Source organism: Bacillus sp. MMSF_3353, from assembly GCF_030733445.1.
GTDB classification, from domain to species: domain Bacteria; phylum Bacillota; class Bacilli; order Bacillales; family Bacillaceae_G; genus Bacillus_A; species Bacillus_A wiedmannii.
This window is the reverse complement of record NZ_JASHJA010000003.1, coordinates 115,343-346,028: the sequence shown is the minus strand read 5'-3', so window position 1 is coordinate 346,028 and position 230,686 is coordinate 115,343. Positions and strand designations below refer to the sequence as shown.

Genomic DNA, 230,686 nt, shown 5'->3' with positions numbered 1-230,686 from the left:
ACTTCTAAATGCTCTGCCACAAACCCAACCGGACAGTATACGAAAGATTCATAGCCATGCTTTTCAAATAAATCTCTCGTTAAATCTTGCACATCCGGACCAATCCATGGGTCAGGCGTATTTCCAGCACTTTGCCAACCCGTTGTATAGTTTGGAATATCGGCAGCCTCCGCAATTAAATCCGCTGTATGTTGCAATTGCTCCACATAAGGGTCTCCTGCTGCAATAATTTTCTCTGGTAAACTATGTGCTGAAAAAATCACGACAGCTTTCTCTTTATCTTCAATCTTTGTAAATGTTTCTTTTAGTTGCTCTGTCCAATACGAAATAAATTTCGGTTCATCGTACCATTGTTCAATCGGTTCAATAACAGGACCACCAATTTCTTCCGAAAGACGAATAGCACGGTCATTATATGCTTTAATGCTAAATGTAGAATAATGCGGTGCTAATACGATACTAATCGCCTGCTCAATTCCATCTTTCTTCATCTCTTCTACTGCATCCTCTATAAATGGAGCTATATGTTTTAATCCTAAGTAACAAGTAAATTCATACTCTTTAAATATTTTATTCATTGAATCTGTTAATTTATGCGCTTGCTCTTTCGTAATTTTTGCAAGTGGTGAAATTCCGCCAATCGCTTTATAGCGTCTGATTAAGTCTTGGAGTGCTTCTTCTGAAGGTTTATGCCCGTGGCGAATATGTGTATAGTACGCTTCTACATCATCTAATGATTCTGGCGTTCCATACGCCATTACGAGTAAACCTATTTTTTTCTTTGTCATCTATATAACACCTCAATTTTATAAATGAGAATCTTTTTCAAGAACATTTGTTTCCAATTATAACAACTAATAATAAGTACGTCAAAATAATTATTCTAAATAAGTATTATTTCTAATATGATTTTGAATTTTATATGACAATTTATTTAATAGAAAAGCGACTTACTTTTATGCAAGTCGCTTTTCTTCTATTCTTTAATATTTATCCCATACTCTTTAAACCAAACATGAATTTGCGCTAAATGAGCTAAAAGCTGCGGACCAGTCATTAATTGACCGAACCAAGGGGATTGAAATGCACTGCCACCTGACTCAATTAATCCACTCAGCTGTTCTTTATCAAATAGTTCATGCAAAATTGAGCCTTTATCTGTTAATAAATCTTGTAGCCATACTGTTACCGCTTTTGTATAATGCGGATTATGGGTTTTCGGATACGGGCTCTTCTTTCTATATAAGATATCATTTGGAAGTAATCCTTCTAACGCCTTACGCAATAGACCTTTTTCGCGGTTTTTATACATTTTCATTTCCCAAGGAATATTCCACGCATATTCGACAAGTCGGTGATCCGCAAATGGAACACGTACTTCTAAGCTTGCCCCCATACTCATACGGTCTTTTCTGTCTAATAATGTTGTCATAAACCATACCATGTTCAAGTAAAATAATTGTCGTCTCTTTGCTTCAATTGGGCTTTCTCCCTCTAAAACAGGAACTTCTTGAATGGATTCTTCATAACGCTGCTGTACATATTGTTGTAAGTTTAATTTATTTCTCCATTCTTTCTTTAGCAGTTGTTCACGTGCTTCTGTAGAGCGCATCCACGGAAATGCACTCGATTGCAAATCATCTTCTCTATAAAACCACGGATAACCACCAAATATTTCGTCTGCACATTCCCCAGATAAACCGACGACAAAATCTTGTTTAATTTCACGGCAAAACCATAATAATGACGAATCGATATCTGCCATACCAGGCAAATCACGAACGAGTACCGCTTCTGTTAAATACTGTGCTAATTGTTCATTTGAAATGACGCAGCGATGATGGATTGTTTGAAACGTCTCAGTCATCAAATGAATAAATGGCGCATCTGAATTCGGCTGAAACGCATTCGCTTTAAAGTATTTTTCATTATCTTCATAATCAACAGAGTATGTGTGTAATTGCCCTTTTCCTGACCTTGCGTATTCTTTCGCAGCAATCGCTGTAATGGCGCTCGAATCTACACCACCTGATAGAAAAGTACATAGTGGTACATCAGAAACGAGCTGCCTTGTAATCGCATCTTGTAATAAAAAGCGTGTTTTCTCTACTGTTTCTTCAAAGGAGTCTTCATGTTTTTTGCTTTCCACATTCCAATATCTCCATATACATAAACCGTTCTTTGAAAATGTCATCGCATGCCCTGGACGTAATTCTTTTATACCAGCATAAATGCCATGACCAGGTGTTCTAGATGGTCCAAGACCGAATATTTCGGATAACCCTTCTAACGTTACTTCCGCTTTCACATCTGGATGCGCTAATATCGCTTTTAACTCTGAACCAAATAGTAATCGCCCACTATCATATTTATAAAATAGCGGTTTTACACCTAGTCGATCTCGCGCAATAAATACTTGTTCTTTCTGTTCATCCCATACAGCAAACGCATATATACCGTTTAAATGATCGACACATTCTTCTTTCCATTCAATATACGACGCTAATAGCACCTCCGTATCAGAATGACCTTTGAACGTATATCCTCTTCTTAATAATTCCTTTCGAATATCTTCTGTATTATACAATTCACCGTTATAGCAAATTGCATAATTCGTTTCATCTTTTAAACAAGTCATCGGTTGTTTACCACCCTCAGGATCAACAACGATTAACCGTTTATGCCCAAATGCGACATTGCCTTTAATCCAAACTTTATTATCATCCGGGCCACGCTTTGCTAACGTCTCAGCCATCTTCGTAACGACGTCCCGTTCTCCTTCTAATGAGCGTTTATAATCCACCCATCCTGTAATCCCGCACATACGAATCATCCTTCCATCTTATTTCTTTTCCTAAACAAGCAGTAATCCACACCTTAGAGGTGCGGATCAAAAAAATGACAAACTTGACGATAATCTACTATCCACATACGGAATAGCTTTTTCACTCAGTAAAACGTGTTTTATTGTATGCCCACCTATGTCTAGATGTGTCTAGTTATAAAGAATGCACGAACTGTCTATAACAGAAATAACTACTTTTTATAAAGGAGAAATCGTGTATGATACAACGTAACCATATTTTATATAACCAGCCTCGCGCTCATACAGTCGGTAATGTAGAATATATAAACAATGAATGGGTATTCTTTGATGATGAAAATGATGAAGCATTTTTATTAGAAGATATTGCCGAAGATGGCTTTGAGATTTTATATAACAACAACTGGCTACCAGCTCGTTTCTATGAACAAGATGTATTACAAATCGCCAACGAACAGCACCATTTACAAAACGGAGAAATGATACGAATTCGAAAAAAATTACTTCTTAGCTATACGGAATGGCTCGAGGAATTACCTGACTCTGTCTTTACATTATTAACCGAATCATTGCAATCCCTTCATTACTCTTTATATGATTGCATGTATTGTCATAATTATTTATCTTTCTTACCGAAAGAGGAAGCATGCGAAGGAGTAAATATTCTTTTGTTTGATAACGAAGAGATGATTTGTACATTGCAGCACCATTTTGTTCGTCACGCTACGTCAAATAAAAACATGTTTCGTTTTACGAAAGTAAACGGAGAAGAGTTGCATATCGATGCAACATAAAGTAAAAAAACCACCTTATCTCCCAAGTCTTTGAGATTATAAGGTGGTTTTATTTTTTATTAGAATACTTGCCAGCCAATCGGTAATTTCAGTCCAAGGTAAAATACCGCTACAAGCGCGATAACAAATAATCCCCAAAATGCCCCTGTTGCCTTGTTCTTGCTCATTTTCACAAGAACCATTTCCATTCCAGCGATAACTAAAATACCAGCTACCATTTTTAAACCATACCACATGTGCACGTTACTTGTTGCAGTCTTCATAATACCCATGTACAACATGAAACCTGTCACAATAATGATAATGTACATAAGACGAAGCCCCATATGTACACCTTTACCTTTTCTTCCTGCTGAATAAAGTGAATACGCAACGAAGAATAAAATTAAACCTAACGCCCATGCTGTAATATGCATATGTACCATCGTATCCCCTACCTCCTCTTTTCACACTTTTTCACTCTATATGATAACATGTTCATTTATTTTCAGGAAATGTTTCGCTTTTTTACATTTAAATGATATAATATTTAGAGTATTTACAAACTTCTTGTAATAACAAAAGGGGGAACAATCATGATTCAAACTAAGGATATTATCGAACTTACAGACACATACGGAGCAAATAACTATCACCCACTTCCGATCGTTATCTCTAAAGCAGAAGGCGTTTGGGTAGAAGATCCTGAAGGAAATCGCTATATGGACTTATTAAGTGCATATTCTGCAGTAAACCAAGGTCATCGTCACCCAAAAATTATTAACGCTTTAATTGACCAAGCTAATCGTGTTACGTTAACTTCTCGTGCTTTCCATAGCGATCAATTAGGTCCTTGGTACGAAAAAGTTGCGAAACTAACTAATAAAGAAATGGTACTTCCAATGAATACAGGTGCAGAAGCTGTTGAAACTGCAATTAAAACAGCTCGCCGCTGGGCTTATGATGTGAAGAAAGTAGAAGCAAACCGTGCTGAAATTATCGTTTGTGAAGATAACTTCCACGGCCGTACAATGGGTGCTGTTTCTATGTCTTCGAACGAAGAGTACAAGCGTGGATTCGGTCCAATGCTTCCTGGCATTATCGTAATTCCTTACGGTGATTTAGAAGCGTTAAAAGCTGCTATTACACCAAACACAGCTGCATTCATTTTAGAGCCTATCCAAGGTGAGGCAGGAATTAACATCCCACCAGCTGGTTTCTTAAAAGAAGCTCTTGAAGTATGTAAAAAAGAAAACGTTTTATTCGTAGCAGATGAAATCCAAACTGGCTTAGGCCGTACTGGTAAAGTATTTGCTTGTGACTGGGACGGTGTAACTCCTGACATGTACATACTTGGTAAAGCACTTGGCGGCGGCGTATTCCCAATCTCTTGCGTAGCAGCAAACCGCGACATTTTAGGCGTATTCGAGCCAGGTTCTCACGGTTCTACATTCGGTGGTAACCCACTTGCATGTGCTGTTTCTATCGCGGCTCTTGAAGTGTTAGAAGAAGAAAAATTAACAGAGCGTTCTCTTCAATTAGGCGAAAAATTAGTTAGGCAATTAAAAGAAATTGATAACCCAATGATTACTGACATTCGTGGTAAAGGCTTATTCATCGGTATCGAATTAAACGAGCCAGCTCGTCCTTACTGCGAACAATTAAAAGCAGCTGGTCTATTATGTAAAGAAACACACGAAAATGTAATTCGTATCGCACCACCGCTAGTAATCTCTGAAGAAGATTTAGAGTGGGCGTTCCAAAAAATTAAAGCGGTATTATCATAATAATAAAGAGGTTATCCTACATGTTGGGACAACCTCTTTATTTTTTTAGTAGTTTACTGTAAAGTTAGATTGAATATTCAGTTTATTTTACAGGGGGTAATTGTATGCTTTTGAAATACGGCAAACATATTAACTATTTAGCTACTATTCTCATTTCCATTACATTCATCGGATTCCTATTATCTATAACGTTACTCAGGTACTACTCAACACCTCATACATTCATGCTACTTAAAATCTCATTTTGGGCTGCTGTTTTCCTTACAGCTATCGGTTTTGGCCGCGAAAGAAGTTCTCTTGCCGTTATGCTAATCGGGATTTGTACGTTAATACTCATCGGATTATATATTTTTGCTATTTTAGATTTTTTCAATAATCCATGGCCATAAAAAAGAGCTATCTATTAATAAGATAGCCCTTTTCTTCATTTCACTACATTTCGCAAAGTACCAATTCCTTCTACTGTAATGACCACTTCATCACCCGCATGCAAAAACTTCGGTGGTGTGAAACCTTTTCCGACACCAGCCGGCGTTCCTGTTGCGATAATATCGCCTGGCTCTAACGTCATTCCTTTACTTATCGTTGAAATGATTTCTTCTATTGAAAAAATCATTTTATTTGTATTTGAAGTTTGTCTTACTTCCCCATTTACTATTGTTTCAATGTGTAACGCATTTGGCGTTTCAACCATTGATTTATGAATTAGATACGGTCCCATCGGACAAAATGTATCGAAACTTTTTCCAAGAAAAAATTGTTTATGCTTCCTTTGAATGTCGCGAGCAGTTATATCATTTATAATGGTATAACCAAAAACATGCTCAAGCGCTTTTTCTTTTTTTATTTGTTTCCCTCGCTTACCAATGATGATAGCTAGTTCTCCTTCATAGTCTAGTTCATTCGTTGCGTGGGGATGACTATTAATTTTTTCATTCATTCCAATAACTGTCGTTGGCGCTTTCGTAAAGATCATTATATTTTCCGGAATTGACTCTACTCCGCCCATTTCTATCGCATGCTCACGATAGTTCTTTCCAACGCAAAGAATATTCTTCCTTGGCCTTGGAATTGGTGCTAATATTTTCACCTCAGTTAACGGATAATACGCCGCCCCTTCATTTTCCTTCGCCCAATTTACAATATCACATATTTTTTCAAAGCATTCGGTTCCTCTTTCAATACACTCTAACATTGTAATCGGAATCGTAACCTTTTCCCCTTTTTGTCTTTGCGCTTCTCTTACATGCAATACCTTTTCTTCCTCTTCATCCACAATACCTACAAATACCTTTTCATCTTTTTTCGCCGTTACCAAACGCAATATTTCCACTCTCCATCCTAAAACTCATGACCTTTAATTGTATTCGCATCCGTCAGAAAAAAACCTTCTCATGCACGCTAATTTTTACAATACTCTTCTCATATTCTATTCGTTACTGCTTTATATTTGGCATAAAATGTAGAAATTTTACTTTTTTTAGCGAAGGTGTTTCTTTTTTATTGGTTTTTTGTATAATATGTACTACATATATACTAAAAATTTCATTTAGAGATGGAGCCGATTTCAATGTTTGAGCAAGCGATTGAAAAAAAACGTGAAAAAATGATTTATTTTGCTGAACGCTACGGAATGACTTCTCAAAAAACAGTGGATTGTAGCCAAGAACTGGACAGGCTCTTAAATGTAATTTGGCATGTACATACGGATTTTTACCCTAATCAAACACTCAATACACACACGCAATAACGTGTGTGTTTCTTTTATAAAAAAAAACACATTTTATTGAAAACGCCCATACAATAGTAGAAAAGAAAATTTAAAAAACGAAAGGTGTTTTGTATGCCAGCTATGGTCGGACATATTCGTATCGTCAATATTGGATCAAGTGGTATTTTTCATATTGGAGATGTATTTGCGATTAGGCCTATTAGTTATTCACGCGCTTTTGCTGGGGCCGGCTCTTTTAATGTTGGAGATAACGTTTCTGTCTACAATTATCAAAGCGCAACGACTGTCAATGATTCAGATGTAATTGATCAAGCGATAATTGGTTCAACTTAGAGGAGGCGATTGCATTGAATTTTTATGTAAACCAAAGCATCATCATTAATAGCATTAGAATTGATAGCATTACAACCTCTTCTGTATTCCAAATTGGTACTGCAGGAAGTATTAAAGCTCTATCTAAATTCTCAAATAGCGGTGGATTTACAGAGCCCCTTCGCCCATTGCAGGCGAAAGGACAAATTATTTCTATCAAACCATCAACTAGTTCTTCTTAAGACATCCTTGTCATAAATATATAGCAGGAATATTTTTACCCTCCCTACTGAAAAGGAGGTTTCACAAAATGAATCAAGATATATATACTTACTTACACCAACTTCAACAAGCTCTTCAAGCACAACAAGCAGCCATCCTTAACCTAGAAGATCAAGTTCGCCAACTCCAAGAAGAGCTTAACGAATTAAAAAATCGCCCCTCCTCTTCTGTAGGAAAAGTGGAATACAAATTCGATCAATTAAAAGTAGAAAATTTAAATGGTACTTTAAATATCGGTTTAAATCCGTTTTCAGCAAAAGGACAGCAAATTGAAGATTTCCAAGTGGATACAGAAACATTAAAAGTAAATCCTGAAACAGATACAAACCCAGATTTTTACCAAGGCATCCTTCAAGAAATGCATCGTTACTTAGATGAAGAAGCATATAATCGAATTCTCCATTTTGAACAAGAAGAGAGAACGCCGCTCGATGAAATGTATCGACAAATGATGGTTGATGACATAAAAAAACAGATGGAGCATAGACTTCCTTATTATTTATCACAAACGCAATCCTATGAAGGGATTTCAACAGATCCAGATTATTTACGAGATATCATTATTCAAGCAATGAAACATGATATCGACAAGGCTTTCCTCTCTTTTATTCAACACATACCGGGCAATTTCCGAAAGGAGTAAGTATGTATGAATCTTAACGTTGTAAATCGCGAATTAAAAGTCGGCCAAATTAAAATGAACGGTGTATCGTCGTCCGCACTCTTTTTAATTGGGGATGCAAATTTCCTCATACTATCTTCTATTCTTGATACACCATTTGAAACTGTTACAGAGGGTCCATTTGTACCATTAGTCACAGATGTCCCTCCTACTCCAGGTTAAGGAGACTGAGAAACTATGTTACATCATGTGTCTGTTGTCCAAAATGTTTCTATTATTTCTTTAGGGATTAGTGCCGTATTTCAAGTTGGAGATGCCAATCAAATGGAATTAAAAAGTAGAGCTCTTGCCGTCCATAGGGAAATTCCTTGTTATATAAAAGACGAGGGCCGCTTAGACGCATTTGAAATCTTTACAGATGAACACATCACAATCCCAAAACGAACGACAGATGTAAAATTAAACATTGTAAATGAATGCCCTTTTATTGAAGTAAACAATGTTGAATTGCGAACACTTTTAAATTCTGGTTGCTTTCAAATTGGAAATGTTGATTATGTTTTTAATAACTCTCGTATTATGCAAATCCGTCAATATATTACGGATGAACCTTCCGCACAATAATTCATATAGTAATTAAAAAGCTTAGTAAAGTAGGTGGATGGTATGCCTTCTGTTGTTGGAAATCTCGTCGTTCAAAACAGTAATGGTTCTTTTAATTTAGGGGATTTTTATAACGTGTCTCCGAAAGAAAATACGAAAGCTTATAATGGTTCCGGAGCTTCCAATGTTGGATTTGTCGTGAATACGTTTAACGGTGTTAGTGCAACAAATACGTTTGATTCTGATGTGGCTGATCAAGATCAAATTGGAACAGCGTAAAAAAAGTAGGAGAATATCTCCTACTTTTTTCTTTTACCTCATTCAATATTATCAAAAACTCCACTGTTTACTGTTTCATTTTATTTAAATGATAACCCCTTCTCCTTCAAAGCATTTCTAAGCTTCGGCATAGACGCAGGTCCCATACCATGTAGTTTTAAAATTTCTTTTTCACTATACTTTGAGAGTTCTTCTATCGTGTGAATTCCATGGTGCTCTAACGCATTTCGTGCTGGTGATGAAAGAAGTGAAAGAAATCCTGTTTTTGGTTTCTTTTCTTTCTCACAGGTTGGGCAAGTTGGACAATCGCTACTTTTATAATATTCATGTCCTTTTTCACATGTTCTTAACGTTTTTTCCGTTGTCATTTTCAAGCCTCTCTATTCTTCAATTTTTACAACATGGTTGCCATCAAAGAAGTATAAGCATTTCTCTTTCACAGGATGTTGCAAGCTTTTTTCAAGTGCCTTTGCATATAAAGAAAGCTGCACTTTATATCGATCTTCTAAAATTGGTTTCGCTTGATCGAATCCGCCTGGGAACTTCCCTTCAATCGTATCCGTTTTAAAGTCGATTAGCGTGATACCATCTTCCTCTTCAATCATGCAGTCAATAACCCCTTGGACAAGAATTGATTCCCCGCTCTTCCCTTGCCAATCTTGATATGCTTCTTCTGCTGCAAGCATCATCGTAAATGGCACTTCACGCTCAACGCTTTTCGCCGCTAATACCCTTTTACCTAAGTCACTGTCAAAGAATGAAATGACTTTTTCAATCGCTATTTCCTCTGCTTGCTCGAATGTTAATAATTCTTTATTAACCATGCCACTAATTTGCTCTCGAATCACTTCTTCTGTAATCGGCTTCTTCAAATCAACATGCTGCATGACAGCGTGAACTGCCGTACCTCTTTCAGCGTACGTTAATCCTTTTTTCTCCATAAAACGAGGGCGTGTTTTAATTGGTGCACGTAGTTTTTTAATAAAGGCATTATCGCTACCTTCTTCAGATTGATAATTTCTCTTTATTTCTGTAACAGACTGTTTCGCACGATGAGATGTCGCTTCCTCATATCCGTACTTCCACATTAATCTGTCGTACACTTCTTCTTTCCGTTCACTTTGCAGGGGAACAGCTTTTTTCTCACGAAGTGCTTCTAACAATTCTTGTTTCTCTTCTTGAACCGGTTCCGGTGCAAGTAACGTTTTGCCGTCAACAACTTCTACTTTCCAGCTCGTGTCATATCCATAGATTTCACCCGGAATGCTTCCTTGTCCTAATTCAAGAAGCATTTCACTATCACGATGTCTATATAATGAAGGTGCAATCCAGTCTAAATAACAAGACGCTCCGGCACGTATATGGTCTGGTAATAACCATTCACTATGCTCTCTTGCATCAAGCCATTTTTCCATTTCTTTATTTGCATCCTTAACTGTTCCAATTAAAATTAACTTCTCTTTTGCACGCGTTAACGCTACGTATAATACGCGCATTTCTTCCGCAATTAATTCCATCTTCATTTTACGCTTAATCGCAAGTTGCGATAATGTCGTATATTTAATACGTTTACGAGGATCAATAAATTGTGAACCGAAACCGAAATCTTTATGCAGTAAAAAACGTTTCATTAAGTCTTGTGTATTAAAACGACGACCTAGTCCCGCTACAAATACGACTGGGAACTCAAGTCCTTTACTTTTATGAATCGTCATAATACGAACGACATCTTCTTGTTCACCTAAAGCTCTCGCCGTTCCCATATCATCACCGCGTTCTAAAATACGCTCAATAAAGCGTAAGAAGCGGAATAATCCTCTAAACGATGTTGCTTCATATTGTCTTGCACGGTCATAAAGTACACGCAGGTTTGCTTGCCTTTGCTTTCCGGCTGGTAAACCGCCAACAAAGTCGTAATAACCTGTCTCACCGTACACTTTCCAAATTAAATCAGAAAGTGACTGTTGACGCGCGAATTCACGCCATCCTTGCAGTAAGTTATAGAACCACTCTAATTTATCATGTAATTCTTGTTCTTCTTCAAGCGGTGCCCCTTTTAAGAATGAGCTCATTACTTCATAAAACGAACCTTTCTTTCCGTGAGCACGCAATGTTGCAAGTTCTTCATCATTTAGTCCAACTATTGGTGAACGAAGTACGGCGGCAAGCGGAATATCTTGCATCGGATTATCGATCACTCGGAATACATTCATCATAATATTTACTTCTGTCGCTTCAAAGTAACCAGTCGCAAGATCAGCGTATACTGGAATTCCTTGCAGCTTTAACTCTTCCATAATTTGCGGCGCCCATGGCATAGAGCGAAGTAAAATAACGAAGTCGCGGTATTGTACAGGGCGCATACTATCCGTTTTACGATCATACACTTCATAACCTGAATCAACCATCGCTTTAATACGCTGCGCCATAAGGCGAGCTTCAAGTTGCGCTTTTTCTACTTCCGCACCTTCTTCACCGTCTAGCACTTCTTCTTCTGTTTGCTGAATACATAGTAGTTCAGCTGTTACATCTTCACCTTCTGGATAGCTAGCACCTAACTTTAATTCAGCGTCAGCATCATAGTCGATTTCTCCGACTTCTTCGCCCATAATTTGTTTGAAAATAAAGTTCGTACCTGCTAACACTTCATGACGGCTACGGAAGTTTTTCGCTAAATCGATTTTCATTCCGCCGTCTAATCCTTCTTGCGTAAAGCGTTTATACTTTCCTAGGAACAGGCCTGGTTCTGCTAGTCGGAAACGATAGATCGACTGCTTCACGTCACCTACCATGAACAAGTTCCCTTCACTCTCAGAATCTTTCGTTACGAATTTAATAATGGATTCCTGCACAAAGTTCGTATCTTGATATTCATCGACTAGTACTTCAGCAAATTTATTACGATATTGAAGCGCTACTGCTGACGGCTTCATTTCACCGTTTTCACTTTGTTCACTTAAAATTTGTAGACAGAAATGCTCTAAATCTGTGAAATCAACCATCCCTTTATCACGCTTCATCGCTTGGAAACGCTCTGTAAATACTTTTACAAGCTGTACGAGTTTTTCTAATACAGGATGCATATCTTGAAAATCTCGTAAGAAACTTTCAGGTCTGCGGCTAAATAACTCTTCTTGTAATTTCTTCACTTCATCTTTCGCTTTATTACGAAGAGAGTCTACTTGTTTTACAACATCCTCGTTGTAATCACTTTTCTTAATACGCTTTAACGTTTGCCACGATACATTTTGCATCGCTTCATACACATTTGTCCATGACTCACAAGCAGCTGATGACAACGTTCCAAGTAAAACTGCATCTGCTTGCAGGGTTTCAACGCGGGGCGCCGGACCGTCAGGAAGCATCGCGAGTTCAGTCGCTTTACGAATATGTGTCTCTGCTGTTTCAAGCTGGAATTTCACATCTTCTAATAAGTAAGAAGCGTACACTAAATCTTCAATTGTCTTTCCTTCCACGTCGTATGCTTCTACTAATTTATCGAGCCATTTTTCCGGATTTGGATGCGCTCTTGATTCTGTATGAAGCGCTAAAATCATACGCTGTAAGTCATCATCACTACGGTCACTCGTATAACGGTCAACGAGTTCAAAGAAAATACTATTATCTTCAATTCCATACTCTTCTTCTAATATGTCATCTAACACTTCTTCTTTTAATAATTCGTTTTCTGTTTGATTCGCAATGCGGAAACGAGGATCAACATCAAGCATGTAGTAGTATCCTCTAATTACTTGTAAACAAAATGAATGGATCGTTGAAATAGAAGCTTTATTTAATAAGCTAAGCTGCTTTCTTACGTGCTGCGATCCTGGCTCATCAATTAATACCTTTTCTAACGCTTCCCCAATTCTGTTTTTCATCTCTTGCGCCGCTGCATTCGTAAATGTTACAACGAGCAGGCGGTCGACATCGACTGGATTTTCTTCATTTATAATCTTTTTAATAATACGTTCAACTAATACTGCTGTTTTCCCTGATCCAGCTGCTGCCGCGACTAATATATCACGTCCGTTCGCTACAACCGCTTTCCACTGGTCATCCGTCCACTGACTACCTTCTGGTTTTTTAGGCTCATTTTCAATCATTCTCCGCCAACCTCCTCTCTAATTTTCTCCATCGCTTCGCTATCTTTCATATCTTTTAGCGTACGGAACTGGTTATCTTCGAGTGATTCATCGAACTGACAAACAGATTTGAAGTTACAGAACGTACACGCCGCTTTATTCCCCTTCTTATAAGGAGCAATATCAATAACGCCTTCTGTAATGTCTTTTCCAATATTTTCAAACGTATGGTGTACGTATTTTTGAAGTACGTTAAACTCTTGTTCACTTGCAATACTCGAACGCGCACTAAAACTGCCGTCTTTTTTCAAACCAGCAGAAATAATATCAGAGCTTCCTGTCGAAAGTTTGTTATCCATTAAACGAACAACATCAGCATCTCCTAGTACAAGTCCTTTCATTTTAAATTTCTTTAAAATCTCTTTCTCAATTTCTGCTTCAGATGCGTCACCCTTCATCTCAACGATCGGGTTATGAATATGGAAGTACAGTACACCAGCCGGTGATGCAGTACCTCCCTTTTTCATCCACGTATGTGCATTCGAAGTAACAACATCTAAATACGTTAACATTTGAAGTGCTAATCCGTAATACACTTCCGTTAAGTCTAACGCTTTTGAGCTTGATTTATAATCAATAATACGTAGGAACGTCCCATTTTCATCTTCCGCCTTATCAACACGGTCAATACGACCAACTACTTCCATCTTTACACCATTTGGTAATGAGAATTCCATCGGCGGAAGCGATCCTGTACCGCCCATACCGAATGGCACTTCTAAATCAACTGGTACGAAACCGCTTGACTTCGCATGTTCACGAAGAATGATTGATGTACGGAAAATGATTTGTTGTAGTTTTTGTTTTAAATAGAAATGACGATTTGAACTTAATAAAATTTGTCTTTGTAATAACGGTGCAATCTCTTCTATTACTACAGCAGAAAGATGCTCACACTCTTTTATTGATAAATCCGCCCAAGTACGGTTTTCACGTAATAGCCTGTCCGCAATTCTCTTCAGCGCTGCATGGAATAGTTCCCCGATATCGGGTGCATCCAGTTTGAAAATGTCACGCTCTCTTAACGATAAACCGTGCTGCGCGAAATGAGCATATGCGCAACGGTTAAATAGTTCCATACGAGATACGCTTCCTTTTATTTTATCTCCATATAAATCTCTACTTACAACTGTACTTAGCTTTTGCGCACGATTTCGGTAGAATAAACTTGATAATACGCGGCTACTTTTTTGTTTCCATTCATCTGAAGTTACGTAGAAGTTATATACATCCCACCAAAAATCTAAATTCCCTTCAAATCCATATCGCTTCCACGTTTGAAGTTGCTGCATAACATATGACAACGTTACTTCTGGCGTTGCTACGTATGAAATTTGTTCCGAACGTGATAAATCATTCACGTCATTCGTAATAAATGTATCTTTCACATCAGGGAACATTCTTTTTATTTTCTTAATAAAGCTAGACGCAAGTAACGTCTTCCCTTCCTCATCTGCAAGCGGGCATGAAATATATAATTTCTCAGTTGCTCTCGTTACCATTTGGTACATAACGAACTGTTCTTCTAATAAAGTTTGTCTCGTCGTTGGTGCTAATTCGATACCTGCAACGCTAAGAACATCTCTTTCCTCATCAGAAAGCATCCCTTCATCCATCGGTGCTGCCGGAATAACTCCTTCATTCACGCCAATGACAAATGTTGCTTTCACATTTGATAATCTTGAACGATCAATATTAGCAATTAACACTTGGTCTAATGATGGCGGAATGTTTGCGAATTGAAGCGCCTCAAGACCTGTCGACATAACATCTGTGAACATAGAAAGTGACATTTTCTCTTCGCCAAGCATCTCAACGAACGTATCAAGAAGACTCATTACTTCTTCCCATACTTGCTCATGATCTGTCGCAAATAAAAAATCTCCGCTCTCTTCTGCACGAATACGTAATGCTTCTAGTTTTTTCGGAACGTCTAGCTCTTCTAAAAATAAATAAACAGCTTCGCACATTTGCATAACTGTTCCCGCTCGCTTCAGCCTTTTTTGCATACGAATAACAGGCGTTCTTACAACGTCGCGCAGTCGATTTATTCTCTCTTCCATTTCACGTTCACTGTCTGTAATCATCTCGTCCGTATCGTCAAGAGAACGATAGCGGCGATACATCCACGGATCCTCAGAAGTCCATCTCTTCCCTTGTACACCGTAGGCTAAACAGTAGTTTTCAAACTCATCCATCTCTTCGCGCATCGTTTCTTTTCTTACGTCTAGTGGATATAAAAGCTCTGTTTTCACGCAGCGGAACACTGCATCATAACGCCAATTTCCACTAATAATCTCGAGTGCAGAACGAATGCATTCTACTAGCGGATGATGTGACATCGGGCGTTTTTCATCGATGAAATGCGGGATATTATAATCTGTAAATAGCGTTCGCATCACATCGTAATAACTTTCTCCGTTACGAAGAAGGACTGCAATATCTCGGTAACGATAGTCTTCATCCGCCACAAGTCTACGAATTTCACGCGCAACACCTTCTACTTCAGCTCGTAAATTCGCTGCTGTACTAATCGTTACACTTGCTTCTCCGTGAAACTTTTCATTTGGACGTGCTTCGTAATGCGTTTCTAAATGCGCTAATGCTTGCGAATGAAAACGCGGTTGTTCCATAAGTGGAATCGTTTTTTCAATTTCTATCTTCTCTTCACGCGCCACTTGCTTTATTTTTTCATACGTTAACGTCGTTTCATAAAATAAATCTAGTTCATTTACTGGCTGCGCTAACGTTTTTTCATCTATCGTTAACGTGATCGTAACTCTCGCACCGCAAATCATAAGCTGTCTTACAATTTCTAGTTCTTGCGGTGAAAATGAATGAAATCCATCTATATAAATTTCAGCCCCATTTACATATTCAGAATGTGGAAGCTTTTCGACTAGCAATTGTAGGTAGTCTTCTGAATCCAAATATTTTCCGATTAAAGCACGTTCAAAATCATCATATAATAGTTGTAAATCATACACTTTATTCGCTAATAGCTTTTGTTCTGCACTGCTACTATGTGCGTCTAATTGTTGCCACATTTCATATACGTTAGATGGCGTCACATTGTAACGTTTAAACTCCGCAATCATACTACCAAGATGTTCAAAGAAACCGTTTTGCTCCGCTGCTTTTTGGAACACCGATAATCCATCTTTACGAGACTCTACAATTTTACGAAGTAACATATGTACGCCCGCTTCATCAATGTGAAGGCGACTCGCTCCACCAACTTCTTGCAGTACCTTCCACGCTAATCGTGAAAAACTAAAAACTTGTGCCCGAATAGAACCTCTTACATCCTCACTACCAATTAACGCCTGCTGCGTTTGGAATGTCATCTGTTCTGGCACAAGATATAATATTGTTTCCCCTCTTGGACGCTGCTTTAACTCTTCTTGCACTTCGTGTAAACAAAGTGTACTTTTTCCACTTCCCGCTCTACCAATCACAAATCGAAGTGACATGTAACCCCACCTTTCACTTACATAACGAACGTTAGTTTGCTACTATAATTGTATTATAGGACACGAAAAAAGACAAACATGTATAATGACGATACCCCATCTCAAAACATAAAAATACAACCGCTAAAGTATTTAATTACATAGAAAAAGCTGCTCATATAAGCAGCTTTTTCTATGTAATATTTCTTACTCCACTTTAGACAATATCTTTTGTTGAAAAGCTCTTTCTTCCTCATCTTTATATCCACTTGATATAACTTCTTGAATATCGTCATGGTTAAATAAATAAGTAAAATCAGGACTAATATAGCCCTCTGGGTAAAAACATCCCATATAGTCAAATTTTTTCACTTTATCTGTTTCTACTTGTTGTTTACGCCCATAAATCATGAGTTTCTTGGTTCCTTCTTTTAAGATTACGATAGAGCCTATAGGTAGAAGATGTGAATTCATTTCATTTCCTTTTCCTTTCCTTTCTTGTAAGATTAGATTTTTGTTGAACCTGTTTCATTTTTGAATGCCCTGTAATAAGATGTTTTTTAAAATCAAAATAAAAATACACATGGACACTCGCAAACAAGAAAATAACCGAGAAAAATGACAGTAAGATAATTAGCAAAATCGCTAGAGAATCTTGACTTAAAATTCCTATACTAATTTGACCAACAATGTAGCCTACACCTGAAAAAACACCGACTTTTGAAAATTTCACCTTCTGATCATTTATACCCATTAAACGAGCTGTAAAATATTTAATCCACAATTGTCCGGATTTATAAACAACCAAACAGTATACTATAAATGATAGAATAAAAAATAAAGGTGATGCCAATCCTATTAACTCGTAAGTTATTTTTTGAACACCTATAAAACTACAAAATGAAATGCTAGTTCCAACAAATCCAGAATATAGTAAATGTTGTAATTGAGGCTGCTTAGGTTTGTTAATAAAAATCCAAATTCCCCACAAGTTACATACTATAAAAAATGGAAGCGCCAAGTAAAAATACACATTATATATTGGTGGAAATACAAAAATTATAATCAATAACAAAAAATTCATAATAAACCATACAAAGGCTCCGACAATATTTCTTATATCAAATGGTAGTAATATTCGTATGCCATCATCTATATTTTTAAAGTTATATTTATCCATTATGCACCTCATAGAAAATTAAAAGATTTCATCTAAAGCAGAGCCTATTCCAGATTTAATTCGGTCTTTTATAGAGTCTTTTTCACCATCATTATTCCAGTCCCCTTTATCGAACTTAATTCCATCCGTTATTATGCTAGATACTACAGAAGCGGTAAAACCTACACCAGCCCCAATCACAGTTCCAATGGGTCCTCCAATTGCTGTACCGACTGCAGCACCCGCCCAAGTACTAGCAGCAGTAGAACCTACTCCAACCGCTACATCACCAACAATGTCTCCTACAATTTTACTACTGCTTGCATTACTTTCCAAATTTTCTTTCATATCTTTAAAGACATCTAAACCGGTACTTATATATCCTAATGCGTTATTTTTTAACGATATAAAAAATTTTTTATCCTTGGTCACGATACCAGCTAAACATTCTCATTAGCAATAGATTGAAAAAATATAAAGTAAAAAAGACAAACATAATTGTTTGCCTTTTTCTATACTTCTATCTATTATATCAACCTTTTGAAAAATTCGTTTGCACCTCTTGAATTGGCCAATATCGTAAATCAACTTTACCGACAACTGTATCAGCTTTTACAAATCCAAAGTGTCTACTATCCCAGCTCCCGAGGCGGTTATCACCCACTACAAAAATATAGCCAGGTGGCACCGACTTTTCTTTCGTTAACTCTTCTAGTTTAAAATCACCTGTTAGTTGTCGTCCATTTATCTCTTTCTTATACGTTTCTAAATAAGGTTCATCCACGAATTGTCCGTTTATATACAGTTTATCATGCTTATATTCAATTTGATCTCCAGGTAAACCGATAATTCGTTTTACGTAGTCCTCTTTTTTATTCGCATGAAACACAACAACATCAAACCTGTTCAAGTCCCCCACTTGATAACTCACCTTATTTACAACGAGCATATTACCATCTTGCAATGTCGGCATCATTGACTTCCCCTCTACAACGTACGTCGAAAAGAAAAACGTTCGAAAAAATACAGCTAATAATACACCAATTAAAATTGTTCGTATCCACTCTATGCCTTCTTTTTTCAAAGTTTTCTTCATCCGCTTCTCCCCTTATCCTTTAATAATGAAGCTTTCCTTTACAAAGAAGACTATTCTTAATGTAGTTCTAACTTTACTTCGATTTTCTTACCGACATACCATAAAATAAAAATACCAATTGCTACAATGACTGATTTCACCGGATTATGAATAAATGACATTAAATCATGACCGATATACGTTAAAATAAAAATCATCACAAGCTTTCCGAACGCAAGCGCAAGCCCGAACTGTTTTACACTAATGCGAGATAAACCAGCGACAACGTTTATAAGCGCAGACGGTGTAAACGGAAAACAAAATATGACGAAAATCGGCGCAAATCCTTTCCTTTCAATCCATCCCATTGCCTTCCTTACTTTCTCATGTTTATTTACAAAAGAAAAGAAACGACTTCGTCCAAAATGGCGGATAATGAAAAAGACAAGTAAGGCACCCATTACTGATCCAAGCCAAGAATAAAGAAAACCGAGCCAAAATCCAAATGCAACAGCATTTGCCAGTACAAATACGATGAGTGGCAATGCCGGAATCAACGCTTCTATCATCGGTAAACCAATACCAAGAAGTGGTCCGAACGCTTTATAGCTTTCAACAATATGATCCATATTTTCTGGTGAAAAATACTCTTTGATTGTCTGAAAATCCATTCTACACTTTACCCCTTTACTCTAAGTACTACCTCTACTGTATCATTGCTTATATGAAAGAGGAAATGGTAGATACGACATATGGAGATGTAATTATTAAGTTTCCATATCTTTCATTAGAATTCCTTCATTATTACGCTATGATAATCTATCAATATTCGACAGGACGTTTCGCGGTTTTAGAAGTGACACTTTTGTTTTGTTGACAAATTCCTCAGTAGGTGAAATTATATCGGGGATTTCTCAAATATATCGACTTACCGATAAAAACTGACAAATAAAAAAGATGGGGATTTTTCCCCATCCTCTTAAACTTCCTCTTCTTTCACAAAATATACTTTCTCGTATGCTGGTTTTAATCGAGATTCTTGAGTTTTATCAATCTCTTTAAAACAAGGATTCCCTTGTTTTTTTCTACGATCTTCATATTCAGTACGCAATTTCGCTGTACGATTTAGTTGATTTTCAAAACTGCTTTTTGATATTTCTAATTTCACAGCAAATCCATTTATAAATCTAACAATAACATTTCCATCTTTTAACTCTTTATTACTTTCAATATAAAAATGAGACAACCAAGCGCACTCTTTTCTAGAGTAAGAATAAGTAGGAAAAAAATAAAATTGATCCGCTGGACTAATCGCAATCGGTGCTTTATGTGTAATATGAGTTAACTCTTTCGTTCCTTCTTTTCTGCCTAAGAAACTAGAGCCATGCTTGCGGCAACTTCTTTCTATAATATCTAGGGGCTTTTGAAATACGAAAAAAGAATCTTCCATCTCAACAACTCGTGTAACGATTTTCTTTTCACTTAGAATAACAGGAAGTAAGGCCATTGTATTTTTATTTACCACATAGTTTTCGACATAGCGTTCTACTTTACTTTCCATATTCTACTGTCTCCTTTTTTCTATTTATATTAGCAGCTGCATATATAATTTTAGCACCTATGAAAAGGAAATGCTTTACAGATTACGCTTTTTTACAATACTTTATCATTTATCAAACATCTTTTAAATTTAAAATTAACAATATAGTGATTTTATAATAAAAAGCCTATATAAAATGTATTTATACTACCTATAAATATTTACAACCGCTTCCTCATTTCGCATCATTACGACAATTAACTTTGCTATAATTAAAAGGAAAATCCAATAAATGGAGGTCCACTATGGAAGAAAAAGAAATGCAACCAACGATTCAAATGAAAAATAGCAGCATTGTAATCGTGAAAAACTCATCCAGCATTATATTCGGCTTATTTTTCATTCTACTATTCTTTGCAAAACCTTTTTGTAAATCGAAATGCTCTGAATGTAAGAAACGCGAAAAGAAAAAGATGGGAAAAGAAGAGTAAAAGGCCTTCCATTTTGGAAAGCCTTTTACTCTTCTTCATATTCATATTTTCTTCCAAGATTCCCTGTATCTCTTTCAATTTGTAATAGAACTATATATCGATCTTCATCCAAAACAGGAGAATGAGATTTCTTCAAATCAATTAACGCCACTTTATTATGTTCATAAGTTTTCGCATACGCTTTTATCTCTTCAATCGTATTGTTTAAGTCTTCTTCGTTATCTCTACGAACATCGAGTATGACTTCATTTGTATACTTTTCCCCCAAATATAATCATTATGCTCGTATATTACAACAAAAAAAGGATGGCAGCAGCCATCCTTTTCCATAATGAACTATAAAATTATAGTTTGATTACGTTTTTAGCTTGAGGTCCACGGTTACCATCTTCGATTTCGAAGCTAACTTTTTGACCTTCTTCTAGAGATTTGAAACCTTCAGTTTCGATTGCAGAGAAATGTACGAATACATCGTTTTCGCCTGGAACTTCGATGAAACCGAATCCTTTTTCGTTGTTAAACCATTTTACTTGTCCTGTTACTGCCATAATTATTTCCTCCTAAAGAAAACACAATTTATTTTAGTCTTCCTGTATAAAAAAAGAATCCACACATTATCAAACACGAAACATAAACTAGTTCTCACATACTTTTTCTCGTTCGTTTTTCGGCACTTGATAATATATGGATTGCTTAATTTAACTATTCAACTGACTTCATCATAGCATACTTAAAATGAAATGTACAATCTTTTTTGAAAATAACTGACAAATTAAATTGATTGTACATTCGTAAATAATTGATTTTAGTATGTGCGGATTTCACTATAAAGTGAACACATACATCATTTGAATACGATTACATCCCTTGTTCTGAAGTGTTACAATATAATCGTACAGTCGTTATATTGGAGGGGATTATATGTCAAACTACACCAACGAAGAAAAGCTTACAGGGGGAAATGTATCAAATGTGTATCGTTCTGAAAATACTGTTCGGCGAGAATTAAAGCCAGGCAGTGCAAAAATTCATACATTATTACAGCACTTAGAAAACAAAGGATTTCATCATGCTCCAAAGTTTTTAGGTGTAGATGAAAAAGATAGAGAGATTTTATCCTTTATTGAAGGAGACGCTGGGAATTATCCTTTAAAAGAATATATGCGATCTAATGATGTTTTAAAGGAAATAGCAAAGATGCTCCGCCTTTATCATGATGCGGTAAGTGACTTTCCCTTATCAGATGAATGGCAACCGATGGATCTTACTCCAAATGACATTGAGGTTATTTGCCATAACGATTTTGCTATATATAACATTATTTTTCATGACGAGAAACCAGTAGGTATTATTGATTTCGATGTTGCTGCTCCTGGTCCGAGAATTTGGGATATCGCTTATACGCTTTATACTTGTGTACCTTTAAGTAGAGTGTATTATACAGAATCGGGTGAGGCAGTTCATTATGAATCGGCACAACATGCTAGCCGTATGAAAGAAAGAGTGAAATTGTTTGTCCAGTCCTACGGTAAACATATGGACGAAGATTACTTAGGAATAGTGTTACTACGATTAGAAGCATTATGTACATATATGAAAAGAAAAGCACAAGAAGGCGACTTGAATTTCCAAAAAATGATTGATGAAGGACATTTAGAGCATTATGAGAAAGATATGAGGTTTATTCGCGATCATAGAGCTGAGTGGATTTGATACTATCGTCTTTTTTGTCGGTAAATCGATATATGTGAAAAATCGTTCCGAAAATAACAAGGAGCACCCTTCAAAAAGGTGCCCCTTCCTTTTATTTCGTAAACTGTGCTTCTTCTGTAGATCCTTTTAGCGCTGTCGTTGATGAAGTACCGCCTGTAATAACTTGAGCTACTTCATCAAAGTAACCTGTTCCTACTTCGCGTTGGTGACGAGTTGCAGAGTAGCCGTGTTTTTCTGCTGCGAATTCTGCTTGTTGTAGTTCAGAGTATGCTGCCATGCCGCGCTCTTTATAGCCACGTGCTAATTCAAACATGCCGTAGTTTAATGAGTGGAATCCCGCTAGTGTTACGAACTGGAACTTATAACCGTAAGATGCGATTTCTTTTTGGAAGCTTGCAATTGTTTTTTCATCTAATTTTTGTTTCCAGTTAAATGAAGGTGAACAGTTATATGCAAGCAATTTCCCTGGATGCTCTTTATGAATTGCATCCGCAAATCGTTTTGCATCTTCTAAATTTGGTTCAGATGTTTCGCACCAAACGAGATCTGCATAAGGAGCGTATGCTAAACCACGTGCAATTGCTTGATCAAGACCTGCTTTCGTACGGTAAAATCCTTCTGGAGTTCTTTCACCTGTAATAAATGCTTTATCAACCGGATCGATATCGCTCGTAATTAAATCTGCTGCATCCGCATCTGTTCTTGCAACAATAATTGTCGGCACTCCCATTACGTCTGCTGCAAGGCGTGCCGAGATTAAATTACGCACCGCTGTTTGCGTTGGTAGTAATACTTTTCCGCCTAAATGGCCACATTTTTTCTCTGAAGATAATTGATCTTCAAAGTGCACACCTGATGCACCTGCTTCAATCATACCTTTCATCAGTTCAAATACGTTTAATTGTCCGCCAAATCCAGCTTCTGCATCTGCTACAATCGGTACGAAATAATCTGTATCACCGCTTCCTTCCATATGCTGAATTTGATCCGCACGTTGAAGTGTTTGATTAATTCGTTTTACTACAGCAGGTACGCTGTTCGCTGGATATAAACTTTGGTCTGGATACATATGTCCAGAAAGGTTCGCATCCGCAGCAACTTGCCATCCACTTAAATAAATTGCTTTTAGCCCAGCTTTCACTTGTTGCATTGCTTGGTTTCCTGTTAATGCGCCAAGTGCGTTAATATAATCTTCCGTATGAAGCGATGACCAAAGCTTTTCAGCACCGCGGCGCGCTAATGTATGTTCAATATCAATTGACCCGCGCAAGCGAATTACATCTTCTGCCGAATATGGACGTGTAATCCCTTTCCAGCGCTTATCTAGTTCCCAGCTCTCTTGTAATTTCTCAATTCTTTCGTTTCTCATTTGTTCCATCCCCTTTTCACTTTATAAAATTTCATAACCCGGTAATGTTAAAAATGGTACGAATTCATCATTCCGAACGAGAGTTGTAAACAACGTTGTCGCCTCTTGGAATCTCCCTTTTTTAAAGGCTTCTTTACCAATCTCTCTTTCTATTTTTGCTAGTTCTTCTTCTTTTAGCTCTTCCATCAATTCAAGCGTAATATTACGACCGTCATTTAGCTTTCCACCTTCATGGCGAATCCATTGCCATACTTGTGCCCTAGAAATTTCCGCTGTTGCCGCATCTTCCATTAAGTTATAAATGGGTGCTGCTCCCCGTCCGCTTAACCAAGATGCAATATATTGAATACCTACGCTAATATTTAGGCGAAGCCCATTTTCTGTAATCGTTCCCACTGGTACTTCTAATAAATCCTTTTCTGTAACATGTATTTCTTCACGTTTTCTAAAAATTTGATTCGGTGTTTTCATAATGTGATTAAATACTTCCATCGCGACTGGTACAAGTCCCGGGTGGGCAACCCAAGTCCCATCATGACCGTCTAAAGCTTCGCGCTCCTTATCTGCACGCACTTTTTCAAAAGCCGCTTCATTCGCTTCTGGATTGTTTTTAATCGGAATTTGTGCCGCCATTCCTCCAATAGCTGGTGCATTACGACGGTGACACGTTTGAATGACTTTCAAAGAATACGCGCGCATAAATGGCGCCGTCATCGTGACTTGCGCTCTATCTGGAAGTAAAAATTTATTATGTTTACGAAAGCTCTTTAGAAAGCTGAAAATATAATCCCATCTTCCGCAATTTAACCCAGCAGAATGATCTTTAAGCTCATACAAAATTTCATCCATTTCAAACGAAGCGTGAATCGTTTCCAGTAACACCGTCGCTTTGATCGTTCCGTTTGGAATACCAATATATTTTTGAGCAAATACGAAAACATCATTCCATAACCTTGCTTCTAAATGGCTTTCCATTTTCGGTAAGTAAAAGTATGGACCGCTTCCTTTTGCTAAAAGAGCCTTTGCATTATGGAAAAAATAAAGTCCGAAATCTACTAAGCTACCAGACATATTCTTCCCATCAACTTGCATATGTTTTTCTTCTAAATGCCATCCTCTTGGACGCACAATTAATACTGCTGTTTTACTATTTAAACGATATTCTTTTCCGTTTTCATTTTTATGTGAAATCGTTCCCTGCACTGCATCTCGTAAGTTTATTTGACCTTCAATCGCATTTTCCCAAGTTGGTGAATTCGAATCTTCGAAATCTGCCATAAAAAGATGCGCTCCTGAATTTAAAGCGTTAATAACCATCTTTCTATCCACTGGTCCAGTAATCTCTACGCGGCGATCCTCTAAATCTTTTGGCAATTGAGCAATTGTCCAATCCGCTTCACGTATGCGCTTTGTTTCTTCTAAAAACTTCGGAAACTCTCCTGCATCAATTCTCTTTTGTTTCTCCGCACGCTTTTGTAAAAGTTCTATGCGGCGCTTATTAAAATTTTCATGTAGTTCCTTTAAAAAACTAAGCGCCTCAGGTGTCAATATTTCGTTGTACGCTGGTAACATTTCTCCGGGTAATGTAACCCGTGAAGTTTGCGTCGACATATTAGCATCCCCTTCTTAAACTGTTTTATAACAGATTTGATTTTATGTTTTATATTATATAACAAATCTTCAGAAAAGGAAGTTTTTTTTGAAAATTTAATTGCTTTTTTTTACAAAACTGTATTCTTCCACCGGCATTACATATAAAAAAAGAAGCCAGTGTTATACAACACCGGCTCCTTCTTTATTATTTATTTAAACATTGAATTAAATAAGAACTGAGCATATTGTTCACGTGTTACTTTCATGTTCGGAGCGAAGTTACCCTTTCCATCTCCTACTGAAATACCATTTGAACCTACTGCATTAATCGCATTTTCTGCCCAATGTCCCTTTGGTACATCTTTAAATTTTGCTGTTCCTTGTACTTGTAATCCAAATGCTCTTGTAAGAACTTGCGCCATTTCTGCACGTGTTAACGTAGCTTTTGGTCTGAAGTTCCCATTCTCGTCACCTGTAAAGATACCTAATTCTGTTACTGCTAAAACTTCAAAAGGAAACATCGTTGAGTTATCATCAACAATATCATTATATGGGCTTTCTAATACCTCATCTTCACCAAATTCTTCATCAAGATCTAGTGCGCGATAAATTAAAGCGGCTACTTGTTCACGATTTACGTTATGTCCAAAACCGAACACACCATTTCCGTAACCAAGCATAATTTCATGTTCTGCTAAAGTTTGAATTGCTTTATAAGACCAATGTCCTGCTGGTACATCTTTAAAGATTGCCTGACTTGCTTGTTGTGGCTTTGCAGCTAATTCAGCTTTTGCTGTAGTCCCCTCAGCACTAAATGCTACTCCACCCATAATTGTTAAAGCTGTTGCTACTTTTAAAATTTTTTTCTTCAAAGTATTCTCTCCCTAAAAACATATTTTTTTCTAATATAAAGAATTAACGAAAGCGTAACAATATAATTTCCATGTGATTTTTGTCTAATTTATGAACTATATTTCATATACTTTTATTTACACTCTATTAATAATAAAGTTACTAAATCTCATATTTAAGCAAGAAAAAGTTACTTTATTCAATCTCTTCTTATCCACTAAATTCCAACAACTAAATTATGAATAGAAAATTTATATACTTATAAATAATATAAAACAATAAAAAAGCGTGGAATTCCCACGCTTTTTTATTACTTTATATTATATTGATATAATTTAAATGTCCTTATATTTTAACTTTCATTCATAATCCTCATCTTTTACAGGAAAATAAAAAACAGCTTTATTTAAAAACGTTGCATATCGCTCACGTGTTACAACTTTATTCGGTTCAAATTCCCCATTTCCTGTTCCTACTATGACATGATTAGACTGCAGTGCACTGATCGCATTTTTTGCCCAGTGATTATTTGGTACATCTTTAAATGTATGGTTCTTCTTCACCTCAAATGTAAATGCCTTCGTAAGAATTTGCGCCATTTCTGCACGTGTTACAGGTGCGGCTGGTCTAAAGTTTCCTTTTTCATCACCTTCAAAAATACCATGCTTTGTTAATACTAAAATTTCATCTAAAAACATTGTTGCCCTCTCAGAAATATCTTTGTATGGATTTTTTAAAGGTCCTTCTTTTTTCAAATTCAATGTACGATAAAGTACTGCTGCTACTTGTTCTCGTGTTACATTATCTCCTACACCAAACTTACCATTTCCATAGCCTAACATTACTTTATTGTATACTACGTCCATTATATCGTCATATGCCCAGTGGTTTACTGGAACATCATCAAAAACAATCATTTCTGGATATTCTTCTGCTTTTACGTTTGTAACATTTGTACTTATAAACAAGCCGCCCATAATAGTTACCGTTGCCATTATACGTAACATGTTCTTCTTCATTGCCCTCTCCCCTTTATCTCCATTTAAAAAACGGAAAATAATAGACTGAAATCCTTTCCAATATTACATATGTTGCCTTCGCACCCGTTATGCAATATATTACATTTAAAAAATCTATTATTGTGAAAATCACTACTAAAGGAGAGCCAATTCGCTCTCAATTTCAATTTTTATACCGAATTATACGCAAATCATTTCTCTTTCCTATGATCATTTAAGGGTGTTTCTATACATTAAATATTCTACTTTCTTAAAAAGAAATCCTTCACATTTTAAAAGTTCATTTTCTAGACAAAAAAAGCAAATATATGTTGTTATTCCTTATATATCGACGTTTCGACAAAGAATATCAACTGGACTACAACATACGAAAATAATAACCTATCTATTAATAAAAGCCCATAATGAGCGGAGGATGTCTCCTCTACAAATTATGAGCTTTCTCTTTATCTATTCCATTTTCCCTGGCGAATTATCAATTGATCGTTGTAAAAACTTCGCAAATTGCCCACGTGTAACGAGCATTTCAGGCTCGAATTTGCCATCTCCCGTTCCTACCGCTACATTATTAGACTGTAATGCGCTAATTGCATCTCTTGCCCAATGGTTTTCTCGTATATCTGTAAATGTATGCGGACGCTTTGTTTTCAACTCATATGCTTTCGTTAAAATTTGTGCTAATTCTGCACGAGTCAGTGTATCTTTCGGACGGAAATTTCCATTTTCGTCTCCTTTAAAAATACCAATATTCGTTAAATGTAAAATTTCGTAAGGAAACATTGTTGATTTCCCACTAATATCTCCATATGGATTTTCATTAAACACACTTCTTTTTAAATGAAGTGCACGATGTAATACTGCCGCCGCCTGTTCACGTGTTATATTATCTTCTACACCAAACTTACCATTTCCATATCCATACATAATTCGATGATATACTAAATTCGTAATTTCATCATATGCCCAATGACCTGTTGTTACATCATCAAACTCTATCATAATATTAGGACCGGATTTTTGGGGAACATCAGTATTTGCAGACACACCATTTGCACTTACAAATATTCCTCCCATTAAAGTTAACGATGTCGCTATCTTTACTAGCTTTTTCATCTCTCTCATCTACCTTTTCCTTTATTTTCCTACCTTTTATATTGTACAAAAAATAAGGGAATTTTCAATAGAATACACCTAATTATTTACAATTAAGAATACAAACTTTCTTTTACCGCTATTTTTTCGTCCTTTGTTTTTCGAAAAGTAAATGCCATTCCTACAAATATAAGAACAATCCCTACTACTTGCATACTAGTTGGTCTAAATCCGGTAAAGACTGTATCTAATAGGATTGCAACAGCAGGATCTAAAAACACTAATACAGAAATTAATCTCGTCGATAAACCTCTTAAACTGTCAAAAAATAAGTAATATACAAATCCCGTATGTATAAGACCTGTCGCTGTGATCATCATCCAGTTCATCTCTGTTAACCCTTGAAACTTGCCAAAGTCTACGAATGGTAGCAATAAAAATATACCTAAAAATGTTTGTAAAAATGTCATCGCATATGCGCTCGTATGCTGAATTCCTTTTCCTAATAAAGTGGTAAAAGCATAAAATAATGCTGCAAGAAGTGCCCATACCATTCCAGATGACATCAGTTTTTCAAGCGATAGACTTCCATCCACTCCAGCTACTAAAACTGTACCGATAAAACAAATGACAATGGACATAACCGCAAACACTGTAAGTCTCTCTTTAAATACAATACTACCAATCATTAATACGATAATGGGTGCAAGATGATAAACTGAAATCGCAATTGTAATCGACATAACTTCAAACGCTTTAAATAAAAATACCCAGTTAAAAACGAGAAATACACCGCATGCTAATATTTGCATTACTTCTTTTTTATTCCATTTCTCACTTTTATACTGTCCTGTTACGAGCCAACATAATGCTAAAAATATAGTCGCACAAATGCAACGAACGAATACTAATTCAAAAGACGGTAAACCTGTTTGAGTAGAAAAAAATCCAATTGATCCGAAAATAGACATCGAAAGGATCATTTTTATAGCCGGCATTGATTTTTTATTGAACACCCTTTCTCTCCTCCTATAAACTATCTTTTACAAATGAAAAATCTCCAAAACATTACGTATTATTATATATTACAATCGGAAAATTGTAAAAAATTAGAATATATTAAGTGATAACTGCACAAAATTCCCATAAAAAAATCATCCTTTGTTATATAGGATGATTTTTTTTATTTATTGAATGGAATTTTTCTATATTAAAACTTAAATATACTACTACTTTTGAAGAGTAAATTGGGCAACTATTTGTTTTAATCCTCCTGCTGCATTATGCATATGTTCAATTGAAACCGAGATCTCTTGAACAGATTTTTCTTGCTGTTGAATAGACTCTTTTACCCTATCAGTGCGGTCAGATGATCTTTGGGATATTTGAGCCATGTCTTCTGCAGAAGCCGAAATCTCTTCACTACTCGCTGCAATTTCATCTGTAGACATAGATACCGTTTGAATTTGCTCAGATACTTGCTGTACTTTTTCTGTAATTTTTCCAAATACTTTTTCTGTATGCATTACTACTTGTGTACCTGCCTGTACCTCATTATCTACTTTCCCCATCATATGTACCGTATGGTTCGTTGTTCCCATAACTTGAGTAATAAGCTTCTCAATTTGTTTTGCAGAATCACTAGATTGTTCTGCTAATTTTCTTACTTCATCTGCCACAATTGCAAATCCTCTACCACTTTCCCCAGCACGGGCAGCCTCAATTGCGGCGTTTAATGCTAATAAGTTAATTTGAGAGGTAATACCTTGCATAACATCAATGATTTTAACAATTTCTTCTGATTGTTCTTTCATAGTCTCTACTTGTTTCACACCGTTATGTACTGAATTTTGGATTGTATCCATCTGTTGAATCATTTGTTTCATTAATTTGTTACCACTCTCTGCATCTAATGCTGATTGAGCAGACAATTCATTTACAGAGGATGATGTATTCACTATACTCTGCATTCCTTGTGTCAACTCTTCCATCGCACCCGCAGTTTGCTCCATTGCCTGCATTTGGCCCTCTGCGCCATTTGCAACTTCTTCAATATCTATAGTGATTTTCTTCGCTGCACCACTAGATACTTCCGATGCAGATACTACTCCGTCTGCATGTTGGAATAAAAGCTGAATATTATTCTCTACTTCTTGCATATTTGTTCTTAGCCCTGCAATCATTTCGTTAAAATCACTTACTAATACACCTAATTCATCCTTAGCATTATACTCACCATGTACAGTTAAATCTCCTTCTTTTGCTCTTTCCATCATACGACTAACCGTTTGTAAAGGTGCAACTATAAGCTTGCTAATAATATAACTTACTATACATATAATGACTGTAGTAACTACTACAAGAATGATAAAAGTAATAACGGACCGATCTATCATTTTTTGAGAATCTTTAAATACTTGGTCAGCTAAATTTGAAACATACGCTTCTAGATCTACAGCATAACTAGCTAACTCTACTCCCTTCGGTTTTAATTCCTTATGAAATTCGTTTACCATTTGAGATTCATTTGTTACCTTCGCTTTATCAAACAACTTCTTATATGTCTCCATATAACTTGGCAAAGATTCCTTCATCTTCTGAAACAGCTCATCCTCTTGCTTACTTAAATTGAAGCCATCATCATATTCTTTTAATAAAGAATCATATTTTTCAAGATCCTTTTCAATATTACCAATAATCCCCTCTTTATTTGTCCCCTCATTTGGTGACGCTGTAATTAATTCTAGTAAGTTATACTCTAGTGAATTTTGTGTACGAAGCATTCCTTCTAATAAAACTACAGAATGTTGATAATCATCTACTACAACCTCTGTATCATGCTTAATCTTATTAATAGAATTAATTGCTACGCAGCTCATAATTACCATGCTCAATACTGCTAATGAAATAAGCGATAATAATTTATATTTCACTTTTAAATTTTTTAAAAAATACATTTTTTCACCTTTATTCCTTTATATATAGATTTTTAGAATTTTATAGCTTATTATTCACAAAATCGCAATAAAAAGCAATGATAAATATTCCCAATATAAAACTTATATCTCTAAAAAAGAAGTAGCATAATCGCTACTTCTTTTTGCTTTGTTTCTCATATTGTTCAAACGTATGAATTCTTTCGAAAATTGGTGGATGTGTGTATAAGAAAAACTTCACTAACGCAGGCGGATTCACTTGGCTTAAACTCGTCTTTGATAAATATTGAAACGTTTTTACACCAGATTTCCCGTCTTTCGTCATATCTAAAGCGTATTGATCTGCTGCTCGTTCTTCTATACGAGAAACATAGTTTGTTGCTGGCTGTGATGCAAAAGAGAGTACAGAAGAAATTAAGAAAAATAAAGGTAAAATTGAAAAACATGCTACTTTTGAAATTTGCAGCGTATCTCCCCATTTTCGAATACACATATTTATAATACGACTAATGAGATACATCCCTATAAACGATAGCAACACATAACTCGCAACGCCCCAATATATATGTTTCATAACATAATGCCCTATTTCATGGGCCATTATAAATAAAATCTCTTTATCTTTTAATTGCTTAAGTGTTGTATCCCACATTACAATACGAGCGTTAGGGCCAATTCCTGTTACATATGCATTTAATGCATTCGTTTTTTCCGACATATTTACTTCATATACATGTTTAGCTGGAATATCAGCTTTTTCTGCTATCGCTAAAATTTTCGTTTCTAATTCTTTATTTTTCAGCGTCGAGAAGTCATTATAAAGCGGATCAATAACGACCGGCTGTATAAATGTTAAAAAGATTGTAAATGGAACAGAGAGTGCCCATCCCGCTAGCCACCATCTCTTCGGGAATTTACGGATAAGCCATAACAGAACAGTAACTACGATTAACATAGTCGCATAACTTTCCCAAAAACCGATAACATGATCTTTTATCCAGCTTTGTGTACTTTGCGTTGAAATGCCGTAATCAACGGATACTTTTCGGCTAATCCATTGCATCGGCAGGGCTAGAACTGTTGTGAGTAGTGATAAATAAAAGAAATAAATCGCAACTTGCAGGACACTTATTTTCGTCGTTTCCTTCGACCATTTCTCAAACTTTCTTGAAACACCGAGCACAAGTACAAATAATAAAATAATCCATTCCAGAGGCGTCGCTAAAAAATACAGTAAATTTTTCACGCGCGAATAATCTTGGCTTAGCGTAAGCTCTCTCGCATTCATAAACGTTTCTGGATCTGCACTCGTTCCTTTATACATGTCCGGAATCAGTTCATGATTCCATCCAAATAAATACCAATATATAAGCAACGCAAACCCAACGTACAAAAAAAGCGACCACCCAATAACCTTCCTCACGCTATTCCCTCCTCTATGCTGCCTGTCTATTATTATTGTAAGTTCGTACATGCTAAATTAGAACAAGCTTATTATGCGAATTGCTCGCGAGCCTTTTATTCACATAAAAAAACTCTTCTACAAATAGAAGAGTTTTACCTACCTTTAGACACTTTCTTCGGTTCATACTCTGGGATAAGAAATATACTTACAACCCAACATATGAAACCAGCCCCTTTTATATAGCGTATATATTCATAGTCTTGAAAAAATAACGTCGTTACAATAAGCGTAAAAAAACCTACTAAAATTAGTACGTATCCTATTTGCTTCTTACATAACATAACGCGCCCCCTTAAGGAAGTATATCCATTAATAAACTAAAATCTTGTAAAGAAAAAGAACTATATTTCATAATACCTTGCACAGCTAATAGTAAAATGAGACCGGTCACACACATATAATTAATGCTTTCTTCACTCTTTTTTTCAGCAACTATTCCACCGCTTATACATAATATTCCTAGCAAATGGAGTGCTAAATACATAAAGAAATAAGCTTCCTCCCAGCGAAGAATAACATTGACTGTCGTGATCAGCACTATACTAAGCAAAATCAAATAAAAAAACTTATTTGATGATATTGTTTCATTCATATAATTTTATACATCCCTTTCAAATTTAGAATTAATGATGTTTCAAAGCTATAAAGTAAATGATAGTTTTCATACTATAAAACAAAAGGAAAGCCCCCATTACTTTCTCGAATACTTTATAAACCCACATATACTTCTCTTCATTTTTTCTGAAGATACACTTCATCATCGCTTCTACAATAAGACCAAATAGTATTAAAACCCCTAACACAATAAGAAGAGAAATAATATTTTCTTTTAAAAGAGTACTAGAAAATAAGTAATACTCTAGAAACACGATCGTATCTACTACAGGTTGCACCTAATGACACACGCTTTTATCACAAATATCTGTAAGAAACGTAGATTCTATCATGTCTTTCAATATTTTTTCAACCGTTTTCTTCATCTTACTTATCCCCCACTACGTTTGAAAAACTCTTTTCCTGCTCTACATATATAGCTGGCATTTCTTTATTCCAATATTTGCGGTTAACAAATAAAAAGATGAGTACTAAGTTTAATCCCGTTATAAAAATAAGAAGCCCTGGAAAGAACGTCGTATAATTTGAGAAATCTGCAAAACTCATTATCTCTTCTTTATTTATTAGAAAAGAAGCACCGATTACAAATGCATTGTTTAACATGTGAATAGCAATTGGCATGAGTAAGCTATTTGTACGAATATATACGATTGATAGTACAACGCTAAATACTACTGCGCCTAGGAAATCAACATGTAACAACGCAAACAACATCGCTACTACAATGATTGCTATACTCGTTCCCCATTTTGCTGCGAAACGTTGCAGTAAAAATCCGCGAAAAACAAATTCACCGATAATTGGTGCGATGAACACGACCATAATAATTTGATATACATATCCCCCTGTGCTATCAATAACCGGTTCACGTAATGCGTTCATAATAAATTCCGGTGTAATCCATGCAAAACTATACATGTACAAAATAAGATATCCATAACTAAACACGGCTAACATAAGTGCAATGTATAAAACTTGCACCAGGTTAAATGTTTCATTTTTATTAATAAATAATGAAAAGGAAACACGGTGTTTTCTATACTCAAAAAAAATCCATGTAATCGGAAAGATATAGAATATAAGAATATTTATAAAAGTAGAATTTTGCATATGAAATGTATTTTCTATCAATTCATTACTGACTCTTGCAACTAAAGTTAATAGTGCAAATACAATTAAAAAATACCTAACTCGCATCGTTTGAAACGGATTCACACTCATCTCCTCCCCTATGTTACTTTTATCATATCATTTGATTCTTAATTTTTTGAGAAAGAAAACCTTAAAATTTCCTTAAAAATTCCATAAGTTACCGAAAGATGATATGATATTCGAGGAAATTAGGAGGGATTTTTATGTATGAAGCAAATATTTTGCTCGTTGATGATGAAACAGCAATTTTACAATTACTAACTACCATTCTTGAAAAAGAAGGTTTTTCTCATATTACAACTGCAACATCGGCTGAAATAGCTTTATCTCTCACGCAGCAAAATGAATACGATTTAATTATTTTAGATGTCATGCTTCCTGGACAATCTGGTTTTGATATTTGTCCAATCATTCGCCAGAAAACAGATTGCCCGATCTTCTTCCTCACAGCTAAAACATCTGATTTAGATAAAATATCTGGATTTTCACACGGTGCAGATGATTATATTACGAAGCCATTTAATCCACTTGAAGTAGTAGCTCGTATGAAAGCACAACTCCGAAGACATATGAAACAAGCAGTACCACACGAACAAAAAGCACAATCCAGTTCCTTTGGTAGATTTGAAATTGATCGATATTCCGCAGAGCTTACAGTAAATGGACATGTTGTCGAATGTTCCGCCCAGCTATTTCAGCTATTACTCTTCTTTTGCGAGAATCCGAATTACGTATTTTCGAAAGAAGAAATATACGAGAAAGTTTGGGGAGCACCTGCCTATAATGGCGATGATAATACCGTTATGGTCCACATTCGAAAACTACGTGAAAAAATTGAACAAGACCCAAGTAAACCAGAATATATAAAAACCGTTCGCGGACTTGGCTATAAGTTCCTTACAAAGTAGGGTGACGATATGAACTTTAATAAACGACTTATTATTCAGTTTATCATGCAACACGTATTTGTTTTAGTTACATTACTGATTGCTGTAGTAGCGGCTTTCACGTATTTAATTTTTCTTGTTACGAGTACTTCATACGAACCGAATATTCCAGATGCTGATAATTTTATGATTTCAAGATATATCTCTTCAGAAGATGGCGATATTTCGTTAAAAGCTGAAGTAAAAGACTTAATTAAAGAAAAAAATGATTGGATTCAAGTTGTAGAGGAAAATGGAAAAGTTCTCTATCACTTTAATACGCCGAGTGACGTACCGACATCTTATACGAAAACATTTTTATTCTCGTATATACAGAATCATATAGAAAGCCCTTATACATTTACATATTGGGAAATTGAACTAGAAGAAAAGAACGTACTTGTTATATACGGCGGTATGTTAAAAAGCAATGTATTACTGAAAACAATCCAGAAAGAGCACCCGTCTGTATCTACGGATTCGTTCACATTAACAGAAGAAGAAAAACAGTTACTTTCTAAAGAAAAAGCAGCACTTCAAATCTTTAATAGTGATGGCGAAGAAGTATTCTCCTATCCAGATGGAAAGAAAAAAACGTTTTCTGTCATACAAGCTGCTCTTAGCGAAAAGGAACCGTGGAATCATAAAGAAAACACGTCTAGCTTTTACGACACAAATAGCAATCATCTTCTTGTTGTAACTGCCAAAAATGAGTACTACTATCCAGATGATGAAATAGACGATGTATTTACTAAAAAGTTTCTAATCGGATGCGGATTAATCCTTCTTATCGTATTTGTTTATTTAGTCATTCTTTCTATTTGGTACGGTAATAAATTTGGAAAACCGTTACTCCATGCGATGCGCTGGCTTAAAAACATCGCTGGTGGAAAGTACGAAGAACCTGTTAGTAAAAAAGGGAAACCTGTCAGGTTCCGGCAATCTGGTAAAGAAAAATGGTCATTCCGCTTATTTAGTGATGTGACAAATTCACTAGAGCACCTTTCTATTACACTCAAAAAAAATGATGCGATGAGGCAAGTACTGCAGCAAACACGTGAAGAATGGATTACCGGTCTAACGCACGATTTAAAAACGCCACTTAGCTCTATTTATGGCTACGCATTATTACTAGAATCAAAGCAGTACAACTGGACTGATCGTGACATTCAACAATTCGGCAGCGTTATGAAAGAGAAATCGCAATATATGACGACATTAATTGATGACTTAAGCTTAACGTATCAATTAAAAAATAACAGTCTTCCTGCGCAGCACGTAAACATTGAAATGAATCAATTCGTTCAAAAAGTATTATTACAATTTATTAATAACCCAACACTTCAAAATCAAAATATTGAATTCGTACCAAGCTCAAACAAAATTCAATATTTCATTGAAGAAAAATGGTTCCAGCGTATTATCGAAAACTTACTCGTAAACGCTGTAAAACATAATAATGAAACGACAAACGTCATCGTAAAACTTTCGCAAAACGCTACTTCATTTACACTATCTATTTCAGATAATGGAAAAGGAATGGATGATAAAACGAAAGAGCTTCTATTTGAGCGATATTACAGAGGAACAAATACAGAAGAAAGCAACATCGGAACTGGACTTGGCCTCGCTATTACAAAACAGCTCGTTCATGCTCATAACGGAACAATTTCTATTGACAGCGAACTCGGAAAAGGTACGACAATTATACTTGTGTTTCCATTTCATTCGTAGGAAAGGCGCTATCTGGCGTCTTTTCTTTTTTCTTTTCTAGGAGAATTCAACGGTAAATGAAATTATGTTACTCGCCTTTTATTCTTGCTTATTGCGATAGTTCAGCGGTACACGAAATTATATCAGCGATTTTTTGAATATATCGGCGTAACTCAAAATATATCAGCGATTTTCAAGATATATCGATTTGTCGACAAAAACCAACAATACCAGTCTACTCCTACTATACAAAGTAAAAATAAAACTATTAACAAATACATTTCTAAACTGTTATACTATAAATAGAAGTATAAACTAACTAAGTTTTGCATAAAATGAAGTAGACGAGGTGCTCCCAACACCCCGTCACTGCAACTAATTACCGCAAGGTGGAAGGTTGCAACTAAAGCTTATTTGCGCTTAGAAGACTTCCCACGCTTCGCAGGCAGACGGGTGGTCTTCTTTTTGCGCCTTTTTGTCGTTAATTTCTTAAATCCCATAACTATACCTTCTCTAGCTATAGTTTTTGTGATTTCCAACAAAATTTGCAAAAGAAATTCCATACGATTACACCTCCTTTCTCCACAAAATGAAGAAAGGGCATAACCTTCCACCCGCAATATTTAATTGCTACTTTATTTTATCATTTTTAAATGTATTACAGATGAGGCAATACAAATTTAACAATCCACTCGTAAAAATAACCTTTCACAACTCACTATGAAAGGTCATCTCCATATTTTAGCTATTTCCCTACAAACACAAACACATTCTAATTTTTGAACCCCTTTCCTTTTCCCTCTTTATAAAAAAGCGAACCATCTCCCAATGATTCGCTCTTATCCTATTATTTCTTCTTCACTGGTATCCAAAGTTCAATTTGAGCGAACTCACTTTTATCTGCATGGGAACGCTCATCGTATAGTTCAAATTCATTAACGCCACAATGTTCGTATCCTGAATGCGGGAACCATTCTGAGAATACTGCATTCCACGTTTGGTGAATAGACGATACCATTTCTTCATGAGGAACTTTCGGCGTTGTAAATACAGCATATGTCGCTGCTGGGAAAGTACGCTTCGCAACTTCATTTGGCACATTTTCAAACCCTGTAACTTCCATTCCAATTATATAAGTGAAGTCCCCTGTTTCTAAATTAAAATCAGTACATAATCCAAGCTCTACCCATTGGCTCGTATCTTTACGATTCGGAATCGTCGTTCCAAGGTCTTTTTGTAAATATTCTTGCCAAAATGCTGGGATGTCTTGATGGTTTTTCCCTTCTTTACTTGTCGTCTTCAGTTCATAACCCGCCATTAAAAATTCTGGTTTATTTACAATACGATATTCCATTTGTATGCCTCCTAAATACGGATTTAATTTTCTTTGTTTTACATTTACGCTGTAATACATCGGCGTTTCAATTTCTTGTTTTCGATATTCACTCGGTGTCATTTGAAATATTTTTTTAAAGGCTCTCGTGAACGTTTCGTGAGATTGAAAGCCATGCTCAAATGCGATATCAATAACTTTTTCATCCGTATGAGAAAGTTGATAAGCTGCCCGGGCTAACCTCCTCTTTCGAACATACTCCATTACTGTATCACCTACTAACGCCTGAAATACACGATGAAAATGCGACTCAGAAAAACCTGCAATGCGTGCTAAATTACGCAGCGTCTGTTTTTCCATTACATCTTCCTCAATATAATCAATTGACCTTTGAATTTGTGTTTCATAGCTTTCCATCTCTGTTCACCCGCCTTATATGTATTATGATAAAAGAGAATCCTATCCAATTCTTGACGTTTTTTACTATATTTTTAAAAACAAATGTAACTTTTTTATATGTATTTCGTTGTTATGTATGAAGGGAGGGAAATGTAGTGAAACGCAAACAATCATTAGAAGACATTTACTCCAAGCATATGCAAGATTCACTTTATTTCGCTATCTTCTCTCCCTAACCGGAGATTCCCACTATGCGGAAGATCTCATGCAAGAAACCTTTTACCGAATGCTCGTCCATATTGACTATTATAAAGGAGAAGAAATTAGACCGTGGTTATTTACAATTGCCTACAACGCCTTTATTGATTGGTATCGAAAAGAAAAAAGATATAAAACAACGACAGTTGAAGAATTCCATTTACCGAACATACCAAGTACAGAGCACTCTTATTTCGTAAAACATGAAATTGCTAGTTGGTTAGACAGTTTATCTTCTCTTCCCCTTGAAAGACGAAATGTGCTACTACTACGAGATTACTACGGATTCTCGTATAAGGAAATAGCAGAAATGACCGGTCTCTCACTAGCGAAAGTAAAAATCGAATTATACAGGGGACGAAAAGAAACGAAAAGCATAAAGGAGTGATCAGGATGGGTTGTACAGAGTTTAAAAAACTATGGGGGAAGTACGAAAACGGAACGCTCACGCATGATGAACAAGTGCAATTAGAAAGTCATATTGAAACATGTGAAAAGTGTGAAGCTTACTTAGATGAGTTACTTTCGAAGAGTGAACCGATAAAGAAAAGACTACCACCACAAAATTTTAAAATCCCGTTTTGGAAAATAAAATGGAAACAGCGTTGGCAAACCGTTAGTTTTGTCCTCGCTGTTTGTATAGCAATCTATTTTGTTGGTCATTTTGCATCTTCCTTTTACTTCTATTCGAATAATATGAAAAACTTTTCTGAAGTAAATGAGATTCCAGCACTCGCACTAGAAGCGACAATGCCAAATAGTCGTTCCACTGGAGGAAGTACGAAGGTTAAACCCTTTTTCCGTACAGAAAATGAAATGAATTTAGTTAAAACTGTCGGCAAAGAAGAATTTCCAATTGGTACAGTAACAATGAGTAGTTTCTTATCATCTGTAACTGCCACAAATCAATCTTGGGCAAACAGAGCCTATTCAAAAAAAGTTTCCTTTGTTCATCCCAAAATCAAGGAAGAAGCTTCTTTGAAAGAATCATCTAAAAAAGTTTGGGATACACTTGGAAAGATACATGAGGGGACTGTTGCAGAAGTAGCGATATCCTTCGATAAAGTTTACACTTTACAAGAAGTAGAATCCATTCTATATAGCGCATTTGAAGCACAAGAAATGCCGCCAATTCCTGTATGGTACGCTTTAGACACAGGACAAGAAAGAATAAATGAAGAAAATTTTCTCTTGCATAGCGGAGAAATTATCGGATTTCGAGAACATATAAATCTTCCTGAAGATGAAACAAAAAAACTACACACAAAAGAAGATGAAGTAATCGAAATGATGCGTATTCTTTCGATAAATAAAGAAACTGTAAGTAAAACGACTTGGATTCCTGAAAAAGTGCTGAATTTAGATAAGCGCTATCAGTATGTAAAAGATAACGGCGTCAAAGTATACGGCATGGTCATTACTGGCCCGTCGAAAGAGTTATTAAAATTACAAAACTCGCCGCACGTTCGTTATGCGACTCTTGGAGATATTGAGATTTGGAATTGGTTTGATTATTAATGAGAAAAAGGAGAGCATCTAGGAGTGATGCTCTCCTTTTTAATCCGAAATCACTTTCACATACATCCCTCTCACCGCTTTTTCATAAGCAATTTCGCTCATCTGTCTTATTTTTTCCGACACAGCAGACGATGGAACAACTTCACCTTCACGAAATAATGGAGGATCAATGAGACGGACTTTATTTTTCTGATACAAATCATAATCGTTTCTATCTTCTTTTACGTTTACATTCGGATGAACTTTGCTTAATAAAGCATGTACTTCTGGATCATTACATTGCTGCAATTTCGAAATAAGCTCATCATCTTCAAGAAGAAAGTCATCTGCATGAATAATCCTTTTATGAAGAGCTAACTTTAGCGTTTTCGCTAACATGTCGTTTCCGTAAATATTCATTGGCTTCATAAAGAAATCAATTACTTCTTTGTAATACGTTTCTGTAAACCATTCTGCCATTTCGACACTTTGAAGAACCATTTTCCCATCTACAGCAATGACATCCTCTAAAAAACTGTGAACTTCTTCTAAAGAAACATACCCATATGTATACATATCTCGTAACGTATAATCCACTCGGTCTGCACATAATTCTGGTGCTGACCTTTCGAGTAACGTCCATTTCGAATCATCTAATAAAATATCTTCATAGTTATAACCATACTTCGAAAGAATCGCTGGAATTTCTGAGTTTTTCACGACAGAACTAAATATCTCTTCATGATAACTTTTATTTCTATTATCAAAAACATAATCAATTACATGAGAAAAGGCAGTATGTGATACGTCATGCAGTAAACCTGCAATTTGTTCTTCAACTGAACCACCGAGTTTTTTCACTAATAACATAACACCAACTGAATGATCAAAGCGTGTTACATTCCAGTTCTCATTTAGTAAGTAGCTTGCGCCATTTTGATGAATACCTTTTAGTCTTTGCACAGGATTGCTTACAATTAATTCTTCTACTACTCGATCCACTTTAAACTCACCGTAAATAACATCTGATATAACCACTTATAATCCCCCTTTATTTCAGCAGCGTCTTCTAATCGTACCTTTTTTATAAAATCGATATCAATATAAATTATAAATCTAAATATATTGATACATAATTACAAATGTTATATATTATACATGTCTGTTATTTCTTTTAATTCATTTATTTTTATTGAGCGCTCCTTATGTGGAGCCCTTTTTTTATTGAAAAAATAGAGAGCAATTCGCTCTCTATTTTATACACCTATTCAAACGTAACTTCCACCTGCACAATCTCAGATCTACTTCCCAGTCTTAATGGTGGTCCCCAGAATCCGAAACCAGAAGAAACAATCGCGTGGAATGCACCTTTTTGTGCGTATCCCCAGTCTAATTCGTACATTCTTCTCGTTACAATATGATTCGGCGCCATTTGTCCGCGGTGCGTGTGGCCGGATAGTAGTAAATCGACGCCAGCCTCCGCTGCTTGTTTCAACTCGAATGGTTGGTGATCCATTGCAATAACAGGCATGGATTTATCTACCGTACTCGTTAGATTTTCAAAGCTTTGGCGATCTCGCTCTGTTTTATCTCTTCTTCCGACGAGGTAAAATTGATCTTCAATTGTAATCACTTCATCTAACAGAATACGAATATCAATCTTATCCATCTCTTGTAAAAATTCAGGAACCGCTCGTCCGTAATATTCGTGGTTTCCTAACACACCATATACGCCTAATGGAGCTTTCATTTGCTTCATAATTGGTCCCATATTTTTTTGAATGAACACACCTGGATGATCATCAATAATATCACCTGGCAGTAAAATAATATCAGGCTCCATCTCATTTACATGGCGGACAAGTCTTTTTAAATGCGAAACACCAGATAATTTACCGAAATGCATATCAGAAGCCATCGCGATGCGTAAGCTTTTACGTCCCTCTACTTTTTTTGGTATGTGCACCTCGTACTTTCTAACTACTGGGCTATATGCGTTGAATACTCCATATGCAAAAATAAAGATAAATGCAAGTAACACGGCCGTTCCTGTCCAAATAATTGCCGCTTCTTTCTCCACTGAAAACTGTAAAAGAAAGACCGTAATATTTGCTAACGGCAACAGCATAAGCGCATATTGTATGACCGCAAACCAAATTGAGCCTATCGTTCGTAGAAATGGCAAGAACTTAAACACTTGCACGAGAATGTACGCATATGAAATAAATCCGACTACGAAAGCGTAATATCCCCAAGATTCCCAGCCAAACACCGCATGAAGCCAAACCCAACCGTTCCAGCCGATGTAAAACATGAGTAGTGTGTATACAATTAACATAGTAAATATATTGAAATAACGAAGATTTTTCACAGTCAGCCTCCTTCTTGATTTCTTCTATTATATCTTGTTATGCACGTTTAACGTAAATATTAAGCACAGCAATCTTCACAATAAAAACCTCTAACCGCTAGATGCAAATCTAACAATTAGAGGTGCCATTCAAAACAAAATTACTTTTACAGATTTTCTTTATAGAAACTTGTAATCCTCTTGCATAAAAACGGACATTTCTCTTCGTAACTGATATATATAAAACCACCCTTACTTTATTATAAATTTAAACTTGTGAGAGTTAATACTCACGTGTATATTTACAATAAAACGAGCAACCACTTGTTTCAATGACCATATTTACGCATTTGGGTGATAATACACACATAACGAAATATATGTATCAATAACGGAGGAACATCATATGGAGAAAATCGATAGAAGAATTATAAAATCACAAAACGCCATTCAATCCGCATTTATTGAAATGTTAATTGAAGATGGCTTTGACGAAATTACAGTAAAAAACATTACAGAAAAAGCGAACATCGGAAGAAAAACTTTTTACTTACACTATCTAGATAAGTACAATTTATTAGATAAAATTGTCGACGACCATTTAAATCAATTAAGAGAAATATGCGATATAAAACAAACAAAAGGCTATATAGAAGGAACTGTCATATGGTTTGAATACTTCAAAGAACATAAACCATTTTTCGCATCGTTATTTAGAAGCAACAGCACATTATCATTTCAGAAAAAAATCCTAACGTTCATCATGGGTGAACTAGAAAAAAAATTAAACACAAATACGTCAGTAAATAAAAACATTGATACACACATCGTTTTAAAATTTTTAGGAACAGCTGTCATGGGCATTTTGGAATCTTACGTGTTGGATGAAATTGATAATGATGTTGAGTACGTTGCGACGCAAGTTGGGGAATTGATGAGGAGGAATATATAACAATGCAAAAAGGAAAATTTGGAGTTCAAATTTTCCTTTTTTATTTATGCTAAATCTAGTATACGTTTTAATTTATTTCTTCAACTTATCTGCCTTCGCAATAAATTGCGCTGCTTCCGCACGGTTTACCGCTTTATCTGGAGCCCAGCCATTATCTGTTCCAACTGAAATGTTTTCTTGGATTAAAATATTGGCATACTTCGCACCCCAATGATTGTTTAAGTCAGCAAATTCTTTTGGTAGTTTCATATTTTCATTTCTTTCTAATTTATATGCATTTACTAGCATAGAAGCTATTGATGCACGGTTAATTAACCCGCTCGGATTAAAGTTACCCTTCTCATCACCTTTTACAATACCTGCTTTTTCAACAGCAGCAATATATGGAGTTGCCCAGTGGTTTTGTGCATCAGGGAATGATGGCTTCGCATCTTTATTAATTTCTAAACCTAAAATAGTTGCTAATATTTTTGCAGCTGAACTACGATCGATATTTTCAGCCGGAGCAAATGTACCGTCTGGCTTACCGTGCACTGCTTCTTTATCTACTAAATATTGAACTGACTCTTGTGCCCAAGTCGGGACATCTGAGAATTTAGGTTTCTGTTCAATTGCACTTGCATCGATTTCAAACTGCAGTTGATATTTATGATCATATTTAATTGCTGGAATTAATATATGCATTTGCATATTATATTTTTTCGAGAACTCACCCATTTCAAATTGAACAACTTTCGTACCGTTATTCGCTTTATCTTCGGAGATTACTTTTACATCATGGAATGTCCCTATTTTATTTGGATCTTCTACTCTAAGATACTGAAAATAGCTACTATCTTGAACTGTTAATGTAACAATTTTTTTATCACCTTGAATGGTTACTTTTGGACTTTTTAAATATGTAGACGCAACTGATGTATCATTCGTTTGATCTTTATAAGTCTTTAAAATAACGTCATACGTGCCATCCGCTAGTTTGCTATTTGCTTTCATTTCTACTGCCGCTTCTGCTTTCGCAATCGGTGCCATAATACCACTGAATGGAACTGCTAAAGTTGCTGCTATAACGAACGCATTAACATATTTTTTCTTAATCATTATCAATACGACATCTCCTTTTATATGAATATACCCAACATAACTATCATATTGATAATGATTATCAATGTCAAATAAAATTAATAATACTATTTCCTACATAAGTACGCCTTCCGCTCGTTTTTAAAAAGTAAATAATGCGCCGTGTGAACTTTTCTTTCCAAATAATCAATAGAATACGAGCTTGATGGATCGACTAAATCACCTATCGCACCTGAAAGATGATCGATTACTTGCTGCAGTATTTCTAAGTTTTTCTTCTCACTTTCAGCGTTCATTTCATCCATAATGTCACAAATAAGGTATTGAACTCTCCTTAAACGTAATTCCTTTTGCTCCACATATATCTCCTCCTTATTAGTCATATTACGGTTTAAATATATGGGGCTATAGCTTAACCAATTCTAAAAAATACAAAGGCAACCACCTTCATAAAGATGGTTGCCCCCCATTTTTAAACTTGCATCGCTTTCTCTTTTAACGCTCTTCTTAACAATTTACCTGTCGTATTCTTTGGTAATTCTGTTAAAAACTCGATACTCTTTGGTACTTTATATTTTGCTAAATGTAATGTGCAATAATGCATAAGTTCCTCTTCTGTTACGTTAGCTTGTTTCAAAACGACGTATGCTCGTACTGCTTCTCCTAAGTTTTCATCAGGAACGCCAATTACGACAACTTCTGCTACAGATTCGTGTGTATACAATACTTCCTCTACTTCACGAGGGTATACGTTATAACCGCCAACTAAGACGATATCTTTTTTACGATCAACGATATAGAAGTAACCTTCTTCATCCATTTTCGCTAAGTCACCTGTATACAGCCAACCATCTTTCAATGTCGCTGCTGTATCTTCTGGCGCGTTATAGTATCCTTTCATAACGTTAGGTCCGCGAACAATTAATTCACCGACTGCACCGACAGGTACTTCTTCCCCAAATTCGTTCACAATTTTATTTTCTACATGCCAAATATTTGTACCGATTGACCCAGGTTTACGCGGACGATCTAGCGGGTTAAAACAAGTAACTGGTGATGCTTCTGATAAACCGTATCCTTCTGAAACGATTACGTCAAAACGTTTTTCAAAGTTTTGCAGAAGAGCAACTGGCATTGACGCACCACCTGAAATACAAAGACGAAGCGTCTTCACATCTTCTGCGCTTGCTTCTTCGAATAAATATAAATAATTGTACATTGTCGGTACACCAGCAAAAATCGTTGGCTCGTACGTGCGACAAATACGGAATACTTCTTTCGGACTAAATTTCGGTAACATTAAAATAGTTGCTCCGTTCACAATCGGTGCATTTACCGCCACTGTTAAGCAAAATACATGGAACATTGGCAAAGCCGCAACGACGCGATCATCAGCAGTATATTGTAAATACGACGCCACATCGCTCGCATTACTATATAAGTTTTTATGTGTTAACATCGCACCTTTCGGTTTTCCAGTTGTACCTGAAGTGTATAGAATAACCGCTACATCTTCTTCATCTAATTCTGGGCCTTCAAAAGTTAAATCTCCAGCCCCTATCATTCTCGTAAACGTTTTCATTTTTTCGGTTTCTGTATAGTTAAAATCTGATGAGGTTTCGCATATGATGATGTTTTCAAGTGAAGGAAGTCTTGTTGTAAGAGATTGTATAACAGGTAGAAGGACGTCGAGTACGATGATTGTTTTTACATCTCCATTTTGTAAAATATAATGCATTTCGTCTGCTGTATAAATTGGATTAACTGGAATAACAGTTGCTCCAGCTTTCATTGTTCCGTATAAACCGACCAAAAAATGTGGTGAATTTCCAACAACTAATGCGACATTGTCCCCTTTTCCAATGCCCATTTCTGCTAAATTGCTAGAAAACCTTGTGACCATTTTGTTTAATTGGTCATATGAGACCGACTGATCCATAAATATATAAGCCGGTTTATCCCCCTTCTTTTTCGCCGTTTCAGCCAAAGATTGAACGAGATTCACACAAACCCCACCTTTATAAAATTTAGAATATTTAAAAATTCTAAATTAATTATATTAAAAGAAAATTAAAGTAGCAAGTGATATTCCATTAACTGCATATACAAGGATCACCTCCTGTTGATTCACTTTAGAAAAATAAGGGAATTCTATTCGCCTACACATTATGAAACTAAGGCTAAAATCATTTCAGGATAATATGCACTCATCTTTTCACTAAGTTTTTCTAGTTCCTTTTTATTCAAGCTCGTATGCTCCCCATACAAGTTGATTGCATCCGCTCCGTGTTCATGAAAAAACAATGTTACATATAATGTCGGTAACCCGGTATTGGCCTCATCTATTGACAAGACAAGATCTGGCGTTTTATTCATCGTACTAAAAGCTTCATTTCTTTTCCATTTCTTATTTTGAAACATAGTTTGTATATCAGCTATCTTTCGTTTATTATCCGTATTCGTAAAGTATATAACATTATCCTTCCCTGGCTTTCCAATCGTTAAAAGTGTGCGACTTGAGGAAGTTTCATCGTTACAAGCTGTCATTCCGATGACGAAGCTGAGCAGTAATGCAACGTACATTAGCCTTCTCATTTCAATCCGCCTCCTTTTGAATATATATATTCCTTTATGAGAGGCAAATGTCCTGTGATTTTATGATGAGTGAAATTATATCGGCGATTTTTAAAATATATCGACTTACCGATAAAACGTGACAATCTACGCAAAAATAAAGAGGCTGCCCGTTACGGCAGCCTCCCTCATTTTTAGAAGAATAAATGTAAGAAATCTTCTGTTGTAATATTACCGAAGTAGCGTACGATATCTACGCCTTCTAAAGCTGCAGTGAATGCATCTTTATCAAATTGTACGCCTGTTAGACGCTCTTCAATGTCATGGACATCTAGTGAACCGAAGAAGTCACCGTAAATTTTACATTCTGTTACTGTTCCTTTTTTCACTTCAAGACGAACGTCAACTTGTCCAACTGGGAAGCGGTGTGAATGTTGTAAGTTGAACTTCGGAGATTTTCCGTAGTTCCAGTCCCAATTTTGGTAACGTTCTTCAGAAAGTTTATGGATCTCTTTCCAATCATTTTCTGTTAATTCATACGTCGGAATTTCTGTTTCCCCTTCGAAAATTGTTTCTAGAAGAAGTTGTCTAAACTCTTCTGTCGTCATTTTTTCGTTTAAGAACTCTGTAATGTTCGCAACGCGGCTACGGATTGATTTGATTCCTTTTGATTGGATCTTATCCATTTTTACTTTTAACGCTGATACGACGTGATCGATTTCAGAGTCAAATAGTAACGTACCGTGACTGAACATACGACCTTTCGTTGAGAACTGCGCGTTACCTGAAATTTTTCTGCCTTCAGCTAAAATGTCGTTACGACCACTTAGTTCTGCATTTACGCCTAATTTACCAAGCGCTTTCGTTACAGGTTCTGTAAATTTTTTGAAGTTGCTGAAACTGTCTCCATCATCTTTCGTAATAAAGCTGAAGTTTAAGTTTCCTAAATCATGATATACTGCACCTCCGCCTGATAGACGACGAACGACATGAATTCCTTGTTCTTTTACGTAATCTGCATTAATTTCTTCTACTGTGTTTTGGTTTTTACCAATGATAATGGAAGGTTCGTTAATGTAGAACAGTAAATATGTTTCGTTAATATCTAAATTCTTCACACAATATTCTTCAATTGCTAAGTTTATTCTAGGATCTGTAATCCCTTTATTATCAATAAATAACATCGTATCACCTCATGAGTTCCAAATGTAACCACTATGCGCTAGCGTAATATGGCCACTGAAAATTTGTTTTGCTTCTGTTACTAAATCAGATGTGTTTCCTGTATGCGGTAAGTGCGTTAATAAAAGTTCTTTTACATTCGCATCTTTCGCAATACTTGCCACTTCTGTACTATTCATATGCCCTGCTTTTGCAGCCTCTTGATGTGCATACATATTACACTCACAAATGAAAAGATCAGCATCTTTTGTGAATGGAATGAATTCAGGAATATAACTTGAATCAGCGCTATATACTACAGCGTCACTACCAGCTGTAATACGCATCGCAAAGCATGTAACAGGATGAACAGTTTTTAAGAATGAAATCGAGAACGGTCCAATTTGAAGTGTTTCTTCTGGATTGTACGCGATTCCTTTCGTATGTGGTTCATGCGTTAAAGAATGGAATCCATTCTCGTCAAACGTATGACCGTATATTGGTAATTCCGGTAGTTGTCCCTTTGTCGCACTTGTAATTAATCTCGCATATTGCAATACCCCAATGTCTGCAACATGATCGTGATGATAGTGTGACAGTACAACTGCATCTATATCAGATGGTGTTATATATTTTTGAAGCTGTGCTAGTACACCACTACCACAGTCTACAAGTAAACGAAAACCATCGTGTTCAAACAAATACCCCGACGTTGCTTCTCCCGCTTCTGGAAAGCCGCCCCAAAAGCCGACAACAGTCATTTTCATATGTATCCATCCTTTCTAAAACCGAGTAGGAATGCATGTTTTACTTACATTCTACATTGTTAACTATAATCCATTTCCTAAACTTTTTCATTATTTTTCACTTTTGTTATAAAACAGTTATTGACTTTTGTTTTTTGTACTAATACAATGATAGTAAGAAATGGAAATGGAGGGATTGACATGATCGATCAACCAATGGAGTTTTTCAGAAATTTACCGACGAAAACTTGTGCACATTGCGGGAAAGAAATTGATGAGCAGCACGAAGCATACCATAACAAATGTGACGATTGCGTTCACGAAGAATAGTAGTTTGTGAACATAAAAAAACCTAGCAGACATAGTCTACTAGGCTAATAACATCGTATCCTTCTTCATCGTCGAACCTTTCACCAAGAGCTCCAGTTCAAACTCATACAATTCTTTTTTTCGATAATTTTTCGTATGGATTTTATCCATCATCAGGTCGACAACTTTTCGGGCCATCTCATCGATTGGCTGTTCAATTGTCGTAATACCTGGCTCTGTAATCTGTGATAAAATTTGATTATCAAAACCGATAACAGCGAGATCATCTGGAATGCTCCAGTCATGGCGTTTCGCCTCTGAAATAATTCCAGCTGCAACCTCGTCGCCTCCTGCCAAAATCGCGGTAGGATTTTTTTTGTCCTTTAATACTTCATGGAATATTCTCTTTCCATCATCCCAAGAGAAAGCGTTTTCAAGAAAATCGATCGCTTCTACTTGACGGCTCTTCTCAGTTATGGCACGTAAAAAGCCCATTTTTCGCTGCTGGCTAACCACTTTGGTTTCGTTACCACGACAAAAAATAAGATTACGATATCCTTGTTCTAACACATGCTTAGCAGCTATGTATGCTCCTTGCGCATGATCAAACTTCACCGTTGGAACATTTGCTTCCTCAATATATTCATTACATAACACGATTGGACCGTGCTGTAAGTATGGCTCTACATCTTCCCAAGGATTTTCTAGTGAACATAGAATAATCCCATCTACTTGTTTCGTAGATAATAATTGTAAATACTCCATCTCTTTTTCCGGTAAATATCTTGTTTGACAAATAATCAGTTTATATTTATGTTCAGAAGCAGCAATCTCGATTGCTTCAATAAATCGACTGAAGAAAGGATTTGTAATCCTTGGAACTAGCACCGCAATTGTTTCCGTCTTTTGTTTACGAAGCCTTCTCGCCGCAGAATTAGGAACGAAACCTAAATGCTTCATTGCTAATTGAACCCTTTTTTTCTTCTCATCTGAAACATATGGATGATTATTAATCACCCTAGAAACCGTTGTCCTTGATAACCCCGCTAATTTCGCCACGTCCTCTATAGTCGACACGAAATCCTCCCCCTTTGCATGAAAACGTTTTCTTAAACTGATTATATAGTATATTATTGGAAACTGCAATATGGGTTGATATGATTTTACTATATTAATATTATACATAGGGAAAAGTCTGTTAATAGGAGGAGAGTTTATACTGTTTTTAGAAGTTTACAGTAGGCATATTTATAAAAGATACAGGGGGATATTTCATGAATCGGACGGATCGTTTATTAGCTATATTAATTGAATTACAAAGAAGACAAACTGTTACAGCACAAAGCTTAGCTGAAAAATTTGAGACAAGTATAAGAACGATTTATAGAGATATGGATGCACTTAGTGAATCTGGCGTCCCACTTTTCGCCATGCCTGGCCAAGGTTATTCATTAATGGATGGTTATTTCTTACCCCCCATTCAGCTTACGTCTGAAGAGGCTGTTACTCTTTTATTAGGCGGTGATTATATCGAGAAAACTTTCACTTCTTCTTTCTCTGTACATGCAAAATCGGCAAAAGAGAAACTTGAGGTTGTCCTCCCTACTGATCAACAAAAGAAAGCCCGAGAGTTACGAGGGACTTTCCGTTTCCTTTCTCCTATATTTTCACACAAACAATCTGAACAAGAAAAACTTGAAAAACAACTTATCCTGTTGCAAGAATCTATCCAAAAAGAACAGGCTATCTCTTTTTCTTATCGTAAACCAAGAGAAACTACAAAAATAAAACGGACCGTTCATCCTTACGGCTTAGTCAATATTTCAGGAATTTGGTACGTCGTTGCCCATTGTTTACTTCGAAAACAAATACGTAATTTCCGCTTAAATCGAATGGAGGAATTACAGCGAGAACAAGAATTCTTTACAAAACCCGAAGACTTTTCTTTGCAAGAATATCAGCCTGAAAGCAACCGTACTGTGATGATTCATTTATTATTCCCAGCCCATATTGCACATAAAATTATTGAATCACGATACTTCTTTATAGATTCATACGAGCATAGAGAAAATGGTTTTCACGTCTTTTTGAAATCAAGAAACATAGACGAAGTATTTCAATGGGTATTAAGCTGGGGAAGCCAAGTGCAAGTACTTGAACCAAACGTTCTATCTGAGAAAATCCGTGATGAAGCAAAGAAAATGTTAAAACTTTAATTGTTGCATTTCACTACTGACATAATGTTGTCAGCATTAGCTCTTTATAGTAGGTAGTAACAAATACATTTTCATAAAAAGGAGTTAGTGATATGAAGAAATTTGAAGAGTTAGCAACGTACTACATAGAGGAATTAGAAAAGTACTCTATAGAACAATTTAGGATGAAGCCTTCTAATGAGGAATGGTCTCTCGGTCAAATGTATAATCACTTAATTTCAGCTACACGCATGCAGTTAGATGCAATCGTGAAATGCAGAACTGAAGTGCCTTCTGTAACTAACAAGAAAACGGATATGGGAGAAAAGGTATATATGATGGGAGCTTTCCCAGACATAAAAATCAAATTACCAGATCATCCTGGATATACGCCTGAAAACCCAGCTAATAAAGAAGACGTACAGAAACAGCTTCTAGAATTAATTACAATTGTAAAAAAAATAGAGCCAACACTTCCTTCTATTCCAAATGATTGTAAGGTACAGCACCCTGGGCTTGGTTACTTACATGCAGCAGAATGGTTCCAGCTTATTTCTATGCATTTTGCACATCATCTGCGCCAGAAAGAGCGACTGGAACTTAAAGTTTACTAAATGTAAACATTTCCACTAAAAAGAGACTGCCAATATGCAATAATACATATCGGGAGTCTCTTTAGTTTTGATATAATATCTTCAAATCTATATAAAAGGAATATATAAAATGAATCCAATCTTAACAGCTGCAAAACAACTATTACATAAAGAAGAAAAAATTTTATCAACTTTAAATTGTTCACTTACCGGCTACATTATTACACATAATGTCCCGTATCCTGGTATGCTACTGGCTACTAATAGAAGAATCCTCTTTTATAAACAATCTAAAAATACATTAATCGCTGAATTCGAGTATAAAAAAATTGAATCCATAGAAACGAAGCGAAGAATTTTTGATAAAAAAATAATATTTTATTATGAAGATGAATATATACGAGTGGGATACATTACAAGTTCAAATGTTGAAGAGTTCCTAGACTTACTTCAAAGAAAATGTAAGACTAGCACGGACTTATAATCAGCAGGGATTCCCCCTGCTGATTCATTATTTTAACTCCTCCCACTTCGTCCAAACTTCTCTCCCGTTTATATGGTACATATTATCCTCTCGATCCATAAATCCGTGCACAATAAACTCACGTCTAATCGTACAGAAATCATCGTGATATTGTTTTATAAATGTATTAATTTCTTTTTCCGTATATTGATTTTCAGCGTTTAACTTGCTAATTAAATGCTCTAACAATACTAGTTTTTTCTTCTTTTGACCTGGAATCGATTTTAGGCGGTCCTCTTTATCGAAAAAGTTACGAATGGTTGTATCACGAAATTTCATTTCACTTTCAGTCATTTTGTTGTCCTCCATCGGTTTTTATGCCATGAAACTTTATTATTTGTCCTTACTATTCTTCTTCATTCTTTCACTTACAACATCCATAAGGTAATACCCGCTAATTAGCACATAGTAAACTAAAAGTATTCCTAGTGCATCTTTCATATTTATATATTTTTCTTTATGAAACAAGATAGGTGAAAGGGCGTAAACAAGAAAGATGATTAGCGGATTTAAGATAAAATAATAAGTAAGATTTCCTTTCATCATATCAACTCCTCTATTCTAGTTTTCTCTGTAAATTGTTGTAAATCCTTTTCTTTCGTCTCTATAGCTTTTAAAAAGGTTTATATATAAACTACAGAAAAGATACCCTACATTAAAATAAAAAAGCACCGAAAAGGTGCTTTTTTCTATACTTCAATCGATTAGTTTTCCGCAATATTTCTAAATTGTCGTTTTTGCATCCAAGTTAAGGATGCAATTGTTCCAAGTGATAATACAACGATGAAAATCATGAGTACTCCTATGTTTTGCCACATGAAGTTAAAGTCTCCACTTGATACGACTGCTTTCAATCCGGATACAGAGTATGTCATCGGTAACCAAGCATTGAATGGCTGTAAAAACTTCGGAATCAATTCTAGTGGGAATGTCCCAGCACTTGTTGTAAGCTGAATGATTAATGTGATGATGGCGATGAAACGCCCTGCATCACCGAATGCTGTTACTAAACATTGAATTAATGCGATAAACGCTAAACTTGTAACGATGCTAAAGAGTATAAAATACGGAATACTTTGTACTTCTACACCTAATCCGAATAGTAATATAATATCTGCTACTACCGCTTGAATAATACCGACTGATAGTAAAACACCGAACTTACTAATAAACCAACTAAATCCTGATTTTGGAACGCCAACTGTATCACGTAATGGATATACGATTGATAATAGTAATGCCCCAACAAATAAACCGAGTGATAAGAAATACGGTGTAAATCCAGTTCCGTAGTTTGGAACTTCCGCCATTTTCTCCGTTTTCACTTTTACAGGACTTGCAAACATATCATACGTTTTATCCGTCCCTTTCACTTCACCAGTTTTCTCTGCCCCTTCGCCAAGTTTCTCAGCAAGTTCACCGGAACCATCATTTACTTTTACGAGGCCATCTGTTACTTTTCCTGATCCGTCTGCTAGTTTATTTACTCCGTCGATTAGCTGGGTTGAGCCTGTTGACATTTTATTTAGGCCACCATTTAGAGTACCTAAGCCAGTTGTTACTTGACCAGATCCATCTGCTAATTGATTTACGCCACCTGCCATTTGGTTTGCTCCTACAGATAATGTTCCTAATCCGCCTGTTACTTGACCAGATCCATCTGCTAATTTGGATACTCCTACAGATACTGTGCCTAAACCACCTGTTACTTGGCTTGAGCCATCTGCTAATTTGGATACTCCTACAGATACTGTGCCTAAACCGCCTGTTACTTGACCAGACCCATCTGCTAATTTGGATACTCCTACAGATACTATACCTAAACCGCCTGTTACTTGGCTTGAGCCGTCCGCTAATTGATTTATTCCACCTGCCATTTGGTTTGCTCTTTCAGATAATATTCCTAAACCGCCTGTTACTTGACCAGATCCATCTGCTAATTGATTTATTCCACCTGCCATTTGATTTGCTTCTGCAGATAATTGATCTAATCCAGCTGTCACTTTTCCAGAGCCGCTTTGTAATTGCGTTATGCCATCAATTAATTGAACTGATCCATCTTTTAATTTATCGGCACCTATTTTTGCATTATCTAACCCCTCACCAAATCCATGAAACTTACTAACAAATTCATTTTGTGCGTTCGTTAGTTTCTCAATACCACCTGCTAGAGTTTTTCCCTCTTCTGGATTTGGTAATTTGTTTTGTAGTCCATTTGTTGTTTGATGTATTTCGCCTTTTAATTGTTTTACTTCTTCATTTAATTTATTTGTTCCACCTGCTACTCCAGCAGCTTTTTGCTGAACTGTCGCTGTACTTTTTACAGCACTTGTTATGAATGGTTGTAACTGCTCTTGATATTCTTTCGGTAAACTTTCAATTTGCTTTTGTAAATTCGCTACCTCTTGCGCTGCATTTTTGGCATCTCCTGCTGTTGATTGCGTAAGTTCATTTAACTGATTTATATTTTCTCCGGCTCCATCTATTTTCTGATTTACCTTACTTAATATAGTAGGAACTTTCGACTGCATTTCCTCTAAGCCTGCAGCAGACTTTTGTACGTTACTATTTAAATCTTGCAATCCCTTTTGGATTTCTTGAGACCCTTTTTCTAATTGACTTTGTCCTTCAGCAAGTTTTCCCATACCATTTGATAGATCAGTTGTTCCTGCTTTTAATTCACCGGATTTACTTACTAATTGGTTCAAGCCACCGGTCACTTTCTCAGATCCATCACGTAATTCGCCAATTCCTTTTTGCATTTCACCCGTTTTGCTATTTAGCGTATTTAAACCGTCTGTTACTTTGCCTGATCCATCTACTAATTTCCCGATACCTGTTTGCATCTCACCTGTTTTACTATTTAACATGTTTAAACCGTTCGTTACTTTCCCGGAACCGTCTACTAATTTCCCGATACCTGCATTGCTATTTAATGCATGTAAACCATCTGTTACTTTGCCTGATCCATCTACTAGTTTCCCAATACCTGTATTGCTATTTAATACATGTAAACCATCTGTTACTTTGCCTGATCCGTCTACCAATTTCCCGATACCTATCTGCATTTCACCTGTTTTGCTATTTAGCGTATTTAAACCATTTGTTACTTTGCCTGACCCATCTACTAATTTATTAGATCCATCTGCTAATTTCTGAACTCCATCCTTCATCTCTCCAGACTTCCCTTGTAGTGTATGAAGGCCATCCGTCACTTTACTTGAACCATCATGCAGTTCACTTGATCCGTCGTGTAGTTTACTTGCTCCTTCCGCCCCATCTGCTAATCCTTTTGAGACGTCTTGAATGGAATCAAACATTTTCTCTGCATATGTTTTCGTTAACGTACTTGATACTTCACCTTTAATTTTTTCAATGGCTGTTCCGCCAATTTGTGAAGATAAGAAGTTTAAGCTTTCGTTTGGAATGTATTCTAAGTTTAATGGTTTTGGATCATCTTTTAATAACGTTGTAGCGTTACTTGAGAAGTCATTTGGAATGCGTACTAGCATGTAATACTTTCTACCTTCCATTCCTTTTTTCGCTTCTTTTTCACTTACAAATTCCCATTTGAAACTTGTATTATCTTTTAAGTTATCAACGAGCCCTTTTCCAACCTCAATTGGTTTCCCATCAAATACTGCACCTTTATCTAAATTGACTACCGCCACTGGCAAATCATCTAACTGTTTATACGGATCCCAAAAGGCCCATAAAAACATACCTGCATATAAAATTGGCACGAATAAAACCGCGATAATTGGAATTAATATTTTTTTACTTTTTATAATTTCAGTAAACTCTTTACGAAGTAACTGATTCCATTTCATCATTTCTCCCCCTTTTCTAAATGACTAAATTGTCCATTTGGTCATTTTCTCCCAAATAAAAAGGCTATACCTATTCATACATATGCCTTATCCCCGAATTTATACTATGCAACTGTTTCTTAATACGAAGTGAATATTTCTATTATCCCTCCTAAAATAAATATATGACCAAATTGTTCAAACGGTCACTTTTTATAATAATAAAAGGATTATCTTAGTTTGACAATCCTTTTAATAAATAAAGTTCAAATAATTCTGCAATTTTTTCTTTTTCTAGCGGTTCATGATTTTTTTCCCAATCAAAAATAAGCGATACGTATAAGCGAAGCATAATAAATGCTGTAATTTCTGGATCACATTTGCTAATCTCACCTTTTTCAATCGCAATCTTTAAATACGATTGAATGACAGAAACGATTTCCACATCTACTTGTTGCATCACTTCTTGTACTTCTTTCGTTCCCATATCACGCTCTTCTTGAATTAACTTAATCATGAGCTGATGTTCTTTTCTGAATTCTAATATGCTATATAATGCTCTATGTACATTTTCAAAAAATGAAACATCTGAACGAATTGCATTTTCTGCAACTTGCTTCATTTCTGTAATTAAATTAGAAATAATCTCACCAAATAGCTCTTCTTTATTTTTGAAAAAAGTATAAATCGTTCCTTTTCCTACATTCGCTAACTTCGCTACTTGATCCATCGTTGTTGCTTTATAACCGAACGCTGAAAAAGACTTTGTTGCAGCTTCAATAATAGAACGTTTTCGATCTATTGCCACATCGTCACCTCCAAAAATGACCAATTGGATAATATAGTCAATCAGTACATCTTTGATATTACCACACGCTTACATTGTATACAAGTTCTCTTTTTTATTATTTCCAGTATACAAAATTCCAGTCAAGTTATATCATACTGTCCATAGTGTATCAAAAAGTATACTTGTATGGAAAGCTAGAATTTATTCATAAATAATTGCTGACTAGATCCCACTAGAAACTTAATAAAATAGACAGTGTTCTTAAAACCAAAGTTTCAAGAACACTGTCTATTATTTTGACATAGAAAGTAATATTTTCTCCATCTCTTTCTTAGTTAGATCATCATCAATTATCTCTTCGTATATCTTTGTATCTCTTGTAAAAATATCATTTACTATGACAATTTGATAATCACTATTCTTACCTTGTGCTGGTACAAACATTTTGAGTCCTTTTAACTTACTCTCTCCTTGAGAATATTTATTATAGACCATTTCTTTCCCGTCTAAACTATAACTTTCTAGATTCTCTTCTCCAGGCATCATGTAGTGTAGTGGATCCTTACCACCATTAACATTACCATCCATATACATCCTTGACTGGTAAATTGTAAAACCATATTTCCCTTTTGTATATTCTGATTTAATAACTAATTCTACATCTCTTCCAAAATATGAATCAGCCCATTCTCTCTTTAATTCATAACCTTCAGGTATATAAGCCGGCTGCTTAATTTGAAATGGCACATGATTTTTCGCTTCTTCTATAGTATATGTTAAAGATTTCTCCAGCTTTTCTCCAAGTGGTTTTAATGTCTTCTCAATAGTAGCTAGTCTTTCCTGATCAGCTTTCTTCAATCGTTCAGGTTTATATTCCTTTGTATCTCCATCATAATTTTCAGGCACATTTTTCTTAACCATTGCTTTTTTACGAATTTCTTGGGCTTCCTTAAATAATTGAACATACTGCTCAAATTCTTCTTTTGTAAAATTCTTTTCTGCCAAATATAAAAAATCTGTATTCATTTTATATGACTTTATTGACATCCCCCATTCTCTACTTGCATTCTCCGGTGTGCCTAATACTGTTTCTATCGCTTCTTCAAAAGCCGCTTTAGATTGCTTTTTTTCTACAACCTTTTCTTTCTGTCTTTCATCCCCCTCAGTTATCCTTGCATTCAATAAGAATCCCCCTGCTATAGCTGCTATAGCAATAACTCCAAGTAAAGACAGACGATACGATTTCTTTTGGAACTTTTTAATCATAACGATTCTCCTTTTTAGTGTTCGTTTATTTCTACTTAAATTGGCTAGGCTTGGTACTTGATAGGAATAATGTTCTAAAAGGGTAATGATGGTATGACCGTATGCAATTTGCTCCTCTTTATCTATAAACGTAAGCGCATATGCATCGCAGGCTAATTCTTGATCTTCTCGCATACAAAAATAGGCGTACCAAAGAATCGGATTGAACCAATTTAATAGGATTAAACTGTACATAATCCAATTTACAGCTACGTCGTTTCTCTTAATATGAGCTAACTCATGGTAAAAGACATATTGTAATTGTTGCTCATTTAATACTTTCATATGTTTTTTTGATAGTAATACTTTCGGACGGAAGAAACTAAAAACCGTTGGACTTGCAATCTTTCCTGCAAGACGTAATGAAACTGCCTTCTTCATTTTCATAGACTGCTTGCAGCGATTAAACACTGTAGTGACCTGTTCGTCCGTAATATCCGGTTGTTTCTTTATGTAAGAATATAAGCGTCTATTTGTAATAAACGTTATGACTGCTAATATGATCACCCCAGCTAACCAAACATATAGAGCAACTTTGTATAAAGACAATGCAGTCTGTTGTTCCGAACTCACGTTTACTTCAGGTTCACTATTTTTTGTCACAGTTTCAGCATTTTGTTCTAATTCCACTGTATGTTGCATCTCGTCATTCACTGTATTCTCAGGTGAAGGTGTATTTTTCTGAATAACTTCCGACATACTAGAACTATAAGAAAGTAATGAATAAATACTATAAGAACTATCTGGTGACCATGGTAAAAGGAGTCTTATCATTAGTACGATCCACAGCATATATTGCCATCGGGGCGTTAACTTATTTCTAAATAGCACTTTTATACATAGAATAAATCCAACTAATATGCTAGCCATAAGTGACGTTTCTATAAGCCAATCAAAAAAATGAGGAAGGTATACATTTATAAGCATGTCTATCATTGTTATCTATCCTTCCTCTTGTTCTCCTCTGTCTTCTCATCTAAAATGCGTTTCAGTTCATTAATATCTTCTGAAGACAATTTTTCCTCTTTTAAAAAATTAACAAGTAATGGCTTAAACGCTGCGCCGCAAAAACGCTTTAGCAAAGATTTCGTTTCAACTTGCAAATAATTATCTTGTGATACTAACGGATAATAAGCATACATGCGCCCTTTATCTTGATGGTAAGAAACGGCTTCCTTTTGTACTAACCGATTAATTAATGTACGGATTGTTTTCGGTTTCCAGTCCATTGCATCTTCTAGTTCTTCTATAATTTCATTCGCTGTTTGTGGAGAGTTTGACCAAAGTACTTTCATAATTTCTAATTCCGCTTCAGATATTTTAGGTAATTGATTTGTCATAGATATTTCACTCCTCAGTATTACATTTGTAATCTACAATTAAGATTACAAATGTAATACTTAATTGTCAACCATATTTTAGAAAATATAATTTTAGTTAAACCTTACTTAACGACATCAAATTTCCCTTTTTTCAAATAATCAAATAAAAAAACAAGAAAATGTTTACATTTAATAGTAATATAGAAAATAGACAAGTTTATCAAAATAGTGGAGGCTTTTTCAGTCATGATGCGTGCGCTTCGTTTAAATATAAAGCAAGCTTTTTGTAGTCGTATTTCTCTAATTATTATGTTTAGTGGATTCGTTCTTATTTGTATTTATCACTATTACTATGTAATTCGTTATTTAGGAGACGCAGCGAGTGGACCTATTTCAACAGATATAAAATGGATCGGATTTCGCGACAATGAAATGGATGTTTATTTATTATTAATGCCAGTTATTGCGAGTTTCCCCTTTAGTACAAGTTACAATTCGGATAAGTCAGATGGTTTTAAACCGTTTGTGAGTAAGGGGATTTCTTTATTTCCTTATTCAGTAATGAAATATATCGTTACGTTTTTTTGCGGAGGATTTCTTTATACATTTCCATTCATCTTATCGTTATTATTTTGCAAATTAACCATTCCAGACGGAACACCTACGATTGGTTCAGGCATCATAAATGCTGATGGAATGTTCGCAAACCTATATTTCGATGCGCCTCTCACTTACATTACTGTATATATCGGAATTAATTTTTTATTTGCAGGTTTAATGGCCCTTTTAGGACTTGCTGCATCTGTATGGTCACAAAAGGACTATATGGCAATTCTCTTTCCATTCGCAGTTGCCTCCATTCCTTACGTCCTGCTAAATACAATATTTCCTTCAATCGGCGGAGCACCTATTCATTTATATGATCCGAAACAACCATTGCAAGGCATGTCACCGTACATTTTAACGATGCAATGTGCTTTATTCCTTCTCGTTAGCTTATTTATGTATATACAAGGAGTAAAGCGGGATAGAAAAAAATATAGAAGAAGACTCCAAAAAAGAGATCGGTGTAGAAAAGCGCTTCAAGCAATTTCAGACTAAGTGATTGTACGAATAAGAGCGTAATTCCCTAAGTTAGCTTAGAGAATTACGCTCTTATTATCATTTACATTTATCAATCTTATATTTTCAATACTCATATAATCATCTCCCCTTTACGGCGTACCTGCCAATCCCCATAAAATAACGATCGCCGCAAAATAAATCGCTTTAATACCTACAACTGAACATAATAAAATAATTGCATATGTACTTAATTCTCTTCTTGCACCTATTAGAGTAAAAATGACTGCCAAACTAAACGTTACATAGGACAATGCTGTATGTATTAAGTTATATGTAATATCCAAATTTTGAGTAAGTCCTGTTACCTCAGCTACAAATTGAAACATGACGATCGTACTAAAAAAAATTGCAAGCTGATTCATTAGCTTTCCATTTATTTGCGCTGGCATCGTTGCCCTCCTCATAAAGACTAAATATTCAATTAATTTTATCACCAGATTACAAAAAAAGGAATCACCTCTTTATACCATTCTATGACGCTACAAAAACAAAAAAGAACGCTTAGTTACCTAAGCGTTCCCCTAATTTAAGAAGCTTTCTTCAAATCAATTTGAGCAAGTACTGGGTCGTGGTCACTTACACGTCCATGTTCTTTCATAATGTTTGAGTTTAAGTGTACTGGGTCTACAATTGTGTGTGGTGCGATGTTGTTTGTTACTAAAATATGATCTAACACTTGTGCATTTCCTTCATGAATGTACGTGTAGCGGTTCTCTTTCGGCACTGTGTTTAACATATTTTTTAAGTTTGTTCCTTCTAGTGCTTTTAGTGGTTTAGCGAACTCAAAATCGTTCATATCCCCTAACACAACAACTGGTGCATTCGTGTTCTTTTTCTGAATTCCTTGTACAAAGTGATTTACTTCTTGCGCTAACTGAATTCGTTTTTCTTCACTCTTTAATACGAGCGGCTGCACTTTTCCAAATGGCGTTGCATCTCCTATTTTTGAGTTTAAGTGATTTGCAACGACAACAACGTTTTGTCCTTGGAACGTAAATTCTGCTGCAAGCGGTTTACGTGTACTTTCAAATAATGAATTTTCGTCTCCAATACGAACGACATTTTTATCAAGTAACTTCGGTACTGCTGCTAATTTCACGCGTGATGGGTTGTAGAAGAAACCGACGCGAATATTCGCTCCTGGTGCTCCTCCGTCTAGATTATTATTCGGAGCAATTTCTACATACTCATACTTCGGTCCGCGAATTTCTAGAACTGCATCAATGATACGTTTTGCGCTTAACGAAGCATCTGTTGTACCGTCATTAATCGTTCCGTTATTATCTTGCATTTCCTCTACACCGATAATATCTGGCATTTTTAAATTGTATTTAATAGAATACGCTAACGCTTTTACTTTTTCATCTGTTGTTTCTTTTTTATTCGCCGAAAAGTTTTCAATGTTATATGTAGCAACTGTTAACTTATCAAGACGAGGCTGAATATTCGCCCCTACTTGCTTAAATCCACCGTCCACTACAGATGGTAATTCCGTTATTGGCGCAATGCGGAACGAACCGTAATCATATCCTACTACCCCTGTTATATCTCCAGTGAAAGTATCTCCTACTTTTGCTACATAATCGCGAGGTACTTTTACAGAAAGACGCTCTGGGTTTAATTGATTTTCATCTAATAAAGGTGTGCCATATTTCGTTACGACTTTATTTCCGCCATTTTCTACTGTTACATATAAATTTCCGTTTTTCTGAGGTGCAATAATTTTTGGCGTTGGCATCGTAACGCGCATACCTTCTATACTTTCATAAAAATCGATTGCATCTTCATTTGGATCAAATAAACCGAATGCATCATTATCGATAATTTGATCAGGGATTTTCACACCGTTTTCTCCAAGTACAATCGGTGCTGGTAATGGTTGATCGTTTGCGATGACAGCAACACGGCTCGCTTTAATTTCCGTCGTAGTTAAGTCTGTGTCAAACCTTTCTGCATATCCAGGTCCAACATATTCTTCTACTACTCCATCAACTTGAATAAGATCTCCTACTGCTGCATTCGCATCCTTTTTGTACACATACATACCTTCTGAAGTAGCTGGATCATTATCCGGCTGATTATCTTCTATATAAAAACCATTTTTATCAAGCGCTGTTACAACGCCTTCCACATTGTAGACTTTCTTCCCGTTGTAAGGAGAAATATGTGATTTTCCTTGAATATCATGAATACGAACCTGTTCATTGTTTACGATAGTAAATGAAAATGTTGAAATCGCTGAAGCAGTAAGCCCTTCTTTCTCTGCAATTGCTTTAATCACACTATTTTCATTCACTACAATTTGTCCGTTATAACGAACACTCTTGTTTGTAGGGTTAGAGCCATCTAACGTATAGTAGATTGTTGCTCCTTCTGTATTCGTTGTTAATGTTACCGCTGTGCCCTTCGCAACTTCTCCGCTACCAGGCGAAGCTACTACATCGCTAACACGGTTTTGTCCTTCCCCTTGAAACTTATGAGCCGTTACCGATTTTAAACCTGGGCTACTAAAATATAATTCAAGCGTCCCTGTTAAACTAACTTTCTTCCCGATATTTTCAGGATGATCTTTCACGTTTACTGCCGCTCTCACATCACCTTTCGGCAACTGAACAGGCATGATTTTGTCTGGATTCGTTTCATTTGGCGAATCGGCAATTGCTACGTTTGTATCATCAAACTTAGCCGGATCTTTCGTGTATTTAGAAGGACTTTGCGTATATCCAACGATATACCCTTCCACTATCCCCTTCGTTTTCCCTTGCTGTTTAAATACTTGAATTGCTTTTTCTACTGACATAGAAGTCGTTTCTTCTGCTTGTACTAAAGTTCCAGTAAATGAAAGCAATAGTATGAATGATAAAAAGACACTTAACAATTTCTTCACAGCCATTTTCCTCTCCCTATTTCATATTTTCTCAGCATTTCTATCATATCAAATGATTCGTTATATAGAATGATATTTCGACAAGTTTTACAAAAAATTTATTTAATTTACAGGCTTTCAAACTATAATACAAAATAATAATTTTACACCTTCTACGAATGCGCTCTATAATGTTAGAGAGAGAAAACAGAAAATATCGAAAGTTCATTGGCATGTAAAATGGATTCATTTGAATAGGAGTGATTGGATGGAAGTACAAACAGAAACATACCGCGCAGCTATGAATGGAACATTAGAACGTCATTTTTCAGATATGATTGCCGTTATACCTACTAGAATTACAATTGAGCAGTTAAAACAGCGGCTAGAAACTATCTCTACTAAAGTTGATGAGTTAAAAATTGTTTTTAGTGATGAGACAAGCCTTATTGTTGAGTTACATATGGATGAAACAATCATACCGTATGAGCTGCATATTGATGAGGCAAATAACCCAGAAGAATATAAAATGTACAATAGACAAGATTCTACAATCGTAGATCGTCATTTTGAAGATGCTGCTTATGGAACTGAAATTTTCACTCGTACGCTATTTGTAGGCGATGTATTGGACTGCTTTTTCCAGCAGTTACAGTTTTTATGGCACCTCGCTCCAGATTTGTTATTTGTGATCGATTCAAGTGCCGCAATGAAAGTGATATCTAGAAGCTATATTGAATATCACGTTGAAAATGAATTATTACCTGACATTCCTGACTTGTATGTTATTCATTCTGTTTATGAAGACGATAAAGAAGGTGAGCCTACGCAATATTGGTTTCATACACATGGCCTTTTAAGAGCAGGCGTAACAGAAATAGAATTAATTATTCCAAATCGCATTTCGTCCTATTACGGCATTGGTGATCTCTTTCAAACATTTGCTAATAATGCCGTTGAGAATGGACAAGTCCCTATGAATGAGCCTATCGTGATCGCGCATAGTCAGCAAGGTTCTATCCATACAGTAGCTGTTCCGTGGGAAAAGGGATTATCTTATATTGGGCATAAAACGAGTATGGATCAATTATCTTCAATCGAGGATGAAGAAGTGAAACTACAACCAATAGATGCACAAAACGTATTCTTAGGCGGGATGGATGACCGAGATGAATACCATCAATCTCCGTCCGTTCTTTTATTCAAATTTAATACTTCAGAAGAATATATTGAAAGTTTTTTCAAAGAACACGAGGAAGCTACAGGGCTCATGTTCTATAAAACAAATAGTGAAACCGATCGTATGGCTTACAATGCGAAGAATACTTTCGGGTATTTCAGCAATATTTTTCACATTGAACAATCAAATGAAGATTTTCGTTTCCTCGCTAAGTTTGGTGTTTCCTACGAAGAAGGAAAAAGTGAACATATGTGGTTTGAAATGCAAAACATTACGGAAGATTTCATTCAAGGAATACTCATTAATGAACCATATTTTATAAAAGATATGAGTGAGGGAAATAGTTATCAGTTAGAGTTTGAAAACTTAACAGAATGGGTTATTTATGCGGGAGATTCCGTTATAAAGCCAAATAACTTATATATGTTTATTGGTGAATAAGTAACAAAACGCCTTCAATGTGATTGAAGGCGTTTCTTATATTTTATTGTGCGAGTAATTCCGTCTCCATTACTTTCTCCAAATGAGATAGTACACGCTTTGCGGCTTTCTCACCTTGATCAATACAGTCCGGAAGACCAGAACCAGCGTAAGAACTACCTGCCAAGTATATACCTGGCAACTCTTTTTCCATAAATGTTGTGAGTTTCTTCATTCGCTCGTTATGGCCTACTGTATATTGGGGCATCGCTTCTTTCCAGCGACTTACGACTGTAAACTCAGGATCCTCTGTAATATCCATCGTCTTTCGTAAGTCTTCTAGTACGAGCTGAACGAGTTCCTCTTCTGTTTGTTCTACAACTGCTTCATCACCAGCACGACCGACGTAACAACGAAGAAGCGTTTTTCCTTCTGGCGTTGTATGTGGCCATTTTTTATGTGTCCACGTACATGCTGTAATTGTGTAGTCGCTATTTCGAGATACGACAAACCCTGTGCCGTCAATATCGCGCTGAATGGCTGATTGCGGGAAAGCCATTGCCACATTTGCAACTGATGTAGACGGAATGTTGCGGAAGAAACGAAACTGCTTGTACTGCGCGAACATAGATGGCAATACTTTATGTGAGCTTGCCACTACGACCGCGTCCGCTTCTATTTCTTTTCCGTTACTAAGAGTAATCGTGTAAGCATCACCAAGTTTTGTAACTTTTTCAATGCGAGTTCCCTTTATTATCGTACCTTCATGTATCTTTGCTTCGAGAGATTCTACTATAGATTCTAAACCTGTTTTCACTGTTTGGAAGATTCCCTTTTTCGGTTCAGATTTCTCTTTTTTCGGAGCAAGCGTACGCATACCGAGTGAAATACTGCGATGTTTCTGCTCAATTTGATACATTTGCGGGAATGTTGACATTAAGCTCATTTCATCGATATCCCCTGCATAAATACCCGATAGTAATGGTTCTATTAAATTTTCAACCACTTCGTTGCCGAGGCGATGTCTGAAAAACTGCCCGAGTGATTGGTCAGATACTGGCTTTGACCTGGGCATTAACAGATCAAAACCAGCTCTTAGTTTACCAATTGGGGAGAACAGCCTGGAAAATAGAAACGGCGTAATTTGCGTTGGAATTCCCATCATCGATCCGCTCGGCATTTTATGTAACCGATTGTTTACGAGGATAAATGATTGACCGGCCTTATTATTTACAAGTTCATCACCAAGACCTAATTCTCGCGCCAGTCTAGAGGCACTTTCTTTTCGTGCTAAGAAAGAATCCGGTCCGCGTTCAATTGTAAATCCATCTTTTCGAACGGTTTGAATTTTCCCGCCAAGTTTACCCGATGCTTCTATAAGTAATGTATCGATCGGCAAGTTCTTGTCATGAATATCTTTTTGTAAGTTATACATTGTTGTTAATCCTGTGATGCCACCGCCGATGATTACAACTTTTTTCCTCAAGCATGCTCCCCCTTTCTTTTTACAATACAGATTCTTTTTTCTTTAATACAACATCTGTTAAGCAATCAATAAATGCGTCCGATGCATTTGGCATTTCTGGACGATAATATTTCACGCCAATTTCATCTGTCACAACTTTACACTCAAAGTCGTTGTCATATAAAACTTCTAAATGTTCCGCAACAAATCCAACTGGTGCGTATACGAATGAAGTATAACCGTACTTTTCATTTAGTTCTCTCGTTAAATCTTGTACATCTGGACCAATCCAAGGATCTGGTGTGTTTCCTGCACTTTGCCAACCTACTGCATAGTTTGCTACTTCAGCACCTCTTGCGATATAGTCAGCTGTTTCATTTAATTGGTCTGGATATGGATCGCCAAGTGCGATAATTTTTTCTGGTAAGCTATGTGCAGATACGATTAATACTGCTTTTTCACGCTCTGCTTCTGACATACCGTTATATATACCTTTCACTGCATCAACCCAGTACTGGATGAATTTCGGTTCTTTATACCAGCTATCAATGCCGTGAATTGTTAAGTTTCCAAGTTTCTCTGCTTCTTCTTGTGCTCGTCCTACATACGATTTCACGCTAAATGTAGAATAGTGCGGCGCAAGAACAAGTGCGATTGCATCTTGTATACCGTCGTTATGCATATCTTTCACTGCATCTTCAATGAACGGTTCGATATGTTTTAAGCCAAGATACATATGGTACTCTACTTCATCTTGTACTTCATTTAAACGCTGTTCTAACTTTTTAGCTTGCTCTAATGTAATAGTAGCTAAAGGAGAAATACCACCAATTGCACGGTAACGCTCTGTTAAATCTTCTAGCATTTCAGGACTTGGCTTTCTTCCTCTACGAATATGTGTATAGTAACGTTCAATATCTTCTTCTTTATATGGCGTTCCGTATGCCATTACAAGCAAACCAATTTTCTTTTTCATACAGCAATGCTCCTTTACTTCGCTAACTGCCCTTTAGAGTGTTCATGAATAAATGTAGTTAAACGTTTTAATGTATCTGGATTTACTTCTGGGAATACACCGTGTCCTAAGTTAAAGATATAACCTGGCTGCTTCATCCCTTGATCTAAAATACCTTTTACATGTTCTTCAATAACAGACCATGGCGCAAGTAAGAATGACGGGTCCATATTACCTTGTACCGCCTTATGAACACCACGCGTGCGTGCCTCTTCGATCGGTAAGCGCCAATCTAAGCCTACTACATCAAGTGGTAAGTCGTGCCATTCATTTACTAAGTGTGCAGCTCCTACGCCGTGCATAATCATTGGAACACCCATCGGGCGAACTTCTGCAAAAATACGCTCCATTGCTGGTTTAATAAATACGCGGTAATCTGCTACATTTACTGTTCCAACCCAAGAATCGAAAATTTGAACCGCTTTTGCTCCTGCGTTAATTTGCGCTTTTAAATATGTAATAACCATATCTGCTAGCTTATCCATTAAAGCGAACCAAGCTTTCGGCTCTGCATACATGAACGCTTTCGTATTATGGTAATTGCGAGATGGACCGCCTTCAATCATATAGCTCGCTAATGTAAATGGAGCTCCTGAAAAACCGATTAACGGTACGTCTAACATTTCTGTCGTTAATAAACGAATCGTATCTAATATGTACGGTACGTCATCTTCTGGATTGATTTCCCCTAGTTTTTCTACGTCTTGTAAAGAACGGATTGGATTATCAATAACTGGGCCAATACCTGATTTAATTTCTACATCCACACCAATTGCAGGTAGTGGTGACATAATATCTTTATACAGAATTGCTGCGTCTACGTTATATTGATCAACTGGTAACTTTGTAACGTAAGCACATAACTCTGGATTGTGTGTAATTTCAAATAAAGAATACTTTTCTTTTATCTTTCTATATTCCGGCTGCGAACGACCTGCTTGACGCATATACCATGCTGGTACATAATCAGTACGTTCCCCCCTACATGCTTTTAAAAATGTCTCATTTATAGTTCTTACCAAGACCCTTGCTCCCTTCCTTGCCAATGCTTTTGCTCTAAATACGTTCTATTCCGATATTTATCTTTTTTTACTATACAGCTTGTAAAAACAAAATGCATAACATTATGTACGTTGTTCATGAAATTGACACAAACATTCGTAAAACCGCTTACTATTTTCACAACATTCTTATTATAGCACAGAGAAAAACTATGGTTTAGCTACTTTTGACTTTTCTCCTTCACGTTTCGTTTGTGTGTTATATGGTACAACGTAAAAACTCGGTTTTGAAAAGATGTTAACGAACTTTTCCTCATATTCTCCGGCACCATTTACAGTGCCTACATGCGTATGAACTCCGTTTTCCACTCTATAAATACGATACATAATTCTTTCATCTGGAAGTGGTGTCCAGCTTAATTTTGCTTTAAATAAACCGAAAGGGCTGAACGCTAATTTCATTTTCACATCTTCAATCTTGCGCAAACGAATCGGAGCACCGATTGTTTCCACACCTTCTGGTTTCATAAACTGCTCTTTCTGTTCTACATTTGCCTTCGTTAAAATTTTCTTAAATAATTTCGTTGCTGACGCACTTTCTCCTTGCAACTGATGCTCTTTATCCGTACGGTCATAACCAATCCAAACAGCACCTACTAAATTTGGTGTATAGCCGACGAACCACATATCTCTAGCTCCATTATCGTCATTTGGCAAGGAAGTTGTACCTGTTTTCCCAGCTAACGCCCCGCTATATACACCGGCTTTCGCTGTCCCTTCCTTTACAACTCCTTCTAACATTTTCGTCATATACCACGCCGTTTGTTTCGAGAATATTTTCGTTTCTACTTTTGGCGATTCTCCAATAACTGCACCGTGTCTATTTAATACTTTATCAATAACGTGCGGCTCAATAATAGCACCATTTGCTAAAAACGCACGATACATTTTTACAAGATCAAATGGTGAAACACCATTTTTCAATCCGCCAAGCGCTGTACTTAACCCTGCGTCTGCAATATGAACATTTCCTTTCTCTAAATATTGCTTTCCTTCTTCTACCCCTAACTCATTTAATAAAGAAACTGCCGGCACATTTGCTGACTCTAAAATCGCATCGTACATCGTCATTTCTTTCGAATATGAATGGTTATAATTTCGAGGTTCATAGCCTTCAAATGAATTTCTTTCATTCGTCAATAAAGAATACGGATTATACTTTTTCGTTTCGAGTGCTGGTGCATAGACGATAAGTGGTTTTAGCACAGAACCGGGCTGTCTTTTTGCGAAAATACGATTAAAGCCTCTCGGGACGTACTTTCTTCCGCCAATCGCCGCTTTAATTCCGCCCGTACGATTATCCATTAATAAAAAAGCACCTTGTGCCCCCTCTTCTTTCCCAGGGAAATTCCTTGCATCTTGAAACTGGTTATACGCTACCTTTTGAATCTTTTCATCCATCGGTACGACAAACGTATATCCTCCGCGCAGTACTTCTTGATGAGACAATCCGTATAAACGAGCTGCTTCATCTATAACCATATCAATATACGGCATATATGCGAGTTCATTCTCATCTAAGTTTTTGTAAAGAGCAATGGTCTTTCCTTGATAACGTACGCTATCTTCGGCAGTCAAATAGCCTTGTTTATGCATAAGTGACAATACGAGATCACGGCGCTCCTTACTCTTCTCTGGAGAGAAATAAGGTGAATATCCATTTGGTGCCTTCGGAAGACCTGCAAGCATCGCTCCTTCTTCTACTGTTAAATCTTCTACATTTTTATTAAAATACAACTTTGCTGCTGCTTGAATACCGTAAGCCCCATGCCCAAAATAAATATGATTCATATACATTTCAAGAATTTGTTGCTTCGTATATTTTTGCTCTAATTGAAGGGAAATTGCGACTTCCTTCAATTTACGCGTAACTGTTTTTTCACGAGTTAAAAAAACGTTTTTAGCGAGTTGCTGCGTAATCGTACTACCGCCTTCGACCTTCTCTCCAGCTAATGTATCTTTATAAAGAGCACGGAATATAGACGGATAATCAATTCCTTGATGCTCATAAAAACGAGAATCTTCCACCGCAATAAACGCCTGCTGGACATGCTTTGGAATTTGCTCGACTGGTACGAGATCTCTATTTTCTACATATAATTTCGTAATCTCTTTCCCTTTCTGGTCAACGATACGTGATGAAGAGTGGAAAACGAGCTGCTTTTCATCCATCATATAGCCACCAGCTAACACAATAAGTTTATAAAGTACAAGCGCTAATACTAGCGTTGCGAATCCACCTAATAAAGTCCACTTTACTTTCTTCATACATCGGCCTTCTTTCCAAATGATGGTACATTTATTATTTGAAAAAGAAGTATCTTTATGTATATAATCTTCGAAGTTTTTTAAGAGAGTTGATATAATAGAAACAAACCATTAAGGGGGCATTAAAATGAAGGCTATTATTTCATACGAAACACCTCTAGAACAAGCACATTTCACTGCAAAAAATAATGAAAAAGATATGTTTTATAAAGAAAATACAGAAGAATCAGTAGAATCAGCGCTTCAATATGACGTACTAGACGCTGTTGGAGAATTTAAAGGACAACCTGGCTATATCGTTTGTAACAACATTTCTGTAACAGACGAAGGTCGCCCAGTATTTGAAAACCGATTTAAAAACCGAGCAGGCCTTATTGAAAACGAACCCGGTTTCCAAGCAATTCGTGTTCTACGCCCATTAAGTAACGATACATATGTCATCTTAACGATGTGGGAAACGGAGCAAAACTTTAAAGACTGGACAGAATCACGTTCATTCGAAAACGCTCATAAAAAACGCCCTGCACAAGCGGAAGGACAAGCTCAGGCTCAGGCGCATCCACATGCAGAGCAGCAGAAAAGTATCTTCTCTCGTCCGTCATTTGTGACTACTTTTGATGTGTTAGTTTAAGGATTTTTGTACTGTGGTTTCTCCAAGGCTGCGGTACATGAAATTATATCAGCGATTTTTGAAATATATCGACTTATCGACAAATCACGACACAAAAAAGGAAACACCGTTACGCACCGGTGTTTCCTTTTTCTTTATACCAATTATATATGCGAAGTGCGTCTTCTTTTTGCATATGCTTCACTTTATATTTATGTCCCGCTACTGATACGGCAGCTGTACATAACTCGTCTTTCTTTTGAAAATGCGACTGATTGTATCCTACCGCTTGAACATGCCTTCTTCGCATGATCCCCGTATATTTCGCAAGACCACGGTATACCATGACTAACTGATTGTCTCGTATCATATATCCGCCACTTGTATACCGAGCGTATGCAAGTAACGTAAATGCGATAAATAGTGGTATTAGCGTGAATAACGCCATATTTTGTTTGAAATATATACTCGTACCGATGATCGGCAGTGCGAGCACAGCACCTGTAATCCAGCCCATTATTACGTAACGACGTAATGCAGCCTTCGGTAAATAAACGATTTCCTCTTCCATTTCATACGGTAACTGCAAATATGTAAGTAACTGCTGGACATCTTTCTTTTTCATAAAAGGATGTAACATAACTTCATTTCCAGCTGCTTCTATACTTTGAATGACTTCCACTTCGACAGAGCAATAACCGAACGGCTGACGAAGAATGCCTTCTTTCACCGTAATTGCTTGAATGCGGTGTAATTTTAAAACAAACTCTTTCTTATCAAATAACCCTTGCACGATGCGAACTTCATTTCCGTTTCGCTCTATTTTAAAGTTCGCATATTTTAACACATAGCCAGCTGTCGAAACGACCCACGAAACCGCCATTAAAATCGCGGCCATAACGATTAATTCATATACACCGTTATCCATCACATACGCTTCCACTTTATTTATGAGCCATTTTGGAAGAAATTGATTAAACTCTGTGTAAATAAGAAGTAATCCTGAAAACACTAATCCGAATCTACCAGACGTAATGGAAGCTGCTAAAATCTCTTTCATCGTTAACTGATAAATCGTCTTATTTTCTTCTGCCATGGGTACTTCTTCACTCGCAGCGCTTCTTTTTTTATTTAATAAAGCAATCAGTTCCTTCGCTTCATCTTCTTTAATACCAGCTAACATCACTTCCGGCTCACTACCACCGCCTGCTACTTCTATATTTAATTTCGTCAGTCCAAGCACTTGATAAATGATGTTAGAAGACGTACTAATATTTTGCACACGTTCTTTATTTAAGTAACTTTCTTTCTTCACAAAAACGCCGTGTTTAATATGTAAAATATTATTTTCAACCCAATACACTTTGAAATACCATTTTATAGCTGAGAAAATTGCCATAATAAATAATATGGCCAAAAGAACAAGATGAAAAAAATACCAAGGTTTCACTTGACCATCTGATCGAAATAAAACAAGTAAAATAAAAGGCAATAAACCCGCAATTCGAATACCTAATAAAATCGTGATCGGATGTTGCCTCTTATACATCCTCATCACTCACTTTCGCAAGTTCTCCAATTTGTCTTTTCAGCTGCTCTGCTTCTTCCTTCGTTAAGCCTGGAATACTATGAGAAGTTGCCGCTGTTGAAATATGTAATTCTGCTAAATTATACTTTCTCATAATTGGGCCTTGTTCAATCGTTACGTGCTGCACACGCATCATCGGAATAAGTACGCGTTTTACAACGAACATTCCCTTTTGAATCTCAATCTCTTCTTCATTTAATCTGTAACTATAATAACGTTGACGTAAATTTGGAAACACAAAATAATCAAGCGGGATAAATGTAATAGCGCCTGTTACTAGCAAACCAAACAACCAGCCCCACCAGTTAAAATTGATCATAAAAAAGAAATACGCAATTACGACTGCTAGTATAACTGCCGCCCCAATTAAAGCGTGGATTCGCCACACTTTCAGCATATTAGAATGAATCTCCCTTTCTAACGGCTGCATCTCATCACTCCAATTATATGAATGTATTAATTATATATTAGTTGGTATATACATATTTGTAAAATTACCCCACGTTAACGGGCAGTAAAACTCCCAAAAAATTTCAGCTGGAGCAAAGAAGTTAGGTGGGCGATCAACTGCCCGTAAACGTCCGATTGGTTCAACTAATAATCAGTGGGGATGAATCTCCCACTGATTAAAGTTTCACTTTATAGTTTTTCTACATCGTATCCATTACTTCTTTAAAATTCCCTTCATTAATCGAATACACTTGAAACTGAATGTAATCTATTTCATTCGTATTCGGACGGGCATATGGCAAAATGTTAAATTTAGAAGCAGATCTTCCTAACATATCTACAATCATTAGAGAAACGTCAATATATTCGAAGTCTACACGGAATACTACTGCTTCTCCCGTAAATTCATAATCTTTAATCGCATCATAAGACTTATTCGCACTAATTAACATTACTTTTAGTAGTTGGTTCAAATTTTCCGGTTTAAAATTAATCATATACGCAGCTCCTTTTTTTCAATAAAACACTATGAAAACAGTGTAATCTTATACTTTCATAGCTTTACACATCAATTATATAAAAAATAAAGCTAGTTTTTTATATATTTTTTGATATAATTACATACGGGAAACGGGAAGAATTTTGTCTTCCCTTGTGTTTTTATTTGCATCTAGTACTTTTGCTAGATGCTTTTTTTTATGCTAAAAAAGGTACCCTCATATACTTTGAGGATACCTTTTTCATCGATTTAGTGCATTTCAATAATCGTACCATCTTCGAATACTTTGAATACGCCAGTAAATCCTGATCCAGCTGCGCCTTCTATTTTATATGTCGTACGCACTCTAATTTTATAATATTTCTTTCCATTTTCTACTTGTGTATCTTCTAGCGTGTAATCATATTCTTCTTTATATTCATTTTTGATATATTCTTTAGCTTTCTCAAAAGTAAATGCATTTTGATTCTTTCCTGTCTCAGTTTTTCCGTTCTTTTCTGTTACTACCTTTTGATTTTTTTCTGCCTCAGTTTTTCCGTTCTTTTCTGTTGCTACCTTTTGATTTTTTTCTGTCTCAGTTTTTTCGTTCTTTTCTGTTGCTACCTTTTGATTCGTTACTACATTTGTTTTTTGTGCCTTCGCTGCTACTTCACTCTTTGCACTTTTTTCTTCTTCATTAATTTTAGTAACTAATCCTACTGCTTTTTTATTATATTCTTCAAGGTTCTTATTATCTTTTGTTTCTGCAACTAACTTATTTAATATCTCTTTCGCTTGTGCATAATTTTTCTTACTTATTAACTCTTCACTTTTCGCCAATTGCTCACTATACTTCTTTTTTTGTTCTAACACAGCTAGTAATGCTGTTCGTTCTTCCTTTGCCTGCTTTATAAGCGTATTATTCCCATCCTTCATGTTCTCTACTTTTTCAAATGACTTGATTGATTCTTCTACCTTTGTTTCTTCTTTTAACTTCACTGCTTCAATCATTATTTTCGTTTGTTCTACAAGCACCATTACATCTGAATCGTCTTGTTTCTCATCTAGCGCTTTTTCAAATGATGATAAGGCATTTTTATATTCTTTATTCGTTAACGCGGTCTTCCCTGCATCCATTTCTTTTTCAAAATTCCCATTACTACATCCAGCTAACATTAAACATGTAATTCCAATTACCGTTAATAACTTCCTCATTCTTTCTCCCCCTATGTGTTCCTAAAACAATAACAGCATATGTATAAAAGTCTGTGTAGTAATTAGACTGAAAGTAAATATGTACTGTACATTTCATTTACTATCATTACTTAAAACACCTAAATAGTTGGTATTTGTTTTTCTTCTTTTAAGACAGAAAGGAATTTTAATAATGTGCGTAAAGCTCTCACCAGACTCTTTACTACACACACTCTTATACACATAGAAAAACTATTTTTAGGTTGCTATTTTTTTAACTTTACATATTCTCGGCTGATTGGATATGAACTTCAAATCGTAACATATCGAAAAGCAACAGAAAACAATCCGTAACATAAGTTACGTTTTGTAATTGTTTTGTAACACAAATGTAACATATGATTTTTAAACATACAATAGTTTATTTACATTATTTTCCCCCTATCTACATTTTAAGGTGTTAATACAGTGCTAAAACGAGTTTCATCTCCCACCTGCTATTGGACTATCATCCTTTGAATACTTTAGGAAAAAGCCCTCTTTCTTAAAGTACTCAAATTAATTACATAGATAACTCTTTTTTCACCCAAACATTACGAAGGCCTTTAACCTTTTATTTTCACATTAAATATATATATCTATTTTTTGATATAACCATATTAAGAAAATAGGACGAACTTTTTGTTTCTATTTGCATCGAGTTCTTTTGCTAAATGTTTTTTATGCCAAATAAAAAAGGTATCCTCCAATACTTTGAGGATACCTTTTCATTTTTATTATCTCTGCTGTTTTCTACCTAATACGAGCAATCCAAAACTCATCATAATAAGAAGTGCTCCCATATATGGTTCCACAGGCATTTTCTGTCCTGTCTTCGGTAATTCTTTTTCAGGCTTCTCTGGATTCGTCGTTTCTGGTTTTTCTGGATCCGTCGTTTCTGGTTTTTCTGGATCCGTCGTTTCTGGTTTTTCTGGATCCGTTGTTTCTGGTTTTTCTGGATCCGTTGTTTCTGGTTTTTCTGGATCCGTCGTTTCTGGTTTCTCTGGGCCTGGTGGTGCTAAAGAAGTCAATTTGTTTAATACTTCTAATTGAACTGGACTTATCATTCCTTTTGTAATTTCAAATGGAATTGGATTAGTTAATTTTTCATAACCCTTTGGTGCTTCTACTTCTACAAGTGTGTAGTGACCTACAGATAAGTCTGAGACTTTCGCTTTTCCTTCTTTATCTGTTGTTACTTTCGTTACTACTTTTCCTTTTTCGTCATGAACTTCAAACACTGCCCCTGATAATACATTCTTACTTTCAGCAGCCATTTTTGTAATTTCTACTGAACCTTTGTCTAACTGTTCATTCTCTACTTTTAGTAATAAAACTTCTGTCATACCTTTTTTGATTTCGAATGATACTGGTTCTGTTAGTTTTTTGTAACCTGGTAAACTCTCCGTTTCTACTAATTTGTATTTTCCTACTGATAGATCTGAAACGTTCGCTTTCCCTTCTTTATCTGTTGTTACTTTCGTTACTACTTTTCCTTTTTCATCTTGCACTTCAAAGACTACGCCTTCTAATGCTTTCTGACTGTCTTTATCTACTTTTATAACTTCTACTGAACCTTTATCTAACTGTTCATTCTCTACTTTTAGTGATAAAACTTCTGTCATACCTTTTTTGATTTCGAATGATACTGGCTCTGTTAGTTTTTTGTAGCCTGGTAAATTTTCTACTTCTACTAATTTGTAACTCCCTATAGATAGGTCTGAAATGTTTGCTTTTCCTTCTTTATCTGTTGTTACTTTCGTTATTACTTTGCCTTGTTCATCTTGCACTTCGAAAGTTACGCCCGCTAACACTGTTCCACTGTCTTTATCCACTTTTGTAACTTCTACATTACCTTTGTCTACCAATTCATTCTCTATTTTCAATGATAAGACTTTCGTCATACCTTTTGTAATTTCAAATGATACTGGTTTTTCTAGCTTTTTATAACCTGGTAAACTTTCTACCTCTACTAATTTGTAACTTCCTACTGATAGATCTGAAATGTTTGCTTTTCCTTCTTTATCTGTTGTCACTTTCATTACTACTTTTCCTTGCTCATCTTGCACTTCAAAGACTACGCCTTCTAATGCTTTCTGACTGTCTTTATCTACTTTTGTAATTTCTACTGAACCTTTATCTAACTGTTCATTCTCTACTTTTAGTGATAAAACTTCGATCATACCTTTTTTGATTTCGAATGATACTGGCTCTGTTAATTTTTTGTAACCTGATAAATTTTCTACTTCTACTAATTTGTAACTTCCTACTGATAGATCTGAAACGTTTGCTTTTCCTTCTTTATCTGTTGTTACTTTCGTTACTATTTTCCCTTTTTCATCTTGGATTTCAAAGACTACACCTTCTAATGCCTTCTGACTGTCTTTGTCCACTTTTGTGATCTCTACTGAACCTTTATCTACTTGTTCGTTTTCTACTTTCAGCGATAAAACTTCTGTCATACCCTTTTTGATTTCAAATGATACTGGTTTTTCTAGCTTTTTATAACCTGGTAAACTTTCTACCTCTACTAACTTATATTTTCCTATGAATAAACCTGAAACGTTTGCTTTTCCTTCTTTGTCTGTCGTTACTTTTGTTACTACTTTCCCTTTTTCATCTTGCACTTCGAAAGTTACACCCGCTAATACTGTGCCACTTTCTTTGTCCACTTTTGTAACTTCTAAAGTACCTTTGTCTACCAATTCATTCTCTATTTTCAATGATAAGACTTTCGTCATACCTTTTTTGATTTCGAATGATACTGGTTTTTCTAGCTTTTTATAACCTAGTAAACTTTCTACCTCTACTAACTTATATGTTCCTATGGATAAACCTGAAACGCTTGCTTTTCCATCCTTGTCTGTCGTTACTTTCGTTACTACTTTTCCTTGCTCATCTTGCACTTCGAAGACTACGCCTTCTAATGCTTTTTGACTGTCTTTATCCACTTTTGTAACTTCTACATTACCCTTGTCTAACATTTCGTTTTCGACTGTTAAAGCAAGAGATTTTGTCATGCCTTTTTCAATTTTGAAAGTAATCGGATCTACTAATTGCTTATATCCTTTTGGTGCTTTCACTTCTACTAACTTATATGTTCCAACTGATAAATTAGTAACTTTTGCTTGTCCTTTTTTATCTGTCGTTATTTTAGCAACTACTTGTCCTGCTTCATCTTGAATATCAAATACTGCATCAGCTAAAGCATCTTTATTTTCTTTGTCTACTTTTGTAATTTCTACATTTCCTGTATCCACTAATTCATTTTCGACTGTTAGCTTTAACGCTGTTACTCTACCCTTTTCAATTTCGAATAAAATTGGTTTTTCAAGTGGTTTGTATCCTGCTGGTGTTTCTACCTCCACCAACTCATACTTCCCAATAGATAAATCTGAAACGTTTGCTTTTCCTTCTTTATCCGTTGTTACTTTTGCAACTACTTTACCTTTTAAATCACGTACTTCAAATACAACATTTTCTAATGGTGCTTTACTATCTTTATCTATTTTTGTTATCTCTACATTCCCTGTATCCACCATTTCATTTTCTACTTTTAATGATAGAACTTCGGTCATGCCTTTTTTGATTTCAAATGATACTGGTTTTTCTAGCTGTTTATAACCTGGTAAACTTTCTACCTCTACTAATTCATACTTTCCTACTGATAAATCTGAAACATTTGCTTTTCCTTCTTTATCTGTCGTTACTTTTTTAACTTCGTTACCTTTCTCATCTTGGACAACGAACGTTACTCCCACCAACGGTGCTTTATTATCTTTATCTATCTTTGTTATCTCTATATTTCCCGTATCTACCATTTCATTTTCTATTTTTAATGATAAGACCTCGGTCATGCCTTTTGTAATTTCAAACGATACCGGCTCTATTAATTTCTTATAACCTGGTAAACTTTCTTTTTCTACTAATTTATACTTTCCTACTGATAAATCATCAATTGTTGCTTTTCCATCTTTATCTGTTGTTACTTCTTTTACTACTTTATCTTTTTCATCTCGTACTTCGAAGACTACGCCTTTTAATGCTTTCTGGCTGTCTTTATCTACTTTTGTGATTTCTACTGAACCTTTATCTAACTGTTCATTCTCTACTTTTAATAATAGGACTTTCGTCATACCTTTTGTAATTTCAAATGACACTGGCTCTGTTAGTTTCTTATAACCTGGTAAGCTTTTCGTCTCTACTAATTTGTACTTTCCTACTGAAAGATCTGAAACGTTTGCTTTTCCTTCTTTATCTGTTGTTACCTCTTTGACTACTTTATCTTTTTCATCTCGTACTTCGAAAACTACGCCTTTTAATGCTTTCTGGCTATCTTTATCCACTTTTGTAATTTCTACTGAACCGTTTTCTAACTGTTCATTCTCTACTTTTAATGATAGGACTTTCGTCATACCTTTTGTAATTTCAAACGATACTGGCTCTGTTAGTTTCTTGTAACCTGGTAAGCTTTTCGTCTCTACTAATTTGTACTTTCCTACTGAAAGATCTGAAACGTTTGCCTTTCCTTCTTTATCCGTCGTTACTTTTCTTACTACTTCACCTTTCTCATCTTGGACTTCAAATTCGACACCCGCTAATACTGAACCGTTTTCTTTGTCCACCTTTGTAATTTCTACATTACCTTTGTCTGTCATTGCATTTTCTACTGTTATCGGGAATATACCGTCCCCTGTTACATTTACTTCGAATTCTGTTTCTTTTAATTGGTATCCTTCAGGCGCTTTCGTTTCTTTTAAAATATATTTTCCTGGCGCTAACGGTTTAGAAATTGCCTTACCATCTTTATCTGTAATAATATGCTCAACTACTACACCGTCTTTTACTATATCAAACTCTGCATTTGCTAATGGTTTTTCACCATTTTCTGAATCAATTTTCTTTAATTCAATTTGACCCTTTTGCAAAGTATTTTTAATTTCAATTGCTTTTGTTTCTCCAGCTTGAAGTGTAACCTCTACCGGACTTGTTAATTTTTGATATCCCTCAGGTGCTACTTTTTCATAAACTTTATACGTCCCAGGAGCTAAAGTTTGAGGTACTGAAAAGCCGTTTTCGTCCGTTATCAGTTTTGCAACAACTTCATTTGCACTATTTCGAACTTCAAATTCGGCACCTTTTAACCCTTTGTTCGGATTCTCAGCATCTATTTTATGAATCGATACTGTACCTTCTTTTGGAGCTTCAGGCGGTGTAACATTTACTTCTTTCGATGTTAATGTTTTATCATCAAAATGTAATTCTGCCTTATTAGGAATCTTCTTATCTACGTAAGAAGATAAGTCTGCATTAGCTTTAATTTTCGCCTTAATACTAAGGTTAATTATCTGGTCTTCATATGACTTATAGTCAAAACTCTCACCGAACGTAAATGTTACTTCACTTTTTTGTTTATCTATCTTTAGTGTTCCTTTAGAAGTAATATCTTGGCCATTTTGATCATACACTTTTGCCTCTAATACTTCTAATACATCTTCTAAATCATCACTAATTACCATAGATGTGTATTTAGGAGGATCGTTTGGTATATGTGTACCAACTTGATATTGAATAGGTTGATCCATTTGCGCTAACTGCTGATTCTCTACAAGCTTACCACTCTCATCAACTATATTCTTTTCAATACTAGGTGGATGATCGTCGCCTGAACCAGTTCCTCCCCCACCACTTACGAATACTTCTCCTACTTTTTCTTCAGTTTTAATATTTTTGCCTTCTAATTTCACTGTATTTTTATGAGGCTTTGCAGCGGGATTGGTAATCTTTGTTTTATATCTTAAAATATAACCTTTTGAACTGTCTGGAAATTCAATTGTAAATCCAGTTTTCGTTGCATTGATTTTAATTTTAGATAAATCTGCTGGCTTAATATTTGTTGGTGCATAGCCATCTTCAAATACAGCCTCTTCTAATACTAAGCTATCTGTAATTAATTCATGCCCAGGTCCTAATGTGTCTGTTAATTTAAGATCTTGCATTTCTGTTCCAGTTGCATTTACATATACAAGCCAATCAGCAATGGATGGATCTTCTTGATTATAAGAACCCCATTTCAATAGATTATCTGTATTGGGATGTGGCTTCGGTCTCTCTGTCGTATTATTTACACTTACTTCTTTATTTACGATTTGACCATCAACGTTAAATTCTAATGGAATTTCTTTGACACCATCATATGCTTCTAGCCCAAAGTAGAATTCTACGAATAAAGAACCTTTAACATTATTCTTTCCTTCTACGTAATCACCCATAGTACATGTCAATAGACCTTTTTTCATCTCACATGTACCAACTGTTTTTCCTTCAGCATCTTTTAAAGGAAAACTCATATTCATAAGATCTTTTCTAAATTCTTTTGGCATATCAATTGTGAATTGATCTCCACTTTTTATTTTTTCTTTAGCTGACCACTTCACTTCTACTTTCATGCCATCTGAGGCTTGATATGGTTCAGACGTTGTACCATCAGTACGGGAGATATTAATCTCGTCCACTGGATTTTTTATCACAGCGGCTTGAATAACTGGAGCCCACACATTTAGCACTGAAAATAATACTAGAAAAACTAATGAAACCATCGAAATATGCCTCTTAGTACTTTTCATTTGCATAATTCCCTCCTATTTTTTATATTTATATAACAAAAAAAGACCGTCCGGTTGCATCAAAAATGTGCAACCAGACGATCTTAGTAACCAATATGTATTACCGTAGACTCTAAGCTTTGCGGCCTATCCTTTCGAATAGTGTGCTAAAAATATTTTTTATTCTTTTTTTGTTTCATTTTCCTCTTAAACCAAATATTACTATACCGTCTGGACGGTTATAATTCAATACTCTATGAAATTGTTCTATTTTTCTAATAAAAAAAACAATTCACCAGTGCATTAAATAAGCAATGGTGAATTGTTTTACATTATATAGTTCATATATTCTATTTATATGAATTAAAAATAAGAGCTTGAATCACTTTTTCTCTTAATTCGGGGCTTAGTCTTCCAACCCCTAAATATTCCGAATACCATAATCCATCTGCCGCTAATCTAATAATTGTGGCACAAACTGAATCTATCTCATCATTTTCTATTTTATTTTGCAGTTGCTGAAATGATTGTTTTAACGGTTCAAGTAATTCAGGCTTTAGCATTAATGCTGCCATCATACTACTACCCAGCTCTTCTACTCTTCCCTCATTACTTAATCTTTCCTCTACAAAAGAACGTACCCACCTTCCTTTCTTCTCTAAGTCCTCCGCTACTTTATTGTGAATAGCGTCTTGATACTCCTCCGTCCCTTTGAGTATCATGCCCTCTATTAAAGCTTCTTTAGTTGAAAAGTGATACAACAATCCACCTTTACTTATCCCCGCCTCTTTTGCTACCGCTTCTAAGGTTAACTTAGCAACCCCTTTACATTGCACAATTTGAGAAGCGGCTGCTAAAATTTTTTGCCTTGTTATACTTATACTCATTCCTTTTTAAAACCCCCATTTCTACTAAATTTATATAAATATGTATCTTATTTTTAATATCGCTGAGTAATAATAAATATTTTCTTTATACCACAAAGGCTTCATTACCTTTGAATTGTTCGTTGCTTCTTCTATTAAAAATTTCCATATCATTCAATATGATAACATCAAATACTCACAATTGACTATACATCTATACATTTATATTCGTTGAAAATATATCCATAAACATGAAATGCATACAAATTGATTATCCTTATATATTTAATCTATAATTCAAAGAGGTTTATATGTTCATAAAAATAAAGTGAACTTTTATAAGGATGATTCCATTGAAAAAATTTTCTATTAGTTATTTAATATGCTTACTGGTTTTTTCTATCATTGTGAACGTTTTACAGTATACACTAGTTCCAAATTATGCGGATTCATGGGGACCGATTTGGGTATCTATTATTATGTTTTCAATTCTTGGAAGCATTCCTGTTCTTATCGGTTGTTTATTAGGTGAATTTTGTTATAGAAAAATAAAAGGAAGTCACGAATTAAAGATCGGTATTCCTTTATTTATACTGTTAGGTATTTCCTACAATCATTTATTCTTTATGTGGTTTAATGACAGAGATTTTCTATCCTTTTATTTAGAAGCTTTTCTGGATACTGGCCTTCCTATTACTGTATCATCTTTACTATTTTATCTTATAAGACGGCGTTAATTCTTTCATCATTGCATAAAAAAAATGTTATTACTCCTGATAAATTGAGTAATAACATTTTACTTACTAAATTTGCTTCCAACTAGCGTCCTTCACATCTTCACTATTTGGCTTTCTAACTGATTGCACAAAACATTCCTCGCAAGCACCCAATGTAATGAAATTTTTCTGTGCTTGTCTTAACGAAACTTCATCCGCCCCGCCTTCAAAGTCAGGACCATTAAACTGAACCTCATCATCTTCCCAATAACATATATTACAAATTTCATATGTTACCTGGTGGTTCTTCTATTGTTCTATACCCGCAGCACGGACAAGTGTATTTCATTCTGTCACTCCATTATTAACTTGTTTTTTCCGATATATTCCGGCCCACAAAGAATGTAACAGCGCAAATCATAGTTATTCCCATGAAAAAAATATTAGAATCTTCATATGTAGTTGGAATCCCAACTGTTACTGAAACAATACTACAAGCTAAAAGTAAATATAATAATAAAGATATAATATAGCTTAGTTTAAATCGTAAAATGATACCTCTAAACAATAATTCCCCAAGTAGACAGCCACCTAAAATGATAGGTACTCCGAAATATAATGTAAGGACTCCCATTTGCGCAGTAGATTGAATTATCTTTCCAATTATGTTTGGCGAAGTCATCTCATCATTTTTTCCTATCCTATCATATAAATCAAGTGCCGTTACTGAAATAAAGAAACTTAATATAGAAAATGAATACGGAATTAAAAACTTGCTCACTCTCATTCACCTCGCTTTTTTGTTTCACATATATTATTCATTATTTTCACATGAAAAAATAGCCCTCTATCCTAAAACATAGAGGGCAGAATTTTTATATAAAAACCTATACCTTATCCTGAAGTGCTCCCCATAAACAGAACATCTAAACTATCTGTGCCCTATATTCTTTAGGGGATAGGTGGTTATTAGAAAGTAGTGTCTTCTTTTTTATAATATTCTTTTGAAATCTCTTCATAAAATGCAGCTGATGTCGTGTAGAAATAAGGTACTAACCATAAGAAACCGATTCCTAAAGTAAGAATACTTAAAATGAACCAACCTAAGAAACTTAAGCATAGTAAAAAGTAATCCATTTTATGTCCATTCATCATACGACGGCTTTCAGTAATCGCTTGATTCGCTGTATATTCTGGATGATCATTCAAAATAAAATATGTCATAGAATAAGAAAATGATTTAATAATACCTGGAATAATAAGAAGTAATGTCCATAGAACCAAGTACACATTCATTAGTAAATATGTTGAAAACGATTTCATAAACTTACTTCCATCGTTAAACCATCTAAATATATGACCAATACGAGCATTAGTCCCACGAATTACATTTAAAACAAAATAAGAAGCACCTACTGTTAACGGCCCGATAATAAACATTGCAATAATAGTTACTGTAAGTGACTCATTTGCTTCTTCCCAACCCCAAAATATCGAGAAAATACCTGTAGTTAAAATTTCAACAGCTCCAATAAGGATTCCGACTAATAAGGTTGCCCCTACCGCTAATCCCCATTTTCCTTTTAATGCATCAAGTGCTTCTCTTTTTAACTGACTTATCATATATAGCCTCCTAATACTTTTTCTATATTAGTATACCATTTATATCAAAAATTCCACAGATTTTCCTGAAATAGAAGCATACTACCTTTTTTGATATGTATTGATATATGTGCGCTGTAGCTTTACTAATATATGAATTAAGTCACTCATTTTCCTATAATAAAAAAAGCCTGCCTTTCATAATAGGCAAGCTTTTTCAAGTTAATTCTCACTCATTCTCTTCTTATACCAATCCTGCATTCTCTCCGCATCTTCTACTCTCGTATGCTCTAATTTATAATTCGATGATGCGTTAGAGAATATGTACGTACATAGATTTGCACGGCGCTGGAAATAGGATTGTGTCTTTTCCATTGATTGGACGTGCCTTCTTCTAACAAGCCCTGTATATTTGCCGACGCTGCGATATACAAGCGTAATTTGCTCTCCGTTTACACTGTAACCATTTGTTTTAAATGTTGCGTATCCAAGTGTAAAGATGAGAATCGCGAGCGGAATTAATGCCCACATGATGAAGTGCTTTTCAAAGTATATACTTATTCCAATAAGCGGGATTGCTAGCATTGCGAAAAAGATGAAACTATCAATGAGATAGCGGCGTAATGCTGCTTTTGGTAGTGAAATAATGTTTGTATTCAGTTCATATGGTAGTTGTAAATGTGCGAGTAACTGTTGTACGCGATCTTTTCGAATGATAGGATGCAGTGTAACTTTTTCTTTCTCGTCACCCAGTCCTTTACTTTGAATCACTTCTACTTGTACAGCACAATAACCGAATGGCTGACGTAAAATACTTTCTTTTATCGTAATACCTTGAATGCGGTGCAATTTTAGGACGAGTTCTTTTTTCTCAAGTAATCCTTGCGAAATGCGGACTTCATCATTTCTTCGATTCACTGTGAAATCTCCATGTTTTAGCGCATAACCGATTGTCGATATAATCCATGAAAGGACAATCAAAATAGCTATCATGAAAATCCAGCCATATATATCATGTTCCATTACATACGACTTGACGCCATTCTCTATCCATTTCGGGATGTACTCATCTACTTGGTGATACACGAAAAAGATTAATGAGAATAATAGTCCAAACTGACCAGATGTAACAGACGCTAGCAAAATTTCTTTCCAAGTTAATTTATATTCAGTCGCTTGTTTTTCTTCTGTTACGATTTCTTTTTCTACTACTTCTTCTGATGTTTCTTCTGCTTTCACTTCTGGAGTTGGATCATTTAGCATTGCAATAAGCTCTGTTGCTTCTTCTACTGTAATACCAGCTAAGCTTACTTCTGCATCGTCGCCTCCCCCTGCTGTTTCGATTTGAATCTTTTTTAAGCCAAGCATTTGATATAGCACGTTAGAACTTGTATTAATCGTTTGAACACGCTCTTTATTTAAGTAGCTCTCCTTCTTCACAAAGAGCCCTTGTTTTACGTGTAATACGTTATTTTCGACCCAATATGTTGTGTAATACCATTTTTCAAATGCTGAAAAAACGGTGAGTAAACCGAATGCAGCGGGGATTAAATACCAAAACGGGAATTTTCCATTTAAACTAAACATGAAAATAATGAGTGGTATAAAATCTGTTATTTTTAATTCTAATAACATCGTGATCGGATGCTGCCTCTTATACATCCTCATCACTCACTTTCGCTAATTGTGCGATTTTCGTTTTCAACATTTCTGCTTCATACATCGTTAAGCCTGGGATGCTGTGAGAAGTTGCCGCTGTTGAAATGTGTAATTCTGCTAATCCATATTTTCTCATAATTGGACCTTGTTCAATCGTCACGTGCTGTACACGAATCATCGGTACTAATACGCGCTTTACGACGAAAAGACCGTGCTGAATTTCAAGTTCTTCTTCATTTAATTGATAACTGTAATAACGTTGACGTAGTTTCGGGAATAAAAAGTACGAAAATGGTGCGAACACAACTGTTAGCCCAATCATTACATACAAAATCCACGCCCACCAATCAAACTTTATCATGAGGAAAAGGTAAGCTAAAATGACGAGAATACCGATTCCTTCTTCAATTACAGCACGAACTTTCCACACCTTGACCATGTCAGGGTTAATTTCATTTTTCAATGGATCCATGTAACCACTCCAAATCTAGTAATCTAATATACGAATACTCTCAATCTATATTTTACATAACTTTACATAAAATTGAAATTCAATCTTCTTTCTTCTCAGGAATAAAATATCCGAACCAAAGTAGCCAAATGAAGCCAATTAACTTCATCCAACTTCCATCTGCTTGAAAAGCTTCAATCATACCTGGAATTTTATAAATCCCAATAAATCCGAGAAAACCGAGCCACCAGTTTTTTTGCATTTTCACTTTTATTCCTCCTTCAAGACGTTTTTCACATTTCGAATCCAAATTTCTTTATACTTTAACTGGAACCCCATTAACATGTAATTACTCATATTATCGATTACGAGCGCTAACGTATGAGCATTTTCTTCCGTTGCCTGTTGTGACACAACGTCAAGTTCTACACCTTTCTTCAATAAATCGTGGAAACCATTTAAGAAATCTTCTTGTATTTCAAATAAGCGTTTCTGATACTTTTCATTTCGCGATGCAGTTACGATAAATTCATTTATAACGCGTAATATTCCTTCTTGCCCTTCATACTCAGAGAGCATATGTAAACCATCAGCAATTAACTTTTCTGCAAAGTTTTCTTTCTTATATTGTTCTTTATCGAAATAACTCACGAAATGATACCCAGAGAAAATTTCTTCAAATAAAAAATCGACTAACGCTTCTTTAGAAGAAAAATGATAATAAATAGCCGGTTTTGAAATACCTACCTCTTTCGCAATCATGGAAAGGCTCATCTTCTCAATGCCGTGCTCTGCCATGAGTTTAAATGATGCCTCTACAATGTTTTGCGATGTTTGTAAATTCTTTGTCATACTGTACCTCACTTATTTTTACTTACCGGTCGGTAAATAAATTGTAAAATAAAAAATCATCGTTTGCAAGTTTGATTCAAAACTGTATATTACTTTTCAATCTACATTATGGATCTAGGATCATATTCCTTAATAATGACTACAATAACCTTTAATCCAGTTAAACTACAAAAAGCACCTTTGTGAGTGCTTCTTGTAATTTAATATTTAGGCCCCATGTAATCATAACTTTGATCTAACGCTTTTAATAAATCAATCGCACCCTTTAACTCTCTTTTATCAGACTCTAATTCTTCCATCCTTCTTTCGATATCTTTTTTAAAAGATTCTAAATCGCTAATAGCCTTCTTCCCCACTCCAAGTTGCGACCAGCTTGATAAGAGTAAATTATGTACATTACTTACAACTCTTTTATTATGATTTAAGTCTTGAATCATATGGTCAAATTGTTGTAAAGCTTGGTTCAATGCTTCTTCATTTAAGTAAATTCTCGGCATCCTAATCTTCTCCCTTAATATTGTTGATCCGTCTTCTTATAATCATCGGCTTTCTTCTCAATAAAATCTGAAATTTCCGTTGCTGTTCGTATGTACCAAAAACTTAAATGCTCTACATGTGCACGTATATTATTTACTTTAGCTTCTACCCGTCTACTTTCAGCCGTTTCTAATAGTGTCATCATATTAGAAATTAACCTCGGTACTCTATCTTGAAATTCTTGTGCGTTTCGCTTCATATCTCTTACGGCTTGTTCTAAATTCTCTACCACTACACGAATTTCTCCCCCGCCTAATAACGCGCCTGGTGAATCATAAACTCTTTCATTCGTGTCTACATTTAACAAGTATTTATTGGATAAAGACCCATTCTCTCCAAACCGGAAGTTCTGATCTGTTTGATAATGATAACCAGGGCCACTTATCGAATTCAAAAATCGAGTAACATCCATCCCAAGCTTTTGCTGTAATGATAGCTTTGACATTTCTTCTTTCGAAATTGGTGGGGTTACCGCATAAGTAGAGCCTATATGACTTTCATATGCACCAAATGGTCCATAGCCAATTGAATCATTTCCGTGAACAACACTTACAATTCTATTATTAAACTCACCATTATTTGCTCTTTCTTGTAAATCAGGCGGTAACAAATGTTTTGCACTCGGCGCATTCCATGACATACATCTTACATTATCATTAGATGCCGCTGCATATTCCGCTAAAGCTCCCCCTAACGAATGACCCGTCGTATATATCTCCACATCATCCCTGTCCTTGTATGTATCCGTTACTTGTTTCATGACCCTTTCAGCTTGTTCGAATTGATTATGTGTTTCCCAGCGCTGATTCTCTTCATTCCAATATTTCTTTGAACCTTCATTCTCAGTCCCTGCTACAGGAGGTGCTGCTGGTTCATGAACACCTTCTCGTAATACAAAATGATTAGTATCCGTTTTTAAATCCTTCATACCTTCCCCTGGCTTCATCGGAATGCCTAAAGAGTTTTTCTCTATAATTTTGTCCCCTTCTGTACCTCGGAAAGCTACCATAACTTGCTTTTTCCCATCGACATCTCGTTCAAAGGCTACTGCATCCATTCCGGTTTGTTTGTCGTGGAATGTTTCTCCTACTTTCCATGTTTGGACAATATTATTATGAGTATCTTTAACATCAAATTCTTTTTTTAATTGCTTATCATTACGATAAGCCCCTTTTGCTAATTGATAATAACTTAAGTCTAATACTTGATCATTTTCACTCAAAACATTTCCCCTCCCAAGAATTTTAAGATATCCTAAATATAGGATAACATTCAAGGAGGCTTATTGATTGAAAAAATATTATTTAGGATTAATGATGGTCTTTATATTAATGTTTATAGGAGGGTGTAGTATGGATAAAAAAAATGAGGAACAACAAATCGTTAATAGAGCAGAAGAAACAACCATTCAATATTTTAAAGAAAAACATAATTTAGATGTAGTAATTACAGGGCATAGCTTTCCTCCAAATGATTTTCAAACTGTATTTATAGATGGTTATGTTAAAGATGATAAAAGTAAAGAATTCTCAGTAGATGTAGAATTTGGTGATGGGGAATATAGGGTCGGTTCTATATCTCGTTCTGAAAACTTTAAATTAAATTATTAATAATAAATCTAAAAAACTTTAATAATACTTAAGATTAATATAATATATAGAGTTTGGTTACCAAGTCTATTGAAGACACCTTAAGGTGTCTTTTTTGCGTAAAATACTTTAGCATATGAATTTCTTTCTTAACAAAATAATTTGTATCTGTTTTTAAATCCTTCATACCTTCCCTAGCTTCATCGAAATGCCTAAAGAGTTTTTCTCTATAATTTTATCCCCTTCTGTTCCTCGGAAATCTACCATAACTTGCTTTTACCCATGTATATCTCGTTCAAAGACCGCTGCGTCCATTCCGATTTATCGTGGAATGTTCCTCCTTTTTCCTATACTTGTAAACTTCGACCATCTTTATTGGTAATAACAACTTCTTCAATATATTTATCAGATTCCTACGTAGTGTCTGCTAATTGATAAAAAGTAGAATCTAAAACTTCATTTTTATTACTCAAAACATTTTTCTCCTACAACATTTGATATATTCTTATAATTAAGATAACATTTACGGAGGATAAATATGGATATTACTATTAAAAAATTTAGCTTTTGTTTATTATTTATACTTATTTTAAGTACTTTAGGGGGATGTACTATGGATCAAAAAAACAAAGAAGAACAAGTAGTAAAAGAAGCAAAAGCGACAATCATTACATACTTTAAGGAAAAGCAAGATTTGGATGTAGTAATTACTGGACATGAGTTTGGTCCTAAAGACTTACAATCCATTTATATTTCTGGTCATGTCAAAGATGATAGAGACAAAACATTTAATATAACTATTCAATATAGCCGAGATAAATACACGATAGGTTCAATTTCTAAAAGTAAAAGTTTAAAATTAAAATACTAACACTTCCCATAATTTTCATCTAAATCATTCCTATATGCTCCCAAGGATTTTTAAATAGTTTTTATAAACGGACATGTGAAAGATAACAAAAATAAGATTTTTTCTATGGACGAAGAATATGATGGAGGAGAATATCATATAAGCTCTATGTCTCACTCCAAAAATTTAGAGCTTAAAAACTAATAATCTGGGCATTTTAGAGTGCCTTTTCTTTATACCCCACCACACAATGTTCTGTGAATATAAAATTTAGTAAAGAGAAATATAACGCAACATTTATGGAGTGATTATTCATGAAAAAATACGGTATAAGATTATTCTTTATTTTTACACTTATCCTTTTAGGAGGATGTACTATAAATCAAAAGAATGAGGAACAACAAATAGTTAATAAAGCAACAGAAACTACAATTCAATATTTTAAAGAAAAAGAAAATCTAGACGTAGTGATTACTAAACATAAATTTGCCCCGAAGGACTTTCAAAGTGTTTGGATTTCAGGACATGTGAAAGATGATAAAAATAAAAAATTCTCGGCAGATGTTGAATACGCTAATGATTATCACATCGGTTCCATTTCAACCACCAAAAATTTCGAACTAAAACACGATTAGTTAACGATTCTTTTTATATTATTTCTTGATAAAAAATAATATAAAGCAATTTCAGGAGATGCATATGGATCATTCAAAAAAGAAAAGGATTATAATTTTAATCATTTTAGCAATTATAGTTTTAGTCTTAGGTTGTACTACATCCTATATTCACGATAGAAATATAACTAAAGAAAAAGCTACTGAAGTTGCAATAGAAACTATGAAGAAAGAAAAAAATATAGACTTTGTGGTAACCAATGTAAAAATTCAACAATTAGAACTTGCGGGCTTTATTAGAGTTAGAGGGTATGATAAAAACAATAAACAAAAAAACATTACATTGTAATAAATAAAACCCCAAATTATAAAGTTGCATATTGGGGCGGAGAATAAAGTGAAACTTTAATCAGTGGGGGTTTGTTCGTCCACATTGATTATTAGCAAAAGAAGCACTTTTATAAGCGCTTCTTTTAATTTAATATTTAGGACCCATCATCATAAATTGATTTGAGAAAGCTTCCATTGCTTTTCTATATCTCTCTAAATCATCTTGTATTTTTCTAAACTCATCAATTCTATAGACTAGTTCTTTATCCACTTCACTTAATCTTCTTTCAATTTCTTTTGCTGTATTCCCTTCCCAGCTATGTGTCAATAATACTTTAATTGAATTTACGTTTTTTCTATGATTTTCCAAATCTGAAATGCATGATTCTAAATCATTTTTTGCGCCTATCACATCAACAGCATGTGCAATAACGTCATAATTTTTCACAAAAATCCCTCGCTTAATTTTGTTCGTCCACATTTTTAAAGTTATCTGCGCGTTGTTCAATAAAATCGGCTTCTGAACGAATACGCTCCATATATCCCCTTTGGAATCCGTATACGCTATATGTAACTGTATTAATTAAATTCCCTTCTACGCTAGCTGGTGATTGCTGTAAAATATTAATAATTTTGTTACTCGCTTGTACTAACTTTTGATTAATGTCATCAATTTCTCTTTTTAAATCTTTAGCAATTTGGTTTACCTCTTCCACTGATAAACGAATTGTTATTTCACCAGCGCGAGGTGAAGATAAAACCCTTTGACCAGTTTCTGCATCATACATATTTGGCATATTAAAATAACCATATTTATCTTGGCTAAAGTTATCCATAGAATGAAATTTCGGTCCCATAAATCCCATAAAAAAACGAACAGCATTATAACCATTTATCAAAAATGACGAATATGGAATAAAGCCACTTACATCGTGCAACTTAGAATCATTTTTCGCATCTGGTTTATCTGTATAATACAAATGTCCTATACGGCCTCTATTTTTATTATCATTCCCTCTAAAACCTGTAAACACTGTATCATTAGGGTTTCCATAAGTCGTGATTAGATTTTTATAATCTCCTCTTAAAGCCTTCTCTTTTTTATCTTTATGTAATAAGTCTATTACATTAGGTGCTTCAAAACTTACAACTGGTACATCATTCATAACCCCTGCATATTCACCTAAACCACCACCTAAAGAATGACCAGTTAATGTAAGATCATACCCATCTAAACCATTTTTAGGATCTGCTATATAATTTTTTACGTCTTTTGCTAAGTCATCTGCATTCGTAAATTGACTTTCTTCTACTGCTTTTTTAGCCCTTTCTTTAGCTGTGGCAAAATTAAATTGCTCAGTTAAAGGCAGTGATGAAGTATCAATTTTATTTAAATTATCTAAACTATCTTGATTTTTTCTAACACGCCCCCCCATAACATCAAATAAATCCGCATCATAAAAATCAGGTGCCTCCCAAGAACCACGATAAGCAATAACGATTTGTTTCGTTTCATCATTTTTATAAATGGTGGCATCAAAACTATTTTTTGTATTATGAAGAACTGCTCCATCAATTTCTACTGGTTTCCAAACCTCCTTGTGATTTCCAATTTCTACTTCTACTCTTTCCGCTTCTCCATAACTCTTACCAGCTAATTCAACCAAAGTTTTATCACTAATAGAACTTCCCATACTCTTCTCCTTTGTAAATGATTTATAATGTTATTATAAATTATTTTAGGAGGAAAAAAATGGGTAAAGTAAAAAAAAAGAATATTATAATATTTATAATGATAACGGTTATTATCTTAGCCATAGGCTGTACTGCATCCTTTATTCACGATAGAAATATAACAAAAGAAAGAGCTGCTGAAGCTGCTATACAACATATAAAAACAAAAGAAAATATAGATGTTATAGTAACTAAAGTCGATATTAAATCCGCTTTTCAAGGGGGGTTTATTGAGGTTAGAGGATATGCGGAAAATGATAAAAAAAGAAAGTTTTATGTCACAGTAAGCAAAAAACAAAATTATTCTATCATGGGTTGGAATTTAGATGATTCTCAATAAGAAACAAAATATTTTCATATTATTATCCGTAATAATTATGATGTTAATCATAGGTTATATAGCAAAGTTTATTCATGACCAAAATGCTGCAAAAGAAAAGGCTGCTGAAGTTGCAATAGAAACTATGAAAAAAGAAAAAAATAGATTTTGTGGTAACCGATGTGAAAATTCAACAATTAGAACTTGCGGGCTTTATTAGAGTTAGAGGGTATGATAAAAACAATAACCAAAAAAACTTTACGTTGTAATAAATAAATCCCAAAATTATGAAGTTGCATATTGGGGCGACGAATAAAGTAAAATTTTTATCAGTGGGGGTTTTGTTCGTCCCCACCTAACTTCTGTGCTCCAGACGAATTTGGGGCGAGATAAGATTATAATGAACGCCTAAATAAACCCATACCACCAAAAACACTCATAGATTGTATCTATAAGTGTTTTTTGCATCCCTTAAGTACAGTCGAGAAACATACAAACTATTAAAAAACGTAAGGACACCTAGTACATCAAATGTGTCCGCATCATAAAGCAAACTCCGAAAAGCAATAACAATTTATTTTGATGCAACTATTTATAAAATTATGTAATGATACAGAACTAGGTATTTCAATAGCTTCCCAAGTTTCTTTATGATTCCAAACTTATTCTTGATAAACGAACAAGAAATTCACCACTAACCGTATTACTTATATTTCCCTCTCCTTAAAAATAATTCATAGTATTAATTACAAGATAATTCCAGGAGGGATTGTATGAGGGAATTAAAAAAGAAAAACATCATAATTTTAATCATGATCACAATTATAACTTTAACTATAGGATGTACACTAAAAATTATGCATGATAGAAATATAGAAAAAGAAAAAGCTGCTACAGCTGCCATAGAACATATGAAGAAAAAAGAAAATATTGATGTTATAGTGACTAAAGTTGATATTAAACCTGCCGCTAGTGGTGGTATGATTCGAGTTTCTGGTCATGTAAAAGACCAGAAAAACAGAAATTTCTTTGTTTCAATTATTAAACGTTAAAATTATTCAGTTGTTGGATGGGAATTAGATCATCTAGAGTCATAATTACCTTATTACATGTCAACTACCTCCACTACTAATTTCAGCCTAAAACACTGAAAAGACAATCTGAATTATACCTTCTTCTTTTGATGCATTAATCATTAAAACAAAAAAGCATCCTAAATCACACATTTAGGATGCTTTCTTTTTAATTCCTATTCAGCAATCGCATACGATAACAATTCATCGTTACTTCCCCAAGTCTTTGCAGTAATTGATAGTTCGCATACGCGCCGACCGGGGCACCGATTATTGGTACGAGCTGAAGCATTTTTGCTAAATCGATATAGTCTCGGTACTCTGTTTGGAACTTTTCCCAGTCCATATGGTTTTCTTCTTCTGTATCCCACGTTTCGATGGCTTTCCATATTTCTTTTCGGTGGTCGTCACTTGAAAAGGCAAGTTGGAAAACGTGAAGGATAAAAAGGCGCTCTTCTTTGTCGCTCGTATCAAATCCGTACAATGTTGCTGCATCGAATAAAAATTTAATTTTAATGCCGAGTAAAAGCGGAAAGTCAGCAAGGCCAAGGAGAATACCGCCTGCTCCCGTCCCCGCTCCTTCTGCCGCTGCTATTTTTTTGTACTCATCCATTTTTTTACGTACTTCGTCGTCTCTTCTTTGCAATGACCAGTTCGTCTCTTTTAATTTCGGCTTTATAAAGTTTGATCCGGCACTAATCGTTTGCACCATCATCCGAATCGTTTCTGTTAATACTTTTTGCACTTTCGCCGGAATAAGCTGTTGTACTTTCGTCTGCACTTTCTTAGAGAATCGTGTCATCATAGAAGAATCTTTCATGAATGTAGCTTTCCACTGCTCCAATTCTTTTATAACCTTCTCTTCGTATGTAATCATAGGTTCATTCCCTTCAATTTAAACGCTCAATACGTTTCGCCCCGTATTGATAAACGAAACCGATACTAAATACTATGCTTACGACTAATAAAATGCCCGTCATCATGAAATCTTTCGTCGCAAGGGCGAATATAACTGTAAATATCACGCTACCGATAATAAGGATTGCATTTAATAAAGTAAGAAAATCTTTCTTCTTCTCTTCTCCCCCGACCGGATACAAATCAAGCCAAATCTTCATGCGGTGATGCTTCCATAAAGTTAAGAGCTGATAACCGATTAAGTATAGGAAGATAAGGCTTACGATAAATCGTCCATATAAAAACGGAATGAAGTAAAGAATAACTCCTCCAAGAGCGAGCAGGCGCACATACAAGCCGAAATAGTTACCAGATCGTAAAAACGTTCTCGTATATAAGTATAAATAGGTACGTTTTTCACCAATCATCGAAAGGATGAAATCGAGCCATTTTCTGCGTGCTACTCTTTCTTTTAATGCTGGTACATCAACGAACATGTTCGCGATGCGGTACAGCAGCATCATCTTCTTACCTTCTTCAGAAATTAAATACTCCCAGTTTAGCGGCTTTCCCTTCACCATTTGATGCAGTACTACGAGGTATAACACCATGAGAAGGACGATTCCACCAATAAACATAACGGAAGTACGCTCTACAAGGAAATAAACAAATAAGCCGTTTAAAATAACACGAATGAACCAATCAGCTCTTTGTATATTTTGATCTGTTAAAAATGACTTTTCCCATGCTACGAATAAGTTCCACGCTTTTACGATAACAAACGCGAGTACAATCCATATGTAAGCCGCTCCTGTTTGTTTCATTTGCTGGAAGTATAACGGGGCTAGTGCTGCCGCTACGATGGCGATTATGTATAACTGAATCATAAACGTAAAGAGAAATGCCTTTGTGAAATAAGGTTTTAACTTTTCTTCCACTGGCAGTAAGTAAACGAGATCTGCTTCTTTTAATAACGTTTGTATCGATCCGGCCGTTAATACAAGTCCAAGCAACACTGCCATAACGAGTGCTGTCGGAAACGACGGTGTTAGCGTTTGTAACCACTGCTGGTAATAATACGCTCCTGCGCCGATGATAAATACGAAAATAAATTTCAAATGATCATTAAATACGTATTTACTATATGTACGAACTTCTTTTAGAAAGTGACGAAATCGTTCTTTCCATAATGCTGTGCTATTCATAATCTTCTTCCTTCGTTAATGCAATATAAATATCATCTAACGTTGCACCCGGCATATTAAACTGTGATTGTAGTTCAGCTAATGTTCCCTTCGCTCTTACTTCACCTTGATGGAGAATAATGAACGAATCACAATAACGCTCTGCTGTCGCTAAAATATGTGTACTCATTAAAATGCCCGCGCCGCTCTTTTTCATTTGATCCATCATTTGAAGGAGTGATTGAATCGCTAACGGATCAAGCCCAACGAAAGGTTCGTCCACAATGTAAAGAGATGGCTCCACTAAAAACGCACTCATAATCATTACCTTTTGTTTCATCCCTTTTGAGAAATGAGACGGAAACCATTTTAAACGATTTTTCATACGAAATTCTTGTAATAGTTGTCCTACACGTTCTTCATATTGTTTTTCATCGACACCGTACGCCATCGCTGTTAACTTCAAATGTTCTTCTAGCGTTAGCTCATCATATAATACTGGTGTTTCTGGGATGAACGAAAAACTAGAACGGTACGCTGTCATATCGTCACGAATTGTTTTCCCATTAATTGTGACAGTTCCTTTTTTCGGTTCCATTAAACCGATAATATGTTTAATCGTCGTACTTTTACCCGCTCCATTTAAACCGATTAAGCCGACAAGTTCGCCTTTATTAACAGAGAACGAAACATCTTTTAGTACAGGTCGTTTCGTATATCCTCCTGTAACATTTTCTACACGCAATAACTCGCTCATACGACACCACTTTCTTCATTAGTATTCATTCTATATTCATCTTACCAAAAATAGCGCTATACTACATAGTATCGATGCGTTCAAAAAAAATTTAAATTTGTTCGCATATATTTTTACGAAAGCGGACATCATAATTAGTGAAGAAGGAACACATTGAAAAAGCAACCACCTATTGATGAGTACAACAACATAGTGAAGTCATCATGAAATGGGGTGTCCATGTTGGACAAAGAAATTTACACATAACCAGATCATTTGTTTCATTTTAGAAACGGGGTGTCTCTGAAAGAGCATATACTGTTTTAAAAAATAAACAATTTCCTTTTATAAAGATTGCAATTCATTTCACTTGAAAATGGGGTGTCTACGGCAGAAACTTTAGCCGATTTACCGTGCATTTCTTAAATAAATGAGGTGTCTGCGAAACGTAAATTACGATAATGCTTTTTCAATCCCTCTTCAGAAAACAGGAAGCTGAGTCAGCTTCCTGTTTTTCGTGTTTGTTCTCTTATATAATTATGGTAAAATACGGCTAAGGCTACTTGAAAGGATGAGATCAATGAATCATACAGCGGACAATTGTATTTTTTGTAAAATTATTGACGGGCAAATCCCTTGCTCAAAAGTATACGAAGATGAACATGTGCTTGCATTTTTAGATATTAGTCAAGTAACAAAAGGACATACTCTTGTTATTCCAAAAGTTCACAAACAAGACATTTTTGCATTAACGCCAGAAATCGCATCACACATTTTTTCTGTCGTTCCGAAAATCGCAAATGCGATTAAAGCAGAGTTTAACCCAGTTGGCTTTAACCTACTTAACAATAACGGTGAAAAAGCTGGACAAACTGTGTTCCACTTCCACCTTCATTTAATTCCACGCTACGGTGAAAACGATGGTTTCGGTGCTGTTTGGAAATCACATCAAAATGAATACACAATGGAAAATTTACAGAACATCGCAAGTACAATTGCAAATAGTGTGAAATAGTGACACTATAATAAGAAGTAATACATAACAAGCCACTTTCCTAACGTGATTAAATATTGCAAGGCTTGTTTCTTCACTCAAGATGCCAGGGAACGTGCACCGCACAATTTTCTTTCCCTTATCTTAAAGATATGCATATTTTTTCACATCATGAATACGAACAAAAAATAAGGAGGTTTCCTTTTATGTCAAAAGCTAAATCCTTTATTACAGGTGTCATTTGCGGCGGAGCAGTTGCTGGACTAGCCGTTCTTTTCTCTACTCCTTCTTCTGGCAAAGCTATGCGCGGTAAGTTAAAAGAAAAAGGAAATGATATTAAAAAGACTTTAGCTGATATTACAGCTGATACAAAATTATTAAAACGTCAAATCGTTGAAACTGCTTCAGAAGGTAAAGAAGTGTTTCAAGAATTAAAAGACGATATGCACGATACGATTTCTAACTGGAAGCAAGACATTTCTCAAAACAAACGCCATATTGAGAAAGAGATTTTGGACATTCAAAAATCAATTGAGAAACTACAAGAAGCTGTTCCGGAAAAGGCGTAAACAAATTCCTGCTTAGTTTTTTGCATATAACAAATATTTTTTATATAAATCGACCTTAACACGGCATATCACACAGATATGCCGTGTTTTTATGCATTTACAATATATGTTATCACTTAACATGTAAGGACAACACATGTATTCACGACTCATAAAACGCTTCCATAGTTATGCATGATTTGTATAGAATGTCATTTTTCCGAAAAATTTTCACAATTCTCACAAAAAGACTTTATTAATTTTTACTTTACTGGCATAATAGATAGTAATGAAAAAGAATGTTAAAGTGGGTGAGTAAATGAAAAGTGGAGAAAAAGATTACTCGGTAAAAGAAGCGATGATTTTCAGCCAACGCATTGCTCAATTATCGAAAGCGTTATGGAAATGTGTAGAGAAAGATTGGCAACAGTGGATTAAGCCTTACGATTTAAACATTAATGAGCATCATATTTTGTCAATCGCTTATCATTTAAAAGGGGCTTCTATTTCTGAGATTGCTAAGTTTGGAGTTATGCACGTATCAACGGCGTTTAACTTCTCGAAAAAGCTGGAAGAACGCGGCTATCTTGTATTCTCAAAAAAAGAAGATGATAAACGAAATACGTACATTGAGATTACAGACAAAGGGGAAGAATTACTACTTCGCTTAATGGAGGAGTATGATCCTGAAAATAACTCTGTATTTAATGGGGCTCTTGCACTTCGTAATTTCTATGGTAAGTTCCCAGAAAATATCGAACTTATCGCTATCTTGCGCAACATTTACGGACAAGACTTCATCGATATTTTTGAGAAATCATTAGAGAATATTGAGGAGAATTTTACGGAATCCGATCAGAAGTTAGTTAAGAAGTAATCTATTTATTGTTTCGCAATCATGCTTAAGAATTCATTCATAAGCGGCTTAAATAAACCTTGTTTTGCTAGCGCTTCCGCAGTTTCGTGTACTTCGAGCTGATGTGGAAGCGCTTTTTCAAATTGTTCTAACAGCGCATCGAACAAAAGAAGCCCTTCTGCTTTCTCCACTACATATTGCTCGTTCAATATTTCACAAAGATTTAGTATACGTTCAATATCTTTTTTACGAGCTTTTTTCTTTATGATCAAAGAATAAAATGGACACTTTTCTTCATCAATCATTTTAAATAGTAGGTCTACGTAGTATTCAGCTTGTTCTAATCTTCTAACAACGTCCATTTTCTCCCTCTCTTTCTAACACAAAGTCTTCTATTTCTGAATTTTATAACACGAACAAAATATCGTATGATACAATATATAAAGTATATGTATTTTACCAAAAGGAGGTCTCGCCTCATGACACTTATAACAGTTGTTTTTGTCGCATTCGCACTTCTTGTTATATTTTACACGAATTTCATGACACATACACTGTGTGAACGAAAACAAATAGCTGCGAGCCGCCAACCCGGTGTCTTTCGGGTTATTAATGTATGTATAACAATTTTATTAATTTCTAGTTATATAGAAATTATATTTCATGGAAAGTGAGGAAGGAAGCCCCTTCCTCACTTTTTTCCTCTATAAGCAAATTATACCTACTATAACCAATAAAATAAACAGTACAAGTAATAAAATAAGTTGAGAATTCATCCCCATCCCCTCCTCTTTTCTGTATATGCGGCATACGCCCAATATGGTACACTTTCAAAATCTGACACGCACTGGTTAAATTTTCTTTATCAATATGAAATCGAGTCGAAATATGATATATTAAATTTTGTACATATTGCTTATACTATGAAATAAATGACACGCATCTTAACTTTATCCTCAGCCTCGGTAAGCCCTGTTAAGCGCGCTTTACCAATATACAAAGCAAAAGTATCAGTGAGACTTAATCGGGCTCTTATGAACTAAAATTCATTGGTGTAGGATAAATTAAAAATACATAATAGTAGGAGTGTTTATCGAATGAAGAAAGCTATGCTTGCCTTAGCCGCAACAAGTGTAATCGCATTATCAGCATGTGGAACAGGATCATCATCAGACAAAATCGTTACATCTAAAGCTGGTGACATTACAAAAGAAGATTTCTACACGCAAATGAAACAACAAGGTGGTAGCCAAGTCTTACAAAGAATGGTTATGGAAAAAGTACTTATTAAAAACTACAAAGTTGACGACAAAGAAGTAGATAAAAAGTTCGATGAAACGAAAAAACAAGTTGGTGATCAATTCGATACACTATTAAAACAACAAGGTATGAAAGAAGAAACATTTAAAAACACTATCCGTGCCTCTCTAGCTCAAGAAAAAGCTATCGAGAAAACAATCACTGATAAAGAATTAAAAGACAACTACAAGCCTGAAATTAAAGCAAGCCACATTCTTGTAAAAGATGAAGCGACTGCTAAAAAGGTGAAAGAAGAACTTGGACAAGGTAAATCTTTCGAAGAGTTAGCGAAACAATACTCTGAAGATACTGGTTCAAAAGAAAAAGGTGGCGACTTAGGATTCTTCGGACCTGGTAAAATGGTTAAAGAATTCGAAGATGCTGCTTCTAAACTGAAAAAAGATGAAGTAAGCGAACCTGTAAAAACACAATTCGGTTACCACATCATTAAAGTTACAGACATTAAAGAGCCAGAAAAATCATTCGAACAATCAAAAGCTGACATCAAAAAAGAACTAATTGCGAAGAAAATGCAAGATGGCGAATTCATGAACGATCTTATGACGAAAGAAATCAAAAAAGCTGACGTAAAAGTTGACGATAAAGATTTAAAAGATCTTTTCGAAGAGAAGAAAGCTGACGATAAGAAAGAAGAAAAGAAATAATGAAAAGCTCGGGATTAGCCCGAGCTTTTTTTGTTTGCCCTCTTCTCGCGATACATTGCGTCTAGATTCGGTACATGAAATTATGTAGTTGATTTTCGTGAATCTAAATTATATCAGCGATTTTTCAATTATATCGACTTACCGACAAAAACTGACAATGATCGCGATCCCCTCTTCAAGAAACACAAAAAAACCTCGATTCCACCGCACGGAACCAAGGTTTATCTTATTATCATTGATTAAATGAAAAAACTATGTTAAATTAGTACAGAAACACGTTTTCAAAAATACACAGAACGTATTTATCCGTATCTTAATTGTACACCAAAACACATCTTCAGTCAACCTCTATTTTTCACTTTTAAAGGAGTGCTTACGTATGAACAAAAAACTTGATTTAGAGCAAAAACGATTGGATACCGTAATTGAAACAATTACGGAGCAAATTGATAAACTGGAAAACGAAACTGGCAGACGCCGGGCAGAAGTAATCAATATTCGTAAACACTTTTGGGATGACGTGAAAGTAAACACTGATACTTTCGATGATTATCTTGAAACAGTTATCAACTTGAGACAACAAGCTCAGTCACTAGCTGTCACACAAATTACCCATAAGCACACCTTTAATCGACTTGCCGCATTAAGACGTATGCATAAAGCACCTTATTTCGGACGAATTGATTTCAAAGAAGAAGGAGAATCTGCCGCGGATCAAATTTATATCGGCGTAGCTACACTTACTGATGCAAGCGGGGAAAACTTTCTTATATATGACTGGCGCGCACCTATTTCGAGTGTGTACTACGATTATCCACCAGGACCGGCTGAATACAGTACACCAGGCGGCGTAATCCACGGTAATGTGGAGAAAAAATTACAATACATTATTCAAAATGGCGAGATTGATTCTATGTTCGATACGAGCCTTACAATTGGTGATGAAATCTTGCAACAAGCGCTCGGAAAAGGTACGAACAAACATATGCAGAGCATCGTCGCTACAATTCAGCGCGAGCAAAATGAAATTATCCGTCACGATGAAGGCCGACTTCTTATCGTGCAAGGAGCTGCTGGTAGTGGTAAAACGTCAGCTGCCCTGCAACGAATCGCCTACTTACTATATAAATATCGCGAATGGCTAAAAGCAGATCAAATTATTCTCTTCTCCCCTAACTCTATGTTCAATAGCTACGTTTCTAACGTACTACCTGAACTCGGTGAAGAAAATATGCAACAAGTGACATTCCAAGAATATTTAAACCATAGACTAAGTAAAGCATTTGACGTTGAAGACCCTTATGAGCAATTAGAATATATGTTAACTGAAACGAATAGCCCTACCTATAAAACGAGAAATGCGAGCATTCGCTTTAAAGCATCCACTCAATTTTTTGAAATGATTAGAACGTACAGACAATCTCTTGAATCTTCAGGCATGTTATTTAGAGGAATGAAATTTAGAGGAAAGTTAATTGTTTCTGCTAAAGAAATTACAGAACAATTTTACAACACTGACTCCTCCCTCCGTTTCCATAATCGAATTGAAAAGTTAACAGATTGGCTAAATAAACAAATAGATGCAATTGAAAAAACAGAGCTGAAAAAGCCTTGGGTAGAAGAGGCAATTGAATTACTGAGTAAAGATGAATATCAAAAGGCTTATAAATATTTACAGAAAAAAGGCGAGTTTGACGACAACTCCTTTAATGATTTTGAGAAAGAAACGAAAGTACTTGGACGTATGATTGTTCGTAAAAAATTGAAGCCGCTTCGTAAAGGCGTTCAAACATTGCGTTTCATCAATTTCACAGGCATATATAAACAACTCTTCACAGATGCATCATGGGTTACTGGAGAAAAGCCGAAGGAATGGGATGACATTTGCTCCTTAACAGTAAACATGCTTGATGAAGGAAAGTTATATTACGAGGATGCAACGCCATTTTTACTTTTAAAAGAGTTAATTGAAGGCTTCCAAACGAATAGATCGATTAAACACGTACTCGTAGACGAAGCGCAAGATTATTCGCCGTTTCAGTTTGAGTTTTTAAAACGTCTCTTCCCTGCTGCAAGAATGACTGTACTCGGAGACTTTAACCAAGCGATATTTGCCCATGCGAGTGAAGCAGTGAATTTCAACACACTTACTAGCTTATACGGACCAGATGAAACGAACGGCATCAACTTAACTCGTAGCTATCGCTCAACAAAACCAATTATTGAATTTACACGCACTCTCGTACCGGAGGGCAAGAACATTCACGCCTTTGAACGTGACGGTGAGAAACCTACAGTGACGAAAGTATCAAATGACAGCGAACTGCACGAGCATATTACTGCCAAAGTTGCTGAACTACAAAAAGAGCAGCACAATACGATCGCAATTATATGTAAATCTGCAGCTGAAAGCGCCGCTGCCTACGAAGCACTTCGTCATATCGACAATATTAAACTTGTGAAAAGTAACTCAGCCGAGTATGAGCAAGGCATTGTCGTGATCCCTACTTACTTAGCGAAAGGTATCGAATTTGATGCTGTTATTATTTACGATGCTTCTAAAGATGTGTACAGCGATGAGAGCGTTCGTAGATTGTTCTACACTGCTTGCACGCGCGCAATGCATGAATTGCAACTTTATAGCGTTGGCGAGGTTAGTCCTTTTATACTTGGGGCTGATTCGGAGAGTTTTGAGCTTATTACACCTTGATACTAATCAAGGTGTTTCTTTTTTGTGCAGGATTTATACCTTAAAAGTAGAATATATCAGTTTAGAAAAAGCTAAGGAGTGACAAGATGAACCATTATTTTATTGCTATTTATGACGGCGTGTTTCCTACTGAAAAACTACATGCAATTTTACAATCTAACCCTACTTTTAACGACCTAAACATCCGCCCTCTCTCAATCTCATCACCAAGACCTACCACATTATTAGTTGGCGCAGAACACGATGCACTCACAACCGGTCTTACAGATACATACCATTTATTAACGAAAGAGTTACAAAAACTAGAAGAACAAGAAAAGTACTATTACGTATACGATTATAAAATTAGAAAGACTATCGAGAACCCTAGCGAAAAATGTCTTCCACTAGCCACAATCCATATAAGTATTACGCAATTCCATAAAATGATTCAAAAAGTAAAAGACTTAAAACGCCCTGTATTTGCAGGTTATCACATCATTTCTCATGACGCAGACATACTTACACTTGATGTACTTCTATCTTCACCTTTATTAGATCCTAACACTTCCGAAAAAAATGCGGAAGAATACTCCTATTTACAACAACTAGCTGAATCAATCTCTCGTTCTGAATTATGTATTTCTATTAAAGAGAGTGCACTTATTTAAACACGAAAAGAGGGTTATTTATCATAACCCTCTTCTACTATCTATTTACGTTTGTACTTGATCATAATAATGAATACTTTTATAGACAACTTATATAAATATTAAGGTGTTTTTCTCATTCTAAATGAAATATCCTTACGCCGATATACACTCAGCACGATCCCCATTATAAGCGCATGAAATACAGTCGGCGTTAATCCGTAACTAATAAAAGGTAAGGATATAGCAGCAATCGGCAATAATCCTAGTATCATTCCAACATTATAAATGAACTGAAATACAAAAAGAGTCACTCCACCAACAAGCAGCAATTTACCATACCGATCATTTATTTTATAAGAGATGACTATTAATCTTACTACAAAAAGCGAAAGAACGAAGACAAGAATTAGCGCAAGCCAATACCCATAATAGTAAGTCAAACTTGCAAATACAAAATCAGTATCTCCAGCAGGGATGAACCTTGTATCTCCAGCTGTACCAAACCAACCTGCTGACGACACCGCCTCTTTTAAACGTATATACATAAACCCTGCGCCACGTGCATCACGCTCTGGATTTATATATGCTAAAAAGGTAGGCCAGTAGTAATTTTTCACTGAATGTAAGGAAAAGGACATCCTAATAACAAATAAGCAAATGGGCACAGCTGTAATAATCACTGCCGTTTTCTTTCCTAATTTACTCCACCAAAGCATAACGAAGACCATCGTGATATAAATAAACATCGTTGAAAAAGCGGCTCCAATTAAGAATAAATACAGAGAAAATAAATATAGGGCGACAAGATACCTAACTTTCAACCTACTATTATTGAAAAAAGAAGCCCAAGCTAGAAAAAAGAACGGCATTGCCATTAAACGACTAATTGCAACGGGACCAATTTTTATTAACGGTTCTCCAGCCACCAAAACGTTCGGAAAATAATTTAATATTAACAAGATAAGTGCCCCAATTGTATAAAACAGCCACCCGAATCTTTCTAACTTCCGATAATCAGTCAGCATCATAACTACAACTGTTGCAATACCGAGAATAACAGATATCACTTTATTCATTAGTAAATCATTCATATATCCAAAAGCTATAACCGGTAAAAACCCTAACCCCATAGCAGTCACTAATAAAATAAGTAAAAACCAATCCACCTTTGGCTTATGCAGTTTATTAAGCTCCTGCCCTAATTTAATCGGACTTCCCATTTGTTCCACAGCTTTATTTTCAGCAACTTCCTCACTTAATCCTTTTTCTATCCATGTGTTCTTTGCCTGTTTTAAGTGAAACTCTAGTTCAGTTGCTACAAAATCTTTCGCTTCTTTTGATTTAATATGATTCGTAACTTCGCTTACAAAACGCTCCCCTTTTTTATTCAATTTCGCCTCACTCCTGTACTAAGCCTTTTAGTATAAATTGTACCTTCGTAGCATTTTTTTCTGCCTTTCGCAGCATCTTTCTTCCTTTATCATTTAATTGATAATATTTCGCTCCTGCATGATCCCAGCTAGATTGAATAAAACGGTTCTGCTCTAGGCGATGTAATACGGTATATAAAAACCCTTCATTTCCTTCGAATTTCCGAATCCCTCTCCCTCGTAGTAGCTGTGACAATTCGTACCCTGTTTTTTCATTACTGAGGAGTTGTAAGATAGCTAAAGAGATATCCTCTTCTTTTTCGTTTAAAGCATTGATTTTTTCGCGCACCTGCTTTCGATGTTGATTAGAAAAACTCAAATGTTTAAACGTTGTATTCTCCATTGATTTTCGCAGGCCTTTTAATCGATCTTCCATTTGATTATTCCTCCAATCCTTTCTTCAAAAGCTCCTTCGCTTTTTTCAGTCTCGTTTTTATCGTGTTTTCTTTCACGTCTATTACAATAGCAATCTCTTTAATTGATAATTCTTCATAATAAAATAGATAAATAACTTCTCGATATTTTATCGGTAAATTCATTACTGCAGAAGCGAGCTCACGGTCCTCCGCATTTTGAATGACAATTTGTTCGACACTATCATTTTGAACCCCAATGTAAGCAGATTCATCCTCTGCCACGATCACCTTTTTGTTATACCAACTCTTTATATAGTCCTTACATTGATTAATCGCAATTCTCCATAACCACGTTTTCACATTCGACTTCCCTTTGTATGTATGAAGAGATTTATAACATTTCACAAATATATCTTGCGTTACATCCTCAGCAACCTCTTTATTATTTACATATGAATACACAAGTTGTAAGACTTCTTGTCCATACTTGTTCATGATTTCATCGATAAGGAGTTCCTTATCTTCTATTTCAAACGCTTCTACCGTTAATTCATCCACATCATTTCCTCCTTCCCATATATTAGACGACGTACTGTATGGAAAAGTTTTATAAATTTATAAAAAAAATCCGTTTGGCAATAATGTTTTTTATAAATCACTTCCTCAGCAACTTACATATAATAAACCGAATAGTCGTTACAATACATTCACCTAAAGAGCGCCTCTCTCCCAAGGCGCTTTTTAAGTTTGCAATAAGGATTTTGTCTTAGTTTTCTATCGTCAAGATTCCCCTCATCGCTAAATGAAAAAGAGAACCCATTCAATCGAGTCCTCTTCCCTCCTAACACTCACTTAAAGAATCTAATATTTCATGGCCATATAAAGATGGCTTGATAATATCAAAACCAATAAATTCTTCATACTTCTTATCTGCAAAATAAAATACAACGTTTTGAAATAACACTTTTTGCAAATGAATATCCTGAGAAATTCTAAATGAGTATATGTATGTATTATCATTTGAAGCTTTCTTTTTATATATTTTACTTCTATTTGTTAATCCTTTTAATTTATCAGCATTTTCTCCAAAAAACTCAATCCCCACTATACGATCAAATTGATCTATATCTACATTCAGTTTTGGATTTTCTTCCAACTCTTCAGTCGATTCAATCTCAATTTCTGAAGTAAATGGAATTACATACAGATATGCCATCTGAATTTCAGAATCGTAAGTAATTAATTTTTTCATGATACACCTCATATCCGTATTCATTTGTCTTGTTCCCTATTTTAAAACATAATACAATTGAAATGTAACTTAATAAGCTATAACTAGTAGGTGTGATAATCATCTCTTCCATTTTGAAAAAAGGGGGGAGGTGATAGAATGATCGCGATGTTTGTAATTAAATTAGTGTATGGTATCCTAACCGGAGCTGGCGTTGTCATCGGTAGAAGATACGTCGGTCCGTGGCTAATTTCTGTATACAAAAAAGCGAGAACCACCCTGCTTCGTGGAAAAGGTAAGGGCGGTTCTCGGCTAAAACGTTAATGTAATTGTCTTATAACCGCATCTACTACCACCACAATAGTAAGTTAGGTTACACAAGGCAGAAGTTTCTCAGGCTTCTGTCTTCTTTATTTTATGCAAAATTCATACTATATACTCTATCATCATTGTAACACATTTTATTTATTTTTAGTCAAGGTCAACAAATGATGATTATTATCCAATTTCGTTATCTTAAGATATATTCCCTCCTTATCTAAGGGCAGATTGTATCGTAAGACAAAAAAACAAAAGAGTTCAGACTACCTTCTGACGGCAATTCATCTCCACCTGAATTGTTGGGTTTCACCCGTAACACAAATCAGATGGAGCCTTCTTGCCGAAAAGGATAAAAAACACCTGAAGAGGTTCTCTTCAGGTGTTTCTCTATTTTACGCTAATGCAGCTGCTTGTTCTTGTTGATCTACAGGAATGACAGCGTCTGTTAATGCTTTTTCTAATTCAGCTGTGTATTTCATTTGCTCTTCTTTGCTCCAGCCTAGTTTCGCAGCCATGTAGTTGATTACTGCTTCTTTCCACTCGTATACCCAGTGGATGTTGAAGAACACAGCGCCTCTGCGGCGTACGAAGAAGTCAACTGGTTTTGCTGTCATTTCGTAATCCATTGCGTATACAAGTGGGATTAGAACGTCTAGCGGCATGTTGTATTCTTTCGCTTCGTCTTTATGTTTTTTCGCTAAGTCGAACAGTACGTCAACGTTAGAGCCATAGAATTTCGCAAATTCTTCTGCTTGTGCTTTCGTTAAACCAGATTTCGTACCCTCATCTGCTTTTTTCGCAACGAATGCTGGGAATCCGTGTGAACCACTTACATGTCCACCAGAGATTGGCATATGTTTCGTATCGCTCTTCTGATATGCACTATGACCTTCTTTTTGTAGTAGGTTCGTTACGTAGTCTACTACCATTTCAGCCATTTTACGGTATCCTGTTAATTTACCACCTGCGATTGTAATTAAACCAGATTCAGAAGTCCAAATTTCATCTTTACGAGAAATTTCAGATGCATTCTTACCTTCTTCATAAATTAACGGACGTACACCAGCCCAGCTTGACTCCACATCTTTTTCTGTAATTTTTACACTTGGGAACATGTAGTTAATCGCGTTAATGATATATGTGCGATCTTCTGTTGTCATGTGCGGTACAGCTGCGTCTTTATCATAGAACGTATCTGTTGTACCTACGTATGTTTTTCCGCCGCGAGGAATCGCGAACACCATACGTTTATCTGGTGTATCGAAGTAAATAGCTTGCCCTAATGGGAAACGTTTTTGGTCAATTACTAAATGCACACCTTTTGATAACTGAAGTACTTTCCCTTTTTTCGAGTTATCTTTTTCACGAAGTGTATCTACCCAAGGGCCAGCTGCGTTTACAATTTTCTTACCGTACACTTCATATACTTCGCCATCTAGTAAATCGATTACACGTACACCGCATACTTTTCCATCTTTATATAAGAAACTGTCTACTTTTGCGTAGTTAACAGCTTTCGCACCGTGTTCAATCGCTTCTTTCATTACTTCAATTGTAAGACGCGCATCGTCTGTACGATATTCTACGTAGTAACCGCCGCCCTTTAGTCCTTCTTTTTTTACAAGAGGCTCTTTGTTTAATGTTTCTTCACGGTTAAACATTTTTCTGCGCTCGCTTCGTTTTACACCTGCTAAGAAGTCATATACACGAAGACCAATTGATGTACTGAATGATCCGAACGTACCGCCTGTATGGAACGGAAGTAACATCCACTCTGGTGTTGTTACATGGGGACCGTTCTCATATACGATTGCACGCTCTTTCCCCACCTCTGCTACCATTTTCACTTCAAGTTGTTTTAAATAACGTAGACCACCGTGTACAAGCTTCGTTGAACGACTTGATGTACCTGCTGCAAAGTCCTGCATTTCAAACACAATTGTTGATAACCCGCGTGTTGCTCCATCTAATGCAATACCAGAACCAGTAATACCTCCACCAATTACGATCACATCTAACTCTTGTTTATTTACTCCGTTTAATACGTCTTTACGTTGTTTACTTGAAAATTTCATGGTAATTCCTCCCTTTGATAACGAAAAAAGAGACCACGAACTCCGCTATAGATTTCGCCTCTATAGCGTGTTGTGGTCTCTCCAAATCTCCTACCGAATTATTAACTTGTCACCATTATAACACTGTTTATGATTATTTGAAAGCTTTTGTTGCTTCAATCGCTTTTTTCCATCCAGCATATAGCTCTTCGCTTGTTTTCGCTTCCATCGTTGGTTCAAAGCGTTTGTCCATATGCCACTGTTCTTTAATTTCATCTTGGTTTTTCCAATATCCAACCGCAAGACCAGCTAAGTATGCTGCACCTAAAGCTGTCGTTTCATTGATTACTGGACGCTCTACAGGAACGTCTAAAATATCACTTTGGAACTTCATTAAGAAGTTATTTTTAACCGCTCCACCATCAACGCGTAATGTTTTCAGTTCAATCCCTGAATCTGCTTCCATTGCACATAATACATCTTTCGTTTGGTATGCTAAAGATTCTAGTGTTGCACGAATGAAATGCTCTTTCGTCGTACCGCGCGTTACACCAAACATAGCGCCGCGTACTTCACTATCCCAATAAGGTGTTCCTAGTCCAACGAATGCTGGTACAACGTATACACCGTCAGTTGATGCAACGCGAGAAGCATACACTTCACTCTCACTTGCATCTTTAAACATGCGCATTCCGTCACGTAACCATTGAATTGCAGAACCTGCTACGAAAATACTTCCTTCTAATGCGTAGTTTACTTTACCATCTATCCCCCATGCAATTGTTGTTAATAGGCCGTGCTCAGAAGCTACTGCTTTTTCTCCTGTGTTCATTAACATGAAGCAACCAGTTCCGTAAGTGTTCTTCGCCATACCTTCACCGAAACAAGCTTGTCCAAATAATGCTGCTTGCTGGTCACCAGCTACACCTGCAATCGGTATATTTTGACCGAAGAAGTGATAATCAATTGTTTCTCCATATATTTCAGATGATGGACGTACTTCTGGAAGCATGCTCTTTGGCACTGTTAACATGTCTAGAAGCTCATCATCCCACTGTAAGTCGTGAATGTTAAACATTAATGTACGTGATGCATTTGAGTAATCCGTTACGTGCGCTTTGCCGCCGGACAATTTCCATACAAGCCACGTATCAATTGTTCCGAATAATAGATCGCCGTTTTCTGCTTTTTCTCTTGCACCTTCAACATTATCTAAAATCCATTTTACTTTCGTACCAGAGAAATATGCGTCAATTAAAAGACCTGTTTTTTCGCGAACCATTTCGCTATAACCTTTTTCTTTTAGCTCATCACAAATTTCAACTGTTTGACGAGATTGCCATACGATTGCGTTGTAAATTGGTTTTCCAGTCGTTTTATCCCATACAACCGCTGTTTCACGTTGGTTCGTAATACCGATACCAGCGATTTGTTCTGGTTTTACATCTGCTTCACTTAAGCAAGTTGCGATAACTGCTAAAATAGATCCCCAAATTTCTTGTGCGTTATGCTCTACCCAGCCTGGCTTTGGAAAATGTTGTGTAAACTCTTTTTGAGCTGAATGAACAATTTCACCTTTTTTATTGAAAAGAATTGCGCGTGAGCTAGTTGTTCCTTGGTCTAAAGAAAGAATATATTTTTTCATAATGGTTTCCCCCTATGCTACTTTTCTACTATTTGTAGTGCTTTCACTTTTTTTACTTGTCATATAAGAGATTGCTAGTACAATCACAGTTGCAATAATCACATAAATAAGTGCTGCATTTTGTTTTCCTTCAAATACAACTTGATGGAATAATCCTGCAAGTGATCCACCTAGAATTGGACCAACTACTGGAATCCATGCATACTTCCAGTTCGAACCGCCTTTTCCTGCAATCGGAAGGAAGAAGTGTGCGATACGCGGACCTAAATCACGAGCCGGGTTAATCGCGTATCCTGTCGTTCCACCTAATGATAAACCAATACTTACAATTAAGAAACCTACGATAAATGGATTTAAACCATCTGCAAATTTATTTGCTCCAATTGCTAATATACCAAATACTAAAACAAATGTTCCAATCATTTCACTTAAAAGGTTTGCAAATGTGTTCGGAATTGCTGGACCTGTTGCAAATACGCCTAACTTTGTTCCTGGATCTTCTGTTTCTTTCCAGTGTGGTAAGTAATGTAAATATACGATAACTGCCCCGATAATTGCCCCAATCATTTGTGCTGCGATATAACCTGGTACGTCACTCCATGGGAACGCTCCCTTAAATGCTAGTCCTATCGTTAAAGCCGGATTCAAATGTGCCCCACTAATTGATCCAACTGCATACGCTGCCATAGCAACTGCTAAGCCCCAGCCCATTGTAATAACAATCCATCCAGAATCTTTCGCAAACGATTTCTTTAAACTTACACCAGCACAAACGCCGCCACCAAGTACGATTAACAACGCTGTCCCTATTAATTCCCCTAAAAATGCTGACATAAAATCCCTCCACAATCAATTTAAATGCGTTCAAATGTGATAGAGGTAAAATGAATGGCCATTCGTTTTTTCAAAAGAAAAAGATCCACAGCTTACATGCTTCTATATAAAAATATATAGAAACAATAAAATGTGGATCTCTTCTTTTCTCCGTCACGTTTATTAACTTGTCTATAATGTTAACCTTTCATGAAAGCGGTGTCAACAGAATTTTTTCACATTTTCGTCACTTTTTTTGGTAATGTTTCCATAGTTCTTTTTTTGATGTCGTAATTGCTGTCGCACCAGCACTTAAAGCTCTTTCAACATCTTGCACAGTACGAATGAAACCACCCGCTAAAATCGGGACACCAGTACGCTCTTTCACTTCAGCAATCACATCCGTTAGCGCACCAGGAAGCACCTCTATATAATCCGGCTTCGTCTTTTCTAGCAAATTACAGCTCTTTTCCATCGCGCTAGAATCAATTAAAAAGATGCGTTGAATTGAGACGACACCCTTTTGCTTCGCCTTCATAATTACGCTCGCCTTTGTCGACAGTAACCCGTACGGTTTATATTCTTGGCATAAAAACTCCGTCGCATGCCCATCACTTTGTAATCCATGGATCAAATCAACATGTAAAAACACCTTTTTACTATGCTGCTTCGCAAGTGACACAACACTCTTCAATTGACCAACATGAATATCTAAAATAACAATATACTCATATGAACTATGTAATAGCTTTTCCAAATCTTTAATTTGCCTCACTGCCGGCAAAATCTTCTGTTCATGAAATTCCATTCTAAATGTCCCCTTCTTTATGTCATCCTATCCTTTATAGTACACAATTTGAGTAGAAAGAACAGCTAGTGCGGAGAAATTATTTCCTCTATCTATATATTTTCTTCAACTTATCAGAAGCCGTGCCACTTATAACCATTAATATGAGGGGTAAAAAATTCATTACATACGGTGCATCTGCTACAAGTGTAATGCTCGCTCCGGCAAACTTATTTAACATCCATACAACGATTTTTGTAATAAATAAAAATACGCCCATCATAGTTTCATTTTCATCAAAAAGAAAAGAAGCTAACAATAAATTGTTAACTTCTCAGCTGAAAGTAAAATATTATCTTTCCTTATCTTCTAATATCTAGGTTGTGATTGAATATTTGTAAGATGAGTATCAAACATATCAATTATTTCAAGAAATCTATCCGCTTCACGGAAAACGTGATCTGCTAATAATGGATGAATGATACTCTTTATTTTACATTGCTCAATTAAATCACGTGCTGTTTTCTTAAAATCCCGAAGAGATGCAACCGACACACGATTTTGATCTAAAAATTGATCTAAAAGTGGGACTGTTTGAGATTGTGGTTTCATAGATTCTAAGTCAATTGCTTGATACATCAATTCATCAAAATCATTGCTAAAATTCCGCGCTGTGTCTACAAGCTTTCTTTCCGATGGATCAAGAAGATGACCAATAAATTTAGCATGGTCTGCCATAATCCTTAAAAAGAAAACATTTTCTTTAATAATAGCATCAGGAAGAGCATCTAATTTACCTTCATTTAATTGTATTAAACGTTTTCTAAAATAATCAGCTTCCCTACTCGTATGGTCAACTAACAATGGAAAGTTATTTTGTCCTGGCAATTTACATGTGAGAATTAATCCTAAAATTTTTCGTTTAAATCCCCAAATATTAGTTGCGGCTTGTTGTACTTCTGAATTAAATCTTTTTATTTGCTCAGGATCTGTTTCATTTGTATAGGAATGCGCTATTTGTTCGATATGTTCAAACAATCGATAAAATTGATTAGCCTCTTCGATTAGTTGAGTATCCTCACATCTAAACCCTAAGCGAAGAAAAAAAGAATGCTCCTTCATGATTCTAGACCAAAAACGAATTTCATTTAATGAACGCTCAACAAACATTACAGATGTAACACCTGTATCAGGATGTAATGATGTTTCATCCCTATGCATTGTTAATCCCCCCCCCAGTAAATACTGCGCTAGTTCCATTCTTATGAGTAAAAAAATATATAAATACCATTTATAAAAGTTCATGATGAATCTCGTATACATGTAAAGTTAAACTTATATAACCTGCTCCCCCAGAAGAAAAAGGCTATCACCTAGATATAAAATTCTACTAGGTGATAGCCTTTCAAAATTTCTATTAAAGCAATACAGAATCCTTATCAGTATCCTGATTCCGTTTCTCTCGCTCTTCTTCTAAACGCTTCATATACACTTCGCCTTCTTTTTCGATAAACTCATTATCCATCTCTTGCTCTTTTTTTGAAGTATATAAAACCATGTAGCCACTTAATACGATCCCGACGATTACAAGATACACCCACCATGGTAAAGTTTCCACGCAACTTCATTCCTTTCCTTAGACAAGCCTTATTAGTTTCACTGTATGAGGAAAGAAGTGGATTTATGCTTAAAATTTATTGCGGATTCTTCGCGAAGAACGCTTGTACATATTCCATAAATTCTATTGGTTCCTGGCGAAACGGTGCATGGTATCCTTTTTCAATGATATGGAACGTACTATTCGCAAATAGCTCATGATACAGTTCACCATTTTTCCAAGAAACGCTCTTATCCTGTCGTCCCCATATAATTAAAGTCGGCACCTTAATTTTATCGGCCTCCATCGCGATGCGGCGCTCTCTCATTTTCGTAAGCTGATCATAATGCTCTTTATCGTCGCGACTATTTTTCACTGCATTTTTATTATAATCTGTAATCTCTGTTACAGTTTGTAAATCCGTTGATAGCGGCGGCACTTCATAGCTTTCTTTTTGCTGGAAAGACTCGATCCCTGTAGAATCCGCTAAAACGAGATGCGTTACTGCATCCGGATATAAATACGCTAAATTTAGAGACATCTCTCCGCCCATCGAATGACCAAGTACTGCGAATTGATCGTATCCGAGTTTCTTCATTAACTTATAATATAAATTCACTTGCGCAGGAAACGAATACTGAAAATCAACCGGCTTCGAAGAACGTCCAAATCCTAAAATATCAACCGCGATAATCGTGTGATCTCGTGCAAGTTCCGGATAAATATCACTAAACCCATCTGAAGAACCACCAAACCCGTGAAGCATAAGTAAAGGCGGCTTGCCCTCACCAATTTGCTTAAAGTAAATCGTCTGTCCATCAATTTGCGCCATACTCTCTTTCGTATTCAGCTTCATCATAACAGTATTTTTCACTTCTCCAACCTTTGCAATCGGCTTATCAACGAAGTTACATACGATTAACAAAACGAGCACAATACCGCTAATAAAATAAAATTTAAACCGTTTCAAAATTCCCGTCTCCTTTCTCTTGTTGCTATTTAAAGTTTTTACATTATTTGGTTGTTTTATGATTATTTTTAATTGTAACTACGTTAGTTACAATTATACTAAAAAAATATTACTTACTTCTATTAATGATGGTCGTTTTGTAACTATTATAGTTACACATTTAAAGTAAGTCAATTCTTTTCTCTACATACCCTAATGATAAAGAAAGGGACTTCATGTTGAAGTCCCTTTCTTTATCATTATAGTTGGCTTACTCCGCCGTCTCCTCTATTATCTGCTGGTGCTCCGCCTGTGTCTCCTATATTAACGTAGTCTGGTTTTGCTGGTGCCCCTCCTGTGTCTCCTATATTAACGTAGTCTAGTTTTGCTGGTGCCCCTCCTGTGTCTCCTATATTTACAGCTTGATTTGTAAAAGAACTATTGAATCCAATTGATAATACCCCTACTAATGCAGTCCCAACAATAGCCAAACGAAATTTCTTCATTATTTTAACGCTCCCTTTTCCAATATATTTTTTTGAGCCTTATTATTCATATAAAAATATTTACTTGCCTTAACATGATCATCAAACTCATAAAATTTCAGTGCTAAAATTTCAGTGTATTCTTGAATACAATCCCATAATCTTTCTCTTTCAAAATAAGAAAGTCCTTCTAAAATTACATCTTCAATAATTGATACTGAAGATTTCCCATTGAGTTCTTTCAAAATTTTAAACCGATGTTGAAATTCTTTTTCTCCTAAATTAACACAAATATTTAAACCTTTTTCAACAATTGGATTCGCTAAATTATATCGTCCTAATTTGTAATATTCACGTGCTTCTACAAACAAGGCTTTAAAGTGTTCTGGGTAATTTTTGGTCACCTCAGATATATGACGAATCGCTAATTCTGAAAGATTTTGGCTAGCATAAAGCCAAGCTAAATTATGCCGAACCATTAGCATATATTTTTTTTGATCCGCTTTTTGCAATACTTCCATAGCAGAATTAAAGTTCTCTTCCGCTAATTCATAGTGATCTATGTCTACACAACATAGTCCAAAAGCATTTTCACATAATCCTACTTTTATTTCATAGCCTGGATATTGCAAAAATGCTGTTTTTGCCCTATTCAAGTAATCTATCGCATGAACCTGGTCATATTTTTGATAATAGAAATTCCCCATCCGATAATGAAACTCCGCATGTTCTATCGGATCTGCAATATATTTCAATAACTTCTCCGCTTGTTCATACTGTTCTTTCGCTTCGTTATAATTTGAAATTAATGTGCAATGAAATCCTTTGAAAAAGTGATAATAATAAGCTAAAAATCCTTCTGTTGGAATTTCGAAAGATTCCACTTTATCAAAGCTATCTTCTCTAACTGAAATCCAATCAACTAATGCATCATATCTAAAATTTAATAATGTATGATAAAGCAATACATCTTGCTCCACGTCCAAACCACTAATCTTACTATCAATCTCTTCCTTCATCTCCGTAGCTTTCTCTATATTTTGCTGCAACATTACACGATACCAATCATCTAAAGAATGTTTCATTTGCTCCCTTGTTACTACATCTGCTCCCATACACTTGCATCCCCTTTTCTTCAAACTTACAAAATTAGGATATTTATACAATTATCAAAATTGTATATTATCACCTCTTTTCTATGCATTGAAAAATAATTGTCAGAAAATTTATAATTTAAGTGAATTATACCAAATATTTCTATTTTAAAAACTTGAGAAACATTTTTCAGAAAATTTTATAGACCAAATAAAAAAGCAAGCAGTTCCAGCTATCAGCTAAAACTACTTGCTCTCCTACTTATTATTTCTATTTTTACTCTTTAATAAATTCCTTCGTACTTCTCACTGTATCAATTGGACGAACTAATTTTTCGATTTCTTCACGTTTTGGCTCTAAGAATGGAGGTAAAGATAATTTTTCGCCAAGTGTTTCGTATGGCTCATCCCCCATAAACCCTGGGCCGTCTGTTGCGAATTCAAATAAAATTTGTGGTGCAACTCTTGCATATAATGACTCGAAGAAGTGACGGTTTACATATCCAGATGACGGAAGTCCAACGCTACCTATTCTCTCAATCCACTCTTCTAATACAGCGCGATCTTCTACGCGGAATGCAGCATGGTGTACTGTACCAAATCCTTGTTGTGCTTCTGGAAGAACCGTATTATGTTCTACAATAACAGAGGCACCGTTCCCACCTTCATTTACTTCAAATAAATAGAATTCTCCTTCTTGAGCAATCTCTTTAAATAATAGAACTTTTTCTAACACTTCTTTAAAGAAACTAAAGTTCGCGATACGGATAAATACAGGTCCTAAGCCAGTAATTGCATATTCTAATGGAACTGGTCCGTTTTGCCATGGTGTACCTGATTCCACACCTTTATCCAATTCATCTGAGATTAATTGATAGTGTTGATCATCAAAATCAACGAAAGAAAGAGTGTTCTTACCAAATTGCTCTTTAATGCCTGTATGTTCCACTTCAAGACGGTCAAAGCGTTTCACCCAATACGCTAACGCTGCGTCAGTTGGAACGCGGAATGAAGTTTTTGAAATTTCATTTGTACCGTGTACCCCTTTTTGAACACCTGGGAAGTCAAAGAATGTCATATCTGTTCCTGCACTACCTTTATCGTCTGCAAAGAATAAATGGTACGTTTGAATATCATCTTGGTTTACTGTTTTTTTAACTAAACGCATTCCTAAAACGTGAGTGAAAAATTCATAGTTCTTTTCTGCACTACTTGTAATTGCTGTAACGTGGTGAATTCCTTTTAATTGGTTCATTTTATATTCCTCCAATGGTTTTAAATTGTATATTTTCTCTTCTATTATTTCTCTTCGATAGGTGCTAATTTCGCTTCAATTTCTGTTCGCTTTTCTTCTAAGAACGGCGGTAAATCAAGTTTTTCTCCTAAATGCTCTACATCTCCATCAACTGTAAATCCCGGTCCATCTGTCGCAATTTCAAATAGGATTCCGTTTGATTCACGGAAGTATAAGCTTTTAAAGTAGAAACGGTCGATAATGCCTGAAGAATGGAAACCTTTTTGTATTACCTGTTCTTCCCAGTAAGCAAGCTCTGCATCGTTCTTTACACGAATTGCTAAATGATGAATGCTACCGCGGCCTGGCTTTTCAGTAGGACCATCTAAATATTTCACAACGATTTCTCCGAAGGCTTCTCCTTTAATAGACTGGAAAATCGCTTCTTCGTCGCTTCGGCTAACTTCTGTATAACCAAATATATCTGTTAATGTATTCGCCAGTTTATCAAGTCTACGCACTGTCATTTCTACAGAACCCATTCCTTGAATTTGATGTTCGGCAGGAACTTCTGATTTCTCCCAAGTTTCCCAGTGCTCCACTTTTTCTCCGTTTGAAACGAGTAGCACGAGGCGAAGACCTTCAGCATCCTCAAATTGTAAAGCAGGACAATTTGCATATGTTGTCATTTCACTATGTTTCACATCAAATTTCTCAAATCGTTCTTTCCAGTAATGTAAGCTTTCCTCTGACGGAACGAGTAATCCGATTCGCGTAATTGCATTCGTACCACGGTACGTTTTTCCTACTAAAGGCATTTCAAAAAACGATAGTTCTGTACCTGGACTTCCTGTTTTATCTCCGTAAAATAAGTGATACATGGACGGATCATCTTGGTTTACCGTCATTTTCACACGGCGTAAACCAAGCACGTTTTTATAAAAATGGTTATTCTCACTCGCGTTTTTTGTAACCATTGAAATGTGATGATGCCCTTTAATTTCATACATTGATAATTCCTCCGTTTCATTTTACTAGTCAAGTGATACATAAAAAATAATATGCTTCTTAGCTTTTCAATTTATTCTCATTATGTTTTTGTAAATTCATCTTAGTTTTTACTGAATAAGTTACTTCGTTTTTTTAATCGAAAGCAAGTGAGTGTATGTTTTTCATATGACTCAATCGCTTTCGTTACTATCACTTTACAACTCAAGTGATTAAAAAGCAAGTTATTTATCTCAAATTCGAGATATTTTTTTATTGGATAACATTTTGAACTGGAGAATGATAAAGTGAAGGCTAATAATCAGTGGGGGTTTTACTGTCCATTAACGCGGGATAAAGTATTCATACGAAGAGTAGACAACTTCTCCCCTTTAAAAAGGTTTATTACATGGTGAAAAGGAATATTATCCATAAAAGAAAGGGGTTAATTTATGAATAAAAATATATCATTACTGACCTTATCATTATTCCTATATCTATCCGCTTGTTCGACTGAGACAAACACTGGTAGTACATCTACTACTGAACAACCAAAAGTAAAAACTGCCTCAATACAACAAGAGGAAAATCATAAACCTATTTTCTTTCAAGGAAAGGAAATAAAGAAAATTGAGCTTATATCCGCTAAGGTAAAAAATAAAAAAGCAGTTATAAATCTAGAGTTTGATCAAATTATTAAATCCATGGAACATACAGGAATAGATAAGGATCGAGAAAGAGTTATTCCTCTTTTGCTAGATGATGAGGCCAAAGCAAATATTGATTATCAAATGAATGTAAATTACCAAGATGGTTCCAATGAAACATATTTAATTTGGCTAGAGGATAAAAAAGTTGTAATTGCTCGTCAAGATCATGAAGAACAAAAAAATCTAGAACATTACATAATAAGGGATACAGATGCTCAACAAATATTACGTTTATTTAAGAACAATGTAGAATAACAATAAGCTGCCCATATGGACAGCTTATTGTATTTTTTGCTTAACATATTTTTTCTGAAATGCTGGCGGTACTCAATTTAAAAGTTGATATGCCCCCATTCTAGTGGCAAGATATGTTTTATTAGTTCTTCGTTACACCCATGCGTACTTCTTAACTATTTTATTTCATTTTTAATAAAGTGAAACTTTAATCAGTGGGGGTTTTCTTCACCCCCCACTGATTATCAGCCCTCACCAATCGGACTTTTATGGGCAGCCCGACCCCCACCTAACTTCTTTGCTTTCGCTGAATTTTGAGTTGGGGGTCTTACTGCCCATTAAAGCGGGATAAATTGAAATTTAATGACTTAACATTATGCTTATCTTGGGAGCAAGGTATTTTATCGGTGAGTGTATACAAACCATGTAATGCTTGCTGTTAATAATGCTGACGAAATCAAAGCTGTAAGAACACTATATGTTCGCCACATAAGTATTGTTGACCAATCGAAAGCACAGCACAGTATACCCAGGGCAATCGTAGCGGTCAGGAAAATAACTGTTACGGTTATTCTCTTTTTTGTCATTGGCTGCCGCTCATTCGTTCTCCTTCTGCGTAATCCTAAGAGAAATAGCAAAACGGCCAATAGGCAAAGAATAATTGTGATAGACGACAAAATGATATCCAAAAGCTGTGTGCCGCTTATTTCATATGACTGAGTTAGATTGCCTTCTAATATATCTTTAACTTTTAGTACCATGTTTGTATTGGTATTTGCGCCGTTGCTCAGCAAGGAGACGGCTGTTCGTTCATTTGGCAGTATGACTACTTCGGTTCTGAAATTTGGATTGCCCCCAGTGTGTTCTATAATCGTTTGTTCGGCGTTTACGGACCAGCCTGCCGCATAATACATACCGTTGACAGCCGAAACAGACATATCACCCCTATGTGATTTTTCGATAACCATGTGAAATATTTCGGGTATTTCCTGCACGATCCCCATCTGTATGCCCATCCAACGCGCCATATCTTTTGTATTAGAAATGATGTAGCCTGCGGGTTTATTCCCAGCATAATCCGGAGCTTTAAATGGAGTTGTCATAAAAAAGGAAGAACGGTAGCCCTGTGCCAACTGTCCAGTGGCTTGAGCAGCTTCTTTATAAACATACGTCTGGTGAAGACCTAACGGCTGAAATACCTGTTCCTTCATAAAGTCTTCATAGCTCTGTCGCGACACAATCTCAATAACCAAACCCAATACGTCATAATTAACGGTTCCATAGTTATACTGTTCACCGGGAGGGAACGCCAATTCAGCATCCACGAGCATTTCCACAGTCTTTTGCAACATATCCGGTGTATTGCCTTGTGGAATATTTTGAAGATGCCTAATATTTGTTAGACCACTGGTATGGTGAAGAAAGTTATTTAGTGTAAGACTTTGCATATCAACAGGTTTCCCTTGATATTTTAATGTAAACCAAGGTAAATATTTTTGGACAGGGTCAGTCATTGAAAGCAGCCCTTGCTCTTCCAATAGCATAATACCCATACCGGTAAAAGCTTTACTGACCGAGGCTAACTCATAGAGTGTATTTTCACTTGCAGACAACCCCTTTTCACGGTCTGCATACCCTGAAGAAAAGTAGAACACTTCATCATCAGCAAGTATTGAGATTGACATTCCCGGCACACCTGATATACGACAGGCATCATCTAGCAACGCTTGTATTGCCGCAGATTGCGAATCTGACAACGCATAACTTTGTGTTGCAAATCCTGAGAATAATATAAATATTGTTAATACAAAAACAATAATCTTTTTCATAAACTCTCCTTTTTGGAAAATTATAAGAGAATAATATAAAGTGAACCTATAATCAGCCCTCACCAATCGGACGTTTACGGGCAGCCCGACCCCCACCTAACTTCTTTGCTCCAGCCAAATTTTGAGGTGGGAGTTTTACTGCCCGTTAATGTTGGATAAATAACCTCCTTTTACAACTACAAAACTAAATTTTAATGTATCTTTCTATTCACCTGTATAATATCAAATAATTGCGAATAGTTACACTTGAACGAACAGATGGATGTAATTTGAAACAACTTTAAAGAGCCTTGCTACTTAGAATGTAGTAAGGCTCTTAGCTTTTTAATAATCAAAATTCAATAACTTTATTATCATTATACAACAGCCCCACTAAGCTTATTAACACTTAATGAGGCCACTTTATTCACACTATTAATTATGGAACGTCGGCTTATAGAACGAACGATTATCAAGTGCAAAGACACGCTCTGTGTATTCGCCTGGCTTTGTGCGTCCTAATGCACGGTCCATCATGTTCATTTTTGCATCTAAGTTATCGATGTAGTGCAGAATTTCTGCTTCTTTTACTAATGGTGGTTTTGGGCTACCCCATTCTGCTTTTCCGTGGTGAGAAAGGACGATGTGTTGAAGAATTAATACTTCTTCTGCATCGATTTGTAGCTCGTCTGCTGCTTTACCAATTTCGTTCACCATAATAGAAATGTGGCCTAATAAATTTCCTTCTAACGTGTATGTTGTAGAAATTGGGCCAGATAATTCGATTACTTTACCAAGGTCATGTAAAATAACGCCCGCATATAGTAAGTCTTTATCTAACGATGGGTATAAAGCCGCAATAGCTTTCGCTAAATCAAGCATCGATACGACGTGATAAGCTAGTCCAGATACGAACTCGTGATGGTTCTTTGTCGCTGCTGGATATTCTAAAAATTCGTTTTGGTGCTTATTTAACAAATGTCTTGTTAGACGTTGAATGTTTGGATTTCTCATTTCAAATATGTATTGCGTAATTTTTTCAACCATATCTTCTTTTTTCACTGGTGCTTTTTCTACGAAATCCGAGATATCTGTTACTTCATTTTCATTCGCAACACGGATTTGTTTCACACGTAATTGAATACGTCCTTTGTAGTTTAAAATATCACCAGCTACTTTAACGATTGTTTCTGCTACATATTGTTTCTCAACTTCTGGCGATACGTCCCATAGCTTCGCTTCAATATCTCCACTTGGATCTTGTAAGATTACTGTTAAAAATGGTTTGCCATTGCTTGCTAAACCTTTTGTCGCTGTTTTAATTAACAAGAAAACATCGACTTGTTCACCAACTTCATATTCTGCAATTTTCTTTTTCATTCGAATTCCTCCACCATATCAATTACTTTTAGTATAGCATACTACAACTCATTTTCTTTACGCTTATGCGTTAATTTTATAATCTGTTTTTCTGTAAAATACGTTAATAAATGCGCATGGCATGTAAAGAAGATGACTTGTCTATCTTTCGCAATTTCCTTTATTAGTTCAATTGTACGATTCGTCCTTACCGCATCAAAATGCACGAAACTATCATCAATAATGAACGGATAATCATGCTCAAATGTTTTCGCTAATGCAAATCGTAACGATAAATATAACTGCTCTGCTGTCGCTTGGCTTAGTTCATGACTGTAAAAACGCATACCGTCATTACGCTCAACGATGAACGGTTCTGCCTCTGACGGTGAAAAGATTTTACTATATCGTCCGCCTGTTAAATAGACGAAATACTCTTCTGATTTTTGTAAAATACGCGGAAGATGTACTTCATGATAATATTGCTTCGTTTTCGTTAATACTGTCTTTGCGGCCGCATAAGCAGCCCACTTCTTCACTTGTTCACGCACTTGCGCTTTTTTCATTTCCCATTCGTGCAGTAAATCACCGTACGTACTACCTTCTTCTAAATTCGCGATTTCCATACGATGTTTCGCAATACGCTCTGTCAGTTCTTTCTCTTTCATAAGACAATTTTGCGCAGCTGTCAGTTCTTGCTTTAATTTTTCATCATAACCGTCAGCCTCATAATGTTCAGCTAATGATAAACTCGTTAAACGCTGTTCTAACAGATCAATTTGCGGTAATAAACGCCCGACTTGCTGCGCAGCATCTTCACGTTTTTCTGCCAGTTTACCTGCTTCTAAAAACATCTCTTCATCTGTAGAATGTGCGATATGCCATAAACTATCTCGTTCTACTAACAGTTGTTTTAATTGCTCTTGCATGAACTCATATTCTTCTTGCCATTCCACAAGCTTCTCTTTTAACTGCTTACAAGTTTGGCGCTTTTCTTTCTCATTTTGCATACGGCTTTGCGCCTCGTGCAGCTTACTATATTCCACACTACCGATAACAGTTTCTAGTTTATGTTCAAATTGCGAAATCATTTCATATAATGAAGATTTCCGCTCACTTTGTTTCTCTAACTCGCGATATAATTGCTGCATTTTTTCCATACGCTCAAACGCCGGCAATATGTGTGCATACGTATAAAATTCAGGGAACATATAGCGCACTTTATACACATTTACTTGTTCGCTAATGCGGAACGTTTCTCTCTCCCATTCCTCATACGATGAAACGACTTTATCATAAGCTCGCTCCATTTGCTGTAACTTATACGACTCACGCTCAAATAATTTACGTATCTCTTCATCTTTTTCTAATTGATAACGAACTGACATTGCTTCTTCACTTTGTCTCCCACCAGCACTTTGCTGAAGAGTAAGAAGCTCTTCTTGTAATCCACTTGACGGATCTTTATATAAAACGAGGGCAAGAACAATCCCTACAAAAACAATGACACTAATAAATAAGAGCGGGCGGTTGTCTATAAATAAGCTTGTGAATAAAACGACTGTGTTAATAAGAAGTAACAGAAGACAAACTCTTTGCCACTGTTTTTTCTTTTGCACTGCCGCTCCTGCCTTCTCTTCATACTTGCGCTTCATTCTCTCTGCGCCCATACCGATAAACGCCGCATCTTGGAATGACTTTTCTTTCTCAACTAGCGTATTTCGTTCTTCATCCGCTAACATTTGGTGCTTAACCTGTCTTATGTTTTCTTCTTGTTCTTCTAATTGCTCCTGCGCTACTTTGAAACGATCGTCAAGCTGTACTTTTTGCGTTTCTAGTTCGCGCGCCTTTTGCACCGTTTGCGTAATTAACTCTTTCGTTGCCAAACTCATATCAAACGAAAGAACTGTTTCTTTTTCAAAAGTAGCACCAATTTGTTGCTCTAATTCTGTCAGTTCTTCTTTTATATTCGTAATCGTTCCTGTTATATCACGCATTTCTTGGCGTGCATTTTCGTAAGACATATGCTGCATACGAAGTTCTTCTACATAACTTTCTTTTTGTAAAAACTCTTCATCTATTTGAATCGATTCAATTTCCGTTTGCACAGTCTCTGTTTTCTTATGGAGTGAATCCACTTGTAATTGAAGCGGCTCCATCTTCGCCTTAATCGCTTCATAGCGCGCCATCCCGTTTACAGGAAATTGTCCGCCCTCGTTTTCTAACACTTTCTCATGCGCACGCTTTTCAATAACGAGAGGCTCAAGCACAGCTAATATTTCATAATCTTGCTTTCGCTTTTCTGCACTCTCTTTTTCCACGCGAACAAAAGCTAGCTGCTCTTCACTTTCTTTTAACTGCTCCACTTGCTTTTCATACGTGCCAATTTTCCCTTGCCACTCTTTCATCTTCTCTTCAAGCTTCTTCATCTCTTGTAGTGACACATTAATTTCTGGTTTACGCCCACTCGGCTTAAAACGCTGATCCATTTCTTTTTCTAGCTTTTTATCTAGTTGTAATAACGCATCGCTTCCGACTGCGCTTGCTGAAAATAAATAATTTCCGATATCCGCTTCGCCGAGCTGATGAATATTTTGAAGGCCGTGCATATCAAATGAAAAGACAGATTCAAATAAACTTTCATTCATCCCGCTTAATATATCGTGTAAAATTTCCTCGTTGCCCGTTTTCCCGTCTTCAAAATAAACGGTCACCTCACCAGCTGCCGTCTTTGGCAACCGTTCAATTTTCAAACGGCCGTACTTCTCTGTTTGCACAGTCATCGCACCGCCATACTTGCCGCCTTCTTTCGGCTCATAACGGCGCTGTCCTCTCGTTGGAAAACCGAATAAAATACTTTTCATAAATGAGCGAATTGTCGATTTCCCCGCTTCATTTTCACCGTATAACACTGTCAGCATTGACAGATCCATTTCCACATTTTCTAATTTTCCGTACCCATAAATATGGAGTTTTTCAATTCTCATTTCTTATCCCTCTCTTGCTGGAATAATTGCTCTAAAATAATATTTTCTGCTTCCTTTTGAATCTCTTTCTTCTCTTCTTCTGTAAAAGATTCAATACTATTACGCGCTACAGGAGATGTCCAAATACTGCGCAATACGCCGTCCATATTAGTGAAAGCTTCTAACTCTTTCAGCACACTACCGACGAAATGGTTTTCCTCTTTCAAACGCTCGATTTCCGCAAAAGAAACCGTCTCATTTTTCCACTTCATCGCATATACGAAGTCTTTTCGCTCTTCGCCAGCTGCTAAAATATGAAAGATCTCTTCCACACGCTTTTCATCACGTAAATAAGGAGAAAGTGGGCCTTGTCCTGTAAATATGACAGTAAGTAGCGTCCCTTCCTCTTCTCTTCGGCACTCATTCATCGCACTCGATGCGCTCGTCATAAGTTCATCAACAGTTTCAAGTCCATCAATATTCACTTCTATCTCGTCCCACACAACATCCGCCGTATGGAAAAATGAACAGTGCGTTCCTTGTTTCGTAAGTTCAATCAGGTATGCACCCTTCTCTCCTGTTTCCTTACGATGACGTCCTTGTATATTACCTGGATAAATAATGCACGGCTCTTCTGATAAAATTTCACGTTTATGTATATGACCAAGAGCCCAATAATCAAACTGCTTTTCTTTCAGCTCACGAATTTGAAACGGTGCATAGCGATTATGCTCTGCATCTCCTTCCACACTTCCGTGAAGCATACCAATATGAAAAGGCGCATCACTCATTTTCGTAAACTGCGCTGTCATATTATCCGTTACCGCTTGCTGCAAATAACTAAACCCGTAAATAGAAGCTAACAACTCACCATTTTTATAAAATGATTTCTCTTCTACATAAGGCTCCGTAAACACATGAACATTTTCCGGAAACTCAATTGCTGCCCAGCTTCCCCCTAAATGATCGTGGTTACCGTGAATAATAAAAATAGGGATATCATACTGCGACAGTCTCTTCATTTGCTCGCGCACAAACACTTGCGCTCTCAAACTTCTCGTCTCCACATCATACAAATCCCCGGCTAGTAATACGAAATCAACGCGCTCTTGAATCGCTTTATCAACAATACGCTCGAACGATTCAAACGTACTCTGCTTCATTCTCTCCCAAACAGACTGCGGTACATTCATCCCCATCCCTTTAAACGGACTATCCAAATGCAAATCAGCCGCATGTATAAACTTCACTTGTTTCACAAATAACGATCCTTTCTATATTTCAAAAGTTTCATTTTATCCGCATGAACACAAACACTACATGCTCAATTGGTGAAAACTAGTAATAAGCAGGAAATAAAAAACTCCCCACTGATTAAAGTTTCACTTTACCCCGTATTAACGGGCAGTAGGCAAAGAAGCCAATCTGAAAGTAAACTGCCCATAAATACCCGATTGGTTCAACTAATAACTAGTGGGGATGAAAAGACTCCCCACTAGTTAAAGTTTCACTTTATTGTAACACGCAATGTCATATATTTCTTTGCATATTCTAGCGATTTATGCCAAAATAGTTATAAGATTCTGATTTTTATTATTGGAGGGAATTTTCATGGGAGTATACGTTCTAACAGTCTTTGAAAAAGATGGTTCTAAAGCATTAGACGAATCATTCGAGGCGGCAACTGAAAAAGAAGCGAAAGCAAAAGGTGAATCTATTTTACAAGAAAAAGGATTGTATGAAAAAACACATCGCTGCACATCTTCTGCAGGTAAGCTCGTTTTATTCCAGCGCTAAAAAAAGAAGCGTCATCCGCTTCTTTTTCACTCTACTATATCTTCGTCACACCACGTAAACACCACATCTAGAATGCGATTACCGATACGTACGCGCTTATTCCATTTTCCTGTTTGGATCTGATGTTGCAATTCTGCTTTCATCTTTTCCGTCCAGTCGTGAATCGTTTCACTACCGTTGTACGGATATACGCTCGGAAACTCTTCCTGCAGTAGATGCAAGCTCTCTGCATCAAAATGAAAATGGAAGAAGTAGTTTGCTGTAAGCGATGGTTCTTGCAATCGTAAAAAATGATCATCAACTTGCTTTCTATTCCTATAGAAAGTAAAGATATTCACTTTACCGCTCGTAATTTGGTCAATTTGAATTTCGTGCTTCTCTATAATCACGTCTTGCCCACCTCGTTATATACTATCCTTAGTATATATGTCTTTTGCAACAAAGTTAACCATTTTCGCGCGAAATTCATTTCCTTCATTATATTACCTGTACCTCCAAGTACAATCAGAACAAATAAAAACAAAGTTGAAGGGGAGCGATCACATGTATTTCGGAAGCAAAGGTTGGTATGTAAAAGAACTTAAAAAATTAGGTATTCGTACTTACGAAGGTAAAAAACTAGAATCATATCGTACGCATGTGTTATCTAGTTTACTTGAGAGAATGAAGAAGGCTTCGGCTTAATAGATGTAGGAAGCAGCTGCGGTTGCTTCCTTTTTATTTACTAAATAAAAAGAAAATCATTATACCTTAACTTTTTAACTTTACCGTTATACTTCCTTGATAGAAACCGCCCATTATCAACTGAATCTCTAGTACCAAATACTCTTCCAGATAATCCTTTGTATATATTTTAAATTCTCCATACTTATTAACTCGTCCGCTTCCAACATACATATCACTACTTGTTATGACAATTGTTGAATGAGGTTCTGCACGGCCCAATATACGATTATTACTATAGTCCAAAGCATCCACATTTATTTTTTGATGAATATTATTAACTGAATCTCTACATTTATTTTCACACAAATTAACATTGCTTTCTTCTGCCCTTGAAAGTGCTCGATTCCTGCTAGTCTTTTCTGAAGAGAAGGCAACATTCCCCAGCCAACTAAACCTATCAAATATAGTAATAGGTAGAAACATCTACGTTAACTCCCCCATTCTTCCAATACTTCCTTCTCATTTTTTTATCAACTACAGTCTTTTAATGAGCTTACAGCAATACGCTTTATGTTGGGATAAAAGAAAACAGCTTTGATTTTCCATTCAATTTCGCACTGTTAATTTGTACAGAACACATAGAATACTGGTTTTCACCCCAGATGTAATGACAACACTACACAAAAGAAACCACGGTCCATTAAATGTAAATCCACCTTCAAATATATTAATAATAATTATGTTGCCAATTATTAAGAGAATCCATGAAATGGAATACTGTTTTCCATTTGTAATATATAAAATTTCATCCTCATAACAGACTGTAATTCCCCCACCTTGCCAAACACCAATAGCGAAAGAAATAAGCGTAACTGCCAGTAACTCTGCTTGTAAATCCCTAGTCATTGGTTGCGGCGCCGTATAAGTAATAATCCCTATCATCATGAGAAAAGTTATAATATCTATCCAGTTTAATTTTCTTTGTTTGCTTTGCAGCCAAATAAAGAAAATTAATACAGGAATTAAAAGCAAAGTTTCCATTTACTTATTCTTCTTCCTTTCCTACATTAGAAACGTCTATAATTGTAATGCAATTAGATTGTTCTTAAATCTCTCATACTTTCTGAAGCATAACATGAGAAAGAAATAAAAAAATCGTACAAAAGGGCAAGCCTATAATGTACGATTGGGCATATATAATGTTTTAAAAATGAATTAACTTCCTTTCAATAGATACAGCTACTGCTTCTGACCGTGAATTAACACCTAATTTATTGTATATATTTGTTAAATATGCTTTTACCGTTCGCTCAGCTATTCCCATATCAAATGCAATTTCTTTATTCTTATATCCGCGCGCAATAGCTTTCAGCACAAACAATTCTTTAACCGTTAAGTTATTTTCTGCAACCTTATCAGCATGTACTTCTTTCCTTTTATACTTCACTATCTTTTCCATAATATTTGGTTGTAGTAAAATCTCACCTCGAATAGCCGCTTCCAATGTTCGAAACAAATTCTCTCGATCCGTATCTTTTAGCAAATATCCTTTTGCCCCTAACTCAATTCCCTTTAACATTAATTCATCTTCGTTATAAGTAGTTAATATAATAATCGGCGTATGATTTTGTTTTTCATTCAAAGCCTCAATTGTTTCTAAACCACTCATTTTAGGCATATTCAAATCCATTAAAATGACATCAGGTTTCTTCTTTTCTATGAAAGAAAGGGCTTCTTCTCCGTTTGCAGCCTCACCTATAATTTGAAATGAATCACTCGTTTCTATTATTAATTTCAGACCTTCTCTTACAACGAAATGATCATCTATAATTAATACGTTATGCTTCATGGCTATCTCCTTCTTTACTTATAGGCACTTGAATATACACTTTCGTACCTTTCATCTTTTCACTCAGTATATGTATTTCTCCCTTAATCAATCGAACACGCTCATTTAGACCAATTAAACCATAATGTCCAGGATTCTTACCGATATATCTAGTGTCAAAACCAATTCCATTATCTTCAATTTCAATAGTAAGTTTTTCAAGATCATCGATATATTCAACATTTAAATTTACATCTGCTGCCTGTGAATGTTTTGCGATATTTGTTAAACATTCACTAATTACATATAAGCAGTGCTCTTTTACTACGCTTGAAATATACGGTGGACTTTGGATAGTAAATCTCACATGTATAGACGTAGCTTCAGAAAAACGTTGAACCTCTTCTTTTACTGCTCCATTAAATGAATTAGTAGTATGACGCAAATCATCAATAACCAACCTTGCATCATGTAAAGTTTGTCTCGCTCTTATCATAGTTTGTTTCATAATCTCTTGAGATCGTCCTGTATTCCCTTTTTGCATATGGGCATCTATCGCTTCCAATTGCATAATTAAGCTTGCTAAACCTTGCGCTAACGTATCATGTAAATCTCTTGCCATACGCTGCCTTTCATTAGCTAATGTCAATTCTTCCACTCTCATATATGCAGACTCTAACTCTTGAATATAGCTCTGTATACGATTACGTGCATCAAATTGCTGCTTATTAATATAAGAAAAAGGAATAATAATTGCTAACACTAAAAGAAACATAGAGATAAGAATAGCTAATTTATTCACACCATAATTGATACTAATTGCAGCACAAAATATTGCATACATAAGAGTAAAAACTGCCATTACTTTAAATATATTGTTATAAACATATAAACTTTGGGCGATTAAAATAGGAGTTAATCCAACAAAAATCGCTATCGAAGCATTTGTTGCAATAAACGCAGCCAAAAAAACAATGAAAAGTTGTACAAAAAAGAAGTACAACAATTGCCTATTTTTTAATGAACTCGCATACCAATGAAAAATAGTATGAATAACAATGACTATTGTAAAGAAAAAACTATCCATAGAGAAAATATTATTACGAAATTCTAAAAGTATTGAAGCTATATATACGAGTGTAATCCATAAAATAATAAACCTTCTTGGTATAAATACTACTTCCAATACATTTGTATCCAAATCTATATTTAAACTTATTTTTTTCATATTTGACCTCCACCATTACATTATACAAGATGCAACTTACATTTTGATAAAGTGAAGCCTTTTACATATAGCCCGACTCCCACAAATAGCGGGATAAGTCACTTATTCCTCTTCATCCTCATTACCAAATAAAAATATGAATTATTTTATATAGAAATACATTGATGTTTATGTAAGATTATTATTCAGAAATCCATACAATGCTACATAATTAATGTATATTTTAAAAGTTTGCACAATCAAAATCTCCTCAAAGTATAAACGACGACTTTCTGTTCCCTTTTATTTAGTGCTAATGAAATAATTATTTAAACTGAAAATGCTATAATAAACCCAATCAAACTAAGGGGGCACATTTATCTTGCACGGAAAACACATTCAATTTCACAAGTTTGGTAACCCAAAAGATGTATTACAAGTTGAATATAAAAATATAGAACCATTAAAAGATAATGAAGTTTTAGTTCGTATGTTAGTTAGACCGATTAATCCATCTGACTTAATTCCAGTAACCGGAGCGTACGCACATAGAATCCCTTTACCTAACATACCTGGTTATGAAGGTGTTGGCATTGTAGAAGATGTTGGCTCTTTCGTTTCTAGAGACCTTATCGGTAAACGTGTTTTACCGTTACGCGGAGATGGTACCTGGCAAGAGTTCGTTACAACATCAGCTGACTTTGTAGTCCCTATCCCTGATTCTATCGATGATTTTACAGCGGCACAAATGTATATTAATCCTCTTACGGCGTGGGTTACTTGTACAGAAACGTTAAACTTACAGCGTAATGACGTTTTATTAGTGAACGCTTGTGGGTCCGCTATTGGTCATCTTTTCGCGCAGTTATCACAAATTTTAAACTTCCGATTAATTGCTGTTACAAGAAATAATAAGCATACAGAAGAATTACTACGCCTTGGTGCTGAGTATGTAATTGATACCTCCACTGCCCCGCTTTATGAAACAGTTATGGAATTAACAAACGGGCTCGGTGCAGATGCTGCGATTGACTCTATCGGAGGACCAGATGGAAATGAATTAGCTTTTTCCTTACGTCCAAACGGGCACTTTTTAACAATTGGTCTTCTATCAGGAATACAAGTGAACTGGGCAGAGATTGTCACGAAAGCAAAAGTGCACGCGAACATATTTCATTTACGAAATTGGAATAAAGAAGTATCACCATATAAATGGCAAGAAACGTTTCGTCACTTAATTCGCTTAGTGGAAAACAAACAATTACATTTTATGAAAGTCCATTCTACGTATGACTTAGCAGATGTGAAAAGTGCGGTTGATGTTGTGCAGTCTGCTGAGAAAACGAAAGGGAAAGTGTTTTTGACGAGCTATTAAATGCAATTGAAGGATCTATTTTGATTGATTTTTTCAAAATAGATTTTTTTATGTCTTATAAACCCTATTTTAGTATCCCATTTCAACTACCTAAAAAATAACATTGTCAACCGAACTTAAATTGGTTATCATAAAAACGAATATAACAGGAGATGAGCAGATGAATATGAACGAAAAGAAATCTTTTTCAAAAGTTTCTCGGCGGAAATTAGTCGATGAAGTGTTGGAACGTCTACAAGAGAAAATCTTTTCTGGCGAGTATGAAGTTGGTGATCGCCTCCCTACAGAGCCGCAGTTAATGGAAGAGTTAGGGGTAGGACGTTCAACACTGCGAGAAAGCATAAAGATATTAGTACATGCTGGCATATTAGAAGTTCGACAAGGACAAGGTACTCGTATTGTCTCACTCAATACAACGCAAGATTCATTTGAAAAACGACTGCAAGCAGCTAATATAAATCATGTGTATGAAGCACGAAATATGTTAGATAAAGAAGTGGCGATGTTAGCGGCACAGCGCCGAAGCGACGAGGATCTTTTATACTTGAAAGGACATTTGAATAAAAGAAAACATGCCCTTCAAGAAGGAAATTATGTAGCATACATAGATGCAGACATTCAGTTTCATCTAGCCATTGCAAAGGCGAGTAAAAACGAAGTTCTACTTGATTTGTATCAATCTTTCGTACCTACCCTTCGCCACATTTTAAGCCAATTCATATTAAATACAGTGGACTATGAAGATAACTCTGACATTCATGAAAAGTTATTCCAAGCTATTTTTAAACAAAATGCAGAAGAGGCACGAACATACGCCGTTCAAAATTTGGAGCTGAAATAAGCTCCTTATCTATTACACACAAACATCAGATGATATACCGAATAACATCTGATGTTTAAGAGAGGAGAAAATGAAATTGAAACATCAAGAACGAACTTATTTATATATACTAGCACTATTTTTTGTTTCTATTAATTTACGTATCGGAATTACATCTGTTTCACCTGTATTAGAAACAATCCGACAAGACTTAAATATAAGCAATTTTTCCGTTAGCTTTTTAACAGCTATTCCTGTTTTTTGTATGGGGACATTCGCCTTACTGACTGGGAAGGTAATTAAAAAATACGGGGCCGAAAAATCAATTATGGCTTGTCTTATTTTAATTGGCTTGGCAACATGTATGAGAGCTTTTACCTTTTCTATTTCCACATTATTCACAAGCTCTTTATTTATCGGTATTGGAATTGCACTTGCAGGCCCGTTACTATCAGGGTTTATTAAAGAAAAATTCCCTACGAAAATCGGCTTAATGATTGGCATATATTCAGTAGGTATGGGAACTGGTGCTTCTTTAAGTGCAGGGTTAACGATTCCTTTACAACATGTATTAAAAGACGATTGGAATATGGCACTCGCTTTTTGGGGTGTACTTACTATTATCGCTATTATGTTTTGGTATCCCGTTATGAAACGAAAAAAGAATACGAGTACACAAAATAAAAAGAATAATAGCTTACCTTTAAGAAATAAAAAAGCATGGTTGTTCACAATCTTTTTCGGGATACAATCAGGAATCTTTTATTCCATTACGACTTGGCTTGCGCCGGCAAATCAAAGTATGGGTGTGAGTAGCGAACAAGCGGGGACTCTTATAACTGTTTTTACAGTGATTCAAATGATATGCAGCTTTTTAATTCCAACATTAGCGGATATTTATAAAAACAGAGCACTTTGGTTATTAGGGAGTATATGCTTTGTACTCGTAGGTTTATCGCTTATGATTTACCCATTAACCACACCATGGGTCCCTTCTATTTTACTAGGTATCGGGCTTGGCGGCGTATTTCCACTCGCTCTTATGCTACCGCTATATGAAACAAAAACTTCAGAAGATGCGAGTGCATGGACTGCTATGATGCAATCAGGAGGATATATTATGGGCGGATTCATTCCTGTCCTAGCAGGAATCGCTCGTGACTATTTTAATAGTTATACGCAAGTTTTTATTATAATGGCACTTTTAAGCTTCATTTTATTCCTATTAACTTTAGTCATGAATAAAAGGAAAAGAAATGCAGAAGATCTTGTCTCCGCTTAAATTTAAAATGTTAATATATGGTATAATTTAATTAAAAAGCGAAAGGAGCTTCTAACATGTGGCTAATTTCGGCAATTTGGCCTGTTATACTAGTCGGGGGAATTGTAGTATTTGTAATAAAAAGATTGGAACATAAATATAAGCACGGCAAATTGGGTAAGAAAAAATCAAATGAGGCTCAAATTTTATTAGACAGTTTAATACCTATAGGAATGCTCGTTGGCTGTATAATCGGTTTGATTTTCGGCATGTTTTTCCCGGACTTCTCACTGCTTTCCATTAGTTTAGGGTCTGGAATAGGCTATTTATTTGGTTATTTCGCCTATGAAATTTATAGCAAGACAGGAAATAATTTTTCATAATCCAAAAGAAATAAGTGAGGACAGTACATAGTAGTCATATACAATATGTACTGTCCTTTATTTTTGCATCAACGTTATCACCTTACCTTCCACATCCTATACACCTTTTTTATTGATTTTCCTCTCCTCCCTCTTTTGTATATCCGCTTTTTTATTTTCATTGGATCTATACCCATAGTAAAGTAGAGCACATGTAATAACTGAACCTACAATATATCCTAAAAAACATCCTAACCAAAACATAATGTAACCCCCTCTATTCATTATAAATTTTATGTAATACAACTCTTTACATGCTCAATCGTTTATTTCTATAAACTATACACCCTCTAAAGTTATTCATACCATTATTTCTCTCCTTACCTCAAATAACAATTTTATTATAAAGTTAACACTCTCGTTAAACATATATAAAGATTGTTGTATTTCTTACTTTTCTCCTTGAAAACAATATATACTACATTTGAAATAAGCAGGTACGTCTGCTTATTATCTAAATTCCCGTGCAATACCCCCTCACGAAATGCTAGGAGCAATCCTAGCATTTTTTACAATAACGTTTTACTTATTTTAAACATATGTACAGTATAGTTTTTTTTCAGCTTATCCCTTAAGCTGTTATATCATTTTAGCGAGCCAGTACATTCGCCATCAACTCTTATTCATTTTAACTGTAGTCATGAAACAAAAAAATCCCCTCAAAGCATGAACTTCAAGGGGGAGCCTGTTTTTTATTTACTTATATACGTACAGCTGTACCACTTACAGCAACCATTAACATTCCATCACGAACAACTTCGTAATCTACGTCAATACCAACGATAGCGTTCGCACCTTTTTGTTTTGCAAGTTCTTTCATTTCATCCATTGCGATATCACGAGCTTCTTTTAGCTTGCTTTCGTAAGAACCAGCACGACCACCGACAACATCACGAACGGAAGCGAATAAGTCGCGGACAATATTTGCACCCATAATAGCTTCACCATTTACAATATCGATATACTCAATAATTTCTTTACCTTGAATTCCAGACGTTGTTGTTACAATCATGACTGACACTCTCCTAATATGTTGTAGTTTTTTAATGCGCTTTCTTATGTCTTTATTATGACACAGAAAAAGTATCTAATCTATTGAATTACCTTACAGGAGTGTGACAATTTTGTAAGAATGAAACGGCTATTATTTAATAAACCGCTTTTACGTTAGGATACATAAACGATTTTCTATTTTCTTTCCAATCCTTTTCCACTTCTTTAAAGGTTGGTCGCCCTAATTCTTCATTGTTTTCCTGTTTACTAAACCATTTCTTCACATACTGCTCTCCATTTTTATTTTGAACCGTACAAAGGAAACTATTACTACTATCCTTTAATATTTTTACAATCACGAAAAGACACCCCTTCTCTCTTAAACTTGATCTTTTACTATAAGCCCTTCCTCTCTTATAGTCATACGACTCCTCGGCCGTGCCAAAGTTGTAAGATCAAAAACGATATTCATTATGTTTAAATATGTGACGTACATATTATTTAAAGAAATCAGAGTTATACGCATTATGCTTATCAAATATTTTATAGATTTCTAACTTATCATCTAATTTTGCATCTACTAAAATTAATATATTTCCATCGTAAATGTATTCTTCATATTTCTTAGCATGTTCTTCGGGAATTCCTAATCCGATAAATGCTCCTATTAAACTTCCAGCTCCTCCGCCAATACCGGCTCCTCCAATAGCTGCTGCGATAGGTCCCGCTGCTACGATTGGACCCATTCCAGAAACGGCAAGTATACCAAGACCTGTTAATAAACCACCGAGTCCGCCTGCTACTCCTCCTGCCACAAGCCCTGTCGCTGAAAAGATATCCGCTTTATGTGCAGTTTCATGATTCACTTTTTCACCCGATTTTTCTTCCAGATGTTCAATTTCCTTTTGATCCTTCGCAATAGCTGAAATATTATCCGCCGAGTATCCTTTATCATTTAATTCATTAATAACGAACGCCGCATCATCAATTGTTCTAAAAACACCTACTATTTTTCTATCTACATCCATAACTATTAACCTCCTAAAGTTTTATATAATGTATCTTTATCTTTCTTCATTTCTGTATACACTAATCTTCTTATTAACATAACCATTTACGAAAAAAGCGAATAATAAAAGGATCACAAGCGAACTACTTAACAAGTAAATTAAATCAAATGTAATATTAATCATCATTTCATTCATGTATACCAGACTCCTTTTTATTTAAAGTAAAAGTATATTTTTATAGACTAGAACTCTTATAATTCATCTTCAGTCAATCTCTTTCTAGTATATGTATACCCTTCATAACCCTTTCTAAACCTAAAATACTATAATTATATTTTTTCTTATTTATATGTTTAACATTTTTTAAAACGGGTATGTTTATATTGTTATGCTTATTATATGGAAAGGAATATTTCGATGAATGCAATCCAATCTACTACTATTCTTTATAATGAAACACCTACAATAACGCAGATTCATCATTTTTATGCTTTAATGACAACATTTCAAACGAATTTATTTATAAGTAAACACGGAACACTTACTTCTATTAAAAGCTTAAGCACATTAATATCCTTTTTCCTTACTGTAAAAAAGAGAGAGCTTGTATTATTTATCTTTGAAGGAATAGATGCAAAAAAAGCTTTAAGAACACTCTTTCCTTCTTAAAAGTTTTATTATCCCCCTATTCCCTCGATCGTTACTTTTCATATATGTTTTTATATTTCAAAATGATTTCCTCTATTAAAAAAGAACCCCCTAATACAATAGGGGGATTTCTAGTTTGGCCTTATGAAAACTGATATAATATATATTACGTTTTTCATTCTTTACAATTGAAAACTTTGAATAACCTTGAAGGTAGGAATTTTTAATGAAATCGAAAGCAAAATTTAGTATTCGCTTCAAAATTATGGCTGGTTATTTAGTTATCATTTTGTTCTTGCTTATTTCTTTCATTATGTTAAACAATGGGATTTCCAGTTTACAAAAATCTCGTAATTTTATTATTGATCACGATTTTAAAGTTCTTAATTTAACGAATCAAGTGGAGAAAGATTTACTAACAATTGAAAATAAAGCGAAAGGATTTATCACTTCTAATGATGCAAATTACGCTCAATCTCTTAACGCTGCGGAAAAGGATTACGAAAAACATTATCAAGATCTTTTAGCTCTATTAGAGGATAACCCTTCTCAGCAAGAAAAATTAAAACAGATTAATGAAAACATTACTAGTTGGATTAATAAAGAGATTCACCCATTCATTACGAATCACAATAGTAATAACGTACAAGCAATCGACACGACTCAAATTCAATCACTACAATCGCAGCTAACTAACTTCCGTAGTGTAGAGGAACAACTAACGAAAAAAAGAGCTGCACAATTAGATACTCAAAATAATAAATTAGAGATTTGGTTATACGGTTTATTGTTCTTACTTTCTTGTATTTCTATTATCATTTCACTCTATATTTCGAATTCCATTACAAAAACGATTAAAAACGTAATTCAAGCTATTAAATCCATTTCTTCTAAAGAAAAAATTACGGAAAGAATTCATGTAAACACACGGGATGAAATAAAAGATCTTGCTCATACAACGAACCACCTACTAGACGAAATATCTAAAAGAGAGTGGTTACAAACCGAGCTTGCAGAATTAATTTTAATGTATCAAGGTGTACCTTCTATTGAGATATTAGGTAAAAAAATTCTTAGTGGAGTTATACAAAAAACGCAAACCTCTTGCGGTGCATTCTATGTACGTGAAGAAATTGAAGAAACTGTCTACTATGTAAAGAAAGCTTCTTTCGCCGATCAAGGTGCTGATATTGGAAAACAATCCATTAAAATGGGTGAAGGTTTAATTGGACAATGTGCTTTAGAAAAACAAAGCTTTATTCTTCGAGAAATACCAGAAGAATTTCGTTATGTCACTAGCGGCTTATTAGAAATACGCCCTAAAAACCTACTAGTCGTCCCTATCTTATTTGAGGATGAAGTAATCGCAGTAATGGAATTAGTAAGTGTAACTGAGATTTCAGACTTACATCAAGATTTAATTCAACAAACTGTTGATAACCTAGGTTTAACAATCCATAGTATTATGGGACGTATGCGAATTCAAACTCTTTTACATGAATCACAAGCAATGACAGAAGAGTTGCAAGTTCAATCAGAAGAATTGCAAACGCAAGCTGAAGAACTACAAATGCAAGCCGAAGAATTACGAACAACGAATGAACAACTAGAGTCTAGAACGGAAGAGGCAGAGCAAAAGACAGCTGACTTACAAATTACTAAATCAGAATTAGAAGAAAAAGCAAGTGAGTTATTACGTAGCTCAAAATACAAATCAGAATTTCTAGCAAATATGTCTCATGAATTACGCACACCGTTAAATAGTATTTTACTATTATCTGAAATGTTAAAAGAAAATCATGATAATCATTTATCCGACGATGAAATTGAATTAGCAACTGTCATTCATTCATCAGGAAAAGATTTACTTACTTTAATTAATGACATACTTGATTTATCTAAAGTAGAAGCTGGAAAACTAGATGTTATTTTCGAAGCAACAAACATAAGTGACATGGCAGCAAGTATGCATCAAAACTTTTTACATATAGCTGCACAAAAAAATGTCGAATTTACGATTGAAGACAGTGATACGATTCCTGATCTATTTTATACAGATGCAAAACGGATTGAACAAATTATTAAAAACTTATTATCCAATGCATTTAAATTCACGGAAAAAGGATCCGTCTCTTTACATTTCAATTCAATAGAAGCAACTAATTTAAGTCATGAAATGCAGTCTATAAGTAATGATTGGATTACAATTTCAGTAAAAGATACTGGTATTGGTATCGCTAAAGAACAGCAGCAACTCATTTTCGAAGCCTTTCAACAGGCAGATGGAGCAACAATTCGGAAATATGGTGGTACAGGCTTAGGGTTATCTATTTGTAAAGAGTTTGCTAGATTGTTAGGTGGTTGGATTACGTTAGAGAGTAATGTAGGAGAAGGCAGTACTTTCACTGTATATATTCCTAACCTTCCAAATGGATTAACTGATATACAAGTATCCAATTTAGAGGTTGCAGCAACGATAGAAGATGTTACCCCTGCTGAAGTTGTGGAGGAAACTATCGTGACTCCTGAAACAAATAATGTCTTCCAAGAGAAAACCATTTTAATTGTCGATGATGATCACCGAAATATATTTGCATTACAAAATGCATTAAAAAAACAGCATGCCAACATTATTACTGCACAAAATGGCATAGAGTGTTTAGACATACTAAAAAACAATACAAATATTGACCTTATTTTAATGGATATTATGATGCCGAATATGGACGGTTATGAAACGATGGAACATATCCGAATGAACTTAAGGTTACATGAAATACCTATTATCGCATTAACTGCGAAAGCAATGCCAAATGATAAAGAGAAATGTTTATCTGCTGGCGCTTCAGATTATATAAGTAAACCATTAAATTTACATCAACTCTATTCGGTAATGAGTGTATGGTTAATAAACTAAGTGAGGTTTAATTTAAGTGGAAAATAAGTATTATAATTTTGATCCATCCGTCGATATGGATAAGCGCACGAACTTAGAAATTGAATTACTATTAGAAGCGGTATTTAAACTATCTGGCTTCGATTTCCGCCAATATGCTCGTACATCTATTTATAGAAGAATTTGTAATCGAATGCAGATCTCTAATATACCAACCATTTCAAAGTTAATTGAAAAAGTAATTCATGAGGAAGGGTTTTTAGAACAGTTATTAAATGATTTCTCCATTAATGTAACTGAAATGTTCCGTAACCCTAACTTTTTTAAAGCGCTAAGAGAGCATGTCATTCCTGAATTAAAAAAGTATCCTGAAATTAGAATTTGGCATGCTGGATGCGCAACTGGTGAAGAAGTATTATCCATGTCCATCTTACTTCACGAAGAAGGATTAAGTGAAAAAGCTGTTATTTACGCAACAGATATGAATACAAATGTGTTAGAAAAAGCAAAACAAGGCATCCTTCCGTTAAATAAAATGCAAACTTATACGAAAAACTATTTACAAGCTGGCGGTACACAAGCATTTTCTAACTACTATTCAACAGATAATCGTTTTGCTTATTTTAATCCATCTCTTTTACAAAACATTATCTTTGCGCAACATAATTTAGTAACTGATCAATCTTTTAACGAATTTCATATTATACTTTGCCGTAACGTTTTAATTTATTTTACAGGTAAACTTCAAAACCAAGTACAGCAACTATTTTATGAAAGTTTAGGCCACAATGGATTCCTATGTTTAGGAAATAAAGAAACTCTTCGTTTTTCAAATATAATGCCGCATTATATCCAGTTTAATCCGAACGAACAAATCTATCAAAAAATACAATAAAAGCGTATGAAATCCTCTGTTTGGATTTCATACGCTTTTTATTTCGCATTCGTTTGTATCATAATGAGGCACATATCATCTGATTGTGTTTTCTTCTGTTCTTCCTTATAAAACCCTTCTATCTCTTCTTCTAAATCTCCCCATTTTCTTTCTGTAAAAGCACGTAATTTCTCTTCAGACTCAAATTCATCATTTGCAATTGCTTCAAGCACACCATCTGTAAATAATAATATTTGAGCGTTCTCCTCAAAAGGTATAACTGTCTTTTCAACTTTTATTTCATCAAAAAATCCTACCGCACAACCCCCGCGATTTAGTTCCACTACATTCGCTTCATCGACTAAAACGTATCCAGAAGGATGTCCTGCATTTACATATTCAATTGTTCTCTTTTCTGTATCAACTACTAAGTATATCGCTGTAAAATAATATGGAATATTATCATTCTCATTATGTAAAAGAGTCATATATTTATTTAAGTCTTTAATGACAAGTTCTGGATCGATTAAAGATTTAATCGTTTCACGTAATACAGACGAAATAAACATACAAACTAATGAAGCAGATATACCATGTCCCATCACATCTAATAATATAATACCGTAGCGGTTTTTATCGATTTTATACCAATAATACATATCTCCAGCTAGTTTGAATGAAGGTAAATAGCTTGCTTCAATTTTTATATGATCTTCTCTTAATGGGCTACTTAATAAGTTTCTTTGTACTTGTGTAGCTAAATCCAATTCATTACGAAGGTTTTCTTCTTGTTCTTTATGCCAATTTAATTCCGATTTCAAGCGTAATGCTACACGCATACGCGCTAACAATTCAACTTTATTTATCGGTTTCGTAATATAATCCATTGCGCCTATATCAAGCGCTTCAGCTAATTTATTCGCATCTTCTAAAGCTGTTACAAAAATAATAGGAATATCTTTAAACTTCTCCTCTTTTTGTAATCGCCTACAAACTTCAAGTCCGTCAATTTCAGGCATCATAATATCTAATAGTATTAAATCAATTTCATTATACCTGGAAGAATCTTTTCCAAATTGAATGTATTCGAAAAGCTCTTGTGCAGAATTAAGCGATACAAGATCCTGATATCCGGCTTGTTTTAAAATTTTTTCAATTACAAAGATGTTAACCGGATTATCATCGACAATTAAAATGGACACAAGTTATTTCCCCTTTTCTTATATAAAATGTAAATCTATGATCATTTTCTATTTTTCTAGTATTACATACTCAGTTACAAAATGAAAATTTCCTACTCAAACATATTTTTTATACAGCAAAAGAACAAACCCCCTAGAAATGAGAGTTTGTTCTTTCACTCTATAAATTAATTTAACACCATTGCTTTATCACTTAAAAGACGATCTAACTCTTCCATATGATTTGTTTCATCTGCAATCATATCTTCTAACTTTACAACTAACTCTGTCATATTTAATTTCGCGGCCTGTTCTTTTCTCGTTTCATAACGCTTAATTGTTTCATATTCTGACTTCCTAGCTTCTTCTAACATTTCTCTAACATCTTCTACTTGTTTCACTGGTAAAGGGATCGTAGTAGGTGTACCACCTAACGTCTTAATTTTCTCCGCTAAATATAGGGCATGTCCTTGTTCATCACTAATTTCAGATTCAAAGAAAGGTTTTAACACTTGTCTATATATACCAGAAACTGTAGCAGCATTATGGTTATACATAATAATTGCCGAGTATTCTCCTGCTAAATCTTTATTCAATCCTTCGATTAGTTCTTTCACATCGTGTGACATTTTTATATCTCCTCCTATACTTAATAACTACCCCTTTTCTCATGTTTTAAACATAATTCTTTAAAATTTTTATGTATCTAAAAACGCTGCTTGCTTCAATTTACTTATCGCTTGTCTTTTAATACGAGAAACGTGCATTTGTGAAATACCTAACCGTTCCCCTGTATCCTTTTGATTTAAATTCTCTCCAAATATATAATGAATGACACTCTTTTCCGTCTCATTTAATACGTTAAAAATATCCTTTAAAACGAGACGTCTTTCTGTCTCTTCATATCCTTGCTCTACTTCACCTACAGATTCAATTCTCGCTACCGAACTGCCATCAGATGAATTTTCAACTACATCGTCTAAGGAAGATACTCGATAATTATTTTTCGCATCCATAATTTCTAGCACTTCCTCTTCGGATAGTTCTAAATGATCCGCAATCTCTATAATCTTCGGTGAACGTTGCAGTTGATCTGTTAGCTCCTCTATCGCAAGTTTAATCTTCCCGCCTAAATCTTTAATTCGCCTTGGAACATGAATACCCCAAGTTTTATCACGTAAATACTTCTTTATTTCGCCTACTATCGTAGGTATTGCAAACGGCTCAAAAGCATTCCCTATCGAGTAATCATACCTTCTTATTGCGCCTAAGAGCCCTAACATTCCTACTTGTATAATATCCTCATGCATCGGCCCACCTTTTGAATAGCGATATGCAATGGAATGTACGAGATTTTTATAGTGATGAACTAATCTTTCCTGTGCTTCATCACATTGGTTTTGTTGGAAGTCTGCAATTAGTTTAATAACGTCTTCTTTAGCAAGATTTGTAGGTTGAGATTGGATTTCCATCATTCTCCACCTGCTCTCTTTGTATATATTTTGTCATTAAAACTGTCATGCCCTCATCATGCATAATTTGTATATCATCCATTAACGTATTGATTAAATATAAACCTAAACCATTTTCCGGCAAATGTTCTACTGGTTTACTAATATCATACGGACCAACTTTCTCTTTTAAGGTGCTAAAATCAAAGCTAATCCCATTATCAGCAACCATAATTTCTAATCGATCTTCATATAGCCCAAAGACAATTGCAATTTCTCCAACGTCTTCTTTGTATGCATGTTGTACAATATTTGTACATGCTTCACTAATAGCAATTTTCATATCTTCTATATCGTCATAAGCAAAGCCCATTCGATTCGCAACACCAGCCATTGTTAAACGAATAATAGCCACATATTCTGCCTTTGCAGGAATTTTCATTTCTATCTTTTCAAATCTCTCCATCATCCCTAGTCACCTTCTTTCTACTTTTTCAAAATCGGAATTCAAATTTAATATTTCTGTTAGTCCTGTAATATCGAATAATCTTTTTAGTCTTTTAGATACACCAATAAACTCTAGCTTTCCATCATTTTTCTTAATTGCTTTTAATAGAGCTATAAACACACCTAAACCTGTACTATCCATATACTCTACCTCAGTAAAATCTACTACAATATGAACCTCTTTTTCGCTTGCAATAGGCATAATCTTATTTTTCAAATCTGATGCCGTATATGCGTCAATTTCACCATTAAGTTGTACTGTATAACCTACATCATTTTGCAAAATATTTATTGCCAAATTCATCATTTCCGCCCCCTTATCTCAAACTCTTACTATTTAATTACCCATAAAAATTAATTTTAAACATATTTTTTTATTTTCATTATAAATAAATTTTCTACACCTTTCTCGGCTTAACACTTAAATCGTACTAATAAATGTTTAAAACTTATAATTTTGTGTATGTATAATGTATAAACATTATTTTTAGGGGGATCTATCTATGGAAGAGCACAACTTTAAAAAGGGAGATTTTGTTCAATTTTCTTATCGACACGATCATGCTACAAAATTAATTGGTTCCATTATTAACATACTAACGAATACAATTGTAGTGGATATCGGTAATAGCGAAGACTTATCTCATATAGAACCAAGGCAGGTCGTAAAAATAAATAATTGTGAAAAAGTAACGATGGTTTAATACATAATAGAAAGTGTAATTTTAATGAGTGGGGGTTCTTCATCCTCCACTCTTTCCTATGCAGATTACATAAAAAAAGCATCCAAATTAGTTTAATTGGATGCTTTTTTTATGTATTTTTACGAGCTTATTAACCTTATAGTCGCATATAACAAACTTAGGATTACTATTCATTATCATACTTACGCTTTCCGCAGCATTCTAGAAAAGAATGTAACGATTAAAATAAAGACGATTGCACCTAATAAAGCTGGAAGAATAAAGATGCCTCCCCATTCAGGACCCCAATGACCAAATAACGCACTACCTACCCAAGATCCGATTAATCCGGCAATCACGTTACCAACTATACCTAACGGAAAGTCTTTTCCTGTAATCATTCCAGCTAACGCACCAATAAGTCCACCTACAATACACGTAATAATAAGTCCCACAATTAAACCTCCTATATTCGTTTTATATTGGATTCATCAAGCTTTGGTATGTAACCAAAGCTTGATGAACATATATTATTCTTTATTATCCAATTCATCACTTATCTTTTGTTTCACTTTTCCGACTTTTTCTTTTATCGTTCCCTTCGTTTTTTCCCACTTCCCTTCATTTTTCAACTCTCTATCTTCTGTAACTTCACCAATTCCTTCTTTTACTTGTCCTTTTTTCTTTTCAACTTTACCTTTAACTTGTTCTTTTAGTCCGTTCTCACTCATATTTACAATCTCCTTTTCGTAATAGATTTATAGATTTACAGGATACAAATTTAAATAGAATACATGCATCTTCTTTCTTGTAACCATTCACCGACTCTTTCTAAATCCTTAACGAATAACAAGATTTTTCCTTCATCCAGCTTTTCTTCGTAGAAGTTCGCCTCTTCCTCATTAAGCCCTAACTCTTGCATCTTATTTCTTAACTGATCTCCCGTGTTTTGAAAGACGTTAATAATGCTTGTCCCAAGTCCCTCCTCCTTTATCCCAATTGTATTCACGTCTGCATTGTCTGCGATTCTATCTGTCCTCTCTTTCTCATGTGTTAATACGTAAATATCTTTTTGGTCTATCCCTTTCTTCACTAAATCATTCGCCGCATTCATGACCTCTTTCTCCGTAATAAATTCATATACAAAAGGTTTACTATACTTCGTTTCCATCTTTAACTTCCTCCTTTAAAATGAATTATTTGTTATATTATATGTAGTACACCCATTTTCGAAATGTTAAACATAAAATATGAAAAAAGTTATGTGAATTTTTTCTATCCTAAAACTAGTAGAGTAAATCCGCTTACAATAACTACCTAAATTAACAGAAAATTGTTATAATTAAGCGTAAGGAGGGATACTATGAAAAAACAACTTATTTATGTGCTCTAACCGCTCTATCTTTCACTTTAATAGGCTGTGCCAGTACCTCAGCTACAAACAAATCTCCACAAGCTAAACAAGAACAGAAACAAAATGCCTTTCAATTAAACTCCGCAAATATTACAGATATCGAAATACTTAGCACAAAAAATAACAACGTTTCAAAATCTCAAACCGACAACGAAGAAATGATACAATCTATCGTTTCAGCAGTTCAAAAAGGCACGCCTAAAACAATTACACTAGATCAAAAAAAGCGAAAATCTGCACATTCTACTATAACCGTTACATATAAAGATGACGCAAAAGAAGAGTTTCTTGTGTGGATTGATAATAAGGAGCAAATTACGATTGCTAAAGATGAGAAGAAAGATAAGGTTGAAGGTGTGACAGTGAATATTAAAGATGTGAAAATGATGAAGGATTTCTTTTAAAATTTTAATATAATTGATGTTAAAAAAGAGTAGGATGTAATCCTACTCTTTTTTAATCTTGTCCAATAAATAAACTTGTATAAAATCTATTTAAGATCTAATTTTGCTAAATCATGTTGTAAAACATTATTTCCTTCTTGTGGGTTAAATACTATTGCACTAAGACCAAAAACATTCGTAACAACATCTCTATCTTTCGAACGAATGATTCTTACTTCATAAGCAAAAACTCCTGGAGGAAGAGCTGCTGAACGAAAAGTAACATATCGATTAGGTGCCAATGTTTGTGTTGAAGGGTCTACTAATGGTAACAATACCGGAGAACCCGATGACCAATCAAACATTTCAACAGTTACTGTATGAGTATCATCTGGATCAACATTCATAGCTTCCACAGTAAGAAACAACGTAGCGGAATGTCTACGTAATACACCCGTTGACAAAGTTTCATTGTGATGTTTATGACATTTTCCAGGAGGATGACCATAGCCATAACTCATATCAATTCCCCCCTTTCATTTACAATTAAGGACAAGTATTCCTTATAATATATAATGCTAGTATTATTTTAATGAAAGGTATAAAAGCGGATTTCTATCTGTATTTTTGGATATTTTATTTTTTATTTATTCCTTCTTAAAGAATAATATAGATTCTCCTATTTTGCCCTTGAACTCTTTCTAAGAATAAAGTGAAACTTTAATCAGTGGGGGTTTTCTTCATCCCCCACTGATTATTAGTTGAACCAATCGGACTTTAATGGGCAGCCCGACCCCCACCTAACTTCTTTGCTTTCGCTGAATTTTGAGGTGGGGGGCTTACTGCCCATTAAAGCGGGATAAATAAATCTATTTTGGAAAGGACCTGCTCCATTCATTTGTAAAAGCATAAAGTAAATTGAATCCGTTAAAACACATGAGTGAACTCTTGGTTTTCCTCTCCTATTAAAAGGAGGAACTATTATGGGCTTTGGTGGTAGTTGTGGCGGCTGTGGCTTCGCCGGAGGATTTGCTTTATTAGTTGTATTGTTTATTTTATTAATCATCGTTGGAGCTGCTTGCTTCTGCTAAAAAACTATCGAAAAGACACTCATGTGAGTGTCTTTTCTTCATATGTAAAAAAAGCCCACCTATTTCCGTAGGCGGGCCTTATCTTTATTACACAATATCAAAGTATACTCTCTTTTCCCTTGATTTTTTATGTAATTATACATATTCATGAAAATAGAAGAAGTAAAATTGTCATTACAACATATTTCCCACTTTCAACTTATTTATCAGTAGAATGTTTTTCTACAAAATCAAGGATTCTGGCATTAACTTCGTTAGAGAACTCACCATTAATTGCGTGAGATGCATTTTTCCAGTTCACTATATCTATATCTTTAACGTATTTTTTTCCAGTTTCGACTGCTTTTACCGAATTGTGCATTGTACTTTTTTCAGCCATTAAGGCAAGCACTGGAACATTGATATTTTTTAAGTCTTCTTTACTAAATAAATCAGGCGCTGGTGTTTTCAATTTATAGTTACGCATGCCCGACTCGATTAACTTAGCGATTGGCTCATCATCATTTGTTTCTGCTCCTCCAGAAACATAGCTTAACATCTTTTCTCTTAAAAACTTAGGTACAATAGGAACGGAAGCTGGAATAGATGCCAGAATCATCTTTATGGATATTTGTGCAAATACAAAGACTGGGTCCAATAAACTAGCCGTAGCAATATGCTTAGGGTTATATCTGGCCAAATTCATTGCTGTCCAACCTCCAATAGAGACACCCACGATATGCACTTTTTTTAAACCTAATCCTTCAATTACTTCATTTAACCATTCTGCTTGTTGTTTTTGGTTTTCAATCACCTTCGTTTGCACGCTCATTCCAGGTTCACCAAGTAAATCGATTGTGTAAACAGGCCTTTTCTCCCTTAACCCTTCTAAATTCGGTACCCACATTGGAGTAGATGCACCACGTCCAGGGAGTAAGAGTATTGGTTCCTTATGTTTATTTTCCTCTTTAGTAAAGTAATACGTACGAATTGTGCCAAATGTAGTTTCTATATCTTTCATATCGTTAGGTGTTGGAAGAAGTGCCATTGATTCATCGTAGGCAATTTGAAAGTCTTCTTTTCCTTTTTCAGATATAAAGTGACCAACCTTATTATCCTCTCTCTTCATTTGAATCCCTCCTTTCTACAAATATATGGATAAACTTTATTTATATATTCATGGGAATCATCCATTGAAAATTTATCTTCTTTAAGCCAAAACTGTCATTTAGAAAAAAGAAAAAGACACCCTAAGGTGCCTTTCTCTGACTTGAACCATCTTAATTTTAATAATATGTATTGGACTCCCATCCCATAACAAAAACGCTACCTTTTTAAAAGATAGCGTTTTTATATTATCCTTGCTTATTCTTCGCTTTCATTTGCTCTTCATAAACAAACTTTGCGGTCATAAAATCGTTAGGAAAATCTCCCAATGCCTTCTTCATCACATTTAATTCTTCTTGTGATTTGATCTCTACTCCGTTTAAGAAATCAAATGCTTTTGATTGTTCATCCGCAACAAAGTTTTGCGTCATATAGTCATCTTGGAAGTCTTGCTTCGCTTTTTCTTTCACTTTGTTCATTGCATCTGTTTTATTTATACTTTTCACAGGGTTTGCGAATGCGCCTGTAGGCTGTTCTGGTTTCAGCTCTTCTTTCGTTTCCGGCTGTGGAGCTCGGGCTGGTTGTTGCTTAGGTTGTTCTTGTTGAACTGGCTGTTGTACTACTTCTTGCTCTTTTTTCGCTAATTCATCTTTTAACTTCTTAACTTGCGCATCAAGAGATTTTTTTTCAGTTTCTAATACACTCATATCACTTTTTAACTTTTGCATTTCCTCATAATGTTCATCTACTAATTTATTGTATTCTTTCTCAGTGTACATTTTTTCACTAGTTGATGTCGTTTTTCCCTTCGCAATAACTACATTAATAATTACAAGTAACACTATGATTCCTATTAACGCAGCTAAAATCTTCTTTTTGTTCATTATTAATCCTCCAAAATGTAAAATTACCAAAGTCATCATAACAGATGTAGCTACGTTCCTTTGTCATATTTTGTCGAACTAAAATAATAAAAAAGCATCTGAAACAGATGCTTTTTCTCATTCTCACTACATAAACGTAATCGTCACTAAAGAATATCCTTCTTTCGCATTATACGGCTCCGCTTTATAAGAAACACGGTTTGCCCCTTGCGGATAACCGATTTCTCCAATTACTTTTTTCACATCTTGCAACGCACCATCCATTGATTGTTTATAAAGGATTTCAATCTTTGGTGACTTTTCGTTATAACGTTGCTGCATTTTATTTTTGAATTCATTATAGTTGTTTGCAATGTATTCATTTCCTAAATAATTTAACTTTGTATCTTTTAAAATTTGCTGATATGCAGGGTTTTTCGTACTACCTGCCGCAATTTTATTTGTTAATGTACTATAATAATTTGTTGTAGCTTGCGGATAGTCACTTCTGTTCCACTCATGATTTCTTGCGATTTGCTCATCTGATAAGTTGAAATAAGAATATGTTACGCGGCCTTGTTCATCTGGTATTGGATCATCGAATGTTGTATCAAGGTGATACCATTTGTTTTCGATTTTCACTAAATTCCAAGCATGAGGCTGACCGTCCCCAGTTCCTACTACAAAATGATTCTCAATACCTGCTTCTTTTAATAATTGATAGGTTAATAGTGCGTAACCTTGGCAAACTGCAGAACGATTTACGAGTGCTTCATATGCGGTGTAAGCTTTATAAGACGTATCGTAAGAAATATGCTTTACGACATAATCATGAATCGCCTTCACTTTTTCGTGATCATCCATTCCAACTTGCGTAATAGAAGAAACAATTGCCTTTGCTTGCTTCATTACATATTCCGTTTGTTCTTTCGTTTCACGATATGTAATCTTTAACGTAAACGTATAATTTCCAGGTGATCCAGAAATTCCATATGAAACATTCGATCTATTATAATTTGTATACTCATTTTTACCTGCGACTTCTTTATAGGCGTTGAAAAGTGTCTTCATTACTTCTTCCTGATTACCATTTTTCGTTTTATATGGAAGTGTAATATTCGTTTCGTACGCATTAATACGCTTTTGTACTTCATCTTTAAATGCTGCTAATAATGCCGCATCCCCTGTATCTTGCACCGCAACTTCAGGCTTTTTATATTTCAAAGTATTATATAAAAACTGTGCATACTGTTCACGTGTTACCGTTTTAGATGGCTCAAATTTCCCTTCGCCTGTACCAGAAGCAATCCCGTTTGATTGCACCGCACTAATGGCATTTTCACCCCAAAAACCACTTGGAATATCGTTAAACGTATGCTTTTGTTTCGCAGAAAGATGGAAAGCGTTTGTAAGAATTTGTGCCATTTCTGCGCGGCTAACAGAATCTTTCGGTCTAAATCCACCGTTTGCATCACCTTTAAAAACCCCTAATTTCGTTAACGTTAAAACCTCTTCTGGGAACAATGTTGAACCTGAGCGAATATCTCGATACGGATTATTTAAAGTAGATCCATCTTTTAATACGTAACGAGCACCTTCATTACTGAACGTACCACCTTGCTTATTTGGTACTAACACACGATAAATTAAAGCTGCAACTTGTTCTCTCGTCGCAACATCACCGAAACCAAACTTTCCATTTCCATAACCGGAAATAATATTTTTACCCGCTAAATCTTTAATCGCCGGATACGACCAATGTGATGTAGGCACATCAGAAAAAATACCTGCTTCAGCAGCCTTCACATCACTGCCGTTTGTATACAATAAAGCACTACCAATAAGTGATAATGATGTAATTGATTTTAATAGTTTTGTGTACATAATTCCTTCTCCCAATACGTTCTCTATTTTATATTTTGTCGAAAAATCTAAAAATATGACAAAATACATTATACAATTAAAAGGTTTTGAGGGATATATTGAATTTTAAAATATGCAAAAATTCATATTAATATATTTTTCCGTGTTAATATTATGTTGTTTTATTTATGAATATGTATAGGTAGTAACTCGTTATAACTCCCCTCATGGTAATCTCTAATTTTATATTGAAATTCTTTAAAATAATTCTTCTTTATTTCTCAATATAAGGAGTCTTGGATTTCCATTAACACTCCTGTAATATTATTAACAAAGAGTAAGGTAAGAGTTACTCTTTGCCATTTTAGAAGAGGTTCTGTTGGAGACAACAGAACCTTTTTTCATATAGAGGTAGTTTTATTAAATTTTTCACCACTAACTATAAAAAAACATCTTATAATCATAATGTAACAAATTGATGCATTTAGGGTAGATCAACTGCCAGTTACACTAGAACTTATTCTTTTCATTCTTATAGTAATCAGTGCTGTTGGCTATTTAATAAAAGACTACCGACTATCATAATCTAATTTATAAAACATGAATTCCTTCGAATAAAACTCAATATTATGTCCATAATGTTGATAGGCTGTATGCCAACATTCATTTAGTTTTCTCTGTATCTCCTTGTATTGAGCAGTTAGCCATTGCTAGCTGCTCTTTTATATATAACCTTATTAGACAAGTTTTCATATAATATAGTCATTCCTTTCTTATAAAGTGAAACTTTAATCAGCCCTCACCAATCGGGCTGCCCGCAAATAGTGGGATAAATTAAACTCGTCACTTGAATTATAAAAAAGTGCTTTACTTTACTGAAAGGTGGTTGCGGAAACAACCGACTTTTTATTTATGGCAAAATGAGATTTCTATTAAGATTCATTACAAAGTATGTTATTACTGGTACAATATGGTATAATAAATACAGATCAAACATTGAAAGGAAATATGACAATGAAAAGATATTTTAACTTCATTTCACTTTTCTTAACTGTACTCGTAATAATTAATCTTACAAATATACATACAAAGTACCAATTCTTTATAGGTGCATCTATAGCATTATGTTTAACTATTATTTCTACAAATGAAATTATAAAATTCCTTGCTACTAGTAGCTTATTAGTTTACGCATTTGCCGCTTTTACTCTTTTAAGTATTGCTTGCTAACTTTCAATGTCGCTTTTATTAAAATAGCGTTTTTATGTAATTCTAATATTGAGGCACATACGACTTTTTTGTTTATGGGTTCTTACGTAATAGTAAGAACCCTTTTTTATTCCAATCACGATTTGTTCATTTTTTTGATACATTTATGGAACATTCATACGTTACGTGGGATAAATCCTTTTGACAGAATGAATAATGAGCTATATCTTTTTCTCAATGAATTTATGTATTTAACATGATAAAATAATAGTTGGATGGGAGTCCAATACATATTATTAAAATTAAGATGGTTCAATTCGCAGGAAGGCACCTTTGGGTGTCTTTTTTTGTGGAGAATCAGTTTAAAAACTAAAAGAACCTCAATAAATGAGGTTCAAAAAATCTACTATTTTAAATTACCTTCGTAAAAAGCAACTCCATTTTGAACATGTTTTAAATACCACGTAATCGTCCCACCACAAACATTTTCATTAAAACTATTAGCATATACTCCATTTGAGTAATAAAGAGTTCTTTTGAATTTACCATTAGAATACTCATAAGGAATTGAGCATGTTGCTTGCTTCGGAGAGCTCACAGCTTTTTGCGTATCAGCTGAAGCTGCCCCAATTCCTCCTGTTAATGCAATACCAGTTGCCAATAACCCTACTACTAATTTCTTGAACATAATAAATCCCCCTTTAATAGTTTTTATAGCTTACAATTTAAATGTATCACTTCTGTAATTTATGTAAATATCTTGAATATGTAGAAATATTTATTTAATTTTTGGTAATATTAGGATTTTATTTTATCAAATGAAAAATAGAGGAGTTAGAAAATTATGTAACAATGCATAATAAATCAATCAGATATTATGATATACTCACAAAGAACTGATACAAAATTTCTTTAGATTGGAAAACTAAAGTCTTATCTACCTAACAGGAAGGCGCCTAATGGCGTCTTTTCTTTATTTTCAAAAGGACCTGCTCCATTCATTCTTTAAAACATAAAGTAAAGTGAACCCATTAAGATCCATGGAATGAACCCTAGTTTTACCCTCTTATCTAAAGGAGGCACTATTGTTATGGGATATGGTGGTAGTTGCGGCGAGGGCTGCGGTTTCGCTGGAGGATTTGCTTTATTAGTTGTATTATTTATTCTATTAATCATTATCGGATGCAGTTGTTTCTGCTAAAAAACTATTAGAAAAGGTACCTATACTATATATAGGTACCTTTTCTTTATGTGCCTTATTCATTATCTGGTTCCAAACTTTTATCACGATTGGATTTGTTTTTTTCATTTTTCGCATTCGTCATACCTCAAATATGAATCGATTTCAGACATGAGCTTTTAACTAAAAGAATTTGGGACCACTTTTTCCCACAAAGGAAATACCTTTTTGAAAACCTCTACTATAGAAGGATCAAATTGTGTACCAGATCCTTCTATAATACGTCTATAAGCTTCTTCAGGAGATAGAGCCGAACGATATGCTCTTGAAGAAGTCATTGCATCGAATGCATCTGCTATTGCAACAATTCTTGCGCATAATGGTATTTGATTTCCTTTTAGTTTTTGAGGATATCCCTTTCCATCCCATCTTTCATGATGAGAAAGAATTATGTCTTCACTACCTTTTATTAAAGATATATTTTTAAAAACTTCTAATCCTAATTGTGGGTGTTTCTTAATAATATTATATTCTTCTTCTGTAAGAGAAGATGCTTTCTTTAAAACTTCATCCGGAATGCCTATTTTCCCTATATCATGTAATAAACAAATAAAATGAAATTGTTTTAAAGAATTATCATCATATTCATTTGTTTCTTTAGCAAGAATAGTAGCATAATTGGCTACACGTTCACTATGCCCTTTAGTATATTGATCCTTTAATTCCATTATCCTCATTATCGATAAAGCTGTTTCTTTCATTTGTTTTTCATAGGATGCTTTAATTTTTTGTACTAAAAATTTTAATGAAAGAAATACAAAAAATGACGTAACAAAAATTGTTAGAAACAATAATATTAATGATATTGGATAGTTAATTTCAAAATAATAAATAGCAATTAAAAATCTACATATCATACAAATAGATACCGATAGAAGATAATGAATACTTAAAAATAAAGGTGCAGAAATTACTAAGAAGCACTCTAAATAAGGGATATGTAAAGAAGCACCTGGATTACGTATAAACATAAGATCGTATGCCAAAAGATAACTAATACTAACGCCAAGAAAAATATATTTTGTAAACATTTGTTTATTCATTTTTTGTAAACATTTACTATATAAAAAAAATGAAATGAAAATAAATAAAAATACGAGTTCAAATAAAAGCTTCTGTAGTGTAAAATCCTTTCTAAGAATAAAATGTTGATAAATATTATCAAACAAAAGAGTACTACAGGGAATAAATAGAAACATGTTTATCGGTTCTTTCGTTTCAATATTTTTAATCCCTTTAATCATTTTACACACCGCCAAACCTTTTTAATAAAAAAATAAGTTCATATAGATATTATTAATAATATCCAAGAATAGATAATAGTACAAAAAATACCCTTTCTCATAACCTATAAATGGGGTACCGCCATGATAGGAATGTATAAAAAGATAAATAGGGTTATAGAAAAAGAAAAAGGCGAATTCCTTTTGAAAGTAGGAATTCGCCTTTTTCTTGCTACCGATAATAAGATGTTATGTAAACCTAACTGTATAGAATATACAGTTAGGTTTACATTTGAAAATGAACAATAAAAAACAGTAGTGTATAAAATCACTACTGTTTTTTATTGTTTCTTATAAGTGAATTATTTGTATTCCTGTTTATATAATTTAAACGAATAAATAGCTCCAATAAAGAATACAAAAGCTTCAAATAATATAAAGATTTGACGGAAATTCTCAATATCTTTACCAACTAAAGAAATAAATATAGCATTCATTAGAATTTGAATAGTAAACATACGAGAAGTAATTTTTAAATAAATAGCATTTGTTCTTTCATATGGTTTACCAATTTTTTTGTAAATAATAATAAGTGCAATTACTGAACCCAAAAATAGAAGTGCTGTAAGTCCTACAACGATATTGAAATTGCCTGTACTTTCTAACATCCATTTATTTAATAGATCAATCATTATTATCTTCCTTTCCTACATACGAGAATATTTCGTTCTTCTTTTTCACTATAATAAAAAAAGAAAAAGGAAAACATCGAACTTTCTTACAAACATTCGTGTATTCTTACAATTTTGTCATTTTGTAAATGTATTCATCGCCTTGCCTTTCACTATTTTCTTTGGAAAACATAGTGAATTACAAATTTCAAACTTCTTTTAACTAAAATAATAAAAAAGTATATAGGATTATATTAATATTCAAAAAAACTATAACGAACAATCTAAAGTTTCTTATTCAAATACTTTAGACTCTCTTATCTCGGGGCATCATTCATGGCCTATCGACTTAATATTTGGAAGTATATACAAATACCCTAAACAAAAAATTAATTTGGGGTATTTGCTTTTCTTAGCTTGATAGCGATACCCTACTATTTAACATCAAAAAAACCTCGCTATTAATAACGAGGTTTTCCATCACGAAACTTTATCTTCAACCAGTATTCCCATGTGCATATTGAACGATGACATCTTTAATAAATTGAGAGGCTTCCTGATGATTGACCGAATTATGAGACACATTCAAAAATAACGTAAGAGCCGTGACAACACCAACTAAGGTAACACTTATTTTTTTCATTTTAATGCCTCCTTTTTAAAAACCTCTTCACTCGCTTTATGGCTAGAGAAGAAATAATAACTCGCTTTTTCAAAGTTATGTTCTTTATGGAATAGAACCGCTAGTACTTCAGTATATTCTTTCACGTATTCCCAAAGCTTCTCTCTTTCGAAATATTCAATACCTTCTAATACAATTTCTTCTAGCTTTTCTCCATTTAATCCTTCATTTAGTCCATTTAAAATTTTAAAATGGTGTTGGTACTCTACCAATTCTAATTTATCGCAAATCTCCGTGCCTTTTCGAACAAGTACTGAAGCTAGTGAATTTTCGTCTAATTTAAAATGTTCTTTCCCCTTAATATATATCGCTTTATAGTTTTCAGGCATTTTTTCACAGACCTCATTTAAATGACTGATAGCTAACTCCGAAAGATTCTGTCCAGCATACATTAAACCTAAATTTTGTTTTACAACTAACATACCGTTTTCATTTTTAACCTTTTTAAAGATATCCATTGCCGAAATATAAAGTTCTTCAGCTAATTCCCATTCTTTCAAATGTGTACAAGCTAACGCCATTAGGTTGTTACAATAACCGATTTTCACTTCATACCCTTCATGTTTAGCAAATATTTCTTTTGCTTTTGTTGCTTGTTGGAAGGCCACAAAAGCCTGATAATAATGATATTGGAAAACAGCTTGGTTATAATAAAACTCTGCTTTTTCAATTTCATCTGGAATACTTTCAAGTAAATTTTCTGCCATTTCATAATGCTCTTTTGCTGCATTGTAATTACCAACTGCATTAGAGTAGATTGCTTTATAAAAATGATAATAATACGATAAAAAATCATCAGTTGGTTTACCCAAAGATTCAATTTGATCAAAACTATTTTTTGCTATACTCAAATTATCTATTAAATATTTATAACCAAAATCAAGTAACGAATAATACAGTAATAGATTTTGGTCTTCTTCAATATTATTTATAGAACTCTCAATTTCTTTTTTAAATTTATATGCATTCGCAACGTTTCTATTTCGAATTTCAATATACCAGGCATTTAACAGTTCAGTAACTTTGTTATTTACGGTAGTTTGAACATTCAATTTACATCCCCCTTTTCCAAAATTATCTATATACTCTTTTCCTCATACTACCATACAACATTACCTCGTGATATCTTCATAAACTTGAGATAATTTTTACAGAAAATTCAGAATTACATTCGTTTAACTAACATTTATTTAAACAATTAAATAATTGATTTTACACAAACGAAAAGATAATAATCTTAAAATCGCAATCTCGGCTGCACCCCATGCCTATCAAGCTAGTATTTTAAAATGTCCCCTAAACGAAAATTTTATTACTTTCCAGTTATCTATGAGAATTTAGTTCATTTTTTCATTTTGAGTAGTTTATTTTGGGTAGCATGATAGTGATGTGGTGCTATCCCTGTTAGTAGTAATTTTAATATCACTATGGATAAATTACTTTTAGAACTTTACTTCCAAGAACGAATTTTATGTAAATAATCAGTTAAAAATTCCCTTTTTTAATTGATTAAGTAATATTTTGAAAGAAAATTTAGTTATAACAGAAAGAATATTCAGTGTATTACCTCGACGCGCTGAATAAGTACATTAAAGTATGTTAAAAATTTAGCTTAAGGTGGGATTGTATATGACTGAAGATAAAAGACTGAAAAAGCCGGTGGTAAGTTTTATATTACTAACCAACATTATTTTTTGGCCACTTTTTCTGCTTGTAGGAATTACAAAGTTATTACATTTTCCAACTTGGATTTTTGATGTAATGCTCTGCATATCAGCTTGGTCTTCCACTTTTGCTTTTATATTTCTATTTAAAAGAATTTATCCTGGACAGAGTTTTATTCAATTTGTAAAAGATAGATTTAAAAATAAACTTAATTACTTTTGCTAAATATGAATATTTTTTAAAGAGGTAAAGTTAATATAGATCAACTAAATAACGCAAAGAAAATGTTTTATTTCATAAAAAAAGGCTCCATTGCTGGAGCACTCAAAAATAAAATAAGTAAATGAATTAAAACAAATAACAGACAATTTAACTATATAGATTAAACATAAATAAATCTATATATATTTAATATTACATATTAAAACCTGTTTATTGATGCTATAATAGGTTCACTCGATGATTGTTATATTTTTTTATGGTTTTTAAGCAATATGATACCTTCTTAACACCAAGTGTACAAGTAAAAGAAGACATCTTAATCGATGTCTTCTTTTCTTATACAATAACAACACAATAAAATTAAGTTGAGTCAAGCTGCAGGATGGTACCTTGATATGACAGTAAAGAATACATCATCACGGTATCAGCAAGCAAAAGTGTATTCTGCATTTCTGAAAACAGTAGATGGCAGATTGTGACCTGCTGAATCTGCTAAGAAAGAATATACAAGAACATCCTTAACATCATCTTTATTTCCACTAACGATGACATCAAGAAAATCTTCTATTTGGAATTCTGGCGTAAACAACACAATCTTAGTTGTTCTGTTTGGTTCTAAAGAAACAAAAGTACGAGAGATTTCAACTAACTCATTTTGAGTCGGGAAAGAAATGTTTCGACTTCTCTTAACAGTTACCGTTACATTACTAGTATGGCAGCGTGAATCATTGTTTAACATAATGTTGAGAGCAGTTGGAATAATCCCATTTTCAGAAACTGGAACTCGAAACACTCCAGTAGATTTATGAGCCATATAATCACATCCTTTCAAAATAAAATATACTTACAATATATTAGATGCAAGAATCGTTCATTTTGATAGGGACAAATTACTGATATGTGGTACATATGTGAAGAAATCAAATTGGCAATGGAAATAGACTTTAAACTAGACAAATAAAAGTTGATCGATATTGTTAAAAAACAAAAAAACTCTAACTAATTCGTCATGGCGATTTAGTTAGAGTTTTTTTGTTTGAAGTATTCACGAGTATCTACCCTTATCTTTTCAGGTAAAACAATATCAAGTTCTTTATCTAACCATGCAAGAGTCTTTTTACGAAGAAACTCACGCATGTGTTCTTCTGCTTCAAGCATTACTAAGTTAATTGTACAAGAAGAATTGCTAGGGTCACAAGAATTACAAGCGTCGTCTCGATATAGTAGACCATTCTGTACAATATTTTTACATTGAAAAATAGGTTTTGGGCCTTCGACGGCTTCTATTACATCCCAAAAAGAGATATCTTCTGGAGACTTAGCTAACCTATATCCTCCCTTTACACCTGGGACAGAATTCACAATGTCAGCTTTAGATAATTTACCGAAAACTTTTGAAAGAAATGTTTCAGAAAGTCCTTGAAACTCTGCCAAATCTTTTATTCCAACACTTTCCTTGGAAGGAGTATTAATTAAATAAACTAGGCAATGCAAGGCATATTCAACCCCAACACTATATTGCATATACAAATCACCTGCTTTTTATTTTAAGGGTTATCAAATTGTATCTTAGGACCATTTAGAATTTTAGTCAAATAAAAAAAGGCTCTTTTAGAATAGTATGTATTTCATTTGACAAAAATAATTTCAGAGCTTATATTAAAGACTAAGTTAATCGACGATTAACTTAGTCGGCAATTAAAACGTAAAAACTTTTAAAAAGGGGAAATACAAATGAACAAAACACTTATCATAAACGCACATCCGAAAGTGGATGATACATCATCAGTCAGCATTAAGGTTCTTAACCACTTTTTAGTATCTTATAAAGAATTAATTCCTAATAATGAAACGATTGAACAGATTAATTTATACGATGATGTAGTACCAATGATAGATAAAACTGTTTTAAGCGCATGGGAAAAGCAAGGAAATGGACAGAAGTTAACTGATGAAGAACAAAAAGTAACAGAGCGTATGTCCGAAATTTTACAACAATTTAAAAGTGCAAATACGTATGTTATCGTATTACCTTTGCACAACTTTAATATTCCATCAAAGTTAAAAGATTACATGGACAATATCATGATTGCACGTGAAACATTTAAATATACTGAAACTGGATCAGTGGGATTACTTAAAGATGGAAGAAGAATGCTTGTTATACAAGCAAGTGGAGGAATCTATACAAATGATGATTGGTATACAGAAGTGGAATACTCTCATAAATATTTAAAAGCAATGTTTAATTTCCTAGGTATTGAAGATTATCAAATAGTTCGTGCACAAGGAACAGCAGTACTAGATCCAACTGAAGTATTACAAAATGCATATAAAGAAGTTGAAGAAGCAGCTTCCAGATTGGCTAACAAATAAATTTTTTCACTGGAAGAATGATGGTTATAATTAAAGATCCCCTCCACCACAAGGCAGAGGGGACTTTCCAATTCCTATTTCAAACTACCCGCAATCTCCGTAAAGATAACTCCAAGTGCATGTGCACCTGCATCTGGGTAGCCTAAACTTCTTTCACCAACTGTACCGGCGCGGCCCATGCGAGCTACGATTTCTTTCGTATACTCTGCTCCTTTAACCGCTGCTTCTGCTCCTTTTTCAAAGGCAGTTTTCATGTCTTCTTCGTTTGAAGCGCTAGCTAACCAAGAGTCTACACATGGAGCAAGTGCGTCAACAAGCGTTTTATCACCAACTACTGCTCCTCTACCGAATGATCTTTCACCGATAGATTGTATGCCTTGCAGTGCTGCTTGTAACATTTCAGCGAATTCTTTCACTGTTAGCTCACGCTTCTCGCCTGCTGCTTTACTAGCTGCGCGGAATGCTCCACCCCAAATTGGACCAGATGCGCCGCCGCAATGTTCCATAATAATCATCGAACAACCGTCAAGGAACGATCCGATTGTTACGTTTTCTTGATCTACAATAGAATGCCACTCACGTTTTAATTGCTTAAATCCTTTTGCCACACTCATTCCGAAGTCGCCGTCACCTGCATGTGTGTCTAACTCACAGAACGGTACTTCATTTTTAATAATAATATCGCTCATTTTATCAACGAGATAAATCATGTTGTTTAATGTAATGACATTATTTTTAATAACAGCGTGCTCTTCCGCTGTTTCTATTTCAAAGGAAACTTCCTTCTCTTCTGCTCCTTCAAGCACATTCACATACTCTACACTTTCAACTGGACCATCTACTTTAAACGCTGGTGTATTACATTCTTTAGATAGTAATGTTTTTAGCTCATCATCTAGTTTCATTACTGTTAAAGACATACCAGCCATATCGATACTCGTCATATAGTTTCCGACAAATACTCTATTAATTTTAATGTTTCTAGCAGCTAATTCTCGCGTCACTGCGTTGTTAAATAAGTAAAGTTCTTGTAGTGGTGTTCCGCCAAAACCGTTAACTAGAAGTGCGATTTCTTCGCCGTCTTTTACTCCTAAATCTTTTATTAAATCACTTGTCATACGGTTAGCTAATTCATCAGCTGACATCGTTTTTTCACGCTTAATTCCTGGTTCACCGTGAATACCAACGCCGTATTCCATTTCATCTTCCGCAAGTGTGAAAGTAGGTGATCCGCTCGCTGGAACTGTACAAGAAGTTAACGCTAAACCGATTGTGCGCACGTTAGCCGCTGCTTTTTCTGCGACAGCTTTCACCGCTCCTAAATCCATACCCGCTTCCGCTGCTGCGCCGGCAATTTTATGAACGAGAATAACCCCCGCAACGCCGCGGCGTCCTACTGTGTACAGGCTATCTTCTACTGCAATATCATCGTCCACTTTTACGTAGTCGACTTCAATTCCATCTTCAGTCGCTAAATGCGCACCGTTTTTGAAATTCATAATATCGCCGCTGTAATTTTTAATAATTAATAACGTACCTTTTTTACTAGCTGTCTCTTTAATTGCTTGATACACCTGAATTTGTGAAGGCGAAGCAAACACATCTCCGCACACTGCCGCATCTAACATTCCTTTTCCGACTAATCCTGCATGCGCTGGCTCATGACCACTACCGCCGCCACTAATTAACGTTACTTTATTTTCGTTCATTTCTTTCTTCTTAATTACTTTATATTTTTTCAAAAGCTCAAGCTCTGGATGAGCCATAACCATTCCGTTGCACATTTCCATTACTAATGTTTCTGGTTTATTTATAATCTTTTTCATTGTGATTCTCCCTCAATTCCTTTAATATATTGTGATATATTTGAAATCTTCTTCTTACTACTCATGTTAAAATGAAAGCGTTTTATAGTAAACGGACAAAATGGATAATCTGTCTAAAGACACCGCTCTCATTTGTAGGTAGGATTTTCATATTACTAACATTCTAGGGATGATTCAGATGACCTCTTCTATAATTTCTAAAAAGATAATCGCGAATTCATTGAAGTATTTAATGGAAACAGAGTCGTTTCATAAAATATCAGTGAGCGATATTATGTTACACTGTCAAATGCGTAGGCAAACTTTTTATTATCATTTTAAAGATAAATTTGAACTATTAAGCTGGATTTATAGAGAAGAAACGAAAGAGAACATTATCGACTTTCTCGACTATGAAACGTGGGAAAACATTTTCGATTTATTATTTGATTACTTTTATGAAAATCAAAAATTTTACCGAAATGCTTTTAAAGTCATTGAGCAAAACTCGTTTAATCACTATTTATTTGAGCATACGAAAAACTTATATATGAAGATTATTGATGAATTATCTGTGAGCTGTGGATTCAGCCTTTCTGATGAGACAAAAAATACGATTGCCTCCTTTTATAGTCACGGCTTCGTTGGAACGATAAAAGATTGGATTGAAAGCAAATGCGAAGTAGATCCTTCCATTATGTCTTCTCTCATGAAAAATATGATAAACAATCAATTACTACTATTACTGGAACAATCAGCAAAGTAATTAAAGGGTGGCAAAAGCAATGAAAAAGATTATGAATGATGTAGAAAATGTTGTTCAAGATATGATGCATGGCTTTTATTTTGAACATAACGAAAAAGTAAATTACGATGAAACAAATAACATCATTTATGTAAAAGATATAGAAAAACTGACGCAAAACGTTGTTATCATAAGCGGCGGTGGTAGCGGACATGAACCTGCTGATATAGGTTATGTAGGAAAAGGCATGCTTACAGCGGCCGTAAACGGCAATATTTTCACTCCGCCTACAGTGGAACAAATTATTGCGGCAACTCGCCTCATGCCAAAAAATAAAAGTATTTTATTCATCATCAAAAACTTTAAAGATGACGTAGCAAACTTTATTGCGGCTGAACAAATTGCTAAAGAAGAAGGAAGAAAAATTGATCATATCATCGTAAATGACGACGTTTCAATTGAAGATGATGCTTCGTTTAATAAAAGAAGACGCGGCGTCGCTGGTACTGTTTTCGTTCAAAAAATACTTGGTGCGGCTGCTGAGAGCGGACATTCTTTAAAAGAACTAACAACACTTGGCCGTTCTATCACCGAAAACTTACACACATTAGGAGTCGCACTTTCACCTGCAAACGATCCAGTGAAAGGAAAAGCTTCATTCACATTAAACGAACATGAAGTCTTTTATGGCGTTGGTATCCATGGTGAAAAAGGATACCGTAAAGAAGCACTATCCTCTTCTGAAATATTAGCGATCGAACTAATGAATAAATTAAAAAGCATTTACCGCTGGAGAAAAGGCGACAACTTCGCTATTCTCATTAACGGATTAGGCGCAACTCCATTAATGGAGCAATACATTTTCGCAAATGACATTCGCCGTTTATGTGAGCTGGAAGGATTACATGTGAAGTTCGCAAAGGTTGGTACATTGCTAACTTCTTTAGATATGAAAGGTGTTTCGCTCAGTTTGCTTAAGGTGGCGGATTTGGATTGGGTGAAGTGGTTGAAAGAAAGTACGGAAACTGCTAGTTGGTAATACAAATAGGATGGCTTCAATTGGCCATCCTATTTTTGTACGTAATTCAGCTATTAAAAAATTCAATTACTGAAGAATTCTGCCCTCAATATTACAGCAAATTTACATTAAAAATGTAAATCCTCATTTCCTTCGTATTTTCCTTTATTAAGTCTTTTTCTTATGAATAATTCTGCAACAATTAAATTAGGTACCCACGCTAACCAAGCAATAATAGCGTAGCTAAGTTCAAACCGCTCTATTCCAAATAGAACGATAAACAACGGTAGCCAAATTCTTAATGTAACTGCTCCAAAGGTTAAAGAATAATTTCTAATCATCCAATTCCGATGGTCTTTAATTTTTTTATTCTTAACTCTATGTAACGCTTGATATGCTGATGTTAGCCAAAATACGGATAACAAACCGAAACCTAGCTTCGCTACCAATCCTCCCGTAGCATAAAAGGATAGATATAGTCCAGAAACGCCTCCTAATAATATACCAACCATATAGATTCTCCCAACTATTCGATGACGGTTGATATTCCTTTCTCTAAATTTAGTGGATAATGTAAAAGGACCAATTACTAATGCTACTATACTAGTTGTAATATGTATAAATAACATCATATACCAGAATTCACTTAATTTAGATCCAAACATAAGCTTCGCTTTTACAAGTCCTGTTTGAAATCCATCCATAATAAAATATTGGACAACAACATAACCAGATACTAAAAGAGCAAAAAAAGTAAATACAAACCAAATTTTCCTGTTCAAATTTTACTGCCTCCTTATTACATTAAGGAATTAGATTATACATTACTGTTCATTCTAGAGAAAAATAGAAAAACCTTCTTCATACATAAAAACCCTCAAGTATATCGTTCTATACTTGAGGGTTTGCTCATCTATTTCTTCGCATCTCTCATTTTCTTACATCAATAGTTAGCTCATCTGTAATCTGCTCAAGATGGAAAAATTCTTTTATATAATGGATATGTGACCATTTCTCTTCTCCACCAATAATAAATAATTCTTGCGCATCATACATAAATGAAAAACTTGGATAGAAACTGTCAGCCTTTATTTCAATCTCATCATTACGATTACTGATCATCTTACAGTCTGCTGAATAGCTTAATAACGTATAAAGAGAATCTTGTGCTGATTGGAAGAAATACTAGAATCATTTTATAAACGAGATAGCACAAGAGCATAATCACCTCACTAAAGGATGACAGGTCTTCCAAATAAAGCTGGATGATAAATTAACATCGCACCTACAAATGAACAAACTAAACAAAAAACAGCCTCGTATTTTATGACTAAAGAAGAGTTCGTATCAAGCTTTTTTCCCCCTCTTTTACATATCATTTTAAACATTTTAAATAAAACTCTATATATTACATACCCAATAATCGCCCCGAGGGTATTCGTAAATAAATCATCAATATCTGTAATTCTATTATTTAGTAATTGATTTAACTCAATTGCCAATGAAAAAAAGAATCCCGCACATACGGTGTTTTTCATTTTTCTAAACTGTGGCCAAATAGTCGGTAATAAAAAACCGAACGGCATAAACAGTACAATGTTCAAAAGATAGGTAGTACTACCTGCCGTATCAAATAGAGTCAAGTTAATTTGACTGACACGAATCCACTTTTCATATCTACTTATATCCCATACAGTCGCGATTTGAGTCACCTTATACACTAGCGAAAGGTAGAACAGAAAAACATATACCCATAAAAAATGCCGAATAGATATATTTCCTTTCGCTTTAAAATAACATCCAATTTGAAACACAATACAAAAAATAATAGTAAAAAAATAAGTATACAAATAACTCATCAAAACTCCTGTATGCATGTAGAATCCCCTAACTTTACATTTTCATCTATAACTTTATCGTTTTTAATATCCTTCTTGATGTAACTCATTTATAGGATAGGAAAAACTTTTAAAATAAAAAGTGGGGTAAACATAAAATTTTTCTTAAATCTTCAGTTAGGTTTTATTATTACTCTTCTTAGGAATCCGCCATTGATAGCTAGGCAACAACATGCTTAAACCTAACAATATTATCATTTTTGCACGTAATCCTCGTAGTACTTTAACCGATGAAGCATATATAAAATCATGTAAATCGTTTGTTCAGTTAACACATGAAATTAAGAAATATATGACGTACTATAATCACTCTTGCTATCAATAGAATTTAAAGAAGATGACTCCTGCTTGCATACAGAAATCATCTTTTTTAGGTTGCCTAACTTTTTTTAGAAAGTCCTTTACAAAGGGTACAGATTAAGAGCATCTTCTTCCTATTCAAAGGGATCAACTATGCCTTCTTCCCTTAAAATTACTAAAACCCATTTACAAATCTATAAAAGTAGATATAATATCCTTATGGAACCTTTATTAATTTATAAAGCATTGTCAAATGAAACAAGATGTCAAATTTTATCATGGTTGAAAAATCCAGAAAACCATTTCGATGAAAAACCTTATCTAGAACAAGACCTTAACTTTCAAGTTGGAGTATGTGTAGGAGATATCCAACTTAAAACTGGCTTAGCCCAATCGGTTATTTCTAGTTATTTATTAACTATGAAAAAAGCAGGCTTACTAGAGTCTGACCGAATTGGAAAATGGACCTACTATCGTCGAAACGAAAAAACAATACGAGAGTTTTCTGAATACGTCCAAAACGAATTATAAAATGAAAGCTAATAATCAATCAGCATACTAATTGATTATTAGCTTTCACACATTCTGCTTTTTTACAGGTATCCAATTACTTTTTTTATAAATTGCACTGCCTATAAAAGCAAGAAACATCGAAAGGAGAAATTTTTTTAACATATCACATCTATTTATTTAGATATCTGTTATTGTATTTAGAATTACATACTCCTGATAATATTGGCATCCAATCATGCTTATAATAATGCTTCTTTGTTAATGAATTTACTTTCAAAATACTGATACGAATGGAGAGTTTTATAAATGAAAAAAGTAAATCCTTTACTTATTCTGACACTCGCAATAGGTGTGTTCGGAATTATTACTACCGAGATGGGTATTGTCGGCGTATTACCACAAATCACTGAAAAATTCGGAATTTCAACTACACAAGCTGGATTTTTAGTAAGTACATTTGCACTAGTTGTTGCTATTTCTGGTCCGTTTTTAATTCTGCTCGTCTCTAGTATTAATCGCAAAATAATTTTATTAACAGCAATTTTCATATTTGTTATTTCAAATTTAATCTACGCTTATACAACACAATTTGAAATCATGCTTATTTTTCGTATTTTACCGGCAGCGCTTCATCCACTCTTCTTTTCAATCGCTCTTGTAACAGCTGCTAAACTTGTCCCTCCAGAAAAGAGCGGTCAAGCAGTTACAAAAGTTTTCATGGGAATTACTGTTGGCTTTGCTTTAGGTGTACCACTAACCTCTTACCTTGCAGACCAATTTTCACTCGAAATGGCTTTCTTATTCGGAGCATTCGTTAACACTCTTGCATTCATTGGAATACTACTCCTACTTCCTTCTATGCCTGTTAAAGAAAAAATGTCTTTCGGCAAACAAATTCGTATACTCGGCAAACCAGGATTATGGTTAAATATTTTAACCGTCAAATTCCTTTTTGCAGCCATGTTTTCCGTATACAGCTACTTCGCTGAGTACCTTGCAAAAGTAACTTCCATGAATGGATCTCTCATCAGTATCATGCTATTCATATTTGGTATAGTTATGATTTTAGGTAATCATTTATTTGGTGGTCTTCTGCAAAAAAGCATAATAAACACTGTAATAGCATTCCCTATTCTATATTCTATTGTTTACATATTGGTTTATTATTTAGGTTCCTACCTTGTTCCAATGATTTTTATAGTATTCATTTGGGGAATCGTACATGCTGGTGGATTAATTGTTGGTCAAACATGGTTAATAAGTGAAGCTAAAGAAGCACCTGAATTTGGTAATAGTCTATTCGTTTCGTTCTCAAATCTCGGAATTACTTTAGGAACCACTATTGGAGGCTGGTTCATTTCAAACTTAGGCATTCACCAGCTTATTTGGAGCGGATTTATATTCACACTACTCTCATTTCTATTAATTATAATAAAACTAAAATTTTTCAATTCTAATAGCCAGGCTTCATTATCAAGCTAGTACATTTTCAGTTCCAAATTCGATAAAAAACATTATAAATTCTTCTTATACGATTTTATTAACTAAAAAGTATAATGCTCAAAGCCTTTAGCCATAATTACGACTAAAGGCTTTTTTGTATATAAAAATAATTCTAAAAGGAGCTAATTTTATGGAACATAATCAAAATGGAGTACTTGCTTTAATTGTTTTTTTTTTAGGATTAGTGTTTTTTGTTAGTGGAATGGTTTATCATTTATGGGGTTCTTTTTAATGGTATGATTGTAATCACTCATAAAGTGAAACTTTAATCAGTGGGGGTTTTCTTCATCCCCCACTGATTATCAGCCCTCACCAATCGGACTTTTATGGGCAGCCCGACCCCCACCTAAATTCTTTGCTTTCGCTAAATTTTGAGGTGGGGGTCTTACTGCCCATTAAAGCGGGATAAAAACCCTCAAGTATATCGTTCCTTTATTAATTTCAACGTTTAGACAGATACATAATTCCAAAACTAAAACGTTTATTGCAATTATCGATATGGAACATTTCCAAAAACAACTTAACATGGTAAAATAATATTCGGACGGGAGTCCAATATTATTAAAATTAAGATGGTTCAAGTCGGAGGAAGGCACCTTAGGGTGTCTTTTCTTTATTTTCAAAAGGACCTGCTCAATTATTGTGTAAAAAACATAAAGTAAGTTGAATCCATTAAAATACATGAGTGACCCCTTGTTTTCCCCTCTTATTAAAGGAGGAACTATTATGGGATTTGGTGGTAGTTGTAGTAGTGGTTGTGGCAGCGGCTTTGCTTTACTAGTTGTATTGTTTATTTTATTAATCATTGTTGGAGCTTCTTGCTTCTGCTAAAAAACTATCGGAAACGACACTCTTATATGGGTGTCGTTTCTTTGTAATAAAAAGCTATCTATAAAGGAAAGTTTTCACATCCAAATTAGTGATTTACACAGCACTTTATTTCTTCGCATCCCTCATACTGTAATACCCTAAATTAATAATAATTAAGAAATACCCAGCCATAATTCCAGCTGCAAATGTCCACATGTACTCACGATGTTCAATTTCATACATAATAATCGCGCCGAGTATGGCGGCTGCAAACCGATTCATCATGCCGAGCATTGGTGCTTTTTCTTTTTTTACGATGCTATTTCCGAACTTTTCAATACGCCTTCCTAAAATCCAGGCGCAGTATATACTAACTAAAAGGCCGATGCTTATCCCTACAAGCTGGGCTGAAAAAGGTGTCACCAACCATCCGAATAACATCACGCCTAGTAAACAATATATTTGTATGTTGAATGATCTTAATGCCATACGAATCATGTTATGCTCCTTATCTTTCCTATTAATCCCATCTTTCGGACTTCAAGCTTTCCGATATATCTTTTTTAAAATGGGGGAATTTGATTTTGCTCACCATTAAATAAGCGAGTAAGCATGTGCCCAACGCTACGGAAACTGGGTTATTTAGGAGGCATAAAATGAGGAGACACATTGCCGCAAATGGAATGGGCATTCCGATGAATGTTGGGAGTTTGCTTTGTTGCGTGTTAAATCTAGCAAGCCGCAGCATTCCGCAAATACTATACGCGAGTGCACATATCATCCCAATAAACTGCAAATCTTTTAACGAGGCACTATATGCAAGAATAGACGGTGCCACACCGAAAGTCACTAAATCCGCAAATGAGTCTAGTTCTCCGCCCATTTCCGAAACAGAATCTAGTTTCCGAGCAACCATACCATCAAACAGATCAAATACCATACCTGTAATAATGAACATAACTGCACCATACATATCGTGAACGAAAACAGCGTGAATAGCCAAAAGCCCACACACAAAATTTGCTATCGTAATCATATTTGGTATGTAACTCATAACACGCTTCTCCTCCTTTCTACTAATTGCTTCATCTTGCTTCTTACTCATTACAATCAAGATTCTTCTGTTTTTCTTCCAATATCACTTTATTTATTTTCGTTAACGTATCAGTCATTTGCTGCAAAGCTTCGATATCAATTTTCGAGAAATATTTCTCGATTAATACATCATCTAACTTCGACAATTGCTCCATATACTTACTACCGTTTGGACCGAGTGTAAGGAAATACTCCCTTTTATTATTCGGATTAACTTGCTTTGAAATCATCTGTTGCTTTTCCAATTTCGATAAAACTTGGCTCACAGCACTTTTCGTTATATTAAACGTACTTGCAATGTTATTTGCTGTTGTGTTTTCATTTAAATTGATATGAAATAGCATGCTCTCTTGCTGCCCAGTAAGACCGAACTCATCCTTTAAATCTTGAAATAGTAAAATGTAGAGTTCCGTATAGGCTCGATTCATTTCATTAATTACTTCTTTATATGATCTAGTCATAGTGTTCTTCCTCCAATTATGCTGCTCTTTCATCTTATCTGATAGTTTAGTTCACTTAACTAAACTATATTATACCTTTATGTTTGTGTAAAGGGAAATATAGCTCCATCATTCACAATGAAAAAGAAGACATCAATCAAGATGTCTCCCTTTCATACTTAAGATTCCAAACTCTTACCATTCGTCTTAATTACTTCCTTATACCAATCGAAGCTTTTCTTCTTCGATCTTTTTAATGAACCTTTTCCTTCATTATCTTTATCAACGTATATATATCCGTAACGTTTTTTCATTTCTCCAGTAGAAGCACTTACAAGGTCAATTGGACCCCAGCTTGTATATCCGATAATATCTACTCCATCTTGGATCGCTTCGGACATTTCAATCATATGTTTTTGCAAGTAATCAATACGGTATTCATCATTCACTTCGTCTTCACCATTTAATTGATCGATTGCACCGAGACCGTTTTCAACGACAAATAACGGTTTTTGGTAACGATCGTACAGTTGGTTCGCTGTAATACGGAAGCCTTTCGGATCAATCGTCCATCCCCACTCTGATTTTTCAAGGTATGGATTTTCAACAGAACCGAATACATTTCCGCTCGTTATGCTTTTTAACACTTCTGGATCTGTACTTGTTGCTCGGCTTGAATAGTAGCTAAAGCCAATATAATCAACTGTATGCTCTTTTAAAATTTCCTCGTCTTCTTTTTCCATTTCAATTGTTACATTGTTATCTTTAAAGAAGCGTTTTGCGTATCCCGGATATGCTCCTCTTGCTTGTACATCAATGAAGAAGAATGATTCACGGTCTTGTTCCATCGCACGAAGAACGTCGTCTGGATTACATGTGTACGGATACGTTGCACCCGCAGCAAGCATACAACCAATTTTTGCATCTGAAATGATTTCATGACACGCTTTTACAGCTAACGCACTTGCAACAAGTTGGTGATGCGCTGCTTGATACTGAATTTGTTTTTTATTATCCCCTTCTTTAAACGCTAGACCTGCTCCCATGAAAGGTAAATGTAAAAGCATATTAATTTCATTAAACGTCATCCAATATTTCACTTTATCTTTATATCTATTAAAGATCGTTTTTGCGTACGTCTCGAAGAAGTTTACAAGCTTTCTACTTCTCCAGCTTCCATACTTTTCTACTAAATGAACAGGCACATCGAAGTGAGCCATCGTAACGACTGGTTCAATACCGTGCTTTAACAGTTCATCAAACAAATTATCATAAAACTGTAATCCTGCTTCATTTGGCTTTTCATCTTCACCACTTGGGAAAATACGCGTCCACGCAATCGATACACGTAACGCTTTAAATCCCATTTCTGCAAAAAGAGCGATATCTTCTTTATAACGATGATAAAAATCAATCGCTTCGTGTGACGGGTAAAACTCTCCTTCTGCCGGCGTAAAGGAATGAATATTTCCTTTCATAATATCCCAACGTTTTTCACCAGTTGGTAATAGATCAACCGTCGTTAATCCTTTTCCGTCTTCTACATATGCGCCTTCAACTTGATTGGCTGCAGTTGCTCCACCCCATAAAAACCCTTTTGGAAAATTAACTTTAGACATATAGAAAAACTCCTTTATATAAGAATGAACGAGGAAAGGCATTGTAAGTTTTAAAGAATACCTTTCTTCGTTTGAACCTGTATGAAATGTAACTACTATTTAACTCCTAACTTTAGTAAAGAATCTCCTGCTTGAATCTTTTCTATTTCCGTTTTTTTGATGCTATATTTATCATAATTTGTAACAACAACTGGTGTTGTCACAATATAACCCGCCTTTTGAATTTTAGCTATATTAAACTCAATAAGTAATTGCCCTTTTTCTACTCTCGCTCCTTGTTCAATATGAGAAGAGAAAAATTCGCCGTTTAATTTCACAGTATCCATTCCAATATGGATTAAAATTTCAGCACCTGAATCCGCCGTAATTCCTACCGCATGATTCGTCGGGAAAAGCGCAGCAATCGTACCTGAAACTGGTGAAAACAACTTTCCTTCTGAAGGCTCAATCGCAACTCCTTCACCTAGCGCACCTGATGCAAATGCAGCATCGTCAATGTTTTGAAGCGGCATAACTGCACCATGGAAAGGACTAAAGATTACTTCATCATCGTTTGATGCAGCAATTTTATCAATTGTTTCAGCTGTTTCTGTAGATGTTTGCTTTTTCGTAAAACCAAATAAGTAAGTCAGAATAAAACCTACTACTAAAGAAACAACCATTGAAACAATTGCTCCCCAAAATCCTGCTGTAATCCCATCTTTCGGACTAATGAATGTTGGAAGCGTAAATATACCAAGTCCACCTGTCATATAAGCTTGTGTACCAAATACGCCAAGTATTGCGCCGCCAATTCCTCCAGCAATACAGCTCATAATAAACGGCTTTTTAAGAGGAAGTGTAATACCATAAATCGCTGGTTCTGTAACGCCGAAAATACCTGAAATAAAAGCTGGAATGCTAAGTGTTTTTAATTTCTTGTCTTTCGTTTTCATCCAAACACCAAGCACAGCACCAATTTGAGCAAATGAGGCAGCAAATATAAGTGCTAATATCGGATCAACACCGTTTACTGCTAAATTGTTATAGCCAATCGGAACGACGCCCCAATGAAGGCCAAATATGACAAGTACTTGCCAGAAAGCACCGAGTAAAACACCCGCTACTAATGGGCTTGCATGATAAACCCAAAGCGTCGCCTGTCCTAAAAACTGCCCTGCCCACGTCGCAATTGGGCCAATAACGAGAAATGTAACTGGTACAACGATTAATAATGTGAAGAATGGTAATAAAAATGTTTTCACAACATCTGGAATAACTTTTTTTAAAGAATGTTCTACTTTCGCTCCAAAATAAGCAGCGAGAATAATTGGAATAACAGATGCTGCATAGTTCATTAAAATAACTGGTATTCCTAAAAACGTAATATGAATTGGTGATTCAAACATCGTTCCTGCAAATAGCGTATATAATGGCTCACTTGCTTTTAAACCGGATAAAGCCGGATAGACTAACGCTCCCCCAATTGCCATACCGATGAATGGTGATCCCCCGAATTTCTTACTTGCTGTATATCCTAAGAAGATCGGGAAGAAATAAAATAACGAATCGCCAACTGCATTTAATATTTGATACGTTCCTGACTGTGTACTTAACCAGCCTAACGCTACAAATAATGCATTAAATCCTTTAATCATCCCAGTTGCAGCTAACACTCCTAAAATAGGAGTAAAAATGCTAGAAAGAATATCTATAAGACTACTCTTTTTCTTATCACTCGCATTTTCTTCCTCATTTTCTTGAAACCCTCCAGCAGCAATAACCGCTTTGTATACGTCAGATACATGGTTACCAATTACAACTTGATATTGCCCGCCGCTTTTCATAACAGTCACAACATCTTCCATACTTTTCAGTACTTCTGTATTTGCTTTCCCCTCATCTTTTAACTGAAATCGTAAGCGAGTTATACAATGTACAACGCTATGTATATTTTCTCTCCCGCCAACATTCTTCAGTATGTCTTTTGCTAATTTTTCATACTTCATAGTAACTTTCCCTCCCTACAATCATCCCATTTATTATTTTTATAAAAGAAAAAACCTAAACTAACCATAACGGCGCGATACATACGAATCACTCCATTACAAGTCAATTTAGGTTTTGCCTGCCAAACAGTAACAATCCCGTTTATTCAATTACATAATTCGTTGCGTTTCGTTACACGATGAATGTGCAACGTCAAGTACACCTTTTCATCTTTTGAAAGATGACTATTATGTGCTTTTCGTAAGTATGCTTCAATTTTTTCTGTACAACAATATGCCTCTTCATACTTACTTTTCACTTGCTCGTATAAAAAATCATCCTCAGCCGAGTTCAATTCCTTCTGCATTAAACGCTGCGCAAAATATCGTAAATGCGTTACAAACCGGCTATAATTAAATGAACTTTCATCTAAGCTCATCTTATAGTGGTACTTTACAACATTTAAAATATCTTGGACGATTTTCGTCATCGCTACCGTTTGTTGCATCGCCGGCTCTCCTTGCTGCGCATTAACGAAATGTAGTGCAATTGACCCTGCTTCATCTTCAGAGAGTGTAAACCCAGTCTCTTCTTCAATTATGTTCAAAGCTTGTAGACCAATTTCAAACTCTTTCTGATAAAACCTCTTAATCTCCCAAAGCAAAGTATTTTTGAGATCCATTCCTTCTTTATGCCGAGTTAAGGCGAAACTTAAGTGATCCGTTAATGTAAGATAAATATAATCACTTAAAGTCCCCGGCAAAACTGTCTTAGCAAACTGAATAATTCTCTCGGTAATCTCTAAATTTTCTACAGGAATTTCAGTTAGTAACCTAGCAAGTTTCTCTGATAATTCTTTTGTTTCTAGCACAAAGGTCTTTTCTATCTTAGATTCATCAATCGTATCGCCTATTTTTTTCTGAAATCCCAAACCTCTGCCCATCAGTACAACTTCTGTCTCAGTATCTTTCATCGTACAAACAACATTGTTATTTAAGATTTTATGGATTCTCATATTGTTCCGCCTTCTTCTTCTTAAAGTCACAAAAGGTAATAAAAAAACCTAAACTGATTCCAAAAGCCACACTACACCCGTAGACTCTAGATCAATTTAGGTTTTGCCTGCCGAACAGTAACAATCCTTTTACTTATTAACTTACCTTTATTATACACAAAGAGTAAGCGGTTGCAATGATAAATTATTGAATATTTTTTTACAAAGAAAAATACTAACAATCGATCAGCTGTTGCTTGCATTCATTACAAGACTAGTTATATACATCATTATATTTTACAATTACCGTAGATAACTTACATATTTCACCATGTTTATCATCCTGAATAATCAAACATAATCATTAATAAAATTCCATATAGACCCAGTAATGGTTAAAATGTTATAATGAAACTACCCTACATAGTTACTCATATTCAAACTGAGGAACTGGCGTCTTATTAAGCAATGCGCATAACTCAAATAAAAAAGACACTTTCAAGTGTCTTTTTTATTTATTTTCATAAGAATTATCTCTTTTATAAACAAAATCTACTCAACAACAAAGGAGAATATCGAATGGAGAATACTGTATCGAGAGAACTACGTAACATACGTATATGCCTTATCATCTTGATCATTGTCATTGCGTTTTGGGATCGTGAGAAAACTGTGGAAATCACTGACCACGGTAGCGATCCTATCGTAAACACCAGCAATATGACCCCAGTTGGCGATAATACATTTGCCTATAAAGACGAATCTAATCAAATTAAAATATTTAAATTTAACCCAGATACAAATGAAATAAAACTAATAAAAGAATTTTATGCTAGCGACTATTAATTACATAAAGGCATCTTAAGGTGTCTTTTTTTATTTTCAAAAGGACCTGCTCACGTTTATGCTTCAAAACATAAAGTAAATAGAATCCGTTAAAAAACACGAGTGACCCTTTGTTTTCCCCTCTTATTAAAGGAGGAACTATTATGGGATTTGGTGGTAGTTGCGGCGGAAGCTGCGGTTTTTCTGGAGGATTTGCTTTACTAGTTGTATTATTTATTTTATTGATCATTGTTGGAGCTTCTTGCTTCTGCTAAAAAACTATTGGAAAAGACACTCTTATACGGGTGTCTTTTCTTTTTAAACTAAAATGTATGTGAAATGAAAACATAGTAAAAACGGGATACTTACTCAAATTGTTTTTCACCTTATAAATTATATCCAAAAAGTTGGATAGCTCCTTTTACTACTCATATTATTAATAAATAAAGCAATAACTACAATAACAAGGGAACCAACTAAAACCGGTGTTACTAAATAACTCCAACTGTATGCTCCTAAAATAACGACAATGGGATCAGCCCCTGCCGGAGGATGCGTTGTTCTTGTTAACATCATAATAGCAATCGACATACCAACTGCTAAAGCAATTGTCCAATATTCATTCCCAAACAAATGATATATTGATAGACCAATGAAAGTTGAGATCAAATGTCCTCCAATAATATTACGCGGCTGAGATAGCGGTGCATTCCAAACTCCAAACGCTAATACACAACTCGCTCCAAATGGAGCCATTAGTAATTCTGTAGAAGTTATACTCGTTAAATATGTTAAGGTGAGAATCGTTAAAAATCCCCCCAATAATCCCGTTAAAGAGTCCTTTATATTTACTTGTAATGGACTTCTTCCTTTCCCTTTCATTTTTGCAAAATATCGTACACTTATTGGTTGATCCTCTTTCTGCTTAGCTGCTGTTATATTACTCATCATTCTCCTCCTTTATTTACCAATAATTATATTCCGGACAAACTAACCAGTCAATATCAATTTTAGAGGTTAGTTTAAAAATGCAGAAAAAAAGAATCAACTGTTATAAGTTGATTCCCTAAACTTCTTCAGACTTTCGAACCTGAAATTTTGCTACCTTTTTTCGGTTCCCACATATTTTCATAGAACACCATTTTCGCTTTCCACTTTTATCTATAAATAATAAAACACAGTCAGGGTTTGAACACCTTTTAAGAGAAATAAGCTCATTTGATGCTATTAACGTTAAAGCATCAAATGCAATTAACGATACAAGTACATCCTCAATTTTTCCAACTGGAATAGGTACTAAACTCTGTTCAATAACTTTATATGTAAATGGTGCCTTCTCAATTTGTTTTTCTAAATACGTAATAAAATCATCAGAAATTTCGTGCTGATCGGCAATTGCCTCAAACTGTTTTCTCAGTAATTCTCTTAGCTCTAGTATGCTAGATGTAACTTGATTCATTCGCTCTTGAATTCCTATAAGTGGTTTTTCGTCCGAAAAAGGAAGATTAACCTTTATTACATGTAGCCATTCTAATACATCTTCATCTGTTATTAATAAATCATAACGTTGTCCACGCCTAACTAACTCTGTATTCACTAAATCTAATGAGAGATTTCCAGATATAAGCGGGAATTGTTTTCTTTCCTGCATGTACTCATCACCTACTCTTTAAACAATCATATTCCAAATTAATACAGAAGTGCAACTTTTTTATAAACTACAAAGTATGAAGACCAAAGCCTTTAGCCATAATTATGACTAAAGGCTTTTTGTATATAACTTAAAAAGGAGCTGACTGTATGGAACATAATAAAAACGGGATGCTTGCTTTAATCGTTCTGTTTGTAGGAGTAGCTTTTTTTGTTTTCGGTATGGTTTATCATTTATGGGGCTCCGTTTAAAACAAAAATGAATCGCATCGTTAGAAACGTTCTCAAACAACTCTATCCCCACCTACAATTTGTGAATAGTCCTTGAGATAATCTCCTTACATACTACATGTTGTAAAATGATAATAAAGTTATTAAATTTTAAAGGCTCAAACAAGCATAACCCCGTTCTAAATTTAGGACGAGGTTATGCTTGTTTAATTTTTAAAGTAAAATATTTACTACACTAAAAAATATAATAATAAAGCCATTTAAAAATCTAAGTTTTATCCAACAATAGCTGCCGTTTGTTGAAAAGAAAAAATATTGCTTTTTGAAAAAATTTATAACATATATTTCTTTCTCTTTGTTCAATTTAACCTTATTTTTCTAACAATAAGGCTATAGTTTGACTTCCTCCGTTGCCAGTTTCACCAGAAACATCATCGTAAATTTCTTTTACAGTAAACCCTACAGCAGTTACCTCTTTGATGAATAATTCTTTTGTGAAGAATTGATACCAAATGTTGTAAGTTTCTATTTTATCATCGGTTACCACTGTTGTTTGTTCTAATGTTACTCTATCAGGATATTTAAGATTTCTACCGATAGCTAAATAGCAATCCTTTGACCAGAAACCACCATTTTCATTCATACTCCAATATTGTTCTTCCTTGAACTGATCAAATTTATTTTGAGAGAAAACATCCAATAACAACTTTCCACCATTCTTCAGACTGTTCCAAATGTTAAAAAGTAATTTACTACGATTTTCAGGCGCAAGAGCACCATAATCACAATATATCAATAGGGCCAAGTCATAGATATTTGAATCATTTAATTCCAAATAATTTTCATAGCGATATTCAATATCATAATCTAACTTTTTTGCTTGTTCTTTAGCATAACGAATTGAGTTTTCAGAGAAGTCTATCCCTGTTACTGTATAACCTTTTCTAGCTAATCGCTCACTATAAAGACCTGGACCACAACCTAAGTCTAGTACTTTTTGATAAGATTTTTTGGGAGCTATTTGTTGGATAAATTCAATAGATTTATCAATAAACTGAAAACTCCTACTAGCTCCTTCAGTATCAGAGCTTAAATGAACCTCTAATAATTTTTTAGCAATATAAGGATCTTGCCAAAAAACATTATCAGTTTGTTCAAATCGTGAAGGTACCTGCAATTGGTTTAATAAATTATTCATAAAAACTTCCTCCTAAAAATTTTTAAACACAAAAAACCGCAGAGCTTTACTCTGCGGTTAAAAAAGAGAACAAGTCCGTAGAGTAAAAAAATCAAATGGGCATACCGAATAAACACATAAAAATGCGTATTTCAGTTTGCTTCAAATTGATTTATTTACTCTTTTCCAGTCATAACAAAGTTCACGAAAATCAAACTTCTGCTATGCCGAACTTCTTCACCTATCCTTTTAGTGTTTGTATAAATATAACAGACCATAAACTACGAGGTCAACTGCTAGTTTAACCCATTATTCAAGGATATGGCCCGATTGTTGAGTAGAATGAATTGCATTTTTAAAAAGCTTTTTTCACTTTTTACATGTAGAGTTTTTTTATGAATAGATACCTATTAAATAAAGAATGAGAAATGTATATTCAATTCTATAAAAATAGTGTGCTACTCCAATTGGTCTTGTTTCAAAAACAGATGCTACCAGTTCATCGTCTATACTAAATTATCATTTGTAACATTGAAGAAATTTAATTTACTTGATATGAAAATGAAGAAGAACTTCCCTTACAAAAAGAACTCATATAAATGTTTAAAGAGGATGCACAGATAGATGCATCCTCTTTAATTTACCTTCCGTCCGAAAAATGTAAAAACAAAAACATCTTTTGTCCATTTTCCTTTCCCATACATATAAAATACAAGTCCACTAATACTAGTTAGTATAAGAAGCACTACGAAATATATCCAATTTTTGTTATTACTATTCTTTAAGCTATCTATAATTTGCTCCTTAGTATTTCCCATATAAACAAATTTTCCATATCTACTAGGTAATTCTTTTATTACCTTTCCCTCTACTGATCCAAGTACAACTACATTTTCTTTATTTTCTACTGCTCTAAATGAATAAAAACTTTTTCTTCCATCTGCTAACTTTGTAGTATTCAACTGAATATCATTTATTCTTGTTGAAATTACATTCTGACTATTTAATTCCATAAATGGAGTTTCAAGAGACATATTTTCTTTATTTATTAATTTCAATTCTTTATTTCCAATATGTATTGGTTCATTATAAAAAGCTGTTACTTGGCCGTTACTCCATAACGAACGATTGGGTGCAGAAGTCTGTGTATAATATGTCGTTTTTTTCTTTTGAATTCGATTCACTACCGCATACCCATCAGCAAGTAGCGTTTCATCCCCTGTTACATGTTCAGAATATATCTCTCCCCTTACAAAGTATATACCGTTTTTAACCTCTTTATCGCTTGAAATCATCTGTACATCACCGAGTTCATTCCAGACTAAAAAACTATTTAAACTCTTATACCCATAAAAAACAAATACCATTAATAAAATTGTAAACAATGCCCCTATTTTAATTGTTGCCTTTTTATTCACTGGTTGTTATTCCCCCATATACTACGAATACTTCCATCTTAAAATTATAATTAGAAATATTATTCCTGTACATATATTAATCTTTTTTCCCTAAGCTAACTTTGTTACCTACTATTTAAGTAAACGTCAAGTAATGCTGAAGCTACACACTTATTTGTATTTTGCTCTTCCATTTCAGCCAATAATAAAGCCGGTGAAGCGGTAAGTTCTGTTTCCGCACCAGACACCTAAAATATATACAACACATCATCATATAATTCATATATATGCAACATTACATAAAAATATTTAGTATTACATGCTATACTAAAAAAGGAGTCGACAATCGTTATTTTCTTCTTATTTTTAAAGCAATATGGATATACCTTCTTAAATCATTTGGATTGTACAAGTAAAAGAAGACATCTTACTAGATGTCTTCTTTTCTTATATTTTTATGAATTCCTTTGAGCAGATGCTCTCCAAGCACGAAAAGATGTTGGGTGTCCAGAATGAGCTCTTTGCTTTGCAGCAGCAACAGCTGGTTTTTCTTCAATAGTCGTTGGTTTCTCTTCCACAATCGCTGATTTTTCTTCAAGAGTAGTCACAGCAGTTTGTATTTTTTCCAACTGCTCTTTTAAAGCTTGCTGTTCAATCTTTAAATCCGTAAGTAATCGTAAAATCATTTCAGAATTGGCCATAAAGATCCTCCTTCCCCCAATACACAGAATAAAATACAATATGTCATCAGCATAATACCCGTGACAAAATAAGGTCGTCAATTCTTATAAAATCTAAGTATCTTTTATTTTTCAAAAGGACCTGCTCAAGTTTATCCGTAAAAACATAAAGTAAATTAAATCCATTAATTAAATGGTCTTTATGGAAGGAGGAGTTAATATGGGATATGGCGGTAGTTGTGGTGGAGGCTGTGGTTTCGGCGGCGGATTTGCTTTACTTGTTGTGCTCTTTATCTTATTAATCATCGTAGGAGCTAGTTGTTGGGGCGGCGGATTCGGCTGCTAAGGAGAGGCACTCTTGAGAGTGTCTTTTTCTCTTATAATAATTAATTCCTCCTCTAGCTGCACCGAGTTTACATATATAATCCGTCATAATACCCTTGAATTGATTACTACGTCTCCTTTATATGAATTTCCCTTAAACAACAGGGATTTAGAGTCATGAATATAATACAGTAAGTTTAACCCCCTGTTGGTATTATTTGCCCAACTTGTAATAGGAAGCACCTTGTCCTCAAACAAAAAGAAATAGTATGCTTAAACTGTAAGAGTACACTTATTGTAAAGAAACTTTAATTACAGCGTCTCTTTTTTGATCTAATAGCTCCATCAATTCCACAAAATATAGATTTAAATACAAAAAAACACTCCTAGTGAGTGTTTTTTAATATTTAGGTCCCATATAATCATAACTTTGATCTAATGCCTTAAATAAGTCAATCGCACTTTTTAATTCTTGTTTGTCAGACTTTAATTCTTCCATTACTTGTGTTTTTCCATCTACTACTCTTTCAAACACTACAGCATCCATTCCTGTTTGTTTATCATGAAAAGTTTTTCCTCTATCCCATAATTGCATAGTATTTCCTTCAGGGTCTTTAACACTAAAAACTCCTTCTAAATCTTTATCACTCTTATAAGCAGCTCTGGCCATTTGATAATAACTCGAGTCTAAAACTTCATCATTTTTGCTCAAAACATTTCCCCTCCCAGAATATTTAATATATTCTAAATATAGGATACCATTAATGGAGGGAATTGAATTGAGAAAAATCTTTTCCAGTTTGAGTATTATTTTTATATTAATCATTTTAGGAGGGTGTAACATGAATGATGATAAGAAAGAAGAAGAACAAAAAATAGTAAAAAAGGCCGAAGAAGTAACTATTAAATATTTCAAAGAAAAAGAGAATTTAGAAGTAGTCATTACAGGACATAAATTTGCCCCAAGTGATTTTCAAACCGTTTTTATAAACGGGCATATAAAAGATGATGAGAGTAAAACCTTTTCTGCAGATGTAGAATACGGTGGAGAAAAATATCATGTAAGTTCCATGTCTCATTCTAAAAATTTAGAACTTAAAAACTAACACTGTAGGCACTCATAAGAGCATAGCCATCAACTTAAGAAAATGAATAAAATAATGAATTAGGGCACCCTTTCATGCAGTACTGTATGAAAGGGTGTCTTAATTTATGGCTATAAACAATGACGCACCAATCGAGGAACTTATGTATTAAACAGGTATGATTCAACCAAAACGAAAATTTCAGGCACAGAATCTTCTATTACTCTGTGTATTTTTAGGACAAACAATCAGTTCTGAGTCTTTAGTTACTCTTTGCACAAAATTAAATGAAGCCACTGTTACTTGTATTTCAACCCAGGCACTCAATAAACATTTGAACGAGAAAGCCGCATGCTTTAATTTTGTCACTCAACAAAATCAGAAAACAATTACAATTAAAACGATTATATTTTTCTTCTGAAGAATTACACATTTTAAAATTGACATAACACTTCATGCACCATATACTGTTAACAACAGTATACTGTCATTAACAGTATAAATCCTAATTCATTCTAGGAGGTATATCCATGAAACATACAGGAAGACATACAGGTGCATTTCTTTTGTTATTTCTAGCTGAAGGAGATAACTATGGCGGGCAATTACTACAAAAGTGCGAAGAAGAACTTCCCGTCAATCCAATCGATAGCGCCATTTTATATCGCACGCTAAAAAAGTTAGAAAACGAAGGTGCAATCGAATCTTACGTAAGTACAGATCATCAAGACAAACCGAGAAAGATGTACAAAATTACGCCTGCTGGAAAGGAACAATTGGCAGACTTTCAAATGGACATTGAAGAAAAAATGAAGAACTTATCCTTTTTCATAGACAAATATAAGGACTTAAAGGATTCCGACCATGATTAACGGCGTGATTCTTTACACTTTAGCCATTATTCTTACGTGGATTTCTTTTATGAAGGACCGCACGAAGACGAAAAAAGCTCTAATGAAGTCGTGGAAAATGTTTCGCAATCTTCTACCTGCGATGCTCTCCATCATGCTTTTCGTTGGCTTATCGCTTTCTATATTAACGCCGTCTTTCATCTCTTCTATTATTGGGGAGCAATCAGGGTTTATCGGCATTGTTTATTCAGCAATACTCGGATCCGTTGCACTTATTCCAAGCTTCGTCGTATTCCCACTTGGTAATACGTTAGTACAACACGGTGCAGGCCTTCCTCAAGTTGCGGCACTTATGTCTACACTCATGTCAGTAGGAATTACAACATTACCGATAGAACAAAAAATATTCGGACGAAGCTTTGCTTACGCACGTAATGCATCTGCATTACTCATGTCACTCCTATTCTCCTATATCATTTGGGTGGTGATGGTATGAAGGAACTAAAAAGATATCGCTTCTTTTTCATTTTATTACTGGGACTCATTGCATTAACTTTTATTAATCAATCTTTAGGATGGAGCGCATTACAATTAACAGGAAATAGCATTTTAGATATGTTGTTTCTCCTTCCCCCTGTCCTAATATTTGTAGGATTACTTGATCAATGGGTGAAGAAAGAAACGCTCATGAAATACATGGGCGAAAAATCCGGCATATACGGAATCTTATTCTCTCTATTATTAGGTGGCATTGCGGCTGGTCCTCTCTACGTTGCCTTCCCAATTGCAGCACTCCTATTAAAAAAAGGCGCAAGTATTCGGTACATCGTCTTTTTCTTAGGCGTTTGGACAACTGCGAAATTGCCAATTCTCGTGTATGAATTCTCTTCATTTGGAGCTACTTTTACACTCATTCATATTGGTTTCGGGCTAGTATTCTTTTATGTAATGGGGCTTATTTTTGAGAGGTTTTATGATCAGGGACAGTTGCTTCGGTATGATGTTACGGAGGAGATGTAGGAGTAACAAACATTGGATAACAGACGCTGAAAATCGAATTGTCATTGAAGCATCTTTAATTACTACTACTTAAAAGGAGCTGTCCCACGAGTCATTTTTTGACTATGTGACACCTCCTTTTTATTTTAGAAACATTACCATAACCTTAATTCGACACAGTATAATAAATGTATAATACAAAAATTTCCATATTCTTGTTTTGTAATATTTTTTGGAGGTGATTATCTTGAGTAAAAACGTGAATTTATTTCTTCAAATAGGAATTGGAATTATCATTATGATCGCACCTATTATCATCATAGGATTAATGTATGATGGATCGACAGCTATGGGCAATTTATTAGTTGCCGAATTTATAATGAGAATACTTTCCCTTATTATCGGCCTTTTAGTCATTAGCAAAGCTTTACATCGTTATGCCCAATAGTTATTCATCCTCAAAAAGGATAGCCATTGAACATACCATATTTATACAAATAAACTAACGATTATATTGTGTCCTCCATTGAGATTGCACCGACCATTCTTCTGTATTAAAATATCCAAGACAAATGTTACGAAAGAAATATAAAAAAGACACCTTTCCTAGAAAAGATGTCTTTTTTATTTGAACCTTAATTCTCGTTCTGTAAAACCCTCGCTGCCTTGACTCCCTCTTTCTCTTCTTTTAAAAACAGTGATACGATACATGCAACAATGATAAAGACTAACCCTAGTGCAAATGCACCTTGGAATCCAGATGTTAAACCATTTAACTTCTCTACTGGATCCATTGGATTTGCGGAGCTTTCCATATACTGAGTTGTTCCTGAAGACATTTTCGAAATAAAGATAGCCGTACCAATTGCGCCAGCTACTTGTTGCAGTGTATTAAACAACGCTGTTCCGTGCGGGTATAAATCTGGTGTTAACTGATTTAAGCCGTATGTTTGTGCCGTCATAACAAACATGAGTCCAACCATTAATACGCTATGCATAACAATAATTTGTACCATTGATGTATCAGGAGTAATGCCTTTAAATAAGAACATTGCTATCCCTACTAATACAATGCCGGGAACGATAATAACTTTCGGACTAAATTTATCAAATAGTTTACCTGCGATTGGTCCCATGATGGCGCTAATAACACTTCCCGGAAGCATGATGATTCCTGATTTAAAGGCTGTGACAAGTAAAACTGTTTGCAGGAACATCGGTAATAACGTCATCGTTGAAAATAACGACATCATCACAATGACAATTAATCCAACTGATAATGTAAACATCGGAACTTTAAATGCGCGTAATTCTAAAATTGGATTCTCAATTTTCAATTGTCGAACGATAAAAATACATAATGAGATAAGCCCAACAAGTAAAGTGCCATACACTTTCGCATCGGACCATCCTAAATCACCTGATGCACTAAAGCTATACACAAACCCGCCAAATCCTAATGTTGATAAAAGGATAGATGGATAATCTACTTTTGGCCTTGTTAACTCTGAAACATTTTGAATGTACTTCATCCCAATCATAATTGAAATGATCACGACAGGAATAACAATATAGAATAACCAGCGCCAATTTAGGGAATCGACGATTACTCCAGATAATGTAGGACCAATTGCTGGAGCTGCCATCATCACAAGTGCGATTAATCCCATTGTGGCACCACGTTTTTCAGGCGGACAAATAATTAAAATCGTATTCATTAATAACGGTGAAATTAATCCTGTCGCTACTGCTTGGACGATACGGCCAACTAATAAAACGGAAAATGTCGGCGCAAATCCCGCAATTAATGTACCAGCTAAAAACGTTACCATAGCGATTAAAAACATTTGTCTCGTTGTGAGCCATTGCTGAAGTAATGCTGTAATTGGGACTAAAACACCAACTACTAACATGTAAGCTGTAGAAAGCCATTGAATCGTTGAAGCTGTTACACCAAATTCTTTCATTAATACTGTTAACGCATTACCAAGTAACGTTTCGTTTAATAATGCAACCATTGCCCCTAAAAGTAATGCAATTAAAATGGGGGTATGTTTCAAATTAGAAGTATCAACTTTGCCACTTGCTGGGCTCTTAGTTGTCATATTCATTTACAAATTCTCCTCCTATTTCTTACTAAAAAAATTTAAATACACCGGAACACATGTAATATAATATACATATGTAGATTAAAAAGGGAGAATCAATTTTCAGCCATTGTATATTTAATCTACAAAAAAGGAGAATTGTAGATGAATGATAATGAAAAACCACTTGATTTACGTATTAGACGTACACATAAATTACTATGGGATTCCTTATTTGAATTAATGACGCAATCAAAACAGAAATATAGTACCATCACGATTAACCAAATTTGTGATCGTGCAATGGTACACCGAACAACCTTTTATAAACACTTTGAAGATAAAGATGCTTTATTAGCATTTGGATTTAAACGATACAGCAAGATGATTGCGGGAATACCGGTTTCAGATCGATTAAGTAAACCATTTCAAGTAATGGAACAATTTCTACACCATGAAGAAATCGGTAAAATATTAGAGACGCAAATGTCTGATGAACAATTTCTTAGCCGGACACAATATTTAAGTCACGAAACGAGAAAACAAGAAATAGAAGCGTTAAATCAACTTTGTAAAAATCATACGATGCCAAATGATTTAATCATTGAATTTTATTCAGGGGCAATCACCTCATTAAGTGCGTGGTGGTTTAAAAATGAAAGAAGCGTTTCTGCTGCTGAAATGGATAAGTATCTCCACCAACTTATTAACCGGGATATTTTTCAGTTTGAAGAGGAATAAGACTACACGTTTTCAATCATGCAATCAAATTGACCACAAAATAGGAATATGATATATTTTCCGTAGAATACTATATAAATATGACATCAAATAAAATGGCATATAATAAAAAGAAGAGATGCGCTCACATCTCTTCCCTAACTGCTACCGCTTAGGGTGGTGGTTATTATAAGCTATTTCTTTTTGCGGAACCCACCCTTTTGCTTGTGACGGCGCAGAGTGGGTTTTTTGTTGTCCTTATCCAGAAGTTGCTTCCGCAAAAAATACACTGAAACTTCGCGCACAGTCGCTTTCAGAAACCCTTTTACAAGATCAATCAAAAACTCCATATTATCACCTCCTTTCCTTCCGAATAAAAAGAAGGGATAACCATCCACCCTCACAATATGCAGTTACATATATTTCATCAAATGATTGTAAAGATATTATGTAAACAAATGAAATTTTACATAAAAAAAAAAGCCCTTCTAAACCGGGCTTTTCTATCACCATTATTTAGCGATTTTCTTCAAATTCGAACTTTCTATAAGTGAAAGCATATCTATCTTTTATTAAGATGGACCATAACCAATAAGATGAGCAATTATAACTGCTATTAAACCGATTGAGTATTCAATTAGAATTAAAGGAAGAATCCACCTTGCCTACCTTGTCCATGAAATTCCTGCAATTGCTAATCCAGCCATTAGCGTACCACCTGTCGGAAAAATAATATTTCCAATACCATCCGCGAATGAAAAGGATAATACGGCTGTTTGGCGTGTAATGTCCAATAAATCTGCAAGTGGTGCCATGATAGGCATTGTCAACATCGCATGGCCACTACCTGATGCTAAAATAAAATGAATCGCTACTTGGAAGTTGTACATTCCAACAACACTTAAAAAAGGAGATACATGTTTCATTTCTTCCGATACTTGATACAGTAGCGGGTCTATAATATGCCCTTGATTCAATACAACTAAAATAGCGCGTGATACACCAATGATTAAAGCTCCCCCGATTAAAGATGCCGATCCTTGTGTAAAAGATTCTACAGTATCATCAAGAGATATCTTGCCGAGGATTGCAATGATTATAGTTAAAATAATAAATAAGGCTGCAATTTCTTTTATATACCACTCGTACTTAATAACACCAAATACAAGAATAATATAATTGATTAAAAAGGCCGTTAATATCCATTTATGTCTTTTTGTTAACTCTAATTTCGCTGTTAGTAAGCTGTCTTGCTTATTTGTATCGAATTTCCCGTAAATTCCGCTTGCAGGATCCCTCTTTACTTTCATAGCATGACGATAGACGAATGTAACCGCAATTACATATATGACTACGAATAAAACGAGGCGGAACCCCATCCCCGAATACATAGGAAGACCCGCTATCCCTTGCGCAAGCCCAACTGTAAACGGATTCATAATTGCCGTTGTAAATCCGACGGACGCTCCTACTAGTACCATCGCAGTTCCTGTTATCGTATCAAATCCAACCGCAAGAGCTAGCGGAATAAATAGAGGTACATACACTAAAGCTTCCTCAGCCATTCCCATTAATGACCCGCCAAGTGCAAAGAACAGCATGATAATAGGAATCATTAACTTTTCACGGTTAGCAAGTTTTTTTGCCATCGTTGAAACAAGAGCCTCAACTGTGCCGGATGCCTTTAATACACCAAAAAAACCCTCCGATAATAAGAATAAAAAAGATAATATTAGCAGCTTCTACCATCCCTGTAGGAATAGATTTTACCGTATCAAAAAATCCAAGTGGCGTTGATTCAATCCATTTAAATGAATTTGGATCTACTGTTGTATACCCATTTTTTTCAATCTGTTCATATTTTCCTGCTGGCAATATATGTGTAATCACAGCCGCAATAACTAACAAAACAAGTAACATTGCAAATACGTTTATTTTCCATTCTTTTTTTTCCTTTTTTTCTTCTGGCTCGAATGAAACTGCCTTTTCTGATACTTGACTCATATGCCAATCCCCTTTGCAATAAAGTGAAACTTTAATCATTGGGGGGTGTTCTTCCCCCCAATGATTATTAGTTAAACCAATCGGGCTTTTACGGGCAGTTGATCCCCTACCTAACTTCTTTGCTTCCGCTGAATTTTGAGGTGGGGGTCTTACTGCCCGTTAATGCGGGATAAAGTGAAACTTTAATCATTGGGGGATTCGTTCATCCCCCAATGATTATTACTTTTACAAGCAGCCGGCAGTCTGGTTTCCCCACTACCATGACGTACCAAGCTACCCATCAATTCTTTTACTTATAACACGCTAGGATTTAACTACCTTTTTACTAATTTCATTTACAAATTGGTTAAATAAACGCTGCTGTAGAGCATCCTTTTCCGACATCATTTCTGGATGCCATTGAACCGCTGCTACATAACGATGAGCCTTCGATTCAATAGCCTCTATTACACCATCAAAGGACCATGCGCTCGCCTCAAAATCTTTCCCTAATGTTTTCACTGCTTGATGGTGAAAAGAATTAACCATTAAAGATTTTTGGCCAATAGCCTCATAAATTTTTCCCTCTTCCAGAAGATCTACAGAATGAGAGCCTTGCCATTTACGGAACTGTTCTCGAACATGGAAATATTCTGGCCCCATCTCGTGCTCTAAGTCTTGATAAAGAGATCCACCAGCTGCAACATTTAACACCTGTAATCCTCGGCAAATTCCTAGAATAGGAATATCTTTTTCTAAAGCCTGCTTTGCCAGATTTAATTCAAAATTATCTCGTTCTTCCTCTACAGTACCTATATATGATTTTGGAATATCACCGTAATAAACTGGATTGATGTCCGCGCCACCAGCCAATAACAATCCATCTAATTGATTAAGTGTGGACTCAATTTGATCAACTTCCTCAATTGGAAGTAGAACAACCGTTGCACCTGCTCGTTGAAGTGAACGGATGTAGTCATAAGAAAAGATAGCCATATCTTGACCTGGTAGCCCTCGTAAGCCCTCCTTCCCTATTTCACTATGATCAATATAATACCCAGTAACACCAATTAATGGTTTCATTTTCTCTCACCTCATAATTTAAATGGTTTCGTTGTCTTTCTCTGCTGAAATTGTATACTCTTACCCTCCCTTTTCTAGCAAGTGGTAAAGAATTAAATATGTAAATTACTACTCTACTCATTTCACTATTTCTTTACACACCATTGATATAAGCAAATATCGTGCCAACACTGAAATTAAAGTGATTATTTACATATTTTTAAATATTTTGTCGTTTTATCGGTGTTTACTATGTTGAAATGTATTATAATTGGTTATTAATTGGTTACATAATAACCAATTAATAACCAACTTTAGACCAATTACATTCAACTAAGAGGTGCTCTATGAACAAATTTGAAACCAACCACATTGTATTGATCACCGTTTTAAAAGAAACACGAAAAGCCCTACATCAACAACTAACGGAGATGGTAGGTGACCTCATAGATATCGAAAGTTTTTCTGTAGAAGAAAGTATTCCAAAAGTATTCCATTCTACATTAATTGTGTTACCGAATACATTTACGATAGAAACGGTGAAAGACTTTATTGGGGAAAACTGCGAAGTAATAATAGCAAAACGAACATTAAATTATGAAAACGTGGACCAGCTTTTATTTTTACCAGAAGGAACACAAGCTCTATATGTGAATGATAATCATGAAACAGTATACGAATCAATTGAAACGATGCGTCAATTGGGGCTGAACCACATTGAATATTTTCCATACTATCCTGGAAAAACGAATATACAAATGATTAAGCTCGCAATCACACCTGACGAACTTGAAATTATCCCTGATTTTGTAGAAAAAGTAATTAATATTGGTCATAGATTAATAGATATTACTACAATCATGTCCATTCTAGATCGATTTCATTTAATGGAGGAATCAGGTAACCACGTTTCTGAAAGATACTATCGAAAAATAGTAGATTTAACAAAGAATTTAGCTAAAGCTCATCGACAACTTCATCAAGTTATTGATGGTGTTGGGGATGGAATACTAGCTATTGATTACGAAGGAAGAATTGTTGTCTTTAATGAGTTCTTGGAAAGCATGCTGAAAATAAAAAGTAAAAACGCTATTGGTCATCCGATTGATGCCATTATTGATAATATTGATTTAGTAAACTTCATCCTTTCAAATAAGCAACAAGAAAGCGGAATATTTGTTGTAAACGGCTCGGATGTAATAGTGGAACGTCTACATATAAATGATCAATCAATTATTGTTACGTTTAGAAATGCTCTTAAGACCATCGGATTTGAACGTAAATTGAGAAAAGAATTTGTCAAAAAAGGTTATGTAGCAAAATACAATTTTCATAATATCGTTGGCATTAGCTCTACGATTCAAGACACGAAACAAATTGCCAAAAGGTTAGCTAAGACGGATCTAACTGTATTAATTGAGGGTGAAAGTGGCACTGGAAAAGAGCTTTTTGCAAGCGCTATCCATAATGCTTCCCAACGAAATAGCGGCCCTTTTCTTGCTGTTAACTTCAGTGCCTTATCGGATGATTTAGTCGAGAGTGAATTATTTGGTTATGAAGACGGAGCATTTACCGGAGCAAAAAAGGGCGGGAAAATGGGACTATTTGAACAAGCAAATGGTGGCACCATTTTTTTAGATGAGATTGGAGATATTAGCTTGAAACTTCAAGCACGACTCCTTCGAGTATTACAGGAAAAAGAGATCATGCGCGTTGGCGGAAGTCAAATTATCCCGATAGACGTAAGAATTATTGCAGCAACCAATAAAGATTTACTGAAAATGATTCAAGAAAATGTGTTTAGAGAAGACTTATACCATCGGCTTAAAGTACTCTTTATACACCTCCCAGAATTAAGAGCTCGTCGAAATGACATTGAATTATTAGCTAAACATTTTGTTGCGCTATCGGACCCTAAAGTTAAAATTGAACAAGAATTAATTGAAGAACTGCAAGGATATCCATGGTACGGAAATGTAAGAGAACTTAAAAATACGATAGATTATATGCTTGCTGTACGTACCGGAAACCAAATAACAAAAAATGATTTGCCTAATCAACATTATTTTCAAAAGCCTCCACATAGGAAAACAGATAGCGAACAAGCCGAGAGTATAACAACCTTTTCTACAAGTCCAAACGCTCTTGATCAAGAATCACTTTTCATCCTTACCCTCATCATGAATTATGAAGAAAAAGGAAAAGCAATCGGAAGAAGAATTATTTCTGAAAAGAGCCAAGAAGTCGAAATAAATTTATCTGAGGCACAAGTGAGACACCGATTGAACTTCCTAAAAATGAAAGGGTATGTGCAAATAAAAAGAGGTAGAGCAGGGATTAATTTAACAAGAAAAGGGTTGGAGATTCTACGTAATCTTTGATTACTTATCATCGGTGTTATTGCCCATACAATCTCAAAATACCACATTACAACTCTAATGTGGTATGGATTATACTCATTATTAGCCCACCTCAAAATTCGACTCTACCTAACTTCTTTGTTCCAGCCGAATTTTGAGGTGGGAGTTTTACTGCCCGTTACTGCCGGATAAAAAGGCTGGTTTATCACCATCTGTATTCGGTTTATTTACACCTAAGTTTCCGCCAACGTGTAAATTAGGTGACTGTACCAATTTCACAACGAAAGCCGCAACACTTTTACGTGACACTTCCGTTCCTTTATACGGCTCACCTTTTTCTGTAATTTCATATTCCACTTCATCATAATCCGTTAACCACGCTGGTCGTAATACGGTGTATGCAAGATTTGAAGCCTCGATTACATCAACAGCTTTTCGGTACGGTCCTAAATATTGACCAATCGTACGATTATTCCATTTCCCAAACTCTCCTGGCACTTCATCATAAATACCGAGTGAGCTAATGAAAATAAGACGTTTCACTTCCGTCTCTTCCATCGCACTCACAACAATTTCCGCCTGCTCTTCTAAATTGTCACCAGCTAAATTTGCATACACTACATCTTGATTTGCCATCGCCTCTTGTAACGTTTCACGATTTAAAACGTCACCTTCCACAATGCGTACACGGTCAGAAGCGTATTGCTGTACTCGATATGCATTTCGTAAATATAATGTTAACTTTACGTCCGTTTCATTTAAAAATATATGAATCGCATGACGCGCAATTTGTCCGTTTGCCCCAAGAATTAATACGTTCGTCATAGTCATAACTCCCTTTCCTATTTTTATGAGGCAGTAGAAAATGTATCTACTGCCTCACAAGAATCAAATTATAAATGTTTTCCAAGAAACTCCGTTGCCTTCACTACAGCTTGATCGACATACTCAGGAATATCGTACAGATCAAAATGAGATCCACCTTCCAGAATGACTAATTCTTTCGGTTCGTTTGCTAATTCATACGCTTCTTTACTTTGCCAAAGTGTCCCTGCTTTACTTCCTGCAACTAATAGAAGTGGCTGCGTTAATAAAGAGCTCATTTTTTCATCGATTGCCGTAAACGCTAAAATTTTATCAAAGCTTGAAAACAGCAATTTATTTACTGAATTCGGATGCTGCGCTCTAGCTGTTCTGTAATATTCATATCCTTCAGCTGTTTCTGAATCTGTATTTTCATCAATTTCATGTGGTACGTATGAAAGATACATCGGTTCCGCACCATTTGCTTCAGCAGTACGTTGTTTTGCGACTGCATCAAGCGTCTCAATTGCATTCGATATTGGAGCATCACCATTCCAGCCTTCGCGGAACGTTCTTCCCATATCTGCTGCGCTAATTCCTACAACCGCTTTAATACGACGTTCCGTTTGCGCTGTACGTATCGCATAACCACCACCAGCGCAAATACCAACTACACCAATTCGCTCTGAATCAACGAAAGGAAGTGTCGTTACGTAATCTACCGCCGCGCGCACATCTTCTACTCTAGATGTTGGATCATCAAGATAGCGAGGTAGCCCTTCACTTTCCCCTTGATAAGCCGCATCAAATGCTAACGCGACATACCCTTCATCCGCTAACTTCTCGGCATAAAGACCCGCCGTTTGTTCTTTCACTCCACCACCCGGATGTAAAACGATAAGAACTGGGTATTTCTTACTATCATCCATTTCGTTTGGTACATGAAGATTACCAGCCATGTTCAAATTATATTTTTTAAACGTTACTTGCTTTTTCATATTAACCTCTCCATTTCATAGTCGTTTTTTATTGATACATTTTCATAATTAATCTTCGATGTTAAACCATGGTCCTGAAGCCTGAATAACATTCCACAGCTTTTCTGGAAGCTCCAGTTCACTTACTGTTGATTTCTTAATTGATACTTGAATTTCATCTTCTTTTCCGCGTTGCACTTTCTCTACCCAGTCTGGATTCATAATTAACCCGTGGCCGATTGCCGCAAGTGTGATTCCTTTTTCTAGCGCTAACGAAACATCATCTGGCGTTACGATAGAACCAGCGGCCATTAACGGAATTCTGCCGTTTACATGATTGACGATTAACTCAAGGTACGTTTTCTCGTCCTGACTATCAACTGGTTTTGCAGTAAGGGCACGTGCTAATGAAGCGTGAACGTAATCAATATTTGCTTCGATAAGATGATTGATTAACTCATACGTGTCTTTCATTCTTAAAGCACCTTCTTGCGGTTCGTCAGGTGAGAATCTGTAACCTAACGCGAACGGCTTCTTCGCGTGCTTTTTAATAACAGCTTGAATTTCACGAACGACTGCTAACGGGAAACGTAAGCGATTTTCTAAAGGACCGCCCCACTCATCTTCACGTCTATTAAAGAATGGTGAGAAGAAGTTTTGTAGTAAAAATCCGTGTGCACCGTGAATTTCAACGCCGTCAAAACCAGCTTCAATTGCTCTTCGCGTCGTTTCTCCAAAATCACGAATCACTTCTAAAATTTCATCATGCGAAAGTTCTCTCGGTAATACAGATGGTGCAAACGGAGAAGCTTCTGTTTCTAAAGCACTTGCACTCACTACATCTCCGCCCGGCGTGAAATCAGGTAACGCTTTGTTACCAGCATGGAAAATTTGAAGGATAGCTGGAGCTCCGCCGCTCTTAGCCGCATCCGCTAACTTACGTAAACTTGGGATGAACGCATCGTCGTAACCTGCAAACTCATTTGTAAAACCGATACCGTTCGCCTGTACATGTGTACATCCCGTAATCACAAGCCCAACTCCGTTCACTCTCTTTTTGTAATACGTTACTTCTTCATCTGAAATCGTATAATCATCATTACCTGCCCAAGTTGTCATCGGCGCCATCACGACTCTATTTTTCAGAGTAACGCCAGATTTAAATGTAAATGCTTCAAATAAGTTGTTATATTTCGGATTCATAATTGACCTCTTTCTCGTTGTTTTTCATATATAAAATTGTCATTATTTTGTTATTTGTTCTTTTGAAGAAAGTTACTTAGAGTACGAAATGTGACTGCATCCCCCTCTTTCATTAAGAAATGATACTCGGAAGAATTAATGCACGTTGATGTATTATCTCTCCCGTGTGTATAATATAAAATGAAAAAGAGATGTTTTCAAACGTCAATTTTAGTGAATTCACGCATTAATACACACATCCATAAAAATTGTGTATTAACTATAAAGAAAGTTTGGTGACACAATGGAAAAAGTCGATCGAAGGATCATTAAATCAAAAGAAGCAATCAAAAATGCTTTTATTGAACTCATGGCCGAAAAAGGATTTGATAAAATTACAGTAAAGGACATTTGCACCACGGCAGACGTCGGAAATAGAACGTTCTACCTTCATTACCTCGATAAATATGATTTGCTCGATAAACTCGTTGTAGAACGTATCGAAGCATTAAAAACATTGTGCGCTCCTCTCCACGATTTAAGCTTTAGAGAAGCTTGCATCGCTTGGTTCGAAAACATGGAACAGCACTACTTCTTCTTCTCAACGATGCTAGCAGGAAAAGGAGCTTCCGCTTTCCGCAAACACTTCTTCGATTACATCATCGAACAAATAAAAGATGACATAGATATTAAAGAAGGTGTAAACAAAGGATTTAGTGAAGACATGATCATTACCTTCTTCGGATACGCTATTGTAGGAGTTGTGGAAACATACTTTATGAAAGGACTTCCTGATCCGCCGGAAGTTGTCGCGGAGCAACTTGGGTTGTTGCTAGATAGGAACTTTTAAATGAAAAGAGGCTGTTTTATAAACCGATTGAACCGGATTATAAAACAGCCTCTTTATGATGGAATAAAACGTCGATAAATTTAAGTTACAAATTTTCAGAATTAATATTAAAATATAGAATGGGGATAGGGGTATGGGATTATAAAGTGAAACTTTAATCAGTGGGGGTTTTGTTCATCCCCCACTGATTATTAGTTGAACCAATCGGGCATTTACGGGCAGTTGATCTCCCACCTAACTTCTTTGCTCCAGCCGAATTTTGAGGTGGGAGTCTTACTGCCCGTTAATGCGGGGTAAAATTTATACATAACGAGGGAATAGAAATGAAACTACAATTAAAAGCGGATTTAGGGCTACTACTAGTTACATTCTTTTGGGGTGCATCCATCTTACTTACAAAGGTTGGACTCGAAGGCATAGAAGAATATAACTTAATCGCATTACGATTTATCATTGCCTTTCTTTTATCAGGTTTAATATTTTACAAACATTTATTCAAAATCGATTTTAAAACTGTAAAATATGCATTTATACTCGCTTCTGTCTTATTTATCGTTTACATTTTCGCGACTTTCGGCACAAAGTATACGAGTGTTTCTAACGCTGGTTTCTTACTATGTCTCACAGTCATTTTCATTCCGATCTTATCAGCTATATTTTTAAAACACATCCCAGAAAAGAAAGTGATAGTAGGAATCTTTTTAACGATAATAGGAATCGGCTTATTAACATTAACGAGCGAATTCAAGATTGGTAACGGCGACATATTTTGCATATTGTCTGCCTTATTTTATGCCATTCACGTCATCATTACTGGAAGCGTAACGAAACATGTGAACTCCATTGCACTTGGAGTCATACAACTCGGTTTCGTCGGCCTATTTAGTCTTATTTTTTCATTCATTATCGAAACGCCAAAACTGCCTAGCACAACCAACTCATGGTTAATCATCCTAGCCTTAAGCATATTCTGCACCGCAGTCGCATTCATCGTGCAAGTAATCGCCCAGCAATACACGACGCCTACACATACAGGACTTATTTTTTCATTAGAACCTGTCTTTTCCGCAGGCTTCGCTTTCGTTTTCACAGGCGAAACGCTCACAGGAAAAGGATACTTAGGCGCGACGCTTATATTAATAAGTGTGTTGATTGCTGAGGTAGATTTTAAGGGGTTGTTGCGAGTTAATTATAAGAAGAATATGGAATAGTTATTTCGCTAAAGTACATAAACATACCCCGAAAATATTCGTTTGTATTATTTTCATCCTCTTACCTTAATTTTTTTAGATGCTATCTTTGAATAAGATAGCATCTAAAATATGTTACAAAGAATTATTATATTTATGTAGCCTGCATAGTTAACCTTTTCTAAATTACTTACTGTACATAGTCATACAGATTTTTCGCTAACAATAAACAAGTTACTGTAATGAAAAGAGCACGAACATACCCGCTTCCTTTTTTTATAGCAAATTTGGAGCCAACGATCCCTCCAGCAATTTGAGCAATCCCCATTATAAAACCATACGCATAATTTACTTGCCCTACATACATAAATATCAACAATGCACCAACATTACTTCCTAAATTAAGAAACTTCGCATTACCTGCTGCTTTTAAAAAATCATACCCAATAAATAAAAGAGCGAACATTAAAAACGAACCTGTGCCAGGCCCTAGAAATCCATCATAAAAACCAATAGCAAAAATAAAAAAGGTAAAAATAATGACGTGTCGACCAGATAATTTCTTATGAGTAGAAATACTGCCCCAATCCTTTTTAAATATTGTATAAATAGCGACTGCACCAAGCATTATCAGCATCAATGGCTTCAGTACTTCTGGGTTCATTAAATGAACGGTCCATGCACCTACTATAGAGCCTATAAAAGTGATTGGAAATAATTTTAAAGCCGATTTCAAATCAAGATTACCAGAACGATAAAACACAATATTACTAGTTGCACTCCCCATTGTTGATGCTAATTTATTCGTGGCTACTGCACTTGCTGGATTCAGCCCTGTAAATAATAAAGCTGGTAAGGCAATGAGTCCACCACCACCTACAACTGAATCAATAAATGCGGCAACAAATCCAAAAACAATCAAAATCATTAATACAGATGGGTCTAAATAAAAATCCATATTAGTAGCCCCCTTTTAGTCACTATTGTAATAGTAACTATCAATTTGCTAAATGTAAAGAGTTATTGTAACGTTAAAATATAAAAGCAAACATCGGAGGAAAAAAAGTGGACTACATAGTGCAACAGCTTAAAAAAATTGGTTTTAATGAATATGAAGCTAAATCTTATGTATCTCTTGTGAAACAGGGGCCTGCTACAGCCTACCAAGTAAGTAAGGATTCAAGTGTTCCAAGAGCGCGAATTTATGAGATTTTGGGTAACCTTGTAGAAAAAGGAATTGTCATGAAGGAAGAAATAAATGACACCACTCGCTATTCACCTCTACCTGTTGAAATCTTTTTACAGAAAGCTCAATCAGAATGGCAGTCTACTTATGAAGGAATCAGTGATTCATTAAAAAAACTCGAAACTTCTGAGGAAAAAACGGATAATCGAGTGATTACTTTAAAAGACAACAAAACAATCATTAGCTATTGTCAGGCATTAATAAAAAAAGCAGAACAACGTGTTGTCATTTCAATGTGGGATGAGATGTATGAAGCGTTAAAAGAGGAACTATCTGCGGTAGCTGATACAGTTTCAGTACAAGGTATTACCTTACATGTTGAAAATCCAATTAAAAATCTAGAAGCTCATCGTATCACACCTTATACAGAAACCCTCTCTACAGAACATTGGTTTATTTTATCGATAGATTCTAAAGAGATGATTTATGGACCATCAATTGAAGAGCGTAATATTGCTTTTTATACAGATGACCCCGTTCATATATACTTACTTGAGGATTATGTATGGCATGACGTTTTAGTGAATCGACTTGTCCGACGTAGCCAAGATGATTTGGAACAATGGATTACGGCAGAGAGAAAATCCTTCTTTATGGGAAAATAAGAAATATATTAAAAGAATCAAAGAATAAAGCATAAGTTAATGGAATGAAAAACTTATGCTTTATTTGCAAAGTCATACCCAAGTCTTTCAACTAATTCCCCTTCTCCACAAACCGCCCAAACTCCTTCAAAAATCTCAATTTAAAACTCCCCACAGGCCCATTCCGGTGCTTCGCCACATGAATCTCCGTCATCTCTTTCTGCACCGTTTCCTTATCATAATAATCTTCGCGATACATAAGCATAATGACATCCGCATCTTGCTCAATTTGTCCCGTCTCTCTTAAATCCGATAAAAGAGGACGCTTATCTTGACGTGCTTCTACCGAACGAGACAATTGTGATAACGCTACTACACAAACATTTAATTCACGTGCTAATTGCTTAAGTTTACGAGAAATTTCACTAATCTCTTGAAATCGATTGCCCTTATGCTTCGGATCGCCCGTAATAAGCTGCAAGTAATCTACAATAACTAAAACCTTCTTATCACCGTGCTTCCTCTTTAACTTACGAGTTTGCATCCAAATATCTTGCACTGAAATGCCTGCGTTATCGTAAATCTCAAATGGTAATTCCCCAATCTCCGCAAACGCCTTACTCACCTTTTCCCAGTCCTCTATCGCAAAACGATGCTTCGGATTTTTCAGCCTACCTCCTGACACTTCACCTACGCAAGACGCCATCCTTTTTAACAATTGCTTACTACTCATCTCTAATGAAAATAGTCCTACCGCCGATCCAGACTTCGCCGCATGCAGTCCAACATTTAGCGCAAACGCAGTCTTTCCCATAGAAGGACGCGCACCAAGGACGACAAAATCACCTTCCTGCAATCCGCACGTCATTTTATTGAGCGATGTATAACCAGTCTCAATACCAGTAATCTCTTTCGCATCTTGATGAAGCTCTTCATATAAATCAACTAACGTATCCTTCAAGTCAAACTCACATACACAGTCCTTTTCCTCTAACTCACAAAGTGCCGTAATCGTCTCACCAATAATTTTCTCATTCTTCTCCGCAATAAGACGCTCTCCCATCTTGTGCCCAAGAACACCCGCCTGATACATTTTCCAGGCACCGCGAACAAGCCCCTCATAATAAGAGAAGTTGGCAGTTGTAGGCACACCATCCATTAACCCTATAAAATACTCCATTCCCCCGATCCCCTCTAAAAAATTCGGATCTACCCTAGAAATGAACGTCACAAGATCAATCGGTTGCCCCTCTTCTTCCATTTTTCGCATTAACTGAAATATAGACTTGTGCACTGACAGAGAAAAATACTGCTCCGTCAAACGGCACTCCTTAATAAGCTCTCCATCAAGTAATAGAGAACCTAACACCGTCTTTTCCGCCTCTATATTTTGAATACTCATGGACGCCACCCGCGCTCCGCTAAAAAGCGCTGCAACTCTTCCTCAGACGGCGCATTCTTCTCCCACTCCCCACACCTCGCCAAAAACTCCTCCGTCTCCCCCGTACTAACAGACGAATCCTTATTCCTAAAGCTCGCCGTATCCGCCTCAACCTCACACACTTTCGTAAATCCTTTCCCGTGCCACCCTCTCAAAATCCCCTTTACATAAGCAACCGTCCGCTTATTATTCTCAAACGCAATTTGAAGAGCCTTCAGCACAAGCTCCTCTGACAAATCTTCCATCCACGCGCTCAGTTCCTCCACAGTATGCGGAGACAAACTACCGAAATGTTGCTCATAAAAAGAAAACACGCGACTTCCCGTCTCTTCCTCTATAACCTCTTCTTCCTCTGTCTCCTCACAAACTGGCTCAACATCATCCACAGCCAAATCACTCGGCATACCGAAATGCGCTAAAAGCATCGGAACATTCAGCTCCTCCTCTACGCACTTCTGAAGAAACATATGTACAAACTCCTTATTCTTCACACCCTTAAGCTCACGAAGCACACACTTCTCCACATTCGTATTCGTCACCGGATTATAACGAAGCCAATTTAAAACGAATAACTCTCGTGTATCCGCATCATAAAGAATCTTCCCATAATCAATGAAGCGCTGCACAAGCTTATCAACAGTCTCCCGATTATAACCCGTCTCCATCTCAGCTAACCGCTTCGGAAAAGGAAAAATCCCACACTGCGTCGTCTTCGAACAAGTCAACAAATACACATAAAAATACCGCTCCTCCGGCGTCAAATCCAAAACAAAATCATCCTGCCAAAAATTCACCTGCACAGTACGATACACCGCCATCCCAATTCCTCCCGTCCTAATTCAAAAATGAAAATTTCCTCTTTGTACTATATATAGGAAGGAGGCCCGGGTTTTTGGCGTGTTATTTCAAAAATTTTTTCGACTCCTACTACGGTGTTTGTTGTTGTTTTTGTTTTGTTGTGTTTTTTCTTAGTGATTTATTACTTGGTAGGGGCTTGTAAGGGGCTTAGAAGGGGCTAGTTATCGGTTACTTCGATTAGAAACACTCGATCTGAAAAGCCGCCTCGTTCTACTGCTTTCTTTTTACGGATGCTGTTGATTTCTTCTAGTGCTGTGCCTTCGTGTTCGGCTAGGGCGTTGATTAGTTCTAGTAGGTCGGATAGTTCTTCGAGTTTATCGGGTTTTGTTTTTGCTTCGATGTATTCTGTTAGTTCTTCTTCAGTTTTCTTGCAGAGTTCTTTTATGTATTCGTCTTCAGGTAGGATTCTTGTTGTGGGTGTTTTTCCGTTGGATTTTATTATCTGTGGGATTTTGTTTCGGATTAGTTTGTTGTAGGTTGGCATATGGGTTCCCTCCGTTAGGTTTTTCTTCTATTATAATGGAAAAGCAGTTTAACTAGGTGTTAAACTGCTGCATTGCTTCTTTTATATAGTTTTCTTCTTCGTTTGTGAAGAGGGTTGGGAATTCGGATAGTGGAAGTTTCGATTGATTGATTATATCCTCTATATCACTTCGAGGTGTATCAAGATAGTTCGTTACTTCTTCTATTAAATTGAAAAATTCCTTCAAGGTAACTTGAACATCTTGATGACTCGGATCCTTCTCTTCTACCTTATACTTTTTCAACTTCCCTATCACATCCATAAATCGCCGATCGAATTTTTCTTTTAGTTCCTCATTATTATAAAACGGTTGAACACTCTCTTTTGAAAAATGCTCCACTAACCATTCCTTATTTTCTTTCTCCCATATAAAAGTTTGCAGAAAAGAAGAAAACAAAGCGACATCCACTCGTTCTTCCTTTTGAAACCTCTTCGTCATCCCATCCATATGCGAAAGCACCTTCGCAATTCTTTCTTGCTCTGCCAAAAGCAATTCCCTTTGAAAATGCATTTGTCTTAAAAATTCTTCCGTCTCTATATCACGCTGCAATATAATATTTTGAATTTCCCCAAGCGAAAAACCGAGATGCTTAAACGATTGAATTTGTTGCAGCACATACAAATCATCTTTCGTATATAACCGATGCCCACCCTCAGTATAATCGCTCGGCTTTAATAAAGTAATCTTGTCATAATAACGAAGCGTCCGCACCGTAACATCCCCAACACTTGCAAACTCACTAATCATCCACGCCATACCATCACCTACTCCGCTAACTTCTCTTTCACATACTGAAGCATATGAGAAAAACTCATCTCATTCTGCCGACAATATTGAAATAAACCTACAACAAGCAATACAAAAGGAACATTCCCCCTATAACGATTTTCATACTCACTAATACCATCATAAAGGTACTCATACTTTCTTTTTCGTAAAACAATATAAATCGCAATAAACAATACTGCAATCATAACGAAAAATTGCTTCTCCTTTATCTCCACTTCTTGTTTCATCACCTATTCTCCTTCCAATGCATACTTATCTTCTTTAAATAACGGAATTCGAATGAAATAACGATATGGCTCGTCGCGTATTACCTTCCACGCAATAATGGTCACTTGAACAACCTCAAAGGCAAATACACCCCAAAACAAAACATCACTAATACGCGAACTAGTATTAAATAGAAGAAAGATTAACAAATGAAAATTGAACGCCTTTCGGCAATGATATTTGTACACTTCAGTTTTACGTGCCAGTGTGATGTACATGAGTAGTGGCGAAAAGATTCCTATTGCGGCTGAGAGTAGTAGCATGATGATGGTGTTTCTTTTTTCTTTTTTGGTGGTTTTCATGAGCGGTTTGATCCCCCTTTTTTGATTTGTCTTCTTTAGGTTAGGGGGTGACGTTGGGGGAGGTGCAAGGGGAATTTTAATTTAAAAACAGCAACACTTATTTCAGCGTCGCTGTCCTTCTTCCAAAATATGTATGAAGACGATATTCACATATCTCCTTCGTCCATTTAAATAAAATTTCTTCATCTTCTTTTCTAACATCCATATTTAGAGAAAAGAAGTTTTCATCAAATGATAGTAAACCTTTCGAGCTACCACTCCATTTTGTCATTGGCATTGTAGCAATTAATTTACTAATTTTTTCTTCATCATACTCCCACATACGTTTTGCTTGCTTGTCACTAAAATCGATTCTCTTGCGGTATTCTTTTTCCATTAAAAACTGATGGAAGAATGGTGCAACTTCTTCTGGTGAGATAGGATGGTACCATTCCTCTTTTCCGCGTTGTAACATCGCTAACAGTAGTAGCATTTTATAACTTTTTGCCATTCCTGTTGTTTCAACTTCTTGCAACCACGCTTCACAATGTAAAAACACTGTTTTTTCCAGTTCTGTTAATTCATCATTCCATGCTAAAAAGCCAACATATGATTTAAACTCTTGGCGATACTCTTTACTTTCTTCTGTACCAAGCTTATGTAATTCTAAATATGTAGGTCGACGCCCAAGATCTATTTTTACAGTTTGATAACCCTGCTGTAATTTTTCTTTTCTCGGCATTTTCTTTTTCAGTAATTCATCTAATAACTGCTTTGCTTCTAATTCAAACTCTACTGTACATCCAGCTGGCAATATCTTTTGTGTACCATTTCTTTTCGTCTTTCCATCATCAACTCGAAGCATTTGCATTTTTATATCTGCATTTCTATAATTTGCAATTAAATCAATTACAACACAATACTCCTTATGCTCATGCAATCGTAAACCACGACCAATTTGTTGCGTAAAAATTGTTAACGATTCTGTTGGGCGAACAAATAAAAGTGTATCGACAGATGGAATATCAACACCTTCGTTAAATAAATCTACTGTGAAAATAGCATCTAGTTCATTATTATCCAGCTGATTAATCGCATGTTCTCTCGAAATATGTTTTGTTTCCGAATGAAGTGAAATTGTACTATAACCGTTCTCATTAAAATATGTAGACAAAAAAACTGCTTGCCTAATACTAGAGCAAAAGACAATTGTTCTAGTTTTCTTATATTTCTTCCAAGCTTCTAAAATATTTAAGGCGAGTTCCTCTCTTAACTGAATTTGTGTAAGTTCCTCACGGTCATACTTATTGCCTATCCAACGTATTTGTGAGTAATCCGTATCATCATGTACTCCATAATAGTGAAACGGAGATAACCATCCACGCTGAATCGCTTCCATAAAATCAATTCGATACGCAACGTTCCCATCACAAATCGAATAAATATCACGAAAATCATTTCGATCTGGCGTTGCTGTTATTCCCAATAAGAAATTAGGATCAAAATAATCTAGTACCCTTTGATAACTGTTAGCTGCAGCATGGTGGAACTCGTCTACAATAATAAGGTCAAAATCATTAGGTGAGAAGTTTTCTAAGTGACGCTTTCTACTCAACGTTTGAATAGATGCAAAAACAACATCCTTCTCGCCTTCCTTTTTCTTCCCATTGTAAATCCCCGTAGTCTTATTATCGATTACACGCAGAAAAGATTTTTCTGCTTGATTTAATATTTCTTCTAAATGCGCAATAAATAAAACTCGCTTAAAACGTTTTGCAAAAAAAGCAGCTAAATAAGTCTTGCCAAGTCCTGTTGCCATAACAACCATCGCTTTGTTGTATCCTTCTTCCAGTACATTCTCTAATTGTTCCAATGCAGGTAATTGTGCAAAGCGTGGTGTGATCTTTATTTCATATACAGCTGATTCCTCTAATTCAATTTCTACTCCTGAGCTCGCAGTATAATCCTTTTGTCCCGAGGGAATCATCATTTCAATCTCTTCTTGCTTTGTCCAAGTTCGGACTAGACTCGAATGAGTTGTATGAAATTCTTCATACTCTTTACGATATTGTTTAATTGTTTCTATATTGATAGGCTGAGTTGCTTCATTCATATGAATATGTAAAAATTGATCAATCGCCTCCGAAAAAGCTTCCTCTCCAACACTCTCTTTCACAAGCAAGCTCCATTCCACGCCACTTGTTAACGCGGAACGAGACATATTAGAAGAACCAACAATCATAACTCCGTCGCTCTCACACTCAAATAAATAAGCCTTCGGATGAAATGATTTCCCAGCACTCCTCCACAGTCGAATCTCAATATCAGGATGAATTTCATACAATTTCTCTAAAGCATCTGGTTGCGTAATATACAAATAATCTCCTGTACAAACCTTAATATCTACATTCTTTTCGGCTGCTTTCCGCAAAAGAGGGGCTAAGACATCTACCCCCGATTTCATAACAAATGAAGTTAAAATATATATTGATTTTGCATCATCCATATAGCGCTCTAGCTTATAGATCAAATTATTCGTAACGAGCTGTACATTAGTCATCATGTACCTCAACTAAAAAAATCCTCTCCTGAAAACCACCACGTTTTTCAGCCTTCTGTTTACGTACTTGCTCAACAGCCTCTAACGTTACACCTTCATATTGCGCTAATGCATTCACTAGCTCTAATAAATCAGCTAATTCTTCTACTTTATGTTCTTTACTTTCAGCCTCTAAATACTCAGCTAACTCCTCTTGTGTTTTCTTACTCACTTCTTCTATATATTCTTTTTCATCTAGTATTCTAGTTGTGAATGTTTTTCCATTATTCTCGATAATTTCTGGTATGCGATCTCTTACTAATTTGTTGTAGGTTGGCATTTGAATTCCTCCATGGCTAATATTGTAACTTTTTGATTATATTATACAAGATTTAGTACTTTTCTTTCTATTTGCATACAATAACTATTTAAACAATATATTATAATTCAATAAATAAGGCCATATCAAAAACATACTCTAATGTTAGTTTGATACGGCCTTATCTTGCATATAGATATTACTTTAAAAACTTAAACTTCTTTTTATTATTTTAAAGTAATAATATTATTGAACTTTTAATCTACCTACAAAACATTACTATCCTTTAAATAATCATAGAGCTTATTATCCACCGATTTCTCCATAATCATATTCATCGTAACAACCGGCAGTTCTTTTCCATTTTTATCTTGCATTTCAGTTTGTTCTACACTTGTTTTATCGGGTCTCGCTTTTCCTAAATAGTAAAAGTCGCTTCCCTCGTCATCATCTTTTTTCACAAAAATATGGACGTCAATATTATTTTCTTTAGCATCAATAATTGTTTGAACTTCCTTTGACTTTAACGTTCTATTACTTCTAGTATACCATTTAAGAACATCTTGATTAAGGAATTCATCACCATAGTTCACACTCGATTCTACCTCATCGTTTTTATGATATGTGACAAATATTGGGCAAGTAGCGTATTTGGTTTTATAGCCATACATAGTTGAAGTCTCATCAATGTGCCAATTTAAAAGTTTACATGCATCTTTTCTTGAGTATTTTTTATATATAGTAAGGTTACTATCACACTCATAATTTTTGTTCTTGTCTTTCGCACTTTTAATGATGTCCATTACCATGTACTTAAAGTATTCATTCTGTTCTAAGCTTTCTCGGATTAGATCATTAAACATGTACGTATTATCTTCTTGTAATGCGAGAATTGGCTTTTCACCATATTTTTTCTGGTTATTCTGTGTGAAAAACGATAACTCAAAAACCCGCTGCACAGAAGTAATCGTAGCATCATCTGTTAAGCAATTAGATTCTTCAAGTTGTTTTATATACTCATCCTTATCAACTTTTTCTTGCTTTAATAATAAGTCTAACAAAACGATTTCGTTTTTACGTTTTCCATTTAGTACTTCCAATGAAAGCATTGTTAAAACTTTATTTTCGTACTCTGTTAATGTAGGGACATCTTCTTTCATTTTCAATAGGAATTGATAATAGTTCGAATATCCTTCTACAAGTACAACTGGATCAATAGAATGGTTTACTATAAAGTCATATAGATATGGAGTTCTTCCTATTCTATTTTTCAACTCAGCAAAAGCTTCCTTCAATACTTTCATTGCTGTTAAATTACTATTATTAATTGCTTTAAAGATCTGCTTTTTTGCTATTTCTTCAAAGTTAACTGTTGAAATACCTTTAATATAACTCGTGTCATTTGTATATCGACGTATATTATCTTTATTTTGTGATCTATCTCCTGAAAGAGCAATTGGAATTAAATAGTTGTTTTTATAGTTTCCAATAAAATCAATGATCGTAACAAAATCTTTCGAATCGTGTTTTCGAAGTCCACGCCCCAGCTGCTGTATAAAGATAATACTTGATTGAGTTTGTCTTAACATGACAACTTGGTTAACACTTGGAATATCGATTCCTTCATTAAAAATATCTACTGTTAAAATATAATCCAGTATGCCATTTTCTAATTGATTTACCCGCAGTTCTCTTTCCTCTTGGGAATGATCGCCGGTTAATGCAAATGTGCGAAAACCTCTACTATTTAAGGCATATGATAATTGTTCTGCCTCATCTTTTCGGCTGCAAAACATTAATCCTGTTACTTTCTCACCAGAAAAACCATAATATTTTACTTTTTCAACTATATGATCTACTCGCTCTTCCGTAACAAGTTTAGATAAAACTGTAGTGTCATCTATCTTTTCACCATTATATTCAAAATCAGTTACTCCAAAATAATGGAAAGGACAAAGCATATCTTCTTCAAGTGCTTCTTGCAAACGAATTTCATAAGCAATATTGTAATCAAATAGCTCATAAATATTAAAATTGTCTGTACGCTCAGGTGTAGCAGTCATTCCCATTAAAAATTTCGGTTTAAAATAATCAATAACCCTATGATAAGAACTAGCACCAGCTTTATGAACTTCATCTATTAAAATATAATCAAATAGCCCAGGATCAAATTGTTGTAAATTTTCTTCCTTTGAAATAGTCTGGATTGTCGCGAATAAATATTTAGCATTTATTTGCTTATTTGATCCTGATAAAACTCCAAAGTCTTCATCGGCTCCGCCAAGCACCTTTTGAAAATCTGATTTTGCTTTATTTAATATTTGCTCTCGGTGAACAATAAATAGCATCCGTTTAGGTGCAAAATTTCTAACATCAAATGCTGAAAGATATGTTTTCCCCGTTCCTGTTGCGGAAATAACTAAGCCTTTTGCTTCTCCAGCTTCTCGAATAGCTTGTATTTCTTTTAATGCAGCTTGTTGCATTTTATTTGGCGTAATTTTCAACGCTTCTTCAATTGCATTATGATATTGACCAGGTAATTCTATAACTCGATCTAGCAACTTATTTTCTGCAACTTGTTCATATATTGTTTCGTAATTTGCAATTAACTCTTCAGTTAATACTTGAGAATGCTCCCAGACTTCTTCAAATTGATTTTTAAAATGTTGAACAATCTCTCCATCTTCATGCGATGTTAACTTGACGTTCCATTCATAGTTTACCTTCAAAGCATGTGCAGTCAGATTCGAACTACCGACAATTAATGAACAATGTGTTTTATTATCAAATATGTACCCCTTTGAATGAAAACCAGATAAGTTTGTTAATCTTACTTCTACATTTTCAAGTTTCATTAATTCTCTAAACACTTTTGGTGTATTAAAATTTAAGAATGTAGATGTTAATATACGTCCTTTAACCCCTCTTTGTTTAAGATCAAGGAAATGCGATTTTAAAGTCGCCAGTCCACTTTCCGTAATAAAAGCCACTGAAAAAATAAAGGATGTACTATTTTCTAGCTCCTCTAACAATGAACTTAAAACATTTTCATTTTTTTTCGTATTGTTTACTAATAATTTAGGCTTATATATTCCGGGATGACTATGTTTTTGATCAATAAACCCTTTATATAAAGACCCCTCTAATTTTTGAATAAAATTCTCCATATGATCACCATTTATGACAAATTTTTATATTAATTGTATTACTCACTGATTTAAAGTGCAAATTTATTACAATATAAAAAACTATCCGCCTAAAACGGATAGTTTTTTATCAAATTACTTTACAATAGATTCTTTTGATAACTTCTCAATAGTTGGGATATCCGCAGGTGCCCAATCTAAAGCTGCTAGTTCATTCGGATATAACCATTTAATTGCTACGTGCTCAGTTAGAACCGGACTTCCTTCAACAAGTTTACAATAGAAAGTTTTCAAATGAACAATACCAAAATCATACTCATAGTCTGTATAATCTATTTGCTCACCAATCTGCACGCTACAATGCATTTCTTCATCAATTTCACGCTTTAACGCCTCTTGAGGTGTTTCTCCCTCTTCTATTTTCCCACCTGGAAATTCCCACATAAGAGGTAGCGATTTAGATGGTCCTCTTTGTGCACATAAAATTTTCTCATCTTGAACAATTACTGCTCCAACAACATAAATATTTTTCTTCATTATGTCCTCCTTAAATCTCACAGAAACTCTATACTTTATGTTTCCACACTTTATAGACTGAAAAATGCCTTTTATATCTTTTAACGACTAATATATTTTTAATCAGTAAGCTAGATTTTATCTATCCCTATCTAGCCCTTTTAATACAATTAGCCTAACACTCTCATCTCTTTTATATTATATAGAAGTAACTACAAAAATAAAGCCTGATTGAATACTTCCCTCTTAAGCCTCTTTTTTCACCATTTCCTCATACCTAAAATGACATTCCTCCAAAAACCCCCTAATCTCCACACTCCCCTTATAAAAACTCTCCCACCCCCGCTCCCTCAAAATCCCCTTCCAACTATCACTCTCCACCATCTTCTTAATAACACCATCCCAATAAGCAACCTCTTCCTCCGTCATATCTTTTGGTCCCATAATTCCTTTCCAGTGCTGGAAGATGACGTTGATGCCTTGTTCTTTCCATGTTGGGATTTCTGGTAGGCGGTCTAGGCGTTTGGGTGCGGATACGGCTAGTATTTTTATTTTGCCGGCTTTGTATTGTTTTTCGGCTTCGGATAGGGTCATGGTTGCGGCGCTGATTTGTTTGTTCGTTAGGGCGTTTATGATTTTTTCTTTGTTTTCGTAGACGAAGAATTGTAGTTCGGCAGGGTTTATGCCGAATGCTTTACTTACTTGTACGAAGGATAGGTGATCGTCGTTTCCTAGGCCAGGGGCAACGCCGATTTTGAAGTTATTCTTGTCTTGTTTTAGTTGTTCCATTAGTTGGTTTGCGTTTTCTATGTTTGATTCTTTTGATACGACAACGACTTCCCAGTCCGATGCGAGTGTTGCGAGCGGTGTGAAGTCTTTATATGTTAGTTTACTGTGGCCTAGTAGGTTGTTCGTTATGAGTAAGCTTGAGTTAATTGCCAGTACGTGACCGCCTTTTTGTTTCGTATATTTCCATCCGACATCACCGCTGCCACCTACTTTGTTTATGACTGTGATTGGTTTTGTGAAGATTTTTTCTTCTGTCAGCGTTTTTTGCATTGCTCTTGCTGTTAAGTCCCATCCGGCCCCTTGAACGTTCGGCGCTACGATTTCTACTTTGTCTATGTTTACTGTATTCGTTTGAGTTTTTTCCAAGGAACAACCAGCTATTACTCCTGTCATAATCCATATACATAGTAATAATCGTTTTTTCATAGCCCTCGTCCTATTCGGTACTTTCGTTCTGGTCGTCCGATAATGCCGTATGTGTATTCTACTGTGCATTCGTTTGTTGCTACTAAGTATTCTAAATATCTTCTTGCGGTTGTTCGGGAGGCACCCATTTGTTCTCCCATTTCTTCTATTGTAATGCCCTCTTCAAACCCTTTTATTATTCCTTTTACCTTTTGCAGTGTTAACGGATCCACACCTGTCGGTAAGTTTTTTATGTCTTGTGTTTGCGAATTGCCGAAGAAGTTATCGATGAGTGCTTGATTTACTTCATTGTTACTATGTAATAGTTGCTTCTTTCTTTTATAGTCTTCAATGGTGCGAACAAATTTTTCTAACGTGACTGGTTTTATAAGATAGTTACTTACGCCATTTCGAATTGCTTTTTCTAGCATATGGTTTTCATTCGCCGCAGTAACCATAATGACGTCAACGTTTGGAAAATCAGCATGGATTTGTGGTAATAAGTCGGTTCCAATTCCGTCTGGTAAGTAATTATCTAATAGAAGCAAATCGATTTCTTCCCTTTGTAGTAATTCCATCGTTTCTTTTGCGTTTAATGCTTTTCCAATCACTTTTACGTCCTTTATTTTTAATAAAAACTCCTCCTGAATTTGCGCGACGCGGAAATCATCTTCTGCAATTGCAATCTTCAACATATGCCCATCCCCCTGTTTGTCATGTACTTTCTCTCAATGTTTTCGGAAGGTAAATTGTAAAAATAGCTCCCCCGTTTTTCTCGTTTTGAATTTCAATTGTTCCACCTAGTACATCTACCATTTCTTTTACGTTCGCTAGTCCGTAGCCACGATTGTTTCCTTTCGTTGAAAATCCTTTTTGAAAAATGGTCGTAATTTTTTCTGCCGGTATTCCTGCTCCACTATCTATCACTTCAAACACAATATCGTGCCCAATATCCGTAATGAAGAAAGAAACATTCTTCTCCTCTCGTTCACTCACCGCATCAAACGCATTGTCGATTATGTTTCCAAGGATCGTAATAAGGTGCGAAACTTTTATATGGTCTGGTAACGGATGCAGCGCACTATCTCCTTCAATATGAAAATCAATTTTCTTCTCAGATGCTGTTCCGATTTTCCCTAATAAAATAGCTTGTACTTTCGCATCATGAATTTGATTGAATAAAATATGGTTTTGGCTTTGATGAATATTAGATTCTTGTTGGATAAATTCAATCGCTTCTTTGTAATGTCCTAACTGAAGTAATCCTGATAAGACGAACAGCTTATTTGTAAATTCATGTGTTTGAGCGCGTAAGTCCTCAGAATACTTTCTTACCTCAGATATCGTATTCACTAAGTTTTGCAGTTCTGTTTTATCTCTAAAGCTACATACAACGCCTACCGTATTATTATTTTCGAGTATCGGCGTCATGTTTAAAATAAACACTTTATCTTGAAACGCGATTTCTTGATCGTTTTCTAGCACTCTTTCCATATTAAATTCCGGTAAAACTTTTGAAATGTGCTGCTGCATATAATCATCATTTACATGTAGCATTTCTTCTGCCGACGTATTCATCATCGTAATAAAACCGTTTTGATCGATAGCGATAATTCCTTCTTTTATAGATAGTAGTATTGCGCTTCGTTCCCGGTATAGCGCTGCGATTTCATTCGGTTCCAAACCGAGTGTATCTTTCCGAATGCTACGTGCTAAAAGAATGCCGCCAACAATTCCAGCTATTAATACCGCTAAGGAAAAGAGTATAATTTCTTTCGTTCTGCTCAGTATGTTAGATTCGATACCTTTTATTGAAAACTCTACTGTCACAACACCTACGACTTGATCGTAGTCTCCGTTATGAACAATAATGGGTGCCTTCGCCATTAAAGCAGGACCACTTTCACCATTTCCTTCAAGCGTATAATAACCGCCAAAAGTGAGTGCTTCATAGTTATATGGATTGTTACTCTTTGTACCAATTAACTCAGAATTAGAATGTGAATACATAACCCCAGAGCGATCTTCTATAATGACAGTATCTGCACCAGCTTGCTCACGAACTTGTTCCGCAATGGATTGGATCATACTTTTATGCTCATTATTTTGAAAAGCATCTTTTATAGCTGGCATAAAAGAAAGCGACTTCGCTGTTTGCAGTGCTAGCTGCTCCACTTGGCGCTTCGTATCAACGGACTGAATGTAAACAAATATTCCCGCTAATAGGAGAACAACAAATAAAATTAACGCGATAATTAAGCTTACTATTTTCGTTTGTAATGACACTTTGCGTGATTTCTTCATACTTCATATCCTTTGATAAAATATTCAAAACTATCAATCTCCTTTCTATTATTATGACAAAACTAATAATGAAGCAACTATTAAAACTCTCCATGTACATAAAGTACAAAAAGAATAAAATTGTCATAATATTGAGATTTTACTCTATAGACAGTACAATTCAACTACAATGAACACGCTTTCATATATACCTTTTATTACTAAGCAAGAGGAGGAATGATTATGGCTCAAGCAAAATCTAATCGAGTCGCCGGCAATATTTTCAAAGGTTCAGTCGGCAATTTAATTGAATGGTATGATTGGTACGTTTACTCTGCTTTCGCTGTTTACTTTTCAGCAGAGTTCTTTCCTAAAGGCGATCCAACGAGTCAGTTACTGAACACAGCAGCTATTTTCGCAGTTGGATTTTTAATGCGCCCTATCGGAAGTTTATTAATGGGACGCTATGCGGATCGGCACGGACGCCGAGCAGCATTAACGCTTTCGATTACAGTTATGGCCGGTGGTTCTTTAATTATCGCCTGTACACCTAGTTACGAAAGCATCGGGATCATGGCACCAATTATTTTAGTTCTTGCCCGTTTACTGCAAGGATTATCGCTTGGCGGAGAGTACGGAACTTCCGCAACATATTTATCTGAAATGGCTAGTAGTGGTCGCCGTGGCTTTTATTCAAGCTTCCAATATGTAACGCTCGTTGCCGGGCAAATGGTTGCGTTAGGCGTTCAAATTGTTCTTCAGCAATTACTAAGCGAACCAGATATGAAAGCTTGGGGCTGGCGCATTCCATTCATTATTGGAGCGATGGGCGCAGTAGCTGTATTATGGCTTCGCCGCACGATGGATGAATCAGAACAGTTTGCAAACATAAAATCACAAAAACGCGAAAGCGCAGGAACCGTTCGCGCGCTTATGAAACACCCGAAAGCAGTATTAACAGTAGTAGGTCTAACATTAGGAGGCACTGTCGCTTTCTACACGTACACAACATATTTACAAAAGTTCATGGTAAACACAGTCGGTCTTCCGAAAGAAGTTGTAAGCTGGATTAACTTTGTCGCACTGCTTATTTTCGTCGTACTTCAACCAATTGCGGGGCTACTATCCGATAAAATTGGACGTCGCCCACTATTAATGGCATTCGGTATTCTCGGAACATTACTAACAGCACCAATCTTTTTCTTCCTGGAAAAAACGACAGAACCAATCGTAGCATTTTTACTTATGATGGTCGGCCTCATTATCGTTACTGGTTACACTTCCATTAACGCAATTGTAAAAGCAGAACTCTTCCCAACCGAAATTCGTGCACTTGGCGTAGGTTTACCGTATGCACTAACTGTTGCGATATTTGGCGGAACAGCTGAGTTCATCGCTTTATGGCTAAAAAGTATCGGGATGGAATCACTATTCTACTTCTACGTAGCTGGATGTATTGCGATCAGCTTTATTACGTATTGGCGTATGGCTGAGTCATCGAAGACTTCACAAATTGAGGCGGAGCTTGGTGGTGGGGATAAATTAGTTAATAATAAATCTAGTTAAAATGATGTATTCTATAATCTTCGTTTATCTGAAAAAGCATTATTCATTAATATGAAATTCAAAAACCTCTACTTATATGTAGAGGTTTTTGTATGACGAAAAAACACGTAGTTCCATTGTTATTTTACAAAACCCAAATTCTTCCTCATCTTAAAGTGGAACAAATTTATTACTTAGAGTGTCTAATAAGTGTATTTCTAATATGAGTTGTCCAGATTGGATACAACATATCCCGTTTGACATCTATTTTTATGTATTACAAAAAAATGAAAGGACTTATTATTCCCAAAAGTAAAAAACATGTATTGTAATACTACAGTTAAGTATTACAAGTGGAAACAAAAAAGAAATAACGCAAACTGTGACTTATCAATCATATAAAGTGAAACTTTAATCAGCGGGGGTCTTACTGCCCGTTAATGCGGGATAAACGTTTTGGATGTCGTTTAACCTGTGAAATTTTAGCTGCAGTAGTATTGTTACCCAATGCCATCTTTAATTGCATTAGTATTTAGAATACCTAGACAAAATCCATATATTCTTGAAAGAGGTTGAAAATTTATGTTCGTTTTAAACAAGTTCTTTAACATTTTACATTACAAAAAGATTGTGCCTGTAGTATTACTTTCATGTGTATCACTTATAGGATGTTCCAATAGTAACACTCAATCTGAACCACCTAAACAAACGAATCAAGCTAATCAAATTAAACAAGAAAATACAGGTAACCAATCTTTCGCTAAACTTGAAAAAGAATATGATGCTAAGCTTGGTATTTATGCACTGGACACAGGTACGAATCAAACTATTGCTTATCATTCAGATGATCATTTTGCGTTTGCATCTACATCTAAATCATTAGCTGTGGGCGCTCTTTTACGCAAGAACTCATTAGAAGCTCTCGATCAAAGGATTACGTATACTCATGAAGATCTTTCTAATTATAATCCAATTACTGAAAAGCATGTTGATACAGGAATGACGTTAAAAGAACTTGCAGATGCTTCTGTTCGATATAGTGACAGCACAGCACATAATTTGATTCTTAAACAGTTAGGAGGTCCCTCTGAATTTGAAAAAATCTTGAGAGAAATGGGAGATACTGTTACTACTTCAGAACGATTTGAACCTGAATTAAATGAAGTGCATCCAGGAGAAACACATGATACCAGTACACCAGAAGCAATAGCTAAGACGCTTCAATCATTTACATTAGGGACTGCACTTCCAACAGAAAAACGTGAACTATTAGTAGATTGGATGAAGAGAAATACAACTGGAGATAAATTGATTCGTGCGGGCGTACCAAAAGGATGGGAAGTAGCTGATAAAACAGGCGCGGGATCTTACGGAACAAGAAATGATATCGCAATTATTTGGCCACCAAATAAAAAGCCAATTGTTCTTGCTATACTTTCTAATCATGATAAAGAAGATGCTAAATACGATGATAAACTTATTGCAGACGCAACCAAAGTCGTGTTAAATACCTTAAAAGCTACGGAATAAATGATAATATGTTAAAAGTTTTCTATTTTAGGCGGGTGTTTTCATCAACTAAAAATTTAATAGTGTCCCAAAAACGAAATTTGGTGCTAACTTGTAATAAAAAGCTCATTTTTATTGTTTGGGGATAAATGATTCTTTAAGCTTGATGGCAATTTGGTGCTATCCCTAAAACATCTGGACTGTAATAGCCAACTAAAAAATGCAAACAAAAAGACCTTTAATCAGTCGTTTTGTTTGCATTTCCTTTTTCTAAAACTACAGAAAAGATAAGTACTATAGTTAACACCATAATAAACCTTACTTCACTTCCATCACTTACAAAAAATGAATACAAAGTATAGATTAAAATTAATATTCCATAAATAATTTTGTGCAATATACTCCCCCCTTTTTGCCGTATATATTTTAGTCTAAAAATTTAATTCAAGCCCTATATCAAAATGAAAATAAAAAGCACCTGTGATATACACAAAGTGCTTTTCTCTTGTCAATTTATCTATTTTCACTATATTTATCTATTTTCTTTTTATAACTCAAATTTCTTCGAATCATACTTTTCTAGAGTTTGCTGCCATTCATTTTGTTCATATGGAATATATTTATCTGTCTGTACATCTTCAACATTTTCTCCACCTGTTAATAATCTCCTGTACTTAAAAGAGTGCCCTGTTAATACTGTTGTAATCATTTTGTATTGCCCTCCTTTTGTTTGATTACTTGTATCATAAAACAAGTATCTGAAGTTGATATGTAGTCTATCTAGAGTGTATGTAAATTTAGAAAATCTCTAATAAAATGTTTATGTTGTAACGTTACCACCAAAACTAGTGCTTCCAACACCATGATTTGAAGAGACAATAACCTATATTCTAGCCTCAATTCCTCCTACAGTTCTATATTCAGTAAAACTAGTTAATCCCTACAATATAAAAAGAGCACCCCTTTTGGATGCTCTTCGTTATAACTATATATTATTTAATTTCCCTCTTTTGTTGGTACCATTTTTCCTTCTTGAGAGTCTGTACCCTCTGTTCTTTCAACAGTTTTTGCATGTTCTGGTTTTTCAGGGGCTCCCATTTCAAATCCAGATTGAGAATCTGTACCTTCTTTTGCTGGTACCATTTTTCCTTCTTGAGAGTCTGTACCTTCTGTTCTTTCAACAGTTTTTGCGTCTCCTTTAGGAGTTGCTGGCACTGCATCTTTAGGCAAATCAAAGTTTTGTGAGAAAGACGTTGTTCCATCTGCACTTTGTGTAATTACTTGATTTGAACTATCTTCATTTGACTTTAAATTGTCCATTTTCGCATCATCTGCACCTACTGCACCTCCCGCTACCAATCCTGTACTTAAAAGTGCTCCTGCTAATAATGTTTTAATCATTTTTCATTACCTCCTGTTTATTTGTAATATTCATCAAAAAAGTATCTAGAGTTAATGTTTTAGTCATTATCTTTATCTACTTGCTTTTTGATTACATTTAGCATAAGACAAGAATCTATAGTTGATATGGACTGTATCTGGAGATTATGTAAAGAAAAATAGATGATCAATTGTATATCCTAATGAATGCTTAGACAAGATTGAAACTTTATATGAGTTTGAACAATTGAGTTCCCCTTTGTTTTTGGGTGTGAGGTTTTTAACTGGAGTGGAGTGAGGGACTAACCTTTTCTAATTTGAAAGCAAACTTTTTATTATTAGTTTACATTCAAAACACTGTAAATAAAGATGTTAAAAATCCGTAAACAAAACACCACATCTCACTGATGTCCACCCCATCAGAAGTATGGAAGGGAATTAAATATAATCCTCCCCTGTCTTTATGCATTGAGATAGAAAAAATTATAAATATAGACTTAAATATTTTTTTGAAAGGATATTATTTAACAAACATAAAAAAGAGCTACAGCTGTATGAGAACCTTAGCTCTTTTTTATGTTTATTATATAAATTATTTAACGTTACAAGCCATACCAGTTATCATATTACCAACTGAAATACCACCAGGTTCCCCCGATGCTCTCCCTCTAAAACAAATGACAAGCCACCTCATGCCCCTTCTCAATCTCAACCATCTTCGGTACTTCCTGCGCGCATTTTTCAGTCGCGAATTTGCAGCGCGTTCTGAATTTGCAGCCGGATGGTGAGTTTAGCGGGCTTGGTACTTCGCCTTGCAGGATGATCTGTTCTTTGCCCGTGCTTGTTGGATCTGGTCCTGGCATGGATGAGAGTAGTGCCTGTGTGTATGGATGTGCCGGTTTTGTGTATAGGTCTTCGCTGTCGGCAATTTCTACTATGTTTCCTAGGTACATGACTCCGATTCTGTCTGATATGTGCCGTACCATTGATAGGTCATGTGCGATGAATAAGTATGTGACACCTGTTTCTTCTTGGATGTCTTGCAGCATGTTTACGACTTGTGCTTGGACTGAGACATCTGGTGCTGAGATTGGTTCGTCACATAGGATGAAATCTGGTTTTATAAAAACATTATATTACTTTATAAATCTATAAAGATTTATTATCATTAAACTACTAAAATATTTTATAACGAAAAGAGGGAAAATTAATGCAACAAAAAAAGAAATCTTATAGAGTACTCCTCATTATTTATAACTTCTTTATTAGTACAATAAAATTTATCTTTAATACAATTGAATTGTATATACAAAAACAGCAGTATCAAAATTTTTACGTACTAACTTATATATTTGTTTTTTTAAATATGATTTTAGTTATATTTTTACCGCACATAGTAGGATTCATATCATCTTTAATTTTCACTTTAGTTTTCTTCTATATAATTATTAAAGCTTTAGCCAATTTATTTAACCAATGGAAAAACACGAAGGAACTTAAATATTATAATATATTTGATGATACTTCCGATTTAAATGCTAGATTGATAATAATCAAGCAGCTTCTTTCTCTCCTATGTGGATGTTTATTTATAATAATGGGACTATACATGTGGATTAATGTACTAATTTCAGTAAATACGTCCTTTAATAGATTCTATAACTTTACATTTTTAATATTAATACCTATCATAATTGCTTTGACGGTATATATTTTAAGTTATAAATACTCTAGTATTAGAGCAACTCTTTTCTTTATTACTCTTTTACCTATTATAAGTGTTCTTTTTAGCTCGACCATACTTCAAGGCTTCTTTGAGTTATTTGAAATAGTAACATCAATTAACTTAAATATAAATTTACTAAGAAGTAATTTCTTTATAATTACAAGTACCATTATTATGTCCATATTTATTCAATTTGTTATCGTATTCGTTCGACCACTATATAAATTAAAAAACACACATCTTTCATTTATCATTATGAGTGTGTTTTGTACCATTACCACATTAATTATATTTATTTTTATAAACGAGCTTGCAACATATATATATAACAAAATGATACTTGCAGACATATATATACAGGTCAATGTAATAAATGAATGGTTAACAAAAGCTATTAAAGTTTCTTTACTTCCCTATGCTCTAGGAGCAAATATTTGTATAACCTTCATAGCCATTCGACAGCATATTTTTAATAAAAAAGCTGAAAAACTATTTTTAAATATTATGGACACATTAGTACAGCATGATGAGTTACTATTATCTAATACGGAAAAGCAAGAATTATTCTTAAAAATAAAGCAATGTTGTTATTTCGTTGGGTTTCAATTTAAAATGCACTTCTTAGGAAATAAAACTTTAAGAAAATTTATAGATGAGATGCATATAACAGCCGAATAAATTAGTTTTTAATCTCCATATATATACAGAATACGTCCCTAAATAACTTACTACTAAAAAGACATAGCCTAAACTATGTCTTTTTATTTAAATCAATAAAATATTAAGTTTTTTCTTATATCTCTATCCTAGATTTTTATATGGACATCTCCAAAAGGCAGTCCCTCAAAACTCAATCCTATTCCCAACCCCGCGCTCCACCGCTCTCTCATACAAATATTTCGCAACGACAATATCCACTACCGCCAAACCAACTGATTTAAAAATAGTAATCTCTTCATCGTTCTCTCTACCAGCTTTTTCTCCACTAATGATTTGGCCGAGTTCGGCATGGATGTTGCTTGCTTCAAATAAACCTTCTTGTATCGGAACTTGAAGATCACCCGTTTCTTCTAATGCTGCTTCTTTTGATTCGACTACTACTTTGTTTGCGCCCGCGATGGCGTGGGATGGTAGTTCTTGCATGTTCGGTCTAAATGAGCCGACGGCGTTTACGTGGACGCCTTTTTGTAGTTTTTCTGAGAAGACTGGTGTGGAGGCATTCGTTGTTGTGACGATGATGTCTGCTTCGCTTATTGCTTCATTTGGATCTCTGTAGACGTACGCTGGTTTGTTAAATTTCTCTTGTATATATTGCGCAAATGCATACGCTTTTTCTTCCGTTCGGTTGTATAAAATTACTTTTTCAATATCTCTAACCGCGAATACAGCTTCTGCAATTCCTTTCGCTTGTTCACCTGTTCCGATAATGCACAAGTTTTTTGCATTATGACGAGCTAAATATTTTGTCGCTACTCCTGATAAGGCGCCTGTTCGAATCATCGTTAAGTACGATCCTTCTAAAAGTGCGAGCGGTTCTCCCGTTTGAAAGTCTGATAGCATCACAATCCCGTTTATCGTTTTCTTTCCTATCTTTTTGTTCTCGGGGACTACTGTTACTACTTTTAGGCCAAGTGCCTCAAGTCCTTCCGCTACTGAAGGCATAATTAATGCCGTATTTTTCTCGTTCGCAAATGGTAATGAGCCGCGAATTGGTGTGATCGTTCTTTCTGCTGAAAATTCTTTTAAAGCAAGCGCCGCGTATCCAATGACTTCATTCATATTTACTAAGTTTCGTTGTTCGTTCGCGCTTATGACTAGCATATCTTTCCACCTCCTCTTCTTATCCCGCATTAACGAGCAGTAAGACTCCCACCTCAAAATTCAGCTTGAGCAAAGAAGTTAGGCGGGAGATCAACTGCCCGTAAACGCCCGATTGGTTCAACTAATAATCAGTGGGGATGGACAAAACCCCCACTGATTAAAGTTTCACTTTATCCTAACAAAAATCCCCGATTCAAATCATCTCTCGGGTCTATAACGAACTGATGAAATCCTGTAATAAATGCATACCCCGTTACTTTCGGAACGACAGCTTCATATGTATGTACCGCTGTTACCGACAATACTTCCCCCTCGAATTTCCCGTCAGTAATGCATTCATGGACGAAAATTTCTCCCTTTTGTAAAGCATCTTTTTCAAAAAGAGTTGCGATTCTTGCGGAAGTTCCTGTGCCGCAAGGAGAACGGTCTACTTGCCCATCAGCGAAGATTGTTACATTTCGTAAAGTTGCGCCTTCCCCTTTCTGTTCATCTGAGAAAATAACGCCGTATATTCCTTTTAACCCTTCTTCAAGTGGATGTTTTACTTCCATTTTGCTCTCGATGTAGTGCTTAATTTTACTGCCCCACGCTTGAATAGCAGCTAAGTCTTTGAAATCAACCTTCAAACCAAGTTCTTTACTATCTACTACCGCGTAGAATGCTCCACCAAACGCGATATCTACTTGAAATTCATAGTCATCTATTTTAATAGGGACGTCTTTTTTGTATACAAATGAAGGAACATTTTCAAATGATACGGACTCTACTTCGCTCCCGTTATATGTTGCGTACGCAATCACTTCCCCGGCAGGGCTATCAATAATGAACTTTTGTTTCTCACCTGTCACTTCAAACATACCAGTTTCAATTCCGACTGTAATAATAGCGATAATGCCGTGCCCACACATCGTACTCCAACCTTCATTGTGCATAAATAATACACCAAAATCAGCGTGAGCACTTGCAGGTGGAGTAATGATACAACCGTACATACCGTGATGTCCTCTCGGTTCATACATAAGAACCTCTCGAAGATGATCCAAATGCTCCATACAGTACGCGCGTCTTTCTAGCTGCGTTTCTCCTTTTATTTCTGGCACACCGCCTGTAATAATTCGAAGCGGTTCCCCAGCTACGTGAGCATCAATTGTCGTGTACACTTTACTAACCTTCATTTCTATCTCTCCCCTATATGTTGATACTCTTTTTATTGCAAATATCATGCCAACGCATAGGGTATAAATTTGTATACATTGTGTAAAAAAGCATACACTACTGTCTATTTTTTTATACAGTAGACAGTGAGTGATTCTTAGCCCGCACAAAACAAAAAAGCCATAACGTCACTACTTGAGCAAAGTTATGGTTCCTTCTTAAATTATTTCGCGGGATTGGAGCCAAAATCAAATTTATCCCGCATTTAACGGGCAGTAAGACCCCCACCTCAAAATTCAGCGAAAGCAAAGAAGTTAGGTGGGGGATCAACTGCCCGTAAAAGCCCGATTGGTTCAACTAATAATCAGTGGGGGATGAACAAAACCCCCACTGATTAAAGTTTCACTTTATATTTCACTCGGCAATTTTTCCCACTCACTTAAATGCATGACATCTTGTTTTACGTTTTTCTTTTCAGGAAGTAAACATAGAAACTCTAAAGAATTACCGTCAGGATCATAAAAATAAAGATTCGCAGTAGGTGTCCACGTCTGAACCATAGGCTCAGACGGTTCAAGACCGAAAGCGGACCTTGGGTTTATTCCTTTATTAAGAAGCCATTCTCTTGCATGAATGATTTCTTCATAGTTAACCTTGAATGCAAAGTGACTTGTATGAAATGCTTCTTCTGATACCTCCCAAATGCCCAGCATTTGTTCCTTCTTATTATCTTTATCAAACCAAAAGAATGCGACACGACGTTCTTCAATTGTGCGAGCATGAAATAATCCAAGTTTAGTATAAAACTCTTTTGCTACTTCTAAATTTCTTGTTTTAACATGTGTTTCATATAAAGTACCTGGAAACAAAGCATATCCCCCCTTTATATTTTTAGAAATTCTTACTATAAAGCCTATTTTAATAAACTAGAAATAGAAGTAATATCATATTCCCTTTACATGTTTTTTCAATTTTGTAGCCCTAATACTGAATAAAAAAGAAAATTCTCTCACCCCGCCACATATACTGTTTAAAAGCAAAAAGGAAGTGATCCAATGTATTATGGAACAAAAGGCTGGTACGTAGCTGAATTAAAAAAATTAGGCGTGCGCTATCTTGAAGGACGAAAACTAGAAAGTTACCGCGGACACGTCTTACGTAATTTACTAATCGAACAACAAGAAAAATTAAAAGAACAGTAATATACTAATGTAGCGGTATCGACGATTCGACACGGAATATCGACTTACCGACAAATTCCGCCAAATCACTCCTCCATTCCACCAACCAATCACACATCAATACAAACTAAAAAAAGGTCACCCAACGGGTGACCTTCCTTTCTTATTCACAAACAAGAATTTGTCTAGTAAATGATCCTTTTCTTGTAATACAGCGATCTGCAATTTCAAATCCTGCTTCATGAATCATGTCGTCCATTGTTTCCATCGTGACAACGACTACCTTTTTAGCAATGCGGCGCGCACTTGAAAGAATGGAGAACTGGTCTTCTGGTGTTGCATGCGTAAATAAGTCGTACGGCATATCGATAATTGCAACGTCGTAGTTCTCAGTAATTTCCTCAATTGGACCTATTGTTACTGTCCCTTCAAATCCGAAATGTGCGATGTTTTTTCTCGTTCCAAGAACTACAAGTGGATTTATATCTCTACCAACGATGTTAATTCCCATAGAAAGTGCTTCTACTACTACTGTTCCAATACCGCAGCACGGGTCAATTGCTCGTACTCCATCTGGATTTGGTACAGCGATATTTGCAACTGATCTCGCAACACGTGTGCTAAGAGATGTCGAATAACTGTGCGGTTTTTTTATGTGATGATACCAAACCGGCTCACTTTCTACATAGTGTCCGAAGTACCAGCGTCCTCCAAGAGGAACAATCCCGAATACACGCTCTGGATTACGAACATCTGCTTCTCCTTCAATATGCATACCGAGGTCGCGTTCAATGAGACGTCTTTCCCCATATTCAATTTTATTTTCTTTGCCAAGATCATTGATTTTAACGAAGATAACTTTAAATGACGCCCCCGCCAAATCAATTTGTTCTACTTGTTTTAAAACACTTTCTAAGTCGTCTCCTTCATACATAACCTCAACGCGCTCTTTAATAAACGCACTTCTACTCGGGTCAATTTTGACATCACTTTTCAAAATATTAACGTGAGACTCCATTCCAAAGAACGAGCGCATTTCCAAATAACATAAAGCACGCTCCTCCTCACGAAATGCATACGTATATATACATGCAGGTGTTGTACTATGATTACTCAATCTATTATCATCCTTTATCGTTTAAAATTATTATGATTACAATTATTCGAATACCTTTTTTACGTAAAATTAAATGATATCACATGCCGGAAATAAAGAGAAACGTTAATAAATAAAAGAGACTGCCTATTGGCAATCTCTTTTTATTTATTAACGGAAAGAAGATACTTTCTTACCCTTTGCTTCGTAATAATCTAAAATACCTTGATAAATCGCTTCTGCTGCAGCTTGTCTCTGTTTTGGTGTAGCGATTTTATCTGCATCACTTTTATTATCTACAAATGCTAATTCTGTTAATACAGCTGGCATTGTATTTTCTCTAATTACATATAGATCACCTTTTTTCACACCACGGTCTGTTGTTCCAAGTGCTACTACAAGACGGTCTTGAATTTTTTGTGCTAATAACTTACTGTCTTCTACATATGGATTCGTTGATCTTGTCGGTGCTGCTGCATAATAGAATGTTTCTGTACCGTGCCCTTTTTTATCATCCGTACCGTTACCATGAATACTTACAAAAATATCTCCATTATGTTCTTGTGCAAATTCTACACGTTTCTTTAATGAATCAGGACCACTTGTTCCTGGGCGTGTATTATCTGTACGAGTGAACATCACAGTAAATGGTGCTCTTTGCTCAAATATTTTCTGTAATCGTAATGATACATCTAATACAGTTTCACTTTCTTTCTCATAATAACCAGGATTACCTGAGTCAATTCCACCATGACCTGGATCAATAATAATCGCTTTACCTTCTAAGAAGTTCTCTTGTTTTACTGGGTTTAATTGATTTTTATCAACCCACTGGAATCCAGCGCCTACGCGAATACGAATCCAGCTGCCACTCTCCTCCATAATCGTTACTGTTTGTGCATTATATGTACCTAGCACTTGAGAACTATGTGAAGCTGTTTCATATGCAGTAAAGTCTTGGTTAATTGTTTCTGTTTTTTCTTGTAGAGGTGTCCACTTCTCACCTTTACTTGTTACAATTTTCAACCAGCCGTCTGCTCTTTGCTCTTTCACTTCAACCATTTGTGGCTTATGCTGAACGTCAGTAATACCAGATGATAATGATGGTTGATGATATGTAATAAAGTTTCTGTTCATATACATTCTTTTTGATGTATTTGTTTTATTTTTATCAGCCATCGCAATGAACTGAGCTGCTTCTGCACGAGTTACAGTTCCTTCAGGATTCCAGCCATTTCCCGTACCATTAGAAATCTCTAAGGCTACTAAAATATTAGCTTGTTTCTTACCCCAATGAGGTTCCAAATCTTTAAACTGTGTTGGAAGTTCTCCAATAATTTTCTTATCTAATGAGTACGCTTGTACTAACATAGATGCCATAGATGCACGGTTCATTTTATTGAATGGATTAAATTTACCAGTACCATCTCCATTAATTACACCTGCTTTTTCCACTGCAGCAATGTACGGTGCTGCCCAATGGCTCTGTGCGTCTTTAAAAGATGGTTTTGCTTTTGGATCAATCGGTAAACCAAGAACGACTGCTATGATTTTTGCAGCTGATCCTCTATCTACTGCTTCAGATGGAGAAAACGTTCCATCTGGCTTTCCATCAAGCGCTTTTTTTCCTACTAAATATTCAACTGATTCTTGCGCCCATGTAGGAACATCCGAAAACTTCTT

At 35.2% G+C, this 230,686-nt stretch carries 236 protein-coding genes, 14 pseudogenes and 1 riboswitch (2 of these 251 cut by a window edge); of the genes and pseudogenes, 81 read left to right on the top strand and 169 right to left on the bottom strand.

From position 1 onward, the window contains the following. Both hemH (RBB48_RS09845) and asnB read right to left on the bottom strand, forming a co-directional pair. A protein-coding gene (gene hemH, locus RBB48_RS09845; RefSeq protein ID WP_097890471.1) for a ferrochelatase crosses the window boundary here: on the bottom strand, window positions 1–788 show its 5' portion. Its footprint begins 172 nt before the window's first position; the window shows 788 of its 960 coding nt (coding positions 1–788); the start codon lies at window positions 786–788; its stop codon lies off the left edge, out of view. 188 nt (window positions 789–976) lie between these two features. After that, window positions 977–2,824 (bottom strand): asparagine synthase (glutamine-hydrolyzing), encoded by a 1,848-nt coding sequence (gene asnB / locus RBB48_RS09840; RefSeq protein WP_097890473.1) that lies wholly within the window; start codon window positions 2,822–2,824, stop codon window positions 977–979. Between the two features lie 239 nt (window positions 2,825–3,063). Between asnB and RBB48_RS09835 the strand changes: the two genes are divergently transcribed. Next, complete coding sequence (locus RBB48_RS09835; RefSeq protein WP_048559584.1) at window positions 3,064–3,618, top strand: DUF2777 domain-containing protein; 555 nt, start codon at window positions 3,064–3,066, stop codon at window positions 3,616–3,618. A gap of 59 nt (window positions 3,619–3,677) precedes the next feature. Here RBB48_RS09835 and RBB48_RS09830 read toward each other — a convergent pair whose 3' ends face one another. After that, the gene (locus tag RBB48_RS09830; RefSeq protein ID WP_087984725.1) at window positions 3,678–4,043 is read right to left on the bottom strand and encodes a YisL family protein; all 366 of its coding nucleotides are present in this window, start codon (window positions 4,041–4,043) and stop codon (window positions 3,678–3,680) included. A 150-nt stretch (window positions 4,044–4,193) separates the two neighbouring features. On the opposite strand from RBB48_RS09830, the gene rocD reads away from it, so the two are divergent. Continuing rightward, window positions 4,194–5,384, top strand: coding sequence for an ornithine aminotransferase (rocD, locus tag RBB48_RS09825; protein WP_306007596.1), 1,191 nt, complete (start codon window positions 4,194–4,196; stop codon window positions 5,382–5,384). A 104-nt stretch (window positions 5,385–5,488) separates the two neighbouring features. Then, the gene (locus RBB48_RS09820) at window positions 5,489–5,773 is read left to right on the top strand and encodes a hypothetical protein (RefSeq protein ID WP_046958323.1); all 285 of its coding nucleotides are present in this window, start codon (window positions 5,489–5,491) and stop codon (window positions 5,771–5,773) included. Window positions 5,774–5,808: 35 nt separating this feature from the next. Here RBB48_RS09820 and RBB48_RS09815 read toward each other — a convergent pair whose 3' ends face one another. Further along, window positions 5,809–6,708: a fumarylacetoacetate hydrolase family protein gene (locus RBB48_RS09815; RefSeq protein ID WP_001241717.1), complete on the bottom strand. Its 900-nt coding sequence runs from the start codon at window positions 6,706–6,708 to the stop codon at window positions 5,809–5,811. A 246-nt stretch (window positions 6,709–6,954) separates the two neighbouring features. Between RBB48_RS09815 and RBB48_RS09810 the strand changes: the two genes are divergently transcribed. The 7 genes from RBB48_RS09810 (at window position 6,955) to gerPF (ending at window position 9,214) form a co-directional block, all read left to right on the top strand. Continuing rightward, window positions 6,955–7,134, top strand: a complete 180-nt coding sequence (locus RBB48_RS09810; protein WP_046958324.1) for an aspartyl-phosphate phosphatase Spo0E family protein — start codon at window positions 6,955–6,957, stop codon at window positions 7,132–7,134. Between the two features lie 93 nt (window positions 7,135–7,227). After that, the gene (gene gerPA, locus RBB48_RS09805; RefSeq protein WP_001111187.1) at window positions 7,228–7,449 is read left to right on the top strand and encodes a spore germination protein GerPA; all 222 of its coding nucleotides are present in this window, start codon (window positions 7,228–7,230) and stop codon (window positions 7,447–7,449) included. 14 nt (window positions 7,450–7,463) lie between these two features. Continuing rightward, a complete protein-coding gene (gene gerPB / locus RBB48_RS09800) occupies window positions 7,464–7,670 on the top strand; it encodes a spore germination protein GerPB (RefSeq protein WP_001012513.1) in 207 nt (68 codons plus the stop codon). Between the two features lie 68 nt (window positions 7,671–7,738). Continuing rightward, entirely contained in the window at window positions 7,739–8,353 is a 615-nt protein-coding gene (gene gerPC, locus RBB48_RS09795) for a spore germination protein GerPC (RefSeq protein WP_088608382.1), read from the top strand. 6 nt (window positions 8,354–8,359) lie between these two features. Beyond that, a complete protein-coding gene (gene gerPD, locus RBB48_RS09790; RefSeq protein ID WP_001052804.1) occupies window positions 8,360–8,554 on the top strand; it encodes a spore germination protein GerPD in 195 nt (64 codons plus the stop codon). A gap of 15 nt (window positions 8,555–8,569) precedes the next feature. After that, entirely contained in the window at window positions 8,570–8,956 is a 387-nt protein-coding gene (locus RBB48_RS09785) for a spore germination protein GerPE (protein WP_000902337.1), read from the top strand. A 42-nt stretch (window positions 8,957–8,998) separates the two neighbouring features. Further along, window positions 8,999–9,214, top strand: coding sequence for a spore germination protein GerPF (gerPF, locus tag RBB48_RS09780; protein WP_001141566.1), 216 nt, complete (start codon window positions 8,999–9,001; stop codon window positions 9,212–9,214). A gap of 80 nt (window positions 9,215–9,294) precedes the next feature. Here the strand turns inward: gerPF and RBB48_RS09775 are convergent, their stop codons facing one another. The 9 genes and pseudogenes from RBB48_RS09775 to RBB48_RS09735 form a co-directional block, all read right to left on the bottom strand. After that, window positions 9,295–9,582: an RNA polymerase alpha subunit C-terminal domain-containing protein gene (locus RBB48_RS09775; RefSeq protein ID WP_147786929.1), complete on the bottom strand. Its 288-nt coding sequence runs from the start codon at window positions 9,580–9,582 to the stop codon at window positions 9,295–9,297. 12 nt (window positions 9,583–9,594) lie between these two features. Then, the gene (addA, locus tag RBB48_RS09770; RefSeq protein ID WP_306007595.1) at window positions 9,595–13,320 is read right to left on the bottom strand and encodes a helicase-exonuclease AddAB subunit AddA; all 3,726 of its coding nucleotides are present in this window, start codon (window positions 13,318–13,320) and stop codon (window positions 9,595–9,597) included. Next, a complete protein-coding gene (gene addB / locus RBB48_RS09765) occupies window positions 13,317–16,832 on the bottom strand; it encodes a helicase-exonuclease AddAB subunit AddB (RefSeq protein WP_097906732.1) in 3,516 nt (1,171 codons plus the stop codon). The genes addA and addB overlap by 4 nt, the downstream gene beginning before the upstream one ends. 186 nt (window positions 16,833–17,018) lie before the next feature. Next, entirely contained in the window at window positions 17,019–17,285 is a 267-nt protein-coding gene (locus RBB48_RS09760; RefSeq protein WP_097890481.1) for a DUF4176 domain-containing protein, read from the bottom strand. A 1-nt stretch (window position 17,286) separates the two neighbouring features. After that, window positions 17,287–17,991 carry a hypothetical protein gene (locus RBB48_RS09755; RefSeq protein ID WP_306007594.1) on the bottom strand — a complete coding sequence of 235 codons (705 nt, stop codon included), beginning with the start codon at window positions 17,989–17,991 and terminating at the stop codon, window positions 17,287–17,289. An 18-nt stretch (window positions 17,992–18,009) separates the two neighbouring features. Next, window positions 18,010–18,378: pseudogene (locus RBB48_RS09750) on the bottom strand (WXG100 family type VII secretion target); the annotation flags it as partial. Window positions 18,379–18,502: 124 nt separating this feature from the next. After that, complete coding sequence (lepB, locus tag RBB48_RS09745; protein ID WP_048567025.1) at window positions 18,503–19,066, bottom strand: signal peptidase I; 564 nt, start codon at window positions 19,064–19,066, stop codon at window positions 18,503–18,505. Window positions 19,067–19,122: 56 nt separating this feature from the next. Then, window positions 19,123–19,716: a TVP38/TMEM64 family protein gene (locus RBB48_RS09740; protein WP_000347516.1), complete on the bottom strand. Its 594-nt coding sequence runs from the start codon at window positions 19,714–19,716 to the stop codon at window positions 19,123–19,125. Between the two features lie 308 nt (window positions 19,717–20,024). Continuing rightward, window positions 20,025–20,606, bottom strand: coding sequence for a competence protein ComK (locus RBB48_RS09735; protein ID WP_088062435.1), 582 nt, complete (start codon window positions 20,604–20,606; stop codon window positions 20,025–20,027). 284 nt (window positions 20,607–20,890) lie between these two features. Between RBB48_RS09735 and RBB48_RS09730 the strand changes: the two genes are divergently transcribed. Then, on the top strand, window positions 20,891–21,076 hold the full coding sequence (locus RBB48_RS09730) for a hypothetical protein (protein WP_098649070.1): 186 nt from the start codon (window positions 20,891–20,893) through the stop codon (window positions 21,074–21,076). Window positions 21,077–21,101: 25 nt separating this feature from the next. On the opposite strand, the gene RBB48_RS09725 is transcribed toward RBB48_RS09730, so the two are convergent. Both RBB48_RS09725 and cspA read right to left on the bottom strand, forming a co-directional pair. Further along, window positions 21,102–21,344, bottom strand: a complete 243-nt coding sequence (locus tag RBB48_RS09725; RefSeq protein ID WP_142334589.1) for a hypothetical protein — start codon at window positions 21,342–21,344, stop codon at window positions 21,102–21,104. A gap of 76 nt (window positions 21,345–21,420) precedes the next feature. Continuing rightward, window positions 21,421–21,624, bottom strand: coding sequence for an RNA chaperone/antiterminator CspA (gene cspA, locus RBB48_RS09720; RefSeq protein ID WP_000301521.1), 204 nt, complete (start codon window positions 21,622–21,624; stop codon window positions 21,421–21,423). A gap of 373 nt (window positions 21,625–21,997) precedes the next feature. On the opposite strand from cspA, the gene RBB48_RS09715 reads away from it, so the two are divergent. Further along, window positions 21,998–22,789 carry a phosphotransferase gene (locus RBB48_RS09715; RefSeq protein ID WP_306007593.1) on the top strand — a complete coding sequence of 264 codons (792 nt, stop codon included), beginning with the start codon at window positions 21,998–22,000 and terminating at the stop codon, window positions 22,787–22,789. A 91-nt stretch (window positions 22,790–22,880) separates the two neighbouring features. Here RBB48_RS09715 and aceA read toward each other — a convergent pair whose 3' ends face one another. The 13 genes and pseudogenes from aceA to RBB48_RS09655 form a co-directional block, all read right to left on the bottom strand. After that, entirely contained in the window at window positions 22,881–24,158 is a 1,278-nt protein-coding gene (gene aceA, locus RBB48_RS09710; protein WP_262720560.1) for an isocitrate lyase, read from the bottom strand. Window positions 24,159–24,179: 21 nt separating this feature from the next. Further along, on the bottom strand, window positions 24,180–25,769 hold the full coding sequence (gene aceB / locus RBB48_RS09705; RefSeq protein ID WP_088608387.1) for a malate synthase A: 1,590 nt from the start codon (window positions 25,767–25,769) through the stop codon (window positions 24,180–24,182). 191 nt (window positions 25,770–25,960) lie between these two features. Beyond that, the gene (locus RBB48_RS09700; protein ID WP_088062430.1) at window positions 25,961–26,623 is read right to left on the bottom strand and encodes an S-layer homology domain-containing protein; all 663 of its coding nucleotides are present in this window, start codon (window positions 26,621–26,623) and stop codon (window positions 25,961–25,963) included. 339 nt (window positions 26,624–26,962) lie between these two features. Then, window positions 26,963–27,622 (bottom strand): S-layer homology domain-containing protein, encoded by a 660-nt coding sequence (locus RBB48_RS09695; RefSeq protein WP_306007592.1) that lies wholly within the window; start codon window positions 27,620–27,622, stop codon window positions 26,963–26,965. A gap of 450 nt (window positions 27,623–28,072) precedes the next feature. Then, the gene (locus tag RBB48_RS09690) at window positions 28,073–28,744 is read right to left on the bottom strand and encodes an S-layer homology domain-containing protein (protein ID WP_147786931.1); all 672 of its coding nucleotides are present in this window, start codon (window positions 28,742–28,744) and stop codon (window positions 28,073–28,075) included. A gap of 83 nt (window positions 28,745–28,827) precedes the next feature. Further along, a complete protein-coding gene (locus RBB48_RS09685; RefSeq protein ID WP_137011512.1) occupies window positions 28,828–29,730 on the bottom strand; it encodes a DMT family transporter in 903 nt (300 codons plus the stop codon). Window positions 29,731–29,943: 213 nt separating this feature from the next. After that, a complete protein-coding gene (locus RBB48_RS31850) occupies window positions 29,944–30,735 on the bottom strand; it encodes a methyl-accepting chemotaxis protein (protein ID WP_412677804.1) in 792 nt (263 codons plus the stop codon). A 156-nt stretch (window positions 30,736–30,891) separates the two neighbouring features. Further along, window positions 30,892–31,671: pseudogene (locus RBB48_RS31845) on the bottom strand (MCP four helix bundle domain-containing protein); the annotation flags it as partial. 133 nt (window positions 31,672–31,804) lie between these two features. Then, window positions 31,805–33,073, bottom strand: a complete 1,269-nt coding sequence (locus RBB48_RS09675; RefSeq protein ID WP_137011507.1) for a M48 family metallopeptidase — start codon at window positions 33,071–33,073, stop codon at window positions 31,805–31,807. A gap of 134 nt (window positions 33,074–33,207) precedes the next feature. Then, window positions 33,208–33,396: a hypothetical protein gene (locus RBB48_RS09670; RefSeq protein WP_088062422.1), complete on the bottom strand. Its 189-nt coding sequence runs from the start codon at window positions 33,394–33,396 to the stop codon at window positions 33,208–33,210. 11 nt (window positions 33,397–33,407) lie between these two features. After that, a complete protein-coding gene (locus RBB48_RS09665) occupies window positions 33,408–33,707 on the bottom strand; it encodes a hypothetical protein (protein ID WP_088062420.1) in 300 nt (99 codons plus the stop codon). 31 nt (window positions 33,708–33,738) lie between these two features. Beyond that, window positions 33,739–34,095 (bottom strand): annotated as a pseudogene (locus RBB48_RS09660) (hypothetical protein). A 1-nt stretch (window position 34,096) separates the two neighbouring features. Then, window positions 34,097–34,951 (bottom strand): CPBP family intramembrane glutamic endopeptidase, encoded by an 855-nt coding sequence (locus RBB48_RS09655; protein ID WP_088062419.1) that lies wholly within the window; start codon window positions 34,949–34,951, stop codon window positions 34,097–34,099. Between the two features lie 134 nt (window positions 34,952–35,085). On the opposite strand from RBB48_RS09655, the gene RBB48_RS09650 reads away from it, so the two are divergent. Both RBB48_RS09650 and RBB48_RS09645 read left to right on the top strand, forming a co-directional pair. Then, window positions 35,086–35,790, top strand: coding sequence for a response regulator transcription factor (locus RBB48_RS09650; protein ID WP_088062417.1), 705 nt, complete (start codon window positions 35,086–35,088; stop codon window positions 35,788–35,790). 9 nt (window positions 35,791–35,799) lie between these two features. Continuing rightward, entirely contained in the window at window positions 35,800–37,542 is a 1,743-nt protein-coding gene (locus tag RBB48_RS09645; RefSeq protein ID WP_088062415.1) for a sensor histidine kinase, read from the top strand. A 389-nt stretch (window positions 37,543–37,931) separates the two neighbouring features. On the opposite strand, the gene RBB48_RS09640 is transcribed toward RBB48_RS09645, so the two are convergent. Both RBB48_RS09640 and RBB48_RS09635 read right to left on the bottom strand, forming a co-directional pair. Further along, the gene (locus RBB48_RS09640; protein ID WP_046956985.1) at window positions 37,932–38,084 is read right to left on the bottom strand and encodes a hypothetical protein; all 153 of its coding nucleotides are present in this window, start codon (window positions 38,082–38,084) and stop codon (window positions 37,932–37,934) included. Between the two features lie 284 nt (window positions 38,085–38,368). Then, entirely contained in the window at window positions 38,369–39,271 is a 903-nt protein-coding gene (locus RBB48_RS09635; protein ID WP_071721586.1) for an AraC family transcriptional regulator, read from the bottom strand. A gap of 137 nt (window positions 39,272–39,408) precedes the next feature. Between RBB48_RS09635 and RBB48_RS09630 the strand changes: the two are divergent. After that, window positions 39,409–39,899 (top strand): annotated as a pseudogene (locus tag RBB48_RS09630) (RNA polymerase sigma factor). A gap of 5 nt (window positions 39,900–39,904) precedes the next feature. Continuing rightward, the gene (locus RBB48_RS09625; protein WP_088062413.1) at window positions 39,905–41,029 is read left to right on the top strand and encodes an anti-sigma factor; all 1,125 of its coding nucleotides are present in this window, start codon (window positions 39,905–39,907) and stop codon (window positions 41,027–41,029) included. A gap of 39 nt (window positions 41,030–41,068) precedes the next feature. Here RBB48_RS09625 and RBB48_RS09620 read toward each other — a convergent pair whose 3' ends face one another. After that, on the bottom strand, window positions 41,069–42,046 hold the full coding sequence (locus RBB48_RS09620; RefSeq protein WP_088062411.1) for an HD domain-containing protein: 978 nt from the start codon (window positions 42,044–42,046) through the stop codon (window positions 41,069–41,071). A 226-nt stretch (window positions 42,047–42,272) separates the two neighbouring features. Continuing rightward, window positions 42,273–43,379, bottom strand: a complete 1,107-nt coding sequence (locus RBB48_RS09615) for a metallophosphoesterase (RefSeq protein ID WP_088062409.1) — start codon at window positions 43,377–43,379, stop codon at window positions 42,273–42,275. Between the two features lie 385 nt (window positions 43,380–43,764). Between RBB48_RS09615 and RBB48_RS09610 the strand changes: the two genes are divergently transcribed. Beyond that, entirely contained in the window at window positions 43,765–44,310 is a 546-nt protein-coding gene (locus tag RBB48_RS09610; RefSeq protein ID WP_088062407.1) for a TetR/AcrR family transcriptional regulator, read from the top strand. Between the two features lie 72 nt (window positions 44,311–44,382). Here the strand turns inward: RBB48_RS09610 and RBB48_RS09605 are convergent, their stop codons facing one another. The 6 genes from RBB48_RS09605 to RBB48_RS09580 all read right to left on the bottom strand — a co-directional run bounded on the left by RBB48_RS09605 (window position 44,383) and on the right by RBB48_RS09580 (window position 49,892). Then, a complete protein-coding gene (locus RBB48_RS09605) occupies window positions 44,383–45,408 on the bottom strand; it encodes an S-layer homology domain-containing protein (protein WP_097890491.1) in 1,026 nt (341 codons plus the stop codon). A gap of 89 nt (window positions 45,409–45,497) precedes the next feature. Beyond that, a complete protein-coding gene (locus RBB48_RS09600) occupies window positions 45,498–45,749 on the bottom strand; it encodes a hypothetical protein (RefSeq protein WP_000435468.1) in 252 nt (83 codons plus the stop codon). A 113-nt stretch (window positions 45,750–45,862) separates the two neighbouring features. Then, a complete protein-coding gene (locus RBB48_RS09595) occupies window positions 45,863–47,395 on the bottom strand; it encodes a fatty acid--CoA ligase family protein (RefSeq protein ID WP_306007591.1) in 1,533 nt (510 codons plus the stop codon). A gap of 161 nt (window positions 47,396–47,556) precedes the next feature. Further along, window positions 47,557–47,985: a hypothetical protein gene (locus RBB48_RS09590; protein ID WP_088062401.1), complete on the bottom strand. Its 429-nt coding sequence runs from the start codon at window positions 47,983–47,985 to the stop codon at window positions 47,557–47,559. 173 nt (window positions 47,986–48,158) lie between these two features. Beyond that, window positions 48,159–49,148: a lipoate--protein ligase gene (lplA, locus tag RBB48_RS09585; RefSeq protein WP_063261987.1), complete on the bottom strand. Its 990-nt coding sequence runs from the start codon at window positions 49,146–49,148 to the stop codon at window positions 48,159–48,161. Between the two features lie 9 nt (window positions 49,149–49,157). Next, window positions 49,158–49,892 carry an MBL fold metallo-hydrolase gene (locus RBB48_RS09580; protein WP_306007590.1) on the bottom strand — a complete coding sequence of 245 codons (735 nt, stop codon included), beginning with the start codon at window positions 49,890–49,892 and terminating at the stop codon, window positions 49,158–49,160. Between the two features lie 180 nt (window positions 49,893–50,072). Here RBB48_RS09580 and yhfH point away from each other — a divergent pair, with 180 nt between their 5' ends. Continuing rightward, complete coding sequence (yhfH, locus tag RBB48_RS09575) at window positions 50,073–50,201, top strand: protein YhfH (protein ID WP_000567010.1); 129 nt, start codon at window positions 50,073–50,075, stop codon at window positions 50,199–50,201. Window positions 50,202–50,240: 39 nt separating this feature from the next. On the opposite strand, the gene RBB48_RS09570 is transcribed toward yhfH, so the two are convergent. Then, entirely contained in the window at window positions 50,241–51,257 is a 1,017-nt protein-coding gene (locus RBB48_RS09570; RefSeq protein ID WP_088062396.1) for a LacI family DNA-binding transcriptional regulator, read from the bottom strand. 197 nt (window positions 51,258–51,454) lie between these two features. On the opposite strand from RBB48_RS09570, the gene RBB48_RS09565 reads away from it, so the two are divergent. The 3 genes from RBB48_RS09565 (at window position 51,455) to RBB48_RS09555 (ending at window position 53,452) form a co-directional block, all read left to right on the top strand. Next, entirely contained in the window at window positions 51,455–52,396 is a 942-nt protein-coding gene (locus RBB48_RS09565; RefSeq protein WP_306007589.1) for a helix-turn-helix transcriptional regulator, read from the top strand. A gap of 92 nt (window positions 52,397–52,488) precedes the next feature. Further along, on the top strand, window positions 52,489–52,989 hold the full coding sequence (locus RBB48_RS09560; protein WP_098189617.1) for a DinB family protein: 501 nt from the start codon (window positions 52,489–52,491) through the stop codon (window positions 52,987–52,989). Window positions 52,990–53,098: 109 nt separating this feature from the next. Further along, complete coding sequence (locus tag RBB48_RS09555; RefSeq protein ID WP_306007588.1) at window positions 53,099–53,452, top strand: PH domain-containing protein; 354 nt, start codon at window positions 53,099–53,101, stop codon at window positions 53,450–53,452. A 27-nt stretch (window positions 53,453–53,479) separates the two neighbouring features. Here the strand turns inward: RBB48_RS09555 and RBB48_RS09550 are convergent, their stop codons facing one another. The 6 genes from RBB48_RS09550 to RBB48_RS09525 form a co-directional block, all read right to left on the bottom strand. After that, entirely contained in the window at window positions 53,480–53,785 is a 306-nt protein-coding gene (locus RBB48_RS09550; RefSeq protein ID WP_000140288.1) for a DUF2087 domain-containing protein, read from the bottom strand. 39 nt (window positions 53,786–53,824) lie between these two features. Beyond that, a complete protein-coding gene (locus tag RBB48_RS09545) occupies window positions 53,825–54,034 on the bottom strand; it encodes a hypothetical protein (protein WP_061660104.1) in 210 nt (69 codons plus the stop codon). 161 nt (window positions 54,035–54,195) lie between these two features. Further along, the gene (locus RBB48_RS09540; protein WP_306007587.1) at window positions 54,196–57,321 is read right to left on the bottom strand and encodes a YhgE/Pip family protein; all 3,126 of its coding nucleotides are present in this window, start codon (window positions 57,319–57,321) and stop codon (window positions 54,196–54,198) included. A 214-nt stretch (window positions 57,322–57,535) separates the two neighbouring features. Then, window positions 57,536–58,108 carry a TetR/AcrR family transcriptional regulator gene (locus RBB48_RS09535; protein ID WP_000963378.1) on the bottom strand — a complete coding sequence of 191 codons (573 nt, stop codon included), beginning with the start codon at window positions 58,106–58,108 and terminating at the stop codon, window positions 57,536–57,538. A gap of 273 nt (window positions 58,109–58,381) precedes the next feature. Next, a complete protein-coding gene (locus tag RBB48_RS09530; RefSeq protein ID WP_306007586.1) occupies window positions 58,382–60,331 on the bottom strand; it encodes a M56 family metallopeptidase in 1,950 nt (649 codons plus the stop codon). A gap of 2 nt (window positions 60,332–60,333) precedes the next feature. Then, on the bottom strand, window positions 60,334–60,735 hold the full coding sequence (locus RBB48_RS09525; protein WP_000184503.1) for a BlaI/MecI/CopY family transcriptional regulator: 402 nt from the start codon (window positions 60,733–60,735) through the stop codon (window positions 60,334–60,336). A 228-nt stretch (window positions 60,736–60,963) separates the two neighbouring features. Here RBB48_RS09525 and RBB48_RS09520 point away from each other — a divergent pair, with 228 nt between their 5' ends. After that, entirely contained in the window at window positions 60,964–61,818 is an 855-nt protein-coding gene (locus tag RBB48_RS09520) for a hypothetical protein (RefSeq protein WP_088062383.1), read from the top strand. Window positions 61,819–61,931: 113 nt separating this feature from the next. Here RBB48_RS09520 and RBB48_RS09515 read toward each other — a convergent pair whose 3' ends face one another. Together RBB48_RS09515 and RBB48_RS09510 are read right to left on the bottom strand one after the other, a co-directional pair. Beyond that, window positions 61,932–62,231, bottom strand: coding sequence for a hypothetical protein (locus tag RBB48_RS09515; RefSeq protein ID WP_088062381.1), 300 nt, complete (start codon window positions 62,229–62,231; stop codon window positions 61,932–61,934). Window positions 62,232–62,368: 137 nt separating this feature from the next. Then, window positions 62,369–64,735, bottom strand: a complete 2,367-nt coding sequence (locus tag RBB48_RS09510) for a DUF6359 domain-containing protein (protein ID WP_088062380.1) — start codon at window positions 64,733–64,735, stop codon at window positions 62,369–62,371. Window positions 64,736–64,976: 241 nt separating this feature from the next. Here RBB48_RS09510 and RBB48_RS09505 point away from each other — a divergent pair, with 241 nt between their 5' ends. Continuing rightward, window positions 64,977–66,329 (top strand): DUF4026 domain-containing protein, encoded by a 1,353-nt coding sequence (locus RBB48_RS09505; RefSeq protein ID WP_060489232.1) that lies wholly within the window; start codon window positions 64,977–64,979, stop codon window positions 66,327–66,329. A gap of 43 nt (window positions 66,330–66,372) precedes the next feature. Here RBB48_RS09505 and hemY read toward each other — a convergent pair whose 3' ends face one another. From hemY to RBB48_RS09485, 4 genes are all read right to left on the bottom strand, one after another. After that, a complete protein-coding gene (hemY, locus tag RBB48_RS09500) occupies window positions 66,373–67,794 on the bottom strand; it encodes a protoporphyrinogen oxidase (protein WP_088062378.1) in 1,422 nt (473 codons plus the stop codon). A 19-nt stretch (window positions 67,795–67,813) separates the two neighbouring features. Next, entirely contained in the window at window positions 67,814–68,749 is a 936-nt protein-coding gene (gene hemH / locus RBB48_RS09495) for a ferrochelatase (RefSeq protein WP_088062376.1), read from the bottom strand. A gap of 14 nt (window positions 68,750–68,763) precedes the next feature. Continuing rightward, window positions 68,764–69,810, bottom strand: coding sequence for a uroporphyrinogen decarboxylase (gene hemE, locus RBB48_RS09490; protein ID WP_088062374.1), 1,047 nt, complete (start codon window positions 69,808–69,810; stop codon window positions 68,764–68,766). Between the two features lie 189 nt (window positions 69,811–69,999). Continuing rightward, a complete protein-coding gene (locus RBB48_RS09485; RefSeq protein ID WP_088062371.1) occupies window positions 70,000–72,117 on the bottom strand; it encodes a transglycosylase domain-containing protein in 2,118 nt (705 codons plus the stop codon). Between the two features lie 127 nt (window positions 72,118–72,244). Between RBB48_RS09485 and hmoB the strand changes: the two genes are divergently transcribed. Next, complete coding sequence (hmoB, locus tag RBB48_RS09480) at window positions 72,245–72,748, top strand: heme-degrading monooxygenase HmoB (protein WP_000644084.1); 504 nt, start codon at window positions 72,245–72,247, stop codon at window positions 72,746–72,748. Window positions 72,749–72,857: 109 nt separating this feature from the next. Here hmoB and RBB48_RS09475 read toward each other — a convergent pair whose 3' ends face one another. The 6 genes from RBB48_RS09475 to RBB48_RS09450 all read right to left on the bottom strand — a co-directional run bounded on the left by RBB48_RS09475 (window position 72,858) and on the right by RBB48_RS09450 (window position 83,968). Beyond that, window positions 72,858–74,276, bottom strand: a complete 1,419-nt coding sequence (locus RBB48_RS09475; protein WP_088062369.1) for a PH domain-containing protein — start codon at window positions 74,274–74,276, stop codon at window positions 72,858–72,860. Continuing rightward, window positions 74,269–74,745, bottom strand: coding sequence for a PH domain-containing protein (locus RBB48_RS09470; RefSeq protein ID WP_001182715.1), 477 nt, complete (start codon window positions 74,743–74,745; stop codon window positions 74,269–74,271). Before RBB48_RS09470 ends, RBB48_RS09475 begins: the two co-directional genes overlap by 8 nt. A gap of 220 nt (window positions 74,746–74,965) precedes the next feature. After that, a complete protein-coding gene (locus tag RBB48_RS09465) occupies window positions 74,966–75,262 on the bottom strand; it encodes a protoporphyrinogen oxidase (RefSeq protein ID WP_088082716.1) in 297 nt (98 codons plus the stop codon). A 251-nt stretch (window positions 75,263–75,513) separates the two neighbouring features. Continuing rightward, a complete protein-coding gene (locus RBB48_RS09460; protein WP_097908339.1) occupies window positions 75,514–76,458 on the bottom strand; it encodes a hypothetical protein in 945 nt (314 codons plus the stop codon). 755 nt (window positions 76,459–77,213) lie between these two features. Beyond that, complete coding sequence (locus tag RBB48_RS09455; RefSeq protein ID WP_306007585.1) at window positions 77,214–83,108, bottom strand: SpaA isopeptide-forming pilin-related protein; 5,895 nt, start codon at window positions 83,106–83,108, stop codon at window positions 77,214–77,216. Window positions 83,109–83,167: 59 nt separating this feature from the next. After that, window positions 83,168–83,260, bottom strand: a riboswitch (cyclic di-GMP riboswitch). 171 nt (window positions 83,261–83,431) lie between these two features. Next, window positions 83,432–83,968 carry a TetR/AcrR family transcriptional regulator gene (locus RBB48_RS09450; protein WP_060489215.1) on the bottom strand — a complete coding sequence of 179 codons (537 nt, stop codon included), beginning with the start codon at window positions 83,966–83,968 and terminating at the stop codon, window positions 83,432–83,434. Between the two features lie 332 nt (window positions 83,969–84,300). Here RBB48_RS09450 and RBB48_RS09445 point away from each other — a divergent pair, with 332 nt between their 5' ends. Then, a complete protein-coding gene (locus RBB48_RS09445) occupies window positions 84,301–84,684 on the top strand; it encodes a hypothetical protein (protein WP_098857762.1) in 384 nt (127 codons plus the stop codon). Window positions 84,685–84,750: 66 nt separating this feature from the next. On the opposite strand, the pseudogene RBB48_RS09440 reads toward RBB48_RS09445, so the two are convergent. The 9 genes and pseudogenes from RBB48_RS09440 to RBB48_RS09400 all read right to left on the bottom strand — a co-directional run bounded on the left by RBB48_RS09440 (window position 84,751) and on the right by RBB48_RS09400 (window position 90,986). Continuing rightward, a pseudogene (locus RBB48_RS09440) lies at window positions 84,751–85,012 on the bottom strand (CPCC family cysteine-rich protein). Further along, window positions 85,009–85,450 (bottom strand): annotated as a pseudogene (locus tag RBB48_RS09435) (hypothetical protein). The pseudogenes RBB48_RS09440 and RBB48_RS09435 overlap by 4 nt, the downstream one beginning before the upstream one ends. A gap of 182 nt (window positions 85,451–85,632) precedes the next feature. Continuing rightward, the gene (locus RBB48_RS09430) at window positions 85,633–86,286 is read right to left on the bottom strand and encodes a DUF975 family protein (protein WP_088610413.1); all 654 of its coding nucleotides are present in this window, start codon (window positions 86,284–86,286) and stop codon (window positions 85,633–85,635) included. Between the two features lie 201 nt (window positions 86,287–86,487). Further along, on the bottom strand, window positions 86,488–87,927 hold the full coding sequence (locus tag RBB48_RS09425) for a PH domain-containing protein (protein ID WP_306007584.1): 1,440 nt from the start codon (window positions 87,925–87,927) through the stop codon (window positions 86,488–86,490). Further along, entirely contained in the window at window positions 87,920–88,396 is a 477-nt protein-coding gene (locus RBB48_RS09420) for a PH domain-containing protein (protein ID WP_088610598.1), read from the bottom strand. Before RBB48_RS09420 ends, RBB48_RS09425 begins: the two co-directional genes overlap by 8 nt. A gap of 79 nt (window positions 88,397–88,475) precedes the next feature. Then, entirely contained in the window at window positions 88,476–88,643 is a 168-nt protein-coding gene (locus RBB48_RS09415) for a hypothetical protein (RefSeq protein ID WP_000783808.1), read from the bottom strand. Between the two features lie 2 nt (window positions 88,644–88,645). Then, window positions 88,646–89,227, bottom strand: coding sequence for a TetR/AcrR family transcriptional regulator (locus RBB48_RS09410; RefSeq protein WP_088610599.1), 582 nt, complete (start codon window positions 89,225–89,227; stop codon window positions 88,646–88,648). Window positions 89,228–89,427: 200 nt separating this feature from the next. Then, the gene (locus tag RBB48_RS09405) at window positions 89,428–89,724 is read right to left on the bottom strand and encodes a hypothetical protein (protein ID WP_001137435.1); all 297 of its coding nucleotides are present in this window, start codon (window positions 89,722–89,724) and stop codon (window positions 89,428–89,430) included. Window positions 89,725–89,738: 14 nt separating this feature from the next. Then, window positions 89,739–90,986, bottom strand: coding sequence for a lipase family protein (locus tag RBB48_RS09400; protein WP_306007583.1), 1,248 nt, complete (start codon window positions 90,984–90,986; stop codon window positions 89,739–89,741). Window positions 90,987–91,077: 91 nt separating this feature from the next. Here RBB48_RS09400 and RBB48_RS09395 point away from each other — a divergent pair, with 91 nt between their 5' ends. Beyond that, window positions 91,078–91,374, top strand: coding sequence for a hypothetical protein (locus RBB48_RS09395; protein ID WP_371878382.1), 297 nt, complete (start codon window positions 91,078–91,080; stop codon window positions 91,372–91,374). Window positions 91,375–91,495: 121 nt separating this feature from the next. On the opposite strand, the pseudogene RBB48_RS31650 reads toward RBB48_RS09395, so the two are convergent. Further along, window positions 91,496–91,691 (bottom strand): annotated as a pseudogene (locus tag RBB48_RS31650) (lipase family protein); the annotation flags it as partial. Window positions 91,692–91,966: 275 nt separating this feature from the next. On the opposite strand from RBB48_RS31650, the gene RBB48_RS09385 reads away from it, so the two are divergent. The 3 genes from RBB48_RS09385 to RBB48_RS09375 all read left to right on the top strand — a co-directional run bounded on the left by RBB48_RS09385 (window position 91,967) and on the right by RBB48_RS09375 (window position 93,166). After that, window positions 91,967–92,224, top strand: a complete 258-nt coding sequence (locus RBB48_RS09385) for a hypothetical protein (protein WP_371878381.1) — start codon at window positions 91,967–91,969, stop codon at window positions 92,222–92,224. Window positions 92,225–92,517: 293 nt separating this feature from the next. After that, window positions 92,518–92,838: a DUF1433 domain-containing protein gene (locus RBB48_RS09380; protein ID WP_306007581.1), complete on the top strand. Its 321-nt coding sequence runs from the start codon at window positions 92,518–92,520 to the stop codon at window positions 92,836–92,838. A 64-nt stretch (window positions 92,839–92,902) separates the two neighbouring features. Then, a complete protein-coding gene (locus RBB48_RS09375) occupies window positions 92,903–93,166 on the top strand; it encodes a hypothetical protein (protein WP_371878380.1) in 264 nt (87 codons plus the stop codon). A gap of 129 nt (window positions 93,167–93,295) precedes the next feature. Here RBB48_RS09375 and RBB48_RS09370 read toward each other — a convergent pair whose 3' ends face one another. Next, entirely contained in the window at window positions 93,296–93,595 is a 300-nt protein-coding gene (locus tag RBB48_RS09370) for a hypothetical protein (protein WP_098133216.1), read from the bottom strand. A gap of 13 nt (window positions 93,596–93,608) precedes the next feature. Further along, window positions 93,609–94,841, bottom strand: coding sequence for a hypothetical protein (locus RBB48_RS09365; RefSeq protein ID WP_088610604.1), 1,233 nt, complete (start codon window positions 94,839–94,841; stop codon window positions 93,609–93,611). 59 nt (window positions 94,842–94,900) lie between these two features. Between RBB48_RS09365 and RBB48_RS09360 the strand changes: the two genes are divergently transcribed. The 3 genes from RBB48_RS09360 to RBB48_RS09350 all read left to right on the top strand — a co-directional run bounded on the left by RBB48_RS09360 (window position 94,901) and on the right by RBB48_RS09350 (window position 96,252). After that, complete coding sequence (locus RBB48_RS09360) at window positions 94,901–95,221, top strand: hypothetical protein (RefSeq protein ID WP_088610605.1); 321 nt, start codon at window positions 94,901–94,903, stop codon at window positions 95,219–95,221. Then, complete coding sequence (locus RBB48_RS09355) at window positions 95,208–95,420, top strand: hypothetical protein (protein ID WP_306007580.1); 213 nt, start codon at window positions 95,208–95,210, stop codon at window positions 95,418–95,420. Before RBB48_RS09360 ends, RBB48_RS09355 begins: the two co-directional genes overlap by 14 nt. Before the next feature lie 553 nt (window positions 95,421–95,973). Further along, window positions 95,974–96,252: a hypothetical protein gene (locus tag RBB48_RS09350; RefSeq protein ID WP_088062331.1), complete on the top strand. Its 279-nt coding sequence runs from the start codon at window positions 95,974–95,976 to the stop codon at window positions 96,250–96,252. A 190-nt stretch (window positions 96,253–96,442) separates the two neighbouring features. Here RBB48_RS09350 and ecsC read toward each other — a convergent pair whose 3' ends face one another. From ecsC to ecsA, 3 genes are read right to left on the bottom strand one after another with little or no spacing between them, the layout of a single operon-like run. Continuing rightward, window positions 96,443–97,150, bottom strand: coding sequence for an ecs operon protein EcsC (gene ecsC / locus RBB48_RS09345; RefSeq protein WP_000634127.1), 708 nt, complete (start codon window positions 97,148–97,150; stop codon window positions 96,443–96,445). Between the two features lie 13 nt (window positions 97,151–97,163). Next, a complete protein-coding gene (ecsB, locus tag RBB48_RS09340) occupies window positions 97,164–98,375 on the bottom strand; it encodes an ABC transporter permease EcsB (RefSeq protein ID WP_306007579.1) in 1,212 nt (403 codons plus the stop codon). After that, the gene (ecsA, locus tag RBB48_RS09335) at window positions 98,368–99,111 is read right to left on the bottom strand and encodes an ABC transporter ATP-binding protein EcsA (RefSeq protein WP_053565078.1); all 744 of its coding nucleotides are present in this window, start codon (window positions 99,109–99,111) and stop codon (window positions 98,368–98,370) included. Before ecsA ends, ecsB begins: the two co-directional genes overlap by 8 nt. 559 nt (window positions 99,112–99,670) lie before the next feature. Between ecsA and RBB48_RS09330 the strand changes: the two genes are divergently transcribed. From RBB48_RS09330 to RBB48_RS09320, 3 genes are all read left to right on the top strand, one after another. Further along, on the top strand, window positions 99,671–100,105 hold the full coding sequence (locus RBB48_RS09330; protein WP_001016840.1) for an HIT family protein: 435 nt from the start codon (window positions 99,671–99,673) through the stop codon (window positions 100,103–100,105). Window positions 100,106–100,290: 185 nt separating this feature from the next. Next, window positions 100,291–100,653: a YtxH domain-containing protein gene (locus RBB48_RS09325; protein WP_087985644.1), complete on the top strand. Its 363-nt coding sequence runs from the start codon at window positions 100,291–100,293 to the stop codon at window positions 100,651–100,653. A 298-nt stretch (window positions 100,654–100,951) separates the two neighbouring features. Beyond that, window positions 100,952–101,509 carry an HTH-type transcriptional regulator Hpr gene (locus RBB48_RS09320; protein ID WP_000834920.1) on the top strand — a complete coding sequence of 186 codons (558 nt, stop codon included), beginning with the start codon at window positions 100,952–100,954 and terminating at the stop codon, window positions 101,507–101,509. A 5-nt stretch (window positions 101,510–101,514) separates the two neighbouring features. Here RBB48_RS09320 and RBB48_RS09315 read toward each other — a convergent pair whose 3' ends face one another. Next, window positions 101,515–101,850 carry a DUF1878 family protein gene (locus RBB48_RS09315; protein ID WP_306007578.1) on the bottom strand — a complete coding sequence of 112 codons (336 nt, stop codon included), beginning with the start codon at window positions 101,848–101,850 and terminating at the stop codon, window positions 101,515–101,517. Between the two features lie 117 nt (window positions 101,851–101,967). Between RBB48_RS09315 and RBB48_RS09310 the strand changes: the two genes are divergently transcribed. Next, window positions 101,968–102,162 carry a hypothetical protein gene (locus tag RBB48_RS09310; RefSeq protein WP_000172690.1) on the top strand — a complete coding sequence of 65 codons (195 nt, stop codon included), beginning with the start codon at window positions 101,968–101,970 and terminating at the stop codon, window positions 102,160–102,162. Between the two features lie 30 nt (window positions 102,163–102,192). Here RBB48_RS09310 and RBB48_RS31645 read toward each other — a convergent pair whose 3' ends face one another. After that, window positions 102,193–102,306: a YjcZ family sporulation protein gene (locus RBB48_RS31645; RefSeq protein WP_306447429.1), complete on the bottom strand. Its 114-nt coding sequence runs from the start codon at window positions 102,304–102,306 to the stop codon at window positions 102,193–102,195. 279 nt (window positions 102,307–102,585) lie between these two features. Between RBB48_RS31645 and prsA the strand changes: the two genes are divergently transcribed. The 3 genes from prsA to RBB48_RS09295 all read left to right on the top strand — a co-directional run bounded on the left by prsA (window position 102,586) and on the right by RBB48_RS09295 (window position 106,812). Then, on the top strand, window positions 102,586–103,452 hold the full coding sequence (gene prsA, locus RBB48_RS09305) for a peptidylprolyl isomerase PrsA (protein WP_306007577.1): 867 nt from the start codon (window positions 102,586–102,588) through the stop codon (window positions 103,450–103,452). 379 nt (window positions 103,453–103,831) lie between these two features. Beyond that, window positions 103,832–106,162 carry an RNA polymerase recycling motor HelD gene (helD, locus tag RBB48_RS09300; protein ID WP_306007576.1) on the top strand — a complete coding sequence of 777 codons (2,331 nt, stop codon included), beginning with the start codon at window positions 103,832–103,834 and terminating at the stop codon, window positions 106,160–106,162. 86 nt (window positions 106,163–106,248) lie between these two features. Beyond that, window positions 106,249–106,812 (top strand): hypothetical protein, encoded by a 564-nt coding sequence (locus RBB48_RS09295; RefSeq protein WP_306007575.1) that lies wholly within the window; start codon window positions 106,249–106,251, stop codon window positions 106,810–106,812. Between the two features lie 101 nt (window positions 106,813–106,913). Here RBB48_RS09295 and RBB48_RS09290 read toward each other — a convergent pair whose 3' ends face one another. The 4 genes from RBB48_RS09290 to RBB48_RS09275 form a co-directional block, all read right to left on the bottom strand. Further along, window positions 106,914–108,185 carry an FtsW/RodA/SpoVE family cell cycle protein gene (locus RBB48_RS09290; protein ID WP_306007574.1) on the bottom strand — a complete coding sequence of 424 codons (1,272 nt, stop codon included), beginning with the start codon at window positions 108,183–108,185 and terminating at the stop codon, window positions 106,914–106,916. A gap of 7 nt (window positions 108,186–108,192) precedes the next feature. Continuing rightward, complete coding sequence (locus tag RBB48_RS09285) at window positions 108,193–108,600, bottom strand: PadR family transcriptional regulator (protein WP_097906861.1); 408 nt, start codon at window positions 108,598–108,600, stop codon at window positions 108,193–108,195. Window positions 108,601–108,604: 4 nt separating this feature from the next. Continuing rightward, window positions 108,605–109,138, bottom strand: coding sequence for a sigma-70 family RNA polymerase sigma factor (locus RBB48_RS09280; protein ID WP_060489197.1), 534 nt, complete (start codon window positions 109,136–109,138; stop codon window positions 108,605–108,607). A gap of 283 nt (window positions 109,139–109,421) precedes the next feature. After that, window positions 109,422–109,832 (bottom strand): DUF2283 domain-containing protein, encoded by a 411-nt coding sequence (locus RBB48_RS09275; protein WP_149214181.1) that lies wholly within the window; start codon window positions 109,830–109,832, stop codon window positions 109,422–109,424. Between the two features lie 138 nt (window positions 109,833–109,970). Between RBB48_RS09275 and RBB48_RS09270 the strand changes: the two genes are divergently transcribed. Then, window positions 109,971–110,135 (top strand): hypothetical protein, encoded by a 165-nt coding sequence (locus RBB48_RS09270; RefSeq protein ID WP_000561154.1) that lies wholly within the window; start codon window positions 109,971–109,973, stop codon window positions 110,133–110,135. Window positions 110,136–110,524: 389 nt separating this feature from the next. On the opposite strand, the gene glpD is transcribed toward RBB48_RS09270, so the two are convergent. From glpD to RBB48_RS09210, 12 genes and pseudogenes are all read right to left on the bottom strand, one after another. Continuing rightward, on the bottom strand, window positions 110,525–112,207 hold the full coding sequence (gene glpD / locus RBB48_RS09265) for an aerobic glycerol-3-phosphate dehydrogenase (RefSeq protein WP_306007573.1): 1,683 nt from the start codon (window positions 112,205–112,207) through the stop codon (window positions 110,525–110,527). A 133-nt stretch (window positions 112,208–112,340) separates the two neighbouring features. Beyond that, window positions 112,341–113,831, bottom strand: coding sequence for a glycerol kinase GlpK (gene glpK, locus RBB48_RS09260; RefSeq protein ID WP_306007572.1), 1,491 nt, complete (start codon window positions 113,829–113,831; stop codon window positions 112,341–112,343). Between the two features lie 12 nt (window positions 113,832–113,843). Beyond that, window positions 113,844–114,665, bottom strand: a complete 822-nt coding sequence (glpF, locus tag RBB48_RS09255; protein WP_088062312.1) for a glycerol uptake facilitator protein GlpF — start codon at window positions 114,663–114,665, stop codon at window positions 113,844–113,846. Between the two features lie 226 nt (window positions 114,666–114,891). Continuing rightward, complete coding sequence (gene glpP / locus RBB48_RS09250; protein ID WP_000394296.1) at window positions 114,892–115,452, bottom strand: glycerol uptake operon antiterminator GlpP; 561 nt, start codon at window positions 115,450–115,452, stop codon at window positions 114,892–114,894. An 88-nt stretch (window positions 115,453–115,540) separates the two neighbouring features. Next, window positions 115,541–115,714 (bottom strand): annotated as a pseudogene (locus RBB48_RS09245) (helix-turn-helix domain-containing protein); the annotation flags it as partial. An 86-nt stretch (window positions 115,715–115,800) separates the two neighbouring features. Beyond that, window positions 115,801–116,652 carry a DUF2935 domain-containing protein gene (locus tag RBB48_RS09240; protein ID WP_044444076.1) on the bottom strand — a complete coding sequence of 284 codons (852 nt, stop codon included), beginning with the start codon at window positions 116,650–116,652 and terminating at the stop codon, window positions 115,801–115,803. Between the two features lie 196 nt (window positions 116,653–116,848). Continuing rightward, a complete protein-coding gene (locus RBB48_RS09235) occupies window positions 116,849–117,049 on the bottom strand; it encodes a sporulation YhaL family protein (protein WP_088062310.1) in 201 nt (66 codons plus the stop codon). A gap of 76 nt (window positions 117,050–117,125) precedes the next feature. Continuing rightward, window positions 117,126–117,998, bottom strand: coding sequence for an alpha/beta fold hydrolase (locus tag RBB48_RS09230; protein WP_306007571.1), 873 nt, complete (start codon window positions 117,996–117,998; stop codon window positions 117,126–117,128). Between the two features lie 239 nt (window positions 117,999–118,237). Further along, complete coding sequence (locus RBB48_RS09225; protein ID WP_106383139.1) at window positions 118,238–118,483, bottom strand: Phr family secreted Rap phosphatase inhibitor; 246 nt, start codon at window positions 118,481–118,483, stop codon at window positions 118,238–118,240. Continuing rightward, window positions 118,483–119,577, bottom strand: a complete 1,095-nt coding sequence (locus RBB48_RS09220; protein ID WP_106383138.1) for a response regulator aspartate phosphatase — start codon at window positions 119,575–119,577, stop codon at window positions 118,483–118,485. The genes RBB48_RS09225 and RBB48_RS09220 overlap by 1 nt, the downstream gene beginning before the upstream one ends. A 256-nt stretch (window positions 119,578–119,833) precedes the next feature. Then, a complete protein-coding gene (locus tag RBB48_RS09215) occupies window positions 119,834–120,811 on the bottom strand; it encodes a ring-cleaving dioxygenase (protein ID WP_306007570.1) in 978 nt (325 codons plus the stop codon). Between the two features lie 44 nt (window positions 120,812–120,855). Then, window positions 120,856–121,800: a ring-cleaving dioxygenase gene (locus tag RBB48_RS09210; RefSeq protein ID WP_306007569.1), complete on the bottom strand. Its 945-nt coding sequence runs from the start codon at window positions 121,798–121,800 to the stop codon at window positions 120,856–120,858. A gap of 429 nt (window positions 121,801–122,229) precedes the next feature. Between RBB48_RS09210 and RBB48_RS09205 the strand changes: the two genes are divergently transcribed. After that, entirely contained in the window at window positions 122,230–122,742 is a 513-nt protein-coding gene (locus RBB48_RS09205) for a hypothetical protein (protein WP_088121560.1), read from the top strand. Window positions 122,743–123,122: 380 nt separating this feature from the next. On the opposite strand, the gene RBB48_RS09200 is transcribed toward RBB48_RS09205, so the two are convergent. From RBB48_RS09200 to RBB48_RS09185, 4 genes are all read right to left on the bottom strand, one after another. Further along, the gene (locus tag RBB48_RS09200; protein WP_306007568.1) at window positions 123,123–124,550 is read right to left on the bottom strand and encodes a serine hydrolase domain-containing protein; all 1,428 of its coding nucleotides are present in this window, start codon (window positions 124,548–124,550) and stop codon (window positions 123,123–123,125) included. Window positions 124,551–124,964: 414 nt separating this feature from the next. Further along, window positions 124,965–125,909 carry a 3'-5' exoribonuclease YhaM gene (gene yhaM, locus RBB48_RS09195; RefSeq protein ID WP_000726645.1) on the bottom strand — a complete coding sequence of 315 codons (945 nt, stop codon included), beginning with the start codon at window positions 125,907–125,909 and terminating at the stop codon, window positions 124,965–124,967. Between the two features lie 41 nt (window positions 125,910–125,950). After that, complete coding sequence (locus RBB48_RS09190) at window positions 125,951–128,875, bottom strand: ATP-binding protein (RefSeq protein WP_306007567.1); 2,925 nt, start codon at window positions 128,873–128,875, stop codon at window positions 125,951–125,953. Beyond that, the gene (locus RBB48_RS09185; RefSeq protein ID WP_306007566.1) at window positions 128,872–130,113 is read right to left on the bottom strand and encodes a metallophosphoesterase family protein; all 1,242 of its coding nucleotides are present in this window, start codon (window positions 130,111–130,113) and stop codon (window positions 128,872–128,874) included. Before RBB48_RS09185 ends, RBB48_RS09190 begins: the two co-directional genes overlap by 4 nt. 352 nt (window positions 130,114–130,465) lie before the next feature. On the opposite strand from RBB48_RS09185, the gene RBB48_RS09180 reads away from it, so the two are divergent. Beyond that, complete coding sequence (locus tag RBB48_RS09180; protein WP_000539551.1) at window positions 130,466–130,651, top strand: YhzD family protein; 186 nt, start codon at window positions 130,466–130,468, stop codon at window positions 130,649–130,651. 26 nt (window positions 130,652–130,677) lie between these two features. Here RBB48_RS09180 and RBB48_RS09175 read toward each other — a convergent pair whose 3' ends face one another. Continuing rightward, the gene (locus tag RBB48_RS09175; RefSeq protein ID WP_000582797.1) at window positions 130,678–131,040 is read right to left on the bottom strand and encodes a hypothetical protein; all 363 of its coding nucleotides are present in this window, start codon (window positions 131,038–131,040) and stop codon (window positions 130,678–130,680) included. Between the two features lie 154 nt (window positions 131,041–131,194). Here RBB48_RS09175 and RBB48_RS09170 point away from each other — a divergent pair, with 154 nt between their 5' ends. Continuing rightward, the gene (locus tag RBB48_RS09170; protein ID WP_000273536.1) at window positions 131,195–131,335 is read left to right on the top strand and encodes a YflJ family protein; all 141 of its coding nucleotides are present in this window, start codon (window positions 131,195–131,197) and stop codon (window positions 131,333–131,335) included. 66 nt (window positions 131,336–131,401) lie between these two features. On the opposite strand, the gene RBB48_RS09165 is transcribed toward RBB48_RS09170, so the two are convergent. From RBB48_RS09165 to RBB48_RS09150, 4 genes are all read right to left on the bottom strand, one after another. Further along, complete coding sequence (locus RBB48_RS09165; RefSeq protein ID WP_306007565.1) at window positions 131,402–131,800, bottom strand: hypothetical protein; 399 nt, start codon at window positions 131,798–131,800, stop codon at window positions 131,402–131,404. A gap of 123 nt (window positions 131,801–131,923) precedes the next feature. Beyond that, window positions 131,924–132,358 carry a hypothetical protein gene (locus RBB48_RS09160; RefSeq protein ID WP_002064089.1) on the bottom strand — a complete coding sequence of 145 codons (435 nt, stop codon included), beginning with the start codon at window positions 132,356–132,358 and terminating at the stop codon, window positions 131,924–131,926. 163 nt (window positions 132,359–132,521) lie between these two features. Then, window positions 132,522–133,166 (bottom strand): response regulator, encoded by a 645-nt coding sequence (locus RBB48_RS09155; protein WP_098857791.1) that lies wholly within the window; start codon window positions 133,164–133,166, stop codon window positions 132,522–132,524. Then, window positions 133,156–134,373 carry a sensor histidine kinase gene (locus RBB48_RS09150; protein ID WP_098857792.1) on the bottom strand — a complete coding sequence of 406 codons (1,218 nt, stop codon included), beginning with the start codon at window positions 134,371–134,373 and terminating at the stop codon, window positions 133,156–133,158. The genes RBB48_RS09155 and RBB48_RS09150 overlap by 11 nt, the downstream gene beginning before the upstream one ends. Before the next feature lie 361 nt (window positions 134,374–134,734). Between RBB48_RS09150 and RBB48_RS09145 the strand changes: the two genes are divergently transcribed. The 4 genes from RBB48_RS09145 (at window position 134,735) to RBB48_RS09130 (ending at window position 138,191) form a co-directional block, all read left to right on the top strand. Continuing rightward, complete coding sequence (locus RBB48_RS09145) at window positions 134,735–135,727, top strand: zinc-dependent alcohol dehydrogenase family protein (RefSeq protein WP_306007564.1); 993 nt, start codon at window positions 134,735–134,737, stop codon at window positions 135,725–135,727. Between the two features lie 160 nt (window positions 135,728–135,887). Next, window positions 135,888–136,568 carry a FadR/GntR family transcriptional regulator gene (locus tag RBB48_RS09140; RefSeq protein WP_306007563.1) on the top strand — a complete coding sequence of 227 codons (681 nt, stop codon included), beginning with the start codon at window positions 135,888–135,890 and terminating at the stop codon, window positions 136,566–136,568. A 70-nt stretch (window positions 136,569–136,638) separates the two neighbouring features. Next, window positions 136,639–137,829, top strand: a complete 1,191-nt coding sequence (locus tag RBB48_RS09135) for an MFS transporter (protein WP_199695135.1) — start codon at window positions 136,639–136,641, stop codon at window positions 137,827–137,829. A gap of 56 nt (window positions 137,830–137,885) precedes the next feature. Beyond that, window positions 137,886–138,191 carry a hypothetical protein gene (locus tag RBB48_RS09130; protein WP_097906875.1) on the top strand — a complete coding sequence of 102 codons (306 nt, stop codon included), beginning with the start codon at window positions 137,886–137,888 and terminating at the stop codon, window positions 138,189–138,191. A 96-nt stretch (window positions 138,192–138,287) separates the two neighbouring features. Here the strand turns inward: RBB48_RS09130 and RBB48_RS09125 are convergent, their stop codons facing one another. From RBB48_RS09125 to RBB48_RS09105, 5 genes are all read right to left on the bottom strand, one after another. After that, a complete protein-coding gene (locus tag RBB48_RS09125; RefSeq protein WP_000498635.1) occupies window positions 138,288–138,434 on the bottom strand; it encodes a hypothetical protein in 147 nt (48 codons plus the stop codon). A 496-nt stretch (window positions 138,435–138,930) separates the two neighbouring features. Beyond that, a complete protein-coding gene (locus tag RBB48_RS09120; protein WP_000637510.1) occupies window positions 138,931–139,242 on the bottom strand; it encodes a YbjQ family protein in 312 nt (103 codons plus the stop codon). A gap of 136 nt (window positions 139,243–139,378) precedes the next feature. Then, window positions 139,379–139,582 (bottom strand): DUF4028 family protein, encoded by a 204-nt coding sequence (locus RBB48_RS09115; protein ID WP_088062281.1) that lies wholly within the window; start codon window positions 139,580–139,582, stop codon window positions 139,379–139,381. 138 nt (window positions 139,583–139,720) lie between these two features. Continuing rightward, the gene (locus RBB48_RS09110) at window positions 139,721–140,251 is read right to left on the bottom strand and encodes a general stress protein (RefSeq protein ID WP_088062279.1); all 531 of its coding nucleotides are present in this window, start codon (window positions 140,249–140,251) and stop codon (window positions 139,721–139,723) included. A gap of 36 nt (window positions 140,252–140,287) precedes the next feature. Further along, complete coding sequence (locus RBB48_RS09105; RefSeq protein ID WP_080377776.1) at window positions 140,288–140,428, bottom strand: hypothetical protein; 141 nt, start codon at window positions 140,426–140,428, stop codon at window positions 140,288–140,290. Window positions 140,429–140,650: 222 nt separating this feature from the next. Here RBB48_RS09105 and RBB48_RS09100 point away from each other — a divergent pair, with 222 nt between their 5' ends. The 3 genes from RBB48_RS09100 to RBB48_RS09090 all read left to right on the top strand — a co-directional run bounded on the left by RBB48_RS09100 (window position 140,651) and on the right by RBB48_RS09090 (window position 144,672). Next, on the top strand, window positions 140,651–140,902 hold the full coding sequence (locus RBB48_RS09100; protein WP_000991707.1) for a hypothetical protein: 252 nt from the start codon (window positions 140,651–140,653) through the stop codon (window positions 140,900–140,902). A gap of 205 nt (window positions 140,903–141,107) precedes the next feature. Then, window positions 141,108–143,798 carry an ATP-binding protein gene (locus RBB48_RS09095; RefSeq protein ID WP_306007562.1) on the top strand — a complete coding sequence of 897 codons (2,691 nt, stop codon included), beginning with the start codon at window positions 141,108–141,110 and terminating at the stop codon, window positions 143,796–143,798. 16 nt (window positions 143,799–143,814) lie between these two features. After that, the gene (locus RBB48_RS09090) at window positions 143,815–144,672 is read left to right on the top strand and encodes a CheR family methyltransferase (RefSeq protein ID WP_088062275.1); all 858 of its coding nucleotides are present in this window, start codon (window positions 143,815–143,817) and stop codon (window positions 144,670–144,672) included. 38 nt (window positions 144,673–144,710) lie between these two features. Here the strand turns inward: RBB48_RS09090 and RBB48_RS09085 are convergent, their stop codons facing one another. The 5 genes from RBB48_RS09085 to rsbV form a co-directional block, all read right to left on the bottom strand. Then, entirely contained in the window at window positions 144,711–145,853 is a 1,143-nt protein-coding gene (locus tag RBB48_RS09085) for a fused response regulator/phosphatase (protein ID WP_088062273.1), read from the bottom strand. A 167-nt stretch (window positions 145,854–146,020) separates the two neighbouring features. After that, complete coding sequence (locus tag RBB48_RS09080) at window positions 146,021–146,461, bottom strand: ferritin-like domain-containing protein (protein ID WP_088062271.1); 441 nt, start codon at window positions 146,459–146,461, stop codon at window positions 146,021–146,023. 69 nt (window positions 146,462–146,530) lie between these two features. Continuing rightward, complete coding sequence (gene sigB, locus RBB48_RS09075; RefSeq protein ID WP_088062268.1) at window positions 146,531–147,307, bottom strand: RNA polymerase sigma factor SigB; 777 nt, start codon at window positions 147,305–147,307, stop codon at window positions 146,531–146,533. After that, window positions 147,270–147,752 carry an anti-sigma B factor RsbW gene (gene rsbW, locus RBB48_RS09070; protein ID WP_087957589.1) on the bottom strand — a complete coding sequence of 161 codons (483 nt, stop codon included), beginning with the start codon at window positions 147,750–147,752 and terminating at the stop codon, window positions 147,270–147,272. Before rsbW ends, sigB begins: the two co-directional genes overlap by 38 nt. 6 nt (window positions 147,753–147,758) lie before the next feature. Then, complete coding sequence (rsbV, locus tag RBB48_RS09065) at window positions 147,759–148,097, bottom strand: anti sigma b factor antagonist RsbV (protein WP_001999229.1); 339 nt, start codon at window positions 148,095–148,097, stop codon at window positions 147,759–147,761. A 196-nt stretch (window positions 148,098–148,293) separates the two neighbouring features. Here rsbV and RBB48_RS09060 point away from each other — a divergent pair, with 196 nt between their 5' ends. Next, window positions 148,294–148,494, top strand: coding sequence for a methyltransferase (locus tag RBB48_RS09060; protein ID WP_000390989.1), 201 nt, complete (start codon window positions 148,294–148,296; stop codon window positions 148,492–148,494). A gap of 182 nt (window positions 148,495–148,676) precedes the next feature. Here the strand turns inward: RBB48_RS09060 and RBB48_RS09055 are convergent, their stop codons facing one another. The 3 genes from RBB48_RS09055 to RBB48_RS09045 all read right to left on the bottom strand — a co-directional run bounded on the left by RBB48_RS09055 (window position 148,677) and on the right by RBB48_RS09045 (window position 149,644). Then, window positions 148,677–148,928 (bottom strand): GlsB/YeaQ/YmgE family stress response membrane protein, encoded by a 252-nt coding sequence (locus tag RBB48_RS09055; protein ID WP_000522902.1) that lies wholly within the window; start codon window positions 148,926–148,928, stop codon window positions 148,677–148,679. A 75-nt stretch (window positions 148,929–149,003) separates the two neighbouring features. Then, entirely contained in the window at window positions 149,004–149,204 is a 201-nt protein-coding gene (locus RBB48_RS09050; RefSeq protein ID WP_001293468.1) for a CsbD family protein, read from the bottom strand. A 50-nt stretch (window positions 149,205–149,254) separates the two neighbouring features. Continuing rightward, the gene (locus RBB48_RS09045) at window positions 149,255–149,644 is read right to left on the bottom strand and encodes a YflT domain-containing protein (protein ID WP_000448812.1); all 390 of its coding nucleotides are present in this window, start codon (window positions 149,642–149,644) and stop codon (window positions 149,255–149,257) included. 170 nt (window positions 149,645–149,814) lie between these two features. Here RBB48_RS09045 and RBB48_RS09040 point away from each other — a divergent pair, with 170 nt between their 5' ends. Continuing rightward, on the top strand, window positions 149,815–150,291 hold the full coding sequence (locus RBB48_RS09040; RefSeq protein ID WP_098649503.1) for a hypothetical protein: 477 nt from the start codon (window positions 149,815–149,817) through the stop codon (window positions 150,289–150,291). Window positions 150,292–150,377: 86 nt separating this feature from the next. Here the strand turns inward: RBB48_RS09040 and RBB48_RS09035 are convergent, their stop codons facing one another. Further along, window positions 150,378–150,791: a hypothetical protein gene (locus RBB48_RS09035; protein ID WP_000120201.1), complete on the bottom strand. Its 414-nt coding sequence runs from the start codon at window positions 150,789–150,791 to the stop codon at window positions 150,378–150,380. Between the two features lie 462 nt (window positions 150,792–151,253). Here RBB48_RS09035 and RBB48_RS09030 point away from each other — a divergent pair, with 462 nt between their 5' ends. Beyond that, complete coding sequence (locus RBB48_RS09030) at window positions 151,254–151,361, top strand: YjcZ family sporulation protein (protein WP_000505670.1); 108 nt, start codon at window positions 151,254–151,256, stop codon at window positions 151,359–151,361. Between the two features lie 199 nt (window positions 151,362–151,560). Here RBB48_RS09030 and RBB48_RS09025 read toward each other — a convergent pair whose 3' ends face one another. The 3 genes from RBB48_RS09025 to RBB48_RS09015 form a co-directional block, all read right to left on the bottom strand. Next, entirely contained in the window at window positions 151,561–152,469 is a 909-nt protein-coding gene (locus tag RBB48_RS09025) for an alpha/beta fold hydrolase (protein ID WP_199695131.1), read from the bottom strand. A gap of 226 nt (window positions 152,470–152,695) precedes the next feature. Further along, entirely contained in the window at window positions 152,696–153,331 is a 636-nt protein-coding gene (locus RBB48_RS09020; RefSeq protein ID WP_306007560.1) for a hypothetical protein, read from the bottom strand. Window positions 153,332–153,457: 126 nt separating this feature from the next. Next, entirely contained in the window at window positions 153,458–155,194 is a 1,737-nt protein-coding gene (locus RBB48_RS09015) for an S-layer homology domain-containing protein (RefSeq protein WP_306007559.1), read from the bottom strand. A gap of 993 nt (window positions 155,195–156,187) precedes the next feature. On the opposite strand from RBB48_RS09015, the gene RBB48_RS31640 reads away from it, so the two are divergent. After that, window positions 156,188–156,403, top strand: a complete 216-nt coding sequence (locus RBB48_RS31640; protein WP_137014997.1) for a hypothetical protein — start codon at window positions 156,188–156,190, stop codon at window positions 156,401–156,403. 385 nt (window positions 156,404–156,788) lie between these two features. On the opposite strand, the gene RBB48_RS09010 is transcribed toward RBB48_RS31640, so the two are convergent. Further along, a complete protein-coding gene (locus tag RBB48_RS09010) occupies window positions 156,789–157,070 on the bottom strand; it encodes an LCI fold-containing protein (RefSeq protein WP_000473837.1) in 282 nt (93 codons plus the stop codon). A gap of 402 nt (window positions 157,071–157,472) precedes the next feature. Between RBB48_RS09010 and RBB48_RS09005 the strand changes: the two genes are divergently transcribed. Continuing rightward, window positions 157,473–157,583: a YjcZ family sporulation protein gene (locus RBB48_RS09005; protein ID WP_000540371.1), complete on the top strand. Its 111-nt coding sequence runs from the start codon at window positions 157,473–157,475 to the stop codon at window positions 157,581–157,583. Between the two features lie 158 nt (window positions 157,584–157,741). Here the strand turns inward: RBB48_RS09005 and RBB48_RS09000 are convergent, their stop codons facing one another. Further along, window positions 157,742–158,866 carry an HD-GYP domain-containing protein gene (locus tag RBB48_RS09000; RefSeq protein WP_142291686.1) on the bottom strand — a complete coding sequence of 375 codons (1,125 nt, stop codon included), beginning with the start codon at window positions 158,864–158,866 and terminating at the stop codon, window positions 157,742–157,744. Window positions 158,867–158,989: 123 nt separating this feature from the next. Here RBB48_RS09000 and RBB48_RS08995 point away from each other — a divergent pair, with 123 nt between their 5' ends. Continuing rightward, window positions 158,990–159,154, top strand: coding sequence for a hypothetical protein (locus RBB48_RS08995; protein ID WP_179196832.1), 165 nt, complete (start codon window positions 158,990–158,992; stop codon window positions 159,152–159,154). Window positions 159,155–159,207: 53 nt separating this feature from the next. Here the strand turns inward: RBB48_RS08995 and RBB48_RS08990 are convergent, their stop codons facing one another. The 3 genes from RBB48_RS08990 to RBB48_RS08980 form a co-directional block, all read right to left on the bottom strand. Continuing rightward, window positions 159,208–159,537 carry a hypothetical protein gene (locus RBB48_RS08990; RefSeq protein ID WP_000566288.1) on the bottom strand — a complete coding sequence of 110 codons (330 nt, stop codon included), beginning with the start codon at window positions 159,535–159,537 and terminating at the stop codon, window positions 159,208–159,210. A gap of 475 nt (window positions 159,538–160,012) precedes the next feature. Next, the gene (locus RBB48_RS08985; RefSeq protein ID WP_000724334.1) at window positions 160,013–160,159 is read right to left on the bottom strand and encodes a hypothetical protein; all 147 of its coding nucleotides are present in this window, start codon (window positions 160,157–160,159) and stop codon (window positions 160,013–160,015) included. Continuing rightward, the gene (locus tag RBB48_RS08980; RefSeq protein WP_060489132.1) at window positions 160,156–161,250 is read right to left on the bottom strand and encodes a Rap family tetratricopeptide repeat protein; all 1,095 of its coding nucleotides are present in this window, start codon (window positions 161,248–161,250) and stop codon (window positions 160,156–160,158) included. The genes RBB48_RS08985 and RBB48_RS08980 overlap by 4 nt, the downstream gene beginning before the upstream one ends. Window positions 161,251–161,827: 577 nt before the next feature. On the opposite strand from RBB48_RS08980, the pseudogene RBB48_RS08975 reads away from it, so the two are divergent. Continuing rightward, a pseudogene (locus RBB48_RS08975) lies at window positions 161,828–162,079 on the top strand (CPBP family intramembrane glutamate endopeptidase); the annotation flags it as partial. Between the two features lie 430 nt (window positions 162,080–162,509). Here RBB48_RS08975 and RBB48_RS08970 read toward each other — a convergent pair. Continuing rightward, window positions 162,510–162,899 (bottom strand): hypothetical protein, encoded by a 390-nt coding sequence (locus RBB48_RS08970; RefSeq protein WP_088062252.1) that lies wholly within the window; start codon window positions 162,897–162,899, stop codon window positions 162,510–162,512. Window positions 162,900–163,102: 203 nt separating this feature from the next. Further along, on the bottom strand, window positions 163,103–163,609 hold the full coding sequence (locus tag RBB48_RS08965; protein ID WP_063222022.1) for an RrF2 family transcriptional regulator: 507 nt from the start codon (window positions 163,607–163,609) through the stop codon (window positions 163,103–163,105). A 210-nt stretch (window positions 163,610–163,819) separates the two neighbouring features. Between RBB48_RS08965 and RBB48_RS08960 the strand changes: the two genes are divergently transcribed. Further along, the gene (locus RBB48_RS08960) at window positions 163,820–164,461 is read left to right on the top strand and encodes an FMN-dependent NADH-azoreductase (RefSeq protein WP_060489122.1); all 642 of its coding nucleotides are present in this window, start codon (window positions 163,820–163,822) and stop codon (window positions 164,459–164,461) included. A 74-nt stretch (window positions 164,462–164,535) separates the two neighbouring features. On the opposite strand, the gene dhaK is transcribed toward RBB48_RS08960, so the two are convergent. After that, a complete protein-coding gene (gene dhaK / locus RBB48_RS08955; RefSeq protein WP_088062247.1) occupies window positions 164,536–166,287 on the bottom strand; it encodes a dihydroxyacetone kinase subunit DhaK in 1,752 nt (583 codons plus the stop codon). 178 nt (window positions 166,288–166,465) lie between these two features. Here dhaK and dhaS point away from each other — a divergent pair, with 178 nt between their 5' ends. Together dhaS and dhaQ are read left to right on the top strand one after the other, a co-directional pair. Continuing rightward, the gene (gene dhaS, locus RBB48_RS08950) at window positions 166,466–167,032 is read left to right on the top strand and encodes a dihydroxyacetone kinase transcriptional activator DhaS (RefSeq protein WP_000204220.1); all 567 of its coding nucleotides are present in this window, start codon (window positions 166,466–166,468) and stop codon (window positions 167,030–167,032) included. Between the two features lie 19 nt (window positions 167,033–167,051). Next, entirely contained in the window at window positions 167,052–168,050 is a 999-nt protein-coding gene (gene dhaQ / locus RBB48_RS08945; RefSeq protein ID WP_088062245.1) for a DhaKLM operon coactivator DhaQ, read from the top strand. A 107-nt stretch (window positions 168,051–168,157) separates the two neighbouring features. On the opposite strand, the gene RBB48_RS08940 is transcribed toward dhaQ, so the two are convergent. From RBB48_RS08940 to RBB48_RS08930, 3 genes and pseudogenes are all read right to left on the bottom strand, one after another. Then, window positions 168,158–168,811 carry a DUF2306 domain-containing protein gene (locus RBB48_RS08940; RefSeq protein WP_001080298.1) on the bottom strand — a complete coding sequence of 218 codons (654 nt, stop codon included), beginning with the start codon at window positions 168,809–168,811 and terminating at the stop codon, window positions 168,158–168,160. 148 nt (window positions 168,812–168,959) lie between these two features. Continuing rightward, a pseudogene (locus RBB48_RS08935) lies at window positions 168,960–169,214 on the bottom strand (hypothetical protein); the annotation flags it as partial. A gap of 47 nt (window positions 169,215–169,261) precedes the next feature. Next, complete coding sequence (locus RBB48_RS08930) at window positions 169,262–169,906, bottom strand: VanZ family protein (RefSeq protein WP_098649212.1); 645 nt, start codon at window positions 169,904–169,906, stop codon at window positions 169,262–169,264. Window positions 169,907–170,150: 244 nt separating this feature from the next. Between RBB48_RS08930 and RBB48_RS08925 the strand changes: the two are divergent. The 4 genes and pseudogenes from RBB48_RS08925 to RBB48_RS08910 all read left to right on the top strand — a co-directional run. Then, window positions 170,151–170,252, top strand: a pseudogene (locus tag RBB48_RS08925) (TetR family transcriptional regulator); the annotation flags it as partial. Between the two features lie 194 nt (window positions 170,253–170,446). Continuing rightward, window positions 170,447–170,758, top strand: coding sequence for an ArsR/SmtB family transcription factor (locus RBB48_RS08920; protein ID WP_000433539.1), 312 nt, complete (start codon window positions 170,447–170,449; stop codon window positions 170,756–170,758). 288 nt (window positions 170,759–171,046) lie between these two features. Continuing rightward, the gene (locus RBB48_RS08915) at window positions 171,047–172,222 is read left to right on the top strand and encodes an MFS transporter (protein WP_088062237.1); all 1,176 of its coding nucleotides are present in this window, start codon (window positions 171,047–171,049) and stop codon (window positions 172,220–172,222) included. Between the two features lie 747 nt (window positions 172,223–172,969). Beyond that, the gene (locus tag RBB48_RS08910) at window positions 172,970–173,074 is read left to right on the top strand and encodes a YjcZ family sporulation protein (protein WP_080492803.1); all 105 of its coding nucleotides are present in this window, start codon (window positions 172,970–172,972) and stop codon (window positions 173,072–173,074) included. A 105-nt stretch (window positions 173,075–173,179) separates the two neighbouring features. Here the strand turns inward: RBB48_RS08910 and RBB48_RS08905 are convergent, their stop codons facing one another. The 6 genes from RBB48_RS08905 to licT form a co-directional block, all read right to left on the bottom strand. Then, window positions 173,180–173,551 carry an ATP synthase subunit I gene (locus RBB48_RS08905; RefSeq protein WP_088062233.1) on the bottom strand — a complete coding sequence of 124 codons (372 nt, stop codon included), beginning with the start codon at window positions 173,549–173,551 and terminating at the stop codon, window positions 173,180–173,182. A gap of 22 nt (window positions 173,552–173,573) precedes the next feature. Further along, window positions 173,574–174,158, bottom strand: a complete 585-nt coding sequence (pssA, locus tag RBB48_RS08900) for a CDP-diacylglycerol--serine O-phosphatidyltransferase (RefSeq protein ID WP_142291685.1) — start codon at window positions 174,156–174,158, stop codon at window positions 173,574–173,576. After that, window positions 174,151–174,609, bottom strand: coding sequence for a MarR family winged helix-turn-helix transcriptional regulator (locus RBB48_RS08895; protein WP_088062231.1), 459 nt, complete (start codon window positions 174,607–174,609; stop codon window positions 174,151–174,153). The genes pssA and RBB48_RS08895 overlap by 8 nt, the downstream gene beginning before the upstream one ends. Before the next feature lie 158 nt (window positions 174,610–174,767). Then, window positions 174,768–176,207: a 6-phospho-beta-glucosidase gene (locus tag RBB48_RS08890; protein WP_088062228.1), complete on the bottom strand. Its 1,440-nt coding sequence runs from the start codon at window positions 176,205–176,207 to the stop codon at window positions 174,768–174,770. 95 nt (window positions 176,208–176,302) lie between these two features. Beyond that, complete coding sequence (locus tag RBB48_RS08885; protein ID WP_088062227.1) at window positions 176,303–178,195, bottom strand: beta-glucoside-specific PTS transporter subunit IIABC; 1,893 nt, start codon at window positions 178,193–178,195, stop codon at window positions 176,303–176,305. Window positions 178,196–178,341: 146 nt separating this feature from the next. Further along, window positions 178,342–179,190, bottom strand: a complete 849-nt coding sequence (licT, locus tag RBB48_RS08880) for a BglG family transcription antiterminator LicT (protein WP_098134058.1) — start codon at window positions 179,188–179,190, stop codon at window positions 178,342–178,344. 558 nt (window positions 179,191–179,748) lie between these two features. On the opposite strand from licT, the gene RBB48_RS08875 reads away from it, so the two are divergent. Together RBB48_RS08875 and RBB48_RS08870 are read left to right on the top strand one after the other, a co-directional pair. Continuing rightward, window positions 179,749–180,015: a YmzC family protein gene (locus RBB48_RS08875; protein WP_306007558.1), complete on the top strand. Its 267-nt coding sequence runs from the start codon at window positions 179,749–179,751 to the stop codon at window positions 180,013–180,015. A 143-nt stretch (window positions 180,016–180,158) separates the two neighbouring features. After that, window positions 180,159–180,269, top strand: a complete 111-nt coding sequence (locus tag RBB48_RS08870) for a YjcZ family sporulation protein (protein WP_000505686.1) — start codon at window positions 180,159–180,161, stop codon at window positions 180,267–180,269. Between the two features lie 118 nt (window positions 180,270–180,387). On the opposite strand, the gene RBB48_RS08865 is transcribed toward RBB48_RS08870, so the two are convergent. The 5 genes from RBB48_RS08865 to RBB48_RS08845 all read right to left on the bottom strand — a co-directional run bounded on the left by RBB48_RS08865 (window position 180,388) and on the right by RBB48_RS08845 (window position 185,150). Continuing rightward, window positions 180,388–180,942 (bottom strand): HPP family protein, encoded by a 555-nt coding sequence (locus RBB48_RS08865; RefSeq protein WP_000065737.1) that lies wholly within the window; start codon window positions 180,940–180,942, stop codon window positions 180,388–180,390. A 118-nt stretch (window positions 180,943–181,060) separates the two neighbouring features. Continuing rightward, window positions 181,061–181,645 carry a CGNR zinc finger domain-containing protein gene (locus tag RBB48_RS08860; RefSeq protein ID WP_087985704.1) on the bottom strand — a complete coding sequence of 195 codons (585 nt, stop codon included), beginning with the start codon at window positions 181,643–181,645 and terminating at the stop codon, window positions 181,061–181,063. A gap of 600 nt (window positions 181,646–182,245) precedes the next feature. Continuing rightward, window positions 182,246–183,073, bottom strand: coding sequence for a class I SAM-dependent methyltransferase (locus RBB48_RS08855; RefSeq protein WP_306007557.1), 828 nt, complete (start codon window positions 183,071–183,073; stop codon window positions 182,246–182,248). A gap of 614 nt (window positions 183,074–183,687) precedes the next feature. Further along, window positions 183,688–184,470 carry a hypothetical protein gene (locus RBB48_RS08850; RefSeq protein WP_098134056.1) on the bottom strand — a complete coding sequence of 261 codons (783 nt, stop codon included), beginning with the start codon at window positions 184,468–184,470 and terminating at the stop codon, window positions 183,688–183,690. A 434-nt stretch (window positions 184,471–184,904) separates the two neighbouring features. Beyond that, window positions 184,905–185,150, bottom strand: coding sequence for a hypothetical protein (locus tag RBB48_RS08845; protein WP_046957167.1), 246 nt, complete (start codon window positions 185,148–185,150; stop codon window positions 184,905–184,907). Between the two features lie 199 nt (window positions 185,151–185,349). Here RBB48_RS08845 and RBB48_RS08840 point away from each other — a divergent pair, with 199 nt between their 5' ends. Then, the gene (locus RBB48_RS08840) at window positions 185,350–185,475 is read left to right on the top strand and encodes a YjcZ family sporulation protein (RefSeq protein ID WP_000540377.1); all 126 of its coding nucleotides are present in this window, start codon (window positions 185,350–185,352) and stop codon (window positions 185,473–185,475) included. A gap of 378 nt (window positions 185,476–185,853) precedes the next feature. Here the strand turns inward: RBB48_RS08840 and RBB48_RS08835 are convergent, their stop codons facing one another. Beyond that, complete coding sequence (locus RBB48_RS08835) at window positions 185,854–186,165, bottom strand: hypothetical protein (RefSeq protein ID WP_088608499.1); 312 nt, start codon at window positions 186,163–186,165, stop codon at window positions 185,854–185,856. 130 nt (window positions 186,166–186,295) lie between these two features. Here RBB48_RS08835 and RBB48_RS08830 point away from each other — a divergent pair, with 130 nt between their 5' ends. The 5 genes from RBB48_RS08830 to RBB48_RS08810 all read left to right on the top strand — a co-directional run bounded on the left by RBB48_RS08830 (window position 186,296) and on the right by RBB48_RS08810 (window position 188,836). Next, window positions 186,296–186,559 (top strand): hypothetical protein, encoded by a 264-nt coding sequence (locus tag RBB48_RS08830; RefSeq protein ID WP_088608498.1) that lies wholly within the window; start codon window positions 186,296–186,298, stop codon window positions 186,557–186,559. A gap of 509 nt (window positions 186,560–187,068) precedes the next feature. Next, complete coding sequence (locus RBB48_RS08825; RefSeq protein WP_000683186.1) at window positions 187,069–187,410, top strand: PadR family transcriptional regulator; 342 nt, start codon at window positions 187,069–187,071, stop codon at window positions 187,408–187,410. After that, complete coding sequence (locus RBB48_RS08820) at window positions 187,403–187,885, top strand: hypothetical protein (protein WP_137013725.1); 483 nt, start codon at window positions 187,403–187,405, stop codon at window positions 187,883–187,885. Before RBB48_RS08825 ends, RBB48_RS08820 begins: the two co-directional genes overlap by 8 nt. Next, entirely contained in the window at window positions 187,882–188,409 is a 528-nt protein-coding gene (locus tag RBB48_RS08815) for a permease (RefSeq protein ID WP_137013727.1), read from the top strand. Before RBB48_RS08820 ends, RBB48_RS08815 begins: the two co-directional genes overlap by 4 nt. 226 nt (window positions 188,410–188,635) lie before the next feature. Continuing rightward, window positions 188,636–188,836 (top strand): hypothetical protein, encoded by a 201-nt coding sequence (locus RBB48_RS08810; RefSeq protein WP_157349494.1) that lies wholly within the window; start codon window positions 188,636–188,638, stop codon window positions 188,834–188,836. A 187-nt stretch (window positions 188,837–189,023) separates the two neighbouring features. Here the strand turns inward: RBB48_RS08810 and RBB48_RS08805 are convergent, their stop codons facing one another. Beyond that, on the bottom strand, window positions 189,024–190,499 hold the full coding sequence (locus RBB48_RS08805) for an MDR family MFS transporter (RefSeq protein WP_306007555.1): 1,476 nt from the start codon (window positions 190,497–190,499) through the stop codon (window positions 189,024–189,026). Window positions 190,500–190,640: 141 nt separating this feature from the next. Between RBB48_RS08805 and RBB48_RS08800 the strand changes: the two genes are divergently transcribed. Then, complete coding sequence (locus RBB48_RS08800; RefSeq protein WP_306007554.1) at window positions 190,641–191,216, top strand: TetR/AcrR family transcriptional regulator; 576 nt, start codon at window positions 190,641–190,643, stop codon at window positions 191,214–191,216. A gap of 173 nt (window positions 191,217–191,389) precedes the next feature. Here RBB48_RS08800 and RBB48_RS08795 read toward each other — a convergent pair whose 3' ends face one another. The 3 genes and pseudogenes from RBB48_RS08795 to RBB48_RS08785 form a co-directional block, all read right to left on the bottom strand. Then, window positions 191,390–191,545 (bottom strand): hypothetical protein, encoded by a 156-nt coding sequence (locus tag RBB48_RS08795; protein ID WP_179952869.1) that lies wholly within the window; start codon window positions 191,543–191,545, stop codon window positions 191,390–191,392. A gap of 222 nt (window positions 191,546–191,767) precedes the next feature. Continuing rightward, window positions 191,768–193,199: pseudogene (locus tag RBB48_RS08790) on the bottom strand (YfcC family protein). 303 nt (window positions 193,200–193,502) lie between these two features. Then, entirely contained in the window at window positions 193,503–194,261 is a 759-nt protein-coding gene (locus RBB48_RS08785) for a gamma-glutamyl-gamma-aminobutyrate hydrolase family protein (RefSeq protein WP_087948031.1), read from the bottom strand. A 326-nt stretch (window positions 194,262–194,587) separates the two neighbouring features. On the opposite strand from RBB48_RS08785, the gene RBB48_RS08780 reads away from it, so the two are divergent. Next, window positions 194,588–196,621: a sigma 54-interacting transcriptional regulator gene (locus RBB48_RS08780; RefSeq protein WP_306007553.1), complete on the top strand. Its 2,034-nt coding sequence runs from the start codon at window positions 194,588–194,590 to the stop codon at window positions 196,619–196,621. A 147-nt stretch (window positions 196,622–196,768) separates the two neighbouring features. Here RBB48_RS08780 and RBB48_RS08775 read toward each other — a convergent pair whose 3' ends face one another. The 3 genes from RBB48_RS08775 to RBB48_RS08765 all read right to left on the bottom strand — a co-directional run bounded on the left by RBB48_RS08775 (window position 196,769) and on the right by RBB48_RS08765 (window position 199,584). Continuing rightward, window positions 196,769–197,425, bottom strand: a complete 657-nt coding sequence (locus tag RBB48_RS08775; protein ID WP_306007552.1) for an SDR family oxidoreductase — start codon at window positions 197,423–197,425, stop codon at window positions 196,769–196,771. 68 nt (window positions 197,426–197,493) lie between these two features. Further along, window positions 197,494–198,402 (bottom strand): alpha/beta hydrolase, encoded by a 909-nt coding sequence (locus RBB48_RS08770; protein WP_306007551.1) that lies wholly within the window; start codon window positions 198,400–198,402, stop codon window positions 197,494–197,496. Window positions 198,403–198,450: 48 nt separating this feature from the next. Continuing rightward, a complete protein-coding gene (locus RBB48_RS08765) occupies window positions 198,451–199,584 on the bottom strand; it encodes an NADH-dependent flavin oxidoreductase (RefSeq protein ID WP_306007550.1) in 1,134 nt (377 codons plus the stop codon). A 283-nt stretch (window positions 199,585–199,867) separates the two neighbouring features. Here RBB48_RS08765 and RBB48_RS08760 point away from each other — a divergent pair, with 283 nt between their 5' ends. Continuing rightward, on the top strand, window positions 199,868–200,413 hold the full coding sequence (locus RBB48_RS08760) for a TetR/AcrR family transcriptional regulator (RefSeq protein WP_073518933.1): 546 nt from the start codon (window positions 199,868–199,870) through the stop codon (window positions 200,411–200,413). A 323-nt stretch (window positions 200,414–200,736) separates the two neighbouring features. Beyond that, complete coding sequence (locus RBB48_RS08755) at window positions 200,737–201,624, top strand: DMT family transporter (RefSeq protein WP_088106488.1); 888 nt, start codon at window positions 200,737–200,739, stop codon at window positions 201,622–201,624. Between the two features lie 169 nt (window positions 201,625–201,793). On the opposite strand, the gene RBB48_RS08750 is transcribed toward RBB48_RS08755, so the two are convergent. Next, on the bottom strand, window positions 201,794–202,561 hold the full coding sequence (locus tag RBB48_RS08750; protein ID WP_306007549.1) for a TSUP family transporter: 768 nt from the start codon (window positions 202,559–202,561) through the stop codon (window positions 201,794–201,796). Window positions 202,562–202,668: 107 nt separating this feature from the next. Between RBB48_RS08750 and RBB48_RS08745 the strand changes: the two genes are divergently transcribed. Continuing rightward, entirely contained in the window at window positions 202,669–203,454 is a 786-nt protein-coding gene (locus RBB48_RS08745; protein WP_306007548.1) for a TrmB family transcriptional regulator, read from the top strand. A 91-nt stretch (window positions 203,455–203,545) separates the two neighbouring features. Here RBB48_RS08745 and dnaB read toward each other — a convergent pair whose 3' ends face one another. The 13 genes from dnaB to RBB48_RS08680 form a co-directional block, all read right to left on the bottom strand. Continuing rightward, on the bottom strand, window positions 203,546–204,835 hold the full coding sequence (gene dnaB, locus RBB48_RS08740) for a replicative DNA helicase (RefSeq protein ID WP_306007547.1): 1,290 nt from the start codon (window positions 204,833–204,835) through the stop codon (window positions 203,546–203,548). Then, window positions 204,832–205,692 carry a DnaD domain-containing protein gene (locus RBB48_RS08735; RefSeq protein ID WP_306007546.1) on the bottom strand — a complete coding sequence of 287 codons (861 nt, stop codon included), beginning with the start codon at window positions 205,690–205,692 and terminating at the stop codon, window positions 204,832–204,834. Before RBB48_RS08735 ends, dnaB begins: the two co-directional genes overlap by 4 nt. Window positions 205,693–205,889: 197 nt before the next feature. Next, window positions 205,890–206,216 (bottom strand): nucleoside triphosphate pyrophosphohydrolase, encoded by a 327-nt coding sequence (locus tag RBB48_RS08730; protein WP_306007545.1) that lies wholly within the window; start codon window positions 206,214–206,216, stop codon window positions 205,890–205,892. A 52-nt stretch (window positions 206,217–206,268) separates the two neighbouring features. After that, window positions 206,269–207,012 (bottom strand): MerR family transcriptional regulator, encoded by a 744-nt coding sequence (locus RBB48_RS08725; RefSeq protein ID WP_306007544.1) that lies wholly within the window; start codon window positions 207,010–207,012, stop codon window positions 206,269–206,271. Between the two features lie 8 nt (window positions 207,013–207,020). After that, window positions 207,021–207,272 carry a hypothetical protein gene (locus RBB48_RS08720; protein ID WP_142291683.1) on the bottom strand — a complete coding sequence of 84 codons (252 nt, stop codon included), beginning with the start codon at window positions 207,270–207,272 and terminating at the stop codon, window positions 207,021–207,023. 3 nt (window positions 207,273–207,275) lie between these two features. Beyond that, window positions 207,276–207,614, bottom strand: a complete 339-nt coding sequence (locus tag RBB48_RS08715; RefSeq protein WP_088062177.1) for a magnetosome magnetite crystal formation protein family — start codon at window positions 207,612–207,614, stop codon at window positions 207,276–207,278. 97 nt (window positions 207,615–207,711) lie between these two features. Continuing rightward, a complete protein-coding gene (locus tag RBB48_RS08710) occupies window positions 207,712–210,153 on the bottom strand; it encodes a DEAD/DEAH box helicase family protein (protein WP_106383115.1) in 2,442 nt (813 codons plus the stop codon). Further along, window positions 210,146–210,472, bottom strand: coding sequence for a nucleoside triphosphate pyrophosphohydrolase (locus RBB48_RS08705; protein WP_001143692.1), 327 nt, complete (start codon window positions 210,470–210,472; stop codon window positions 210,146–210,148). Before RBB48_RS08705 ends, RBB48_RS08710 begins: the two co-directional genes overlap by 8 nt. 245 nt (window positions 210,473–210,717) lie before the next feature. Continuing rightward, window positions 210,718–213,618 (bottom strand): DEAD/DEAH box helicase, encoded by a 2,901-nt coding sequence (locus RBB48_RS08700; RefSeq protein ID WP_088062173.1) that lies wholly within the window; start codon window positions 213,616–213,618, stop codon window positions 210,718–210,720. A 114-nt stretch (window positions 213,619–213,732) separates the two neighbouring features. Continuing rightward, on the bottom strand, window positions 213,733–214,134 hold the full coding sequence (locus tag RBB48_RS08695) for a (deoxy)nucleoside triphosphate pyrophosphohydrolase (RefSeq protein WP_088062171.1): 402 nt from the start codon (window positions 214,132–214,134) through the stop codon (window positions 213,733–213,735). Between the two features lie 225 nt (window positions 214,135–214,359). Further along, entirely contained in the window at window positions 214,360–215,328 is a 969-nt protein-coding gene (locus tag RBB48_RS08690) for a tripartite tricarboxylate transporter substrate binding protein (protein ID WP_306007543.1), read from the bottom strand. Beyond that, window positions 215,325–216,002, bottom strand: a complete 678-nt coding sequence (locus RBB48_RS08685) for a response regulator (protein ID WP_262801172.1) — start codon at window positions 216,000–216,002, stop codon at window positions 215,325–215,327. Before RBB48_RS08685 ends, RBB48_RS08690 begins: the two co-directional genes overlap by 4 nt. A gap of 19 nt (window positions 216,003–216,021) precedes the next feature. Continuing rightward, window positions 216,022–217,611: an ATP-binding protein gene (locus RBB48_RS08680; protein ID WP_306007542.1), complete on the bottom strand. Its 1,590-nt coding sequence runs from the start codon at window positions 217,609–217,611 to the stop codon at window positions 216,022–216,024. 222 nt (window positions 217,612–217,833) lie between these two features. Here RBB48_RS08680 and RBB48_RS08675 point away from each other — a divergent pair, with 222 nt between their 5' ends. Together RBB48_RS08675 and blaIII are read left to right on the top strand one after the other, a co-directional pair. Continuing rightward, complete coding sequence (locus tag RBB48_RS08675) at window positions 217,834–219,156, top strand: MFS transporter (RefSeq protein ID WP_088062163.1); 1,323 nt, start codon at window positions 217,834–217,836, stop codon at window positions 219,154–219,156. A 561-nt stretch (window positions 219,157–219,717) separates the two neighbouring features. After that, entirely contained in the window at window positions 219,718–220,665 is a 948-nt protein-coding gene (gene blaIII, locus RBB48_RS08670; protein ID WP_306007541.1) for a class A beta-lactamase BlaIII, read from the top strand. Between the two features lie 217 nt (window positions 220,666–220,882). Here blaIII and RBB48_RS08665 read toward each other — a convergent pair whose 3' ends face one another. The 4 genes and pseudogenes from RBB48_RS08665 to RBB48_RS08650 form a co-directional block, all read right to left on the bottom strand. Beyond that, window positions 220,883–221,041 (bottom strand): hypothetical protein, encoded by a 159-nt coding sequence (locus RBB48_RS08665; protein ID WP_002105584.1) that lies wholly within the window; start codon window positions 221,039–221,041, stop codon window positions 220,883–220,885. 150 nt (window positions 221,042–221,191) lie between these two features. Next, window positions 221,192–221,353 carry a hypothetical protein gene (locus tag RBB48_RS08660; RefSeq protein WP_162937125.1) on the bottom strand — a complete coding sequence of 54 codons (162 nt, stop codon included), beginning with the start codon at window positions 221,351–221,353 and terminating at the stop codon, window positions 221,192–221,194. Window positions 221,354–221,640: 287 nt separating this feature from the next. Beyond that, window positions 221,641–222,045: an alpha-ketoglutarate permease gene (locus tag RBB48_RS08655; protein ID WP_306007540.1), complete on the bottom strand. Its 405-nt coding sequence runs from the start codon at window positions 222,043–222,045 to the stop codon at window positions 221,641–221,643. Window positions 222,046–222,692: 647 nt separating this feature from the next. Next, window positions 222,693–223,148 (bottom strand): annotated as a pseudogene (locus RBB48_RS08650) (oligopeptide/dipeptide ABC transporter ATP-binding protein); the annotation flags it as partial. An 86-nt stretch (window positions 223,149–223,234) separates the two neighbouring features. Between RBB48_RS08650 and RBB48_RS08645 the strand changes: the two are divergent. Further along, a complete protein-coding gene (locus RBB48_RS08645; protein ID WP_306007539.1) occupies window positions 223,235–224,428 on the top strand; it encodes a hypothetical protein in 1,194 nt (397 codons plus the stop codon). A gap of 165 nt (window positions 224,429–224,593) precedes the next feature. On the opposite strand, the gene RBB48_RS08640 is transcribed toward RBB48_RS08645, so the two are convergent. From RBB48_RS08640 to RBB48_RS08630, 3 genes are all read right to left on the bottom strand, one after another. Beyond that, window positions 224,594–225,571 (bottom strand): ornithine cyclodeaminase family protein, encoded by a 978-nt coding sequence (locus tag RBB48_RS08640; protein WP_306007538.1) that lies wholly within the window; start codon window positions 225,569–225,571, stop codon window positions 224,594–224,596. A 170-nt stretch (window positions 225,572–225,741) separates the two neighbouring features. Next, entirely contained in the window at window positions 225,742–226,794 is a 1,053-nt protein-coding gene (locus RBB48_RS08635) for a proline racemase family protein (protein WP_306007537.1), read from the bottom strand. 339 nt (window positions 226,795–227,133) lie between these two features. Beyond that, a complete protein-coding gene (locus RBB48_RS08630; RefSeq protein ID WP_088062151.1) occupies window positions 227,134–227,595 on the bottom strand; it encodes a VOC family protein in 462 nt (153 codons plus the stop codon). Between the two features lie 165 nt (window positions 227,596–227,760). Between RBB48_RS08630 and RBB48_RS08625 the strand changes: the two are divergent. Further along, window positions 227,761–227,928 (top strand): annotated as a pseudogene (locus tag RBB48_RS08625) (YflJ family protein); the annotation flags it as partial. Window positions 227,929–228,070: 142 nt separating this feature from the next. Here RBB48_RS08625 and RBB48_RS08620 read toward each other — a convergent pair. Together RBB48_RS08620 and RBB48_RS08615 are read right to left on the bottom strand one after the other, a co-directional pair. Then, on the bottom strand, window positions 228,071–229,024 hold the full coding sequence (locus RBB48_RS08620; RefSeq protein WP_306007536.1) for a TRM11 family SAM-dependent methyltransferase: 954 nt from the start codon (window positions 229,022–229,024) through the stop codon (window positions 228,071–228,073). A gap of 150 nt (window positions 229,025–229,174) precedes the next feature. Beyond that, on the bottom strand, window positions 229,175–230,686 hold the 3' portion of the coding sequence (locus tag RBB48_RS08615) for an N-acetylmuramoyl-L-alanine amidase (protein ID WP_306007535.1). It continues 78 nt past the right edge of the window; only the last 1,512 of its 1,590 coding nucleotides appear in the window; its start codon lies off the right edge, out of view; it ends in the stop codon at window positions 229,175–229,177.

What these genes read in the sequence shown, in the direction of transcription:
- asnB (WP_097890473.1), bottom strand. Translation starts at nt 2,824, where the DNA reads ATGTGCGGGATTACAGGATGGGTGGATTATAAACGCTCATTAGAAGGA.
- RBB48_RS09835 (WP_048559584.1), top strand. Translation starts at nt 3,064, where the DNA reads ATGATACAACGTAACCATATTTTATATAACCAGCCTCGCGCTCATACA.
- RBB48_RS09830 (WP_087984725.1), bottom strand. Translation starts at nt 4,043, where the DNA reads ATGGTACATATGCATATTACAGCATGGGCGTTAGGTTTAATTTTATTC.
- rocD (WP_306007596.1), top strand. Translation starts at nt 4,194, where the DNA reads ATGATTCAAACTAAGGATATTATCGAACTTACAGACACATACGGAGCA.
- RBB48_RS09820 (WP_046958323.1), top strand. Translation starts at nt 5,489, where the DNA reads ATGCTTTTGAAATACGGCAAACATATTAACTATTTAGCTACTATTCTC.
- RBB48_RS09810 (WP_046958324.1), top strand. Translation starts at nt 6,955, where the DNA reads ATGTTTGAGCAAGCGATTGAAAAAAAACGTGAAAAAATGATTTATTTT.
- gerPA (WP_001111187.1), top strand. Translation starts at nt 7,228, where the DNA reads ATGCCAGCTATGGTCGGACATATTCGTATCGTCAATATTGGATCAAGT.
- gerPC (WP_088608382.1), top strand. Translation starts at nt 7,739, where the DNA reads ATGAATCAAGATATATATACTTACTTACACCAACTTCAACAAGCTCTT.
- gerPD (WP_001052804.1), top strand. Translation starts at nt 8,360, where the DNA reads ATGAATCTTAACGTTGTAAATCGCGAATTAAAAGTCGGCCAAATTAAA.
- RBB48_RS09785 (WP_000902337.1), top strand. Translation starts at nt 8,570, where the DNA reads ATGTTACATCATGTGTCTGTTGTCCAAAATGTTTCTATTATTTCTTTA.
- gerPF (WP_001141566.1), top strand. Translation starts at nt 8,999, where the DNA reads ATGCCTTCTGTTGTTGGAAATCTCGTCGTTCAAAACAGTAATGGTTCT.
- RBB48_RS09775 (WP_147786929.1), bottom strand. Translation starts at nt 9,582, where the DNA reads ATGACAACGGAAAAAACGTTAAGAACATGTGAAAAAGGACATGAATAT.
- addA (WP_306007595.1), bottom strand. Translation starts at nt 13,320, where the DNA reads ATGATTGAAAATGAGCCTAAAAAACCAGAAGGTAGTCAGTGGACGGAT.
- addB (WP_097906732.1), bottom strand. Translation starts at nt 16,832, where the DNA reads ATGTCACTTCGATTTGTGATTGGTAGAGCGGGAAGTGGAAAAAGTACA.
- RBB48_RS09760 (WP_097890481.1), bottom strand. Translation starts at nt 17,285, where the DNA reads ATGAATTCACATCTTCTACCTATAGGCTCTATCGTAATCTTAAAAGAA.
- RBB48_RS09755 (WP_306007594.1), bottom strand. Translation starts at nt 17,991, where the DNA reads ATGGATAAATATAACTTTAAAAATATAGATGATGGCATACGAATATTA.
- lepB (WP_048567025.1), bottom strand. Translation starts at nt 19,066, where the DNA reads ATGAAGAAAACTTTGAAAAAAGAAGGCATAGAGTGGATACGAACAATT.
- RBB48_RS09740 (WP_000347516.1), bottom strand. Translation starts at nt 19,716, where the DNA reads ATGGATTTTCAGACAATCAAAGAGTATTTTTCACCAGAAAATATGGAT.
- RBB48_RS09735 (WP_088062435.1), bottom strand. Translation starts at nt 20,606, where the DNA reads ATGGAAAGTAAAGTAGAACGCTATGTCGAAAACTATGTGGTAAATAAA.
- RBB48_RS09730 (WP_098649070.1), top strand. Translation starts at nt 20,891, where the DNA reads ATGGAAGAAAAAGAAATGCAACCAACGATTCAAATGAAAAATAGCAGC.
- cspA (WP_000301521.1), bottom strand. Translation starts at nt 21,624, where the DNA reads ATGGCAGTAACAGGACAAGTAAAATGGTTTAACAACGAAAAAGGATTC.
- RBB48_RS09715 (WP_306007593.1), top strand. Translation starts at nt 21,998, where the DNA reads ATGTCAAACTACACCAACGAAGAAAAGCTTACAGGGGGAAATGTATCA.
- aceA (WP_262720560.1), bottom strand. Translation starts at nt 24,158, where the DNA reads ATGAGAAACGAAAGAATTGAGAAATTACAAGAGAGCTGGGAACTAGAT.
- aceB (WP_088608387.1), bottom strand. Translation starts at nt 25,769, where the DNA reads ATGTCGACGCAAACTTCACGGGTTACATTACCCGGAGAAATGTTACCA.
- RBB48_RS09695 (WP_306007592.1), bottom strand. Translation starts at nt 27,622, where the DNA reads ATGAAGAAGAACATGTTACGTATAATGGCAACGGTAACTATTATGGGC.
- RBB48_RS09690 (WP_147786931.1), bottom strand. Translation starts at nt 28,744, where the DNA reads ATGAGAGAGATGAAAAAGCTAGTAAAGATAGCGACATCGTTAACTTTA.
- RBB48_RS31850 (WP_412677804.1), bottom strand. Translation starts at nt 30,735, where the DNA reads ATGCAGGCAATGGAGCAAACTGCGGGTGCGATGGAAGAGTTGACACAA.
- RBB48_RS09670 (WP_088062422.1), bottom strand. Translation starts at nt 33,396, where the DNA reads ATGTTATGTAAGAAGCAAATAGGATACGTACTAATTTTAGTAGGTTTT.
- RBB48_RS09665 (WP_088062420.1), bottom strand. Translation starts at nt 33,707, where the DNA reads ATGAATGAAACAATATCATCAAATAAGTTTTTTTATTTGATTTTGCTT.
- RBB48_RS09655 (WP_088062419.1), bottom strand. Translation starts at nt 34,951, where the DNA reads ATGAGTGTGAATCCGTTTCAAACGATGCGAGTTAGGTATTTTTTAATT.
- RBB48_RS09650 (WP_088062417.1), top strand. Translation starts at nt 35,086, where the DNA reads ATGTATGAAGCAAATATTTTGCTCGTTGATGATGAAACAGCAATTTTA.
- RBB48_RS09645 (WP_088062415.1), top strand. Translation starts at nt 35,800, where the DNA reads ATGAACTTTAATAAACGACTTATTATTCAGTTTATCATGCAACACGTA.
- RBB48_RS09640 (WP_046956985.1), bottom strand. Translation starts at nt 38,084, where the DNA reads ATGGAATTTCTTTTGCAAATTTTGTTGGAAATCACAAAAACTATAGCT.
- RBB48_RS09635 (WP_071721586.1), bottom strand. Translation starts at nt 39,271, where the DNA reads ATGGAAAGCTATGAAACACAAATTCAAAGGTCAATTGATTATATTGAG.
- RBB48_RS09625 (WP_088062413.1), top strand. Translation starts at nt 39,905, where the DNA reads ATGGGTTGTACAGAGTTTAAAAAACTATGGGGGAAGTACGAAAACGGA.
- RBB48_RS09610 (WP_088062407.1), top strand. Translation starts at nt 43,765, where the DNA reads ATGGAGAAAATCGATAGAAGAATTATAAAATCACAAAACGCCATTCAA.
- RBB48_RS09605 (WP_097890491.1), bottom strand. Translation starts at nt 45,408, where the DNA reads ATGATTAAGAAAAAATATGTTAATGCGTTCGTTATAGCAGCAACTTTA.
- RBB48_RS09590 (WP_088062401.1), bottom strand. Translation starts at nt 47,985, where the DNA reads ATGAGAAGGCTAATGTACGTTGCATTACTGCTCAGCTTCGTCATCGGA.
- lplA (WP_063261987.1), bottom strand. Translation starts at nt 49,148, where the DNA reads ATGTTATTTATTGATAATAAAGGGATTACAGATCCTAGAATAAACTTA.
- RBB48_RS09580 (WP_306007590.1), bottom strand. Translation starts at nt 49,892, where the DNA reads ATGAAAATGACTGTTGTCGGCTTTTGGGGCGGCTTTCCAGAAGCGGGA.
- yhfH (WP_000567010.1), top strand. Translation starts at nt 50,073, where the DNA reads ATGATCGATCAACCAATGGAGTTTTTCAGAAATTTACCGACGAAAACT.
- RBB48_RS09565 (WP_306007589.1), top strand. Translation starts at nt 51,455, where the DNA reads ATGAATCGGACGGATCGTTTATTAGCTATATTAATTGAATTACAAAGA.
- RBB48_RS09560 (WP_098189617.1), top strand. Translation starts at nt 52,489, where the DNA reads ATGAAGAAATTTGAAGAGTTAGCAACGTACTACATAGAGGAATTAGAA.
- RBB48_RS09555 (WP_306007588.1), top strand. Translation starts at nt 53,099, where the DNA reads ATGAATCCAATCTTAACAGCTGCAAAACAACTATTACATAAAGAAGAA.
- RBB48_RS09550 (WP_000140288.1), bottom strand. Translation starts at nt 53,785, where the DNA reads ATGACTGAAAGTGAAATGAAATTTCGTGATACAACCATTCGTAACTTT.
- RBB48_RS09545 (WP_061660104.1), bottom strand. Translation starts at nt 54,034, where the DNA reads ATGAAAGGAAATCTTACTTATTATTTTATCTTAAATCCGCTAATCATC.
- RBB48_RS09540 (WP_306007587.1), bottom strand. Translation starts at nt 57,321, where the DNA reads ATGAAATGGAATCAGTTACTTCGTAAAGAGTTTACTGAAATTATAAAA.
- RBB48_RS09530 (WP_306007586.1), bottom strand. Translation starts at nt 60,331, where the DNA reads ATGATAGACATGCTTATAAATGTATACCTTCCTCATTTTTTTGATTGG.
- RBB48_RS09525 (WP_000184503.1), bottom strand. Translation starts at nt 60,735, where the DNA reads ATGACAAATCAATTACCTAAAATATCTGAAGCGGAATTAGAAATTATG.
- RBB48_RS09520 (WP_088062383.1), top strand. Translation starts at nt 60,964, where the DNA reads ATGATGCGTGCGCTTCGTTTAAATATAAAGCAAGCTTTTTGTAGTCGT.
- RBB48_RS09515 (WP_088062381.1), bottom strand. Translation starts at nt 62,231, where the DNA reads ATGCCAGCGCAAATAAATGGAAAGCTAATGAATCAGCTTGCAATTTTT.
- RBB48_RS09510 (WP_088062380.1), bottom strand. Translation starts at nt 64,735, where the DNA reads ATGGCTGTGAAGAAATTGTTAAGTGTCTTTTTATCATTCATACTATTG.
- RBB48_RS09505 (WP_060489232.1), top strand. Translation starts at nt 64,977, where the DNA reads ATGGAAGTACAAACAGAAACATACCGCGCAGCTATGAATGGAACATTA.
- hemH (WP_088062376.1), bottom strand. Translation starts at nt 68,749, where the DNA reads ATGAAAAAGAAAATTGGTTTGCTTGTAATGGCATACGGAACGCCATAT.
- RBB48_RS09485 (WP_088062371.1), bottom strand. Translation starts at nt 72,117, where the DNA reads ATGAAGAAAGTAAAGTGGACTTTATTAGGTGGATTCGCAACGCTAGTA.
- hmoB (WP_000644084.1), top strand. Translation starts at nt 72,245, where the DNA reads ATGAAGGCTATTATTTCATACGAAACACCTCTAGAACAAGCACATTTC.
- RBB48_RS09475 (WP_088062369.1), bottom strand. Translation starts at nt 74,276, where the DNA reads ATGTATAAGAGGCAACATCCGATCACGATTTTATTAGGTATTCGAATT.
- RBB48_RS09470 (WP_001182715.1), bottom strand. Translation starts at nt 74,745, where the DNA reads ATGCAGCCGTTAGAAAGGGAGATTCATTCTAATATGCTGAAAGTGTGG.
- RBB48_RS09465 (WP_088082716.1), bottom strand. Translation starts at nt 75,262, where the DNA reads ATGATTAATTTTAAACCGGAAAATTTGAACCAACTACTAAAAGTAATG.
- RBB48_RS09460 (WP_097908339.1), bottom strand. Translation starts at nt 76,458, where the DNA reads ATGAGGAAGTTATTAACGGTAATTGGAATTACATGTTTAATGTTAGCT.
- RBB48_RS09455 (WP_306007585.1), bottom strand. Translation starts at nt 83,108, where the DNA reads ATGCAAATGAAAAGTACTAAGAGGCATATTTCGATGGTTTCATTAGTT.
- RBB48_RS09450 (WP_060489215.1), bottom strand. Translation starts at nt 83,968, where the DNA reads ATGAGTATAAGTATAACAAGGCAAAAAATTTTAGCAGCCGCTTCTCAA.
- RBB48_RS09430 (WP_088610413.1), bottom strand. Translation starts at nt 86,286, where the DNA reads ATGATAAGTCAGTTAAAAAGAGAAGCACTTGATGCATTAAAAGGAAAA.
- RBB48_RS09425 (WP_306007584.1), bottom strand. Translation starts at nt 87,927, where the DNA reads ATGTATAAGAGGCAGCATCCGATCACGATGTTATTAGAATTAAAAATA.
- RBB48_RS09420 (WP_088610598.1), bottom strand. Translation starts at nt 88,396, where the DNA reads ATGGATCCATTGAAAAATGAAATTAACCCTGACATGGTCAAGGTGTGG.
- RBB48_RS09410 (WP_088610599.1), bottom strand. Translation starts at nt 89,227, where the DNA reads ATGACAAAGAATTTACAAACATCGCAAAACATTGTAGAGGCATCATTT.
- RBB48_RS09405 (WP_001137435.1), bottom strand. Translation starts at nt 89,724, where the DNA reads ATGCCGAGAATTTACTTAAATGAAGAAGCATTGAACCAAGCTTTACAA.
- RBB48_RS09395 (WP_371878382.1), top strand. Translation starts at nt 91,078, where the DNA reads ATGATGGTCTTTATATTAATGTTTATAGGAGGGTGTAGTATGGATAAA.
- RBB48_RS09385 (WP_371878381.1), top strand. Translation starts at nt 91,967, where the DNA reads ATGGATCAAAAAAACAAAGAAGAACAAGTAGTAAAAGAAGCAAAAGCG.
- RBB48_RS09380 (WP_306007581.1), top strand. Translation starts at nt 92,518, where the DNA reads ATGAAAAAATACGGTATAAGATTATTCTTTATTTTTACACTTATCCTT.
- RBB48_RS09375 (WP_371878380.1), top strand. Translation starts at nt 92,903, where the DNA reads ATGGATCATTCAAAAAAGAAAAGGATTATAATTTTAATCATTTTAGCA.
- RBB48_RS09365 (WP_088610604.1), bottom strand. Translation starts at nt 94,841, where the DNA reads ATGGGAAGTTCTATTAGTGATAAAACTTTGGTTGAATTAGCTGGTAAG.
- RBB48_RS09360 (WP_088610605.1), top strand. Translation starts at nt 94,901, where the DNA reads ATGGGTAAAGTAAAAAAAAAGAATATTATAATATTTATAATGATAACG.
- RBB48_RS09355 (WP_306007580.1), top strand. Translation starts at nt 95,208, where the DNA reads ATGATTCTCAATAAGAAACAAAATATTTTCATATTATTATCCGTAATA.
- RBB48_RS09350 (WP_088062331.1), top strand. Translation starts at nt 95,974, where the DNA reads ATGAGGGAATTAAAAAAGAAAAACATCATAATTTTAATCATGATCACA.
- ecsC (WP_000634127.1), bottom strand. Translation starts at nt 97,150, where the DNA reads ATGATTACATACGAAGAGAAGGTTATAAAAGAATTGGAGCAGTGGAAA.
- ecsB (WP_306007579.1), bottom strand. Translation starts at nt 98,375, where the DNA reads ATGAATAGCACAGCATTATGGAAAGAACGATTTCGTCACTTTCTAAAA.
- ecsA (WP_053565078.1), bottom strand. Translation starts at nt 99,111, where the DNA reads ATGAGCGAGTTATTGCGTGTAGAAAATGTTACAGGAGGATATACGAAA.
- RBB48_RS09330 (WP_001016840.1), top strand. Translation starts at nt 99,671, where the DNA reads ATGAATCATACAGCGGACAATTGTATTTTTTGTAAAATTATTGACGGG.
- RBB48_RS09325 (WP_087985644.1), top strand. Translation starts at nt 100,291, where the DNA reads ATGTCAAAAGCTAAATCCTTTATTACAGGTGTCATTTGCGGCGGAGCA.
- RBB48_RS09320 (WP_000834920.1), top strand. Translation starts at nt 100,952, where the DNA reads ATGAAAAGTGGAGAAAAAGATTACTCGGTAAAAGAAGCGATGATTTTC.
- RBB48_RS09315 (WP_306007578.1), bottom strand. Translation starts at nt 101,850, where the DNA reads ATGGACGTTGTTAGAAGATTAGAACAAGCTGAATACTACGTAGACCTA.
- RBB48_RS09310 (WP_000172690.1), top strand. Translation starts at nt 101,968, where the DNA reads ATGACACTTATAACAGTTGTTTTTGTCGCATTCGCACTTCTTGTTATA.
- prsA (WP_306007577.1), top strand. Translation starts at nt 102,586, where the DNA reads ATGAAGAAAGCTATGCTTGCCTTAGCCGCAACAAGTGTAATCGCATTA.
- helD (WP_306007576.1), top strand. Translation starts at nt 103,832, where the DNA reads ATGAACAAAAAACTTGATTTAGAGCAAAAACGATTGGATACCGTAATT.
- RBB48_RS09295 (WP_306007575.1), top strand. Translation starts at nt 106,249, where the DNA reads ATGAACCATTATTTTATTGCTATTTATGACGGCGTGTTTCCTACTGAA.
- RBB48_RS09285 (WP_097906861.1), bottom strand. Translation starts at nt 108,600, where the DNA reads ATGGAAGATCGATTAAAAGGCCTGCGAAAATCAATGGAGAATACAACG.
- RBB48_RS09275 (WP_149214181.1), bottom strand. Translation starts at nt 109,832, where the DNA reads ATGAAAAAATTAATTACTTACGATTCTGAAATTCAGATGGCATATCTG.
- RBB48_RS09270 (WP_000561154.1), top strand. Translation starts at nt 109,971, where the DNA reads ATGATCGCGATGTTTGTAATTAAATTAGTGTATGGTATCCTAACCGGA.
- glpD (WP_306007573.1), bottom strand. Translation starts at nt 112,207, where the DNA reads ATGAAATTTTCAAGTAAACAACGTAAAGACGTATTAAACGGAGTAAAT.
- glpK (WP_306007572.1), bottom strand. Translation starts at nt 113,831, where the DNA reads ATGAAAAAATATATTCTTTCTTTAGACCAAGGAACAACTAGCTCACGC.
- glpF (WP_088062312.1), bottom strand. Translation starts at nt 114,665, where the DNA reads ATGTCAGCATTTTTAGGGGAATTAATAGGGACAGCGTTGTTAATCGTA.
- glpP (WP_000394296.1), bottom strand. Translation starts at nt 115,452, where the DNA reads ATGGAATTTCATGAACAGAAGATTTTGCCGGCAGTGAGGCAAATTAAA.
- RBB48_RS09240 (WP_044444076.1), bottom strand. Translation starts at nt 116,652, where the DNA reads ATGCATAGGGATGAAACATCATTACATCCTGATACAGGTGTTACATCT.
- RBB48_RS09225 (WP_106383139.1), bottom strand. Translation starts at nt 118,483, where the DNA reads ATGAAGAAATTTCGTTTGGCTATTGTTGGGACTGCATTAGTAGGGGTA.
- RBB48_RS09220 (WP_106383138.1), bottom strand. Translation starts at nt 119,577, where the DNA reads ATGGGAGCAGATGTAGTAACAAGGGAGCAAATGAAACATTCTTTAGAT.
- RBB48_RS09215 (WP_306007570.1), bottom strand. Translation starts at nt 120,811, where the DNA reads ATGAACCAATTAAAAGGAATTCACCACGTTACAGCAATTACAAGTAGT.
- RBB48_RS09210 (WP_306007569.1), bottom strand. Translation starts at nt 121,800, where the DNA reads ATGTATGAAATTAAAGGGCATCATCACATTTCAATGGTTACAAAAAAC.
- RBB48_RS09205 (WP_088121560.1), top strand. Translation starts at nt 122,230, where the DNA reads ATGAATAAAAATATATCATTACTGACCTTATCATTATTCCTATATCTA.
- RBB48_RS09200 (WP_306007568.1), bottom strand. Translation starts at nt 124,550, where the DNA reads ATGAAAAAGATTATTGTTTTTGTATTAACAATATTTATATTATTCTCA.
- yhaM (WP_000726645.1), bottom strand. Translation starts at nt 125,909, where the DNA reads ATGAAAAAGAAAATTGCAGAATATGAAGTTGGTGAACAAGTCGATGTT.
- RBB48_RS09190 (WP_306007567.1), bottom strand. Translation starts at nt 128,875, where the DNA reads ATGAGAATTGAAAAACTCCATATTTATGGGTACGGAAAATTAGAAAAT.
- RBB48_RS09180 (WP_000539551.1), top strand. Translation starts at nt 130,466, where the DNA reads ATGGGAGTATACGTTCTAACAGTCTTTGAAAAAGATGGTTCTAAAGCA.
- RBB48_RS09170 (WP_000273536.1), top strand. Translation starts at nt 131,195, where the DNA reads ATGTATTTCGGAAGCAAAGGTTGGTATGTAAAAGAACTTAAAAAATTA.
- RBB48_RS09165 (WP_306007565.1), bottom strand. Translation starts at nt 131,800, where the DNA reads ATGTTTCTACCTATTACTATATTTGATAGGTTTAGTTGGCTGGGGAAT.
- RBB48_RS09160 (WP_002064089.1), bottom strand. Translation starts at nt 132,358, where the DNA reads ATGGAAACTTTGCTTTTAATTCCTGTATTAATTTTCTTTATTTGGCTG.
- RBB48_RS09155 (WP_098857791.1), bottom strand. Translation starts at nt 133,166, where the DNA reads ATGAAGCATAACGTATTAATTATAGATGATCATTTCGTTGTAAGAGAA.
- RBB48_RS09150 (WP_098857792.1), bottom strand. Translation starts at nt 134,373, where the DNA reads ATGAAAAAAATAAGTTTAAATATAGATTTGGATACAAATGTATTGGAA.
- RBB48_RS09140 (WP_306007563.1), top strand. Translation starts at nt 135,888, where the DNA reads ATGAATATGAACGAAAAGAAATCTTTTTCAAAAGTTTCTCGGCGGAAA.
- RBB48_RS09135 (WP_199695135.1), top strand. Translation starts at nt 136,639, where the DNA reads ATGAAATTGAAACATCAAGAACGAACTTATTTATATATACTAGCACTA.
- RBB48_RS09130 (WP_097906875.1), top strand. Translation starts at nt 137,886, where the DNA reads ATGTGGCTAATTTCGGCAATTTGGCCTGTTATACTAGTCGGGGGAATT.
- RBB48_RS09125 (WP_000498635.1), bottom strand. Translation starts at nt 138,434, where the DNA reads ATGTTTTGGTTAGGATGTTTTTTAGGATATATTGTAGGTTCAGTTATT.
- RBB48_RS09120 (WP_000637510.1), bottom strand. Translation starts at nt 139,242, where the DNA reads ATGATTGTAACAACAACGTCTGGAATTCAAGGTAAAGAAATTATTGAG.
- RBB48_RS09110 (WP_088062279.1), bottom strand. Translation starts at nt 140,251, where the DNA reads ATGGATGTAGATAGAAAAATAGTAGGTGTTTTTAGAACAATTGATGAT.
- RBB48_RS09105 (WP_080377776.1), bottom strand. Translation starts at nt 140,428, where the DNA reads ATGAATGAAATGATGATTAATATTACATTTGATTTAATTTACTTGTTA.
- RBB48_RS09100 (WP_000991707.1), top strand. Translation starts at nt 140,651, where the DNA reads ATGAATGCAATCCAATCTACTACTATTCTTTATAATGAAACACCTACA.
- RBB48_RS09095 (WP_306007562.1), top strand. Translation starts at nt 141,108, where the DNA reads ATGAAATCGAAAGCAAAATTTAGTATTCGCTTCAAAATTATGGCTGGT.
- RBB48_RS09080 (WP_088062271.1), bottom strand. Translation starts at nt 146,461, where the DNA reads ATGTCACACGATGTGAAAGAACTAATCGAAGGATTGAATAAAGATTTA.
- sigB (WP_088062268.1), bottom strand. Translation starts at nt 147,307, where the DNA reads ATGATGGAAATCCAATCTCAACCTACAAATCTTGCTAAAGAAGACGTT.
- rsbW (WP_087957589.1), bottom strand. Translation starts at nt 147,752, where the DNA reads ATGATGGAGAGATTTGAAAAGATAGAAATGAAAATTCCTGCAAAGGCA.
- rsbV (WP_001999229.1), bottom strand. Translation starts at nt 148,097, where the DNA reads ATGATGAATTTGGCAATAAATATTTTGCAAAATGATGTAGGTTATACA.
- RBB48_RS09060 (WP_000390989.1), top strand. Translation starts at nt 148,294, where the DNA reads ATGGAAGAGCACAACTTTAAAAAGGGAGATTTTGTTCAATTTTCTTAT.
- RBB48_RS09050 (WP_001293468.1), bottom strand. Translation starts at nt 149,204, where the DNA reads ATGAGTGAGAACGGACTAAAAGAACAAGTTAAAGGTAAAGTTGAAAAG.
- RBB48_RS09045 (WP_000448812.1), bottom strand. Translation starts at nt 149,644, where the DNA reads ATGGAAACGAAGTATAGTAAACCTTTTGTATATGAATTTATTACGGAG.
- RBB48_RS09035 (WP_000120201.1), bottom strand. Translation starts at nt 150,791, where the DNA reads ATGAGTTATGGCTATGGTCATCCTCCTGGAAAATGTCATAAACATCAC.
- RBB48_RS09030 (WP_000505670.1), top strand. Translation starts at nt 151,254, where the DNA reads ATGGGCTTTGGTGGTAGTTGTGGCGGCTGTGGCTTCGCCGGAGGATTT.
- RBB48_RS09025 (WP_199695131.1), bottom strand. Translation starts at nt 152,469, where the DNA reads ATGAAGAGAGAGGATAATAAGGTTGGTCACTTTATATCTGAAAAAGGA.
- RBB48_RS09020 (WP_306007560.1), bottom strand. Translation starts at nt 153,331, where the DNA reads ATGAACAAAAAGAAGATTTTAGCTGCGTTAATAGGAATCATAGTGTTA.
- RBB48_RS09015 (WP_306007559.1), bottom strand. Translation starts at nt 155,194, where the DNA reads ATGTACACAAAACTATTAAAATCAATTACATCATTATCACTTATTGGT.
- RBB48_RS31640 (WP_137014997.1), top strand. Translation starts at nt 156,188, where the DNA reads ATGAAAAGATATTTTAACTTCATTTCACTTTTCTTAACTGTACTCGTA.
- RBB48_RS09010 (WP_000473837.1), bottom strand. Translation starts at nt 157,070, where the DNA reads ATGTTCAAGAAATTAGTAGTAGGGTTATTGGCAACTGGTATTGCATTA.
- RBB48_RS09005 (WP_000540371.1), top strand. Translation starts at nt 157,473, where the DNA reads ATGGGATATGGTGGTAGTTGCGGCGAGGGCTGCGGTTTCGCTGGAGGA.
- RBB48_RS09000 (WP_142291686.1), bottom strand. Translation starts at nt 158,866, where the DNA reads ATGATTAAAGGGATTAAAAATATTGAAACGAAAGAACCGATAAACATG.
- RBB48_RS08995 (WP_179196832.1), top strand. Translation starts at nt 158,990, where the DNA reads ATGATAGGAATGTATAAAAAGATAAATAGGGTTATAGAAAAAGAAAAA.
- RBB48_RS08990 (WP_000566288.1), bottom strand. Translation starts at nt 159,537, where the DNA reads ATGATTGATCTATTAAATAAATGGATGTTAGAAAGTACAGGCAATTTC.
- RBB48_RS08985 (WP_000724334.1), bottom strand. Translation starts at nt 160,159, where the DNA reads ATGAAAAAAATAAGTGTTACCTTAGTTGGTGTTGTCACGGCTCTTACG.
- RBB48_RS08970 (WP_088062252.1), bottom strand. Translation starts at nt 162,899, where the DNA reads ATGGCTCATAAATCTACTGGAGTGTTTCGAGTTCCAGTTTCTGAAAAT.
- RBB48_RS08965 (WP_063222022.1), bottom strand. Translation starts at nt 163,609, where the DNA reads ATGCAATATAGTGTTGGGGTTGAATATGCCTTGCATTGCCTAGTTTAT.
- RBB48_RS08960 (WP_060489122.1), top strand. Translation starts at nt 163,820, where the DNA reads ATGAACAAAACACTTATCATAAACGCACATCCGAAAGTGGATGATACA.
- dhaK (WP_088062247.1), bottom strand. Translation starts at nt 166,287, where the DNA reads ATGAAAAAGATTATAAATAAACCAGAAACATTAGTAATGGAAATGTGC.
- dhaS (WP_000204220.1), top strand. Translation starts at nt 166,466, where the DNA reads ATGACCTCTTCTATAATTTCTAAAAAGATAATCGCGAATTCATTGAAG.
- dhaQ (WP_088062245.1), top strand. Translation starts at nt 167,052, where the DNA reads ATGAAAAAGATTATGAATGATGTAGAAAATGTTGTTCAAGATATGATG.
- RBB48_RS08930 (WP_098649212.1), bottom strand. Translation starts at nt 169,906, where the DNA reads ATGCATACAGGAGTTTTGATGAGTTATTTGTATACTTATTTTTTTACT.
- RBB48_RS08920 (WP_000433539.1), top strand. Translation starts at nt 170,447, where the DNA reads ATGGAACCTTTATTAATTTATAAAGCATTGTCAAATGAAACAAGATGT.
- RBB48_RS08915 (WP_088062237.1), top strand. Translation starts at nt 171,047, where the DNA reads ATGAAAAAAGTAAATCCTTTACTTATTCTGACACTCGCAATAGGTGTG.
- RBB48_RS08910 (WP_080492803.1), top strand. Translation starts at nt 172,970, where the DNA reads ATGGGATTTGGTGGTAGTTGTAGTAGTGGTTGTGGCAGCGGCTTTGCT.
- RBB48_RS08905 (WP_088062233.1), bottom strand. Translation starts at nt 173,551, where the DNA reads ATGATTCGTATGGCATTAAGATCATTCAACATACAAATATATTGTTTA.
- pssA (WP_142291685.1), bottom strand. Translation starts at nt 174,158, where the DNA reads ATGAGTAAGAAGCAAGATGAAGCAATTAGTAGAAAGGAGGAGAAGCGT.
- RBB48_RS08895 (WP_088062231.1), bottom strand. Translation starts at nt 174,609, where the DNA reads ATGACTAGATCATATAAAGAAGTAATTAATGAAATGAATCGAGCCTAT.
- RBB48_RS08890 (WP_088062228.1), bottom strand. Translation starts at nt 176,207, where the DNA reads ATGTCTAAAGTTAATTTTCCAAAAGGGTTTTTATGGGGTGGAGCAACT.
- RBB48_RS08885 (WP_088062227.1), bottom strand. Translation starts at nt 178,195, where the DNA reads ATGAAGTATGAAAAATTAGCAAAAGACATACTGAAGAATGTTGGCGGG.
- licT (WP_098134058.1), bottom strand. Translation starts at nt 179,190, where the DNA reads ATGAGAATCCATAAAATCTTAAATAACAATGTTGTTTGTACGATGAAA.
- RBB48_RS08875 (WP_306007558.1), top strand. Translation starts at nt 179,749, where the DNA reads ATGGAGAATACTGTATCGAGAGAACTACGTAACATACGTATATGCCTT.
- RBB48_RS08870 (WP_000505686.1), top strand. Translation starts at nt 180,159, where the DNA reads ATGGGATTTGGTGGTAGTTGCGGCGGAAGCTGCGGTTTTTCTGGAGGA.
- RBB48_RS08865 (WP_000065737.1), bottom strand. Translation starts at nt 180,942, where the DNA reads ATGAGTAATATAACAGCAGCTAAGCAGAAAGAGGATCAACCAATAAGT.
- RBB48_RS08860 (WP_087985704.1), bottom strand. Translation starts at nt 181,645, where the DNA reads ATGCAGGAAAGAAAACAATTCCCGCTTATATCTGGAAATCTCTCATTA.
- RBB48_RS08855 (WP_306007557.1), bottom strand. Translation starts at nt 183,073, where the DNA reads ATGAATAATTTATTAAACCAATTGCAGGTACCTTCACGATTTGAACAA.
- RBB48_RS08845 (WP_046957167.1), bottom strand. Translation starts at nt 185,150, where the DNA reads ATGGCCAATTCTGAAATGATTTTACGATTACTTACGGATTTAAAGATT.
- RBB48_RS08840 (WP_000540377.1), top strand. Translation starts at nt 185,350, where the DNA reads ATGGGATATGGCGGTAGTTGTGGTGGAGGCTGTGGTTTCGGCGGCGGA.
- RBB48_RS08830 (WP_088608498.1), top strand. Translation starts at nt 186,296, where the DNA reads ATGAATGATGATAAGAAAGAAGAAGAACAAAAAATAGTAAAAAAGGCC.
- RBB48_RS08825 (WP_000683186.1), top strand. Translation starts at nt 187,069, where the DNA reads ATGAAACATACAGGAAGACATACAGGTGCATTTCTTTTGTTATTTCTA.
- RBB48_RS08820 (WP_137013725.1), top strand. Translation starts at nt 187,403, where the DNA reads ATGATTAACGGCGTGATTCTTTACACTTTAGCCATTATTCTTACGTGG.
- RBB48_RS08815 (WP_137013727.1), top strand. Translation starts at nt 187,882, where the DNA reads ATGAAGGAACTAAAAAGATATCGCTTCTTTTTCATTTTATTACTGGGA.
- RBB48_RS08805 (WP_306007555.1), bottom strand. Translation starts at nt 190,499, where the DNA reads ATGAATATGACAACTAAGAGCCCAGCAAGTGGCAAAGTTGATACTTCT.
- RBB48_RS08800 (WP_306007554.1), top strand. Translation starts at nt 190,641, where the DNA reads ATGAATGATAATGAAAAACCACTTGATTTACGTATTAGACGTACACAT.
- RBB48_RS08795 (WP_179952869.1), bottom strand. Translation starts at nt 191,545, where the DNA reads ATGGAGTTTTTGATTGATCTTGTAAAAGGGTTTCTGAAAGCGACTGTG.
- RBB48_RS08785 (WP_087948031.1), bottom strand. Translation starts at nt 194,261, where the DNA reads ATGAAACCATTAATTGGTGTTACTGGGTATTATATTGATCATAGTGAA.
- RBB48_RS08780 (WP_306007553.1), top strand. Translation starts at nt 194,588, where the DNA reads ATGAACAAATTTGAAACCAACCACATTGTATTGATCACCGTTTTAAAA.
- RBB48_RS08775 (WP_306007552.1), bottom strand. Translation starts at nt 197,425, where the DNA reads ATGACGAACGTATTAATTCTTGGGGCAAACGGACAAATTGCGCGTCAT.
- RBB48_RS08770 (WP_306007551.1), bottom strand. Translation starts at nt 198,402, where the DNA reads ATGAAAAAGCAAGTAACGTTTAAAAAATATAATTTGAACATGGCTGGT.
- RBB48_RS08765 (WP_306007550.1), bottom strand. Translation starts at nt 199,584, where the DNA reads ATGAATCCGAAATATAACAACTTATTTGAAGCATTTACATTTAAATCT.
- RBB48_RS08760 (WP_073518933.1), top strand. Translation starts at nt 199,868, where the DNA reads ATGGAAAAAGTCGATCGAAGGATCATTAAATCAAAAGAAGCAATCAAA.
- RBB48_RS08755 (WP_088106488.1), top strand. Translation starts at nt 200,737, where the DNA reads ATGAAACTACAATTAAAAGCGGATTTAGGGCTACTACTAGTTACATTC.
- RBB48_RS08750 (WP_306007549.1), bottom strand. Translation starts at nt 202,561, where the DNA reads ATGGATTTTTATTTAGACCCATCTGTATTAATGATTTTGATTGTTTTT.
- dnaB (WP_306007547.1), bottom strand. Translation starts at nt 204,835, where the DNA reads ATGAGTATTCAAAATATAGAGGCGGAAAAGACGGTGTTAGGTTCTCTA.
- RBB48_RS08735 (WP_306007546.1), bottom strand. Translation starts at nt 205,692, where the DNA reads ATGGCGGTGTATCGTACTGTGCAGGTGAATTTTTGGCAGGATGATTTT.
- RBB48_RS08730 (WP_306007545.1), bottom strand. Translation starts at nt 206,216, where the DNA reads ATGCCAACCTACAACAAACTAATCCGAAACAAAATCCCACAGATAATA.
- RBB48_RS08725 (WP_306007544.1), bottom strand. Translation starts at nt 207,012, where the DNA reads ATGGCGTGGATGATTAGTGAGTTTGCAAGTGTTGGGGATGTTACGGTG.
- RBB48_RS08720 (WP_142291683.1), bottom strand. Translation starts at nt 207,272, where the DNA reads ATGAAACAAGAAGTGGAGATAAAGGAGAAGCAATTTTTCGTTATGATT.
- RBB48_RS08715 (WP_088062177.1), bottom strand. Translation starts at nt 207,614, where the DNA reads ATGAAAACCACCAAAAAAGAAAAAAGAAACACCATCATCATGCTACTA.
- RBB48_RS08710 (WP_106383115.1), bottom strand. Translation starts at nt 210,153, where the DNA reads ATGACTAATGTACAGCTCGTTACGAATAATTTGATCTATAAGCTAGAG.
- RBB48_RS08705 (WP_001143692.1), bottom strand. Translation starts at nt 210,472, where the DNA reads ATGCCAACCTACAACAAATTAGTAAGAGATCGCATACCAGAAATTATC.
- RBB48_RS08700 (WP_088062173.1), bottom strand. Translation starts at nt 213,618, where the DNA reads ATGGAGAATTTTATTCAAAAATTAGAGGGGTCTTTATATAAAGGGTTT.
- RBB48_RS08695 (WP_088062171.1), bottom strand. Translation starts at nt 214,134, where the DNA reads ATGAAGAAAAATATTTATGTTGTTGGAGCAGTAATTGTTCAAGATGAG.
- RBB48_RS08690 (WP_306007543.1), bottom strand. Translation starts at nt 215,328, where the DNA reads ATGAAAAAACGATTATTACTATGTATATGGATTATGACAGGAGTAATA.
- RBB48_RS08685 (WP_262801172.1), bottom strand. Translation starts at nt 216,002, where the DNA reads ATGTTGAAGATTGCAATTGCAGAAGATGATTTCCGCGTCGCGCAAATT.
- RBB48_RS08680 (WP_306007542.1), bottom strand. Translation starts at nt 217,611, where the DNA reads ATGAAGAAATCACGCAAAGTGTCATTACAAACGAAAATAGTAAGCTTA.
- RBB48_RS08675 (WP_088062163.1), top strand. Translation starts at nt 217,834, where the DNA reads ATGGCTCAAGCAAAATCTAATCGAGTCGCCGGCAATATTTTCAAAGGT.
- blaIII (WP_306007541.1), top strand. Translation starts at nt 219,718, where the DNA reads ATGTTCGTTTTAAACAAGTTCTTTAACATTTTACATTACAAAAAGATT.
- RBB48_RS08660 (WP_162937125.1), bottom strand. Translation starts at nt 221,353, where the DNA reads ATGATTACAACAGTATTAACAGGGCACTCTTTTAAGTACAGGAGATTA.
- RBB48_RS08655 (WP_306007540.1), bottom strand. Translation starts at nt 222,045, where the DNA reads ATGATTAAAACATTATTAGCAGGAGCACTTTTAAGTACAGGATTGGTA.
- RBB48_RS08645 (WP_306007539.1), top strand. Translation starts at nt 223,235, where the DNA reads ATGCAACAAAAAAAGAAATCTTATAGAGTACTCCTCATTATTTATAAC.
- RBB48_RS08640 (WP_306007538.1), bottom strand. Translation starts at nt 225,571, where the DNA reads ATGCTAGTCATAAGCGCGAACGAACAACGAAACTTAGTAAATATGAAT.
- RBB48_RS08635 (WP_306007537.1), bottom strand. Translation starts at nt 226,794, where the DNA reads ATGATATTTGCAATAAAAAGAGTATCAACATATAGGGGAGAGATAGAA.